Source organism: Candidatus Zixiibacteriota bacterium (assembly GCA_035380245.1).
Classification (GTDB): domain Bacteria; phylum Zixibacteria; class MSB-5A5; order GN15; family FEB-12; genus DAOSXA01.
In genome coordinates, this window is record DAOSXA010000002.1 from 57,672 (window position 1) to 288,357 (window position 230,686).

General features: G+C 50.7%; 192 protein-coding genes, 4 tRNA genes, 2 pseudogenes and 1 riboswitch (2 of these 199 only partly in view). Of the genes and pseudogenes, 90 read left to right on the top strand and 108 right to left on the bottom strand.

From position 1 onward, the window contains the following. Window positions 1-996 carry the 3' portion of a hypothetical protein gene (locus PLF13_05415; GenBank protein HOP06715.1) on the top strand. Its footprint begins 549 nt before the window's first position, so the window shows 996 of its 1,545 coding nt (coding positions 550-1,545); the start codon falls outside the window, past its left edge; it ends in the stop codon at window positions 994-996. Window positions 997-998: 2 nt separating this feature from the next. Here PLF13_05415 and glnA read toward each other — a convergent pair whose 3' ends face one another. Next, window positions 999-2,411, bottom strand: a complete 1,413-nt coding sequence (gene glnA / locus PLF13_05420; protein HOP06716.1) for a type I glutamate--ammonia ligase — start codon at window positions 2,409-2,411, stop codon at window positions 999-1,001. A 175-nt stretch (window positions 2,412-2,586) separates the two neighbouring features. On the opposite strand from glnA, the gene PLF13_05425 reads away from it, so the two are divergent. After that, window positions 2,587-3,564 (top strand): ornithine cyclodeaminase family protein, encoded by a 978-nt coding sequence (locus tag PLF13_05425; protein HOP06717.1) that lies wholly within the window; start codon window positions 2,587-2,589, stop codon window positions 3,562-3,564. 312 nt (window positions 3,565-3,876) lie between these two features. Here PLF13_05425 and PLF13_05430 read toward each other — a convergent pair. Beyond that, window positions 3,877-4,248, bottom strand: a pseudogene (locus tag PLF13_05430) (thrombospondin type 3 repeat-containing protein). Window positions 4,249-5,350: 1,102 nt separating this feature from the next. Between PLF13_05430 and PLF13_05435 the strand changes: the two are divergent. Further along, window positions 5,351-7,849 (top strand): prolyl oligopeptidase family serine peptidase, encoded by a 2,499-nt coding sequence (locus tag PLF13_05435; protein HOP06718.1) that lies wholly within the window; start codon window positions 5,351-5,353, stop codon window positions 7,847-7,849. A gap of 67 nt (window positions 7,850-7,916) precedes the next feature. Continuing rightward, window positions 7,917-9,632 carry a metallophosphoesterase gene (locus PLF13_05440; GenBank protein HOP06719.1) on the top strand — a complete coding sequence of 572 codons (1,716 nt, stop codon included), beginning with the start codon at window positions 7,917-7,919 and terminating at the stop codon, window positions 9,630-9,632. Between the two features lie 54 nt (window positions 9,633-9,686). On the opposite strand, the gene PLF13_05445 is transcribed toward PLF13_05440, so the two are convergent. Beyond that, window positions 9,687-10,649: a dockerin type I repeat-containing protein gene (locus PLF13_05445; GenBank protein ID HOP06720.1), complete on the bottom strand. Its 963-nt coding sequence runs from the start codon at window positions 10,647-10,649 to the stop codon at window positions 9,687-9,689. A gap of 228 nt (window positions 10,650-10,877) precedes the next feature. Between PLF13_05445 and gatE the strand changes: the two genes are divergently transcribed. Further along, window positions 10,878-12,863: a Glu-tRNA(Gln) amidotransferase subunit GatE gene (gene gatE / locus PLF13_05450; protein ID HOP06721.1), complete on the top strand. Its 1,986-nt coding sequence runs from the start codon at window positions 10,878-10,880 to the stop codon at window positions 12,861-12,863. Continuing rightward, the gene (gene gatD / locus PLF13_05455; GenBank protein HOP06722.1) at window positions 12,856-14,238 is read left to right on the top strand and encodes a Glu-tRNA(Gln) amidotransferase subunit GatD; all 1,383 of its coding nucleotides are present in this window, start codon (window positions 12,856-12,858) and stop codon (window positions 14,236-14,238) included. Before gatE ends, gatD begins: the two co-directional genes overlap by 8 nt. A gap of 71 nt (window positions 14,239-14,309) precedes the next feature. Here the strand turns inward: gatD and PLF13_05460 are convergent, their stop codons facing one another. The 5 genes from PLF13_05460 to PLF13_05480 all read right to left on the bottom strand — a co-directional run bounded on the left by PLF13_05460 (window position 14,310) and on the right by PLF13_05480 (window position 22,020). After that, entirely contained in the window at window positions 14,310-16,439 is a 2,130-nt protein-coding gene (locus PLF13_05460) for a C10 family peptidase (protein ID HOP06723.1), read from the bottom strand. 250 nt (window positions 16,440-16,689) lie between these two features. Continuing rightward, complete coding sequence (locus PLF13_05465; protein ID HOP06724.1) at window positions 16,690-18,372, bottom strand: fructose-bisphosphatase class II; 1,683 nt, start codon at window positions 18,370-18,372, stop codon at window positions 16,690-16,692. Between the two features lie 348 nt (window positions 18,373-18,720). After that, the gene (locus PLF13_05470) at window positions 18,721-20,142 is read right to left on the bottom strand and encodes a hypothetical protein (protein HOP06725.1); all 1,422 of its coding nucleotides are present in this window, start codon (window positions 20,140-20,142) and stop codon (window positions 18,721-18,723) included. Between the two features lie 185 nt (window positions 20,143-20,327). Next, on the bottom strand, window positions 20,328-21,488 hold the full coding sequence (locus tag PLF13_05475; protein HOP06726.1) for a hypothetical protein: 1,161 nt from the start codon (window positions 21,486-21,488) through the stop codon (window positions 20,328-20,330). Between the two features lie 10 nt (window positions 21,489-21,498). Then, on the bottom strand, window positions 21,499-22,020 hold the full coding sequence (locus tag PLF13_05480) for a hypothetical protein (protein ID HOP06727.1): 522 nt from the start codon (window positions 22,018-22,020) through the stop codon (window positions 21,499-21,501). 276 nt (window positions 22,021-22,296) lie between these two features. On the opposite strand from PLF13_05480, the gene PLF13_05485 reads away from it, so the two are divergent. Further along, the gene (locus tag PLF13_05485) at window positions 22,297-22,632 is read left to right on the top strand and encodes a hypothetical protein (GenBank protein ID HOP06728.1); all 336 of its coding nucleotides are present in this window, start codon (window positions 22,297-22,299) and stop codon (window positions 22,630-22,632) included. 192 nt (window positions 22,633-22,824) lie between these two features. On the opposite strand, the gene PLF13_05490 is transcribed toward PLF13_05485, so the two are convergent. Beyond that, a complete protein-coding gene (locus tag PLF13_05490) occupies window positions 22,825-24,399 on the bottom strand; it encodes a class I adenylate-forming enzyme family protein (protein ID HOP06729.1) in 1,575 nt (524 codons plus the stop codon). A 331-nt stretch (window positions 24,400-24,730) separates the two neighbouring features. Here PLF13_05490 and PLF13_05495 point away from each other — a divergent pair, with 331 nt between their 5' ends. Together PLF13_05495 and PLF13_05500 are read left to right on the top strand one after the other, a co-directional pair. Beyond that, entirely contained in the window at window positions 24,731-25,249 is a 519-nt protein-coding gene (locus tag PLF13_05495) for a rhodanese-like domain-containing protein (protein ID HOP06730.1), read from the top strand. Continuing rightward, window positions 25,237-25,692, top strand: coding sequence for a MauE/DoxX family redox-associated membrane protein (locus PLF13_05500; protein ID HOP06731.1), 456 nt, complete (start codon window positions 25,237-25,239; stop codon window positions 25,690-25,692). Before PLF13_05495 ends, PLF13_05500 begins: the two co-directional genes overlap by 13 nt. Here PLF13_05500 and PLF13_05505 read toward each other — a convergent pair. The 8 genes from PLF13_05505 to PLF13_05540 all read right to left on the bottom strand — a co-directional run bounded on the left by PLF13_05505 (window position 25,689) and on the right by PLF13_05540 (window position 33,616). Next, complete coding sequence (locus PLF13_05505) at window positions 25,689-26,993, bottom strand: hypothetical protein (protein HOP06732.1); 1,305 nt, start codon at window positions 26,991-26,993, stop codon at window positions 25,689-25,691. The two genes, PLF13_05500 and PLF13_05505, sit on opposite strands and share 4 nt — an antisense overlap. 2 nt (window positions 26,994-26,995) lie before the next feature. Next, a complete protein-coding gene (locus PLF13_05510) occupies window positions 26,996-27,451 on the bottom strand; it encodes a hypothetical protein (GenBank protein HOP06733.1) in 456 nt (151 codons plus the stop codon). Continuing rightward, a complete protein-coding gene (locus tag PLF13_05515; protein HOP06734.1) occupies window positions 27,448-28,014 on the bottom strand; it encodes a hypothetical protein in 567 nt (188 codons plus the stop codon). Before PLF13_05515 ends, PLF13_05510 begins: the two co-directional genes overlap by 4 nt. Then, complete coding sequence (gene pilM, locus PLF13_05520) at window positions 28,014-29,639, bottom strand: pilus assembly protein PilM (protein HOP06735.1); 1,626 nt, start codon at window positions 29,637-29,639, stop codon at window positions 28,014-28,016. The genes PLF13_05515 and pilM overlap by 1 nt, the downstream gene beginning before the upstream one ends. 11 nt (window positions 29,640-29,650) lie before the next feature. Next, entirely contained in the window at window positions 29,651-30,163 is a 513-nt protein-coding gene (locus PLF13_05525; protein ID HOP06736.1) for a prepilin-type N-terminal cleavage/methylation domain-containing protein, read from the bottom strand. Beyond that, window positions 30,138-30,566 (bottom strand): prepilin-type N-terminal cleavage/methylation domain-containing protein, encoded by a 429-nt coding sequence (locus tag PLF13_05530; GenBank protein HOP06737.1) that lies wholly within the window; start codon window positions 30,564-30,566, stop codon window positions 30,138-30,140. The genes PLF13_05525 and PLF13_05530 overlap by 26 nt, the downstream gene beginning before the upstream one ends. Window positions 30,567-30,648: 82 nt before the next feature. Next, window positions 30,649-31,866, bottom strand: coding sequence for a type II secretion system F family protein (locus PLF13_05535; protein ID HOP06738.1), 1,218 nt, complete (start codon window positions 31,864-31,866; stop codon window positions 30,649-30,651). After that, entirely contained in the window at window positions 31,850-33,616 is a 1,767-nt protein-coding gene (locus tag PLF13_05540; protein HOP06739.1) for an ATPase, T2SS/T4P/T4SS family, read from the bottom strand. Before PLF13_05540 ends, PLF13_05535 begins: the two co-directional genes overlap by 17 nt. A gap of 192 nt (window positions 33,617-33,808) precedes the next feature. Here PLF13_05540 and PLF13_05545 point away from each other — a divergent pair, with 192 nt between their 5' ends. Next, complete coding sequence (locus PLF13_05545) at window positions 33,809-35,425, top strand: hypothetical protein (GenBank protein ID HOP06740.1); 1,617 nt, start codon at window positions 33,809-33,811, stop codon at window positions 35,423-35,425. A 267-nt stretch (window positions 35,426-35,692) separates the two neighbouring features. Then, window positions 35,693-37,714: a hypothetical protein gene (locus PLF13_05550; GenBank protein HOP06741.1), complete on the top strand. Its 2,022-nt coding sequence runs from the start codon at window positions 35,693-35,695 to the stop codon at window positions 37,712-37,714. A gap of 450 nt (window positions 37,715-38,164) precedes the next feature. On the opposite strand, the gene PLF13_05555 is transcribed toward PLF13_05550, so the two are convergent. The 3 genes from PLF13_05555 to PLF13_05565 form a co-directional block, all read right to left on the bottom strand. Beyond that, window positions 38,165-39,943, bottom strand: coding sequence for a M6 family metalloprotease domain-containing protein (locus PLF13_05555; GenBank protein HOP06742.1), 1,779 nt, complete (start codon window positions 39,941-39,943; stop codon window positions 38,165-38,167). Window positions 39,944-40,296: 353 nt separating this feature from the next. Further along, on the bottom strand, window positions 40,297-41,601 hold the full coding sequence (locus tag PLF13_05560; protein HOP06743.1) for a DUF5723 family protein: 1,305 nt from the start codon (window positions 41,599-41,601) through the stop codon (window positions 40,297-40,299). 10 nt (window positions 41,602-41,611) lie between these two features. After that, a complete protein-coding gene (locus PLF13_05565; protein HOP06744.1) occupies window positions 41,612-43,675 on the bottom strand; it encodes a hypothetical protein in 2,064 nt (687 codons plus the stop codon). Window positions 43,676-43,902: 227 nt separating this feature from the next. On the opposite strand from PLF13_05565, the gene PLF13_05570 reads away from it, so the two are divergent. From PLF13_05570 to PLF13_05625, 12 genes are all read left to right on the top strand, one after another. Beyond that, entirely contained in the window at window positions 43,903-44,850 is a 948-nt protein-coding gene (locus PLF13_05570; GenBank protein HOP06745.1) for a YafY family protein, read from the top strand. Window positions 44,851-44,985: 135 nt separating this feature from the next. Next, window positions 44,986-46,371, top strand: a complete 1,386-nt coding sequence (locus PLF13_05575; GenBank protein HOP06746.1) for a thrombospondin type 3 repeat-containing protein — start codon at window positions 44,986-44,988, stop codon at window positions 46,369-46,371. A 123-nt stretch (window positions 46,372-46,494) separates the two neighbouring features. Next, window positions 46,495-47,337, top strand: a complete 843-nt coding sequence (locus PLF13_05580) for a QueT transporter family protein (GenBank protein HOP06747.1) — start codon at window positions 46,495-46,497, stop codon at window positions 47,335-47,337. Window positions 47,338-47,381: 44 nt separating this feature from the next. Continuing rightward, the gene (eutM, locus tag PLF13_05585; protein HOP06748.1) at window positions 47,382-47,663 is read left to right on the top strand and encodes an ethanolamine utilization microcompartment protein EutM; all 282 of its coding nucleotides are present in this window, start codon (window positions 47,382-47,384) and stop codon (window positions 47,661-47,663) included. A gap of 51 nt (window positions 47,664-47,714) precedes the next feature. Continuing rightward, entirely contained in the window at window positions 47,715-49,229 is a 1,515-nt protein-coding gene (locus tag PLF13_05590) for an aldehyde dehydrogenase EutE (GenBank protein HOP06749.1), read from the top strand. A 26-nt stretch (window positions 49,230-49,255) separates the two neighbouring features. Then, complete coding sequence (locus PLF13_05595) at window positions 49,256-51,073, top strand: NACHT domain-containing protein (protein ID HOP06750.1); 1,818 nt, start codon at window positions 49,256-49,258, stop codon at window positions 51,071-51,073. Between the two features lie 72 nt (window positions 51,074-51,145). Then, a complete protein-coding gene (locus PLF13_05600) occupies window positions 51,146-51,763 on the top strand; it encodes a transposase (GenBank protein HOP06751.1) in 618 nt (205 codons plus the stop codon). 462 nt (window positions 51,764-52,225) lie between these two features. Next, the gene (locus tag PLF13_05605) at window positions 52,226-52,936 is read left to right on the top strand and encodes a hypothetical protein (protein ID HOP06752.1); all 711 of its coding nucleotides are present in this window, start codon (window positions 52,226-52,228) and stop codon (window positions 52,934-52,936) included. Window positions 52,937-53,001: 65 nt separating this feature from the next. Next, complete coding sequence (locus tag PLF13_05610) at window positions 53,002-53,619, top strand: hypothetical protein (GenBank protein ID HOP06753.1); 618 nt, start codon at window positions 53,002-53,004, stop codon at window positions 53,617-53,619. A 266-nt stretch (window positions 53,620-53,885) separates the two neighbouring features. Continuing rightward, window positions 53,886-54,185 carry an RNA-binding protein gene (locus tag PLF13_05615; GenBank protein ID HOP06754.1) on the top strand — a complete coding sequence of 100 codons (300 nt, stop codon included), beginning with the start codon at window positions 53,886-53,888 and terminating at the stop codon, window positions 54,183-54,185. A gap of 223 nt (window positions 54,186-54,408) precedes the next feature. Next, entirely contained in the window at window positions 54,409-55,038 is a 630-nt protein-coding gene (locus tag PLF13_05620; GenBank protein ID HOP06755.1) for a hypothetical protein, read from the top strand. A 112-nt stretch (window positions 55,039-55,150) separates the two neighbouring features. Beyond that, window positions 55,151-55,720: a hypothetical protein gene (locus PLF13_05625; GenBank protein HOP06756.1), complete on the top strand. Its 570-nt coding sequence runs from the start codon at window positions 55,151-55,153 to the stop codon at window positions 55,718-55,720. A 234-nt stretch (window positions 55,721-55,954) separates the two neighbouring features. Here PLF13_05625 and PLF13_05630 read toward each other — a convergent pair whose 3' ends face one another. Both PLF13_05630 and PLF13_05635 read right to left on the bottom strand, forming a co-directional pair. Continuing rightward, window positions 55,955-56,896 (bottom strand): hypothetical protein, encoded by a 942-nt coding sequence (locus PLF13_05630; protein HOP06757.1) that lies wholly within the window; start codon window positions 56,894-56,896, stop codon window positions 55,955-55,957. A 290-nt stretch (window positions 56,897-57,186) separates the two neighbouring features. Continuing rightward, window positions 57,187-57,795 (bottom strand): hypothetical protein, encoded by a 609-nt coding sequence (locus tag PLF13_05635; GenBank protein HOP06758.1) that lies wholly within the window; start codon window positions 57,793-57,795, stop codon window positions 57,187-57,189. Between the two features lie 323 nt (window positions 57,796-58,118). Here PLF13_05635 and PLF13_05640 point away from each other — a divergent pair, with 323 nt between their 5' ends. The 37 genes from PLF13_05640 to PLF13_05820 all read left to right on the top strand — a co-directional run bounded on the left by PLF13_05640 (window position 58,119) and on the right by PLF13_05820 (window position 100,563). After that, on the top strand, window positions 58,119-58,241 hold the full coding sequence (locus PLF13_05640) for a hypothetical protein (protein HOP06759.1): 123 nt from the start codon (window positions 58,119-58,121) through the stop codon (window positions 58,239-58,241). Between the two features lie 402 nt (window positions 58,242-58,643). After that, a tRNA-Thr gene (locus PLF13_05645) sits at window positions 58,644-58,716 on the top strand. 181 nt (window positions 58,717-58,897) lie between these two features. After that, a complete protein-coding gene (locus PLF13_05650; protein ID HOP06760.1) occupies window positions 58,898-60,091 on the top strand; it encodes a PLP-dependent aminotransferase family protein in 1,194 nt (397 codons plus the stop codon). Window positions 60,092-60,176: 85 nt separating this feature from the next. Beyond that, window positions 60,177-61,016, top strand: a complete 840-nt coding sequence (dapF, locus tag PLF13_05655) for a diaminopimelate epimerase (protein ID HOP06761.1) — start codon at window positions 60,177-60,179, stop codon at window positions 61,014-61,016. After that, window positions 61,016-62,479: a chorismate-binding protein gene (locus PLF13_05660; GenBank protein HOP06762.1), complete on the top strand. Its 1,464-nt coding sequence runs from the start codon at window positions 61,016-61,018 to the stop codon at window positions 62,477-62,479. Before dapF ends, PLF13_05660 begins: the two co-directional genes overlap by 1 nt. Then, window positions 62,476-63,045, top strand: coding sequence for an aminodeoxychorismate/anthranilate synthase component II (locus PLF13_05665; GenBank protein ID HOP06763.1), 570 nt, complete (start codon window positions 62,476-62,478; stop codon window positions 63,043-63,045). The genes PLF13_05660 and PLF13_05665 overlap by 4 nt, the downstream gene beginning before the upstream one ends. Before the next feature lie 123 nt (window positions 63,046-63,168). Next, complete coding sequence (locus tag PLF13_05670) at window positions 63,169-64,488, top strand: MFS transporter (protein HOP06764.1); 1,320 nt, start codon at window positions 63,169-63,171, stop codon at window positions 64,486-64,488. Between the two features lie 36 nt (window positions 64,489-64,524). Then, window positions 64,525-65,745, top strand: a complete 1,221-nt coding sequence (gene trpB, locus PLF13_05675) for a tryptophan synthase subunit beta (GenBank protein ID HOP06765.1) — start codon at window positions 64,525-64,527, stop codon at window positions 65,743-65,745. Between the two features lie 121 nt (window positions 65,746-65,866). Continuing rightward, complete coding sequence (argS, locus tag PLF13_05680) at window positions 65,867-67,693, top strand: arginine--tRNA ligase (protein HOP06766.1); 1,827 nt, start codon at window positions 65,867-65,869, stop codon at window positions 67,691-67,693. 51 nt (window positions 67,694-67,744) lie between these two features. After that, entirely contained in the window at window positions 67,745-68,755 is a 1,011-nt protein-coding gene (gene aroF / locus PLF13_05685) for a 3-deoxy-7-phosphoheptulonate synthase (protein HOP06767.1), read from the top strand. A gap of 5 nt (window positions 68,756-68,760) precedes the next feature. Further along, entirely contained in the window at window positions 68,761-70,104 is a 1,344-nt protein-coding gene (gene aroA, locus PLF13_05690) for a 3-phosphoshikimate 1-carboxyvinyltransferase (protein HOP06768.1), read from the top strand. Further along, window positions 70,104-70,946 (top strand): shikimate dehydrogenase, encoded by an 843-nt coding sequence (locus PLF13_05695; protein HOP06769.1) that lies wholly within the window; start codon window positions 70,104-70,106, stop codon window positions 70,944-70,946. The genes aroA and PLF13_05695 overlap by 1 nt, the downstream gene beginning before the upstream one ends. Beyond that, window positions 70,946-71,506 (top strand): shikimate kinase, encoded by a 561-nt coding sequence (locus tag PLF13_05700; protein ID HOP06770.1) that lies wholly within the window; start codon window positions 70,946-70,948, stop codon window positions 71,504-71,506. The genes PLF13_05695 and PLF13_05700 overlap by 1 nt, the downstream gene beginning before the upstream one ends. Beyond that, window positions 71,490-72,608: a 3-dehydroquinate synthase gene (gene aroB / locus PLF13_05705; protein HOP06771.1), complete on the top strand. Its 1,119-nt coding sequence runs from the start codon at window positions 71,490-71,492 to the stop codon at window positions 72,606-72,608. Before PLF13_05700 ends, aroB begins: the two co-directional genes overlap by 17 nt. Then, complete coding sequence (gene aroQ, locus PLF13_05710) at window positions 72,601-73,041, top strand: type II 3-dehydroquinate dehydratase (GenBank protein HOP06772.1); 441 nt, start codon at window positions 72,601-72,603, stop codon at window positions 73,039-73,041. Before aroB ends, aroQ begins: the two co-directional genes overlap by 8 nt. A gap of 1 nt (window position 73,042) precedes the next feature. Beyond that, a complete protein-coding gene (locus PLF13_05715; protein ID HOP06773.1) occupies window positions 73,043-74,629 on the top strand; it encodes a M3 family metallopeptidase in 1,587 nt (528 codons plus the stop codon). A 153-nt stretch (window positions 74,630-74,782) separates the two neighbouring features. Continuing rightward, window positions 74,783-76,135, top strand: a complete 1,353-nt coding sequence (locus PLF13_05720; protein ID HOP06774.1) for an MATE family efflux transporter — start codon at window positions 74,783-74,785, stop codon at window positions 76,133-76,135. Between the two features lie 88 nt (window positions 76,136-76,223). Continuing rightward, window positions 76,224-76,997 (top strand): fumarylacetoacetate hydrolase family protein, encoded by a 774-nt coding sequence (locus PLF13_05725; protein HOP06775.1) that lies wholly within the window; start codon window positions 76,224-76,226, stop codon window positions 76,995-76,997. 70 nt (window positions 76,998-77,067) lie between these two features. Further along, on the top strand, window positions 77,068-78,264 hold the full coding sequence (locus PLF13_05730; GenBank protein ID HOP06776.1) for an alanyl-tRNA editing protein: 1,197 nt from the start codon (window positions 77,068-77,070) through the stop codon (window positions 78,262-78,264). Beyond that, window positions 78,257-81,691 carry a putative LPS assembly protein LptD gene (locus PLF13_05735; GenBank protein ID HOP06777.1) on the top strand — a complete coding sequence of 1,145 codons (3,435 nt, stop codon included), beginning with the start codon at window positions 78,257-78,259 and terminating at the stop codon, window positions 81,689-81,691. Before PLF13_05730 ends, PLF13_05735 begins: the two co-directional genes overlap by 8 nt. 129 nt (window positions 81,692-81,820) lie before the next feature. Next, entirely contained in the window at window positions 81,821-82,096 is a 276-nt protein-coding gene (locus PLF13_05740) for an HU family DNA-binding protein (protein HOP06778.1), read from the top strand. 102 nt (window positions 82,097-82,198) lie between these two features. Then, window positions 82,199-84,520 carry a DNA translocase FtsK 4TM domain-containing protein gene (locus PLF13_05745; protein ID HOP06779.1) on the top strand — a complete coding sequence of 774 codons (2,322 nt, stop codon included), beginning with the start codon at window positions 82,199-82,201 and terminating at the stop codon, window positions 84,518-84,520. Window positions 84,521-84,545: 25 nt separating this feature from the next. Then, on the top strand, window positions 84,546-85,145 hold the full coding sequence (locus PLF13_05750; protein HOP06780.1) for an outer membrane lipoprotein carrier protein LolA: 600 nt from the start codon (window positions 84,546-84,548) through the stop codon (window positions 85,143-85,145). Continuing rightward, the gene (gene rimO / locus PLF13_05755; GenBank protein HOP06781.1) at window positions 85,145-86,470 is read left to right on the top strand and encodes a 30S ribosomal protein S12 methylthiotransferase RimO; all 1,326 of its coding nucleotides are present in this window, start codon (window positions 85,145-85,147) and stop codon (window positions 86,468-86,470) included. Before PLF13_05750 ends, rimO begins: the two co-directional genes overlap by 1 nt. A gap of 3 nt (window positions 86,471-86,473) precedes the next feature. Then, complete coding sequence (locus PLF13_05760; GenBank protein ID HOP06782.1) at window positions 86,474-87,118, top strand: lytic transglycosylase domain-containing protein; 645 nt, start codon at window positions 86,474-86,476, stop codon at window positions 87,116-87,118. Further along, window positions 87,115-88,053, top strand: a complete 939-nt coding sequence (bamD, locus tag PLF13_05765) for an outer membrane protein assembly factor BamD (protein HOP06783.1) — start codon at window positions 87,115-87,117, stop codon at window positions 88,051-88,053. The genes PLF13_05760 and bamD overlap by 4 nt, the downstream gene beginning before the upstream one ends. Beyond that, window positions 88,043-88,639 (top strand): nicotinate (nicotinamide) nucleotide adenylyltransferase, encoded by a 597-nt coding sequence (gene nadD / locus PLF13_05770; GenBank protein ID HOP06784.1) that lies wholly within the window; start codon window positions 88,043-88,045, stop codon window positions 88,637-88,639. Before bamD ends, nadD begins: the two co-directional genes overlap by 11 nt. Beyond that, window positions 88,636-91,371 carry a DNA polymerase I gene (gene polA / locus PLF13_05775; protein ID HOP06785.1) on the top strand — a complete coding sequence of 912 codons (2,736 nt, stop codon included), beginning with the start codon at window positions 88,636-88,638 and terminating at the stop codon, window positions 91,369-91,371. Before nadD ends, polA begins: the two co-directional genes overlap by 4 nt. After that, window positions 91,361-91,981, top strand: coding sequence for a dephospho-CoA kinase (gene coaE / locus PLF13_05780; GenBank protein HOP06786.1), 621 nt, complete (start codon window positions 91,361-91,363; stop codon window positions 91,979-91,981). Before polA ends, coaE begins: the two co-directional genes overlap by 11 nt. Before the next feature lie 75 nt (window positions 91,982-92,056). Beyond that, window positions 92,057-94,063, top strand: a complete 2,007-nt coding sequence (locus tag PLF13_05785; GenBank protein HOP06787.1) for a transketolase — start codon at window positions 92,057-92,059, stop codon at window positions 94,061-94,063. A gap of 20 nt (window positions 94,064-94,083) precedes the next feature. After that, on the top strand, window positions 94,084-95,244 hold the full coding sequence (locus tag PLF13_05790; GenBank protein ID HOP06788.1) for a pyridoxal phosphate-dependent aminotransferase: 1,161 nt from the start codon (window positions 94,084-94,086) through the stop codon (window positions 95,242-95,244). Window positions 95,245-95,354: 110 nt separating this feature from the next. Further along, a complete protein-coding gene (locus PLF13_05795) occupies window positions 95,355-96,152 on the top strand; it encodes a C40 family peptidase (GenBank protein ID HOP06789.1) in 798 nt (265 codons plus the stop codon). Further along, entirely contained in the window at window positions 96,152-97,180 is a 1,029-nt protein-coding gene (locus PLF13_05800; protein HOP06790.1) for an enolase C-terminal domain-like protein, read from the top strand. Before PLF13_05795 ends, PLF13_05800 begins: the two co-directional genes overlap by 1 nt. A 4-nt stretch (window positions 97,181-97,184) precedes the next feature. Next, window positions 97,185-99,176 carry an N-acetylmuramoyl-L-alanine amidase gene (locus tag PLF13_05805; protein ID HOP06791.1) on the top strand — a complete coding sequence of 664 codons (1,992 nt, stop codon included), beginning with the start codon at window positions 97,185-97,187 and terminating at the stop codon, window positions 99,174-99,176. After that, window positions 99,166-99,411, top strand: a complete 246-nt coding sequence (locus PLF13_05810; GenBank protein ID HOP06792.1) for a hypothetical protein — start codon at window positions 99,166-99,168, stop codon at window positions 99,409-99,411. Before PLF13_05805 ends, PLF13_05810 begins: the two co-directional genes overlap by 11 nt. 107 nt (window positions 99,412-99,518) lie before the next feature. Further along, entirely contained in the window at window positions 99,519-100,109 is a 591-nt protein-coding gene (locus PLF13_05815) for an archaeosortase/exosortase family protein (GenBank protein ID HOP06793.1), read from the top strand. Beyond that, a complete protein-coding gene (locus tag PLF13_05820; GenBank protein HOP06794.1) occupies window positions 100,078-100,563 on the top strand; it encodes a hypothetical protein in 486 nt (161 codons plus the stop codon). The genes PLF13_05815 and PLF13_05820 overlap by 32 nt, the downstream gene beginning before the upstream one ends. Before the next feature lie 38 nt (window positions 100,564-100,601). Here PLF13_05820 and PLF13_05825 read toward each other — a convergent pair. After that, a tRNA-Arg gene (locus PLF13_05825) sits at window positions 100,602-100,673 on the bottom strand. Window positions 100,674-101,033: 360 nt separating this feature from the next. Here PLF13_05825 and rimP point away from each other — a divergent pair. The 14 genes from rimP to PLF13_05895 all read left to right on the top strand — a co-directional run bounded on the left by rimP (window position 101,034) and on the right by PLF13_05895 (window position 116,789). Next, window positions 101,034-101,480 carry a ribosome maturation factor RimP gene (rimP, locus tag PLF13_05830; GenBank protein ID HOP06795.1) on the top strand — a complete coding sequence of 149 codons (447 nt, stop codon included), beginning with the start codon at window positions 101,034-101,036 and terminating at the stop codon, window positions 101,478-101,480. 14 nt (window positions 101,481-101,494) lie between these two features. Continuing rightward, window positions 101,495-103,021 (top strand): transcription termination factor NusA, encoded by a 1,527-nt coding sequence (nusA, locus tag PLF13_05835; GenBank protein HOP06796.1) that lies wholly within the window; start codon window positions 101,495-101,497, stop codon window positions 103,019-103,021. A gap of 70 nt (window positions 103,022-103,091) precedes the next feature. Beyond that, window positions 103,092-105,314, top strand: a complete 2,223-nt coding sequence (infB, locus tag PLF13_05840) for a translation initiation factor IF-2 (GenBank protein HOP06797.1) — start codon at window positions 103,092-103,094, stop codon at window positions 105,312-105,314. A gap of 11 nt (window positions 105,315-105,325) precedes the next feature. After that, complete coding sequence (locus PLF13_05845) at window positions 105,326-105,607, top strand: DUF503 domain-containing protein (protein ID HOP06798.1); 282 nt, start codon at window positions 105,326-105,328, stop codon at window positions 105,605-105,607. Next, window positions 105,607-105,972, top strand: coding sequence for a 30S ribosome-binding factor RbfA (rbfA, locus tag PLF13_05850; protein HOP06799.1), 366 nt, complete (start codon window positions 105,607-105,609; stop codon window positions 105,970-105,972). Before PLF13_05845 ends, rbfA begins: the two co-directional genes overlap by 1 nt. After that, on the top strand, window positions 105,969-106,979 hold the full coding sequence (locus tag PLF13_05855; GenBank protein ID HOP06800.1) for a bifunctional oligoribonuclease/PAP phosphatase NrnA: 1,011 nt from the start codon (window positions 105,969-105,971) through the stop codon (window positions 106,977-106,979). The genes rbfA and PLF13_05855 overlap by 4 nt, the downstream gene beginning before the upstream one ends. Further along, on the top strand, window positions 106,960-107,919 hold the full coding sequence (gene truB / locus PLF13_05860) for a tRNA pseudouridine(55) synthase TruB (GenBank protein HOP06801.1): 960 nt from the start codon (window positions 106,960-106,962) through the stop codon (window positions 107,917-107,919). Before PLF13_05855 ends, truB begins: the two co-directional genes overlap by 20 nt. Further along, window positions 107,916-108,869: a bifunctional riboflavin kinase/FAD synthetase gene (locus PLF13_05865; GenBank protein HOP06802.1), complete on the top strand. Its 954-nt coding sequence runs from the start codon at window positions 107,916-107,918 to the stop codon at window positions 108,867-108,869. The genes truB and PLF13_05865 overlap by 4 nt, the downstream gene beginning before the upstream one ends. Next, entirely contained in the window at window positions 108,859-109,128 is a 270-nt protein-coding gene (gene rpsO, locus PLF13_05870) for a 30S ribosomal protein S15 (GenBank protein HOP06803.1), read from the top strand. Before PLF13_05865 ends, rpsO begins: the two co-directional genes overlap by 11 nt. Before the next feature lie 22 nt (window positions 109,129-109,150). Then, a complete protein-coding gene (locus PLF13_05875) occupies window positions 109,151-111,343 on the top strand; it encodes a polyribonucleotide nucleotidyltransferase (protein ID HOP06804.1) in 2,193 nt (730 codons plus the stop codon). Window positions 111,344-111,346: 3 nt separating this feature from the next. Further along, window positions 111,347-112,633, top strand: a complete 1,287-nt coding sequence (locus tag PLF13_05880) for a pitrilysin family protein (protein HOP06805.1) — start codon at window positions 111,347-111,349, stop codon at window positions 112,631-112,633. Then, window positions 112,623-113,432 carry a polysaccharide deacetylase family protein gene (locus tag PLF13_05885; GenBank protein ID HOP06806.1) on the top strand — a complete coding sequence of 270 codons (810 nt, stop codon included), beginning with the start codon at window positions 112,623-112,625 and terminating at the stop codon, window positions 113,430-113,432. Before PLF13_05880 ends, PLF13_05885 begins: the two co-directional genes overlap by 11 nt. A gap of 92 nt (window positions 113,433-113,524) precedes the next feature. Further along, the gene (gene leuS / locus PLF13_05890) at window positions 113,525-116,014 is read left to right on the top strand and encodes a leucine--tRNA ligase (GenBank protein ID HOP06807.1); all 2,490 of its coding nucleotides are present in this window, start codon (window positions 113,525-113,527) and stop codon (window positions 116,012-116,014) included. A gap of 76 nt (window positions 116,015-116,090) precedes the next feature. Next, entirely contained in the window at window positions 116,091-116,789 is a 699-nt protein-coding gene (locus tag PLF13_05895; GenBank protein ID HOP06808.1) for a glycosyltransferase family 2 protein, read from the top strand. A gap of 91 nt (window positions 116,790-116,880) precedes the next feature. Here PLF13_05895 and PLF13_05900 read toward each other — a convergent pair whose 3' ends face one another. The 10 genes from PLF13_05900 to PLF13_05945 form a co-directional block, all read right to left on the bottom strand. Next, the gene (locus tag PLF13_05900) at window positions 116,881-117,867 is read right to left on the bottom strand and encodes an NAD(P)-dependent oxidoreductase (GenBank protein ID HOP06809.1); all 987 of its coding nucleotides are present in this window, start codon (window positions 117,865-117,867) and stop codon (window positions 116,881-116,883) included. 2 nt (window positions 117,868-117,869) lie between these two features. Then, window positions 117,870-119,171 carry a nucleotide sugar dehydrogenase gene (locus tag PLF13_05905; protein HOP06810.1) on the bottom strand — a complete coding sequence of 434 codons (1,302 nt, stop codon included), beginning with the start codon at window positions 119,169-119,171 and terminating at the stop codon, window positions 117,870-117,872. A 43-nt stretch (window positions 119,172-119,214) separates the two neighbouring features. Then, window positions 119,215-120,126, bottom strand: coding sequence for a serine hydrolase (locus tag PLF13_05910; GenBank protein ID HOP06811.1), 912 nt, complete (start codon window positions 120,124-120,126; stop codon window positions 119,215-119,217). Window positions 120,127-120,151: 25 nt separating this feature from the next. Continuing rightward, window positions 120,152-121,462, bottom strand: coding sequence for an ABC transporter permease (locus PLF13_05915; GenBank protein HOP06812.1), 1,311 nt, complete (start codon window positions 121,460-121,462; stop codon window positions 120,152-120,154). Continuing rightward, the gene (locus PLF13_05920; GenBank protein ID HOP06813.1) at window positions 121,455-122,393 is read right to left on the bottom strand and encodes an ATP-binding cassette domain-containing protein; all 939 of its coding nucleotides are present in this window, start codon (window positions 122,391-122,393) and stop codon (window positions 121,455-121,457) included. The genes PLF13_05915 and PLF13_05920 overlap by 8 nt, the downstream gene beginning before the upstream one ends. 50 nt (window positions 122,394-122,443) lie before the next feature. Continuing rightward, a complete protein-coding gene (locus PLF13_05925; protein HOP06814.1) occupies window positions 122,444-123,217 on the bottom strand; it encodes a DUF72 domain-containing protein in 774 nt (257 codons plus the stop codon). A gap of 99 nt (window positions 123,218-123,316) precedes the next feature. Continuing rightward, window positions 123,317-123,931, bottom strand: a complete 615-nt coding sequence (locus tag PLF13_05930; GenBank protein ID HOP06815.1) for a hypothetical protein — start codon at window positions 123,929-123,931, stop codon at window positions 123,317-123,319. After that, a complete protein-coding gene (locus PLF13_05935; protein HOP06816.1) occupies window positions 123,931-124,740 on the bottom strand; it encodes a hypothetical protein in 810 nt (269 codons plus the stop codon). Before PLF13_05935 ends, PLF13_05930 begins: the two co-directional genes overlap by 1 nt. After that, the gene (locus PLF13_05940) at window positions 124,740-125,360 is read right to left on the bottom strand and encodes a hypothetical protein (protein ID HOP06817.1); all 621 of its coding nucleotides are present in this window, start codon (window positions 125,358-125,360) and stop codon (window positions 124,740-124,742) included. Before PLF13_05940 ends, PLF13_05935 begins: the two co-directional genes overlap by 1 nt. Then, entirely contained in the window at window positions 125,360-126,187 is an 828-nt protein-coding gene (locus PLF13_05945; GenBank protein HOP06818.1) for a hypothetical protein, read from the bottom strand. Before PLF13_05945 ends, PLF13_05940 begins: the two co-directional genes overlap by 1 nt. 120 nt (window positions 126,188-126,307) lie before the next feature. Between PLF13_05945 and PLF13_05950 the strand changes: the two genes are divergently transcribed. The 4 genes from PLF13_05950 (at window position 126,308) to PLF13_05965 (ending at window position 129,931) form a co-directional block, all read left to right on the top strand. Then, the gene (locus tag PLF13_05950; GenBank protein ID HOP06819.1) at window positions 126,308-127,522 is read left to right on the top strand and encodes an extracellular solute-binding protein; all 1,215 of its coding nucleotides are present in this window, start codon (window positions 126,308-126,310) and stop codon (window positions 127,520-127,522) included. Further along, window positions 127,519-128,388: a sugar ABC transporter permease gene (locus PLF13_05955; protein ID HOP06820.1), complete on the top strand. Its 870-nt coding sequence runs from the start codon at window positions 127,519-127,521 to the stop codon at window positions 128,386-128,388. The genes PLF13_05950 and PLF13_05955 overlap by 4 nt, the downstream gene beginning before the upstream one ends. Further along, window positions 128,382-129,209, top strand: a complete 828-nt coding sequence (locus PLF13_05960) for a carbohydrate ABC transporter permease (GenBank protein HOP06821.1) — start codon at window positions 128,382-128,384, stop codon at window positions 129,207-129,209. Before PLF13_05955 ends, PLF13_05960 begins: the two co-directional genes overlap by 7 nt. Before the next feature lie 128 nt (window positions 129,210-129,337). Further along, window positions 129,338-129,931: an OmpA family protein gene (locus PLF13_05965; GenBank protein HOP06822.1), complete on the top strand. Its 594-nt coding sequence runs from the start codon at window positions 129,338-129,340 to the stop codon at window positions 129,929-129,931. A 104-nt stretch (window positions 129,932-130,035) separates the two neighbouring features. Here PLF13_05965 and PLF13_05970 read toward each other — a convergent pair whose 3' ends face one another. The 3 genes from PLF13_05970 to tyrS form a co-directional block, all read right to left on the bottom strand. Further along, entirely contained in the window at window positions 130,036-131,742 is a 1,707-nt protein-coding gene (locus PLF13_05970) for an Ig-like domain-containing protein (GenBank protein HOP06823.1), read from the bottom strand. Beyond that, the gene (locus PLF13_05975) at window positions 131,739-133,379 is read right to left on the bottom strand and encodes a tetratricopeptide repeat protein (GenBank protein HOP06824.1); all 1,641 of its coding nucleotides are present in this window, start codon (window positions 133,377-133,379) and stop codon (window positions 131,739-131,741) included. Before PLF13_05975 ends, PLF13_05970 begins: the two co-directional genes overlap by 4 nt. A 77-nt stretch (window positions 133,380-133,456) precedes the next feature. Beyond that, on the bottom strand, window positions 133,457-134,722 hold the full coding sequence (gene tyrS, locus PLF13_05980; GenBank protein ID HOP06825.1) for a tyrosine--tRNA ligase: 1,266 nt from the start codon (window positions 134,720-134,722) through the stop codon (window positions 133,457-133,459). A 187-nt stretch (window positions 134,723-134,909) separates the two neighbouring features. Here tyrS and PLF13_05985 point away from each other — a divergent pair, with 187 nt between their 5' ends. Next, window positions 134,910-137,063, top strand: coding sequence for a PBP1A family penicillin-binding protein (locus PLF13_05985; GenBank protein ID HOP06826.1), 2,154 nt, complete (start codon window positions 134,910-134,912; stop codon window positions 137,061-137,063). Between the two features lie 97 nt (window positions 137,064-137,160). Continuing rightward, window positions 137,161-137,247 (top strand) — tRNA-Leu (locus PLF13_05990). A gap of 578 nt (window positions 137,248-137,825) precedes the next feature. Here the strand turns inward: PLF13_05990 and tsaA are convergent. The 3 genes from tsaA to PLF13_06005 form a co-directional block, all read right to left on the bottom strand. Continuing rightward, window positions 137,826-138,299, bottom strand: coding sequence for a tRNA (N6-threonylcarbamoyladenosine(37)-N6)-methyltransferase TrmO (gene tsaA, locus PLF13_05995; GenBank protein HOP06827.1), 474 nt, complete (start codon window positions 138,297-138,299; stop codon window positions 137,826-137,828). Window positions 138,300-138,354: 55 nt separating this feature from the next. Next, window positions 138,355-138,912 carry a class I SAM-dependent methyltransferase gene (locus PLF13_06000; protein ID HOP06828.1) on the bottom strand — a complete coding sequence of 186 codons (558 nt, stop codon included), beginning with the start codon at window positions 138,910-138,912 and terminating at the stop codon, window positions 138,355-138,357. A gap of 139 nt (window positions 138,913-139,051) precedes the next feature. Beyond that, window positions 139,052-141,340 carry a carbohydrate binding family 9 domain-containing protein gene (locus tag PLF13_06005; protein ID HOP06829.1) on the bottom strand — a complete coding sequence of 763 codons (2,289 nt, stop codon included), beginning with the start codon at window positions 141,338-141,340 and terminating at the stop codon, window positions 139,052-139,054. A 409-nt stretch (window positions 141,341-141,749) separates the two neighbouring features. On the opposite strand from PLF13_06005, the gene PLF13_06010 reads away from it, so the two are divergent. Then, window positions 141,750-143,996 carry a lectin like domain-containing protein gene (locus tag PLF13_06010; GenBank protein HOP06830.1) on the top strand — a complete coding sequence of 749 codons (2,247 nt, stop codon included), beginning with the start codon at window positions 141,750-141,752 and terminating at the stop codon, window positions 143,994-143,996. Here the strand turns inward: PLF13_06010 and PLF13_06015 are convergent. Continuing rightward, entirely contained in the window at window positions 143,993-144,571 is a 579-nt protein-coding gene (locus PLF13_06015; GenBank protein ID HOP06831.1) for a hypothetical protein, read from the bottom strand. The genes PLF13_06010 and PLF13_06015 overlap by 4 nt on opposite strands. A 219-nt stretch (window positions 144,572-144,790) precedes the next feature. Between PLF13_06015 and PLF13_06020 the strand changes: the two genes are divergently transcribed. The 5 genes from PLF13_06020 (at window position 144,791) to PLF13_06040 (ending at window position 149,387) form a co-directional block, all read left to right on the top strand. Next, the gene (locus PLF13_06020) at window positions 144,791-145,303 is read left to right on the top strand and encodes an FKBP-type peptidyl-prolyl cis-trans isomerase (GenBank protein HOP06832.1); all 513 of its coding nucleotides are present in this window, start codon (window positions 144,791-144,793) and stop codon (window positions 145,301-145,303) included. 35 nt (window positions 145,304-145,338) lie between these two features. Continuing rightward, the gene (locus PLF13_06025) at window positions 145,339-147,468 is read left to right on the top strand and encodes a Tex family protein (GenBank protein HOP06833.1); all 2,130 of its coding nucleotides are present in this window, start codon (window positions 145,339-145,341) and stop codon (window positions 147,466-147,468) included. A gap of 92 nt (window positions 147,469-147,560) precedes the next feature. Further along, complete coding sequence (locus tag PLF13_06030) at window positions 147,561-148,013, top strand: hypothetical protein (protein ID HOP06834.1); 453 nt, start codon at window positions 147,561-147,563, stop codon at window positions 148,011-148,013. Window positions 148,014-148,055: 42 nt separating this feature from the next. Next, a complete protein-coding gene (locus PLF13_06035) occupies window positions 148,056-148,304 on the top strand; it encodes a hypothetical protein (GenBank protein HOP06835.1) in 249 nt (82 codons plus the stop codon). A 12-nt stretch (window positions 148,305-148,316) separates the two neighbouring features. Beyond that, window positions 148,317-149,387 carry a radical SAM protein gene (locus tag PLF13_06040; protein HOP06836.1) on the top strand — a complete coding sequence of 357 codons (1,071 nt, stop codon included), beginning with the start codon at window positions 148,317-148,319 and terminating at the stop codon, window positions 149,385-149,387. 499 nt (window positions 149,388-149,886) lie between these two features. Here the strand turns inward: PLF13_06040 and PLF13_06045 are convergent, their stop codons facing one another. The 17 genes from PLF13_06045 to PLF13_06125 form a co-directional block, all read right to left on the bottom strand. Then, window positions 149,887-150,165 (bottom strand): LuxR C-terminal-related transcriptional regulator, encoded by a 279-nt coding sequence (locus PLF13_06045; protein ID HOP06837.1) that lies wholly within the window; start codon window positions 150,163-150,165, stop codon window positions 149,887-149,889. 55 nt (window positions 150,166-150,220) lie between these two features. Beyond that, window positions 150,221-150,727 carry a hypothetical protein gene (locus PLF13_06050; protein HOP06838.1) on the bottom strand — a complete coding sequence of 169 codons (507 nt, stop codon included), beginning with the start codon at window positions 150,725-150,727 and terminating at the stop codon, window positions 150,221-150,223. An 87-nt stretch (window positions 150,728-150,814) separates the two neighbouring features. After that, complete coding sequence (locus PLF13_06055; GenBank protein HOP06839.1) at window positions 150,815-151,537, bottom strand: glycosyltransferase family 2 protein; 723 nt, start codon at window positions 151,535-151,537, stop codon at window positions 150,815-150,817. 1 nt (window position 151,538) lies between these two features. Then, a complete protein-coding gene (locus PLF13_06060; protein HOP06840.1) occupies window positions 151,539-152,117 on the bottom strand; it encodes an acyltransferase in 579 nt (192 codons plus the stop codon). Window positions 152,118-152,119: 2 nt separating this feature from the next. Continuing rightward, the gene (locus PLF13_06065) at window positions 152,120-153,130 is read right to left on the bottom strand and encodes a Gfo/Idh/MocA family oxidoreductase (GenBank protein ID HOP06841.1); all 1,011 of its coding nucleotides are present in this window, start codon (window positions 153,128-153,130) and stop codon (window positions 152,120-152,122) included. 15 nt (window positions 153,131-153,145) lie between these two features. Further along, window positions 153,146-155,359, bottom strand: a complete 2,214-nt coding sequence (locus tag PLF13_06070) for a glycosyltransferase family 39 protein (GenBank protein ID HOP06842.1) — start codon at window positions 155,357-155,359, stop codon at window positions 153,146-153,148. 60 nt (window positions 155,360-155,419) lie between these two features. Continuing rightward, window positions 155,420-156,427: a lysylphosphatidylglycerol synthase transmembrane domain-containing protein gene (locus PLF13_06075; GenBank protein HOP06843.1), complete on the bottom strand. Its 1,008-nt coding sequence runs from the start codon at window positions 156,425-156,427 to the stop codon at window positions 155,420-155,422. Further along, window positions 156,424-157,539, bottom strand: coding sequence for a glycosyltransferase family 4 protein (locus PLF13_06080; protein HOP06844.1), 1,116 nt, complete (start codon window positions 157,537-157,539; stop codon window positions 156,424-156,426). Before PLF13_06080 ends, PLF13_06075 begins: the two co-directional genes overlap by 4 nt. Then, on the bottom strand, window positions 157,539-160,646 hold the full coding sequence (locus tag PLF13_06085) for a DUF2723 domain-containing protein (GenBank protein ID HOP06845.1): 3,108 nt from the start codon (window positions 160,644-160,646) through the stop codon (window positions 157,539-157,541). The genes PLF13_06080 and PLF13_06085 overlap by 1 nt, the downstream gene beginning before the upstream one ends. Before the next feature lie 117 nt (window positions 160,647-160,763). Then, window positions 160,764-161,192, bottom strand: a complete 429-nt coding sequence (gene nusB, locus PLF13_06090; GenBank protein HOP06846.1) for a transcription antitermination factor NusB — start codon at window positions 161,190-161,192, stop codon at window positions 160,764-160,766. Between the two features lie 6 nt (window positions 161,193-161,198). Then, entirely contained in the window at window positions 161,199-161,669 is a 471-nt protein-coding gene (gene ribE / locus PLF13_06095) for a 6,7-dimethyl-8-ribityllumazine synthase (GenBank protein ID HOP06847.1), read from the bottom strand. A 13-nt stretch (window positions 161,670-161,682) separates the two neighbouring features. Beyond that, on the bottom strand, window positions 161,683-162,900 hold the full coding sequence (locus PLF13_06100) for a bifunctional 3,4-dihydroxy-2-butanone-4-phosphate synthase/GTP cyclohydrolase II (protein HOP06848.1): 1,218 nt from the start codon (window positions 162,898-162,900) through the stop codon (window positions 161,683-161,685). A 1-nt stretch (window position 162,901) separates the two neighbouring features. Further along, window positions 162,902-163,537: a riboflavin synthase gene (locus PLF13_06105; GenBank protein HOP06849.1), complete on the bottom strand. Its 636-nt coding sequence runs from the start codon at window positions 163,535-163,537 to the stop codon at window positions 162,902-162,904. Then, on the bottom strand, window positions 163,537-164,643 hold the full coding sequence (gene ribD / locus PLF13_06110) for a bifunctional diaminohydroxyphosphoribosylaminopyrimidine deaminase/5-amino-6-(5-phosphoribosylamino)uracil reductase RibD (protein ID HOP06850.1): 1,107 nt from the start codon (window positions 164,641-164,643) through the stop codon (window positions 163,537-163,539). The genes PLF13_06105 and ribD overlap by 1 nt, the downstream gene beginning before the upstream one ends. Before the next feature lie 73 nt (window positions 164,644-164,716). Then, window positions 164,717-164,844: riboswitch (FMN riboswitch) on the bottom strand. 48 nt (window positions 164,845-164,892) lie between these two features. Then, window positions 164,893-167,019, bottom strand: a complete 2,127-nt coding sequence (locus PLF13_06115) for a hybrid sensor histidine kinase/response regulator (protein ID HOP06851.1) — start codon at window positions 167,017-167,019, stop codon at window positions 164,893-164,895. 1 nt (window position 167,020) lies between these two features. Continuing rightward, the gene (locus PLF13_06120) at window positions 167,021-169,186 is read right to left on the bottom strand and encodes a hypothetical protein (protein ID HOP06852.1); all 2,166 of its coding nucleotides are present in this window, start codon (window positions 169,184-169,186) and stop codon (window positions 167,021-167,023) included. Window positions 169,187-169,193: 7 nt separating this feature from the next. Beyond that, entirely contained in the window at window positions 169,194-170,918 is a 1,725-nt protein-coding gene (locus PLF13_06125) for a hypothetical protein (protein HOP06853.1), read from the bottom strand. Between the two features lie 498 nt (window positions 170,919-171,416). Here PLF13_06125 and PLF13_06130 point away from each other — a divergent pair, with 498 nt between their 5' ends. Continuing rightward, on the top strand, window positions 171,417-172,178 hold the full coding sequence (locus PLF13_06130) for a hypothetical protein (protein HOP06854.1): 762 nt from the start codon (window positions 171,417-171,419) through the stop codon (window positions 172,176-172,178). Between the two features lie 65 nt (window positions 172,179-172,243). Here PLF13_06130 and rnhC read toward each other — a convergent pair whose 3' ends face one another. The 15 genes from rnhC to PLF13_06205 all read right to left on the bottom strand — a co-directional run bounded on the left by rnhC (window position 172,244) and on the right by PLF13_06205 (window position 188,043). Next, a complete protein-coding gene (rnhC, locus tag PLF13_06135) occupies window positions 172,244-172,894 on the bottom strand; it encodes a ribonuclease HIII (protein HOP06855.1) in 651 nt (216 codons plus the stop codon). 3 nt (window positions 172,895-172,897) lie between these two features. Beyond that, window positions 172,898-173,458, bottom strand: a complete 561-nt coding sequence (gene efp / locus PLF13_06140) for an elongation factor P (protein ID HOP06856.1) — start codon at window positions 173,456-173,458, stop codon at window positions 172,898-172,900. Between the two features lie 72 nt (window positions 173,459-173,530). Further along, complete coding sequence (locus tag PLF13_06145; protein HOP06857.1) at window positions 173,531-175,381, bottom strand: ATP-binding protein; 1,851 nt, start codon at window positions 175,379-175,381, stop codon at window positions 173,531-173,533. 25 nt (window positions 175,382-175,406) lie between these two features. Further along, window positions 175,407-176,198: a prepilin peptidase gene (locus PLF13_06150; GenBank protein ID HOP06858.1), complete on the bottom strand. Its 792-nt coding sequence runs from the start codon at window positions 176,196-176,198 to the stop codon at window positions 175,407-175,409. 41 nt (window positions 176,199-176,239) lie between these two features. Beyond that, the gene (locus tag PLF13_06155) at window positions 176,240-176,986 is read right to left on the bottom strand and encodes an RsmE family RNA methyltransferase (protein ID HOP06859.1); all 747 of its coding nucleotides are present in this window, start codon (window positions 176,984-176,986) and stop codon (window positions 176,240-176,242) included. Between the two features lie 6 nt (window positions 176,987-176,992). Next, window positions 176,993-177,880 carry a 50S ribosomal protein L11 methyltransferase gene (locus PLF13_06160; GenBank protein ID HOP06860.1) on the bottom strand — a complete coding sequence of 296 codons (888 nt, stop codon included), beginning with the start codon at window positions 177,878-177,880 and terminating at the stop codon, window positions 176,993-176,995. Further along, the gene (dnaJ, locus tag PLF13_06165) at window positions 177,877-179,046 is read right to left on the bottom strand and encodes a molecular chaperone DnaJ (GenBank protein HOP06861.1); all 1,170 of its coding nucleotides are present in this window, start codon (window positions 179,044-179,046) and stop codon (window positions 177,877-177,879) included. Before dnaJ ends, PLF13_06160 begins: the two co-directional genes overlap by 4 nt. A 9-nt stretch (window positions 179,047-179,055) precedes the next feature. After that, window positions 179,056-180,993, bottom strand: a complete 1,938-nt coding sequence (gene dnaK, locus PLF13_06170; GenBank protein ID HOP06862.1) for a molecular chaperone DnaK — start codon at window positions 180,991-180,993, stop codon at window positions 179,056-179,058. 40 nt (window positions 180,994-181,033) lie between these two features. Continuing rightward, a complete protein-coding gene (gene grpE / locus PLF13_06175) occupies window positions 181,034-181,672 on the bottom strand; it encodes a nucleotide exchange factor GrpE (GenBank protein HOP06863.1) in 639 nt (212 codons plus the stop codon). Between the two features lie 3 nt (window positions 181,673-181,675). Then, window positions 181,676-182,722 (bottom strand): heat-inducible transcriptional repressor HrcA, encoded by a 1,047-nt coding sequence (hrcA, locus tag PLF13_06180; GenBank protein HOP06864.1) that lies wholly within the window; start codon window positions 182,720-182,722, stop codon window positions 181,676-181,678. Between the two features lie 194 nt (window positions 182,723-182,916). Beyond that, window positions 182,917-183,255: a hypothetical protein gene (locus PLF13_06185; GenBank protein ID HOP06865.1), complete on the bottom strand. Its 339-nt coding sequence runs from the start codon at window positions 183,253-183,255 to the stop codon at window positions 182,917-182,919. A gap of 52 nt (window positions 183,256-183,307) precedes the next feature. Further along, window positions 183,308-184,897 carry a DUF4384 domain-containing protein gene (locus PLF13_06190; GenBank protein ID HOP06866.1) on the bottom strand — a complete coding sequence of 530 codons (1,590 nt, stop codon included), beginning with the start codon at window positions 184,895-184,897 and terminating at the stop codon, window positions 183,308-183,310. Window positions 184,898-184,935: 38 nt separating this feature from the next. Beyond that, window positions 184,936-185,778, bottom strand: coding sequence for an HmuY family protein (locus tag PLF13_06195; GenBank protein ID HOP06867.1), 843 nt, complete (start codon window positions 185,776-185,778; stop codon window positions 184,936-184,938). Between the two features lie 169 nt (window positions 185,779-185,947). Continuing rightward, complete coding sequence (locus tag PLF13_06200; protein HOP06868.1) at window positions 185,948-187,300, bottom strand: sigma-54 dependent transcriptional regulator; 1,353 nt, start codon at window positions 187,298-187,300, stop codon at window positions 185,948-185,950. A 95-nt stretch (window positions 187,301-187,395) separates the two neighbouring features. Then, window positions 187,396-188,043, bottom strand: a complete 648-nt coding sequence (locus tag PLF13_06205) for a hypothetical protein (GenBank protein HOP06869.1) — start codon at window positions 188,041-188,043, stop codon at window positions 187,396-187,398. A gap of 265 nt (window positions 188,044-188,308) precedes the next feature. Between PLF13_06205 and purD the strand changes: the two genes are divergently transcribed. The 3 genes from purD (at window position 188,309) to PLF13_06220 (ending at window position 191,004) form a co-directional block, all read left to right on the top strand. Beyond that, window positions 188,309-189,595: a phosphoribosylamine--glycine ligase gene (gene purD, locus PLF13_06210; protein HOP06870.1), complete on the top strand. Its 1,287-nt coding sequence runs from the start codon at window positions 188,309-188,311 to the stop codon at window positions 189,593-189,595. A gap of 3 nt (window positions 189,596-189,598) precedes the next feature. Further along, window positions 189,599-190,045: a 5-(carboxyamino)imidazole ribonucleotide mutase gene (purE, locus tag PLF13_06215; GenBank protein HOP06871.1), complete on the top strand. Its 447-nt coding sequence runs from the start codon at window positions 189,599-189,601 to the stop codon at window positions 190,043-190,045. A 77-nt stretch (window positions 190,046-190,122) separates the two neighbouring features. Further along, window positions 190,123-191,004, top strand: coding sequence for a tetratricopeptide repeat protein (locus tag PLF13_06220; GenBank protein ID HOP06872.1), 882 nt, complete (start codon window positions 190,123-190,125; stop codon window positions 191,002-191,004). Between the two features lie 157 nt (window positions 191,005-191,161). On the opposite strand, the gene PLF13_06225 is transcribed toward PLF13_06220, so the two are convergent. The 36 genes and pseudogenes from PLF13_06225 to PLF13_06400 all read right to left on the bottom strand — a co-directional run. Then, window positions 191,162-192,397: a hypothetical protein gene (locus PLF13_06225; GenBank protein ID HOP06873.1), complete on the bottom strand. Its 1,236-nt coding sequence runs from the start codon at window positions 192,395-192,397 to the stop codon at window positions 191,162-191,164. A 391-nt stretch (window positions 192,398-192,788) separates the two neighbouring features. Then, a pseudogene (locus PLF13_06230) lies at window positions 192,789-193,109 on the bottom strand (HU family DNA-binding protein). 155 nt (window positions 193,110-193,264) lie between these two features. Further along, on the bottom strand, window positions 193,265-194,164 hold the full coding sequence (sppA, locus tag PLF13_06235) for a signal peptide peptidase SppA (protein HOP06874.1): 900 nt from the start codon (window positions 194,162-194,164) through the stop codon (window positions 193,265-193,267). Window positions 194,165-194,173: 9 nt separating this feature from the next. After that, complete coding sequence (locus PLF13_06240; GenBank protein ID HOP06875.1) at window positions 194,174-196,330, bottom strand: LysM peptidoglycan-binding domain-containing protein; 2,157 nt, start codon at window positions 196,328-196,330, stop codon at window positions 194,174-194,176. 219 nt (window positions 196,331-196,549) lie between these two features. Continuing rightward, a complete protein-coding gene (gene miaA, locus PLF13_06245) occupies window positions 196,550-197,479 on the bottom strand; it encodes a tRNA (adenosine(37)-N6)-dimethylallyltransferase MiaA (protein HOP06876.1) in 930 nt (309 codons plus the stop codon). Continuing rightward, window positions 197,472-199,364 (bottom strand): DNA mismatch repair endonuclease MutL, encoded by a 1,893-nt coding sequence (gene mutL / locus PLF13_06250; protein HOP06877.1) that lies wholly within the window; start codon window positions 199,362-199,364, stop codon window positions 197,472-197,474. The genes miaA and mutL overlap by 8 nt, the downstream gene beginning before the upstream one ends. After that, entirely contained in the window at window positions 199,361-201,970 is a 2,610-nt protein-coding gene (gene mutS, locus PLF13_06255) for a DNA mismatch repair protein MutS (GenBank protein ID HOP06878.1), read from the bottom strand. The genes mutL and mutS overlap by 4 nt, the downstream gene beginning before the upstream one ends. Beyond that, window positions 201,967-202,962: an SPOR domain-containing protein gene (locus tag PLF13_06260; GenBank protein HOP06879.1), complete on the bottom strand. Its 996-nt coding sequence runs from the start codon at window positions 202,960-202,962 to the stop codon at window positions 201,967-201,969. Before PLF13_06260 ends, mutS begins: the two co-directional genes overlap by 4 nt. Window positions 202,963-202,995: 33 nt before the next feature. After that, complete coding sequence (locus PLF13_06265; protein HOP06880.1) at window positions 202,996-204,093, bottom strand: tetratricopeptide repeat protein; 1,098 nt, start codon at window positions 204,091-204,093, stop codon at window positions 202,996-202,998. Window positions 204,094-204,111: 18 nt separating this feature from the next. Further along, a complete protein-coding gene (locus PLF13_06270) occupies window positions 204,112-204,477 on the bottom strand; it encodes a LapA family protein (GenBank protein ID HOP06881.1) in 366 nt (121 codons plus the stop codon). Between the two features lie 111 nt (window positions 204,478-204,588). Beyond that, a complete protein-coding gene (locus PLF13_06275) occupies window positions 204,589-205,287 on the bottom strand; it encodes a hypothetical protein (protein HOP06882.1) in 699 nt (232 codons plus the stop codon). Window positions 205,288-205,557: 270 nt separating this feature from the next. Next, on the bottom strand, window positions 205,558-206,424 hold the full coding sequence (locus PLF13_06280; protein HOP06883.1) for a DUF3473 domain-containing protein: 867 nt from the start codon (window positions 206,422-206,424) through the stop codon (window positions 205,558-205,560). A gap of 17 nt (window positions 206,425-206,441) precedes the next feature. Beyond that, a complete protein-coding gene (locus tag PLF13_06285) occupies window positions 206,442-207,230 on the bottom strand; it encodes a CpsD/CapB family tyrosine-protein kinase (protein ID HOP06884.1) in 789 nt (262 codons plus the stop codon). A 5-nt stretch (window positions 207,231-207,235) separates the two neighbouring features. Further along, window positions 207,236-208,357: a hypothetical protein gene (locus tag PLF13_06290; GenBank protein ID HOP06885.1), complete on the bottom strand. Its 1,122-nt coding sequence runs from the start codon at window positions 208,355-208,357 to the stop codon at window positions 207,236-207,238. Between the two features lie 4 nt (window positions 208,358-208,361). Beyond that, a complete protein-coding gene (locus PLF13_06295) occupies window positions 208,362-209,861 on the bottom strand; it encodes a Wzz/FepE/Etk N-terminal domain-containing protein (protein ID HOP06886.1) in 1,500 nt (499 codons plus the stop codon). A 13-nt stretch (window positions 209,862-209,874) separates the two neighbouring features. Next, entirely contained in the window at window positions 209,875-210,834 is a 960-nt protein-coding gene (locus tag PLF13_06300; GenBank protein HOP06887.1) for a polysaccharide biosynthesis/export family protein, read from the bottom strand. Between the two features lie 143 nt (window positions 210,835-210,977). Then, entirely contained in the window at window positions 210,978-212,627 is a 1,650-nt protein-coding gene (locus PLF13_06305; GenBank protein ID HOP06888.1) for a GGDEF domain-containing protein, read from the bottom strand. Window positions 212,628-212,654: 27 nt separating this feature from the next. Further along, entirely contained in the window at window positions 212,655-212,831 is a 177-nt protein-coding gene (locus PLF13_06310; protein HOP06889.1) for a hypothetical protein, read from the bottom strand. 110 nt (window positions 212,832-212,941) lie between these two features. Beyond that, window positions 212,942-213,331, bottom strand: coding sequence for an STAS domain-containing protein (locus tag PLF13_06315; protein HOP06890.1), 390 nt, complete (start codon window positions 213,329-213,331; stop codon window positions 212,942-212,944). Window positions 213,332-213,419: 88 nt separating this feature from the next. Further along, on the bottom strand, window positions 213,420-215,447 hold the full coding sequence (locus PLF13_06320) for a SpoIIE family protein phosphatase (protein HOP06891.1): 2,028 nt from the start codon (window positions 215,445-215,447) through the stop codon (window positions 213,420-213,422). Window positions 215,448-215,502: 55 nt separating this feature from the next. After that, complete coding sequence (locus PLF13_06325) at window positions 215,503-217,416, bottom strand: tetratricopeptide repeat protein (protein ID HOP06892.1); 1,914 nt, start codon at window positions 217,414-217,416, stop codon at window positions 215,503-215,505. 378 nt (window positions 217,417-217,794) lie between these two features. After that, entirely contained in the window at window positions 217,795-218,688 is an 894-nt protein-coding gene (locus tag PLF13_06330) for a tetrahydrofolate dehydrogenase/cyclohydrolase catalytic domain-containing protein (GenBank protein HOP06893.1), read from the bottom strand. Then, window positions 218,654-219,520: a TIGR00282 family metallophosphoesterase gene (locus tag PLF13_06335; GenBank protein ID HOP06894.1), complete on the bottom strand. Its 867-nt coding sequence runs from the start codon at window positions 219,518-219,520 to the stop codon at window positions 218,654-218,656. The genes PLF13_06330 and PLF13_06335 overlap by 35 nt, the downstream gene beginning before the upstream one ends. 115 nt (window positions 219,521-219,635) lie before the next feature. Further along, a complete protein-coding gene (gene rny / locus PLF13_06340; protein ID HOP06895.1) occupies window positions 219,636-221,204 on the bottom strand; it encodes a ribonuclease Y in 1,569 nt (522 codons plus the stop codon). A gap of 112 nt (window positions 221,205-221,316) precedes the next feature. Beyond that, entirely contained in the window at window positions 221,317-221,619 is a 303-nt protein-coding gene (locus PLF13_06345) for a cell division protein ZapA (protein ID HOP06896.1), read from the bottom strand. Window positions 221,620-221,714: 95 nt separating this feature from the next. Next, on the bottom strand, window positions 221,715-221,960 hold the full coding sequence (locus tag PLF13_06350; protein HOP06897.1) for a hypothetical protein: 246 nt from the start codon (window positions 221,958-221,960) through the stop codon (window positions 221,715-221,717). Next, window positions 221,957-224,347 (bottom strand): phenylalanine--tRNA ligase subunit beta, encoded by a 2,391-nt coding sequence (gene pheT / locus PLF13_06355; protein HOP06898.1) that lies wholly within the window; start codon window positions 224,345-224,347, stop codon window positions 221,957-221,959. The genes PLF13_06350 and pheT overlap by 4 nt, the downstream gene beginning before the upstream one ends. Window positions 224,348-224,350: 3 nt before the next feature. Next, window positions 224,351-225,364 carry a phenylalanine--tRNA ligase subunit alpha gene (gene pheS / locus PLF13_06360; GenBank protein ID HOP06899.1) on the bottom strand — a complete coding sequence of 338 codons (1,014 nt, stop codon included), beginning with the start codon at window positions 225,362-225,364 and terminating at the stop codon, window positions 224,351-224,353. A gap of 16 nt (window positions 225,365-225,380) precedes the next feature. Then, window positions 225,381-225,731 (bottom strand): 50S ribosomal protein L20, encoded by a 351-nt coding sequence (gene rplT, locus PLF13_06365; GenBank protein HOP06900.1) that lies wholly within the window; start codon window positions 225,729-225,731, stop codon window positions 225,381-225,383. Window positions 225,732-225,763: 32 nt separating this feature from the next. Beyond that, window positions 225,764-225,961 carry a 50S ribosomal protein L35 gene (rpmI, locus tag PLF13_06370; protein ID HOP06901.1) on the bottom strand — a complete coding sequence of 66 codons (198 nt, stop codon included), beginning with the start codon at window positions 225,959-225,961 and terminating at the stop codon, window positions 225,764-225,766. A 44-nt stretch (window positions 225,962-226,005) separates the two neighbouring features. Then, complete coding sequence (gene infC, locus PLF13_06375) at window positions 226,006-226,641, bottom strand: translation initiation factor IF-3 (protein ID HOP06902.1); 636 nt, start codon at window positions 226,639-226,641, stop codon at window positions 226,006-226,008. 24 nt (window positions 226,642-226,665) lie between these two features. Continuing rightward, the gene (gene thrS, locus PLF13_06380) at window positions 226,666-228,597 is read right to left on the bottom strand and encodes a threonine--tRNA ligase (GenBank protein ID HOP06903.1); all 1,932 of its coding nucleotides are present in this window, start codon (window positions 228,595-228,597) and stop codon (window positions 226,666-226,668) included. A 73-nt stretch (window positions 228,598-228,670) separates the two neighbouring features. Further along, a tRNA-Val gene (locus tag PLF13_06385) sits at window positions 228,671-228,747 on the bottom strand. 210 nt (window positions 228,748-228,957) lie between these two features. Continuing rightward, on the bottom strand, window positions 228,958-229,851 hold the full coding sequence (locus tag PLF13_06390) for an HDOD domain-containing protein (GenBank protein ID HOP06904.1): 894 nt from the start codon (window positions 229,849-229,851) through the stop codon (window positions 228,958-228,960). Then, window positions 229,841-230,299 (bottom strand): hypothetical protein, encoded by a 459-nt coding sequence (locus tag PLF13_06395; protein ID HOP06905.1) that lies wholly within the window; start codon window positions 230,297-230,299, stop codon window positions 229,841-229,843. The genes PLF13_06390 and PLF13_06395 overlap by 11 nt, the downstream gene beginning before the upstream one ends. A gap of 72 nt (window positions 230,300-230,371) precedes the next feature. Further along, window positions 230,372-230,686: the 3' portion of a hypothetical protein gene (locus tag PLF13_06400; protein ID HOP06906.1), read on the bottom strand. It continues 138 nt past the right edge of the window; the window shows 315 of its 453 coding nt (coding positions 139-453); the start codon falls outside the window, past its right edge; its stop codon occupies window positions 230,372-230,374.

Consider the following 230,686-nt stretch of genomic DNA (forward strand, 5'->3'; position numbering starts at 1 on the left):
TGTGGTAATAACGATGCCTCAATCTCAGGTATGGTGAGTGATCGAGATCTCCTGGCGGATCAGCGGATGACCGGATTACGCCGGTTGCTTGAAAAATCAGCTCTTTACAGGCTTATGAAGGCAATGCTCAAACCGGCAGAGTCGATAGCGGATGAGTCAAAACTGGTCGTAAGAGTTGAGCCTGAACGGTTCTCTGAAAATCTGGAGAATATCGCCGCTCAGTGCCGGGATCACGACTGCCCGCTGATGGTGATAAAGCCGCCGGTGCCGTTACTCTGGCCGGCCGGTTTGCAATTCAAGCTGTTTGCCTTTCAGGAATCAGGTGAAGCGACGGTGCACATGCCTGAGGAGATGACTCGTATTCTTGGCCGTGATTTAAGATACTGTTTCGATTCCGCCGAAATAACCGAACGATACGGCAAAGCGGACTGGTTCACGAAAACGGTCTATGCCAGCGCATATAAGGACTCACTCACACCAGCTCAGGCTGTCGAGCTGTATGAAGCTGAACTTGAGGGTGAAGGCGGTAACGCGACTGTATACAATAACTTGGGCGTATCGCTATCTTCTGATAAGAAGTATGATCAAGCTGAAGTTGATTTTCATGAAGCCCGAACACGGTTTGCCTCGGAGCGATTGAGTAATCCCTCAATTGCCGAGTTGACCGCCGGATCCGTGTTTCTCTACAACCTTGGATACAACCGATATATCGGCGAGCGTTTCGGTGACAGCAGTTTCGGTGATCCCTGGATTTATCTCGATTCAGCCTTGCAGGCAGATTTCTTTTCCCTGAGAATCAAGCGCGATTACTGGAATCGAATCGATTCTTTAGGACAAGAACCGGGGGTATATGTGGTTGACGCACCTCGGATGTTCGACCGCAATGATCGCGAACGGCTGTTTATCGACCATTGCCATCCCACCGTTAGAGGGCATTCATTGATCGCACTGCAGATTCTCGATGTGATGAGACTGAACCGGCTTTTACCGCGCTGAGTCTATATATCGTAATACATCTGGAATTCGTACGGTGTCGGGCGAACTCGTATTTCGGTCACTTCCTTGCGCTTCAGAGTTTTCCAGTTATCCAGCAGATCCTCGGTAAATACCCCGCCTTCGATTAGATACTGATAATCGTGGTCGAGAGCGTTCAGGGCTTTATTGAGCGAAGTCGGTAGCTGGTGAATTTCGGCCAGCTCTTCAGGGGGAAGAGTGTCGAGATTTTTGTCGAGCGGCAAGCCCGGGTCGATCTTACGTTTGATACCGTCGATTCCGGCCATGAGCATGGCAGCGTAACCGAGATAGGGATTCATAGTGCCGTCTCCGGGACGGAATTCGAACCGCATGGTTTTAGGCTCGCGCTGATAGCCCGGGATGCGAATACAGGCGGTTCTGTTGCCGACCGAATAGGTGCCGGCGACCGGAGCCTCGAAACCAGGAACGAGCCGTTTGAACGAATTGGTCGAGGGATTGGAGAAAGCCAGAATCGAGTCCACATGCTCCAGAACGCCGCCGATATAATACAATCCCATTTTCGAGAATTTAGCCGGTCCGTTTTTATCAAAAAAGACCGAACCGTTCTTGTCGGCCAGATACTGGTGAACGTGAAGCCCTGATCCCGGCTCGTTAAACAACGGCTTGGGCATGAAAGTGGCCGATTTGCCCATGCGGAAACAGTGGTTTTTAACGAAATACTTAATCAGCATCGACTGGTCCGCCATGCGCAGGAGCGGAGCGAACTTGGTCTCGATTTCGTGTTGACCGCCGCCGCCTACCTCATGGTGGTGGTATTTTATCTCGACACCGATACGCTGAAGCATGGCGCAGATTTCTGAGCGAATGTTGAAGATGCGATCCATCGGCGGGGCGACATGGTAACCCTTTTTATAGGGAATCTTGTAGCCGAGATTCTCGTCGTCTTCTTCGGCGTTCCATTCCGCTTCGGTCGAATCGAGATAATAGAAGGCATGATCAGGACCCTGCCAGAAATTAACCTTGTCGAAAACGTAGAATTCGAACTCGGGTCCGATCATTGAGGTCAGGCCGGGTTTGAATTTCTGGAGGTACTTAACGGCATCGGCCGCGACCCGGCGCGGATTACGTGAATAGGGGCGGATTTTATCGTCCACGTCCATGATGTCACAGATCATCGACAGGGTTGGACGCTCGAAAAATGGATCGACGTAAGCAGTGATGGGATCCGGGATTTGGATCATATCGCCGCGTTCGATCGACGAGAAACCGGGCATTGAGGAGCCGTCCACACCCACGCCGTATTTGAACAGGTCGGGGGTGAGAGAAGTGATCGGGATAGTGATATGGTGCCACAGTCCGGGCAAGTCGCTGATCTTCAGGTCGACAAACTCGATCTTATGGTCGAGTGCCATTTTCTTGAGCTGATCCAGAGTCATCTATTGTCCTTTCCTGTACCTCTCGAAATTTCTGGATCAAAGGTAATGTTTTTCGCCGAAAGCGCAAGGCCGAACGACAGAACCCGCAGGAATTCGATTGTGTAAACAACGCTAATTACTTGTTGTTGTTTGCCCGCTCGACTATACTTGTAGGACGACAATCAGGAGGAACAATATGCCTTTACTTCTTACGAAAGATGACGTAGCCAGGGTGCTACAGATGTCTGACTGCATTAATGTGGTCGAAAAGGCCTTTGCCGAAATGGCCCACGGAACCGCGGTATTACCGCTTCGGATACCGATCACGCCGCCGGAAGGGCTATCCCTTTACATGCCGGCTTATTTAAAGGAACTCGGGGCGCTGGCCTGCAAGGTTGTGACGGTTTATAAAAATAATCCCAAACGGCACAATCTCCCGACCGTGATCGGGAAAGTGCTGGTACAGAATCCGGACACCGGCGAGGTGGTTTGTATCATGGACGGCGGCTATCTCACGGCGGTTCGCACCGGAGCGGTCAGTGGTGTTGCGACTCGCTGGCTGGCACGTAAAGACGACGGCCTGGTCGCAGGTATCTTTGGCGCTGGAGTACAAGCTCAAATGCAGCTTTGGGCTGTTGCTGAAGCTCGCAAATTAAGTAAAGCCCTGGTTTACGATGTCTCCGATGAGGCGGCAACGAAATTCGCTAAATCGATGAGTGAAAAGCTCGGGCTTGAGGTCATAAAAGCCTCTTTGGCGGATGAACTGCTGGCTTCCGATATTATTTGTACCGCGACTTCATCGGCCTCACCGCTGTTTGACGGCAACAAGGTGAAGGAAGGTACACACATTAACGGCATTGGAAGTCACACTCCCTTGACTCGTGAACTGGATACGGCCATTATTAAACGTTCTCGATTTATCGCGGATTCTTACGAGGCTTGTCTTAAGGAAGCCGGTGATATCATGATCCCGATTGAAGAGGGAGCCGTTACGGCTGATCATATCGCTGCCGATTTAGGTGAGATCATTACAGCCAGGAAACCTGCTCGCACCGACGACAAGGAGATTACTCTTTTCAAATCCAACGGTCTGGCGATCCAGGATGTTGCCGCGGCGAAGCTGGTTTACGATAAAGCACTTGAGGCAGGTATCGGCATAAATGTCGATCTGTAGCCGTTGGACGACATTACTCAAATGAAAAGGCCGCTGAGTCAACAGCGGCCTTTATTTCTATCCATCATACTCTCGGGTCGGTTATGGACAAGGCTGTGGCGCCGGCCCGCCGTTGAACATCCAGTCAACCAGGTAGACCAGGTCGGCAATGTCAATGGAGCCGTCGGCGTTGACATCGGCTTCTTCGAATATCGGCGGCGGCGGACCGGAGTTAAACATGTAGTTAACCAGGTAAACCAGGTCTGAAATGTCCGTGCCGTCGTCGATGTAACCGTTGATATTGCCGCGAATGCCGACACAGTAGTCGAGTGTTTCGCAGGCATCGCCGATTCCATCCATATCGCTGTCGATCTGATCGGCGTTGGCTACGTCGGGGCAGTTATCTGTCAGGCCGCAGATGCCGTCACCATCGACATCGTTGGTAGAATCGTTCGGGCAGAAATCACAGACATCGCCGATGCCGTCGTTGTCGGCATCGAGTTGATTCGAGTTATAGTCGTCGGGACAATTATCACAAGCATCGGGGAAACCGTCGGTGTCGGTATCTTCCTGGCCCGGATTGTAAGCATCGGGGCAGTTGTCGCAGACATCGCCGATACCGTCGCCGTCGACATCGGACTGGTCGGCATTGGCTATATCGGGACAATTGTCGACATCTTCACAGATTCCGTCGGAATCGTAATCGGGACAGCAATTGATGGATTGCGTTTCACCGTTGATCCACATGAAGGGATATCCGGGCGGGGTGGGCCAGAAGGCGTACCAGCCGTACCAGGCATCGCAGTAGTATTGGAAAATATGACAGGTGTCGACTTCCGGGGTAGTATCGAACATGAGCGACGGCAGCGGATACACACTGTTGGTGCTGATGTACTCGAGGCCGATAAAGAACGGGCCTTCAACGCAACAGTCGAGCGCCATTGTAACCGTACCTATGTTTGGATAACAGAAGTACGCCGAGTCAAATTCAACGTATTGACGGCATATTTCTTCGCCGGGGCCATAGCAACTATCATAGCTTACCGCCAGATCATAAACAACGATATCGGCTCGCAACGGCCAGACGCGCGGTCGCGGATCCCAACTGTTGGGCGGATCGAACAAAGTGAGTTGTATGGAGGTAATCTCCATAGGGGCGGCATCGGGGTGACAGTCGTCCGGGTCGAAATAGACCACGGTGCGCATACCGGCATCGAAACCGGAATAATAGCCGAGAACGCTGTCTTCAAGCCACATTTTGTAAAGGGTGCAACCGGCTCTCAACTCCGGGATTTTGAGTTCGCTAAGATCGAAGGTTGCTTTTTCCAAAGCTACATCTAACTTCTTGCAGTCGGACCAGGCGATACTCGATGCCAGGCCGACCAGCAGCGTCAGTGTAATCGACAGTATAATTGCCCGCTTCATGCTGAATACCTCGTGATCTTAAGATTCGATTTGACCTCTGGGTATGACATTCCGATTGCGTCGCCATTCGTGAGCGACGCCTTATTCCTGCCTCTGGGTTCAATATATCAGACAGCATTGCGGGTGTCAACGGAAAGAGAGGGCGGAAGACTCAATTGTCCACGTTATTCTGTGGGCGGCAGACGTTCTAGTCTATCTCGGAATGAAATACGCGAGCGGTCAATACTACACGTGTTTGACTCAGGTTGGCAAGTAGTCGGGTGAGTTTCTTACTCCCTGGCTAATGAGTTCGCTCTGTACTTGTCGGGGCGATGTGAATTGCCTATCTTTACCCGAGTCATTCGAAGACACAGAGAGAACGGACACCAGAAAGGAGCAGGTCTTGAGAGTTCAAAGAACCGCTAATTATCACAGCAGGGTTTGGGGAAATGTTGCGAGTGTGTTTCTGGCGGTAGTCTTAAGTGTTGGTTTTGCCGTCGCAGCCGATTTGGAGTACCAGCGGCCCGCGCCGGAAATCGCAGAGTTGATTGAGGCTCCGCTGTTTCCCGGAGTGTCGGTCAGCCCCGACAGGAATTGGCTGTTATTGTTAAACCAGGCGGGGTATCCATCGATCGAGGAAGTGGCTCAACCGGAATTACGGTTGGCCGGTGAGCGTATTAGTCCCAACAATCATGGACCGTCACGCGCCTGGTATTACAACGGTTTAATGTTCCAGAATGTATCCAACGGGGAGCGTACGCTGGTCAAGGATATCCCCGAAGGGGCTCGGATCGACCGTGTTCGTTATTCGCCCAACGGCAAGCAAGTATCATTCTGTGTGACCGCTTCGGACGGCATCACACTCTGGACTGTTCCGCTCGGCGGCGACAAGGCTCGTCAGGTGAGCGCTCTCAAGTTGAATGCGACGTTGTCCACGCCGTATCGCTGGCTGGCCGACAACAAAAGTTTCGTGGCTCTTACCGTGCCGGGCGATATGGGTGATGTCCCCGTTGCTCCATTGGCTCCGGATGGCCCGGTGGTGCAGGAGTCGATCGGCAGGAAGGCTCCGGCGCGGACTTATCAGGATTTGCTCGAAAATCCACATGATGAGGATCTGTTCGATTATTACATGACCAGTCAGGCCGTTCTTTTAACGCTCGACGGTGAGGTGACGCCGCTGGGGAAGCCTGCCGTATATAACCAGGTGGCAGCGTCACCTGATGGAAAATACCTTCTGGTCGATATCGTTCATCGGCCTTATTCCTACCAGGTCCCGGCTGATCGTTTTCCGCATCGCGAGGAAGTCTGGGATATGACGGGGAAAGTAATTTATGTGGTCGCCGATCTTCCTCTGGCGGATGATATTCCCATTGCTTACGGATCGGTGCCGACCGGACGTCGAGAAATCAGTTGGCGAAACGATGCACTGGCAACCCTGGCCTGGGTAGAGGCGCTCGACGGTGGAGATGCCGGCGCAGAGGCGGAAGTCCGCGATCAGCTTTATCTGCAGGATGCTCCTTTCGATAAGGATCCGGTCGAGTGGCTCACGCTTGAGTTCCGTATCGGAGGGATTAACTGGGGTACGGACAAGTTGGCCATCGTGTCCGAGTGGTGGTGGCCGACGCGAACGGCACGAGCCTGGTTTGCGGCTCCCGGCACACCCAAGGCCGAACCGTCGCTGTGGATCGAGCGCAACTGGCAGGATCGTTATAGCGATCCCGGTTCTCCCATGATGGAAGACAACGAATACGGCTTTCCGGCTTTGTTGACGGCTGACGGCGGTAAGACGTTGTTCCTGTCCGGAGACGGAGCTTCGGATGAGGGCGACCGGCCGTTTCTGGATGAGTTCAACCTTACGGATAGAACGACCAGGCGACTTTTCCGCTCGGAAGCTCCCTATTATGAGTCGCCGGTAGCATTCCTAGATGTCGACAAACGTGTCCTGATAACCCGTCGGGAAGCGATTGAAGAACCGCCGAACTACTATCGCCGCGATCTGAAAAAGGACAAGTTAACGGCATTGACCGAGTTCCCACATCCAACCCCGGGATTACTTGGAATCTCGAAAGAGTTAATCAAGTACAAGCGCGATGACAGCCTCGATCTTACCGGAACCCTTTACTTGCCAAAGGGATATGATCCCGAGAAAGACGGTCCGCTCCCGACCATCCTCTGGGCATATCCTGAAGAGTACAAGAGCGCCGATGCCGCCGGGCAGGTGCAGGGATCACCATATCGGTTCGTACGAGTGTTTTGGGCGTCACCTCTACTCTGGTTGAATCGCGGTTATGCGGTGCTGGATGATCCTTCGATGCCGATCGTCGGTGAGGGAGACACCGAGCCGAACGATACTTTCCGTGAGCAGCTCGTGGCCGGGGCGAAAGCCGCGATTGACGAGCTGGTCCGTCGCGGGGTTTGCGATCCGGAACGCGTGGCGGTGGGCGGCCATTCGTACGGAGCTTTTATGACCGCCAATCTGCTGGCTCATTCGGATTTGTTCCGAGCCGGTATTGCCCGCAGCGGCGCATATAATCGCACACTCACGCCATTCGGTTTCCAGTCCGAGGAACGAACTTTCTGGGAAGCGCCGGAAGTTTACTTTGACATGTCGCCCTTTATGCATGCCGATAAAATCGATGAACCGATTCTCCTGATCCACGGCGAAGCCGACAACAACTCGGGCACGTTCCCGCTTCAGAGTGAACGTTTCTATGCCGCCCTCAAAGGGCTCGGGGCAACAGCACGCCTGGTGATGCTTCCGCATGAGAGTCACAGCTATCGGGCCATGGAGTCGATACTTCATCAGGCCTGGGAGATAGATCAATGGCTCGATAAATACGTTAAAAATGCCGAGCCGCGTGAGTTGATGAAGACCGAGAACAAAGAGACCGGCGGCAAATGACGGCTGCCAACGGCAGGGAAAAGGGGTAAACATGATGAGGTTTCTGAAACTTTTGGCAGGAGAGACGGTGATAACCGTCCTCCTGCTGGGCCTGGTTGTAAACGCTGCCGAAAAGCAGCCGACGATCCGTTTTGCTGTTTTAGGCGACCGCACCAATACCGCCAACGACTCCGCTTATGGTCTGGCGGTAACAGAGATAGAACGACTCAAACCGGATTTTGTGATGACCGTGGGTGATCATATCGAAGGTTACACTGAGGACTCGACCCGGATAATAACAGAGTGGGAAGAGTATCTGAAGGTGATTGAACCGTTGACAATGCCCATCCATTTTGCCCCCGGTAATCATGATATTACCACGCGGCCGATGGAACCGTTTTTCAGGCGGTTTGCGGCGGAGCCGTATTACTCGTTCGATTACGAGGGGCGTCATTTTGTGATCCTCGACAACACTCCGGGGGGAGGCGGTCCGGCAGAACCGATTGACGAAAAACAAATGGCCTGGCTGGAGAATGATTTATCAAGTCAGACTCCCGAGACGCAGATACTCGTTTTTTATCACAAGCCGAATTGGTATGAAACGGTCACATTGGGCAAGCCTGACGCCATGCACGATTTGTTCGTTAAGTACGGAGTCGATGCCGTTTTTACCGGACATTATCATGTTTATTTCACCGCCGTGCTGGATGGGATTAAATACACCTCGGTCGGTAGTTCCGGCGGCAATATGTCGCCCGGTCCGACGGGGATAGGCTATCATTTCTGCTGGGTCACGGTGTCGGATCGGATCGATGTCACTCCGATTGAATTGGGTGCTGTGAGGGCATGGGATGATGTCTCGGCGGAGGATTATCGCACGGCTACGTTAATCGAGGAAGAAGCGATTCAGCCCGGACAATGGCTCATGCTCGGTGATGACGGCGGGATTGGCGAAGGACGTTTCTCGATGCAGATCATTAACATGAACCACGAGACTGCCTATGCGGATAGTCTGCGTTGGTCGGGACTTGATTCTGATGGATGGATGATCGAACCGGCCGTTGTGTATGTGAGCATCCCTCCCGCTGAAACTGCGACCGTATGGTTCGAGGCAGAGCTTAAGGGATCGCCGTATCCATTGCCGAAGCTGTGGGGATCATTTATTTCGGCTCCGGACCAGACTATCAAAGCCTCGGGACTACCTCGCCTGGTGAAAGAAGCATATTGTATACCTGTGGCACAACCTCCGGTGGTGGACGGCAGTTTGGATGAAGCCTGCTGGCAAAAGCCCACAACAAAATTGCTGGGACCGGATGATAAGCCTGCTACCATCGATCCCACCAGTTTCTATTTCGCCTATGACGATAATAATATCTATGTAGGTGTTCAATGCACGGACCCGTACCCGGATTCTATCCAGGCTCGGATAACGGAGCGTGATGGGGCTATTTACGGTGAGGATTGTGTCGGATTCCTGTTTCATCCCGGGACCGACAGCGTGACCCATATCTATTTCAATCCCATCGGGACGATTTACGATCAGAAGATCACCTTCATGGAAGGCAGGTCTTACAATACGGATAAATCGTTCAATGGTGATTATGAGGTGAAGATCGCAGAAGGATCGAACGGCTGGACCCTTGAGGCACGCATACCGTTGAACGAGATCGGCGGGGAAAAGCCCGAGAAGGGGACGGTCTGGGATATTACCTTCCGTCGTAAGGAGAAACGGCTCGACAGTTCAGGCGACTGGATGCCGTACGATTACTATCCCCGGAATTTCGGTCTGCTTAGATTTGAATGATGGATATGCCGTCGGTCGGACTCGTTGGGACGAGCCCGACCGACATTTGAGATACTACTCTTCCAGGATCAACGGGCGCTGATCCACGAGATAGAAGTCTTCATCGCCAAAATCCTTGGCATACACTTCAGCTACATAGCTGCCGGCTGCGATATTCTCGATCACGGCCGTTATGTCATAATCGCAAATGCAGTAAGCGCCTTGTTCCGAGACATTGGTTTCGTATAAACGCAATGTGTCGCCGGCTTGTACGAAATTGAAATCGAGTACGAACGCACAGTTGAAAACAGCGTTGTGATGGGAAAAAGTCAAAATTCCATTTTCCCATAAATAGTTGATTTGTGCGGCATCCCTGGTCGATTTCGTTTCGAGACAATCACTATGCTCAACCGATGTCACGTGAGGTCCGTAACCGATAGTAACCGGAGCCGTGCCGACAATCTGGTGTTCGATTCCAAGCATAATCAATGTGTAGTTCCCCTCGGGATATCCCCAGGAACTGCTTTGCAGATCGAAGTAACAGATGCAGTCGCACTCGAATCCGGTGTCGCGCTCAATGGCCCAGATGATCGGGCCGGTGACCAGGTAATCGACCTGATACTCAAGACAGCATTGATAATATGCGCCGTTGTGATAAACCGTGATGGTATCCCCGGAAACCTCGACGATCATTTCCTCGGCAACATCCTGGTTAGCCTTCAAAGTCAGGCAGTCGCCTTGAATGTCGGTATGCCCTTCAATCACGTCCATACCACAGGTAAGAGGAGGACCGCCCTGGAACATCCAGTTGACTAGCAAAATGAGGTCGGATATATCAGTTGAGCCATCGCCGTTACAGTCGGCGAGTGGTTCCAAAACCGGTGGTGGGCCGGACTGGAACATATACGAGACGAGATAAACCAGATCGGCAATATCCACAGCGCCCGATTGGTTGACATCGCCGCAAACCGTTGCCTGCCCCGTCGAAGCCAATAGGCAAAACAAGCCGAAAACTAGAGCCATGATAGACCGTTTCATAGCTGGACTCCATTCTCTATGAATCATAACTCGATGAATATACCCCAGATATCACCAATAATATACCCTTAATACCATATTGGGTCAAGAGTAAACGGGCCTTTTGATCGAATCCGGGGATTGGCTAAAGCGCTTATATTCGCTTGATCAATCGGGTCTTTTCGGTTACATTCCCGGGCGATATGTTGCAATCACAGGCCCGAAACAGGCCTTAAGGATAGGACTGCCATGCACTCGGTTGAGGAAGCACAAAAGAACTACGAAGCCACCCGACAGAAGGTAGGCTATATACCACGTCGCGAGACGGACCCGGGAGTATACGCAAGCCTGGGATTCAAATGCGGCCTGGAGATCCATCAGCAACTACTTACGGCCAAGAAGCTGTTTTGTCGTTGCCCGGCTGGAATCTACAGTCATCAGGAAGATTTCGACGCCGAGGTAATCCGTCACATGCGGCCAACTCTCAGCGAGTTGGGGGAATACGACGGTACCGCCCTGATGGAATTCCGCACTCGGAAGAACATCGTTTATCGGATCAAAAGCGAAACTGCCTGCACTTACGAATTCGACGACACCCCGCCGTTTCGGATCGATCGGGAAGGCCTTGACATCGCAATCGAGATTGCTCTGTTGCTCAAGACCAATATCGTCGGTGAACTGCATATCACTCGTAAGCAATACCTGGACGGCTCCATCCCGACCGGTTTTCAGCGGACGGCGATTGTCGGTATCGAGGGAGAAATCCCGATTTCCAACAAGAAAATCGGAATCATTCAGATCAGCATCGAGGAAGATTCCTGTCGCGAGGTTTCCGATGTCGGCCATTGGCGCACATATACTACCGATCGCCTTGGGATGCCGCTGATTGAGATGGTTACTTATCCTCACATGCTCACGCCGGACGAGGCGGCAGAGGCGGGACATTATCTGCGGTTTTTGGCGCGTTCCTCGGGCAAGGTGCGGACCGGTATCGGTGCGGCTCGGCAGGATGTGAATGTCAGTGTAACCGGGGGAGAGCGGGTAGAGATTAAGGGGGTTCAGCATATTCGCTGGATTCCGGAACTGACTCATAATGAGGCTTTTCGCCAGAAGGCACTACTCCGGATCAGCGAACTTCTGAAATCACGAATCAAAGATCCAGCTGCCTGGCAGTCCAGGTCGGTAGAATTGACAGCAGGCGATGTAAACAGCTCTGAAGTTCTGCGTCAGGCGTTGGCAAACGGGCAGAAAGTGGCTGTAATAGCTCTACCGCAGTTTGCCGGTATTCTCTCTCATTTCACTCAGCCGGGGAAATGCTTTGCCAACGAGTTATCTGACCGCATCAAGGTTATTGCCTGCATTGAAAAACCCAATATGATTCACACGGAAGCTCTGGATCAGGACTGGCTGCTTAACGGCCAACTCCTGAAACGAGCCTCCGACCTGACAAAATCCGGTTCCGAGGATGCTCTTGTTATTGTCTGGGGTGACGCTCTTGACGTAAAAACCGCGGTTGAAACGATTGACGAACGCTGTCGTCTGGCTTTTGACGGTGTTCCGAACGAAACCCGTAAGTCACTATCTGACGGCACCACGCTGTTCGAGCGAGTTCTGCCCGGTCCTGACCGCATGTATCCCGATACCGATTCCGCTCCGTTGCCGATCCATGACGATCAGATCGACCGTATCAGAGAAGGATTGGCCGAAGAAGTAGTCGTAAGACAGAAGCAACTGAGCGACTGGCAGGTTCCTCATGATTGCCATGAGTACATTCTGAAAAGTAACCTGGTTCCGCTGATGGAGCAGATCGAATCCGAGTGTGAATTGAGCCCGCGGTTTATCGGGACACTGCTCGGCCATACGCTCAAGAACTACGAGGGTGTGTTTACAGCCTCTCCGGACTTCACGTTCAATAAAATACTGGGATTGGCCAGGTTCGTACGCGATAAGAAACTCGATCCGGGGATCATGCCGGAGATGCTCAAAGAGCTATACCAGCATCCCAATATGGTGTTTGACTCTATTCTGACTACGATTGGATTCAAGCCGCTCAGCAGTGATAAAATCCTCGCCGAAGTAACCACTTTGAGTCGTAAATTTGACGATATCAAAACATCCAAACGTCCCGATGCCCGAATTGACTGGATCATGGGAAGACTGAGACCGCTGGCCCTGGGAAATATGCCACTGGTCGAATTACACGAGCAGATTCAGAAGGAGGTGGGCCATGAGTGATATGTTCAAAGGCTATCGTGGGGCCGCTCTGGAATTGCTCAAGAAATTCAAAGTCCGGGTATGGTCGGATGCCGAAGTGAAAACCAGCCGAGGTGATTTTCGCGGGATCGTTTTGCCGCGCGCGGAAAACGACGATGATGAGCACGTCGTGTTGAAATTGATTACCGGATACAATGTCGGCGTCGATGTCGGCACTGTCAGCGATATGGTCGAAGTGGGTTACAAAGAAGCCCATTATAAGATTCCGGAGAAGGAATTCCCAACCAGTCCCAACAAGCCTTATGTCAAATTGTTTGGAACGGGAGGGACGATTGCCTCGCGTCTGGACTATCGCACCGGTGCGGTAATTCCGGCCTTCTCTCCGGGTGAACTTTATGGCGCCGTCCCGGAACTGGCCGATATCTGTAATCTTTCGACCGAAAAACTTTTTGCCGTGTTCAGTGAGAACATGGGACCATCGCAATACAAGAAATTAGCGGTGGCGATTGGCCAGGAGATCGAGAAAGGTATCGACGGTATCGTCGTCGGCCATGGAACCGACACCATGCACCACACGGCCGCAGCGCTGGCTTTCATGGTTCAGAACTCACCGGTGCCGATCGTGCTGGTCGGTTCACAACGGTCCTCGGATCGTCCCTCATCGGATGCCGCTCTGAACCTGATCCATGCCACCAAAACCGCCGCCGAGTCCGATATCGCCGAGGTAATGGTTTGTATGTTCGGCCCGACTTCGGATGAATACGGATTGCTGCATCAGGGAACCAGGGTGCGCAAGATGCACTCGTCCTACCGCTCGACATTCCGTACCGTCAGCGATGTACCGTTGGCGATGGTCGACAAGGAGAAGATAACTCCGATTAAAAATGATTATCGTCGCCGTCGCCGGGATCATGAAGTGAAAATCACACCGGTGTTCGAGGAAAAAGTAGCGATGGTTTATTACTACCCGAACATGATGCCGGATATCATCGACTCGCTCGTCGACAACGGCTATCGGGGAATTATCATCGCCGGAACCGGTCTGGGACATGTCAATAAGCCGATCTACGGCGCTATCGAACGTGCTACCTCCAAGGGAATAGCGATCTACATGACCGTTCAGACTCTCTGGGGGTATGTCCACATGTTCGTTTACGACACCGGACGCGATCTTATGGCAAAGGGAATCATCCCGGCTGAGAACATGCTTCCCGAAGTGGCTTATATCAAACTTGGTTGGGCTTTAGGGCAGACCGATGATCTTGATGAGGTTAAACGGATAATGCTTACTCCGATATCCCACGAGATCACCGAGCGAGAGCCCTACAACGGATATTTGATCTTCCAGGGGGGAGTCCCCGAAGTGGAAGCGTTCCTGAAGAAGATTCATAAGTAAGATATTCTGCCCTGGAAAAAAAGCCGGAATCGCGTTTGATTCCGGCTTTTTATATTTTCCACGGTCGGTTGTTATGGACAAAGCGATGGTATGTCGCCTGACTGGAACATGTAGGTCACCAGGTAAACCAGGTCGGCAATGTCGATTGCGTCGGAAGCATTCACGTCCGCTTCGAGTGTGCATTCCGGTTCGGGGCCGTTGTCGAACATATAGCTGACGAGGTAGATCAAATCTGAAATGCTGATTTCGTTGTTTTCATCCATGTCGACATTTCCGCGTATTCCGACACAACAGCTCCAGCACGTTACGTTTCCGCTGACAACTTCCGGTTGATAGTCCATCTTGCTGCCGTAGAACCAGGGCTCGCGTGATCCGTAGCCATTCAGGTCAATATGGGCTGTCTGTCCAATCCGAGCTCCGATTTTCGGTGTGAACCAGAGCTTAAGTATCGGGCCGTAGCCGGGATCCAATTCTTGACCGGTTCCGGACGTCGTGTTTTGCAGTCTTATGGTTGTGAGACTGTCGCCGTCGAAATTAGTCTGTTGTACGATTTCGAAGAAGTCAGTACGACAACCGGCCACTGAAAACGAATCGAGTGTCAGATCGAGTGTCCCTCCGAAGTTTATCGGAATCTTTAGCTCGTTAAGTGGGGCGGTGTTGCGAGCCGAGATCGTTATCTCGGCAACAGAGTCTCGTTCGACCAGAACTTCCGGGGCGATCAGCGTATCACCGATGGCAAAAATGAGGCGATTGCGGACGATCGATCGACTGTAGTCACCCTGGGTAACGGTCAACGATACGGTGTAGTTGCCGGATTCATCGTATATATGGGTGGGAGACTGGACAAAAGCGCTGTCGCCGTCGCCGAAATCGTAAGTCCAGCTATCGACGTTGTCCAGATCCGAAGACCCGCTGAAATTGACGGTAAGGGGAGCCATGCCGACGGTCGTGTCTGCCATGTACATGACTTCGCGATCGGGCATGATGTTGGTAAGCATCAAATGATCGGAAACAGCACACTCGCTCCACGGGCAGTAGTTGGCGTCGATGGTATACCAGGTAGTGCGGCTGTTATCCCAGCCGTAGTTGAAATGGAATTGCATAATGCCGTCAACGATGCGGCAGCCGTCCAGGATAATGGCGTGACTCGTGATACGATATGAGATCGGAAGGCCTCGTTCGATATCGGTCAGAGCGAAATTGAACCATTCTTCCTTGAGCCAGCCCGGGCGCGAGTAGGTGTGGATACTGTCTTTATAACGAAAACGGTCGGGGAGAACCCAAGTGCCCATAGTAACGTATGAGCCTGAGCCACAGACACCGTACTGCATTTCATAGGCCACACCGACTTCGTAGTTAAGTTCGGCGGTCGCAGCCTTGACTGAATCGGGAGAATAATAGGCGACCTTGTCGGGAATGTTGGCCCAGTCGTAAGTGTCGCTCAGATCGACCTTGAGCTGCTCCATAGGTGTCGAACCGCCACAGGATTCATCGCCAGTCCACCAGTAGTAGGTAGTGTCGATGCCGAACGGCGGCCATTCGTGGTAGTCCAGAATCATAGCGACGGCTGTGGCTACACAACCAACAACGCAAGTGCCGCCGTCGCCGGCTGGACAATACATGTTGTAAGGGTCGCTCTGATTCCAATGGGCGGTAACAAGCGGGCCGATCTCAAACAGCGTATCGGCCGTGGCGGTAGCCATGGCGGCCGTGAACAACTTGGGTGAGATTTCATAGCGATCCCAGTTAGTTTTCGACGAACGCAGGAATATCTCTTCACCGGTGTCCGGTAACGGTACGCTTATATCCCCATAGAGATTCTCGTAAGCGGTGAGGGCATCGTAAAGGTCCTCGCGCAGAAGAGCGGCCATGCCACCCGGCTCGGTCATGTCGATTGTCCCGGTTTCGGAACTTGCCTTGATCGGGTCAAGAGCTTTGAGCGTCGGTACTATCACCCATCCGGAAGGACTGATAGTATAACAATATCCCACTAACCGATCATTTTCATAAATCGGTTGAGTCGTTTCGATAGTCGGTGCGGTATCACCCGCCCAAATCCCTTTTTGGCTCAACATGTAGTTTAGGTGATTCTCACAAACGTTACGCATTTCCGTAACGGTTGCCTGCTCGGCATGAACGGTGAAGGCACATACGATAAAGAGCGTCAGGGCTAGCGCAGTTAATCTGTAAATGGCTCTCATTCAATCTCCTGATGTAATAGCGGGACCTGTCACACACACAAAGAATTGAATCGGTTAAAATCCAATCTGACCTTTGCGTCGAAACTACCGAAAATATACGGTTTTTATCGATTTTGGCAATCCTTTTACCGGGATGGAACTTCGGTGAAAGCGAAAAAGCCGAACCTGTACCTGAACAAGTATCAGCAAATTAATGGCTGAATAGGTGAAGCTCACAGTCGTCCGTAAGCGCGTATATTTCAGAACTCGTTTAGTAGGAATGGGGCACGAACCAGTGATCCGCCAATTCAAGAGTTATATCGACAATCTGCCGGTCGAGTTCATCCAGAGCACCGCGCTCGATCAGGGCATCGATGGCATGATGCAGCAAGACATATCGTTCATTTACGGGGATCAGGGCCGGGTAGTATTCGTTCCGGAAGAAAATGAAGAAACGTTGCCGTCCGCGACGGTTTTCGAGCATATCCTTGATAGCCGACCTGAGTTCACTGCCGGTAAGCCCTGCCAGGGCTTCCTTGGGAGACGACATCAATGAGACTGACTGCTTGAACTCGTTACAGGCTCTGAAAGTCAATCTCCAGCATTCCATACGGCCGAGGGAGTTAACTACCAGGACATTTACGGTAAAGGAGCCGTTGACCGGATCGGTCGTGACCTGGTGCATGAACGGCAGGTAATAATTATCCGTAATCGCTCCAAAAGCGCTGATGCCGCCCGCGAAAGGATCTTCGAGAATGTCACGTAGTGAGAAGAACGGCTTGTGCTCGAACCGGGCATCCTGGATCATAATGAATTCATCTTCAGTGAAGCTGAATCGTTCGCGCCATTTATCAGCGGCCGACATCCCCGATCGGGTAAGCGCCGACTGGCTGGTCAGCATCCCGAGTCCCTGCCCGCCACGCCAGACCAGCGGTAGAACACCGACGGCCCATTCGGCCGAACCGCCGATCTCACCGATGATGGAGTTGAGGGGACGACCGTTGGGGAAAGCGAGCCCGTTGTGACCGAGAATAATCGCCGGGAACATATCTCCGTCGCCGTCGAATGGTGTGACCACGCCATGGCTGTTTAAAAAATCCATAGCCGGTTCATGGCGAGGACGATCGAGGAAGAACGCTGTGAGTTGGTCCGGTCCCTTAAGACCGTAAGCCTGAGAAATGATATCGGCCGCCTGCAGCAGGTCGGTGCGACGCGGATTGAATTCATCGAATTCGACACCGGCCGCCCAGCGTTGAACGTAAATATCCGGTAGATGACGCTTGACGTTCGATTCGGTGAGGAAGAGGGTGGTCAGGCTGGAATGCCCGCCCATGACCGATTTGGTAGTGCCTTCGACTACGTCGTTTCCCATGGAGAGGAGCGTAACGTTGGGGATCATCGGGAGACCGTAACGGGCTCGATGTTCTTTTTTCCCGAAAAGAGCGCCGACAGCGACGGTTGGATTGCCGCCAACTTCTTTGCCGGGTTTCATCCGTACGCCCTCGGTAATGGTCGATTCGATCAGGACTTCCTCGCCCACCGGAAGCGTTTCGGTTGTTACCTGAAGCACGTCGGCCATAACCTGAGCTGCGGTGCGATCATTGGCGCGTTTGAGTTGATTGATAAACGCTCCGGTCAGTTGTTCGGTCGGATAACGCCTGGCACTGCCGCGTCCGGTCATGGCGACCGCTGAAGCCGAAAGAGCGGCGGCGACTATGACCGATTCGCGTAATTGGCGATTACGTAAAGATCCCAGATTGGAACGATTGTTAATACGGTCATCGAGATGGATGATATGTCCCTCGACCAATTCGATATCATAATTGGACAGAACGGTATGATGACGATGGTTAAACTCGATGATTCGGTCGGTATCAAATACTCGGTCGCGTTGCAGGCCGTTATAGGCCAGTCGCTGATCGGCTATATCGAAACGAAGGTTGTTGTTGGTCAACGTGGGATCCTCTAATTTTCCTGGCTATGTTTACCGTTTGCCCCGGGGTTTATCTTGCCGCAAATGGCGGCACATTTTTAGAGATAGCATTTGTCCCGATTTGGCGCAAGCTCTTTAATAGGGCGCTTTATCGGTCTTTCCAACAACCAGCGCCGGGAAGTTGTTCCAAAATTGTGTTATTGGCCGGGAGTCGGTTCGGGCCACCGGGCAACAAGGGTAGCGATGATTGTCTTTTTATCCGATGTCTTGTTTTCTCTCGATATTGCTTAGTCACGAACGGGGGAGGAGTAAAAAAAGTAAAGCGGCGGAGATTAATCTCCGCCGCTGGAATACTATGCAAAAAAGTCTCTATTCCTGGAGTGCGCAAGGAGCAGGATCAGGACCGCTTGAGAACATGAACGTAACCAGATATACCAGGTCCGCGATATCGGGGGCATCCGCGCCTTGACCGTTGATGTTGGCGGCCTCTAGACAGACAGGCTCAGGTCCTTGTGAAAACATGTAAGTCACCATGTACACAAGGTCGGAGATGTCCGGTCCGCTTCCGGAACCGTTGATGTCGGCGCGGTGATCACAACAGCTAATCGTAATCGTCTGCGGGGTAGACCAGTCGGTTATCGCGCCCCAGACTTCCTTGGCGCGGACCGATACGGTGTAATCACCGAGTTCCTCAAAGCTGTAAACGTAAGTGGCCATTTCTCCCTGCGGGAACGGACCCAGCCAGTCGGAGGTGTAAGTTTCCGGTCCCTGAATATCCCATTGGTAGAATAAAGAGTCGTCATCGGCATCAGTGGCATAGGTTTCCAGGTTCAGATCGGTTCCGATCATATAGACCGTGGGAATTACGGGATCGACCAGACCGGTCGGTTCGCTGTTTACTGAAGTACCATTGGCGATTCTGACGTGTGTCTTGATAGTAGCACTGCCGAGCCATTCAATGGCTGTCATGATTTCAAGCGGTGGTACCGTTCTTTGAGCAAGGTTATTAATCCATGATTGATAAGTACTGACTCCATAAGCGCCGACCAACACTTCATACCCCCCGTCCAGGAAACAGGTGGGGAAGCCGGCCAGATTGTAATCGTTACTCAGTCTGTTATAAGCGGGCTGAATTGCCGCTCCGCCGTATGTCTGCTGTGCGACCAGCGCCGCATATTCGAAATTGTATGTGCCTGATGCATGGATAGACGACAAAGCCGCCCTGACCGTCGGGCAGTACCCGCACCAGCAAGCGGTACCTTCTTCGATAAACACCGTATGGGTAGTACCGTGATCCGTGGAGTTATAACCGGTCAAGCCCGGAGTGGCATAGGCACATCCATCGGCAAAGTGAGCGGTGAACCAATAACCATAACCGGGGTATGCATCCAGAACGGTGTCTTCGGCGTTGAAGACCACCCCGATGGCGGCGATATTATCTTCGGTAATATTGGAGTAAGCACTGGGAGCGGTCCAGGTGGCAATGGAATAATAAGTACCGCCATCCGGAACGCTGATTGTATCAACCGTCGACCAGTCCAGAAACGCTTGTTCATATTGACGGTTGTCATCGTCTCGCCAACGCGGCGACAAAGGCTCAACAATATAAACCCGCAGGGTTCCGTCATAGGTTGCCCGGGAGCCATCTGTCGGCTGAACTGCCGTAATTTCTTCGGCTGCCAGTGGAGCAGGATCCCTCACAATCGTGACATCGTTAGCCAGGGCGGTTCCCGCCAGGGCCAGGAATAACAGCGCCCAAAGACACAATTGTCTCTTAGCTGATTGTCTCATGCTAGATGAATTCCTCTCTGTCGGATTAAAGCGTTACCTCTCTGTAATTATGTACTAAATATATCCAATAAGTGTTGTAAGTCAAGGTCGATTATAGGCTTCCGGTGAGGCATTGCAGCGGCCGGAGGCAAGTTGAAGGATTCCTTTAATATGCTCTTTCCGTGGTTGTGACGGTTGCCTTTCAATCAGAATTTGAGGGTGAGAGCCAGACTCAGATCGAAGTAATCGTAATCGTAGACTACCAAAGTGGACGAGTTGTGGATGGACTCTATCCGAAGTTTCGGTTCCAGAAAATATCCCCCCAGACTGAGCGGACGAGTGTATTCGGCGTAGATACGGCGTCTCTTATCGGAACGATCTTTCGCGAACAAAGTGGTTATGATTTCGGCTCCCTGAAAGACATCGTGAGTGGTTTCAATTGTTTTCAGGAAATCCTTTTCCCAATACCCGAAACCCATTTCCAGGACGGATTTGGGGATATGATAGCTCTTGGCGCGGATAGTTATGCCGTCACCCTCGTAGGTTTTATTGGCCGGAGACAGTAATGAGGTGGAATACCCATACACCAGGGCGCTGTCGTTGCGGTCGATAATCTCGCGGTGGGAATAGGTGGCGGAAAGTCCCAGTTTGTTTCCAAGCTGTTTTGATATTCGCGGGGAGATATACCAGATTTTCATATCCCCGTCATCGAGGATGCTATAACTACGCTCACTGGTGATGGCTCCGGTGGGACGATTGTGCTCTTCATCCCAGGAGTTGACATATTGATAGCTGCCGGTCGAGTACCCAAGTTCGATATCAAAAGCTGTTCGCTGAGGCAGGGTTTGATTGAAGCCTATGAATGCCTCCCAGGTTGTGATATCATCAATCTCGGCATTAGTATACACTTTGTAAGTAGCCTTTGCTCCGGTTCTGATCTGACTGTTTAAGGCGAGTTTGTAAGAAGCCGAGCCGATCAGGTCGAAGTCGTTGGTGGAGCTAAAATCACGGAAATCATCTTTATAGATACGCCCGTTGAAATTGCCGGAGATATACAACCGGAATTTCGAGGTCGATCGGGTCGGCACCACGGACAGCCCAAGAGTCGAGCGGAGATTGCTGAGGCCGTCGAGATTATTGTAATACCGTGTGTATTCTTCGGTCCAGCGCATTTCGATTGACTGATCCGGGTACCAGCGAGCCGAACCGCTGAGGCTGGTGTATGCGGCATCGGTAACTGAAGAATCCTCAAGCATATTACCGCTGCGGCCGTTGTTCAGTCCGAATTCGAAAGCGAAATCAGCTTTCACGGGAGCAACAGCTAAAAGCAGGAGGGCCAGTACGATGCATGTATAACGATTTTGCATGATGTCTCTCCTATCGTAAACAGACACCGCCGGCGCAAGCGCCGCCCGCTGCCGCATTACTGTTGTCACCGGAGCTGCCCCCAAAGGCACACTCTAAGTCACACCGCGTAAGAGACTGAGCCAGAGTTAGTTTGCTTAGGCGGTCGAATAGGAGAGAGTTAGGCTCGGCCGTTACATCACTAGCGCCCTCCGGCATTTCCATATTGGCGAATATGCCGGATTGACTTGGTCCGGCCACTGTGGCGGGGGCGTGGCTGACGCCGAAATCGGGAATGCCGTCCTGATCGGCATCTTCGGCCAGATCATTGAATCCATCACCATCCAAATCGACCCAGGCAGGCTCGGGGCTGTCATCGGCCAGACTCATACCGAACGTAACTATCAGCAGCAACAACACGGATGCGAGCGTCAACAACGCTCGGTTAGAATACAACATAAGGATGCCTTTCAATGTCTGGGGGAATTCTGAAATATGAATCTCTGCTTTCCATAAATAGCCGGTATACCTGACAATAATAAAACGATACTTCATTTATCCTTCAAGGATTTTCTGAATGTGCCATCGCATGATTGAGCTCAAATGAAATATGATAAAAAAAGAGTATGCAGTAGAATTTTGACTTGCCCTGTGTCCGTGTGAAACATATAATCAAAAAACTGATCCCCGAAGTATAAGAAGAGGCAAAGGTCTTCTCGCTCAGGCGGACAGTTACATCCGGCATGGACCGGAAAGCATAATGTCGAGAGATTGTGGGGTAGACAACTCTTGACCGGTTGGTTCGTGCACGGACATCACAGTGGTGGAGTCATGGTAGTTACAGATCTGTTCATTAAGGCTAGAGAAGCACTTGAGGTGGACCCATCTATCTGGTCCACCATTAAGACTATGGCTGTGACTGCCATTGACTTCATCCGCACTCGATACGGCGACATCGGTTTGCTTGCGGCGTTCCTGGTAACCGGCACTATGTTGACGTTGCTGTTGGTGCGTCTGGCGACTCTGGCTTTCGCCATACTTCGCTTTTTGGTTCTTCCGGCGTTGTTGCTGGCAGCGATTGCCTCAGCTATTCTCGATTACAGTTTCATGGAATGCCTGCCGGTAACATCCATGGCCTGTTCGCTGTTGCTCTTGATGAAGGCCTGATCGCAACAGGGGAGAAATCGAGAAGAACGGCTGACGGCGCCGCGTTCCATTGAATCAATCCTGATAAGAGAAAACCCGTTTGTCGGGAGGAGAGACAAACGGGTTTACACAGTGTCGATTCGGAGTTGTATAAGCGTAACAGGCACGGACTGAAAAAGTTCCAAAAAGGACTAAATAAAGGATATGTGGCGTTTACGATTGTTCGTCGGACAGAGCTAACTTATTGATTTTTCCGGTCTTATATTTCGGCAATGAATCCCTGAATTCAACGACTTTCGGGACTTTATGCCAGGGAAGGCGGGCTTTGACGTGATTTTTAAGGTCGCTTTCATCGCATGAATTTGGCTCTTTCAGAACCACCACCGCCTTGATAGCCTCGCCAAGAAGAGGATCTTTAATGCCGATCACTGCAACTTCCAGAACAGCCTTGTGTTCAAGAAGGGTTTCTTCGACCTCTTTGGCGCTGACACGATAGCCACCGGCTTTTATTATCTCTTTTTTTCTAGCGACAATCGTGTAAAGATCTGATTCATCATGTCTTGCCAGGTCTCCGGTATAAAGGAGACGATTGCGCAGGACTTTTTCATCGTTGTTATTCCAGTATCCCAACATGACACCGGGCCCCCCCACCACGATTTCACCGATATCGCCGTCGGCAACAGGCCGACCGTCGTCGTCCAGCAGGTGGATTTCTACCCCCGGAACCGGTTGGCCGACCGAACCTACATGATTGGCCAGCATCTCAGGCGGAAGCCAACTGATGCGGGGAGAAGCCTCGGTTTGTCCGTACATGATGAATATCTCAACGGTTCCTCCGACACGATCCATTAGCCGCCTGATTACATCCGGAGCCATTGCACCGCCGGCCTGAGTAATGTACCGTAGATGAGGCATGCCGGCAGGGTCGAATCGATCCATATTCAGTAACATGATGAAAGTCGAGGGCACCCCGGAAAAGCCCGTAACGCCGGTTTCCTCAAGAGCTTTTATTACCAGTTGAGGGTAGGCGAAACGGTTTTCAATAACGACACAACCACCCACCAGCAGGTGCGTTAAAAGAAGCGAATTGCCGTAGATGTAATAGAATGGTAATACGACAAGCACAGTGTCTTTTTTAGTCAGGCGCAGATATTCGACCGTACCTACCGTATTGCTCACCAAATTGCGGTGGGACAGCATCACTCCTTTGGGTTCTCCCGTACTTCCTGAAGTGTAAAAGATCGCTGCCAGGTCATCGGGTGAACCTTGCCAGTCAGCGAAAGTCATACTGCCGTCGTCGGGAAGGTCGTTTACGTCCGGGACATTGACAAATGAATTAATATCCGAAGCAGTATACGGCAACAGGGTACATTGGGCTCCGTTGGCTGGTGTTTCAAGTAGTTGTTCGGAAAGAATGAGACGAACTGAGGATTGTTCGTCAATGGCGGCCTTGAGAGCAGCAGCGAATTTCGGCTGGACAAACAATACTTCCGGACGGCAGTCGTTTATGATTTTTCTGAATCCGGCCGCTCCTAGTGAAGTATCAATAGGCACTACGGTCAATTCTGAGGCGGTGATCCCGAAAAAGCAGGAGACATAGGTCAGGCTGTTTTCCCAAATAATAGCTGCCCGAGCATCGGGAGAGATTGGCTGATTCCGCAAAAAAGCAGTCAGGCTTTTAACTGACGCAAGCAGTTGGCGGTAGGTGATTTCATCATGGCCGTGCCGCACCGCCGGCTTGTCCGGTGACAGAGCCGCTCCTCTAAGGAGTATGTCGAAGAGTTTCATCCGTATCCTCAGTCATGGTAAGAGTCGGCGAAAAGTTGCCGCCAACTCTCCGTAACACTGTTATCGTCCGATTTGCTGACGGGCTGAACCAGCCTGTTGCGTTCAAGTAAAAGGTTCTCATGGTCAAACTGTCAACAACTTACCACTCCTTTCATGGAACTGACATGGGAGAAGTAGCTTATAATCTTGTAATGAGGCCGATACCGTAACCAAACAAGCTGTCCGGGCGTCTGATGATTGAGGTTGACTTGTGCCGGAAAGGTTATAATTTCGGCCCTGAGACAAGATGAACCTTCAGAACCACGAGAAGTAAGACACGAACAACAAGGATATGGCAATAAAAGAGTCGATAATTATCGTAGTCCTGTCGGTAATGATTTCTCTGATAGTGAATGTTTTCTCTCCCAACAGCATTCCGATCATTGGTCAATATCGCGATCTTCATACCGGCGACGGGCCAATAGTCCCTCCGGACTCTGGTCCCAACGACCCTCCTTTTATAGCAGTTGATGTCGCCGAGCTGGATTTTTCTCAGAACGCGGCGGTTTTCATTGATGCCCGCGATCCGGATGAATTCGAATGCTCGACGATCCCGGGATCTATCAATATCCCCTTTGAAGAACTCCCCGAGGGAGATCTGGGACTGTATATCGATTCCTGTCTTGGCGGCGTTGATAAAAACCAGCGTATTATAACTTTCTGTTCCGGTGAGGAATGTGACCTTTCGCTGCATCTGGCTCGCAACATGCAAGCCCTTGGATACACCAATCTGGCGATTTTCTTCGGAGGTTCGAGAGAATGGGAGAAATTCGGGCTTGAGATGGAGAGGAGGAAAGATTGCGGCGAATAATCGACTCCGACCTGCTCACCATGCTGGTTCGTTTGGCCGTAGGCATAACGTTCATCTATGCGTCGTTCTATAAAATCATCGAGCCGGATTCGTTTGCGCGATCGATCTGGTTCTACCACATGCTGCCGGGCACGCTGATCAATCTCATGGCTCTGATTCTACCGTGGATAGAACTGATTGCGGGATTATGTGTGATTTTCGGTATATGGTATCGAGGTTCGGTATTGCTGGCTAATCTTATGACGGTGATGTTTATCGTGGCACTGTCTACGGCAGCGATTCGCGGGATTAATATCGACTGTGGTTGTTTCAAGGCCGCGGAAGCTTCGAGCAAATCCGCTCTGGATGCACTTTGGTTCGATTTATTACTGATTCTCGGTACGGTCTGGCTGTGGTTCAGCCGTTCGACCGCCTGGCGGGCGGTGCCGACCAGGCGTCGTTAGCGAATAATCTCCGGCGTTATCAAAATCAACAGATCGGTCGTTTCCCTGTCGGTCGATTTGTTGGTAAACAGGAGTCTCCCTAAAATCGGAATCGATCCCAGCAACGGTACGCGTGACTCGCTTATTATTTCATCTTCCTTAAGCAAGCCGCCGAGAGCTGCCGTTTCACCGTTCTTGACGGTAATGCGAGTCCGGATTGATCGTGAGGCGGTAATCGGTTTTTGATTGTCGGTTGGTCCGGCGTAACCGATGATGTCCTCAACCTGAGGGAATACATCCAGGGTTATTTCATCATTGGCGTTGATACGCGGGGTGACCAGCAGAGAAATGCCGACTTCTTCATCCTGGAAAGTCAAAATATCCTGGGTAGCGCCGCCTTCGGTAAAGCGATTCACTGTCGGAATCGGTACGATTGTTTCGACCTTTATTTCAGCCGGTTCATTTTCCAGTGTCGTTATATGCGGATCCGAAACGAGTTTACTGTTGCCGCTTTGTTTGAGAAAATCAAGCACGAGACTGAGCTGGCCCACGGAAAGAGTGCCCCAGGTCCAGTCGCCGTTGTTGGGATTGTACAGTCCGGTCAGGTTGTCGAGCAATGAACTGCTTGAAGACCCGTCACTCTCGGTATCATCGCTTGAGGAGGTTTCCGCGCCCATCGTGGCGGTAACCGAACTTGGCCAGGAAAAGCCGATCTGACTGGAAGCATCGACCTTCGTTTCTATGATCTTCACTTTTATAGATACCAACCGTTGTGGTTGATCGATTCGGTCGATCATATCGAGCATTTCAGCCAGACGCGCCGGGTACTCGGTTACCAGAATCCGATTGGCTATCGTTGACTGCTCACTCTGTTGCATATCCGCCGACGGTTCAAGAATGATTACTTGTCCTTTTTCGGATTTCATCTGTTCAAGAGCAGCTTTGGCCGAGCCGGCGTCGACGTAATTCAAGCGTATGACCTCGGACTTCATTTCCCCCGTCAGAGTACGTTCCAGAGGTTTGACCATAATGACGTCGTGGTCTACGATGTAGTTCAGGTCAAGCGGAGCCAGGACGGCATTAAGAGCGATATCCAGCGGAACGTTCACCAGACGCACGGTTACATCGCCTTCGACACCTGCCGAGGCAACTATATTAAGATTGTTCTGCTGACCGATAAGGGAGAGCACGGTAGTGATCGGCACTTGGTCGAGCTCAAGTGAAATCGACGTCTCGGCCAGATTAGCCGGGTTGGCCGACCGGGGCAGCGCCATAAGGATCAGGGCTGCGATTATGAGTAGACCAGAATGGCGATATTTCATCATTATCCTCGATTAACGGTTAGCGTGAAGGTCCGCCCGTCTTTTTGCAGCGTAACCTCTTTAGGGGTGATTTCCAGGACCGAAGCTTTATCGATCGTGTCGCCGACACGTACGGTCTTGGAATTGATGATCGCAATGGGACGTTCCGGGCTGTAGACAATTCCCGAAAGACGCCAGATTATTGGGGACAATGTTGTGCCGGAATCGTTAACTACTACATAGTCGCTATGAAATGGGTCACGCCCCCAGGAGAGATCGCGATAAGCATCCGGATTGGCTACGTAGAATATTCCGCCGGCTGTGGCCGCAGCGGCAGTTGCTGCCTCGACCATGGAAAGGCCCGGATTAACGGGCGGCGTTGTCACCTGTTTTTTTTTGTAGAAGATGTTATATCCACCCCAGATTATTGCCAGGCCAAGGGCTACATAGACGATTTTCTTCCGTGAGGTTTCATTCATGATGTAACTCCTTCCGGTCTCTCGTTCCCTAAAAGAGCGCGGAATTCCACCCTTAGGCTGGTGCCTCTGGCAGGGTCGTTGGTGCTGATAAATTCCGAGCGGTTTATGCCTCGAAAGAAGCCCGCCTGTTCGAGTCCCTGAACATAACGACCGAGTTGGAGAAAATTACCCTCTATCGAGATCGATATGTTCAGAAACTCTGCCTGGAGATTGTTGGGGGTAGCGTTAAGTCTTAGAAGTTCTTCGACCGGCGGTGAAATTTCGGTGACGCGCAGATCGAGATTCTCAGCGTCATGGCGGATTCGATCGAATAACTTGATAATGTCGTTTTTAGCGTACAGCCTCGAGGTCAGATGAGACTCCTCACCGGCCAATTGCTGGCGACTCGCCAAAAACTCCGGGAATTGTTCAGCAGTGGCGTGGAAATCCAACAGCTCCTGCCTGGCTTCATTGATACGGTTGTCGATAAGACCGTATTCGCTTGAAAAGGGGAGATAAGCCAGGAAATAGAAAACAATAATCAAGGCGAAACTGAGAATACTGTATTGAGCTATCCGATTCATCAGATGCCTCCCGCCATGGCCAACGTGAAATCTATTTGAAAACCATCCTTTTGGCGCCGTTTGATATGTCGCTCTACTTTGACATCACGATAAAACGGGGAAGCCGCGAGACGCTCGACAAATTCAGCCAGAGTCAATTCCGGAGGAATTTGTCCCGACAAAACGCTGCCTTCGATAATCATACTCTGGACAGGAGCATGGCTGTCGAAAATGAGGTGGCTGAGGTAGACATTATCGGGAGTTAATCGAGTCAGTTCTTTCAGATTCAAATAGAAATGGCTCGGTGTTTCCTTCGCCTGATTAACATATTCCTGGCTTGCCGCAACCTGCCGTTTCAGGATTTGATAGGTTACATAAGCCTCGGTGCCCCTTAAATGGGTTAACTGGCTTTCGATCTGACGAAGTTCTTCACGGGCGATTTGCATATCTCTGGTCATGAACCACCAGGAAAAAGCGAGAATGATGGCCAAAACCAGTGTGGCGGCTCGTGCTCGATATGTTGTCCGGCGATCCTGATCTATGGCTTTTTCTTTATCGGGAGCAAGATTTCCTAAAGTTGTGTTGCTCGTTGCTACGGCAATGGCTCCGATACAGCAATTCAGTTCTTCATTGCTAATATCACTGATGTTTCCCAGAAAACTGAGCTGGTTAACCGGCAGCGGTGTGTATTCGGAACCTGCAGATTTCGTAAGTAAAGCAGCAATTTTATCTTCGGCCGGAATTTGACCGGTTATAAAAATGCGATTGGACAAGGGACGACCGTACTGACCCGAATAGAAGTCGAACGATGTTTGCACTTCGCCGGAAAGTGCTTCGACGAACATTTCTAAATGGTAGTCGTCAGGAGTGTCGCCCAGGTCCCCCGATCCAACCGAGCCACTGCGATGGAATTCAAGTTGCGTCCCGCGATAGAAAGAAATATCCGAGCGATTAGCTGCTAGTGTGATAACCGCCTGGGTTTGTTCAGGATTGAACCCGGGCAAGTGGGGAAGAAGATACCCCAATGCTTCTTGTGCGAAATGGATCTGTGAAACAACCAGGTCCTGTTTGCGAAACGGCTCGATCAACTGCTTAACATAGCGTCGAGTTGCCGCCTGTAAAGCAATCATGTCACGTTCGCGATCAGCGGTTGTGACACGAGCGGTTCGGCGATAATCGTAAAGACATTCGTCAATCGGGAACGGTACCTGTTTCTTGGCCTCAAAAGAGATAGCGGATTTGAGTTCTCCGGAATTCATAGCCGGCATGGAGAATGTTCTAAAAGTCGTCTCGCGTCCGCTTAGAGCGATACACATCTCCGCCGAGCGTATGCCATGCTGCCTGAGGAATTTCGAGACCGTCTGAGCGATAAATTCATCCCGAAGTTCATCGGTCGCTATTTCTCCCGAAATCGGAATCCGTTTCAGAGCTGAGAGAGAGGCTTTGAGTCCATTCGATCGAGCCGCCGCGATACAGATATTGTGGTCGTCTATCTGAACGGCGACACGATTACCTATGAAAAACCGTCGATTCGGTTTGACTTGATGTTCGGCAAACTGATGCTCGGGAGATGATGCGGAATCCGGTGAGTTCGGTCTGTGTTTGCCTTTCAAGCGGTTGAGTATTTTTTCGCTCAGTCGGGCCATGTCGCTCCGGTCTAGAAAGTCACTGAAATAGTGTCGCCGCCGCCAACCGAGGTAATTACCCTGAGTGACGGGGTGTAAACATAGTTGCTGCTCCAGGCATCGGTCAGGTACAACCCATTCGAACCATCGATGTACGGGCCATTCCAGCCGAGTCGTGTCAGCGGATTGTATGAGCTGACACTGTCCGGTTTGGTAACAAGATCCTGCAGCCGTGATGGTACGAAACCGACATCACCTTCGAATCCCCGGTTGACCATCTTACCTCCAGCCGTTATGGAAGCATCGCCGACGATGGCCTTCTTCAGGATCGCTAATTCCTGTTGTGTCGCCGCCTCTTTCGAAGCGTTGCTCATGTCTCCGAACCGAGGGATTGCCACCGCGGCGATAATGCCGAGAATGACGATTATCATGACCACTTCGATCAATGTAAAGCCGCAGTCAGAACGAGTCTGCTGCGGCCTGGTCATTTCGGCTACCGGCGGCAGCCCGCGGTTCTGCTTACCAGGAGTTTTCACCAATAACATTGGAATTCAGCCATACTTCTCCGGTGGACGGTTTGTATACCCAACCGGCTCCGCCAGCCTGAACTGCTCCCTTGGTTACACCGGCGGCGACCTGATAAACACTGTCCTGCAGCGTTGACACGAACGGATTCTTCGGAATCGCCTGTTCCATCACCACACCGACCGATACCAATGAATCGTACGGCGGCCAGGTAGCCGTGCCGGTCTTGACGGCCGAAGTGGCGTAATAAATCGTAACGGCTGAACGCATCGCGCCCAGAGCACTACGGGCGGCAGCCTCCTTGGCTTCGGTTGACAAATCCTGATATTTCGGGATCGCCACCGCAGCCAGGATACCGAGGATCACAATGATGATCACTACTTCGATCAGTGTGAAACCTTTCTGGTTCGGTTTCAGTCGCATAACTTCTCCTGTTGATCAGTTGTTAAGAATGTTGACATTTTTGTTCTCTTTTTCGGCAGTTTGTGCCTGTAGCTTTAATGTCCTAGTGTCCTTGGAACACCTTGATAAGGTTCCACATAGGTAAGAAAATCGCGAGCGCCAGGATCAGCACCGCGACACCCATGACCACGGTCAGGATGGGTTCAAGGATTGAAGTCAGGTGTTTTGAGGTATATTCAACATCCTTGCGATAATGCTCACCTAATTCAGTTAGCATTCGGTCCAAAGAACCGGATTCGAGACCAATAGAGATCATCTGCAGTGCCATTTCGGGGAAATACTCGAATCCACTGTCGGCCAACTGGCCGTCTCGCCCCTCCTGAAACATTTCGCGCATCTTCTTGATTTCCAGTGCCATACGCTGGTTTTTTACGGAGTCGATCAGAACCTCCATAGAGCGGATCATCGGGAGTCCCGACTGCAGCAGGATCCGGAACATCATGGAAAAACGGGCGACATTTCCTTTAATAACGAGCTGGCCTAAAACCGGCACTTTGAGCATAAATGTATCTAAAGCCAACCGAACTTTATCGTTCTGGACAGCTTTTCTGAATCCGAAAAATCCCGCTGCAACCACTCCCAAAATGATAGCCCAATACTGCTTCAGGAAACCGCTGATCCAGATCAGGGCTTTTGTAAAAATCGGCAAGTCAGCTTCAAAGGCGCCGTAAAAGGCCACGAATTTCGGTACGACGTATGTCACCAATACCAGAAACGCTACTGCCAGAGCGATAATTACCATGGTTGGATAACGCACACCGGACTTGATAAGGCGGGTGAGAGTCATTTCTTTTTCCATCACCAGCGCCAGTTCATCTAGGATCTCATCGAGTTTACCGCTCTCTTCACCGGCAGCTACCGAAGCGACATATATCGGTGGAAAAATATCCTCGAATTCACCCAACGCGGTGCTGAGTGCACGTCCCGATTGCAAGCTCAAACGAATCTGTGATATGGCATAGTTGAAGCGGCTGTCTTTTTGCCCGATTCGAATCAAACTCAGAGCTCTGAGGAGAGGAACACCCGCTCGATACAGAGTCGACATCGAATTAGTGAAAGTAATCAACTCGTCCATTGCCCCTCCACCGAGCACGCCGGAGAGGTAAAAAGCAATGTTCTTGCGAGCCGGTTTGATCCAGACCGGGGTCAACTTTTGTTCAGCCAGGAACTCCTGAACCTGAGCATTGCTGTCGGCAGCAATGATACCGTCGGTGGGGGAGCCGTCATCGGAGACAGCACGATACTTAAACTGGGTCGGCATGGATTACTCCCACTGAGGCCGCAGCATCGAAATCCAGTTGCATCTCTTCGCTGGATGAGGTCTCTTTGAGAAGTTCTTCCAACATGATCGAACCCTCGTTGACTTTATCCAGTCCGGCTTCGAACAGCGTTCGGTAGCCGTGGTGTCGCGCCTCATGCGTGATCTGGTTGATTGATGCGCTGGAGATAATCATTTCCTGGAGACGATTGGTGACCTCCACAAACTCGAACACGCCGGTCAGACCGCGTAACCCGGTATTTTTGCAATTGGGACAACCCATTCCCTTGGTGAATCTTATGTCGTGGGCATTGCCGGTTAGCTGAGCTCTTCGTAGAACGGCCTCTGACGGCATGTATGGATCGCGGCATTCGGGACAATTGGTTCTGACCAAACGCTGGGCAAGCACGCCTTTTACGGCCGAGGCGACCAGATACGGTTCAATGCCCATATCGATTAATCGTGATATTGCCGAAGGAGCATCGTTGGTGTGCATGGTTGAGAATACCGTATGACCGGTCAGGGCTGACCGAATCGCCATACGGGCGGTTTCCGGATCACGGATCTCTCCTACCATGATGATGTCCGGATTCTGTCTGAGTATGGCTCGCAGGGTAGTGGCAAAATCAAGGCCGGCTTTTTCGTTCACCTGAATCTGATTGATCAATGGAAGCGAATACTCGACCGGGTCCTCGACCGTGATGATGTTCTTTTCGACCGAGTTGATTTCCTGCAGAGTAGTGTAGAGAGTCGAGGTTTTACCGCTTGAGGTCGGACCGGTAATCAGGATCAGTCCTTCCGGTTTATGAATCACATTATTCCAGGGTTCTTCCACCTCGGGATTGAAACCGAGATCCTTGAACGCCAGCATGAGATTGCGACGGTCCAGAATACGGATAACGATTTTCTCGCCATGTATCGTCGGAAGGGTAGAGATTCGCAGGTCCACCGGCCGACCGTCGACCGCCATCATGAATCTTCCATCCTGTGGCAATCTTTTTTCAGAGACATCCAGGTCAGCAGCCACTTTGATACGAGAAACCAGCTCATTTTGCATTGACTTCGGCGGGTCGGCTTCCTCACGCATGACTCCGTCAACTCGGTATCGCACTCTCATTTTGAGTTCATCCGGCTCGATATGAATATCCGTAGCGCGATCCTTGACCGCTTTGGAGATAATCAGGTTGACCAGCTTGACGACCGGTGTTTCGGTCTCACTCTGGTCAATCGGAGATTTTATTTCAATCTTAGCAGTATCGCTGTCGCCGGCAGTTCCGGAAGCCCGATCCTTACCCGGGCCAATCATGTGCCGAAGAGAGTCCGCTACCGAATAATACTCATCTATGGCGGCCTTAATCTCCGATGGATTCGCCACGGCTCTTCTGACTTCGGAGCCGGTGAGGTACTTGATTTCGTCAATAGCGATAATGTTGAGGGGATCGGCCATGGCCAGAGTCATAGTGTTGCCGATCTCGAAAATCGGTATAAGCAGATAGCGACGAGCGACATCGACTGTAACTCGCTGGACAATACTGGGGTCGATCACCATCTGATTTAGCGAGATTTTAGGGATGCCGAGCCGCTCCGAGATCGTCTCGGTTAGCTGATCCTCGGTGATGAAACCCTTCTCAACAAGGACTTCACCGAGACGTTCTCCGGAAAGTCGTTGCTCACGGAGTCCCTCATCCAGTTGGTCCTGGGTGATAAACCCCTTCTCGATAAGGAGGTCGCCGATCTTCTTTTTTGTTCCCATGTCGCTTTTTTAGATCATTATAGGATTCAGTAATTTATCGGCTGTCATGTTTCTTTTCTTAAGGATTTACCGATCACAACCTGTAGAAGTAAGAAGAAATCGTTGTTGTATGTGAGCTTAGTGCCTTTATTGCCTCTCTGAAGTATGAAAAGACCCTCATTGACAAACTGTGTATGTCTTCTTTTGACGTTGATGTCTGTCATACCGATGATCGCAACGGCTTCGAGTCAACAACAGCAGGAGCTTGAACCGTTTGAAGGCATCGTGATCGATTCCATTGAGATCGACAATCGGAACATTTATGATGTACAGAACCCGGCTTACAACAACATCGTGTTTCGTACTGCCAATCATTTGCATATCGTTACGAGGCAAGCAGTAGTCAGGAGGGAAATCCTCCTTCATGTCGGAGAGCCGTTTTCCGTCGATATAGCCGAAGAGTCCGCCCGTAACATGCGTGCCCGTCTGGCCTTATACGATGCCTGGGTTGAAATAGAAAAGCTGGCTGAAGACAAACTGCTGGTGCGGTTCGTAACGGTGGATGAATGGTCCATATCCGGTGGGATTCGTTACAATCGAGACGGGAATCTGGACAAATTCAAATTTGGATTAACGGAACGCAATCTTCTCGGACAGGCGGTTGGTCTCGGGGCCGATTACTATATCGAAGACGGTAAAAACGACTATATCGCGGTATCCTTCGTCGGAAGACGGTTTCAGGGACATAAGCTGCAGATCAAGGGGACCTATTCCGGTAATCCGGAAGCGAAACGATACTTGCTCGGTCTTTCGAGACCTTACTACGATCTTATGCAGAGTTGGAAATGGGGGATAAGCGGAGGGGGGACCACCGATCTGAGAGAGATATATTCCGATGATCGTCTTATTGCCTCGAATGACGATGATGCCGACAGGTTGTCGATTGTCGCAGGTGGACGAACCGGCCGTTATGATAAGAAGTTAGAGTTTGATGTTCTGTACGATTATGTGTGTGAGACGACCCGAGATCGACGTTTCTACAGCAACAGTCCCGAAGACTCCACCGAGGCTTTGGCTAACTTCCCCACAGATTCTATGTTTCATCGTATTGGTTTGGTCGTAGGTGTGCTGGTCCATGATTATGTGACTCTTCGCCGTATTGATTGCTTTGGAGCAGCCGAAGATTTCCGGATTGGCCCAATTCTTCAGATTAGCGCCTCCTACGCCTTTTCACACGACAGCACAGCTTTTCGACAAATGGGCGTCGGTTTGGGATGGACCGGCTACCGGGGGCAGACCTTATTTGCTGCCGACGGTGAGACATCCGCCTGGCACGATCGCTCCGGTCAACTCGTAAGACGTCTCTATGCACTCCGTTTATGGTTGTACAACTGGTCATTACCTATGACAACCATGGCCTTTAACGCCAGGTTTATGGAAGATCAACCGATCGGCGGGGTCAATCGACTCGTGATGGGAGGCACAACCGGGCTTCGAGGTTACGACAAGTATTTTATGACCGGTGACCGAAGACTGATTGCCAACCTGGAGGCGCGTTTTCTACCCGGTCTGGAGATTCTCTCGGTACAGTTTGGAGCGACACTGTTTGTTGATTACGGCCAGACATGGGAATACGGTGAGGAATTGGGACTCGACGAGGCTTACGCCGCGATTGGCATCGGAATTCGTGTCTCGGGTGAAAAATCTTCACGGAGTGCGTTGGGACGTCTGGACTTATCTTATTCGGAAGCAACCGGCTGGCAGATATCAGTCGGTTCGGGGCAGTATTTCGAGTCTTTCGGGGCCAGTTTGCCCTTGACAACTTATTGAAGTGCAATACATTGTGGTTGAGGGCGAGTTCTTTTTAGGGATTCGATTGCAGACCTGAAAAGTAATTGTTCAGCCGCGTGGGGGCTGACGTAATCCGCATGTATCGGGTGTGATGTCTGCATATGCGGTCAACAACGTACCTGTCTTATTGGGAACTTATACAACGACAATTGGTCCATTATAACGACAACCATTCAGAGTCGGGCACAATCGGTCGATGAAATGGTTGTCAATAGTGTGTAATCGCTCGGATTGACGAGTAAAAAGATGTATAAACCTAAGCTCCTGTTTATTCTCTTATTGTTGTCGTCTTGCGTAGCTTTGGCCTCTGCGGTCAAAACGCCGGTAGATATGCAGGCAATCGAGGCTGACTATGCTGCCGGTAAAATATCGCTCGATCAGAAAGCGATTCTTGAAGTACACGCGATCAGGCAGCCGGAGCTTGTTCCCGATCGATATCATCTTAATACTATGGCGCAATCGGTTCCCAATCGAGCAACTCATGATGCCACTTCGGTACTCAAAGAGATAAGAGACGAATGGGATCTACTTTCACCCTCGACACAGATGCTCCTTCAGGATGCGCTTGGACGAGCTGTCACTACCTACACTTACGATTCTCCGAGCGGTTTTTTTAAGATACACTACGATACTGCTTATGACAGTGCTAATCCGGTGCCTGCCGACGACAATGATTCCTCCGGGATACCGGATTTTATCGAGAAGTGCGCTGCGTATGCCGATACGGCGCTTGCTTTTCATCGTGCCTGGAATTACTTGGATCCCCCGCCTGATGGAGTTCAGGGCGGTGACAGCAAATATGATATTTATTTCCTTGAGACCAGCTACTATGGCTTCACCACTCCGGAAGGGGGCGGGCCGGCAGCATGGGACGACAATCTCAGTTATATAACCCTGAACTCGAATTTCCTGGGTTTTGAACCGAACGACGATCCCGAAGGCGACCAATGGGGCGCCATGAAAGTCACCATTGCCCATGAGTTTCATCACGCCGTTCAATTCAGTTACGATGGCTCGGAACCGATGTGGTTCATGGACCTCGATGCGACCTATATCGAGGATTTGGTTTTCGATTCCACAAATGATAATTACAACTATCTCAATATGCTTTTTGACGATCCTGAGATATCTCTGCTGAATGCTTCAGACCATCGCTATTCCACGTTTGTCTATGGTCTGTTCGTTGCTCAGAAATTCGATACCAGTTTGATGCGGGCAGCCTGGGAAGGTTCTGTTTATACTGCCGGTGTATTTGAGACTCTTGGAGACAGTATTCAGGGACGGACCGGCTGGACCCAGGATTCGGCCTTTGCCGAATTCGCAATGTGGAATTACATAACCAATGTTCGGTCAAACGGGCAGAGCTACGATGAAGCTGCCGATTATCCATTGGTATCGGTCGGAGAGGTCCATACGACTTATCCTGTGGCGTTGCAGAATTCACCGGGATATCCCGAAGGTTATGGCGCGACTTATGTGGAATTCGTCCCCCCGGCGGCACCGAAAACTTTCCGATTCACTTTCAACGGATCCGATTCTCGCCATTGGGCCGCCTGGTTGATCAAGTCGACCTCCTCGAACACCCACATTTGCGAACGACTCGATTTAGATCCGGTTTCTTATGTAGCGACCGGTGAGATACAACATTTCGAGAGTTATTATTCCGTTGCCCTGATCGGAGTGAATCTTGATGAGGGTTCACCCGGTACGCCTTTCAGCTATCAGGCATCTGTTTACGATCCTTATGCGGTAAGCACGTCGATTGATCCTTACGATTCCGTCCTTTATGCCGGAAAGACGAGAGCTATTCCGTTTATTGTGATGAACGCATCGGAACTTGTTGACAACTTCACGATATCGACGGATGACGCCAAGGATTGGGGAACCAGCCATACGGTCAACAAGCAGATCGCACCTCTTTGCGATACAACCTTCATGGTCAACGTTACGGCGCCTTCCGGGACAACGGTAGGAGATACCTGCTACGTTCATTTTATTGCTCAATCATGGTCGGCTCCGAATGTAGCCGATACTCAGACCGTTCTGTTTCATACTATCGTCCAGAGAGGTGATATGAATCTGGATGGAAACATCGATATCTCCGATTTGGTGTCCCTGGTTGGATATATGTTCGGAGGCGGTCCCGAGCCTACCCCGCTGGAGGCTTCTGATTTTAACTGCTCCGGTGGGAACGACATCACTGATTTGGTATCCATGGTTGAATACATGTTCCAGGACGGTGATCCTTCGCCGTGCAATCCCTATTAGTCTGATCACTCGCTTATTTTTTGTCATGCCACTAGACTGGTTCTTTTTGTCTTTTTTTTGTTGACTGCTATCGAGTTATATAGATCATTCGGTGCATAGACCGTTTGCCGCGTTCAACAAGGAAGTTGGACTATGCGGCAGAGAGGGGGATTAATGACCGACGGTTTTAAGCCAAAGATCCTCATATGCTCGGAATGTGGGGAAGAATTCGTGTTTACGAGTGCGGCGCAGCAGTATTTTGCGGAACGGGGGTACACGGAAGATCCAAAACGCTGCAAGACTTGTCATACTCGTTACAAAAAGTCCCAGCGAGAGGGACGACAAGAAGAGACCGTTCATGCGACGGTCGATGGTCAACGGGTAGAATAAACAGAACAGCCCCGGCGACTGATTCACCGGGGCCGGTCCTGTTGGCCGAAGACAGAGAAGAATAATAACTCGCGATTCGTACTATCTTAAGAGTACCATCTTTTTCACATCTTGTGAGCCCGCGCCCAGGATGCGGTAGAAGTAGATGCCCGAGGCTACGTTGCTGCCTTGTTCATCCGTACCGTCCCAGATAACCTCGTGTTCACCGGCGGTGATATTGGTGTTGAGAAGAACCTTGATGCGCTGTCCGGCGACATTGAAGACGTCAATGGTAACTTCACCCGCTTCACCGATGGTAAAGGCGATATGTGTCTCGGGATTGAACGGATTCGGGTAATTCTGTGACAGATTCACTCCCTGAGGCAGCATACTGCCGGGATTGGTGTTATCACCTTCATCCTGGTTGTCGTCTTCATTATCTTCAGTCCCGGCTGAGAGGCCGACGATAAGGTCGGCATGCATGGTCGAGGCCGAGAGACTGATATCTTCAACACCGACCAGTGAACCGGTTCCATCGTAAGCATCGGAAGACGGATTGCTGAGGCTGTTAAAATTCGACTGGTTGTATGTGCCGGGGAAAGGATCGCCCGCATCGCCGTTATCACTGTTGTATTCGAGTTCATAGAGGCCGTCAGCCTGTTCTAAAGCGACCATTGAATGATCAGAAGTGCTGAGTCCGGGATACCATTCTTTGGTATTGTTCGCCTTGGCGTCATCGATATGCCAGATCAAAAGGCCGCTACCCGGCAGATACGTATCATAGCCGGTTTTCTGACGGTTTTCTATGAGGAAGTATTCATCCGATTCGGAGCCCGTGTTCCACAGACGATAGGCTTCGGCGTTATCGGTTGCATTGCCGATCGGCTGCTGTTCCACGTTGGCGGTTATGTTGGTCGGGGTAACGATCCCAAGTTCTTTTTTCGCCCAGGCACAGAACTGAGCCGGACGTCCGCCGCGAGAGAGCGGTCCCAGCCATGATCCGTAGCTCATTATGCACCACTTACCAACTCCTTTGGAGCTATAGTCGGTGTCATAGAGATCCGGGAGACCGAAACCATGACCGAGTTCATGAGCATAGACACCAATGGTCATGTCACCGGGGCTGGTCCAGTACTCCGGCTGAATAGTGAAATCCGAAACCCAGACACCGTCCACGTATTTAGGTATTATTGCCCATTTGTGTGACCAGATATCGTCGTCACTGCCGGAATACTCGGCGCCTGTTCCGGAATGGATAACGATAAGGACATCAACCGTGCCGTTGTTGTCGTTGTCGTATTCCGAAAAATCGACGCTGGCGTTGACGGCATCAACCATATCCTCTACCAGTTTCTGGGTATTGTTGGGATAACTGCCGGTGCCGTTCTGACCGTCGACGTAGTAGGCGTAAGGCTGAGGAGCGGTTTGCCAACCGGCTACCGATGGGAGATTAACCGTAACCAAGTCGATCTGTCCGAAACTTACCGTCGAATAGTAATCATGGACGGTATAGCCGGCTTCGTCGAATATCAGACTGTCAAAAAACTCCGCTGAAACCTGGCTGGTGTTATCGCCAAACTGAACGAGAATTGCCAGGACTTTAAACGTCGTGACATCTTCAGGTGATTTTACGACAGTCTTGGAGGCGGCAAACGTACCGGCGAACGGTTCAAAACGTTCGGGTGAATTGATTCCCTTAGTCCGCATAGCCGAAAGGTTTTTCAGGAAATAAGGCTCGGCCTTCTGGCCGGATTTAATCTGCTCCACCAGATCCGGATGAGGCGGAGAAGCTACCGCAACGGTTGAAAGAATCATTAACGAGGCTGCCGCCAACATTGAGAGAAGGCTCAATTTCTTGCGATTGTTACAGAACTTGTTCATCGTTTTCTCCTCTGAATCAAGGGCCAACTTGTTCCGATGAAACATTTCGCAAAGGGGATGCCGTCTTCCCGTAAGAGTCGTATTGTGTTGTAGTGCAATAGGATAATGGCTGTAGTAAGGGAGCTGCCCTATTGTTTCTGCGATTTCTGAAACAGTCAATGGGGGAGACGCCCTATAATCTGCCGAGGTGTCGCCATGCCTCGATTTTACACCGGGAGCTGTGAGGTTGGGGTATTAATAAAGGCCGGGAATCTCTGTGAGAGTGAGATCGTGAATTTCATGCAATAATGAAAAATCCCGGCATCATCGACGACGCCGGGATTTAAAAGATGCTGCGGTAGCTTTATAGTGATTTAGAAGTCAAGTCCAATTGAGAATGCCACGTTAAGACCTTTGGCCGATCCCGAACTAAGAGTAGCTCCGGTTTGTACGGCCGCATCAATTACGAATGGAGACAGGTTCAGTCCGGAACCGAAGGAGAATCCGGTTCCCTGAATTCCACCGGTACCGAATCCGGCCCGAAGCGGTACGAAACCCAGCCCAAGCCACTCGGCGCCGGCCGCAATACGCGGTTTGGCCGAGGACCCGGCCGTAGTCTCGAATCCCTGAACCCAGTCTATTGCCCAAAGGAGTTTGCCGGTTGTATTGGCCAGTCCGACTGTCATGACCTGCGGCAGGCTGGTGCTGAACGGATCGATATCTTCGGTGTATTCTTCTGACACGATATAATCATCGGAGATGTTATCGACCGTCATCGTGTCGAACGAGAAGATATAGCCGTGCTCTTCGGTATTATTGGTCCAGTTGATGTTGCTGATGAGGTTACGTACGGATAGCCCCACAGAGTAATCATCACTCAACTTCAACGCAGCGCCGACGTCGACACCCCAGCCGCTGCCGCCGGTAGCGGTTTGAGCGACCAGATTGCCTGATCCTTCAAAGCCGGTTGACCAGGTGTTAACCGATCCATCCAGCTCGGTGATCCGTTCCACTGCCAGGCCTCGGATATACTTAGCGGTTGCCCCCACGGCCAGTTGCGAATGCGCCGTGCTATAGAGCGGCATCCCGTAGGAAAGCCCGGTTTCTACATAACCGATAACATCGGAATAAGATCCTTCGAGAGAAATATCCTCTCCGATGGTGTTGCCGTTCAGGATCAGATCAATGACATCTCGGTTAAGATTGATGTTGGCCGCACCGACGCCGGTTGTCGACAGTACGAACGATCCGAACGATATCGACATGGCTGTAGCTTCAACCTCGGCGGTAAGATGCAGGCCGTCGGTTGGAATTTTACCCAGCAGGTAATCCTTATCTTCCTGACTCAAAACCGCCCCTGTGTAGCGGTTGTAATCGTCAAGCGTGAGGGAGTTGTTGGTCAGGTTGACGCCGACACCAACTAATTGTAACTCACTGTTGCGACGATCTCCCAAGCCCAGGTTGGCCGGGTTATAACGGGCCGCTTCAACTCCGGTAGCAAGACCGGTATAAGCTCCCGCCAGAGCGATACTGCGAGCGGATGATTGACCGGATGCGGCCGATCCCGGAGCCAGGGTGGCGATTAACATCAGTGTCAGGACCAGGGTAAACAGGCACAAGCCGATCCAGCGTCCCGCACGACCGCCTGATTCCATATTTCGAATATCTCTACTAGACATGGCGGCCTCCTTAGAACTCTCCGTCGAAGAGATACTCGATCTCGATTCGACCGTTTATCGTTACGTAATCATTCTGGGTGATCTTAACCGCCTGCCCGTCGGAATCATGGATCAGCAACTGCTGCCCGATATAGAGCGGGTCGTTCTTGAGCACCTGAACGTCGTCGTTAGTCAAAAGAATCTCCTGTACCCCGGTGCCGGCTTCGCCGGTAACGATACCATTGGCATCGGTGGGGGCGGCGCCGACTTCGATCGGACCGATGGTCAATTGCGGGTCAGTGTACAGACTCGCAGAGTCCGGTCCAAAAAACACCTGTACGGTCATGCCGATCGGAAGGTGTGAATCGACCTGATAAACGAAATGCGCGATTTCGACATGCTCGGTGATTTGATCGATATCTTCCTGGTCGATATCCTCCGACTCCACATCCGTTTCAACCAGCGATTCATGCAACACCAATTCCATCGGGGTCACGATAGCGACTCTTCCGAAAACCCAGTCGTTATCGAAAACGGTTCCTTCGGTGACGCCATCACCGAACGAAGCGCTGCCGCGAGCGGTCAGATGTTCTGGAAGAGGGGAGAGAAACGCTGCTATTTCATCGTTGATAAACGTAGAAACAACGGAAGCACTGGTCGTACCCGGTTCTACATCTCCACTAATGGTTAAGATACGGCCATCATCTCGAACCAGCTCAATGTTCAAATCTCCCGGCAGGTTGACATCGTTTTCGATTTCAAGCGTCAGTATCGCTGAAACCAATTCCAACGAGTCGAATCCGGTGGGGACTTCGAGATCGACTGAGATGTCATCGAAAGTTGCGGCGCTGCTTTCAAACACACCGGTAACGGCACTGAAAGACAAAGCGCTTAACTCCGCGGTGATGGCAATCGAGTCAGTTGAGGTGACAACCACCTGCTGTCCGTTAGACCCCGGGATGAGCGCCGTCAATTCTACCGGGAGCATTTGCGGTACCGTAATATCGCTGGGAATCAGTTCATATCCATTCAGGTTACGCGTCAGTACCGCAGTCTGACCGGCAGCGACACTGGTAGTTAGTACGACCGATTGTCCCGATAATTGCAAGTCGGGAATCGTAACTGTCAAATCGGACGAAAGTGACGTACCGTTAACAACGGTCACGGTCAATTGTCCGGAGGTAAGACTGGCCGTGGTGAGACGATCGGTGCGGTCTATGGACAACTCCTGAGTATATTCGAATAACTGAGATGGCACCTCGGTGATGGCGCTTGAGACTTCCATCCCCGGGGTGAAATTCATGCCGGTTTCCATGTATCGTGTCGAGGCTTCACTTACCGTTCCACCTTCGGTATGACAGCGGCTGTCGACACGAATCTGATTGGAGAAAGTTAACCCGGCCAGGTCGATGATACAAGTGTCGGTATGTCCGGCTATAACGATGTTGGGAAAAGTATCAGTTGCGATTACCCTGCGAGAATATGAATCGTAGAGCTGAATTATCGCACTATCAAGGTCTACGCCGAGATTATTTTCAAGGGTTACTATAGCTTGTCCCGATGCTACCGTCAACCGCGTGAAGTTGTCGAAAACCGGCAGGGCGTTGACAACCGAAAATCCCTTTTCCGGTATAATTGCGATATCACCAGGCTGGCTGGTGGCAAGTCCGGTAATAGCGGAAAGAGATATCAATATCGGTGCCACGGTGGGCGGAGTGACCACAATGGGAGTCACGCGTTCAGTTTGGATGTAACTGACGGCCGGTACGGTAAGAACGGATTCATCGAGCCTAACCGTGTCGAGGTCACGCGCAATAGAATAAGTAATGTTGCCGGAATCATCCATCTCCAGACCTTCCTGATCGATTTTGTCGATCAACTCGGTCATAGGGTAGGTCCGATTGACCATCGGTACGGTCCACTGCGTTGTCCAGGTCGGTGATTCCGGTTTCTTTATCGTACATTGCGCCAGAGTCAGCACCCCGATCACAATGATCATTCCCAATAATAATTTACTGCCCCAACGGAACACTATTCCCTCCAGAAAACCCTTTTGCTCAAGTTCATCGAGGCGACTTTTTCTTCTCCGGCCCATATTCGTCCCCTTTATAACGAGGTTCTACATTCGTTTCAGCTTCGCTTACTGCAAAGGCTGTGCCGGGGTGGGTGGTGCCTGTAATCGGTTGTAAGATTAGAGGTTATAGCGTCCAGACAGGGTGTGCGTCATTTGGGGGAACCTTGTAACTTCGGTAAAGTGTGGGGCTAATCCCATATTGCGCGGGAGTCGATCATTAGCTATAATTGATTATTCGAGGTGAACGTATGGGGATGCCTAAATACGATCGTCTGCTTTACATTCTGAATCTTTTGCGAAGTCGAAGAAACCTGAATGCGGAAGTTCTGGCGCAGGAGTGCGGAGTAACCGAGCGCTCGATCTATCGGGACATGGTGGCACTCAGTGAAGCCAATATCCCGATCTACTACGACAACGGTTATAAGCTGGCCTCGGACAATTTTCTGCCCCCGCTCAATTTCGATTTCGATGAATACCTTGTGCTTAAAACCACGCTGGAAGCTTCACCGCTCAAGTCGACCGGCAAGTATCGCGCAGTAATAAAAAGATTGCTGGCCAAGCTAGAGGCCTCGATCCCCGAACCGGTGCGTCGACGCAGCAAATTCACACCACCGGCAACCCACCTGGCCATTCTGTCCTCAGTCGAGCAACAACGTTGTGAAAAATGTTATGGGCGAATCGAAACCGCAATCAACGAACACCGCTGCCTTCGCATTAAATACAGTTCTATTCAAACCGGACCGTCCGAGCGGATAGTAGAGCCTTATTTCATTATCTTTCGCGGCAAGGCTTTTTATTTTGTCGGGTTCTGTCGGCAACGGGAGGCTTTTCGCACTTTCCGATTGGACCGAGTAGAGTCGGTCGAATTACTTGAGGAACATTTTGTGCGACAACCCGAGATCGACGCTGAGACTTATTTCGATGGCTCCTGGGAGGTTTATTCCGGAATACCGACTGAAATCAAAATACGAATGAAAGGAGCCGCCGCTCGGGTAGTTCGATCCGGCAAACATCATCCGGATGAGAAGATTGAAGAAACGGGAGACGGTGGTGTCATTTACTCGGTCGTAACCCGAGGAATCGATGAGATCCAACGTTGGATTCTTGGCTTCGGAGCTGATGTCGAGGTTCTCGAGCCGCAGCAACTGCGCGACCGCTTACACCGTATCGGTCAGTTCTACAAAAAAACGTACTAATCCTCGAAACGCGTTCTCCGCTTGACATAATCGCCACTTTTGGTATCATAAGGGAGCAGAGACGGTGTGCCAGATACTCACCTGGCCCTAATGAGAATACAGAATTATCCGGGGCGATCCGATAGGTAAACTAATATGACCTTATTGCGACCAATTGCTGTAGCGCTATTACTGACGCTGGTAATCTGCGTTGGAACCGGCCGGACTCAGTCGATATCACTTGATCATGTCGATGGTCTCTATGCCGTCGATACCGTTTTTGTCGATTCCATCTTGACCTTTTATATCCGCATGAGTGCCGGTGAATCCAATTATTTGGGAATCACCAACGGTTTCCGGGTATACTCGAATGATGGTGCTCAATGGAATGCCACTGCCGCCGACACGACCGGAACACTTGGGGGAGCGCAATTCGATTTAGCCTGGGTGATTTCGTTCTTTAGCTGTGATGGTCAGGAAGCGGACACGATCGGCATCGGCGGTGCCGTCATGAGTAATCCGGTTGGCATGCCGTCTGGTTTCGATGATATCACTCACACCATTCGTATTGGTCCAATCGACGATTCCTATCACGGAAAGACGATCTGTCTCGATTCGTGCTATTATCGCACCGGTGGTTTCTGGAAATGGTCCATTTCATCCGGTAACGATGTCTCACCGGCCTGGGACGGCCCCCATTGTTTTGATATCATGGATCCGGTTTCAGACGACGACGACGACGGCATAATAAATATCTACGATAATTGCATCCTGACCTATAATCCGGACCAGGAGGATATCGACTCCGACGGAATTGGCGATTCCTGCGATAATTGCCTCACAGTTTTTAATCCTTCACAGGATGATATCGACTTCGATGGTGTCGGCGGATTATGCGATAATTGTTCGCAGAAAGCCAATCCGGACCAGGAAGATTTCGACGAAGACGGTGTGGGAGATTCATGTGACAATTGTCTGGAGATAGCGAACCCGACACAGGCTGATCCTGATCGTGACTTCATAGGCAGTCCGTGTGACAATTGTCCTGATGTAGCCAATGCCGATCAGAGTGATGTCGATGGGGACGGTTACGGAGACTTATGCGACAACTGTCCTGATACGGCCAACGCCGATCAGTCCGATATCGATTCGGATGGCTCCGGTGATCTATGCGACGAGTGTGTCGACACCGACGGCGACGGTTTTGCGAATCCAGGCTATCCGGCTACGACTTGCGGTATTGATAATTGCCCCGGTATTTACAACCCGGGTCAGGAAGATACCGACGGCGACGGGGTCGGAGATGCCTGCTCCTGCTGTGAATATCGCGGTGATATCAATCATAGCGGCAGCACGGCTGATATCGCCGATCTGATTTACATGGTTTCCTATATGTTCCAACAGGGACCGGCGCCGCCGTGTACCGAGGAATCGGATGTCGACGGCCATTACGATGGCCTTACCATTGCCGATCTGGTTTTTATCGTGAGTTACATGTTCCAGCAGGGTCCGGAACCACCTCCCTGTATCCAGGCCGAATAATCATACAGGAACAGGTTTACGAAAAGCGGGATCTCTGATCCCGCTTTTATACGATTGAGCGTAACTGCTTTTGCAGACAGTTTTACCTTGACCGTTGAGTGAGGTTTATTCACTTTTCTGAGCGTGAAAGCACTTTCGGTCAGGCAATTATCCATAGCCGGTCTGATTGCAGCCCTGTATGCGATTCTAAGTATCGTGTTTCAACCGATATCATTCGGGCTGTATCAGGTACGTATTGCGGAAGCGTTGACGGTTTTACCGTTTCTGACCGGAGCAGCCATACCGGGTCTTTTCATCGGCTGTGTGCTTGCCAATGTAATCGGCGGGATGGGCTGGCTTGATATTGTCGTGGGGCCTTTATTGACGCTAGTGGCGGCATTACTGACACGAGCCGCCTATCATCTCTCACGCCGAAGTCGTTCACGCTGGCTTTCAGTGATCCCGTTCTTGCTTTTATGGGCCGGGGGCATTTGTCTTCTGACCGGTTTATCCTACAATCTGTCGATTGGCATTGGCATCAGTCTCTCGGTACTGGGTATAGCCCTGGTGATGCTCAGTGAGTCGCATCGAGGTATCCTGGAGAACTTAAATTACATCGTACTGACTGCCGGGGCATTGTGTGTGTTAATTTCGGGGTATTTTCTGTACGCCGGAGATAATAACTGGATGGGTATTGTCGGGGAGTTGTCGTTGTTGGCGGCAGCATTGGTAGGTATGTTGTTGGCCCGGATTCACAAAGCCGGGGATAATCTTAACATGATTATTGCACCCTTGCCGCCGGTATTACTCAATGCGTTTGGGGTTTCAATTTATCTGGCTCCGATCATGGGAACCTCGTATTGGTTTGCGGTTCAGATGGTCGGAGTAGGGCAACTGGTGGCTTGTTACCTGATTGGCCTGCCGCTCTTGATGTTACTGCGACGCCGCAGTCTTTTTTTGATTGACAACCAGCCGGATGCCGGTTAGACTTAGCCCAAAATGAGAATAACCCGAGTCTTACAGGAGTCTCGATGGAAGCTTTAGGAATGATTGAAACCAAGGGGCTGGTAGCTCTGATTGAGGCATCTGATGCCATGGTCAAAGCGGCCAAAGTTACCCTTGTCGCATACGAGAAAGTCGGCGGTGGATTGGTAACAGCTATCGTGCGCGGTGATGTAGCCGCCTGTAAAGCCGCTACCGATGCCGGTGCTGCCGCAGCTCAGAAAGTCGGTGAACTAATCAGCGTCCACGTCATCCCGCGGCCGCATTCCAACGTTCATGAAATCTTCCCGACTAAACTGCCAAACGAATAAAATAAAACATCTTCGGGAGCTTTCTTAAAGCTCCCGTTTTAGTCTTTGATTATGCCCGATACCTCCCCGAATCCAAACGTTGAGGATATTGTCAAAGCGGTTCTGAAAGAACTCCAGAACGGTAACTCAACACATACAATACCGGCGCCGGCAATTACCCAGAGTCAGGCCGAAGGACCGACTTCGCTGTGGACTCCGCCACAGAACAGCGGTTTAAGACCCTCTGGTTCCGATCGACTCTGTTTGTTCGATTCGCTTGACGATGCCGTCGAAGCAGCCCGCCTGGCGCAGAGGAAATTTCTGGATATCTCGCTGGAGAAGCGGAAGGATATCGTGGCCAACATTCGGCGACATGCCGTCGCCAACGCCGAACGTTTAGGCCGGGCCGCGGTTGAGGAAACCGGGTTGGGCAAAATGCCCGACAAGATGAACAAAATCCTCCTCCAGGCTCTGAAAACACCCGGACCGGAGGACATCAGTCCCGAGGCTTACACCGGAGACAACGGCCTGACTCTGGTGGAACCGGCTCCCTGGGGCGTGGTAGGCTCGATCACTCCGAGCACCAACCCGCCTTCGACCGTGCTGAACAACTCCATCTCCATCATTTCGGCCGGCAACAGTGTCGTGTACAATCCGCATCCGTCCGCCAAGAATGTTTCGGGAGAGATGGCTCGGCTGGTGCATGATGCCATCGTTGAAGCCGGCGGACCGGAAAACCTGGTGACCTGTATGGCCTCGCCGACAATCGAGTCGGCGCGGGCGCTCTGGTCACACAAAAACATCGACCTCGTCATGGTTACCGGCGGCGGCGCCGTGGTAAAGGCGGCCATGACATCGGGCAAACGTGCTATCTGTGCCGGGCCGGGCAATCCGCCGGTCGTTATCGATGAAACCGCCATTTTGCCCAAGGCCGGTAAGGATATCGTTGTCGGCGCATCGTTCGACAACAACGTTCTGTGCAGCGATGAAAAAGAGATCTTCTGTGTCGATAAGGTGGCTCACCGTCTCAAGCGTGAAATGATCGCCAACGGCGCTTATGAGCTGGAGGGACACAATATCGATAAACTGACCAAGATTCTGATCGAAAATGATCCCGCCGGGCAAGGATACCGGCATGTGACGATCAATCGTCGTTTCGTGGGCAAGTCACCGGATGAGATTCTTCGTCAGGTCAACATTACCCCGCCCCCGGGCACTAAGCTGGTTTTCTTCGAGGCTCCCTGGGATCATCCTCTCGTTATGGCCGAGCAGTTGATGCCGGTTATTCCTTTTGTCCGTTGCAAGACGGTCGAGGAAGCGATGGAGAAGGCCGTGATCGTCGAACATCAATTCAAGCATACCTTCGTGATGCATTCCACGAGCATCGTCAATCTGTCCAACATGGCGCAGCTCTGTCGCGCCAATATCTTCGTCAAAAACGGTCCCAACATTGCCGGTCTCGGATTCGGGGGAGAGGGCTTCACGACCGTATCCATCGCCGGCACAACGGGCGAGGGCCTCACTCGCGCCCGTACCTTCACCCGCCCGCGTAGATGCACGCTGGTGGATTATTTTAGGATAATATAGGGCACGAGATAATGAAAGGGGAGTAGATGACCGCCGAGCCGAATTTCGATTTCGATGTGAACGCCACTGCCGCTGCTTTTCTCAAGGCGAACTTGGATAGGATGATAGATGGGTTATCTGAGACTCTCAAGGGAGTCAAAGGTCGGTTCATAACGCGCCTCAGAAGCGGCTATTCAGACTATATGGCGACAATTGCCAAAAATCACTCGAAGACCAAGTCTTTTTTTGTGAGAGACGAACCAGCCTACCTCTACGACACATATGTGCCCGTTGACCTGAGCATAGGAGATCGCATACTGGAGAACGCACAGTATAACGAAATCCAAAAGGTAAGCCAAGCAAATGTACTATGTGGTGGAGCTGGATGCGGTAAGACAGTTCTCCTCAAACACCTGTTGCTAAACTGCATCAAGTCTGGCGGCAAGCTGCCAGTATACGTACAGCTGAGGGATCTGAATAGAAGCGAGGTGACGATTATTGAATCCGTCAAGGATAGCCTGACAAGAGACGGATTGAAAGCGCTACGAACTCACTTTGAAACGGCTATGGAATTGGGACACTTCGCGATTCTACTGGATGGTTTTGATGAGATTGCTCACCATCGTCGAGATGAATTGGCTCGAGAAATCCGCGAATTGCCTTCGTACTACCCGAAGGCTGATGTCATTGTGACGAGCAGGCCAGATAGAGAATGTGAATCCTGGGAAAACTACACTAATTTCCATGTTGTTCCGTTGACCGTTGATAAGGCCTGTAAACTGGTTAGTTCACTACCAATTGATCGTGACTTGCGAACTAGGTTCACACGCGACCTAAGAATGCATCTCTACAGTCGCCATGAATCATTCCTATCGAATCCACTACTATTATCGATCATGGTCTTGACATATGGCGAGAATGCGGAGATACCGGAGAAGGTTAGTCTTTTCTATCAACAGGCTTACGATGCACTGTTTCATCGTCACGACGCGCTTAAGACCGGTTTCCGCCGCGATAGGAAGACGAAGCTTGATATTATGGACTTCGGCAGAGTGTTTTCGGCCTTTTCTCTCCGTACATACAACAAGAGAGAGCTTCATTTTCCCAGGCCAGGCGCCTTGGAACATCTGGAGAGATGCCGCACGATAGTCGGTTTGGAGTTTAAGACATCTGACTTCTTGGATGATGCACATCAAGCAGTCTCTCTTTTAGTTGAGGACGGTCTCGAGTTGACATACGCGCACAGGTCTTTCCAAGAGTATTTCGTCGCGCGTTTCATCAAGGACGCCAAGCCGGACCAACAGAAGAAGTTGTTGTATCGCTTTCTCGATACACCTTATCATCGCACCGACTCAGTATTGCGGCTCACATACGAAATGGCCGAAGATCTGGTTGAACGGACGCTCATCATTCCCGAAATGACGAAACTGAGGAAGAAGATCGGTTTTAGACGTAGAGTAACTATGCCCGTCTATCATAAGTTTCTGTCCACGATGGCTAATGAAGTGTGCGTACGTTGCCCTGGAGAACGCACAAACGGGTATGGGTGGATTGGCAACAACACGGCTCCAATTGAGGTCTATTGCTTGGTCTTCTGGAAGTATGTCAGGAAAGCCAGTATCTCGGATCGAGAGAGTGTATCCAAGGCCAATCTGATGTTCTGTCGGACGTATTGTGATGATGAACGAACGGACGTCCGTTTTAAGCCGCATGAGCTTGGCCAGAAGAGTCGGATTCTTAGGGACTTCGCAGCACTACCAGGTATTCTGAGCGCGGATTCACTGGAAAAGGTGCTCGAAACCGAGCGTCACATACAGACTCGGCACTTGGAAGCCGACGGTGAACTAGATGATTGGTTGCGTTGAAGACCGAGCTGTTGCCCTTAGGTGGGATGATAACGGTGCTTGCGCTGCTCGGGAGCGTAAAGACTGAAATCCTTGCCCCCCCTCGTTCCGGCGCTCTGCGGCGGAACGACGGCGGCAGCCGATATTCGGCCATCGCATCCCGAGCGTTATCAAGTCATGTCTCGCGATAGATACAGAATCTACGAGAAAGACCTCCCGCATTTCATAACCAGCTCCTTCATCTCCCGGCGTCCCCTCCTCAAACTCGCCGAAGTCCGCCGAATCATCTTCGACTCGCTCCGGTTCCTTCAGGACGAAGACGGCCTCGCCGTCTACGCCTACGTGCTCATGCCGGACCATTTTCACCTGATTGCCTCCGCGCCGGACCTGCCGCGCGCTCTCGCTCGATTCAAATCCTACACCGCTCGGCGCATTGTCGACCGACTGCGCGAGCGCGGCGATGAAATCGCGCGACGCGAGCTGGCCGCGCTCCGGCTTCCGATCGACGGCCAGAGGCAATATCAAGTCTGGATCGAGGGATACCATTCGAAGCAGAACATCAGCGCGAAGATGATGCGGCAGAAGATTCGGTACATCCACTACAACCCGGTTCGGAAGGGCCTGGTGCTGTCGCCCGAGCAATGGCTGTACTCCAGCGCCGGCGACTATGCCGGGCGGCCCGGGCCGCTGAAGGTGACGGTTGACTGGTAGGCGGCGATTGGCTTCGCCTTCGTTCCGCCGCAGAGCGCCGGAACGAGAAGATGGGGGAGCGCCAGATCGAGCGTATCAATCACCTGCGTTTTCGCCACAACATCATCGCAGACTACACTCGCAGGCCGATAACTGACAAGCGGGTTGGGCCGGAGGTCGACCGGGCTCGCGGATGAAGGCGCAACAACGCCAAACTAAAATCCGCAAAACGAACCCATTTCGTTGTAAACCAACTACTCTGAGTGGGTTGCACGGAAGCTCCGGCCATCTGATCCAGCCAACAATGCGAGTAGGGCCGGTCTCACCGAGACCTGCCAAGGCTGGCTTCGCCTTCGTTCCGCCGCAGAGCGACGGAACGAGAAGAGGGGGGGCGACGGAACGAGAAGACAAGACGGTGATTGCAGCGAGGACTGCGCTCAGGGATTCGGCTTTGTCTTGACAGCCTTCGACAGGACGACTAATATGGATCACAGTCAAACCACATTCGCCCAAAGAGAGGTGTCGATGCTTCGCCTTTTGTCCCTCGCGCTCGTTTGTGCTATAACTCTTTTTCTTGCCTGTTTTTCGCCCAAGGTCACACTCTATGCGATGGCCGATGAGGAGGGTCGGATTGCCGCTCCGACGAAAATCTACGTCGTGACCGGTCCGGATATGGAAGAAGCGTTTTGGTCCGACGACGCGGATGAAAACGCGCTGTATGCCCAACTGACGAACGAGCTGGCCGTCCAGTTGAAGGCGCAGGGGTATGAGCTGGTGTCGGAGCGCACTAACGCTTCTATTATGGCTGAAATATCGTTCTATCAGTCCAAGCCCATGATCAGCGAATATGGTGTGGTTGAGGATTATCAGGGCCTCTGGGAGGGGAAGGTTATGAGCCCTATTCGCTGGGTGAGGCACTCCCAGAAAAAGGTGCTGAGTTTGTCGATATGGAAGGCCGACCAATGGGTGCAACCGCTGGAACGGGCTGTTTTGTTGTTGGAAACGCTCGAAGAATTGAAGCCGATCCCGCCGGAGGTGAATCCGCTGTGGTTTGGATTCCTGGATGCTTCGTCAAGCTCGCTCGATCTTGCCAACCATATCGATGAGTACGTTGAAATCCTGATTTCGAATCTCGGGAAGTCCGTGGACGGGCAACGTTTTTCGATTCGCCCCGGGCGCATTGGAAAAAAATAACCGTAGTTTCATGTGCAGGCATCGCCGGACAATATCACAATTTCGTTTAGCGTGGGAGGAATGAAGTGAGTCTCGAACGTCCCTGGGAAGATGAATTTAATGCTCTGATAGACCAACTGCAGGCCTTTTACAGCGGAACACTCTTCGATCCCGATGTCCCCCGAGAGGAACGCCTGGCGAATCGACCACAGATGGAATTCGTCTGGGCTTACAAGAGTTTCGAAGCTATCGTGGGAGATCATAAAATAATGATAGAAATTTCGGACAGCCCGCTCGGTGAAGGTGGAAGCGTTTTGACTGGTGACAGCCTGCAATTTCTCCTCGTAAGTACATCGGCTGTCACCGGAGGGTCTTTTGGCATCCGTGAAGAAGGTGGCTGGGATCGTTTTCTGAAAGCGGCTCGTCTCGCCTGGGAACATCAAACCGGAGATGCCGAGTTCGATCGGCGGTTTTTCATTATGGGTGATCACAAGGATAAACCTGACATGATGAATCGGCCGGAATTAAGAACGATAGTCATCGAAGCAGCGCCTTTTGAGATGATTCATTTCACTCGGAGCCGAGTTTGTATCTCCGACATGATCGTTCGTAATAAGACGCTGAATATGGACCACGCCCAACGACGTATACGGGAAATCGCCGCCCTGGCGGATATTTTTGGGGCTGGCGATAAAACAAAATAGAGTATATGTATCTATCAATCAGTATGCGCCGGTCGGTTAGCGGCTGTGAGGGGATAATTTCGGTTGACAAGTTCTGTATGGTTCAATAACTTGCGTCATCTAAAACTGGTTTCCGGGAACGACCTTATCGAGAATTTGCCCAGAAAGTCAAATATCGAAGCAGTGCCCGATCGGGACCATCGCGCAATGGTGCGCATTGTTTGCGTTTGCTTGACACCGGGATCATCGAGATTCCGCCGGATCAGCGAACATTAGTGGAGTACAGGATGAACATCTACGTAGGTAATTTGTCGTTCGATACGACTGAAGATGACCTTCGGGATACTTTTGCCGCTTACGGTGAAGTTTCCTCCGTCAATATCATCTCCGACAAATATACCGGCCGTTCACGCGGTTTCGGTTTCGTTGAGATGCCCGACCAGTCACAGGCTCAGACCGCGATCACGGAGCTCAATGGTAAGGACCTGGGTGGTCGCGCCCTGAATATCAACGAGGCCCGGCCCCGTGAAGAGCGCGGCCCTCGCAGTGGCGGACGTGGCGGCGGCGGACACCGTAATCGCTACTAAATGACGCTCGCTTCAAAACGAGTCGATAATTAACGAAGAGACCGGTTTATAACCGGTCTCTTCGTTTAACGGCAACCCCGGTCGTTGTCCACGGATCAGGATAGACCTATACTCTGATATCGATTTGGGATTAGCAGACATCATTCCTTGTCTGAAGCGACCGCTTATGCCATATTCAATGCCTGAACATGGAACAATGCGAATCATTCAACGGAGGCTTACAGTGAAGAAGTACGCCCTATTGACTATGATGATTTTCATCATTTTATCGGGATCGGTTGAAGCCGCCGAATATCAATTCGGTAAAGGAGCGACTCTTTTCAACGGCAGTATCAGCTTGTCGTCCTGGGACGGGCGCATATACGACCAGGCGGATGGAGGGGCTTTGTTGAAGTACAGTTTCGAGATAGAGGCCGTACATTTCTTCTGGAATCGGTTCGGAATAGGGCCTTCGTTTCGTTATGCCGGGGACAATGATGAAAATATCGAATACGAGGATCTGGCCATTGGTGTAACCCTTTTGTACACCTTCGCTAAGACGGATTTCCGAACGGCGCCGTACCTGTCGATCACCGGACGATACCTGGATCAGGATATGGTCGATGTTGTCTGGGGTCGGTATTATGATTACTGGTCCGGTATTGAAAGTGAAAACTACTATGCCTATGAACGCAGTTGGGATGGATATGAGGTGATATTCGGAGCCGGTCTCATGGTGAAGTTAGGTGAGCATGTGATGTTGAACAATCGTCTGACCGGCACCATGCATCAATTGAAACGTTCCAATTGGAGCAACCATCGGGTCGGTCGCATTTGGGCGCTTAGCACCGGTCTGTCGTTTTCACTTTTCTAGGTCATGAGTAAACCCCGGAACAGGCCAGACAACAACGGGGTATAAAATGAAAGTCGATAACAGTGCTCAATTTTCATATTATTGGCTGTTTCCAAACGTTCGGAGGCACAGTATGAGATTAAAAGAAGCTGTGACGTTAACCGTTCTCGCGCTTCTGGCTGTGACAGGTTGTATTCCTCTGTCCATTAATCCCCTCTATCAGGATGGCGAGGTAATTTCGATTGAAGGAATCGAGGGGCTGTGGGTAATAGAAGGGACCTCGGACTGGATTAGATTTCAAGTCGATACCCTTGATCCGGGTTACATTCTCACCATGTCGGAAGATGACGAATCAACCTCGGTATTCGAAGCGCGCCCCGTCCGTGTCGGCGACATGCTCATGATCGATTTATTCCCGGCCGAGCCAACGGAGGAGACCCTTGGCGAATTTTACCAGGGACATCTAGTCCCGGTACACTCGTTCTATCGTATCGATGAAGTAGGAACGAGGCTGGGAATCAGCACTCTTGAGTATGATTGGTTGACTTCAATTTTGACCGATCACCCCGATGAGATTGCTCATATCTGGGCTGAAGAGGTGCCTATACTCACTGCTTCTACGAAGGAAATACAGGCTTTTTTACTTAAGTATGCCGTCGATCACGATGCCTGGACTGAAGTGGCGGAGTACGTGAGGAAGTAGTTTCAAAAGCGAAGCCCAAGACCTATACCAATCGTTGAGGGATCGCAACGGCTTTCTCACAACATTCTCTTTGAAATCTTCCGTACGATTCGCGAGCTATGATGTTATGGCCGGGATCAAGATAGTCCCAACAGCTGTGGATAATAAGAAAGCACCTGATAGAAGTTATCTGCGAACTGGAAACTGTAAGGAGATTTAATAGGCTTTATCTACAGGGGAGATTCATTACGATATCTACAGTCTTAAGCCGAGTCCCAGGTAGAGTCCAAAAGTTCCCCAGGGAACACTGTTGCCGGTGCTTGTGTTTGCACCGATACCGAAATGGGTATGTACGGTTTCACCGAATTGAAAGCCTATCCCGAAATCTCCTGATATCCCCAAATAGAATTCTTTGTCAGTTCCGGATCGCCGTCCAACAATCGGGGCCACACGAATTATAAAGCCAGGTCTGGTCGCATTCTCGGATAAGCCGATCTTGTCGTAGACAGCGAGAGTCACACCGACTTCATTGTCGTCAAAATCTGTTTTCCCATGACTACATCGATAAGAGAAACCTCCACCGATACCGATCGCACCGGTTCCGCCGGCATTTCGTCTCTCAAAAGCAATGATTGCGGATATTGTGCGATTGTTGTCGTCTTCAATATGTAAATAATCGAGCCAGAGGCGAGTCTTACGATCAGATAGACGATACTTCCTGGTGCTGTCGTTATTATTTGATTTCGTCGTTTTGGTTGAGTAGGCCGTGCTTCTTGTCGAGAATTCATGCCTGTAGGTGTAATATCGTGTCGGATCGGTTCGTCCCGAAAGATACTCCAATGCGATTTCCCTGAGACTGCCGTAAATCAAATCAGGAACGACCTGGATGGCATTTGCCGACTCCTTACTGTTGCGGCCTCTGACTCTCACCGCCTGGCCGGAAGAATCATCGACAATATCTACCGAGTAGGCGATATGGGCCGTATCCATCATGACCGTTGTCGTATTCCAGACGGCGAAACTATCTATATGAACCGTTATTGAATGAGAAATACCAGGGTCTGGCGGTTTAGGTAGAAGTGAATCAAGACATTGGGCAAAGAAATCGGTCAGTGGAATCGTGAGGCAGTAATTGTTCGTACCCATACCGATTGAGCCGATTGCAGCCGGATTGCCGATATTGATCCGGTCGTCCATAACCTCGCTGACCGAGATTCCGGTGCTGTCCGATAGCCTTTGATCGCTAAAACGATCGTACTGAGGAACGTGATATATGGGGCTCCCGGCGCATCCAATCAACTGCAGAAGAAAGATAATGAGCGGGACAGTTATAAAAAGGATTCCATGAAAAACGAATCGAAGATGTGGTATTTGTGTTGTCGTGGGCAAACCGATTTCTGTGCCTCCCAGCGCGTTTTATGTCATGTCTGGAATAAACATGAGCGATAATGAGGTGCTATCAGGACCGGAGCATAGCCTTATTTCATTTATGAGGTACTGTCGAGTGAATCTGCCATGATTTGATCATAGCGCATCAGGAATCGATCGACACACTGTCGGAGGCTGTGGTACATCATGTCCTCCGCTTCATCCGGGGTGACTACTGCCCATTCCTTAAAGCGCATCGAGGATATGGGGATGACCTGCTCGGAGTCGCTAGCTTCTCCGATGACAAAGGTCAGAACAGCGTGGAATTCGACTCTTTTTAATACCGAAGCAAAGCGTTCAGTGACATAGAAGCTGTCAATGTACACGACAACCGGTATAGTCTCAGTGCCGGGGGGGGCGTCACGGTCGGTGAGCATCGCCGTTAGTGATTCGTGAACAAAATCATTTGCCGGGTGATCTAGCTTCACTGTTTTAGGAGTACCGATTAAGCCGGGTGATAATAAACCTATCTCCTGAGCCGGACAATGGCGACGATCAACTACCCGGTCTATAACAAGCCCCGGGCGTTGGAGAATCTGGTTAACCTGCCGTTCGTAATCTGAATTGAACTCGTAGTATTCGTGTTTGGCGCAGGAGACTAATAAACTCCCGATTATTGATAAAACCAGCACAGGTAACAAGTATCGAACGGATAGAGATGAACTCATAATAGGATTCTCCTCGATAGAAGGAATCAGAAGAACTAATTTATAACTACTATAAAATAAGAAAGACGAAACAACAGCGAGAAGTCAAGGATTGAGATAATACGGGGAGGGGAATAAGCGGTTGTGCAGCATTTTGCGTAGTTGTCATCCATGTTTATGCTATGTCAGCTTCAGGATTATATGGGATTATGCCATCAGGTTTTCCTCTAACTACCTGCGAATCATGCCAGATATCTCCGAAGTGAGAAGACCAGCGGAATGATGGCATATTGCTTGCAATATCAGGATTGACAACAAAAACCGTTTTGAGGCAGATAATGAATATGTCAGTTCGTAAAACTATGGAATCGGCCCAGTTGGGTATAGTAACCGGCGCCATGATCTATATCGGTTTTGAGCTGACCGGTTTGGTTCTGGATGTAATTCATCAGTATTTAAGGCCATGATCCAGAGTACCCGTAGCTAGTTCTGATTTACCAATCCCTTTTTACCTTGACAAAATTCAACTTAAGCCGATATTATTAATGTAAGAGTTGCCGATTGAGGGACATATCGACAGAGCCCTCGTCGTGTAAAGCGGCAAGAAGGCAACTTGTTACGCACCATATTTAAAGTTACACTTCGCCCCTCCGGATATCAACCGGAGGGGTTAATTTATCTCTCAATAACATGACATATTGTACCTTGTTAAAAGCAGGGGAATCCGGCCAAATCACACTGAAACCTGATGGTATCAGATATCAGACTTGGGTTCTTAATCTCCCAAACATGCTGTACACCTTCGCTTTTTCTTGACAGTTCGACCTGTCGGGTTTATAATTCGCGGCCGATATAGATAGGAAAATCAAGCCACCGTAGCTCAGCTGGTAGAGCAATTGATTCGTAATCAATAGGTCTGCGGTTCGATTCCGCACGGTGGCTCTTTTTCATACCATTTGGGGCTCGTTATAATTTTCACAAAATAACCTCACAAGTCTTGAATTAATCCGCGTAATTTGCTATCTTATATAGTCATTGATAGTATTCCTACCGGCTTTGGATCGTGCTCGCCAGGTCGGTTTTGATAGCGGTCTCCAGACCGCCTAATAGAAAGGATAATGGTATGAACAAAGTCTGCACGGATAAGTGGCCGCTGGTCGATCACGTGGTCTCCATGGAGACTTCTGTTATACGTGAAATTCTGAAATTCTCATCCCAGCCGGGAGTGATTTCATTTGCCGGAGGTTTGCCGGCGCCGGAACTGTTTCCTTTAGAAGATCTTAAGCAAGCCATGATTGATACCATCGACAAGTATGGAGCTTCGTCGGTTCAGTATTCACTTTCAATGGGTCACCCGCTTCTGCGGGAATTGATTGCCAAGCGTGAAACCATTCGCGGAGTGCAATCCGCCCAGGAGAACATCATCATTACCAGTGGCGGACAGCAGGCGATTGAGCTGCTGGCTCGTGCGTTCGTAGGCCCCGGTGATTATATCATCACCGAAAATCCTACTTACGTCGGCGCTTTGCAGGCCTTTTCGTACTACCAGGCTAAATACGCCCCGGTGAAGATGGACTCCGAAGGCATGTTGATGGATGAACTGGAAGAGAAGATCAAGAAGTATCATCCGAAATTGATTTACACGATTTCAAACTTCCAGAACCCGACCGGTATTACGATGTCGTTGAAACGCCGGCACCAATTGGTGGATATTGCCACCAAGTACAACATCCCGGTCTTCGACGATAATCCATACGGAGATATCCGTTTCACCGGCCAGCCGCAACCGCCGCTCAAATCCATTGGCGGCGATGCCGTGATTGCCATTGGAACTTTCTCCAAAACCATCGCTCCCGGTTTCCGTATCGGCTGGATGAACGGCCCGAAGGATATCATTCCGGTATTCGAGAAAGTCAAGCAGTGTACTGACCTGCATACGAGTACTTTCTCTCAGTTGGTGCTGTTCGAGTACATCAATGCCGGTAAGGCGGAGCCGCATGTGGAGAAGATCAAGGCGGATTATCTGACCAAGCGGGATATTATGATCTCGGCCATGCGAGAGCATTTCCCCGAAGGCTGCACCTGGACCGAGCCGGAAGGCGGTCTTTTCCTGTGGGTGACCGTTCCCAAGCACGTGTCGACCAAGGAATTATTGCCCAAGGCTATCGAGCAGAAGGTGGCTTTTGTATACGGTCAGCCGTTCTTCCCGGACGGGTCCGGTAAGAATACGATGCGTCTCAACTATTCCAATGCCACTCACGAGGGAATCGTGGAAGGCATTAAGCGGTTGGCGAAATTGTTCAAGGACAATATCTAAGTCAACCTGTTCAGACAACGACAAAGCCCGCCTTTTGGCGGGCTTTTTTGTTGTATCTCAGAGCCTTATCGTTTATACACCGGTCATGCAAGTCCATTTTATCAAATACCAGGCTCTTGGTAACGATTTCCTCGTTATCAACCGGTCTGATCTTAGGTTTCCGGCGATGCGCCGGGGTGAATTCGCTCGGGCTATATGTGACCGCAATCGTGGAGTTGGCGCCGACGGTATCCTTTTACTTACGGCCAGTCGCAGAGCCGATATCTCGATTGACCTGTATAACTCCGACGGCAGTCCCGCTGAAAAATCCGGGAACGGATTGCGTTCAGTGGTCTTTCATTTACACCGGAATGATCGGCGTCGAAGGCAGTTCAGTCTGGAAATGGGGGGCGAGGTTCATCAGGCCAGGGTTATTAGCTGTCGCCGGCACGGTGCAATGATCCGCACCGAACTGGGGCAACCCACGTTTGAGGCAAAAGCAGTACCGGTCAAAGTGCGCTCGAGGTACCTTATCAACGCTCCGTTAAAATTAGGCGGGGTATCCATTCCGGTTACCTGCCTGTCGGTGGGGAATCCGCATACGGTGCTACTCGTCGATAACTTCGATTTTGAATGGGAAGAACTCGGCGCAGCTATCGAATTCGATTCACATTTCCCGAATCAAACCAATGTGGAATTTGTTAAGGTGATAAGCCGTTCCTGCATACAAGTAGCCGACTGGGAACGAGGCGCCGGAGCGACCGGTTCTTCCGGTACCGGTGCCGCCGCTTCGGTATGTGCTTGTGTCATGCTGGGAGTAGCCGACCGTAAATGTGAAGTACAATTCGAGAACGGTTCGCTGCATGTCGACTGGAAAAAGACCGGTGACATCATAGAACTGGTTGGGCCGGTGGAAATAGCGACCTCGGGAGAATTTTATTACTGATGCTGAGCTTCACGGAAATCCGTAAGTTAAATCGATCGGGGAATATCATTCCATTGTACACGAGGATTCCGGCTGATCTGGACACGCCGGTCTCGGTCTATATGAGACTGATGGGACGAAACCGTGATGCCTTTTTGCTGGAATCAATCGAGGGCGGCGAGAAGCTGGCCCGATATTCATTTTTGGGATTCGATCCGTTTCTCGTGGTTGAGGGAGAAGGTAACCGCATTCGCCTCAAACAAAAGGGACGCGCTACGACACTGAAGGCAAATCCGCTGGAATTCCTTCGGGAAATGTTCGATGTCTACAAACCGGTGAAGCTGGAAGGTCTCCCGCGTTTTACCGGCGGTGCCGTGGGATATTTCTCGTATGATTGTGTACGACAGGTAGAGCATATCCCGAACGATAATCCCGACACGATCGGCCTTCCGCAACTGCGGTTCGGTTTTTTTCGCGAAGTTATCGTGTTCGATCATCTCAAGCAGGAAATAGTTATAATCGCCAATATCCTGCACGATCGCGGTCAGTCCGGCCTGAAAGAAAAATACGACAACGCCGTCAAAGTGCTGGAGGATACGGTCGCTCGGCTCGGCCTCAACCGTCGAACAAAGCGACTCAGTAAAATTGAGAATAGCAAGCCACTGGCGCTCTACAGCCGCGAAGAGTTCGAGAAGATGGTGCGACGAGTTAAGATATTCATCAAAGAGGGAGATGTCTATCAAGTCGTCCTATCGCAGCGCTGGCAGGTTGACAGTAATGATTCCAGTCTGGCGGTTTATCGGCGCCTGCGTCGCCTGAATCCTTCTTCATATATGTTCCTATTGAATTTCGGCAACCATGCGGTTATCGGTTCCTCTCCCGAAATGCTGGTCAGAATAGAGAAGGGAACGATCGAGACAAGATCGATAGCCGGGACTCGACCTCGGGGAAAAAACGAAAAAGAGGATTTGAGTATAATTCGCGAGTTGTGTGCCGACCTCAATGTATTGGCCGATCATTCTTTGTTGCTGGATTCGGCGCGAAACGATATTGGACGGGTGAGTCAGCCGGGAACAGTTGAAGTAATCCAGAAAATGGCGGTCGAAAAATATTCGAATGAATTTCATCTGATGAGCGCAGTAGGCGGCAGACTTCGCCGTAATACCGGTGCTCTCGATGGACATTTTGCCTGTTTCCCGGCCGGAACGGTTTCGGGAGTTCCGAAAATTCGGGCGATGGAGATTATCGATAATCTGGAAAAGGAACGACGCAGCGTTTATGCCGGCTCCATAGCATATCTTGACTTCTCGGGCAACATGGATTCCTGTGCCTTGATCGAAACCATTGTCAAGAAGGGAAAGAGGTTCTACGCTCAAGCCGGAGCAGCTATCGGATTCGATTCCAAACCGAATCGTGAGTACCGTGACACCGAAGCTAAAGCGGCAATTCTTATAGAAGCAATAACAGGGGGCAACGACCGGTGATATTGCTTCTGGATAACTACGATTCATTTACCTGGAACCTGGTGCAATATCTGTCTGAATTAGGAGCCGAGGTCGTAGTGTTCCGTAATGATGAGATCACCGTCGAGGAGATACGTAAACGCAACCCACAGGGATTGGTTCTTTCTTCCGGGCCGGGCCGACCCGAGAATGCCGGTATCGTGAATCAGGTCGTGGCCGAGTTGTCCGGACAGGTTCCCGTGCTTGGAGTTGGTCTCGGTCACCAGGCCATCGCACAGGTATTTGGCGGCGTGATCACTTATGCCCCCAGTCTCATGCACGGCAAGACCTCACAAATATTCCATAATCACACTACTTTGTTTACCGATATCCCCTCGCCTTTCGTTGCTACCCGGTGTCACTCATTAATTGTCGATGTCGATTCACTACCTGAGGAATTCAGACTAACCGCCTGGACCGACGACGGTATCGTAATGGCGATTGAGCATGTTGAGCGACCGATCTACGGTGTTCAGTTTCATCCGGAATCGATCATGACTCCAAGTGGAAAGCAGATCCTCAGGAATTATCTGGAAACAATCGGTTGATTCCGGGATTTTCTATGTTATTTATTGATACTCCAGCCGGTTCTATGCCGGAGTGTTTGTTTAATTAACTTCCGGGACAATGAAAGCGGCCAGTCGACTGGATTGATAGTAAAGAGAAGATCGATGTCTCTGTCCTCTCCGGGGAATTCTTCCATCCCACCGTCACATGGTTTCATTGACCGCATCAGGTGGGGAATAGTCGATTACCGCGACCACGTTCGCCTTTTCAGTCGCAATGCGCGGTTGTACTTGGTCGGTTCATTTCTGATGGGGATTAATTTCCAGGTATTCCTGGTGCTGTTGAATCTGTATTTGCGTGAGATCGGTTTTTTAGAAGGGGATATCGGTGAGATCGGTTCTGCCCGAGCAATCGGTATGACCGCGATGGCTTTGCCGGCAGCCATGATGCTGGCGCGAATCCGATTGAAACCGTTCTTGATCAGTGCCTCGGTGCTATTTGCGTTCTTCTCGTATTTTATCGTGAACTTGGATTCATTCACGATGCTCTTTTTGTTCTCGCTTTTGTCCGGAACGGCGTTTTCGATTTACCAAATTGCTGCCGGACCGTTCTATATGCGTAATTCGAGCAAGACTGAGCGAACCCACCTGTTTTCATTCTCGTTCGCTACTAATATGCTGGCCGGCATGGCCGGGGCTCTGTTTTGTGGTCGTCTCGCCGAGGTGATCGGCCAATCTTCAGGAAGTATCATAATCGGCTATCGTTACACTCTGCTGGTGGGGATAGGCATATCACTGCTGGCTCTCATACCGTTCGCGATGATTAAATCGACTAATCCGTCGAAAGAAGAGAATCGGATCAAATTGTCAAAGAAGGAATTCCTGGCCCGATCCGGTTTCTATGGAAAAGTGTTTTTCAGTAATTTCCTGGTGGGAACCGGGGCTGGTTTGATAATACCTTTCCTGAACTTATATTTCCGTGATCGGTTTAATCTTTCACCGGAGACCATAGGCGCGTACTATTCCCTGGTACAGTTCTCCATGCTGGCCGGGTCGCTGGCCGGACCGGTGTTGGCCAAAAGATTGGGGCTTGTCAGAACGGTGGTGTTGACCCAGATGCTCTCGATTCCCTTTATGTTGACGCTTTCTTACAGCTATTTTCTGCCGTTGGCGGTAGTGGCATTCGTCCTTCGCGGTGGATTGATGAATTTAGGGGTTCCAATCGTGACCAATGTCTGTATGGAGTTATCCGATCAACGTGAGCATGGTCTGGTTGGAGCGCTCCTGATGTTGGGCTGGAATTCAGCCTGGATGGTCAGCACCTGGATAGGTGGACATTTGATCGAGGACTATGGCTACACATTCGCTATGAATATCACGATCGTCGTGTATATTCTGGCCTCATTGACGTTCTACTGGTTTTTCAAAGGAGCTGAGCAGCGCGATGGGACCTCATCGAAATGGGTGGTGGTACGCGAGAAATAGAGACAAGAGATTGCAGGAAATGTAATCAGCTAGATTATGACAAATAAGAAAACATCACTGAATGAGAAAATGCGTCCCGATAAACAGGGTCAGTACGGGGCTTACGGTGGTCGCTATGTCTCCGAGAGCATGCTGCCGGTCCTGGACGAGTTGGAAAAATGTTACGAGACGGCAGCCGCCAGTAAGGCCTTTACGGATGAACTAAATGAATTCCTGCGCGATTTTGTCGGGCGTCCTTCGCCGCTATATTACGCCGAACGCCTGACCCGGGAAGTGGCTGGACCTGATATCTATCTGAAACGAGAGGATTTGAACCATACCGGCTCACACCACATCAACAGCTCCCTCGGACAAGTTCTCCTGGCGCGAAAGATGGGCAAAAGCCGGATAATAGCGGCAACCGGAGCCGGACAGCATGGTTTGGCCACCGCTACGGTTTGTGCTCGTTTCGGGCTCTCTTGCGTAATTTATATGGGGGCCAGGGATATCGAGCGGCAGTCCCTGAACGTTGAGAAAATGCTGCTGATAGGGGCGAAAGTCATCCCCGTCGAAACCGGTTCTAAAACATTGATAGATGCCGCCAGTGAGGCGTTCCGGGACTGGGAGCGTAATTCATCAAGCACTTTTTATGTTATCGGATCGGTGCTCGGTCCACATCCTTACCCACGAATAGTGAGGAATTTCCAGACGGTTATCGGTCGCGAGACCCGCGAACAATGCAAACACCAATTAGGACGACTCCCGCATGCCGTGGTCGCCTGTGTCGGAGGAGGCTCGAATGCCCTTGGGATATTTGAGGCTTTCCTCGATGACCGCAAGGTCGAGTTGATCGGGGTAGAGGCCGGCGGGTACGGTCTAAGATCGAACCGGCATGCGGCTACCCTCGCGAGAAGAAGGCGAGGGGTGTTGCATGGATCGTACAGCTATTTAATCTGTAACGCCGACGGCAAAGCCGCAACAACTCACTCGGTGTCGGCCGGTCTCGATTATCCCGGAGTAGGGCCGGAACATGCCATGCTCAAGGACATCGGCCGGGTCAAATATGGATATGTCACCGATAAGGAAGCGGTGCGGGCTTTCAAGCAAACCTCACGGCTCGAAGGCATTATCCCGGCTCTGGAGTCATCACACGCACTGGCCTGGGTGATGAAACACCATCGTCGCTATGACCGCAAACAAAACGTCGTTATTTGCCTGTCCGGGCGCGGTGACAAGGATATGGAGATTATCGCCGACTGGGGAGGTCTGGCCAAGTAAACCGGAGCGGGTAAGTATAAACTTGGTCTTTGACATCCGTCGTATGAGCCGCTATCTTGGCCGCTTTATGGAAGACAGTTTCAATTTGACCGTGTATGAGGTCAAATGTAAGTAGTGGGCAATGAACAAAGATAATTATAGAGAAGAATTTGCCGAATTGGCGGCGAGGGCTTTTCGGGAACTATACCCGGAAGCATACCGTGAAACCGGCGACGAACAGGTATTCTCGGTCGACTTCATCTACGATAACATCGAAAAGCCCAAAGATCCCACAATGGGCCGGTTTGCTTTTCCGGTATTTCGTTACGGCAAGTTGTTAGGTGCTAAACCGCCCGATATTGCAGCGAATGTTGCCGTTAAAGTCAATGAATATACAGTTGTGGATGACTCATGGTCGATTTCATGCGCCAACGTGGCCGGATTTATCAATATCGCGGTAAGTTTTAAGAAACTGGCCAATGATGTAATCACGAACATTCTCACTTCCGGAAACGATTACGGCAGTTCCGACCTTGGCCGGGGCAAGAAATATCTGGTCGAATACTGTTCGGCCAACATAGCCAAGCCGTTTGGAATCGGCCATCTGCGCTCGACTATCCTGGGTAATTCACTTCGTTTGATCAACCAAAAGCTCGGATACGAAACGGTTGGGATCAACTACCTCGGTGACTGGGGTACGCAGTTCGGGAAGATGATTGTAGCCTTCCGCAAATGGGGCGGCGAGGTAGTCTTCAGCGGCGGCAGCGACACCAAAGCCGATGTTAAAAAACTCTTCGAGTTGTATGTTCGCTTTCATAAGGAAGCCGAGAATAATCCATCACTCGATGAAGAGGGTCGCGCTGCTTTCAAACAGCTTGAATCGGGTGATCCCGAGGCCCGCGAGCTTTGGAATCAGTTCAAGGCAATATCACTGGCGGAGTTCAGCCGTATCTTCGAACTGCTCGGGGTGGAGTTCGATGTCATAACCGGTGAAGCGGATTACAACGACAAAATGGATGCGGTGATCGAACGTTTCGAAAAAGCCGGTCTGACTCAGATCTCGGACGGTGCGGAGATTGTCGACCTGAAGGACGAGCAGCTACCGCCACTTTTACTGCGTCGTTCGGACGGCGCCACCTTGTACGCTACCCGCGATCTGGCAGCGCTTATCGATCGCTGGCAGGAATACCATTTCCATGAACTGCTTTACGTGGTTGCCTCAGCGCAGTCGGACCATTTCAAGCAGTTGTTCAAAGCCATGGCGCTGCTTGAAGAGGCCGAAGGCAAGGCCGAAAACGATCGCTTGACCGGTCGTGCACAGCATATCGGTTTCGGCTGGGTAATGTTCAAGGATCGCACCATGTCGACCCGTCGCGGGGAGATCATTTTTCTTGAGGAAGTAATCGACAAGGCCCGCGATCTGGCGCGCGAAATGATACGCGAGAAAAATCCGGGGCTGGATAATATCGACGAGACGGCAACGATGATCGGAGTTGGGGCGGTGCTATTTTCACAGTTGTCGGTTCGTAAGAACAAAGATGTCAATTTCGATTGGGCCGAAGTCCTTTCGTTCGAGGGGGAAACCGGCCCGTATTTGCAATATACCCACGCCCGTTTGTGCTCATTGATGAGGAATTATGACGGACCAATCGAGACGAACGGAATCGACGTCGGTTTGCTTAAAGGTGAGGAAGAGCAACGCCTGATCGAGTTGCTGGCCGATTTCCCGCAGGCGGTGGTAGATGCCGCTCGCAGTTATGATCCGTATATCATCTCAGCGTTTTTACTCCGGCTGGCTGCGGCGTTTAATAAATTCTATCAACGCAAGGATGAAAACGGTCGCGTTGATAAGATAATTTCAGATAACCGAGCCCTGACACTGGCTCGCATCGGTTTGGTTAAATGTACCCAGACCGTTATTTCCGAAGGATTACATTTGTTGGGGATAAAAGCGCCACAGGCAATGTAGCGGTTGAACCCGGCATAAAACCTGATAAACAACGGGTTAAAGGTTTCATAGATGTTAATAGTCATGCGCCAGGGAGCTACCATGGAACAGGTAGCTGTCTGCTGTCGAGAGATCGAGCAGATGGGACTCCGGGCTAATCCGATACCTGGGACTACTCGCACGGTTATCGGTGTCACCGGTAATAAAACACAGGTGAGTCCCGATCGTATTCTCACCCTCGATGGGGTAAAAGAAGTTATCCATGTGACCAAGCCCTACAAGCTGGTCAGCCGGGAATTCACTCCCGAAGATACGATAGTGGATGTAGACGGAGTAAAAATCGGAGGACAAGCGCTGGTAACAATAGCCGGTCCCTGTGCTGTCGAAAGCCGAGACCAGTGCATGCGCATCGCCGAGCGAGTGGCGGCATCGGGGGCGCAGATATTTCGTGGCGGTGCCTATAAACCACGCACTTCACCCTACAGTTTTCAGGGATTGGCCGAGGAAGGCCTTAAGATATTGGCCGAGGTCCGCGAACAGTTCGGGCTTAAAATCGTCACCGAGGCGATGGACACCGAGGTCTTACCTATGGTGGCTGAGTACACCGATATGGTTCAGATCGGGATGCGGAATATGCATAATTTCTCGTTGCTGAAAAAAGCTGGACGCCAGCCCAAGCCGGTACTGCTGAAACGAGGCATGTGCGCCACGCTCGAAGAGTTTCTATTGGCGGCCGAATACATCTTATCCGAGGGAAACAAAGCGGTAGTTCTTTGTGAGCGCGGCGTGCGTACGTTCGCGCACCACACCCGCAATACACTGGATCTCTCGGCCGTACCTTATATCAAGAGAACCAGTCATCTGCCGATTATCGTTGATCCCAGCCACGGCACCGGGCGACGAGAGAAAGTACTGCCGCTCTCACGGGCGGCCATCGCCTGCGGCGCCGACGGTCTTTTAATAGAGGTCCACCACGATCCGGTGCATGCCTTGTCGGATGGCCCCCAGTCGATTACTCCGGACACGTTCGATGAACTGGTCAAACAAGCCAAGGCAATAGGAGCGGTGTTGAACCGGACGTGACTTCCATGAAGCGTGAGATCAAACCAATTCGGGGATGCGAAGCGACTCTCATGGTCCCGGGGGATAAATCAATCGCGCACCGCGCAGCTCTATTGTCTTTGTTATCCAGGGGACCGCTGACTGTGGTTAACTTCCCGGACAGTGAAGATTGCGCCCGTTCATTGTCAGCTGCGGAACGGTTTGGAACCGGAGTTGAGCGTGTTGAGGACCGATTGGTGTTGACTCCCCCGGCAACGATTACCGCCGAGCCGGAAATGAACGTTGACTGCGGCAATTCCGGTACAACCGCTCGTTTGCTATCCGGAATCATAGCCGGAAGCAAGTTAGAAGCGACATTGTGCGGCGATAGTTCATTGAGCCGTCGTCCGATGAAACGAATAATCGATCCCTTGAGTGAAATGGGTGCGGAGCTTTTCGCGGATGAGGGACATCTTCCCATGCGCATTCGCGGCGGCAAACTCATGCCTTTGGAGTACACTTTGCCGGTGGCTTCAGCACAAGTGAAATCGGCGTTGCTGCTGGCCGGTCTGGCCTCGAATTGCTCCGTAACTGTGCGGGAGAAAACGCTTACGCGAGATCACACCGAGCGAATGATTGAAGCGCTTGGGCAGAATATCACAATTCGCGATATCAAACCTGTTTATGAAACCGATCCGGTGGATCCCCGTAAGCGGCGTCAGGTAATGCCCGAGGATTTTAAGCGAGAAATCAGTATCAGTCCGCAGACACAGGTTGACGGAGGAGAAATATCCATCCCCGGTGATATCTCTACGGCGTCTTACTTCTGGGCGGCGGCAGCGATCAGCGGTGGTACTGTGACGGTTAAAAATGTCGGTCTGAATCCAACACGAACCGGATTTATAGACCATCTTCGAGCCGTTGGCTGTAAAGTAGAGATAACGGACAGAGAAACTTTATCCGGAGAACCCAGGGGAACAGTGACGGTTATCGGTCAACGGCTTCGTGCGCGGAAGATCGCGGGAGAGACGACGGTTAACCTGATTGACGAGATTCCTGTCATAGCCGTGATGGCCGCTTTTGCCGACGGCACTACGGTTATCCGCGACGCCGACGAGTTGAAAGTTAAAGAATCGAACCGGTTGCAGGCAATCGAACACAATCTGCGACTAATGGGTATCAAATGCGGAACCCTGGCCGACGGCCTGGCTATCGAAGGCGGAACGGAGATGTCCGGGGCTGATTTTATGTCGTTCGGAGACCATCGCATCAGCATGGCCTTTTCCGTGGGAGCGCTCTTTTTGACCGGGCCTTCCACAATCGATGATGATTCCGTGGTGGCGGCATCCTGCCCCACATTCTATGATCTGTTAAAACAGCTTTCTCAGTAATGAATAAGCTCAAGTTTGGCCTTCTCGGCCACAATATCGGCTATTCCAAGTCGGTTGATATTTTCATGGCGATTTTCGATCACCTTGGATTGCAGGGCAGCTTTGTCAATTTCGATTATCTCCCTGATAATTTTGAAACGGAATTCACACGATTTAGGGAAAACGAAGAAGTCGCCGGTCTTTCGGTGACGATTCCCTTCAAAAGGCGTGTTATCTCTCTGCTGGATGAACTACACCCGGTAGCCCGAGCTTTGGATGCAGTCAATTCGATCGCTTTCCAAAACGGCAAGATGATCGGTTTTAATACTGATCGCGACGGTTTCGGCTGGCCGCTTCAGAAATATACCTCGCGGTTAAAGCACAGTCATGCCGCCGTGCTGGGGTGCGGTGGAAGCGCCAAAGCGGCAATATACGCTTTACATACCGATTACGAAGTGGACCGGATTACTGTATTTGGCCGGTCTCGGGAAAAGTTGTCTGTTTTTAAGGAATCGCTGAACCGAGCTATTGAACCGTTACAGCTTCACACCGAACCGATTCATACTCTGGGGCAAACCAACCCAAAGGGATTCTCAATTGTTGTCAACTGCACACCCTTGGGGGGAGCCAATCATCCTGATAAAAGCCCGCTGCCGTCTGATTTTGTTTGGCCCTCAGGCAAGATATACTACGATTTGAATTACAATAAGAACAACCAATTAGTACGGCAGGCAGTAGAGCATGGATTGACGGTTCTTGACGGTTCAGCCATGCTGACGGCTCAGGCGCTTAAGTCGTTTGAAATCTGGACCGGGCAAACCGTTCCATTCGAACCAATTCATCAAGCTGTCTTCAATGAGTGATGGGCAATAGTAACATCATATTCCTGGTTGGATTCTCCGGGTCGGGGAAATCAACGATAGGGCCGGTACTGGCTAAAAGGCGTCGTGCGCGTTTTATTGATATAGATGAAATCATAGAAAGCTCACGCGGGATATCGATTGCTGATATTTTTCGACTGGAAGGGGAACACGCGTTCAGGATATTAGAGAAAAACACTTTGAGGGATGTTGTGACAAAGGCTGAAAATGCCACAGTAATAGCTCTCGGCGGCGGAGCAGTACTGAACCGCGAAAACCGGCAACTTATGAGAGCGTCGGGAATCGTTGTTTATTTATCCTGTTCCATCAGGGAGATATGCCGACGTTTGTCCAGAAATGTTGACCGCCCTCTGTTGAATGTGCCGCCCCGAAAGAGAGAAAGTCTATTAAAAGCACGCCTTCGCCGAATAACTGAATTACTGGAGAAACGACGCCGATATTATCAGGAATGCGATATTCGTGTTTCCACCACCAACAAGACTATTACTGGTGTCGTTAATGAGATTGAAAGGTTGATTAAACGGTTTGACGAGTGTCATTGAAGTTCGGACCAGACAGCGAAACTACCCTGTCGTAGTCGGTTTTCAAGTTCTCGATCAATTACAGGGCTTGTTGGAGAACCGACTAAAGGGTAGTAACCTTTTTGTTATCTATGACGCCCAGGTGTTTGCATTGTACGGCCAGGTGATCCGGCGATACCTGAAAAAAGCCGGATTGCGTCAGTCGGAAATATGTCTGTCGCCGGGAGAAAAGACAAAATCCCGGACTCAATTGGATCGGCTGTATGCCTGGCTTTTGGATGAAAAGGTCACGCGTAACGACATGATCATCGCCGTTGGCGGCGGAGTCATTAGCGACCTGTCCGGATTTGTCGCGGCGACAATTCTTCGCGGTGTCTCATGGGGAGTTATCTCGACCAGTTTATTGGGGCAGGTGGATGCCGCTATTGGCGGTAAAACCGGCATTAATCAAAAAGCGGGAAAAAATCTGATCGGGTCATTCTGGCAACCGAATTTCGTGTTATGCGATCTATGCTTTCTTAACACTCTTCCGCAAAGGCAGATGGTTAACGGGTTTGGTGAGGTAGCCAGGTACGCCGGTTTGAGCGGTAACGGCATGATACGCCAACTAGACCGATTCCTCGATGCGGGAGATTTGTACGATATGGACATGCTGAATAAGCTTGTAGTTCAGTCGGTTCGATACAAGGCTCGCATAGTATCCTCGGACGAACGAGAAGCGGGCCGGAGAATGCTGCTTAACCTGGGGCATACTTTTGCGCATGGTATCGAAGGCTCTCTCGGTTATCGCCGTCTGTATCACGGTGAAGCGGTTGTCTTGGGATTGTTGGGAGCGATAGAGTTATCCATTCGGCATCTTGGGGCGAAACGTGATGACCTGTGGCCGCTTACATCACTTTTATACAAGTTGGCCCTGCCCATCCCAAGGGTGGTCCTTGACCCGGCCCAAATTATCAATTATATGAAGCTGGATAAAAAGCGCTCGGTTTCAGACCTCCGGTTCGTTTTATTGGAAGCGCCGGGGAAACCGATAATAGTGCAAGGAATCGCACCCGGTGAAGTGCGGGCGTCTGTTACCGCAATGGTGCGATATATCACCGACCAAGGAGGCAAGGATGCGTAGAATTCTGGTCGTCAACGGCCCCAATCTGAATCTTTTGGGCAAGCGCGAACCGGAAATATACGGCCGCAGCACACTGGATGAACTCAACGGCAAACTCAACGACATGGCTAAGGAGCTTAAAATAGAGTTGAAGTTTTTCCAGTCGAATCACGAAGGGGAGATTATTGATTTCCTTCACAAGGAAGCTCCCGATGCGCATGGCTTGATTATCAATCCGGGAGCGCTTACCCATTACAGTTATGCGCTCCGTGATGCCATTTCGGCGGTTTCGATCGAGGCCGTAGAAGTACATATGTCCAATATCTATGCCCGCGAGGAATTCCGACATAAATCGGTATTGGCCCCGATCTGTCAGGGGCACCTGACCGGTTTCGGTTTCTACGGATATGCTATGGCTCTGTCGTATTTTGCCGATACTACTCATGAGAAATAAGATGCGTTGGTTGTTTATCATATCACTGTTGCCGGTCCTGATGCTGGGGGCGATCTCATGCCAACAGACCCAGGTTACGCTAGAGGATGTTCGGTTAACCCTTGACAGTCTCGAACAGAAGTTCGTATGGCTGGATTTCCGTATAATGCAGGAATACTGGGATTTATACACGACCGGCCAATCCGATTCGCTGGATTATTACCGTGACCTTTACGCCGGTGTCGTTGCCGATGATGAGGCGTTCCAGATTCTGAAAGAAGGAGAACGGCTGATTGACGATGATGTGGACCATCGGCGCTGGGAAATAATCTTTGCCAATTTCCTCATCGGCCGGGCAGAGGATAATCCCTCGGTGTCGGCGCTCAGGGATTCATTGTCGCGCATCGATATCCATTTCCGTCCCGAATTCGAGGGCGAAGAAAGCTCCGCCGACGAACTACGCCGGATCGCTCGTCATGACCGCAGTCGTGACCGCAGGGAAGCGGCATACCGGGCATCGGTATCACTTGGTGAGGAAATGGCCGACGGCCTGGAGCGGTTGATCAGGATGCGTAACCAATACGCCCGCAAGCTGGGTTACAACAACTTCCTGGCAATGAATTTCTCTCGCTCTGAGATTGATCTCCACGACCATCTGGCACTGCTGGAACGGCTTGATCAAGCCACAAGTGACCGGTATAAAGCGATTCTGACCGATGCCGAAAAGACGCTGGGATATTCCGATATCGACGTTTGGGACCTGGGATACGCCACCGCCGATGTCACATCAAAAATCGACGCCTATTTCCCGGTTGATTCCCAGATGGTGTTCGTATACAGGTCGCTCGATTCAATTGGTTTCAACATCGACAAGCTGCCGATTTTCATCGATCTGGAGAGCCGTGAAGGCCGTTCGCAATTTGCCTATGCGTTCCCGATCAAACCCCCATACGATATCCGTGTGATGGCCAATCTGTACGATGGAATCGGATCTATCACCGTCATACTGCATGAACTCGGCCACGCTCTTCATTCGGCCTATGTCGCCCAGGATAGAGAGCTGTTCAATGTGCATCTGGATGGCTCCTGGACGGAAGGGATGGCTCAGATTATCGCTTCTCTGACCGAAAATCGCCGCTGGCTGATTGAGGTGGCGCATGTTCCCGCCGGTCTGGCCGATGAGTATTTGCAACTAACCAAGGACAAAGAAGTAATTTATCAGCGTCAGAATCTGACCTGGCTGATGTTCGAATATGAAGCTTATAACAGTCCGGGGCAGGATCTGAATAAATTGTACTGGGACCTATACGAACGCTATGTAATGCTTCCCCGTCATGATGATATTTACCCCTGGGCAGCCACGATCCATTTCACCACGCATCCGGTTTATGTCCAAAATTATCTATATGCCGACATCGTTTGCGCTCAGACCCTGGCCTATTTCGAAAAGAACGACATGAATCTGGCGGGTGATCCTTCAACCCGATCCTTCCTGATTCAGAATTACATGCGTTTTGGCAGTCGCTATCCCTGGCTGGAATTGCTTGAACGAGGAACCGGGGAACCGATGAATCCGGCCTATTTCATAGCTCGAATGGGTATAGAATAACTCTTCATATAAGCGGATAAATCACGGCCACCGGTACTACTGCGGTGGCCGTTTTTGTGATGTCCCCAATCAGCGCTTGACCTATCTTATAGCGCCGTGTAGCTTTGACCCCGGCAAATTTCCTGCTGTTATGAACCAGGATGTCAGGCAATAATGACCAATCGAAACGACAACATACTGAACGGACCGATAACCCGTGCGATATTCTCTCTGGCGCTGCCGGTAGTCCTGAATATGTTCATGGAATTTGCCCTGGCCAGCACCGACTATTTCTGGGTCGGCAAGCTCGGAGCCATGGCTCAAGATGCCGTGACATCCTCAATGGTTGTGATCTGGACCATGTTCGCAACAACTGCTATTGTATCAGTCGGTGTCACTGCGCTCGTATCTCGTTATGTCGGCGCCAGGGACCTGGACCGGGTCAGATTCTATCTAGGGCAGGGAATCAAAGCAGGTCTTTTGCTGAGTTTCTTTTTTGGAGCGAGCGGCTTCATCTTCACGCCGGCGGCTTTGCGCTTCATGGATACCGGCCCGGAGACTATGATCCATGCAGTGCCGTATCTGCGGATATTTTTCGCCTCAGCAGTGTTTTTCTTCATTAATGAGATTTGCTATTCGGCCTTCAGGGCTTCAGGAGATACCCGTACACCGGCTATGGTTGCTGCCCTGGTGATCGTCATAAATATGGCGCTGGACCCGTTGCTTATTTTCGGCTGGGGACCGATCCCCTCCATGGGTGTGACTGGAGCCAGTCTGGCGACAGGTATTGCCATATCAATCGGCTCGATGCTTATTCTTCGCCGCATGTTCCGCGGAGGACTGGGGTACGATGTCAGCGGGATGCTTCGTAACGGAATCGATCTCCGCAGCCTGGTGAAAATCGGGAAAATCGGCCTGCCGATGTCCAGCCAGCAGTTTGTCTTCGTCATTGTGTATTGGTTTCTCATTAAGATTGTCCATCAGTTCGGCGAAGTAGCCGCGGCTGCAATGGGTATCGGCAATCGCATGGAATCCTTTTCATATCTGACTTGTTTCGGTTTCTCAGTGGCGGCCTCGACCATGGTCGGTCAAAACCTCGGGGCGCGACAGCCCGACCGGGCTGCTCGTTCTGCCTGGGGAGCCGCAGGTACAGCAATCTGTATCACTTTTATCATTGGCGGCTTGTTTATCGTAATCCCCGACTGGATTGCCTCGATTTTCACCGACAATCCTGAGGTCAAGAAAATAGCGATTGATTACCTGTTTATTCTAGGAATATCGCAGTCGGCGATGGCTATTGAAATCGTTCTGGAAGGCGCCTTTGGCGGAGCCGGCGATACGATACCGCCAATGGTAGTATCGATCCCCGGAGCTCTTATGCGTATCCCTATGGCCTATTATTTCTGTTTTAATCTCGATTGGGGTATCAACGGTGTCTGGTGGACTCTTACGATCACCTCGATCATCAAAGCTCTGATCATGGCCGGTTGGTTCAGGCTGGGCAGGTGGAAAACAAAAGAACTGTAGTCTTGTGTGGGCTAAGTAATTTGTTGATTCACCGGAGCTTCCGGCTATATTGTAACTCCGTCAAAAACAGGGAATTGAGGAATTATAGATGCCTAGTGAATTCGTTCGTTTCTTTGATCCGGACTCTGATGACTTTCTTTATGGAAAACTTGAGGGGGAAAGCATCACCGCTTTTGATGATGCTCCCTGGTATGGTGGTCAGGCGACCAACGAGGTGTTCAGTCTTGGCAGCGTGGTATTAAAAGCTCCGATAGAACCGAGTAAAATTGTTTGTATCGGACTCAACTACCATGCTCATGTAGCTGCCTCTCAATCGGCCGATGAAGCCCCGGCCTACCCGTTGATATTCCTCAAACCCTCTTCGGCCGTAATTGGCCTCGGCGAGTCGATAGTCCACCCGCCGCAATCCCAGCGAGTTGATTATGAAGCGGAGCTGGGAGTGGTGATCGGTCGTGAGGCGAAAAACGTCTCTGAAGATGATGCCGACCGCTATATATTCGGTTTGACGTGTGTCAATGATGTCACGGCGCGTGATTTGCAGAAAAAGGACGGTCAGTGGAGTCGGGCAAAAGGATTCGATACATTTTGTCCGGTGGGACCGACTATCGTTACCGATGTCGACTTCAGCGATCTCAAAGTGGAAGGGATTCTTAACGGTGAGGTAAAACAATCCGGTCGGACCTCACTCATGATCTTCAAAATCCCTTATTTGATCAGCTACATATCGAGTATCATGACGCTTTATCCGGGCGACTTGATCTCGACCGGAACACCTTCGGGGATTGGACCGATGGTTCCCGGTGATTCCGTGGAAGTTGTAGTAGAAAACGTCGGCCGATTGATCAATCCGATCATCGGCTGAGTGAAGCCGGGACCTCATAGCCCGTATCGGTGTAGAAACGTCAGGAGAGAGCACACCGCCCCGGAGTTGTATGACAGAAAGTATCATGACCGACCGCCTCTATTATCGTAACCAGGGACTTCTTGATTTCGATGCGACTATTATGCGCATTCAGGAACAGGATGGTTACTGGCTGACGTTTCTGGATCGGTCGGCGTTTTACCCCACTTCGGGCGGACAACTTCATGATACCGGTAAACTCAACGGAATAGCCGTAATCGAAGTCTCAGCATCCGACAATGGGGAAGTAGCGCACAAGACGGAACAACCACCTGGCCGGGCGGGAGACAAGGTCCACGGTGAAATCGATGCTGAACGTCGCTGGCAACATCGCCAGCAGCATACCGCGCAACACATTCTCAGTGCGGTCTTTTTGGATTTGTTTGACGCTCCCACCGTATCCGTACACCTAGGCGCAGATTACGGCGCCGTCGAATTCGACCGGGAGAGATTTTCCGAAGATCAACTGCGCCAGGCCGAGGATAAGGCAAATGTAATAATTCGTGAGGATTATCCAGTGCGGATCAGTTTCGTGGATGGGGCTGAAGCCGATGAAATTCCTTTCCGGCGCCCCCCGAAACGAACGGGAAAACTTCGCGTTGTTCAGATTGGCGATTTCGAATATGCTGCCTGTGGCGGGACTCATTGTGACAGCACCGGACAAGTCGGTCTGATTAAAATTATTGAACAGGGGAAACTTCGCAATCACGCCCTGGTGCATTTTCTTTCAGGCTCACAAACAATAAATGACTATCAGCTTCGTTTCGAAGTCACCGATAAGTTATCGCACAGCCTTACTTGTGGAGTAAGGGACCTGCCCGAAAAAATAGACAATCTCCTTGCTCAGGAGCGTGAGTTAAGACAGCGAATCAGCGGTCTCTACACCCGCATGCTGCCTACGCTGGCTGAAGAGGTTATCGATAACAATCATGGAGTGAATCTGGTAACCGGAGTGACCGAACTGCCTGATGTCCGTCTTACGGCCAAACTGGCTGCTTTAATTGCCGAACGGACCGAACGGCTAGCCTGCTTGCTTAACGACCATAATCTCGTACTGGCAGCGCCTGAAAGAAGTAATTTCGATCTGAGAAAAACGGCAAAACGGTTGAACGACGCGACCAATCTTAAAGGCGGGGGAAGTAATTCACTGGTGCAGTTCGGTCAGGCTGAAACCGTAGATTTTAAGCTATATATAGATATAATCGAGGAGTCTCTTTCGCATGAATAGACTCCTTTTTATATCCTTATTCTTTCTGATCCTTGCAAGCGGAGCGGCTGCGGAACGAAAACAGTTGGTGCTCGAACGTTCCGGGTCGGTTGAAGTGGTGCTTGAGGGAGACCAATACGTCACTTATGTCGTGGATGACGTGAAATTCACCACTCGTACTGCAACGATATTCTGCGATTCGGCTATCTGGCGTCGAGGAGTCGATGTTAATCTCAAGGGAAACGTAAGGATTGAAGATGACGCCTACCAGTTGGCGGCTGATTCGGTTTATTACGGTGTTAAAGATGAGCTTTCCGAAGCCTGGGGCAAACAGGTCGAACTTTGGTCTTACAACGATTCGATCTATGCGGTCGGTACACACGCTTTTTATCGGTCGCTGGAGAAGTATTTCTTCATGGATGAACGACCTCTCCTTTACCTGCGTTATCCGGACAGCTCTCGCATGGTGGAAATTTTAGGGGATACGATTGAATACGATGCCGACTCCGGCTATGCTGTTTCGATAGGTGATGTAAATATAACATCGCAGGATATAACTACTCGCTCCGGCCGCGCCGATATGGATCTCGATACTCACAATCTGTTGCTGACGCTCGATCCCGTAGCTATCCGACGCAACAGCCAGGTTTCCGGGGCAATGATTTCGGTCAATTACCACGATGAGGTAATCGAGTCGATCATCGTGACCGATTCTGCGAGCGGCGTCTTTTCGGAACCGGTTGACTCGGCTGGATTGTTCGTCGATGAATCGAGATTGGAAGGCGACAACATCGTATTCCAGTTCGATCGCGGTGAGCTGAATCACATTTTATGCTTTGGGCAGGCTTATTCCTGGTACTATCCGTCGGATCGCGGTACCCGTGAGTACAACGAAAACTCCGTATCGGGAGATACGATAAGGTTCGTAGTCAGCAATGAAGAGTTGCAATCGGTCCAGGTTACCGGAGGAGCGATCGGAACATATATTTCGGGGAAACTTCCCGAAAACGATTCCGTTCTCGTCTCGTCCGACACTATCGATTATCAGTCGGAATATATCGATTACAGTCTGGCTGATTCGACGATCATTCTTAAAAAAGCAGCCGCCGTACAATCACAGGGGATGTCGCTAACGGCTTATGATATCAGCTTTGACACGCACGAGCGAATCGTGGAAGCATATTCCGCCGAGGTGCAAGATATCGACAGCATGGCCGTGGACAGCACCGACCCGAACAGTATGGCGCAACTTCAACCGAACAACATCCCGGTTCTGCTGGATGACGGCGGGGATGTTCTGGTCGGGGATTATCTTCGTTATTCGATTGACACGCGCAAGGGAAGAATCGTTAAATCGAAAACGGAATATGATCTCGGCTATTATTATGGCGGCAAATTGTTCCGCGAACAGGAGAACATCGCTTATATCGATGACGGCCGATTCACCACCTGCAATGCGCCGGAACCGCACTTCCATTTTCATTCCAAAAATCTGAAATTGATTGAAGGTGATAAGATGATTGCCCGCCCGGTGGTGTTTTATATCGGTCGTTTGCCGGTGCTGGCGTTGCCGTATTATGTCTTTCCCTTGAAGAAGGGAAGACGTAGCGGGATATTGACTTTTGGCTATGGTAACTTCCAGCGGGGTGATCGTCAGATTACCGACCTGGGGTATTATTGGGCTCCCTCCGACTATTTCGACTGGACTAACTCGGTTGACTATATCGAGAACAACTCCAGCTTCAAATTTAAGTCAGAGGCTAATTTCGCGAAACGATATTATATAACGAATACTCGTATGTACGGTGAGTACCTGGTTGAAACGGACTACAGTACGACCAAGGCTCGGGAGTCGAAACACAAACGATGGTTCCTGGAAGGATCCTACAATCATCAGATCACACCCACTTTTAAAATCGCCGCTACCGGTAAAATTGTCTCCGATGAAAACTACTTCTCGGATTATTCGAACAACCTGGATGATCGTCTTTCGAAAAGTATGAATTCGCAGGCTTCGATTGCGAAGCAGTTTGCTAATGGCATCTCGATATCTTCAACTTTTAAGCACTACGTGGATTTGCAAAACGAGTCCCGCACCGATGAAATCCCATCGGCTACGATCTCGTTACCCTTGGTTTATCCGTTCGGTAATGGTTCCCGGGATGCCGACGGAAATGTCGTGCAAAAATGGTATCACGGTTTCAAACTGCAGTATTCACCGAGTTTACTGAATTCTTCTACGCGCGTTACCGAAGACAGTGTTTATACCTGGGAAGAGCAAGTTGATTCTCTCCTGCTCGATGACAGTACTTATGTGTACGACACTCTCGTTCAGCATGAAGACACGCTTTCGTATCGTTCTCGAAAGCATTATGCGAAAATCCAGCACAGCCCGACACTCTATTTGCCGCAGGTGACGCTTGGAAACTATTTGAAATTGAATCCCAGCTTTGGTTACCGCGAAACCTGGATCAAGATTTACGAGACCGATCAGTCCCGCGATGCCGGAATTGAAGCCGACAACTACCGTACCTATTCATGGAACGCATCCATAAAAGCCACTACGACGCTCTATGGAAGAGCTATTTACCCCAACATTCTGGGCGTAACAGCTCTGAGGCACGTCGTTACACCATCAGTGACTTATGCCTATACTCCGGATGTTAATCGTCATGAGACTATTCGCAGTTTTGCGGGAGGTGGTGCGGGAAGCTCCAAATCACAGACTATGACTTTTGGTATTGATCAGCGTTTCCAAAGCAAGGTGAAATCCGGCGAAACTGAATCAAGCGGTGAATGGCTCAGTCTGGTGACCAGTTTTTCCAAGGATTTTGAAAAGGAAGACCACCCCTGGTCCAACATCACGACCAATTATCAGCTAAAAGCAATTCCCGGATTGACCTTTAACGGAACTATGATCCATACGCCGTATAATCCGGAAACGGATGAATTGAACTTCCTCGACCTGTATATGCAGAGCTTTTCTCTCAATACTAGTCTCAATCTGCACGGCCGTTTCCCGTTTTTCGACGATGCCAATGATATCCCACGTGGGGCCGATTCAGCCTCACAAGCTGGCAATTCGTCCGGTAAAGAATCAAAAGGCTCCTGGACCTGCAATCTGTACTACCAATATGCCGAGTCAGGGCGGGGAACAAGCTGGAGTAAAACTAATGATGTTTTGAAGGCCAGTATCACCATTCAATTCAACCTGACACGAAACACTTCAGTCAGTCTCAGTAACGTTGAATATAACTTCAGAACCTCTAAACTGGTCTCAACCAGAATTCAGATCGTACGCCAGTTACACTGTTGGACAGGCAGCTTATATTGGGCGCCGGTGGGATCAAATCCGGGATTCGGTTTCAAGCTTTATGTGACCGCAATGCCGGATATTAAGATCGACAACAATCACGAGACATCAATCAGCAGCCTTACCAATCGATAGGGCTGAAAAAGCCTGATTTGCCGCCACTTTCAGGCATCTTTTAGTTGACAGTAGTTTTCAACATTTCGTTTGTTTAAATGTAACAAATAACCTCTAAACCGTTTAGCCGCCCATGGAGGGGTGAAGGTTATGACGAAAGAAGAAATGATTGCCTTGATGGCCGAGAAGTCCGGCATCTCGAAGAAACAAGCTGGAGAAGCGCTTGGTGCCTTCATGACCGGTGTTACGAATCAGCTCAAGAAAGGTCAGAAGGTTAGTTTTGCCGGTTTTGGCACATTTACGGTTTCCAAAAGGAAAGCCCGCTCCGGCCGTAACCCGCAGACCGGTGCCACAATCCAGATACCGGCGACTAAAGTCCCAGTGTTCAAAGCCGGTAAGAATCTCAAGACGGCTGTCAAGAAATAGCCTCTTTGACCAACGGTTTTCGGGCAGGGATACCGATCCCTGCCTTTTTTATTGAAGTTAAAATTTGCGCTTTAGCGGCTCTGGGAGCTTAATTACCAGACTATGGCACGAAGAAGGAAAAATAGCACCGGTCAGGATAAACGTGGGCTGGTATTGGGGATTTTACTGTCTCTGCTGGCTCTCCTATTACTGATTTCTTTAGCTACCCATAAAGAAATCGATGATGCCAGAGTCGCCGGTGAAGTGGACGGCCACCTCAACCCGTTCGATATCCCCTACAACAACCAGGGCGGGATGATGGGGGCATATCTGTCATTTATCTTCACCACTTTAATCGGTTGGCTGAGCTTTTTCCTGCCCCTCTGGTTGATGTTGGCGGCCCTTAAACTTATGTCGGGTAAAACGGCGGCACGTATTAAGATCAATAGCATCGTGCTGTTCGTGGCCTCAATGATCGGAACGATCCTCTATAATATACACCTCATGTCGCCGCGTGAGATAGCGCGCCCGGTCGGAACAATCGGCGGCTATATCGGTGAACAACTGACCTCATTGAGCCTTCGTCTTTTGGGTGAACTGGGCTCTTACGTGGTTCTGAGCGGTGCTATTCTCGTGTTGCTCGTGCTTTACACATCAATAACACCGCTACTGGCCATGCGTCTGCCCTTACCCGGAAAAGAGTGGATAAACCGGATTTATGGACGCCTTAGCCGCGGCTTGGGTAAAGTATTCAATTTCTCGTGGCTCGGGAATCTGTTCGGTCAAACCGAAAGCAACGATGATGATGGTGAAGAGGTCTACGATGAGGACGCCCCCGCTGATAGCGAAACCGATGATCTCCCGGAGCAGGACGAACTTCTTGATGAACGCCCTGATGAGGATTCGTCTGAATCCTCATCACCATCGCCATCCCGTCGCAAAACAAAAATCGTAAAACCGGCCCCGGCGGTACAACTTAAGTCAATCAAGTACACCTACCCGGGACTGGACTTACTGGCCGAGCCGGATCTTACGCAACCCGCTGTCACGCCGGAGGAGTTGGAATTCTCGGCTCGGATGCTGCGTGAAACGCTGGAGACTTTCGGTGTCAAGATTGACGGCAAAATAGAGCATTTCCCCGGTCCGATCATTACTCGTTTTGAGTTCAAGCCCGCGGCCGGGATCAAAATCAATCGCATCGTAAGTCTGGCCGACGACCTGGCCCTGACGCTTAAAGCCAAGCGAATCCGCATAATAGCACCGATCCCGGGCAAAGCCGCGGTTGGTGTAGAGATACCGAACAGGCATCCCCAGATGGTTTACCTGCGGGATGTGTTCACTTCATCGGCATTCAACGACAGTAAGCTGATTTTACCGATTGCCCTGGGCAAGTCCACTTCGGGTCAACCGATCGTCGCAGATCTGACTACCATGCCGCATCTGTTGGTGGCGGGAGCTACCGGTTCCGGCAAGTCGGTCTGTATGAACGTATTGATCACATCGCTCCTGTTCCGGCTGCATCCGCATCAGGTGCGATTCATTATGATTGATCCCAAGATGCTCGAATTGTCGATCTATAAAGGGATTCCACATCTGGGACGGCCGGTGGTGACCAAACCGAAACGAGCGGAAAAGGTTCTCGCTGAAGCGGTTGTTGAAATGGAACATCGCTATCGAAAGCTGGCCGAAGCCTCGGTGCGGAATATCGCCGACTTCAACAAACGTCAGACCAGGGAAGAGGATAAGCTGCCGTATATCGTTATCTTCGTCGATGAACTGGCCGATTTGATGATGTCCTCGAACACCCAGAAAACCGAGATGATGATCACACGGCTCGCTCAGATGTCACGTGCGGTCGGGATCCATTTAATCCTCGCGACGCAGCGCCCGTCGGTCGATGTAATCACCGGATTAATAAAAGCCAACTTCCCGGCTCGTATAGCCTTCCAGGTGTCATCTAAAGTAGATTCTCGAACGATTATCGATGCCAACGGAGCCGAACGATTGCTCGGTAAGGGGGATATGCTGTATCTGCCGTCGGGGCAGCCGGAACCGGTTCGTATTCATGGACCGTATATCTCCTCCGAAGAGACTGAGGGGATTGTCCAGTTTATCAAGGATCAGGGACTTGAGATGTTCACGCTTGAAAACATCTCTCAAGCAAGCGGTGAACCGACCGAGGCGGATATCGATACCGAGGATCCTCTTTTCCGTGAGGCGTGCAATACGGTGGTCCGGCATAAGCAGGGATCGGTCTCTCTGTTGCAACGACGGCTGGGGATCGGTTATCAGCGAGCGGCACGACTCATAGACAGACTGGAACAAGCCGGCATTGTATCCAAGTTTGACGGCTCCAAGGCTCGTGAAGTCCTCGTGGATCAAGCTTATGTCGATGCATTGTTCAGCGGTGCTTCGGCTGTCGAAACCTCTCATCAGAACGGCTAAAAGCATTATGAGTATAAGGGCTGGTATGAAATGCTCGGTAGTTACAGCCCTCGTGATATGTTGTGCCCTGGTTGTACAAGCAACCGATCGGTTCGATAAGATCAAAACGGATCTGGCCGAAGCCGGGTGCGTTCAGCTTGAGTTCTTATCAATACTCGAGTCGGATGTATTTGATACGATTGATACTGCCAACGGACTCGCATATATAGCCGATGATGGTCGGTTCAGGTTGCGTTTGGGGGAGGATGTATACATTGACGACGGGACGGAGAGGTATTCCTATGTTCCGGAAAACGAACAGATAATTATTGAGCCCTCGGGAGTTGCCGAAGCCGACCAGATTTCTTTCCTGATTCGGATTGACGATCATTACAGGACATCGCTGATCGAATCGAACCGCTGTTATCGACTGGATTTGATCGACAGCACTTTAACCGGATTGCCCGAGCTAATGACGATATGGATCACCTCGGATGAGGATCGTATCGAGCGGCTCGAATATGAAGATATAAACGGTGACCTGAATCGTTTTGTTTTGACCCGTCAGGTACTTGACTCTATCTGCGATGAATCCCGTTTTGTGCCCGATTTCGATGACTCAATCGAACGGGTGCGCATTCCCTGATGAACATCTATATCCACAAGCTGGGTTGTCCCAAGAACGATGTCGATGCCGACTACATCATGGCGCGGATCGTTGATGAGGGACATACCGCCGTCCGGGAGCCTTCGGAAGCGGATATAATCATCGTCAACACCTGCTGTTTCATTCAGGATGCCAAAGAGGAGTCAATCGAGCAGATCCTTCTGATGGCTGAGTATAAAAAGACCGGTCGGCTCCAACGGTTGTTTGTCAGCGGCTGTTTTTCGCAGCGACACGGCGCTGAACTACTCGAGGGTATGCCTGAGCTGGACGGAGCTTTCGGGCTTGGAGAACTGGATGCGATTGGCAGTGCTATCAATGCGGTTTCTCCGAAACGTCCTAATATCGCTACAGCAGTTGAGCGAATGGACTATCTGGCGGGCAGTCGACGCCACATCGGTGATTCTTTTCCTTACGCTTACCTCAAAATATCCGACGGTTGTAATCGGCAGTGTACCTATTGTATCATTCCTTCCATACGAGGACATTTTCGAAGTCGGCCACCTGAAGATATTCTTCGTGAAGCTCGTTTTCTTGTCGAGCACGGGAAAAAGGAATTGATCCTTGTCTCGCAGGAGGCAACCGTTTACGGACATGATCTGAAGAATAACTCGAATATAGTGACACTCCTGCAAGCTCTCGATAAAATTGATGAAGTTGCCTGGATCAGACTAATGTATCTTCATCCGGCTCAGACCGATACGGCTTTGATAGATTATATGTCTTCACCGCATAATAAAACCCTGCCATACTTCGATCTGCCGCTGCAACATATAAACAGTGAGATTCTTAAGCGGATGAAGCGCCGATCTTCACGTGAGGATATCGAGCGTTTGCTCGGGCGAATCCGAGAAACGGCGCCCGAAGCTGCGATCCGAGCTACTTTTATTGTAGGCTTTCCGGGAGAAACTGAAGAGCAGTTCGAGGAATTATGCCGATTCGTCGATGAGCAGGAATTTGACCGGCTTGGGGCTTTCACGTATTCACGCGAAGAAGGCTCACCGGCGGCGGAAATGCCGGAACAAATCGACGATGAGGAGAAAAACCGGCGGCTGGACGAGCTGATGAGCCTCCAGCGAGAGATCGCTTTCGATAAAAATGATTTCTTGATAGGCAAGGTCGTTGAAGTTATGTTAGACACTTGCGATGAGTCCGGATCGGCAATCGGACGCACGCGAAACGACTGTCCTGATATCGATCAGGAGGTGAGAGTACGTGGCGACAACCTCCGGGTCGGCGATATCTGCCGAGTGCGGATAGAGGCGGCCGACGGCTATGACCTGGAAGGTGTCAAAGTCGAGGGTTAGGGGATGATTCAGGTCGAGAAGCTCGGCATATATTTGTCAAAACCGATAAGTTTTGTGCTGGTAATGATCTACCTCTTGCAGTCGGGTTTGCTCATTTATATGATCAAAGACAAGTTCGACCTTGAGCGTCAAATCACTTTCCAGCAACGGCGCATTGGCGAGCTGGAGGAGAAACTTCAGATACTCAAGGCGATTGAGGATTTCCAGATCGGTTTCTCGGACGAAGAGGTCGGCGAATTAACCGAGGTTATTTACTCGGAAAGTAACAGGTACAACTACGACCCGATGTTCGTTCTGGCGATTATTCTCACTGAATCATCATTTCGCAAAGGGCAGCAGTCGGCGATTGGGGCACGTGGTCTGATGCAGGTTGTCCCTTATGTCGGTGAAGATCTGGCCAGCCGGACCGACGTCGACTGGCAGGGATCGCAAACCCTGTTCGAGCCGGAAGCTAACATCAAATTGGGAACTTTTCATCTTTTCGAGCAGATTTTGAAATTCGGTGATGTCCAGAAGGCGATTGTCGCATATAACGTAGGAGAAACGCGATTGCGCGGATTAATACGACAGGGACAGAAGATACCGGATAACTACCTGCGCAAGGTCATGGAGAACTATCGTATGCTTAAGGAGAACTACACGGTTTGACACGCTTTCCAAGATCGCTGCAATTGGTCATTATGACCTTTACTCTGACAGTGCTGATGATCGGTGCCTGTTCATCACCCCGATCCATTTCCACTATGACAGCCGGTGAGTTGCTCAAGACCGGCATGGATCTTTACAACAGACATAAGTATCTGAGAGCAATTGAGCACTTCCAGGCCTGTGTTTATAACTACCCGGGGGACATGGCGGTCGATACCGCTCAGTATTATCTGGCGTTGTCCTATTTCGGGAACGAGGAATACGAGGTGGCCCAGGTTGAGTTCAACCGTCTCGTGTTGAACTATCCCGCCTCTCCTTTTTTCGAACATGCAATTTTTATGAGAGCGGTCTGTTATTACGAGTCCACACCCAAGGACCCGGGCATGGATCAAACGGAGTTAAACACGGCCATTCGCCAGTTTGAGGATTTCATCATAGATTTCCCCGATTCCGAGGTACTTCCCGATGTTCAAAAATACCTGCACGCAGCGCTCGATCGACTCGCCAGGAAGGACTATACGGCCGGTCTGGTTTACAGTAGAATGGGGGCTTTTGAATCGGCCAAAATATATTTCCAGAAAGTAATCGACGACTACACCGAGTCGGAGTACGCCGTTCAAGCCCTCTATGATATCGCTCGGATGGAGTACAAACAGAAGAATTATTCCGAAGCCCGGGTGCAGTTCCAGAATTTCGTGGCTGTGTATCCGGAGAATAAATTCGTTCCCAAGGCGCTCAAGATGATCGAGAAGTCCGCTTTTGAAGATGCCAAAAAGGCATTCAAAGAAGCTCAGCCGGAGGCTCGTGAGAAGCTCGATGCTTTCCTCAAGGATTTTCCTGAAAGCAACCACGTCGATGCCATTCGGAAATATCTCGGTGAACTCGCCGACAGCCAACCCGCGCCGGTCGAAGCGGAGGAGACGGTTGGTACCTGAACCCGGTGAGCGATGGGGGATTCTGGGCGGAAGTTTCGACCCGGTACATCTGGGACATACCAATTTAGCGGGGCAGGTAAAGGAGCATGCCAAACTCAACGGCGTGCTTTTTGTCCCTTCGTACAATCATCCCTTCAAACCGACGCCAGCCGCATCCTTCGATGAGCGAGTAGAGATGCTTCAACTGGCAATAGAGCCGCATGACAGCTTTGTTGTCTCGGACATCGAGCGAGCCCGGAATCTATCCGGTTTCACGCTGGACATGGTGCAGATGGTTAAAAAACAATTCGAAGATGTATCGTTCTATTTTATAATCGGGGAGGATAATGTCCGCGATCTCATTCGGTGGCACCGTCCGGAAGAACTGGTCGCTGAAATACCGTTTCTTGTAGGCAACCGTCCGCCCCACGAAGCGTTAAGTCTGCCCGAAGAATTACCGGCTGATCGCATTGTAATGATCCCGATTGAGATGATTGATATCTCATCGACTGAAATCCGGAAACGTATTAAAATGGGGGAGTCTGTCGCGGATCTGGTGACGCCTGAGGTCTATGATTATATCGTCGGAAAGGGACTCTATCGATGAATGCCGAACGACGTAAAACTCTTTATCTGTTTGACGGCTCTGCGCTATTCTATCGGGCTTATTTCGCCTTTATTCGTAATCCTCTTATTAACTCCAAAGGTGAGGATACTTCGGCAACGTTTGGTTTTGTCAACTCCCTTCTGAAAGTAATAAGAGAAGAAAAGCCGGATTACATGGCCGTTGTCTGGGACACTCCGGAGCCGACTTTCCGCCATAAGTTATATGATGATTACAAATCCACCCGGGCTAAGATGCCCGATGAACTGGCCGCGCAGATTCCCCGCATCCGACAGGCAACTGATGCTTTGAATATCGCTCACTTTGAACAAGTTGGATATGAAGCGGACGATATCATCGGCACATTTGCTCATCGTGGCGCGGAACAGGGGCTCGATGTCTGGTGTGTGACCGGAGATAAGGATTACTTCCAACTCGTATCCGAACGGGTGAAGATATATAACCCGAAGAAGGCAGCGGAACCGCCCGAGAAAATGGGGCGCGAGGAGGTTAAAGCCAAGTTCGGTGTTTATCCCGAGCTTGTAATCGACAAACTGGCCTTGATGGGGGATAGCTCCGACAATGTTCCGGGAGTGGCCGGTATCGGTCCAAAAACAGCCGACAAGCTGCTTGACCAGTTCGGCTCATTGGATGAGATATTGTTAAAATACGACGAAATCAGCTCAAAGGGAGTACGTACGAAAATCGCGGCATGTATCGACATCGCCAGGCTTTCACGCGAGTTGGTGACAATAAACTGTGATGTCTCGATTGATTTTGACCTTGAGAAGCTTAAAACCCGGCCGATTGATTACGATGCGACCAAGAAGCTGTTTTTGGAACTGGAATTTCGTACGCTGCTGTCAGAGTTGATGCCTCAAGCAGATGCCGTCATCCCAACTGCCGCACCGGAACCGGTAAACAACGAGCAAATAGAGTATGTCACTATTCACAGCCTGGAAGAACTGGATAAGTTGACCACTCGTCTGACCGACGCATCAGAAATTGCCGTTGATACCGAAACAACTTCGCTGAACGCGCTCGAAGCTAACCTGGTGGGGGTATCGCTTTCAGACGGGGCCTGTCGTGGTTGGTATATCCCGATAGGGCACTCCGGCGATCATGCCAGGGATTGTCTGCCGTTCGATCAAGCGCTGAAGTTGATCAAGAAACTGCTCGAGAACAAAAAGGTCCAGAAATTCGGCCAGAATATCAAATACGACCTTGAGGTTCTTCATCGGTATGATGTGGACATCGATCCGGTTTCGTTTGACAGCATGATCGCTTCTTATGTGTTGGATCCATCATCGCGCGAACATTCGCTGGATTTTCTGGCGATGAAGCATTTTGATCATAAAATGCAACCGATCACTGACCTCATTGGGTCGGGGAAAACGCAGACTACTTTCGATACTGTACCGGTTGACAAGGCTACTTACTACGCTGCCGAGGATGCCGATTTCACGTTCCGTCTTCGGGGAACGCTGGCTCCGGAGATCGACGCAAAGGAACTCCAGAACCTTTATTATAATATCGAGATTCCAACCATAAAAGTGTTGGCGGCAATGGAAGAGGCCGGGATCAGAGTCGATGCTGATTTCCTGGGTGAGTTATCGAAAGAGATGGAAGTCAAGCTGGACAATGTGATGGCCGAGATTTATCGCCAGGCCGGTCGTGAGTTCAACATTAATTCCACAAAACAGCTTTCAGAGATTCTTTTCGATGAGCTCAAACTGCCGACGAAAGGGAAAACAGCCAAAAAGACCGGCTATTCGACCGATGTGCGCGTACTTGAAGATCTGGCGCAAATACACGAATTTCCACGACTTATCCTTGACTATCGCCAGTTGACCAAGCTCAAGAGCACCTATATCGATGCCATCCCGAAACTGATCAGTCCGTTGGATGGGCGCGTGCATACCTCGTTTAACCAGGCGGTGGCAGCGACGGGACGCTTATCTTCTACCGATCCCAATCTTCAGAACATTCCTGTCAGAACCGAAGAGGGGCGTCAAATCCGCAAGGCTTTCATCCCACGCGACAAAGACTATCGCCTGCTGGTAGCGGATTACTCCCAGATAGAGCTTCGCATTCTGGCTCATTATACGGAAGACCCCGGTTTGATCGATGCTTTCGTCAAAGGTGAAGATATTCATCGACGGACAGCGGCCGAAGTCTACGGAGTCACCCCGGAGAAGGTCACACCGGAGATGAGGCGAGCCGCCAAAACAGCTAATTTTGCGGTTATCTACGGCGTTTCGGCTTTTGGTCTCGCTCAGCAAACCGAACTTGATCTGGGGGGGGCCAAAGAATTCATCGATACCTATTTTGAGCGTTACCCGGGAATTCTCAAATTCATGGAAGCGACAAAACAATCGGCTCGCGACAATGGTTACGTCACGACGCTATTTAATCGTCGCCGGTACTTGCCCGAGATCAAGGCTAAAAACTATAACATTCGACAATTTGCCGAACGCACGGCAATCAATACGCCAATCCAGGGAACCGCCGCTGATATGATCAAGCTGGCCATGGTTAGAATTCATGAGAAGATGGCTGGTTTGAAATCTCGCATGGTGTTGCAAGTACATGACGAACTGGTGTTCGATGTCCACATTGACGAACTTGATCAATTGAAGAAAACGGTCAAAGACGGCATGGAGAAAGCTGTCAAGCTGAGAGTGCCGGTAACGGTCGATATTGGAGTGGGGGAGAACTGGCTCGATGCCAAGTAAAGGCGTTACTCTCGGAGTGACCGGGCAAATCGGGGCCGGTAAGAGCGAGGCGGTTCGGATACTATCCCGGCTTGAAGACAGTGTTGTGGTCGATGCCGATCTTATCGGTCGTCAGGTGGTTGAAAATTCACCCTCACTGTTAAAACAACTGGTGACCCGGTTTGGCCCCCAAATTCTCACCCCGACCGGCAAACTGCGCCGTAAGACTCTGGCTCGGTTCGCCTTTGCCGATGAATCCGGCCGTTGCGACCTCAATGCGCTGGTACATCCGTTTCTTTTAAAAGAACTCCGTAACCAGGTAAAACAGAGCCTTCGGGTTCACCGCTTGGTCATAGTCGATGCCGCCCTTTTACTTGATTGGAATCTCGATCGCGAGTTAGACCTTACCCTTGTAATTCATGCCTCCCGGGAACTCCGTCTTAACCGCCTGGCAGCTCGTGGAATCAGCCGCGAGGATGCCCTCGCGCGCCAAAAAATGCAGCTTCCGATAGCTGTTTATCGGTCCCGAGCAGACCGCTTTATCCTCAACAACGGCAACCTGAAAGAGCTCGAATCGAAGCTCGTAAAATTCCATAAAAAGTTTATACGAAATAGGTTGACTAACGGTTGACTTATTAGTCCAAATCGGTTAATTGGGCTTGTTACATAGGTTGTTAATAGTTTCACAAACGGTGAGGTATCTGGTATGCCATTGACCGATTCGAAAGCTAAAAATACACTTCGCGACTATACGATTGACGAGTTAAAAGAACGTGCAAACTACATGCGTGGTCTTAACTTGCTTTCGCTTTGCTCGGCCGGCTCAGGCCATTCAGGTGGAACGTTGGGTATTATGGATGTCTGCGCTGCCTTGTACCTCAAGGTGGCTCGTCACGACCCCAAAGATCCCAATTGGTCCGATCGCGACAGAATCATCTGGTCCGCGGGACATAAAGCCCCGGCGTTGTATACATCGCTGGCGGTTTCAGGCTATTTTGAAGAGACCGAGTTAATGAAACTGCGTATGTTAGGATCCCCGTTCCAGGGACACCCGCATCGCAAAGATCTGGCTGGAGTTGAGATTTCATCCGGTTCTCTTGGACAAGGATTTTCGGTCGGTGTCGGCGTCGCCTTGGCGGCTCGGCTCGATAAGAAGGATTATCGTGTTTTCATCATTTCTTCCGATGGTGAGCAGCAGGAAGGCTCGATGTGGGAAGCAGCCATGTCAGCCGCCCATTACCATCTGGATAATCTGGTCCTGATCCTCGATCGTAACCATCTTCAGATCGATGGTAGAACTGAAGATGTCATGAGAATCGACCCGATTAACGACAAATATACGGCGTTCGGTTGGCACGTGATCGATGTCGACGGTCACGACCTGGCCGATATCGTCAAGAAACTGGACTGGGCTCGCAACCACAACGACACCGGTAAACCGGTAGCGCTAATTTGCCATACGGTCAAAGGCAAAGGTGTGTCGTTCATGGAAAACGTAGTGGGTTGGCACGGCAAGTCTCCGAACCGGGAAGAGCTGGACAAGGCTTTGGTCGAGCTTGATCTGACCGGGACTTTCAACGCCGATGAATGGCTCGCTCACGGGGTTGCCTATCAAAAGAAGGTGGAAGCGCGTTTATCTGAAAATCTTCCTAAGTTTTCAGAGAATTGCTGGTGGAACGCCGGCGAAAAGATGCAGGTCAAGATGGACCCGACCCGTAAGGGATTCGGGCGCGCCCTCGATAAATACGGTGACGATGAGCGTGTCGTCTGTATCGGCGCCGACATCTCAGGATCTATTACGATCTCGGATTTCAACGCCAAACATCCCGAGCGTAACGACCGTTTCATCTCGGTTGGTATTGCCGAGCAGAACGCTACCACCGTGGCTGCCGGTCTGGCCAAAGAGGGCAAAATCCCGGTGTTCGGTACGTATGGCGTATTTTCTTCGGCACGTAACCTGGACCAGGTCCGCGTTTCCTGTTGCTACGGCGATTTCAATGTGTTGATCGTCGGGGCGCACGGTGGCATTTCCGTCGGCCCGGACGGCGCCACTCACCAGGAGTTGGAATCACTTTTCCAGATGACCGGTCTGCCCAACATGCATGTGGGAGTGCCGTGCGACTCGATTGAAACCGAAAAAATGACAAAAGCGATGTTGTTCGACATTGTCGGACCTAAATATCTGCGTTTTGCACGTGAAGCTACCCCGATCGTATCCGATTGGGATACTCCTTTCAAGTTCGGTAAAGCCAACATCTACCGCTTCCGCAAAGAGGCCGAGAGCTTCGTTGACGCGTTCGAGGTGAAGTTGGCCTCGGATTATAAATCCGAGAATGAGCAGTTGACCATTATCGCGTGTGGTCCGGCCACTCCCGAAGCCCTTCGGGCGGCCTGGATTCTGCGCAAGGATTTTGGTCTCGAAACCCGGGTGGTGAACATGCACACCGTTAAGCCGCTCGATCGCGAAGCGATCCTGCAAGCGGCGGCGGAGACTGGTGCGATTATCACTGCCGAGGAACACCAGAAAGGCGGCCTGGGTAACCTGGTTGCCGCAACGCTTTGTCTGAATCCCAACAAAAAGGTAATCCCGTTCGAAATGGTCGGCGTAAGCGACCGCTTCGGTGAATCCGGAAAACCATGGCAGTTGGTCAAGGAGTTCGGTCTGGCCGCCGAGCACATTGCAGACAAAGCCAAGAAACTCCTTAAGTTATAGCTACAATCGAGGATTAAGCCATGCAGTTCGCGAATAGACTGAAACGTTTAGGCACCGAAAGCGCATTTGAGGTGCTGGCAAGAGCCAAGCAGTTGGAGGCGCAGGGTAAATCGGTTATCCATCTTGAGATTGGCGAGCCTGATTTCGATACCCCGACCAACATCTGTGAAGCTGGAATTAAGGCGATCCGCGACGGCAAAACCCATTACTGTCCGTCAGCAGGTATCCCCACGGCGCGGCAGACGATTGCCGACTATGTCTCCAAGACTCGCGGCATCAATGTCGCCCCCGAAAGCACCGTGGTTATGCCTGGCGCCAAGCCCTTGTTGTTCAATGCGATCTTTGCATTAGTTAATGAGGGGGATGAGGTCATCGTCCCGAATCCGGGTTACCCCATTTACGAATCGGTAGTTGACTATGTCGGTGCTACGCCGGTTCCGATGAAGCTTTCCGAAGAAACCGGTTTCCGCTTTTCTGCTGATTATCTCAGATCCCTGATAACCGACAAGACCAGCATGATCATCGTCAACTCACCTCAGAATCCAACCGGCGGCATTCTCACAATGGCCGAGCTGGAAGCGATCTATGAGATGGCTGAGGAACATAACCTCTGGATTCTGACCGATGAAATCTACTCGCGCATTGTTTACGATGTTCCGTTCCAGTCGATTCTCCCGGTACCGGGCGCGTTGAAACGGACGATCATGGTCGACGGTATGTCGAAAACCTACTCCATGACCGGTTGGCGTCTGGGGTATGGCGTGATGCCGAAAGAAGTCGCGGATGTTCTGACGAAACTGGCGATCAACAACTTCTCCTGCACCGCGACCTTCGCTCAGGACGCTCTGGTCGAAGCTCTCACCGGACCGCAGGACGACGTCGTGAAGATGGTCACGGAATTCCAGAAGCGCCGCGATGTTTTCGTCGACGGACTGAATAAGATCAAGAACGTGAGCTGCACCAAGCCGCTCGGCGCTTTTTATGTCTTCCCAAACATCACCAAGACCGGTATCGAGTCACGCACACTGGCCAAACGTTTGCTTGAAGATGCCGGTGTGGCGTGTCTGTCCGGAACGGCGTTTGGCAAGTTCGGAGAAGGTTACCTGAGATTCTCTTATGCCAACTCAGTTGAGAATATCAAGGAAGCCCTGGTCCGTATCGATAAGCTGTTGAATGGTTGATCTACTCGACTATTATATGATATGATCGAAGCCGGGTCTAAAAGCCCGGCTTTCCTTTTGTTTCCCGGTTTTTAATTGATTCGCGCACATCCGGTCTTTACCGTTGGATCATGCGTTATTGTTATGTTACTAATAATCTGGTCGATCTGTGGAGTGCGCCGAAATTCGAATGTGAGCGTGTCAGCCAGCTCTTCTGGGGTGAACCTGTCGAATTGATGCAATCGGAGGAAGGTTTCGCTCAGGTACGTCAACCTGACGGTTACGAAGGTTGGGTAGATAGTCGTTTCCTGGCTCCCATGACATCCGATGACTATCACGCTGCAATAGGTAATTCAAATGCCGTCGTTCGCATCAACACCGCCGACATTTTCGCAAATACGCGAGGGCAGATTATCCCGCCGTTTTTTTTGTATTTCGGGACGAGGCTGAAAACCGAGCCGCTCAAATCGGCGTTCGTAAAAGTCCGAATGCCCGACAGCAGCCATTTCTACATCAAAAAGACAACCATAAGACCACTTGATTTTGAGATACCGGTTCCTGTCAACGGGATGTCGGTAATAGCAGAGGCACGACGCTTTTTAGGCGTGCCGTATCTCTGGGGCGGGGTATCTCCGGCCGGTTTCGATTGTTCCGGATTCGTACGAACCGTGTATTCGTCGCTGGGGATATACTTGCCCCGTGACACTAAGGATCAGATCAAGGCGGGAAGTCGAATCGAGCTCGATAAGCTGAAAGCCGGCGATTTGCTGTTCTTCAAGCGTCATGTCGCCATCGCGCTGGATGAAAAGAACTTCATCCATAGTTCGCGCGGCGGTGGAGGTGTTCGCATTAACAGCCTTGATCTCAATGACCCTTCCTGTCGGATCGACCTGAAAGACACCTTTGACCAGGCTCGGAGGATTCTGTGATGCAAGTCGACAGTGTACGTGTCGATCTCCCTTTGAAAAAACGATTTGCCACGGCCGCCGGGGCTGCGGACGTTAAATCAAACTATCTGACCTTACTTAATAATCGTTACTCGGGTGAAGCAGCCCCTTCGGTGGCCTACGGCCCGACAGACGAAGAACTACGAGAAGACCTCGAAAAAGGGATGGATTATATTCGAGGTCTCGATAAAGTTGAAATCGGTACTCTCGAAGCGATTGACCACCTTCCCATCAATCCGCTAGCCCGATCGGCTCTTATGGGTATGACTCTCAACTATCTGTCCGGTGAGAGCCGTCGCTATGCCTGGGAGTTGCTGGGGCTCTCAACGCCGTTGGGAATCAAGAGCTCATTCACGATCAGTGTCGACAAGTCCTCGGACATGATCGATGCTATCCGAGCGACGGATTATCCGATCGTAAAAATCAAGATGGGACACGAAGAAGATGTTCTGCTTCTGGATGCGCTCGAACAGGTCAAAGGTAAAGAGATTCGTGTCGATGCCAACGGCGGCTGGTCGTGCGCCAAAGCGGAAGAGATGCTGTATCATCTCGGACGAATCGGCGTCAGGATCATCGAGCAACCGACTAAAATAGAGTTCGTCGATGAATGGCAACATCTCAAGGGAAAAGACTCCGAGGTGTTGTTGCTGGCCGATGAAGGACTCAACACGATCAACGATTACGAGCGAATCAAGAGCGGAATAGACGGTATCAATATCAAACTCGAGAAATCGGGTGGCATTCTCGAAGGAATGCGTCTCGCCAATCGAGCCCGTCAGGACAATAAGAAAGTCATGTTGGGTTGTATGGTCGAATCCTCGGTCGGTATTGCCCAGGCTGTTTATATGTCTTCACTGGCTGACTACTTCGACCTTGACGGACCGTTGTTGCTGGAGCACGACATCGCCCGAGGCATTCGTTATGACCGTGAATCTATCGAAGTTGACCGTGAAATAATCGGCGGACCGAAGTTAAAACGTGATGTTCTTCAGAAGTATATTAAAGTCTGATGTTGTGCTGATTGCCGCCTTGCTGATTTTACTCTGGCCGGCGGCGACATCCCAGGCGCAGACGGAAAGACAGGACCCGACTGTCACCTTCATCTATCCCGAAGAAGGTCAATTGATAGGGGCTGTCGATTCCAGTTTCGTGTTGGGACATGTCGATCATCCTCAACAAGGAGCTGTCTTTCTTCTGACTATCAACGGCGATACCGTTCAGGTCCATGAAGGGGGAGGTTTTATTGCCTGGGTACCTCTTGAACCGGGAGAGTTCCGTTTCATTGCCAGGGCGGTTGCTTTTAAAAAGCAACCTGATCTCGTAGGAGAAAACGGAATTTCATCGTTGCTGATGCGTCTCGTCGAAAAAACTCCGCAATTGCCACCTGAAGTTTTAGGATGGGTATCAGACACTCTGACCGTACAAGTTCCCGAACCTGACCAGCCCCTTCCCGATGACAGCCTCCTGATAGTGGGGGATTATCGTCCGCCGTCAGGGAATCTCGCTCTAGGTTCAGGGGAACAATTGATATTGAGTTTCCGTGGAACACCCGGTTGTCGTGCCTGGGCTTCAATTGAAGGTGTTGTCGACTCGATTCCTATGAGCGAGGAGATACCTCAATTTCAACCATACTGGGGTGAAGCGGTTTTCGGGATTGGCGCTGTACCGGAATCGCTTATGGTAGCTGGAGTCTACACCGGGTTCTGGGAGGTTCCATGCCATCTGACCGGTGACAAAATCTACCCGACATATCATCTGGCGCCTCCTTCGCGAGCTCAGATATTTGGCCGACTTCTTTCAAGCACGCCTTCGACGAATCGAGCAAGCCTGGCCGATCTTATGGAGCTATCCTGTTATGAACCGATCTCAATTTCTGCCGGATATAGAGTCAGTATCAACAGCGCTCGTTTCCCGGTTACGGTTGAGTTTACGGATACCTTACAGGTGATAAGATATGGGCCACGCCGAGGCTATTTCGCAATTGCCCAGCCGGCAGGAGTACGGGCGTTGGCTATTGGGGGAGAGGGTGACTGGTATCGTCTTCGTCTCGCACCGGGACAATACGCCTGGGCCAATCGCCTTTCGGTGAAAACACTTGCTCCCGGTTTACTCCCTCCCAAATCGCTTCTGAGAGCAATTCGGTGCCATAGTCTCGATGACCGTCTGGAAATTGAGTTCCCGCTAAGCGGCAAGCATCCTTTCCGGATAATCGAAGAATCAACCAGGGAAATTCGACTGCAATTGTTCGGTGTGACTTCGGATACCGACTGGATCAGGTACGAAGCCGATGATGACCTCGTTGAGATGGCCAGTTGGTACCAACCACAGGAAGATGTGTACGAATTCCGTTTGTCGCTGCATCACAAATTGTGGGGCTATGATACCGAGTATCGGGGCAACAGCCTGGTGTTGACTTTGAAACGCGAGCCGGATGATATCGGCGACCTCGAGCATAAACTCATCGTGCTTGATCCGGGCCATTCATCCGATCCTGGAGCGATCGGACCGACCGGTCTGACCGAAGCGGAGGTCAACCTAGACATTGCCCTTGAATTATACAAGGAACTCCGGCGTCACGGTGCGGATGTTGTCATGACTCGCTACGACGATCGCAATGTGCCTTTGTACTCACGCCCGGCTTTCGCTGATTCCGTTGGTGCCGACCTGTTTATTTCGATTCATAACAATGCTTTGCCGGATGGGGTAAATCCGTTCGAGAATAACGGAGCTTCGGTTTATTACTACCATCCCCATTCGCTGGATTTGGCGCGAGCGGTCCATCACTGTCTGCTGGACGAGATCGATCTCCCGGACCATGGTCTCTATCATGGAAATCTGGCCGTTGCTCGCTCTACCGCCTATCCGGCAATACTCATAGAGTGCGCCTTCATGATTCTCCCCGAACAGGAGGCGATGCTTAAGGATGTCGGATTCCGCAAAAAAATAGCCCGCGGAATTCGTGAAGGAGTTGAACGTTTTCTGAAGGATCGCAAAGATGAGCGATAGTCAGAACAGCAAGAAATACGGACCTTCGTGGCTAATTTACACCTCGTTGGTGATCGTTGGAATTCTCCTTTTGGCCGATGCGGTACAAATGCTCACGCTTACCCGTTGGACGGCCAAGGTTGGTATCGGTTTAATCTGGTCGGCGATTGCATTGTTGACAGGCAAAGGGCGCTGGGCGGGGAACCTTGCCGTGATCATCATCTGGGCGGGCATTATCGCAACATATTTGTTCTGAGATTCTCCTTACTCAACGAGAGCGTTGCTCCATCATCCACGTGAAGCAGGGCAAGATCGTGGAGATAAGCGATAATCGTTGCATCGATTGTCGGCGTTCGCTAAATTATGCCTATGGGCAAGCGCTCGAAAAGCAAATCGTTTAAAGCCCAAAGCAAGGAGGACGATTCCCGGGGAAGACGGTCTCTCAATCCGGCCGTTCGTTTCGTACTTCTGTTTCTCCTGCTTGTTATCATCCTGGGGCTTTTGTATGCCCATCTGACCGCCTCGTATCACGAGAAAATTGCCTGGGTGATGGATATTACGGCTGTGCTGACGGGTTGGATCATGTCAGTCGTTCCCGGCGACAGCTACCGTTTCGGTACGGTTTGTGTTTACAACGGCTTCACCGTTGAAATAATCGACGAATGCACCGGCCTGCTGGAAATGGTTATTTACAGCGCCGCGGTGCTCGCATTCTCGACCTCGATCCGCAACAAGCTCAAGGGCCTGGCGATTGGCATCCCGGCGATTTTCGTGTTTAATCTCGTGCGTATCGTCGTTCTACTTCTGGTAGGGGCTCACTCTCAGAGCCTTTTTGAATTCATGCACCTCTATTTCTGGCAGGCGACTCTTATCATCATGATCGCTGCCGTGTGGATCGGCTGGCTCTACCTGGTGGTTTTCCGTGAAAAAAGAATGCTGGCTGTTCCTCAGTAAGCTGATCGGGGCCAGCTTGATCCTGGGCTGGATCTGGTTTGCCTGGTGGCAGGAAGTCTATCCGGACATGCTGCGACCGGTAGCCGTTCCGTTCTTTCGCCTGTTGGGCGTTAAGCGATGGTTTCTTGAACTGCTGATGCATCACTACACCAGCCTGATTCCATACCTGGCGCTGGTTATTGCCACACCGGGGCATATCAAGAACTACGGTCGAGGCTTAGTTGCTTTTTTCGGGGGGAGTGGTGTAATTATCCTTGGACATTTACTGATGTCGGCGGTGGTGTTTTTTATCGTTGATGCCTACGGTTTGGGTAAAACCGCCTACCGGCTGACCGTACCGGTTTATCTTATCAACGATTCTTTCCCGCTGGTGCTCTGGTTGTTGTTCTACCATGAAATTCTGATCAAGTTATTTCCACTCCTTCGCTTTAGCGACAGCCAATCCGCCAGGTAGAAGCTCGTGGGAAGTACTATAGCTTAATCATAAAAAAGTACCCCCGCCAGGAATCGAACCTGGATTTCCGGCTCCGGAGGCCGACGCGCTATCCGTTGCACCACGGGGGCATCTCTTACTGAAACCAGAAGATACCAAGGGGGTACCTTGAGGCCTATAAATAATCTTCCGAAACATGCTTGGCAACCAGTATTTCAATAGAAATTCATACATAAACGAGATTAAGCATATAATGAGTGAATCAAAAGCGAGCTCTGCATGGAATTACGATGGCTGAAATATGGAGTATCACATTATAAATCAACAGGATAGAGACATGAAACGACCAGGGGGAGAGGGGATTTTAGGGATTGGTTCATAGTCTGACTATAGACCACAATCTGTCGAGAAATTTGTTGCGTACAAACAAGTTAATGGTTAACTTATCCAGTTCTCGTGGGCAATTGCCCACTTTTTATTGGAGTATTGCTTTGGCGCAGAACTTGAAAGAACAAGTTACGGCTTTAATTGAAGGCCCTTTAAAGGACGAAGGGTGTGAATTGGCTGAAGTGGTCCTGTCACAGTACAAGGGATCGTTCACACTCAAGCTGTTCGTTTATTCGCCCCAGGGGGTAAGCCTTGATCGTTGCGCCGAGTTGTCGGATTTGGTCGGAGACCTGATTGACGGAACCGATTTGTTCGAAAACGGTTATCTGTTGGAAGTGTCGTCGCCGGGTCTGGACCGGCCTTTAAAACAGGCCATAGATTACAAATACCGTGTGGGTGAGAGCATTATCGTTGAGTTTGTCGAACCTAAGCGGAAAAAAATACAGGCTGAGATCATTTCAGCTACAGATACGGACATTGAGCTGAAAGACGACAGCGGGACTTTCCGACTGCCCTTGTCCGAGGTGAAACAGTCAAAAATCGTATTCTAACGGAGAATACTTAGATGGCATTCGACATGGTAGAGGCGATGACTCTCATCGCTCGCGAAAAGAATATCGACTTCGATTCGGTAGTCGAAACGGTTCAGGCCAGTTTGCTGGCCGCCGCCAAGAAGAAATACGAGTACACCGATAATTTCAGCTTCAAGTTCGACCGTAAAAACAACGAACTGCTGATGATCGCCACTAAGAGCGTGGTTGAAGAGGTACAGGATCCGTACACCGAGATATCGCTAAAAGAAGCGCAGGATATCGATCCTGAAGCACAGATCGGTGATGATATCGACATCTATATCGACTACGAAATCGAATTCGGGCGCAACGCTATTCAATCGGCTAAGCAGATGCTGATTCAAAAGGTTCGCGAAGCGGAACGGGATCGCATCTACGAGGAATACATCGACAAGGTCGGTACTCTGGCTTCCGGTGTCGTACAGCAGATCGACAAGGGGAACGTGATCGTAAACCTCGGTCGTGCCGAGGGAGTGCTTCCGGTCAAGGAACAAATCCCGCGTGAGAAGTTCCGCCAGGGGGACCGCGTACGAGCTTACATTCTCGACGTACAGAAAAATACACGTGGACCGCAGATTATTCTTTCGCGTGTGACCAACGAATTTCTGCACTCGCTGTTCGAGCTGGAAGTACCCGAGATTTACGAAAAGGTGATCGAAATTCGCGCAATCGCACGCGAGCCCGGGGAACGAGCCAAAATCGCCGTTTATTCTTCGGATGATCGAATCGATCCGGTCGGCGCCTGTGTCGGTATTAAGGGTGTTCGTGTTCAGGCAATTGTCCGGGAGTTGAACAACGAACGGATCGACATCGTGCCGTACACCTCGGCTCCGGAAATGTTCGTCACGCGGGCATTGGCTCCGGCTCGAGTGGTGGCCGTAGATGTGTTCGAGTTGGAAAAGAAAATGACGGTTGCGGTTGAAGACGAAAAGCTGTCTCTGGCAATCGGACGCAACGGACAGAACGCCAGGCTGGCCTCCAAGTTAACCGGGTGGAAAGTCAATATCATGTCTGAGACCGAGTATAACGAAGCCAAGCACCGCGAGGCGGAATTGCTGGCTCCGGTTGGCAACCTGGACGGCATCGGTGATAAAATCCAGGAGAGACTGGTTGAGGCGGACATCAGTTCGGTTCAGCGTCTGGCTGCGGCGACCGTCGATACTCTCGTTAAGATTCCCGGAATCGGTGAGAAAACCGCTGAGACATTGATCGAGAAGGCTCAGGAATACGTGAAGCAGCTCGAAACGGAGTACGATCGCAAGCGCAACTTGCAAAAACAACGCGAAGCGGAACGGGCCGCACGTGAAGAGAAACTCACCGCCGAGGACGTCTTTGACGACGACGAAGATTATGTCACGGAACAGGATGATGTCCCGCTGGCTCAGGCCCCCGATTTCGGTGATCTGCTTGAAGATGACGGCAGTGAAGACGAGGCTGAATCTGAGGAGACCGCTCCTTCAGATGAAGATCAGGATGAGCCGAAGAACACGGCTGACGATGAGGACGAGGAACGAGAATAAGTTTGGGTTGAAGGAATACAACCAGAGCTCACAATCAGGTTGATTGGATGCCTGAAGGAGGTGAGGCAGGATGACTGATAATAAGCAAAGAATATATGAACTGGCGAAGGAATACAAGATATCGTCGATGGCGATGTTGAACATCCTGCGTGAGCTGGAGTTTGAGCCAAAATCTCACATGTCGGTAGCAACCGACGAGATGAAGGCCGCAGTGAAGAACAAGTTCACGGAGCAGAAGCAAGCGGCGAAAAAAGAGATGGAGCAACGTACCACGGCCAAGGAGACAGCCTCCGGTATCAAGGCCAAGTCAACTACCATCGGTGGGATCAAAGTAGCCGACGGGGGCTCCAACGTTGCAGGATTGATGCGCCGTATAGACAAGAAACAGCGCAAAAAGGAACGCCGTCGTAAAAAGGATCGTCGTACTGTGGATAAGACCGAAGTCGCAAAGAGTTTCCGCGCTACCATGGCTAATCTTGGCACCTCCAAGACTCGGAAAAAATACCGCCGCGACCATACTACCGCCGACAACGGACAGTACCAGGCCGATAATGTCATTGAAGTGAACGAGTTCATGTCGGTGGCTGAACTGGCCAAACAAATGGATCATAAACCGGCTGAGTTGATCGCCAAATTGTTCGAGATGGGTATGATGGCGACGATCAATCAGCGGCTCGATATTGACACAATCGAGATGTTGGCCGGTGAGTTCGGTTTCGAAGTGGCTCAGATGACCGAGATCGGCGATGAAGTGCGTGAAGAAGAGGCGGAAGAACGTCTTGAACAGCGTGCTCCGGTAGTAACGATCATGGGACATGTCGACCACGGTAAAACCTCTCTCCTTGACTATATTCGTAAGACTAACGTGGTAGCCGGTGAAGCCGGTGCTATCACTCAGCACATCGGTGCTTACACGGTAATGCACGTGGGTGGTGTAATTACTTTTCTGGACACTCCCGGTCATGAAGCATTTACCGCTATGCGTGCCCGCGGCGCTCATATTACTGACATCGTAGTTCTCGTAGTGGCCGCTGATGACGGTGTTCGTCCTCAGACCATCGAGGCTATCGATCACGCTCGTGCGGCCGGTGTGCCGATTATCGTAGCGGTCAATAAAATCGATAAACCGACGGCCAATCCGGATCACATTCGCACCCAGTTAACCGAACATAACCTGATAGCCGAAGAATGGGGCGGCAAGACGATCATGGTCGATGTCTCAGCCAAAACCGGCGAGGGCGTCGACAGACTGCTTGAGATGATTCTTCTCCAGGCAGAAATGATGGATCTTAAAGCCGATCCGGATATCCGCGCCCAGGGCGTCATCGTTGATTCCAGATTGGAAAAAGGACGAGGCCCCGTGGCGACGGTGCTGATTCAAAAGGGAACCTGCACGGTGGGTGATTCGATTGTCGCCGGGACTTGTTGCGGCCATGTCCGTACGATTATGGATGACCGTGAGAATTCTCTCAGGCTCGTGGGACCGTCAACCCCGGCACAAATCACCGGTTTAGGGGGTGTTCCTCAGGCCGGTGACTCGTTTATGGTGGTAGCGAACGATCAGGAAGCCAAGGAAATCGCACTCAAGCGCAACCAGATCAAACGTGAGCAGGACGTCCGTTTCACTCATGGCCGCACCAGCCTTGATAAGGTCTTTGACCGCATCAAGGAAGGCGCTATTAAAGAGATTCGCTTGATCATCAAAGCCGATGTAGACGGCTCGGTCGAGGTGCTTTCGGATACGCTCGGTTCTATTGCCAACGATGAAGTCAAAACACATATCATTCACAAGGGAGTCGGTACGATCACCGAGTCCGATGTTCTCCTGGCCGCGGCCTCTGACGCGATCATTATCGGTTTCCAGGTACGCCCCGATGCCCGTGCCCGCGAGGTGGCTCGATCCGAGCAAGTTGACATTCGTACCTATGATGTAATCTACGAAGCCGAAAGCGACGTCAAGAAAGCGCTGGAAGGCCTCCTGAGTCCCGAAGTAAGCGAGAACTTCGTCGGTATGGCTGAAGTCCGCCAGTTATTCCGGGTGCCCAAGGTGGGCGTGATCGCCGGTAGTTACGTCAAGGAAGGGCGTTTCAATCGCAAGGACCGGGTACGTGTCGTGCGTGACGGCAAGGTGATCTTCAAGGGTGAGATGAGTTCACTCAAGCGCTTCAAGGATGACGCCCGCGAGGTGAAAGAAGGATTTGAATGCGGGATCGGCATCGAAAACTTCAACGATCTCAAGGTCGGTGACACCATTGAGGCTTTTGAAATCGTGGAGACGGCTCGCACCTTGTAGGCGGAAATACAGTGGTTACGGTTGTTTTGACGCTTCGTCTGGACCTTCCCGGGGCTCAATCCCTAAAGGACAAACGACGGGTTCTTAAGTCTATGATGACACGTATGCGTAATGACTTTAACATATCGATGGCCGAGGTTGACCTGAACGATCATCCTCGTCATGCTTTGATCGGTGCCGCGGTGATAAGTAATTCTGGCCAATTCGGTCAACAGGTCATGGCTAAGGTGATAGACCGGGTTACGGCCAATCCTGAGCTAATGGTAATTGATGTTCAGGTGGAGTCATTCTGATGCGTCAATACAACCGCTCAGATCGAGTCAGCGAAGAACTGCGGAAAACCATCTCGCGTATTATTGAGTCCGAATATGAAGGTAGTATACCCGGCATGGTGACTTTTACGCGAGTGAAGCTTTCCAAAGATCTCCGAAACGCCACGGTTTATTATTCATTTCTCGGCAGTGCCGAAGATCGTGAATCGGTTGGGCTATTCCTCGAACGTGAGCGAAAACATATCAGATATCTGGTAGGTCGTGAAATGCACATCCGGCACAGTCCGGAATTACTCTTCAGATTCGATCCTTCGATCGAAGAGGGGATTCGCATTGAGGAGCTGCTTAATCAGATCAACCGCGAAAAACAGGAACGTGAAGAATGACTCTTACCGGTTCGGCCTTCACCACTGATATCCTGCAGACAATCGCGGACGCACTGGAGCAGTCTCAGCGAGTACTAGTCGTGTCGCATATCGATCCCGACGGTGACGCCATCGGCACACTCCTGGCTTGTCGGCGCTATCTTCTCGATCTGGGCAAGGACGTAACTGCCGGTCGTCATGGGGTCATTCCGGATAAATATCGCTTTCTGAAGGGAACGGAAGATCTGCCGCTTTTCAGTGAAATGAATCCGAGAGCTTCTTTCGATACCGTTTTATCTTTGGAATGTCCGTTACAGGATCGAATGGGTGATGCCGCCCGTTTCCTGAAAAATGCTCAAAAGGTCGTGAATATCGATCACCATCGCGACAACATCCTGTACGGCGACATCAACTGGGTTAAAGCCGACTCCAGTTCTGTCGGGGAAATGATCACTCAGTTTTTTGAATACAAAAATTACACTATCCCGACAGAATCGGCCGAGCAACTCTATGCCGCCGTTATGACCGACACCGGCCGTTTTCGTTTCCCGTCGACGTCAGCCGAAACAATGAGAGTAGTCTCGGTGTTGATCGCAGCCGGAGCCAATCCTGAGCGGATATCCAACAAGGTTTATTTCGAAATGCCGATATCGACCGTTCGCTTGACCGGTAAAGTGCTCAATGAAATTGAATATCTTGATGACGGTCGATACTGCCTGCTTACCATGACTCGTGAAATGCTTAAGGAAACGGAAGCACATGAGTCTGAAGCTGAAGGTCTGGTCGATTACACACTTTACGGGCGCGGTGTCAGAGCCGGTGTGCTTTTCAAGGAAATCGATACCAGCACAACCAAGGCTTCGTTTCGTTCCCGAGACGGGATAGATGTAGCCGAAATCGCGAGCCGGTTTGGTGGCGGCGGACATCAACTTGCCGCCGGATGTACGATTGAGTTACCCATCGATGAAGCTAAGAAGCAAGTTGTTGACTTCTTAAGAGAGGCTGATCGTGGTCAGGAAGACAAATGATAAATATCATGGAGTTCTTCTTTACCATAAACCGCTGGGGATTACCAGTCATGATGCGGTGCAGGAGGTACGCCGGATGATTGCTCAGCGCAGTGTTGGCCACACCGGAACGCTTGATCCTCAGGCGGAAGGCCTCTTGCTTATGTGTCTCGGATCAGCTACTAAAATCTCACGGTTTCTGACTAATCATGACAAGGTGTATGAGGCGGAAATTACCCTGGGACGACGTTCGAGCACCTATGACCGAGAGGGAGTGGATTTTATGCTCCCGGCCAATGAGATTCCCGAGCTTGACAGATTCGCCATGAATGAAATTATGGATGGTTTCCGCGGTGAGATCAACCAGACCGTCCCCGCCTTTTCAGCCGTACATGTTGAAGGCGAACGACTGTATAAACAGGCACGCGCAGGCAAGGAAGTCGATGTCCCGACACGTCGAATCACAATAAAAGAATTGCAGCTAATTGACTGGACTGAGCCGCTCCTGACCATCACCGTAACATGTTCTGCCGGTACTTATATCCGATCTCTCGCTCATGATATCGGAGAAACGATTGGTTGTGGTGCGTTTCTTTCACGTTTGCGACGTACCCGTGTCGGCCGCTTTGATCTGGATCGAGCGCTTTCTCGTGATTCCCTCGCAACAACTTTGGCTCATGGACAGTTAAGTCAGAAACTGCTGTCCCCGAGAGATGCTCTTGATTTTCCGGCAATCACGGTAACACCTGAATTCGCCCGTTTTATCACGACGGGACGCGATTTAACCGTTGCTGATATTATCTCCTGCGAGCGACCGCTTGCACCCGGAGATGTCGCTTTACTCGTCGGCGCCAACAGTCAGGCCCTGGCAGTAGTTAAGATTCAGCAGTCGTTTTGCCAGGATAGCCCTCGGTTTGAGCCAAACGGGAAGCTCGTCAGTTATGTGAGGGTGCTGAATTGAGTATCGAATTCATCCATGGGCTCGATCAATTCAAACGATCAGGTGATCGCTCCGCAGTCGTAACCGTCGGGACTTTTGACGGGATCCACCTAGGCCATCAGGAGATTTTAAGGCGAGTGCTCCACAACAGTAAGAACGGTGAATTCGATACGATCCTCGTTACCTTTCACCCTCACCCCAGGGTTGTTGTGACACCCGACAGCGCCCCCCGCCTTCTCACTACTCTTCAGGAGAAAAAACGCTGGTTGCCGGACTTTTTCCGGGGTACTGTTTTGGTCCTCGATTTTGACGATGCTCTCAAGTCGATGGAAGCTGAGCAGTTTGTTAAGGAGATATTACTTAAAAGACTTGGAATGCATAAGCTTGTGGTTGGATACGATCACGCTTTCGGCAAAAATCGTAGCGGGACGATTGTCGAGTTGAATCGTCTGGGTAAGGTGATGGGATTCGAAGTCGAGGTGGTCGGACCGGTGCTTGACGGTGAGACAAGAATATCTTCTTCTCTCATCCGACGGACGCTGGCTGAGGGTGATTTCGCCGATGCCCTGCGATACCTGGGGCATCCCTATGCCATTTACGGTACGGTTGAAAAGGGGATAGGGCTAGGGCGTAAAATCGGATATCCCACCGCCAACATTAAATATGGTGAACGTAAACAATTACCTGCCGAAGGGGTGTATGCCTGTAAGGTTCTTATTGACGGCAAACGCCTTGATGGGATGATGTTTATCGGCAGGAATCATTTCAATCCCGGAAGTAAAGTTACCGTCGAGGCCAATCTGTTTGACTTTGACGCCGACATCTATTTTCACGATATTGCGGTTTGCCCCACGCATTTTCTCCGGAAGAACCGCCGGTTCGATTCACCCGAGGCGCTGGTGGCACAGATAGAATTTGATAAGAAAGAAGTGTTAAGAATAATACAACAGGAGATGAGAAATGTCAGTTAAACGGACCAACAAGACCCAGATTATCGATGAGCACAAGCTGCACGATACCGACACTGGGTCCCCCGAGGTTCAGATCGGTTTGTTGACCGATCGTATCAATCACCTTACCGAGCACATGAAGGTGCACAAGAAAGACTACCATACCAGACTGGGTCTGCTCAAACTGGTAGGCAAACGGAGAAGACTGCTCGACTATCTTAAGCAGAAGGATATCAACAGCTATCGTCAGATGGTCGCCAACCTTGGCCTGCGTCGATAAGTGCTCAAAACAGGAAGTATAGATGCCACACAAAGTAGAGTTTGAATTAGGCGGTCGTACAATGACCATCGAAACTGGTCGCTTGGCTAAGCAGTCAAACGGTGCCGTCACCGTGCGTTACGGTGATTCGATGGTTCTTTCCACCGTCTGTGCCCAGTCGGAACCGAAGCTGGGATTTGATTTTTTCCCACTGACGGTGGAATATCGAGAGAAAGCATACGCCGCCGGTAAAATCCCGGGAGGATTTTTCAAACGCGAAGGTCGCCCTTCCGAAAAAGAAATTCTCTCGGCCCGTATTATCGACCGACCGATCCGCCCGCTCTTCCCGGATGACTTCCGGGGGGAAACCCAGGTGATCAACTTCATTCTGTCTCACGATCAGTTGAACGACACCGATGTCATGGCGTTGACCGGTACCGGTGCGGCCCTGGCCATTTCCGATATACCCGTCAGTGAAGCCGTGGCCGGAGTTCGTGTTGGACGTCTCGACGGTGAATGGATTATCAATCCAACCATGGACACTATCGACGATTGTGATGTATACATCGTCGTAGCCGGTTCCAATGACGCGATAGCGATGGTCGAGGGTGGCGGTCGTGAAGTCTCTGAAGAAGATGTGATCGAGGCGCTGCAATTTGGCCACGATCATATCAAGATCATCCTTGGGAAAATTGAAGAACTGCGGCAAATGTGCGGCAAACCCAAGATGGCGTATGAACCGGTTCGGATCGACGAAGAGCTATCGAAGCGAGTCGCTGAGATGGCAGGCGAGAAGTACTCGGAATTCAATCGCATTGTCGATAAGGAAGAGCGCAACACAGCGAAGAAAGCGTTGGGAAAAGAGATCGTAGAGGCACTCGAAGAGACTTACCCGGATAATATCGGTGATATCAAGATGGTGCTGCACGACCTCGATGCTGCGGCCATGCGCAGTATGATCATCAATACCGATAAGCGTATCGACGGTCGCGGACCTGATGATATCAGGCAGTTGTCCTGCGAAGTCGGTTTCCTGCCGCGCGCTCACGGGTCGGCGGTATTCACTCGCGGTCAAACCCAGTCGCTGGCTTCGGTCACGCTTGGTACGAAGATGGACGAACAGCGCATGGATGAACTCGATGGTGAGTCAACCAAGAGTTACATGCTGCATTACAATTTCCCGCCTTTCTCGACCGGTGAGACCAAGCCGATCCGCGGCACCAGCCGACGTGAAATCGGTCACGGTGCTCTGGCCGAGCGGGCTCTTTTCCCGGTTATTCCCGCGGAAGACAGCTTCCCGTACACGGTTCGTGTCGTTTCCGACATCATGGAATCCAACGGCTCATCGTCGATGGCCTCTGTCTGTGGCGGTTCTCTCGCGCTTATGGATGCCGGAGTTCCCATCAAGGCGCCGGTGGCCGGTATTGCGATGGGTTTGATTAAGACTGATGAAAAGGTCGTTATTCTGACCGATATTCTCGGCGACGAGGATCATTTCGGCGATATGGATTTCAAGGTAACTGGCACCTCTGAAGGTATTACTGCTATTCAGATGGACATCAAGATTGCCGGTATCGACCTCGAGACAATGCGCCAGGCGCTTCAGAAAGCTCGCACGGCTCGTTTGTCCATCATGGAAGTGATGAATGCCACCCTGCCGAAACACCGCGATCAACTCTCGGAATACGCCCCCAGAATTATCACCATCAAGATCAACCCGGAGAAGATCGGTGAGGTGATTGGCCCCGGTGGTAAGGTCATTCGCGGCATCTGCGAAGAAACCGGTGCCAAGATCGACATCGAGGACGATGGTACTGTTCGTATCGCCTCGGTGGATGGTGAAGCCGGTCGTCGGGCGCTCGAACGGATCGAGGCCCTGACCGAAGAAGCCGAGCTTGATAAGGTCTATGACGGTATCGTGCGTCGCATAACCAATTTTGGCGCTTTTGTCGAAATTATTCCCGGGACCGACGGACTCCTGCATATTTCTGAGATCGCCCATAACCGAATCAATCGGGTAGAGGATGTTCTCAATGTTGGTGACCGAATCAAGGTCAAGGTGATCAATATCGATAACGACGGTAAAATCAGGCTGTCCCACAAAGTCCTCATTCCGAACGACGGACAGGATGAGGGAAACAGCGGACATAGTAGCGGTGATCGCGACAACGGTCGCGACCGTGACCGTGACCGTGGCCGGGATGATCGTCGGCGTCAACCAAGGAGACCGCGTTAGACCATGATGCGAACCACAACCAATGCCTCGCATGGGTTGTATCGCAAGACGACATTGAAAAACGGACTGAGGGTAATAACCGAGAAAGTACCCTCGGTCCGTTCCGTTTCCATGGGGGTATGGATCAATGTCGGCTCGCGTTACGAGGATGATTCTGAAGGCGGCATGTCTCATCTGATCGAGCATATGCTCTTCAAAGGGACCAAAACCCGTTCAGCGAAAGATATTGCCGATTCACTCGAATCGATCGGCGGCAATCTGAATGCCTTTACATCAAGAGAACAAACTTGTTATACGGCCAGATTCCCAGCCGCATATATCGACAGGGCGATGGACGTTCTGGCCGACATGACCAGCCGCTCGACGCTGACGCCCACTAATCTCAAACGTGAGAAACAGGTAATTCTCGAAGAGATTAAAGAAACCGAAGAGAATCCTTCGGATCATATTTATGACCTGTTCAATATTGCATTTTGGGGTAAACATCAACTGGGACGACCCATTCTCGGAACGGAGAAAAGCGTTTCGGGAATGCCTCGCAACAGTATTTTTAACTACCTCAGCCGGCATTACCGCGCCGGTTCGATTGTCATTGCCGCGGCCGGTGCGCTTTCTCACGATCGTGTAGTCAAACTGGCTCGTGATAAATTCGAATTTCCGGAAGGATTATCTGAAGGAATGTTGCCCGCGGCTCGTATGGATACGCAAAAACTCCTGCTCATTCCTAACGACAACAACCAGGTACATGCCGTGATCGGTTACCCGGGTTTAGCCTGGACCGACAAACGTCGTACCGCGGCGATGGTCTTGTCAACTCTGTTGGGTGGCGGCATGTCATCGATCCTGTTCCAGCAAATCCGGGAAGAACGCGGTCTTGCATATACGATCTACACTTACCATGACAGTTACTGTGACGCTGGGGTTTTTGGTTGTTATTTCGCTACCGACAAGCAGCGTCTTCCGGAGGCTCTCTCCGTAGTACAAAAGCAACTGCTGAAACTGTGTAATAGAAAAGTCTCTGAAGACATCCTGCGCCGCATCAAGGAACAGATAAAGGGTCAGGTAATGCTGGCGCTCGAATCCACGATCGCTAAGATGAACCGTATGGCTCGTTTCGAACTGATGCAGGGTGAATATATCTCATTGACCCGGACTATTCGTGATATCGATCGAGTAACGACCGATGACCTGCAAATGATAGCCCGAGCCCTCTTTAATCCCGAGGGGCGCACGGTTACGATACTTGGCCCGGCTAATCGGAAGACAGTGGAGGCTGTCCTTGAAGAATGAACGGACAGAGGCATTGACAATCGTGCCTTTCGCTCCGATGATTCTGACTTTTCACCGTGTAAGCCATAACTTCACCTGGTCGGCGACCAATTACCGGCCGGAACGCATTATAAGCCTGCTTACTCAACTCGAGTCGGCAGGCTTCGTTTTTATCCCGCTGTCGGATGAAATATCGTCTAAACCGGCAGGGGAGAGGCATCTGGCGATAACGTTCGATGACGGTATGGCCGAACTGGCTGACGAACTGCCGCCTTTGATCGACCGATTCGGTCTCAAACCGACGGTCTTTATGCCAACTGCGTTCATTGGCCGAACTAATCGCTGGGATTATTCTTACCGACTGGCCCCGAGTCGCCATCTGAATCGAGATGAAATTAGCCGACTGGCCGATGCTGGAGTTGAGTTCGGAAGCCATGGACATACTCACCGCTGCTTCAGAAATTTACCAGTGGATGTTGTTGCCGATGAACTGCGGCAATCCCGTACCATTTTAGAGGAAATACTGGGGAAAACCGTTGATTCCATCAGTTATCCGTTTGGTCGAATCGATGATACTCTCCTGAAACTGGTTGCTGAAGCAGGCTATACTCACGGTTATACAATGAGATACCCTGCCTTTGACGACCGACCTCTCGCTTTGGGCCGAATGGCCGTTTACAGCTTCGATAACCCGGCTTCAGTTCAACGCAAGCTCGGCTCAGGTTTCGGGCACCGAATCGAGAGAGTAATAGCCGCTTTCACTAATCGTCTCTCCGGCGGTACAGTTTTACTCCAGCGGTTCCGATCTTTTCACCTGTAGAGGAGTTGTTGCGAGAGCTGTTTTAGACCTTGCCAATAATAATCCTTTTTGCTAAAATGGCCTCCGATAACTGTAATAGCGGAGTGTGAATTATGAACGGCAACCAGCGTCCCCGGTACGATTTCAAAGAGATCGAAAGTAAATGGCAGCAAAAATGGGAGGATCAGAAGCTCTACGCTGCCCCGGATCTCGCTGACCCGAAACATAAATTCTACATGCTGGTAATGTTCGCCTATCCTTCGGGCGATCTCCACATGGGACATTTCCGCAACTACATTATTGGCGATGCCGTGGCACGCAAACAGATGATGCTCGGTAAGGATGTCCTGCATCCGTTCGGTTGGGATGCTTTTGGACTGCCGGCAGAGCGGGCTGCCATTAAGCGGCAGATTCACCCAAGAGACTGGACACTTGGCAATATCGGCGTTTCGCGCAATACCCTGAAACGAGTCGGAATATCGTTCGACTGGTCGCGCGAGGTGACTTCGTGCCTCCCGGATTACTACAAATGGACCCAGTGGATGTTTATCCAGCTCTTTAAGAAGGGGCTGGCATATCGCAAGCGCGGTTATGTCAACTGGTGTCCGGAAGATAAAACCGTTCTGGCCAACGAACAAGTCGTCAATGGTGTCTGTGAACGTTGCGGTACTCCGGTCGAGAAAAAAGAACAGGTCCAATGGTATTTTAAGATCACTGACTACGCCGATCAACTGGTCGATGACCTGGATAAACTCCCCAACTGGCCCGACAACCTGAAGGCAATGCAACGTGAGTGGATCGGTCGTTCCTACGGTACTGAAATAGACTTCACGATCGAAGAAACCGGTGAAAAACTACCGGTGTTTACCACGCGGCCGGACACTATCTACGGTGTCACTTTCATGGCTATTGCACCGGAAGCGGAGTTGTTGAAACGTCTCCACCTCGAAGGCGAATACGCTGAAAAGGTAGCACAATACCAAAGAGAAGCGCTGCTGCGTTCGGAAATAGACCGAACCGACGCCACCGCCGAAAAGGATGGTGTTTTCACCGGTAAATTCGCCATCAATCCATACAACGGCGAGAAAGTTCAGCTTTGGGTTGCGGACTATGTTCTGGCTGGATACGGCACCGGAGCGGTGATGGCTGTCCCGGCTCATGATACCCGTGACTTCGCCTTTGCCAAGAAATACGACATCCCGATTAGAGTTGTAATTCATCCCGATGAAAACACCTCTCTGGATCCCGATTCAATGGAGGATGCCTTTACATATTATGGCCCGATGGTGAACTCTGACCGGTTTAATGGGTTTTCAGGAGTTGAAGCTAAAAAAGCAGTCACGGATTACGCTGAGGCCGGGGGATTCGGACGGAGCCAGGTCAATTACAAGCTCAAGGATTGGTTGATATCGCGCCAGCGTTATTGGGGGGCGCCCATTCCGATCATACATTGCCCCAAATGTGGTGAAGTAGCCGTTCCGGACGAAGATTTACCCGTTGTCCTGCCGGATACCGATAATTTTATCCCAAAGGGCCGCTCACCCCTGGAAGATGTACCCGGATACATGGAAGTAACCTGCCCGAAATGCGGGGGAGCAGCCCGCCGGGATCCCGATACCATGGATACTTACGTCTGCTCGTCCTGGTATTACCTCCGTTATCTGGATCCCCATAATGATTCCGTTCCGTTCGACAAAGACAAAGCGGACCGCTATCTGCCCATTGACCTGTATGTTGGCGGCATAACTCACGCCACCGGACACCTGATCTATTTCCGCTTTTTCCACAAATTCCTGCGTGATCTGGGCTGGATTAAGAGTAATGAACCTGCCGAAAGGATGTTCTGTCTGGGAATGGTAATGGACGCCAATGGCGCAGTTATGTCCAAGTCACTGGGAAATGTTGTTTCGCCCATGCCTCTGATGGAGGAACACGGAGTCGATGTCACCCGACTGGCCATGTATTTCACCGCTCCCTGTGAAAAAGAGGTGCTCTGGACAAATAACACGATTACCGGGATTGAGAAGTTCTTCTTTAATCGACTGTACCCATTGTACGAAGATTACAGAGGTTCGGGCGTAGACTTAGAGCGTTACTTTAAGACGGAGATTCTCTCTGAGTACGAACGAGCTATTTATACCAAGTTGAATCAAACGGTTGTCCGGTGTTCTGAAGATCTCGACAAATTGCAATTCAATACGGTAATTGCCGCGCTCATGGAATTGACTCGGGATTTTGACAGTAAAAAGATCAAAGACGATCAACTAAACGACTATATTATCCTGAAAACTATCCAGATGGTGGCTCCGCTGGCGCCGCATATAGCTGAAGAGCTGTGGGAACGCTGTGATCAATCCGGCAGCGTGTTCAAATCCTGTTGGCCGCTTGCTGACCAGAATGCGCTGATTGGTGATATGATTGAAATAGCCGTTCAGGTCAACGGCAGATTACGGGATACAGTCAAGATTGCGGCCGATTCTGATCAGGAAACAGTCGAAAAGGCTGCATTTGCCAGTGAGAGAGTATCAGCACATATTGAAGGCAAGAATATCCGTAAAAAGATATATGTCAAAGGACGTATCCTTAATATAGTGGCCAATTGAACGACTATTTATGTGATGCTAATATGATAGATTCAAGCATATGTTAACATAATATATCTTATGAGACGTTTATCTGATGGCAGCTAAGCTTTCTATCATAGTTCCGGTCTATAACGAGCTCTCTACTCTCGAAAAGCTCGTAGCTGCTGTGCGTAATGCTCCAGTCGAATCAAAAGAGATAATCCTCGTTGATGACTTTTCGACTGACGGCACCCGTGACTTGATCAAAGACAAAATCGAAGCTATTGTCGATAAAGTCATTTATCAGGATCAAAACTACGGCAAGGGTTACGCTCTCAAAACCGGTTTTCAGCATGCTACAGGAGATATCGTGCTCATACAGGATGCTGACCTGGAATACGATCCGCGTCAGTACCCGATGCTTATTGAACCTATCTTATCAGATCAGGCTGATGTAGTCTATGGATCGCGCTTCCAGGGCGGCGGACCACACCGCGTTGTTTATTTTTGGCATTATGTTGGCAACCGCTTCCTCACCCTCCTCTCTAACATGTTTACCAATATCAATTTGACCGACATGGAGACTTGCTATAAGGTCTTTCGTCGGGATTTGATTCAATCAATTGACATTCAGGAAAACCGATTTGGATTCGAACCTGAAATAACGGCTAAAATCGCTCGTCGTAACGTTCGTATTTTTGAGGTCGGTATTACTTATTACGGCAGAACTTATTCCGAGGGTAAGAAGATCGGTTGGCGCGACGGTGTCAAGGCTGTCTATTGTATTGTTAAATACAACCTGTTCTCAAAGTAATTCAAGCCTGTATCAGACTTGTATCGGAATGTCTCTCTTATAATTAACGATCTATAATGAAGCTGATCGTTAATCTTATTGAAGTATTACTTTAAGCCCAGCCGCGGCGGGCGAGATTCCGACGCTGGCTTTCGTAAACTCGACGTTCCTTCATCGCCTTCACATACCAATCCGTACAGAGCTTAAGTCCCTCTTTTAAGCAAACTTTTGGTTTATATCCCAAAAGTTTTTGTGCTTTGCTGATGTCTCCAATAAACGTCGAGATTTCACCGACACGCTTGTCGATTGAAGAGATTTTTGATTTTGCTCCAAGGTTCTCGACAATCATTTCGGCCAGATCCAAAAGCCTCTCCCCCTTGCCGGTCGACAGGTTGAGAGTCTCACCGGCGACCCGGTCGAATCGTTCAACAATAGCCGATAAACCGGCTGTGCAGTCATCGATATAAGTGAAATCTAGTTTCTTCTCACGTCCAAAGACTGTTATGTCTCGATCTCGAAGCGCATAATACAAGAATAACGGGATAACCCGCTCAGAGACATCGTAGCGTCCGTATACATTGGAAAGCCTGACAATTACCGGCCGGATACCATAGCAAACATGGTAAGCGTGAATAAGTGCTTCTGCTGCGAATTTCGAAGCTGTGTACGGTGCTTTAATTCGGGATACATGCGTGGATTCCTCCCGTCGCTTCTCCCCCGGTTTTGATTCGCCGTATACTTCGCGAGAGGATGAAAACAGAAATCGGCTTATATCTCGTTTACGAGCGAATTCCAACAGATTATGGACCATTAGATAGTTGTCCAAAGCGAGGTTGGGCTTTACCACCAGATCATGAACACGTGCGTTTGCCGCCAGGTGAATAATCAGGTCAAAAGGCCGACGCATCAGGCGATTATCCTTGATTGGTTTGCGGAGGTCGCAACGAACAGTCGCTCGGTCTATTTTTTTGTCCCATAGAGATGGTCTGATATCTACGGGAGTTACATTGTAACCACGCCTGGTTAACTCCTGAGTAAGGGCCGTACCCACCGTCCCCGAAGATCCCGTAAGCAGAATTCTCATTTTTACCGCTGCCATGTCTATAGAAACTCCATTCCTTGTTTTTCAAAATTCTTTCGATTGAAAATACCGAAGTAATCGATAATTACCGGTTTACGACCTGTCATGCGTACCAGATCAGTCGGTTTGATCTTCTTGAATCCGGCATGAGCGCACCCGACAACCACAGCCCGGCTCCCTTTGAGGGCTTCTGAAATATCCTTACAAAGATCCAGACCGGCATCCGGAAGACGTTTGGCTTTTTTCAGATAAGGATCGTACAGCGTCGGTTTAGCACCACGTTTTCTCAGCATCTGAGCCAATTTGACAGCTTGTGAACCACGAGTATCATCGGTCTCCGGTTTAAAAGCCACTCCGAGTATCGCGATTCGTTTGCCCTTCAAACTGCCGAGTTTTTTCTTAAGCCTTTCTATTATTCCTTCCAGTATCTGATCGTTGATCAGCAGCGCCGTATAGGCCGTCTGAAAATCGAATGAAGGCTCAAGTTCCGAGGAATTGATCAAATGGCAGTCTTTGGGCAGACATGAACCGCCAAATCCCAGGCCCGGAGTGAAGTATTCGAGACCGATCCGTGGATCTCGACCTATCCCCTCTCGGACAGCCTCCATATCGAGACTCTCGACACGAGCATACTCAGCCAGTTCGTTGATAAATGCCAGACGGTGAGACAGGTATAAATTTGATCCCAGCTTGACAAGCTCCGCACTTCTAAGGTCGGTAACGACAAACGGTGTTCGTTTCGGATATAGTGATTTCAAGAGTTTCTCGACCGCACTACCATGATGCCCCTGTGGAGTACCAATAACCACACGCCAGGGAGAGGCTGTGTCTTCGTAGGCGAAACCTTCGCGTAAAAACTCCGGTGCAACGGTTACCTCGACCAAATCCGCGGCAGGAGTCCTGGCTACTAATCCGGCAAACATCTCTGCAAAACCAAGCACGTTGGTCGATTTCAGGATAACGGAGCCTTTTCGCTTTCTTTGCGTACTGCCAATCCAACCGGCCATGCGTTCGAATGCCGACAGTTTCATTTTCCAGGTTTTCTGATCGGCTGAATCGATAGCGATAACGATTGTACCGGCGCTTGCAAAATCGTCCGGATGTGGTTCATCAACAGTCAGTCGGTCGGTCTTAATCAGCTTCCGAAATTCCCGATCGAGTCGTGGTTCATGAAAATGAAGTTTACCGCCGTTGAGGGATTCGACCAGTATTGGATTCTTTTCGGCCACTACAACCGAGCAGCCTTTGTTTGCCATGAAGGTCGCAGTGGCCAGGCCGACAAAACCGGCACCGACTACGAGGATTGATTTCTCAGTTGTCATATCGGAGAATTATAACGAGGACGACGAGGATAGCCAAGCAGTTTTAGGTCGTTTCCTTGAAACCCCAGTTCAGCAACTTGCGAGCTTCTTTGAATCGGAGTTTGTCGCCCGGCACGCCGAGGACCACCGCCGTCAGTCTCTGTCCGGTTTTATTGCGCACGATTGTCCCCAGACAATAATCCGAGGCCTGGATATAACCGGTTTTACCGGCCATCACTTTGTAGGGTGACCAGATCAGGAGATTGGTATTACCCATGGGCAGCTTGTTGTATCGTTTTCTGTTAAGGTAAGTCGCTTCATAGCGCTTTTTCGAGGTGATCTTGGCAATGGTAGGATATTCAAAGGCATAATGGAGCATCTTGGCTACTTCTATTGCCGTCGAAACGTTACGTTGATCCAGCCCCGAAGGCTCATAAAAACGGCTGTGGGACAAACCAAGCTCGGCAGCTTTTTTATTCATGAGAGCGGCGAAAGCATCGATAGAACCGGCCGTCGCCCGAGCCAGCGCTCGTGCTGCGCGGTTATCGGAACAAAGCAGCATAGCATGAAGTAAATCACGAAGAGTCATCTGCGACCCTACTGTTAGACGTGATTTAGATGAACGATAGGCGTCGGCTTTGGTAATTGTCTCCGTATTATGATCGAGATCGATACCGGCGTCGAGAATTACCATGGCTGATATCAACTTCGATATCGAAGCAATCGGACGGACATCATCCCCGTGTTTGGAATATAGCACCTCGCCGTTATCGTAGTTAACCAGCACCGCAGCCTTCAGATTTAAGTAAGGTCCCTTTTCACGAACGTGATCATAATCGAAATGAAAATGCTGATTGACGGCAGCCTGGGTGTCGATTGTCGTATGTGGTTCGAAAAACTGTAAGGTACCGGTGGACAGAATCAACAATGCCAGGAGGTAAGCCCCGATACCGAAAATGTGTTGTCTAATGCCCATAGTTGTTTAATCGACCGGCCCCAGCTCAGTATTTAATCCACTTAATAATCTCCGGCAGCGTTGGCCGTTTGCCGTACATCAAAATGCCGATTCGGAATATCTTGCTCGTTATCCAGATCATACCGAGCACGGAAACGATGACGACAATTAACGACAACGTAGCTTCGCCGACTATCCCGGAAAAGAGTGATATCTCGGTCAGGGTTGGGGCAACAAAGGCTACTCGCATCATTGTCATCGTGGGTGCCGTCAGTGGTATGAAGGAGAGCACTGTGGCCATGGTTGAATGCGGGTCCTGTACCACTGAAATTCCCAATATGAAAGGCAGAATCATCGTAATGCTGATCGGGGCAACGAAAGATTGTGCTTCCTTCTCCGAGGTTACCACCGAACCGATCAAAGCGAACAAAGTCGAAAACAGTAAATATCCGAAAATAAGGAAAAGCACGAAGAATATAACGATGACCGGATCGAACATCATACGTGCGACCGCCGGATCCACGTCCAGCGCACCTTTTATCGAAAACAATCCCATTCCCAACACGCACCAGATCGCCACTTGCGTAAACGTCGCCGCCCCCAAACCGACTATTTTCCCGCACATGAGCTGGAAAGGACTGACCGAACTGATCAGTACCTCCATGATACGTGAGTTCTTTTCCTCGATTACGGAACGCATAACCAATTGCCCGTAACCAAGGATCATGCTGAACATAATGCCGACGAACACTAAGGCACTGAAATACTTCGTGGTGAACGGAATCGATTCACCTTTCGTATCCTGTGTGACGAGATTTACGTTGTGAGTCAGTTCCAGCACTGAATCGACGCTCAGATTGATATCGGAATGTTCCAGTCGAATCGAAGAAAGAATACCGGACAGTTTTCCCTCGAAGCGATTGAGTGATGTGAAATTATCCGAATTGGTGATTAAAAACAAATTACTGTCTGACAACTGCGGCTCAGGAAGAAGCACCAGCACGTACTTGAGTTTCTTCTCGGAGACAAGGGTACGCATGGAGTCTTCAGCTTGCTTGAAACGGGTAGTATCTGCCGGATCGATTTTATACAGTTCCTGGACGTTGTAATAAGGTTTGGTGGTATCTTCGAGGCGATACTCTTTTAGCGATTCAACGAACCTCTCCCCTACCTCATATCGAGACTGGTCAATCACCGCCATATTTTCAGTTTCGGAGGATTTCATCCGAGCCAGGAAAGTCGGGAGAACTACAATGGTAGCCATGAGAGCCGGGGTTAGAAGGAGACCGACGATGAACGATTTCTTTTTCACCACCTGGGCGTATTCGCGCTTCAACACTATCCAGAATTTACGCATGGGCGCCTCCTCCCGTTCCGGAAGCCAGTTGATCGGGATCGACACCAGCCACCTCGATGAAGATATTATAGAGAGAGGGCTCCTCAATGGAAAACCGTCGCACGGAAACTTTGGAAGCCACCGCCTGAAGGATGGCGTTGCTGTCGGCGCCGTCGGCCAGTTGTAACTCCAGATAATTGGGATAAGTCACCAGGCGTGACACCCCCGGTAGCTGGTTGACAAAACTCGCGTCGCCGTCAACGACGAGTTCGATCGTATTCGTACCGTGCGCGGCTTTAACTTCGCTCATGCGTCCGTCGAGGACTTTCGAGCCTCGGTTGATCATACAGACATGATCACAGAGTTTCTCGGCCTGTTCCATCACATGAGTCGAAAAAAGGATCGTCTTGCCGCGTGCCTTCAGATCGAGAATCACCGATTTGATTAATTCTATGTTGAGCGGGTCAAGCCCCGAAAAGAGCTCATCCAGAATGATCAATTCGGGATCGTGCAGTATGGTGGTAATGAACTGGAGCTTCTGCTGCATTCCTTTGGAGAGTTCTTCCACCTTGTGATCTTTGTATTCGAGCAGGTTCATGCGCTCGAGCCAGGGAACGGCTTCCTTACGGCTGCGTGTCTCGGGGAAGCCTTTTAACGCCGCCATGTAGGTGATGATTTCAAGTACGGTCATTTTTTTATAGAGACCGCGTTCCTCGGGCAGATAACCGACAATGTTCTTAAAATCAGCCGGTCGCTCACGGCCCTCGATCAACACCCGTCCCGAGTCCGGTACCGTGATATTCATTATCATGCGAATAGTCGTTGTTTTACCGGCTCCATTGGGACCGATAACGCCATAAATAGATCCGCGTGGAACTTCCAGCGAAAGATTCCTGACGGCAACTTTAGCGCCAAACGACTTATTGATATTCTCAAGTACAAGATACGACATGGACACAGTTATTAACCGTCCTTTCGCTTGCAGTCAAATAAAAACCCATTTCATCCGTTAAGCATCTGAACGAAGGCAAAAGCATCGCGGGCCGCATGGCCATGGTGACAGTTGTTAAAGAACATATAAACCGTCTTAGTTTTTGTCTTCAGCTTCATGATTTTCTGTCGCCATTCCTCGAGCTCTTCCTTGCTGTAGGCATAATCGTAACGCAAAGCTCCGCTGTTCCACCACTTCTCGGCATTGCGGCCGTGCATGCGAACATAGCCGGTATCGGTGGTGGCAAAAGCGTCGGGATTAAGCAAACCCGGAAGAGCCGGTTCATCGACACAGACATAACCGATTTCATGACGGCACAGGAAATCGTACATGGGGCGGTTGACCCAGCCGTTATGCCGAAACTCCACGAACAGCCGGTTGGGTTTTAGTGTTTCGTTGATCACAGCGAGATAATCAAGATTGTTCTGAGAGAATTTGAACGAATAGGGAAACTGGGCTAAAGTACCGGCCAGCTTGCCGGACTCTTCAAACGGCTTCAGTGCCTCGCGATATGCCGCCACATCCGCCTCCAGATCGGAGCGGCGATGAGTAAAGGACTGCGGCACCTTGATCATGAAATCGAATCCTTCCGGGGCTTTCTTGACCATATTCGCCATTACAGCCGGATGGGGAATGCGATAATAGGTCGAGTTGATCTCGACCGTACGGAAGAACTTGACGTAATGATCGAGCATTTTCCCCTTGTCGAGCTTCTCAGGGTAAAACGGTCCTTTCCAGTCGTTGAAGCTGTAGCCGGATGTCCCGACACGAACATCTGCATTCATCTTTGATTATCACCTCTGTGTTTCTCGATAGTCATACTCCTGTACGGAGGGGATATTCAACAGGTTGCACCGGGAAAATGCTCTGAGAAGAAACTCGTTTCAGCGGGTCAGGTGCAAAAAATCGGACAGAAGGAATTCCATACGACCGATGAAGGTCGACATACGCGACATGACCGTATAGCCGAAAGTCGTTCCGAAGAACAACATCAAAAACCAGGTGCCGGCCTTTGCGGCAGCGCCGAAAACCCCGGTGTGTTCCCGACTGAAATAGAAATAGCAAAGCGTACATATAACACCGGCCAGCACGATGATAGCCGCCATGTCAGGCATGCCGCCTTCACCGAGTAACGGCGCGACCGTGGCCGACATCTGTGTGAGTGTCCGTTGTTCCAGCATGGTCGGAATGGCGATACCTGCTCCGGAACCGATCATCACCGCAATAGGTATTCGCGACAGTCCTCGCAGTTTTGGCACGAACCGGGAGAACATCAGCAATCCCAGGATCAACGGAACGATTAAAGAGAGTCTCCCATCGCCAAACAGCGGCGCAAAAAGAATATCGACAAGAGTATTAGACCAGACAATCACAAGCGTGTAACCGATCGAGACCCCTATCAACAATGTCTCGGCCATCTTGTAAACCGGATTATCACGATACAAGAACGATAGGATCGCCAATGTCAGCAGTCCGGCAATAAAAGTGCCTGCATCCATCAGGACTCTCCCCCCTTCCGGCGTGAGCGCCACCAGACCACATTGCCGATAATGATCATCAAAATGACGTAAAGGTGAGCCGCAGTCTGGGCCGGCATACCGCGCCCGCCGCCGCCGGGATGGCCAATCAACTTCTCATATTCAGCGGCTCCGCGAAGACCTCCGATCATCGCATGCAATTGATCGCTGGCAAGATAGGGATCGTAGGTAGTCACCATGGCGGCCGTCACCCCGGCGATAATGGTCAGATCATGTCTAATACGACCATATTCGATCCAGTGCGTCGTGAAAGAGCCATCGGCAATCGAAAGCACCGCCGCGATGTCGTCATAGCTGTGTATTCCGGCCATCATTGGAATTGTCTTAACGTCCTGGCCGCGATAATCTTGCGGGTAGGTAGCCTCAATCGATTCGGCCATGGAGAGAATCGCCGCTATGTACTGTGGCTTGAAACCGAGGAAAACATAATCACGACCGTATTCACGATCGTATTCTTCTCCGATGCGCTCAAGCATGCGATAACCGATAAGTGTCCCCTCGGCCATCAGAGCGACACCGATAAGCTTGTGGCCACGCGAGAACGCGTGTCGCAGAAGGGCTTCACCGATAGGGCGGATTTCCGGCAATGATGAGGCTTCATGGTCAAACGAAACGATCAACACCGAGCCTTCGGGCAATGAATCGATATAATCGAACATACGCCGGGTTTCGGGAGAAACTTCCGTTTTCACCCGCAATCCCGATACCATAACGATCCCGATGAGTAAAAAAAGGCCGAGGAAGATCAAATGGCGGGACTGGATCGACATCACTTCGCTCCACCCAGCCATGTGCGTTCAATGCCGAGGATAACTCGCAAGGCTGTTGTTAGCGATCCCAGCCCGATGCCGATCAAAATCGCTCGTCGGGCGGACATTGCGGCGTTATTCCGGATCCAATCGGCGACATCAGGCAACCACGAACTGATCCATCCCCCCACGGCGCTGCGGCTAAGAAGCATGATAAGAGCGGCTATCAACAACAACGTGGCTGAGGCCGAGCGGGCTCTGAAACCACGATAAGAGGCGGAAGCGACAAAAAACGCTAAAAGAGCAAACACGGTCGATTGCATCGGTGTCTGAACGTTCTCGAACATCCACATGAACGGTGAATCGGCCCTGATACCCCAGAAAATAGCCAATACCGGCATCGCCAAAAAGCCAAGAAGACCAACGGTTCGATACGAGCGTTCTTCTCCGCGAGTCACTTTTTTGAGATTGTTTTGAACATATCCCGCGATTCCCACCAGAAGGGCAAAGGCAAAAACGATTTGCCAGTATTCTGCTATTCCCTGCCGCAATGAGTGTGCCAGGAGTGTGTCCGAAAAATACTGCGCGAACATCACCAGCCCGAAACCGAAACAAACTGCGAGGGCGATTTTGCGATCCATCAGAATATCCACCACGGATTATCGGGGAGAGATCCGCTCAGCGCTGCTATTGTCGCCCAAACGGCGGCAACCAGTAAAAATGCTATGATGATTAACTTGATTATATCCTGAGCTCGCACTGAGGCCAGAATCGAGGGGTCCTTTGACAGATATCCCGACGCTGCGAACAGCTCCTCACCGATCAGGGTGTAATCACAAGCAACGATAAAAAAGGAAAGCTGAATGGTAGAGTCGGTCCCGGCGATCTGAATCGCTCCGACCGAATTACCGGTCTCGGCCAGAATCAGCGATTCGGCCTCGAACGTACCGAGCAAGAAGATTGAGGCGGGTTTGTAGCGACTGATGAGTCCGTCTACGGCGGCGGCATAGCCAAACTGGGATGAAGTTACATAACTGATATCCTCGGCACGATAACGATCGGCATACCCGCTGCGGGCATAAGCCTCGCGTACGACCTCCTGAGCGACGGTCATTATGACGGGATCATGGGTCGGGTAAACCAGACGGCAATCGTACTGGGCGGTTTTCTCGGCCACACTGGCCAGTATATTCATCGAGGCAATGGTCGTTGGGCGCTGGATGTCACCGCCCCAGCCCGGTGTATATAGCAGTGGGCGAGCCATTTCGGTGGCTCGTCCTACAGCTTCTTCGACCGCTTCCAGCCCGGGAATACGACGAAGTTTGAAGCGCTCGCGACTACGGCGGTTGTAGGTTGTAAAAAGGACAATGGCTATGGCTATGGCCGCCGTGATGAGAGTAGGTAAACGAGCCGAATCAAACCAGGCCGTGTCGGATGTGGCCAGAATGACAGTGAGCATTGGATTCATTATAGATAAACGATCCGAGATGCCGTGAACCAACTCAACAAAAACATTTTATCGTTGACCGCAACGATTGCTCGCTCTATATCTAGCTGGATTGGATAATGAACGAAGGAGACTAAGAATATGATGCGCAAGTTGATTTTTATCGCCGCCCTGTTGACACTCATTACCGCAACTATCCATGCGGAAACCACTATCAAATGGTGGCAGTTCTGGACCGATGCTGCTATTCGCCCTACCATCAATGAAATGGTAGCTGAATTCGAACAGCAGAATCCCGACATAAAGGTAGAAGTTACCGATCTTACCTGGGCTAACGGTCATGAGAAGATCGTCATCGCCCTCTCTTCCGGAACCGGCCCGGATGTCCTGGAGTTGGGATCGGACTGGATTGCGCAATTCGCGGAGTCGGGGCACCTGGCCGTCCTGTCGGATGATATCGCCGAGGATTCATCCGAATACCAGGGCTGGGGTATGGCAACCTACAAGGGTGATGTCTATGCCCGTCCCTGGATTCTTGGCACACGCATTCTTTTTGCCAATCGCACTTTATTGAACAGAGCCGGCTTCGAACCGGATTACATCCCCATAACCGAACAGGAGCTGTACATTGCAGCTATGAAAGTTGACAGTCTTGGCAAGGATATCTATGGATGGGGTTCGAACAGCGCCGAAAAACATCGCCTTTATAAGAAGTTCATGCCGTTTTTCTGGTCGAACGGCGCTCAGGTCCTTACCGACGATGATACCCGTTGCGTGCTGGCTTCCCAGGAAGGTATCGCTGCGCTTGAGGTCTATAAAGGGCTGCACGACTCCTGTGGTTTCGTTTCCAATCAGCGGGGGATCGAAGACGCCTTTCTTAACGGAAAGATCGGTTTCATAATCTCAGGTGATTGGCTTTTGAAACGGATCGAGAACGAAAAACGAGATATTGATCTAGTATCGACATTGATACCCGGACCGACCTTTCTTGGCAAATCATTTATGGGCGGTGAATTTCTGGCCATCAATACCGCTTCAGAGCACAAGGCAGCTGCCGGCAAGTTCATCCGCTTTATAACATCACCGGAAAATCAGATTAAATTCTGCAAGGCCAATCGCTCGGCCAATCCTTCGAGTCGCACCGCCCAGCAGGATGACTATTTTCAAAATAACCCGCACCTGAAGGCTTTCGTTTCACAAATCGCTCGCGCCGTACATCCTCCAGTTCACCCGGAATGGGTTTATATGGAGGAGTATATTGAGGATGCCGTTGAGGCCTGTCTTTTCGAGGGAACGGGACCGGCGGAGGCACTTTTCGTGGCGCGCAAGAAAATCGATAAGTTACTCAAGGAATGAAGAAACCCAGGTCGACAGCGGCGCTTCTGACTTTCCCCTGGTCGGCCACCCTGTTGGCTTTCTGGGTTTTTCCTCTTGTCTACTCATTCATAGTCGGATTTACCGATTATCGCCTGCTTGGACGTGGATATCACTGGGTAGGCTTCGATAATTACATACAGCTTTTTCATGATGCCGACTTTTTATCGGCCCTGGGGAATACATTTGTATTCGTTTTCGGCACCATTCCGGTAACAACCGTAATCGCCCTGGTTTTGGCATTGTTGGTCAATAAGCGCTTTACCGGACGCGGTCTTTTTCGGGCTGGTTATTTCCTCCCTTCGATCACCTCAATGGTCGTGATTGCTCTCATCTTCACCAATCTCTATCAGCGCGGTGGTTACATTGCTACGCTGGCAACCATGATCGGATTAACACCGCCGGAACACGGCTTCCTGTTCGACCGCGACACCGCCCTGTATTCGATTATGGGTATGGATATCTGGATGTCGGTCGGTTATTACATGTTGATTTTCCTGGCCGGATTGAAAGCCATCCCAACCGAGCTGTATGAAGCCGCAGCTATTTCCGGTGCGGGGCGAATTCGTCAATTTTTCTCGATCACTTTGCCGCTCCTGCGTCCGACAGCACTCTTTATCCTGGTTATTAACTCCATCAAGAGCTTCCAGGTATTCGTTGAGATATTTGTCATGACCAAAGGGAAATTCGATACTGCCACAGTTGTCTATTTCCTCTATGATGAGGGACTTCAAACCCAGTTCAAGTTCGGCTATGCCTCCGCAGCGGCTTATGTTCTGTTTATCATTATCGGAGTATTCTCACTGATACAGTTCATCCTGATGCGCCGGAGGCAACCGTTATGGTAGAGCGCGCCGGGGGACTGAAAAAGACAGTTCATTATACCTTGTTGTCCATCATCCTTGCAACCATGGCCTTTCCTTTGATATGGATGTTTCGGGTTGCTTTCGCACCGGTCGGAACCGAGACCGGACTATTTTCCACTCTGATCGGCGGATTTACGTTCAGTAATTTCCTGGACCTGTTCACGGCCGACCGTATGGGGCGTTACCTTTTCAACTCAGTCTTCGTCGGGCTGGCGGTAACCCTGGGCAATCTGCTATTCAGTTTTATGGCGGGCTATGCCCTGGCGCGATACCGATCTCTCGCCAACCGTTTACTGTTCATTTCGGTGCTGGTTGTGCTGATGATCCCGGTGCATATTACGATCATCCCGATGTACATCCTGATGCTTAAGCTCAAGCTCTATGACAGCTATTGGGCTTTGATTCTCCCCTTCCTGGTCAATCCCATTGGCATTTTTCTGATCAAGCAGTACGTGGAGTCGATCCCGACTTCAATGGAGGAAGCCGCCCGTATCGACGGCGCCGGTGACTGGCGTATCCTGTTCACCGTGGTTATGCCGGTTTGTAAACCGGCTCTGGCCGTGCTGGCGATACAAGTGTTTTTTACCAACTGGAACTCTTTCCTGTTTCCTTTCATTCTCACCTCGAGCGAATCACTTCGCACACTACCGGTAGCTCTGGCCATGCTCCAGGGTCACCAGGCGATCGACTGGCCGCATTTAATGGCCGGTTCGGCAATTGCGGTAATTCCGGTTCTGATTCTTTTCATGATCCTGCAAAGGCAGATTGTTAGCGGGATTACAGCCGGAGCGATCAAACAATAAGTTGCTCGATGTCAAGTGAAAATATCGTAAGTCCATTTTTTCCTTGCATTTGCAGGTCAAATCATTAGGTTTTGACCCGAGATTTGGAAAACTAAGGCAAGTGGTTTCATAGAAAGGGAGTATCTATCATGAAGACTCTTGTGGTTGCTGTTGCTCTCCTTTCCGTCGTAATCGGCGGTTGTGGCGTCAACAAAGCGTACGTGGAAGAACAGATCCAGGCATCTGAGGGCCGTACTTCGGCTCAGATCGCAGCGGTTAAGGGCACTGCTGATGCCAACAAGGCCGAAGTTGACAAGCTCAAGGCTCTGGCTAACGAGCTTTCGACCAAAACCGACATGGCTCTGAATCGTGCGAAAGGCTTCGAGAACTACCAGATTATCTGGCAGGGCGAAGTCAACTTCAAGTTCGATAGCTGGGATATCACCGACGTGGCGCAGGCGACCCTGATGGAAGCCGGTGAAACGATGGAAAAGAATCCGGCTTCGGTTATCGAAGTTGCCGGTCACACCGACCGCACCGGTTCCTCCAAGTACAATCTGCTGCTCGGCGAAAAGCGTGCCGCTGCCGCCAAGCGCTTCCTGGCCGATCACTTCGGCGTTTCCCTCTACCGTATGTTCACCATTTCTTACGGTGAGGATAAGCCGGTTGCGATGCCCGATGAAAAGGGTGCGGCCAGCAAGAACCGTCGCGTCACCCTGAAAATCTGGGGTCCGATGCAGTAAGCATCCGCGATAGTGACAGAAAAGTAAAACGGCGATCCGTTTCAAACGGACCGCCGTTTTTTTATCTCAGAAGTAACAGCCCCAAAGCTGTCTCCTGCAATATCTCATTTGATCTCGAAATCCACCCCGGCTGTTTCGAACCTCGGCCGCACTACAATCGTATCCGCAAAGGTTGCCATTGTTTCAGCAAAACGGAAAGGCTTCAGGGAGCCTTTGCTCGGCTCACCGTTGCCGTCCGTATCGACCAGTGCCGATGCCAGGTATTTACCACCCGGGACATCGATCATATAAGCACCCTCTTCGGCTGTAGTAGAAAACCATATCTTGCCGTCAAGCCGCCGGAAAGTCAGCAAAACCGGATCGTTTCCTTTACTCGGAACGGATACAACCACCGCTCCCGATATTGATCCGAGAGAGTCATCCGAAATAGTACGGAAATTGAAACCCTGCAGCGTGTCTCCGAGGGCATTGCCGGCTTTGTCGACCAACTCGAACTCGACCATCTCCAAATGATATGCCTCTCCCCCCAATAAGCTGTCAGGAACGATCCGAATAGAAAGCGGCTCCGACCAGTCAAGCACATACGGAACCGGTACCGCCTCAGCTCCTCGCGTCAGTACGAACGTGCCCGGAGTCAGCGAGGAACTGTCAATCGGTTCCGAAAAAGAAGCTCGTATTTCGATATCGCCCGGTAAGCGAGGGATATTATCCGGTTCGAACGACAGCAGCTCCGGAGGTGTTTTGTCTTCTTTGGCCGTAATAATTAACTCTTCGAAGCGGATTGGATTGCGGGTTGTGTCCCAGGTTACAAAAAGTTGATAGGCGCCATCGGACAAATCACCGGCAAAGAATGTTATCGAGCTAAGCTTGTCTTTGCCTTCGTCCAGCACCTTTAAAGCAGGCAGCATGACGGTGCTGTCGGTCCGTGGAGACAACCATATCCGTTCAGGATGGGCCATTAAATTGGTAACTTTTAACTCCCGCTGAAAACGGACACGAATAAGACCATCGGTGTTATTGGCTGCCGAGAGGATGCTGGGAGTGGTAGTATCGCAATCATAAAGGATCATATTAAGCGAACTTAGATCAATCTTTCCGCCGATGCTTACGGGACGATCCGGCAATCCGTATGACTCGACAAGCGGATTGAGTCGTTCATCACCGTTGCGATCATCGAAAGCCAGCAGCAAATAATCGCCATCGGGCAGATAGGACAATTCAAAAGCCCCTTCGGTAGCGGACTGGGTCAGGTATTCGGCATAGATGGAATCGAAGATAGTCGAATCGGTTATCTGCTTTTCACCGTAAAGAGCGATCGTACCACCGGCCTTGTAACTTCCCTTTTCGTTGTATAGTATACCAGAAAGCGCCCCATGAGCGATATCGGAGCCGGTGGAGAAAGCTACCGTAAGACTGCTGTCCATTTTGTTGCCGCGCAAATCTACCACCCCCGCCGCAACCGAAACGATATAGGTTTGATTCGGCAGAAAGCTATCGGGGAAATTTACGATCAATCGGTCGGACTTCCACTTCACTTCCGGGTCTTCATCGAGTCGCGGGGAGATATAAACAGTCTTGCCGGATGATGGAGCTTTAATCGTCTCTGAAAAATAGATCGTGACCTGATCTGAAATAGGAGTATCCACACTGCCGTTCTGAGGTTCGGAGCCCATCACGAACGGTCCCTGTTTGTCCTCAGGTCCGCCGGGGGGATCAGCCACTTCGGCACAGGATAATAACATGGAAATCAGAATTGTGGTCGGGAGAATCAGACCGATCAGGTCAGAAAGGCGGGAGGTTATGTGCTTCACTCTTTCAGTTTCTCTTTAATGACTTCATTGTCAGGATCCAGCTCAAGGGCTTTTTCCCACCAGAGCCGGGCTTTATCTTCCTTGCCGTTCGCCTCGTAGGCGTCTCCCAGATGATCGAGAATCGTAGGATCATTGTCAAGCTCTGCGGCTTTCTGAAGATAACTCAGGGCATCACCATATTTGCCTAAGCGGTAGTAAACCCAGCCGTAAGAATCCAGAAATGCGGCGTTGTCGGGTTGTTGTTCTACCGCGCGTGAAATCAGCTTTTTCGCATAGTCGAGACGTTCACCTCGGTCAGCAAGAAGATATCCCAGGAAATTCAGGCAAGTGGGATCGTTGGGAGCAAGCTCCAGCGCTCGTTCCAGGACACTGATGCATTCTTCGGTCTGACCATCCTTTTCCAGCACCGCCCCTAACGACATCAACAATCTGATGGTTCCGGTGGAATCGGTGACGCGATTCAGCCCCTGACGGTAAAGCTCAATCTCCTGGGGAATCAGGTCCAGTTTGCTGTAAACCCAGCCTAGGTCGAGATAAGCATCGTAAGAGGTATCGACAACCTTCAGCGCAGCCTCGAAATTAACCAGAGCCTTGTTGTAATCTTCTCGCATTACTCCAATCCGACCTAAATAAGCATAGTTGGTCGGGTCGTTATCCCCGGATTCCACCAACGAAGTCAGAATCGAATCAGCTATATCGAGTGAATCGAGGACATAATAAACCAAAGCGAGTCTTCGCTGGGCCATGCGTTCCATGGGCGCGGCTTCCGCCACTCGTTGCGTGTACGGCAGCGCCGTTGCGAATGAATCGGCGCTGATGTAGTATGTCCCGAGAATGCGGTTAAGGACAATGTTTTCGGGATCACGTTCGAGAGCTTTCTTGAACATTACAATGGATGAGTCTTTCATCCGCCGGGCTTCATACAGCTCACCGATTCGCACATAAGCCATCATGTTGGAAGAGTCATCTAGTAGTTCGATCGATTGGCTGTAAGCCTCCTGTGCCGGGATCAACTCTCCCTGGAGAGTATACAACCGCCCTAATTCATACCACAGAGAATGATCATCCGGACGCAATCGCGTAAGATTGCGGTAAGCCCAGACAGTCGAATCTAGCACTTCGCGGCTTTGATAATACGCCGCCAGGTATGCAAAAGGGGCTACATTAATGCTGTCTAGTCGTACTGCCGCCAGGTAATAATAAGCTGCAGAATCCCCCTCTCCCAATTCATGGAAACAAGCACCTCTCAAACGTTGGACCATGTCGTCTTCGGGTTCGATCACTCGGAGTGCCTCAACGGCATTGTCATACTCGCGCAAGGCGAACAACATACGCGCAAACGAAAGGCGTATTTCGTGAGAAAGAGGATGATACTGTAAAGCACGCTTGTACTGCTCCGCAGCATGGCGATATTGCCCGTCCGCTTCGAACAAAGCGCCGTTAACGAAGAAATGCAAAGCGGTGGGATGAATGCTGTCGTCAACCTGGGTGCGAATTACTCGAGAATCGCTGCTTGATTGACCGGCATCTCTCTGGTTGGCAGATTTCGAGAGGTTCGCCTTTTCCTGTTTAGTTACAGGATTGGCGACACTGCTCCGGCCTCCACAACCGACCGCGATCAATACCGCGCATATCATAACGGTTGCGAGCCAACCAAACCGGGTCAATACAATACTACTTCTGTATGCCTTACAGGCCATCCATCAACTTTCGTCTATTTGTCCGGAACGAGTTTGAGGAATCTTCTCTTTCCTACCTTAAGCACCATTTCCTTCGAAAGGGCAAAAGTATAGTTCATATCCTCAATTCTATCTCCGTTAAGTGATACCGCCCCAGCCTCGATAAGTTTCCGGGCTTCACTGGAAGAGCGAGCCATTTGAGCCTTTGAAATAAGGTGTACCAGGTACAATTCATTCGGATCAAGTTCGAGCGCACGCATTTCATCGGCCGTCATCTCGGGGATTTCATCCGGGAGTTTTTTCTGCGAGAACATCCGCTCGAACTCTTCTTGAGCGGCCTGGCCGCTTCCGGCCGGATTATACATATCGGTAAGGGTGCGAGCTAGTTCCTTCTTGATGTCCATCGGATTCTCTTGACCACCCTCAAGACGCTGCTTGATCTGCTCCAGATATTCGAGGGATACTTCGGTCGCCAACTCGAAATAGGTGTAGATCAATTCATCCGGAATAGACATCGCTTTACCGAATATCTCCCTGGCGGGCTCGTCGATTCCGATATAATTTCCCAACGATTTTGACATCTTTTTTTCGCCGTCGAGACCTACCAGCAACGGCATGGTCAAAATCACTTGTGGTCTTATCCCGTAAGCTTCCTGAATCGTGCGACCGGTAAGAAGGTTGAAAGTCTGATCGGTAGCGCCGATTTCAACATCGGCCTTGATCGCTACCGAGTCATACCCCTGCAATAACGGGTAAAACAACTCATGGATCGAAATCGGCTCATTGCGGTCCATCCGTTTCTTGAAATCATCGCGCTCGAGCATTCGCGCCACGGTGAATCTTGCCGCCAGGTTCATGATCTCGGCAAAATCAAGTTTGGAGAACCACTCGCCGTTACAATGAACTTCCGTTTTAGACTTATCCAGAATTTTGAAGAACTGAGTCTGGTAGGTCTCGGCATGTTTCATGATCTCGTCGTGCGAGAGCATCGGTCGTGTGGCCGACTTGCCGCTGGGATCGCCGACCATACTGGTATAATCTCCGACGATCAGAACAATTTTATGGCCCAGATCCTGAAATGCCTTCAACTTACGGATTCCCACCGTATGGCCGACATGAATATCCGGGGCCGTCGGGTCAAATCCCTGTTTTACCCGCAACGGCTTGTTCTCAACGATTGCCTCTCTAAGGCGTCCTTCCCACTCCTCCGCAGGGAGCATATCGACCGTTCCCCGGCCGATTATCTTCAACTGGTGCTCCAGCTCGCGTCTAACTTCAGGGCTGTCATTAACTTCTGTCAACTCAAACTCCTTTAGAACCCCTGTTAGGACATCTATCGGCAGAATCTCGAATTCCGTTCATTTGTTCGAGGTTTTCCGGCATATATTTGCAGCCCATAATAGTATACAGTATTACAAAAATCAAACTCAAGCTGGTGTCACAGCTTTTAGCTTGACTTGATACGAGACAGAGACAAGAATAGTCCTCATGACACGAACCATAGATCAGCGGCGTTTTACCCGTAACCGTTTTCGCAACAGCATTATCGTACTGGCCCTGCTGCTGGTCGTGCTGGGCGTAATAATCGGCAGCCGTGTTTATTCCACATATCAGACCGGTTTGCCTTCGTTTGAACAATTACATAACATAGAACCCAGCCTTAAAACCAAGGTCTATGACCGTAACGGTGTGATCCTCAAAGAGTTTTTCACCGAGAATCGAGTCCTGACTCCTTATAAGGACATGCCGCCGCACCTGATCGATATGCTGGTGGCCTCTGAGGATCGGGAATTTTACGATCATTGGGGTATCAATCTGCGCCGTGTCGGTATCGTTGCAATATCTAATATAGTCAAAATGCGCGCGGCTGCGGGAGCTTCGACTATCACCCAGCAGCTTGCCCGAATGTTATTCCTGGATCGCCAGAAAACGATGGAGCGGAAAATCAAGGAAGCCCTCACCGCGATCAAGCTCGAACGGACTTACTCCAAGGAAGAAATACTGGAAATGTATCTCAACCAGTATTATTTCAGTCGTGGAGCTTACGGTGTAGCGGCGGCAGCGCGGCAGTTTTTCAGCAAAGAGGTGGGTGACCTGGACCTGCTCGACTGCGCTACATTGATCGGGGTTCTCCCGGCTCCAAACGTCAACTCTCCCTTTATCAATCCCGAAAAAGCACTCCGGGCGCGCAACCGTGTGCTCTATTCATATTATGATGAAGGCAAAATCAGTCGCGATCTGTTTGACTCCCTCAAAGCAGAGCCGATGCATATCAATCCTCCCAGGGAGGATATCGGTATCGCACCGTATTTTACGGAGACGGTGCGTCAGTATTTGTACGATAAATACGGGGAGAAGGAACTCTATTCGGGTGGACTGGAGGTTTATACCACCCTTGATGCCGACCTCCAGAAAGCGGCTGAAGAGGCCGTGTATAAGAAAGTCGATTCGCTTCGGGCGCGAATCGAACGGCTCTACGGCCATGGCCACCCCGCTTATATGGAAACTTTGCCCGATACCGTCGATGAAAACGGCGACTCGATCAAGGTGCTCAAGAAAGTCCAGGGAGCGTTTGCCGCTATTGATAATGCTACCGGCGGCGTACTGGCCATGGTCGGGGGAAGATCATTCGAAGAATCGAAATTCAATCGAGCGGTTCAGGCGGACTTGCAACCGGGCTCGGCATTCAAACCGTTTATTTACACGGCCTGTATCGACAATGGCTTCCGGACCACCGATATCATCGATGACAACCCCATCGTACTTGAAATACCCGGCGCCAAAGACTGGCGACCACACAATTTCGATGACAAGTTCAAAGGTCCGATTACCTTACGCGATGGCCTGCGGATGTCGCGCAACCTGGTCGCTATCAAGCTCTTGTTAAAGATTCAGCCGGAACAGGCGATCTTCTATGCTCGTCGTATGGGAATCACCACCCCGCTGCCGCCGGTCGCTTCACTCGCTATCGGGACAGGTCTGGTTAAATTGATCGAACTGGTCAGCGCTTACACTGTTTTCCCCAACCAGGGGATCCACATCCCCTATCGCTATGTAACGCGAATCGTTGACCGTTATGGTCGCGTTCTCGAAGATAACCGTTCGGTGCAGCGAGAGGAAGTCCTCTCGGCGCAGACGGCCTATATTATGGTTGATCTGATGCAGTCAGTCGTGAACGGCGGTACCGGTCAGCGGGCACGCTGGATGGGCTTTAATCAACCGGCGGGCGGTAAGACCGGCACCAGCGACAATTTCTGCGACAACTGGTTTGTTGGATATACCAAATACATTACCGCCGGGGCCTGGGTTGGATTCGATTCTAAAACCTCACTGGGCAAGAACCAGGACGGTGCGAAAAACGGAGTTCCGATCTGGACCGAGTTCATGATCCATGCTCACGATTCACTTCCGATTGCCGGGTTTGACGAGCCAGATGGAATTGTCCATCTTGATGTCTGTCTGGAATCCGGTGAACTGGCCACCGACCGCTGTATTGAAGTCCGTAACGAGGTTTTTCTGGCCGACAACTGTCCGACCAAGCCGTGTCATTTGCATCCTTCAGCCGCGACTGGCCTGGGTAACGTACTTCGAGATGAACCGGTAGTTCCGGCCGACACCAGCGACGACCGGCGTCATTTCTAAGCCTCTTCCCCGTTCATTTGACTTGACAAGTCTTCGCGGGACATTTAATTGCGTGTTCGACGGGCTTTTCACCGGCCCGTCGAACCACTCTTGATGTGCCGGAGTGGTGAAAGTGGTAGACGCAGGGGACTCAAAATCCCCCGGTAGCAATACCGTGCCGGTTCGAGTCCGGCCTCCGGCACCAACTCGGTTGGATTCTTCCCGACAATATCCCAGTTCGATTCAAAGGTCGTTTCCGCGATTGTAATGTCCTGGGGCACCACTTCTCTTTCTCATGTGGCGTTGCTCTTTGGCGCATACCACGTCAAATCGAAGGCCAGGATCCCTGCGATCCTGGCCTATAAGCACATGTGTTGTGGCTCTCATACCGTATGCTCATAAGGGCACATTCTGTCGGAATCTTGCTCCACACCCATCAAGTCACACCCGATGGGTGGGGGAACCGAGAAGATGAAGAGGAATTCCCGCTTTCCGGGAAAGACGTTCTCCGGAGTGTGCTGCTGCAGGTGCAGACGAGGACGTCTGCCGCCCACGAAATTGTGTTGTCGACCTGGTACAATCCCACCCGTGGACGGGTGGGCCACCGGTACCTGTACAATCCGGACATAGGTAACACAATAAACCGACCAACTCCCGTACAATATCCCACCCGATGGGTGGGGCACCAATGACCGCAAACGCTTGATTTTCTCGACATGACTCCTTCGGCAGACAGAAGATTTCGACCTGCGAGCGCCCCCTCAATGTTAGAAAAGACACCCTCTACCTGAACCGCCCGTCGGAGCGCTTTGTCCGCGCCTGTTTGCGAGCCTCCTCCAGCCAGCCGGAGCGGACTTCGGTCTGGCGGTCGAAATCCGGCACGTAGGGTTTGATATCCAGCAGCGGCGTGCCGTCGAGCATATCCAAATTGCGGATGTGCAGGGTGCAGTCCTCGATCCGGATCAATTCCACCGTGGACAATCCAATCGGATTTGGCCGGCGCGGTGCACGTGTGGCAAACACACCTCGCAGTTCCGTATCGAGATAAGGCACCACCAGCAGCTTGTAAGAATCGCTTTTATGGAAGTGAAACAGCAGCGTGATATGTGAAAAGCCGTCGAGATCTTTCAACCCTTCCCGGTATTCCTCGAATAGCTCGATCGTCCCCTCCACTCCGGCTCCGCCCGAGGGTTGAATCGGCATGTTCGCCCGATCCGTGAACGGTGTGTGGATGATACCAATTGGTTTGAATTCCATTCTATCCTCTTCCTAAGCGCGAGTGCAATCCCGGGATAAATAAACGCAAGTCACCCTAAACTCGGGTAAACACTACGGTCTTATCAAAGATCATCCGGGGACCGCGTGAAGACTCCAGACCGACTTTATGAGCGTTTTCAATCATAGCCGCGAAATCGGCTTTCGAGACATGAAAAGGTGGCTCCACAATAAGTGCTTGTCCGCCCGGTTGCAGAATTGAAGCGATCTCCGCCAGAGCCGCCGGTTGATTCGGTATCTCATGCATTACATGAAAGGCCAGCACGAAATCGACTGGATGTTCATAATTCAAACTTCTCTCGTTGCACAGGTGCAAAACGACTCGCGGCTCCAGTTCGGTTCCGTCAATCCTGTTCTTCACCCGTTGCAGCATTCCATCTTGTATGTCTACGGCTACCACCTTCCCCGTTTCTCCCACCATTTGAGCCATCGGCAAAGTAAAATACCCAATCCCGCAGCCGAGATCGAGCGCCGTCATACCGGTACCTAGATAGGATCGCAGGATACGTTTTGGATTATGAAACAAGCGCCGTAGGAAACTGTCCAACTCATCCGCCTTTTCAACCGGGTATACCCGGTTCTTATTATTTTTCACACTAGTCCTTTCGACCTCTTGTGTACTGCATAACAACCTCTCTTTTTACTGTCAAGTATTTGTTCCCTTTCTCAGACAACAACAGGGCCGACCGTAAAACGATCGACCCTGTCGGTTCGAGAGAAGTGTTCAGGTCATCCTAGACCTGGAACAGATATTGAATCTTGAGAAAGAACTGACGCTGGCTCAAGCTCCATTTATCAGTGTAATAAGTAGTGATACCGTCAGGATGATAAACTTCTCCGCCGCCGAAGTCGGCATAGTCGAGAGTCGATCCCAGATATAACACCGAGAACGAACCGATCCGATAGGTCAACAACGGATCAACATCCCAGGCTCGGCTGAAGTCGTTGTACTGCAGAACCAGACGGAACGACAGCTCCTTATTGGCCTGGTATTGCAGCCGTGTACGGGCTATGTAGCCGTCGTAAAGTTCCTCACCGGTAACATCGTGCGTACTCCGGGAATAACTCAGGTCTTCTTCAATCGTAATCCGATCAACCGGCTTGATGAACATCGACGCCGCCAGATCGGTCTCATTGCCGATCGTCACCAGCCAGCGGGCAACATTGCGCGATCGGGAAAAGCTGAGGTCGAAGCCATAGCGGTCGCTGGGGCGACTCCCGGCGCTCAGATTGAACTCCCAGAGATCGGAGAACTCAACACCTCCCCAGACTTCGCGGTAAACACTGTAGTCGCTCCCAAAATAAATCTGTGCCAGACGCAGGTTGGCGTTGAAACCTATCGTCACGCCACGATTGCGATCAAAACCGTCATAGCTCCATTTTTGATTGATGTTTGCCTCCGGTGTGAGTTGTTCCAGAAGGCCGTTGTCATACCTGTAAGTATAACTGGTGTAAAACCAGAGGTTGCGGTAATCATTCCATGGATCGTAACCTGTTTCCGTGCGATAAGTGGGGCTGGTATGATCATAATTTAGCGTAAAATTCCAGGCTCGTGAATTACGTCGGACCTGCAGGATCATGGCGTCGCCGTAATAAGATTCACCGTCGAGGGCCACGGTTTGTTCTTCGTCGTTAAAACTCCAATCGCCGTAGCCGGGAGTCAAAGAAAGATTGTCGGGTTCCTTGGTATGGCTGGCGATAAATTGACCGATGACACGATAATTACGGGATATCCGCAGGTCGCCATCGACCGACATAATCGTTCCCGAGCCATCGTTATCGAATCTCCGGTCGGTCAGGATCATACCAAAACTGGAACCACTCCCCAGGGTATGTGAATAGCGCAATGCGCTGATATAACTTTTCCCGGCATTAACCATGACACTCTGTTCAACCAGCGGGATCATATAGGGAGAGTTTTCATCCTGTGCGAAAAGGAAACCGATATTGGTTGTACCCATGCGACCGGTCCCTTTGACGGCAAAGGCCGGATCGTTGACGGTACGCGTGTAGAACGAGTTGAACAGGGTACGGAATATATCGCTCCCTTCCTGGAAAAACGGCCTCCGCTCAGCATACTGCAAGGCGATAGTCGTATTGACATCGACCTGATCCGCATCGGCTTCGATCTGGCTGAAGTCCGGATTGTACGTACCCTCGAAGGTAATGTCGGACGAAAGCGAGTATTTCGCTCCCAGTGACAGATCACCGTCGATATCGCTCTCATCCAGCGCTTTCTCAGGATCAGACCGCTCACCGACCTGATTGGCTACCAGACTCTGAAGGAACTCAAGACCACGACCCGGCTTGACATTCTTAAGCCCGTCGAGACGACCCCATTGACAAACCCAGCATTGATCGTTGCGGTCATAAGCCGACCATGAGTACTGCTTGTAACTCTCGCGCGGACGTTCGCGCCAGAAGTCGATCTTCCAACTTTGGACATCCCGGTCGGGAAATCTTATGGAACTGAACGGAACTGCCAGTTCGACCTGATAACCGGAATCGGTCACCGTGGCAGCGGATTCCCAGACTACATCGAAACCGGAATCGGTACCGTGCACCGCCGTCCACATTCTATCCGACTGAACACCGTAAGGATTGACCTTGAACTGGTAAGCCCAGGAGGCTTCGCCGTAAGTGTCTATATACAAACTGACGGCATCATTCGAACTGAACTGGTCACGTTGACACATAGTAGCCCGGATCTGCGAGGGATCATCGTAGCAGATAAAAGCCACATATAAGTTGTCGGTGTCATAAGTCAATAATACCTCGGTCTTGACATCGGGCTCGACCATATCTCCCGGATAACGTTCCACGAATCCATAACCTCGGGCGGCTTTCTCCCAGGCTCGGTCGTTCAGTTGTCCGTCCACTTTCACAGCTTCCTCAGAGAAGACCGCTATCATTTTGGGACTGTACTGTGGTTCGAATGCCGCTTGTGATAAAGTCGCGAACAGCAGAATACCGACAAGAATCCCCAATATGCCCTGCGGTAGTGCCGTTCTGAAATAACTCATGTGGAGCACCTCATTTTGCGTTGCTTCAGCTTTGTGCTTTACAGGTTGGTCCGGCGTCCCGTGATCATCTTTCCCCGTGACCGGAAGCGCCGCTCGCTCTCAGCTTCAATACGGATAACACGCAAAATTGTTCAGTTATGCCCCGAGAATTATGAAACGAGCATCTTCTATCAGTAATCTCTTTGAAAAATGAGGTTTGCGTCCTATCATACAATGAAGATGTCTGGTTGCTAACTCAGGAGCCTGTCGAAAAAGCCATACACATCCATTTCTCAAAACACGTCTGTGGTACAGGAGATATAAAGCCAATCAACATGGCTACAGGCATCATCGGCAGACTCAGAGACCGGGCATTGTCAAAGAATGGAGAAAACAGGACGATTAATAAGTAACACTAAGAGCTAACACTATGACGAGAACTAACATCATTACCATCCTGATGACTTTGATCTTCGCTAGTCTGGCGGCCTCGGCAGCGGCTGATTTGCCGTCGAGCTACGATCTGCGCAACGTCGGCGGCGTCAATTATGTCACTTCCGTAAAATCCCAAACCGGCGGAACCTGCTGGACTCACGGTACCATGGCGGCAATCGAGGGGAACCTCATGATTACCGGTCTTTGGCAAGTTGCCGGTGATACGGGCGAACCCAATTTGGCTGAATACCATCTTGACTGGTGGAATGGTTTTAACCAGAACAACAATGACGACATCACTCCTCCTACCGGAGCCGGTTTGGAAGTTCACCAGGGTGGTGATTATCTGGTGGCTGCCGCTTATCTGACACGAGGCGAAGGCGCGGTTCGCGATATCGACGGTCAGAGTTACACCGAGCCCCCCCTACGCTCGGACAACAGCTTCCATTATTACTATCCCCGTGATATCGTTTGGATGGACGCAGGTGAGAATTTAAGTAATATCGATGTCATAAAACAGGCAGTAATAGATTACGGTGTTGTCGGGACCTGCCTGATGTACGGCGGGTATATGGATGGTTTGATTCAATATCAGCCATCCTGGACAACCGATGATCCCAACCACGCGGTAGCTATTGTCGGCTGGAACGATAACCTTAATACTCCGGCATCTAATCCCGGAGCCTGGCTGTGTAAAAACTCCTGGGGTTCCTCCTGGGGGTACAGTGGCTATTTCTGGATTTCTTATTACGACAAACACTGCGGACACAATGAGTTCATGGGAGCGGTATCGTTTCAAAACGTTGAACCGATGGCTTACGACCGGATCTACTACTACGATTATCATGGCTGGAGATCGACTAAAACCGACATCCAGCGTGCCTTGAACCATTTCTATATTACCGAGGGAGGCTATGTTCGAGCCGTTTCGTTCTACCAGGCGACGGATACGGTGAGCTACACGGTCAACCTGTACGATTCGTTGGATGTAGAACCCAGCGCTTTGCGTTACACCCAGTCCGGTGATTCTTATGGACGCGGTTTCCACACAATTGATCTGACTACCCCACAGACAGTTGCCAACGGTGAATTGTATATAGAGGTCGATCTTTCGGACGGTGGACAACCCTACGACCAGACCTCCGATATTCCGGTGTTGCTCGGCGCCGACTATCGAACTATCGTAACTTCAACCGCCCACCCGGATGAAAGTTACTACTATCAGGGCGGCCAATGGCACGACCTTTGGGAAGATGACCCCTCGGCTAACTTCTGTATCAAAGGCTTGACCGAGACGATGATCTCGTTTGAGGCGGATACTATCTGGGGTTGGGTTCCTTTGGATGTAAATTTCACTTCCGAAACCGACCTGTCGGTGGATTCGATCAACTGGTCGTTCGGCGACGGCGGCCAGATTGCCACCAGTCTTGATGAAGTTTCCCATACCTTCAATCAACGCGGCCTTTTCGATGTTGGTGCTACGGTACACTCCGGTGACTCGAGCTTTAGCGCTGTTCAGCGTTATTGCATTGCTGCTCTGGCCGACACTCTCTGGGCCGACAGCATAACCGTTCAAGAAGCAGAAAAAGTTGTCGTAACCGTATACGGGACTAATACTCTGCCTCTGTATCAGTTGAAAATCCCTGTCAGTTACAGCGGCGATATTACCCTCACACTCGATTCCGCTTCGAAAGTCGGATGTCGGACAGAATGGTTCGAAGAATTATACTGGATGCAAAACGACCCTACTAACCGGCTTGCGACCTTCCGTATGACGAACGCCCTTGACGGCAATGCCCATCAATTGGAGCCCGGCACCGGTCCTCTGCTCAAGTTCTACTTCTCAGTATCCGGTGAGTTGAACAATGATGCGGTCACCCCTATTGACCTGGCAGGTTTCTCGTCCTACCTGCCCCGTTTTTCGACCGATCGTGCCATATACAAACCTGGAGCGATTCCTGGCGCCGTGGTTTATGAAGACTGCTGTCAAGGTTTCCGTGGTAATATCAATGCCGATCCCAACGATGTCATTGACATTTCGGACCTTGTCTATCTCGTGACATATATGTTCGCTGAAGGCCCTGAGCCGACCTGCTGGACCGAAGCCAATATCAGCGGAGATATAACCGGCGACATGTTCCATCAGATAGACGTATCCGACCTTGTTCAATTGGTAGATTATATGTTTAACTCGGGAGCTCAGCCCGCGGATTGTCCGAGTTATAAGAGCAGTACGGACTAGTCGGCGCGTTCGGGGATGTCCATTTTCATGGGGGGACGAACTGATAGAGGTTCGCCGTCTACATCATCAGGTTCGAGATCACCTATCAGTTCTTCTCCCAACATGGCTCTGGCGCAACAGTCGAGAGCCAGTACCAATTCCCCTTCATGGAAGGTCTGTACCCAGATAGCCTGGCGAGCTTTGAGGACATCGGCAAAACTCCCCATGTAGGTTTCCTCAACCAGTTGCTGCAATTGGCGTTCTTTCTCCCTCCAGCCCATGTGGCAGCATATGATATACGTCCCTCGAGCTGAAGGAGTAAGACATTCTAAAACCGAGATAAGATATTTATTCAGGCGGGTTCTGAGTCGTAAGGAGAGCCTTATGCGCAATCCCGATTCCAGGTCGATCTCCTCCTGAGTTGGCGGAAAAACCGAAAGGCAATCCTCCCATTGATTACAGGAATGATTGTACGGGAATTTCAACTGAGCCAGCCAATCGAGCATCTCCCCTTTTACTCCCTCGATGTTGATCAACGGCGAACGCCGCTGCAACTCGGCTACAATCGCTCGTTTAAGGTTCTCAGATACCACCATGGCCTTGCGTCGATACCTTCCTCTTATGAAACTGTCCCTATTCAGTTATCGGCCGTTTGTGTAGTATTTTCAACATATTCCGCCCCAATGATCAGTCACTACTTGACTTTAACGGTATTGAGAGACAGCTTAAGAAAAGTTGACTGGTCGATATTCATGGTTGTAAGTGACCAATCTCACCAAGGGAATTAGTCTGTATCTTCACAAATGGAGACAAAAATGAGAATTTTACGCGCTCTTGGAATCATCTCAATAATTATCACCATCCCTTTATTAACCGGTTGTTCCCAACCAAAAACCGCCCACCGAGGTGATCTGGTAACAATTCAGGCGGTAGGCCGAACCATGGATGGAGTTACATTCGTTACCACTACTCCGGCTACTCCCTGGAAGTTCAAGATTGGCTCTGATGAAGTGCTTCCGGGAATCGATCGGGCCGTTGATGGAATGGCAGAAGGTGAATCCAAGACAGTTGATCTCGAAATGCAGGATGCCTACGGACCAAGAAATGAGCAGGCTGTGGCGACTATTTCCCGCGAGCATTTACCATCAGACATACAGCTCATAGTTGGAAAAACTCTGACTTTCAATCCCCCTGATGGCCAACAGCAACAATTTGTCGTTGTCGCTTTCACCGATGACTCCGTCACTCTCGATGGTAATCATCCGCTTGCCGGCCAGACGGTTCAATTCGACCTGAAATTAATCAAAATCGAACCAGCCGGGGAGTAACGCTGTAAATAATCCCTGCGAAAGCGAAATCACGCATGTCCGACTACACTCGTACCATAGCCTCCGAATTGGGCATCAAGACTGCTCAGGCAGATGCGACAATAACCCTTCTTGATAACGATTCCACGGTACCGTTCATTGCCCGTTATCGCAAGGAAGCAACCGGCAATCTGGATGAAGTCGCCATCACAGCTATCAGGGATCGCCTGGTTCAATTACGCGAACTCGATAAACGCCGGGAAGCGATCATCAAGTCACTTGAAGAACGTGACTTGCTCACCGATGAATTAAAGGCTGAAGTCGACCGGGCTGCTACCATGGCTGAGCTTGAGGATGTCTACCTCCCCTTCCGGCCAAAACGACGTACGCGCGCCACAATAGCCCGGGAACGTGGTCTGGAGCCGCTGGCGGAATTGCTTTTCGAGCAGGAACCGTTTGATATCACGGTTGAAGCATCAAAATACATCAATCCCGGGAATGAAATTTCTTCAGTAGAAGAAGCTCTCGCCGGAGCCCGCGATATCATCGCTGAATGGATCAACGAGGACACCGACACTCGCGCTCGCATGCGTGATTTGTTTGAGCGCAAAGCCACAATCAGATCGACCGTGATTAAGGGCTTGGAAGAAGACGGCGCTAAGTTCTCTGATTATTTCGACTGGGAGGAGCCGGTTCGATCGGCGCCGTCGCATCGTGTTCTGGCTATGCGTCGAGGTGAAGCAGAATCGGTTCTGAGTCTCAAGATCGGCCCCGAATCGGAAGAAGCATTGGCCATTCTGGAAAGGATGTTTATCGACGGCAGCAGTGATGCCTCCAATCAAGTTCACGAGGCGTGCGCCGACAGCTACAAGCGTTTGCTCGGTCCGGCTATGGAAACCGAGATTCGGGCCGAGATGAAAAAGAACGCCGATAAAGAAGCCATTCGAGTTTTTGCCGAAAATCTCCGTGAATTGCTTATGTCTCCCCCGCTCGGACGACGCAACATTCTGGCCGTAGATCCGGGCTTCCGGACCGGTTGCAAAGTGGTCTGTCTGGACAAACAGGGTAAACTCCTGCACAACATTACTATCTATCCCCATGGTTCGGAAGCAGCTCGAAATGAAGCCGCTCGCGATATCAAAGCGCTTGTGCAGCGGTTCAAGACCAACGTCATCGCTGTCGGAAACGGCACCGCCGGTCGCGAAACAATTGCTTTCCTGAAAGAGATAGATCTTGGTGAGCATGTCCAGGTCGAAACAGTCAACGAATCAGGAGCTTCAATCTATTCGGCTTCGGAAGTTGCCCGTGAGGAATTTCCGAATCATGACGTAACGGTGCGTGGAGCCGTTTCGATCGGCCGTCGCTTGATGGATCCTTTGGCGGAACTGGTAAAAATCGACCCTAAATCTATCGGTGTCGGACAGTACCAGCATGATGTCGATCAATCCTCGCTGCGGCAAGGGCTCGATGACACCGTCATGAGTTGTGTCAACGCCGTCGGTGTCGAGGCAAACACCGCTTCCAAACAACTCCTCACCTATGTATCAGGGCTAGGTCCGACGCTGGCCGAGAGAATTGTCGCCTATCGCGACGAGAACGGTCCGTTCAAATCACGAGTCGGCCTGAAAAAAGTACCCCGCCTCGGTCCCAAGGCTTTCGAGCAGGCGGCCGGATTTCTACGTATTCATGACGCCCGCAATCCTCTCGACCGTTCCGCCGTCCACCCCGAAAGCTATCCGGTCGTCGAGAAAATGGCTGGTGATTTAGGCTGCACCGTATTGCAACTCATGGAGAACGAAGAACTTCGTAAGAAAATTCGTCTCGAAGATTATATCACCGATAAGGTCGGTATTCCCACGCTTCTCGATATCATGGAGGAACTGTCCAAACCGGGCAGAGATCCCCGCGATAAATATGAACCATTTTCATTCGATGACTCGGTCAACAGCATTGAGGATCTAAAAGTCGGGATGTCTCTTCCCGGCATCGTCACCAACGTGACTGCCTTCGGAGCGTTTGTCGATGTCGGAGTTCATCAGGATGGTCTCGTACACATTAGCGAATTAGCCGACCGGTTCGTCAAAGATCCCGCCGAAGTCGTGAAGGTTCATCAGCGAGTACAGGTGACGGTGCTGGACGTGGATATCGAACGACACCGGATTGCCCTGTCAATGCGAACTAAATAACGGATAGTTAATTCTTGTTGCATAATCAGAATCAGGCTTTACTTTAACAATACCGGACGATATTTGACCTGAACTATGAGGGAGATTGAATCATGCCTCGCATATTCTATAAGGCGTTAGCTCTTGTGCTGGGATCACTCGGTCTTGCTTGTGGCGGCGATTCGGGACCGGGACCGGTAGAATATGCCCCAATGCCGGAATATGGTATCCCTTTCGCTCGTTATATTCTCTCCGGACAAGTTGTGAAAGCCACGGATGTTTCACCCCTTAGCGGCATGCAGGTTGGATTCCTCGACGCTCGAGACACTACTGATACATCCGGCCGATTCAGTATAGACATCACCGATATGCCCTGCGACATGGGAGATGATCGCGACTGTGCTCTGAGCATACATGATATCGACAGTACAGCCGGCGGCGGTTTGTTTGCCGACACCTTAGTTGAGTTGAGCCTGACTCAAACCGATCCGGGAGACGGGCAATACGACCTCGGGACTTACGAACAAACCAATCTGGAGATCCGTCTCGATGAGGAAAGCGAGTAGGATAAACCCGGAGCTTCCGTATATCCGAATAAAGGAGCAGCAGTGAAACATCTGTTCTACAAGGGCGTCGTACTGGCGCTGACGGCACTCGGTATCAGTTGCGGCACCAGGGGAACCGGCCCGATCCTTGACGATGACGATCAATCCGACACGCTGTGGGATACAATCGTAATCCAGCCATTGTACGGTGTGGTAACTCCCAAGTTAATCCTTATCAATTCGGATGAACCGGTCATATCCGAAATTATTGTCTCCGATACCGTCGAAAACGTTGTCGGTACGGATAATTAATTCGATAAATCTATGAGTCTTCCCTCTTTCGTACAACGACAACTGTTTCCGTTGTACCGCCATTCACTGACTAAACTTCATGACCTTCGTTACATGTTCTTCGAGCTGACTCACCGTTGTAACCTGGCCTGCCGCCATTGTGGTTCGGATTGCGTTCGCGACACCCGCACCCCCGATCTTCCCGCTGAGGACATTCTCCGTGTTCTGAAGGAGATCAAGGACTCCGGCAAGGATCCGAGCAAGATCACGGTTGCCCTGTCCGGCGGCGAGCCGCTCTGTTATCCCAACCTTTGGGAATTAGGGCGTCAGATTGCTCGAATGGGCTTCCCCTGGGGCATGGTGACCAATGGCTTCGCCTGGCATGATGACAGTCTGGCCAAAGCGCTCCACGCCGGTATGGGCTCAATTACCTTAAGCCTGGACGGCCTCAAGGATGATCATGACTGGCTTCGCGGCAAGGAAGGATCATTCGAACGGGTTATGGCCGCTATTGATTCTTTACGCGATTACACGGGAAACTGGGATGTGATTACCTGCGTCAATGAGCGAAACATAGGCGACCTGGAAGAAATAAGAGCACTCCTCATCGATCACGGCGTAAAAATGTGGCGCTTCTTCATGATCTCTCCGATTGGACGAGCAGCCAAATTCCCTGAGCTAACCCTCAGCGGCCCGCAATTGAGACGCCTGTTCGAAAAGGTCATTGACTTCAGGAACCGCGGCGAGATTGATGTTTGCTATTCAGAATCCGGTTACCTGGGTTCTGAATTCGAACAGAAGGTGCGTTCGCAACGCTATCTTTGTCTGGCCGGGATTATGATTGCCGGTGTAATGGTCAACGGCGACATCCTCGCCTGCCCCAACATCGACCGCCGCTTTGCTCAGGGTAACATCTATCGGGATTCGTTTATAGATGTCTGGGAAAACCGTTACCGGCAGTTCCGGGATCGTCGCTGGATGCGACAGGGCGATTGTGCCGACTGCGAGCACTGGACGCTCTGCCTCGGAAACAGTTTTCACCTCTGGGATCTGGACCAGTCTCGAACTCGTTATTGTCATTGCCAACGTCTAAAAGAACGTTGACACGACCAATCATTGAATTTTATCGAAGTGCAATAATATAAAAACGGGACCTACCCTGGCAGTAAATCCCGTTTAAGGCTTCGTTCGAAACTTCCCTGACCGGCACGAAGCCGGGAATTTAATTGGGAAGCCTCCGAGCATTTTCAGCAAAACGCGAGGTTATTAACATATAATGTCCTCGTAAAATCTTTCCAACCACGCTGCTGAACTTAGTCGGCGACAAAACCTGCAGTCCATAAGAATGCCAGCAGTCCTTCTCGCCAAGCTCGGCGAACTTTTGTTCCTCTTTCCTCTTTGGCATATACGCATCTCCTATTGCTTTTCCCCCCTCAGCGGTTACGAAGTCGTTAACCCTTAACAGTTAGCAGTGAGGAAGCAGAGATGCTTCAAATCCTAATACCACCTCCTTTGGCCCAAGGTACTTCGTGCTCAGGCTTGATCGTTTACTTCGGAGCCCGCGAACGGACTCGCTCTTTATTAATAGCAGTTTGACATACACCTACGACGTCAAAACCTTCTGCAACTTCTTGATAGCTCTATGCTTATAAATGTTCACCACCTGTTGGGTGATCCCCAGAATCGAGGCAATTTCCCGCTCCTTTTTACCGCTCAGATAATACTGGATCACTTCCTTTTGGCGAGCAGAAAGTGAATTACGGATGTGCCAGGATAGCTTGGAGCGGAACCGATCCATTTTGCGACTTAATGATGATTCCAGTTCTTCGCCGTGGTAGGCAGACTGCTCATTGGCAAACGATTCCAGAAAGAGTTTGTCCACAAGCACCTCCGTAAACTCGAACTCTCTCCTCGGCGTTGCCATACGAAACCTTATATCAATAACTTAAGCCGGCCTCTGAACGTATTGCTTTAAGCTCTTCGAGACTTATTTCGAACTCTTCAGCAGTCTTTAACCTGATCTCATAAAGCGCTACCCTCATCTCATACTGAGTCAAATCTCTCGGCAGAGCGCGATAGAGCTTACGGTAATGATCGAGAATCTGTTGACGGTGCAGCACTTCCTCGGGAGATGGCCCTTTCGATTCAATCTCCGTGTTGGAATGGGTGGTCTCACTCTGTTCCAACAGGCGTATTAAAGAGTCAATCTGGTGCTGCGTCTCCATCTGGTTCCGCTGCAAGTCCTTTTGGTGCTTTATATCTTGTTGATTAATAAGGTACTTGAGAGAATCAACAGCGTGTTCATAGGCCCACAACTCGACCACATCAGTCTGGTTATGATTACTGGTGGAACTGCCTACCATCGCATTGCCGCGTCGGGCCTTGATGTAGCTGATTCCGATGATAATCGCAAATAACAGTAAAGCTAACAGTAGTTTTTTCATATCACACCACGGTTCTTCGCAAATACTTGGCAATCCCTGATAGTGTCAAGTTTGAACTTCCCCGCTATCCTATAAGTGATAGAAACGTTATTTCTTGAGGTGAAGAATGAGAAAAATCCAGGGGCGGATCATTGACCACCAACCAACAAACGGTGTGATCTTGGAGTAGTTTTTCCCCTCAGCAGGATAAACCATCGAAACCGGGACTTCAACCAGTCGATAACCGAGTTTGATCACCTTGTAATGTATGTAGTATTCCATTTCGTATTTGCCGAGCCAGTCCTGGTTGATGTCTACTTCCGGATGGTTCAGTATCGCAAGACGATAAGCCCTGAAACCACAGGTGATATCCGTTCCCTTAATCCCCGTGAAGAGGTTAACGATCAAGGTGAACAATTTTATCATGAATCGTCTGAAAAGAGGCAAATTGGGCGCTTGTCCGCCCTTCAGATAGCGTGATCCCTGTACGTAATCGGCTTGATTGGAGATAAGCGGTTCAAGCAAACGTGGTATTTCTTCCGGCAACATCTTGCCGTTGGCCGCCATTACCACTAATAACTCATGGCCGTGTTCGCGAGCATATTTTACGGCTGAGCTGATCCCGGCTCCCACGCCTAGATTCTCAGTATGATGAATTACCGCAAACGGGCTTTTATCGAGAAACGCTGCGGTGCCGTCACTGGAGCCATCGTCGACAAACAACACTTCATAATTACGATCATCCGGGAAACGCATTACCAGTTGGCGTAATTTATCCCCCTCATTGAACGCCAACACCGCAACCAGTATCTTGGGAGAGGGCTCTGACATGCTACCACTCGGGGAGGGTAAGAACTCCGTTGTCGAAATGATATTTAAGCCCACAACTGCAAACTAATTCATCGCTTCCATCGATGGGCTTTAAGTGTTTTCCACAGCGACAGACATACCCCACTTGTCGGGCGGGATTGCCCAGCCATAAGGTATGATCCGGGACATCCCGGGTGACTACGGCTCCGGCACCGACAAAGGCATAGCAGCCAATCGTATGACCGGCAATAATGGTGGCATTGGCTCCGATGGTGCAACCCATCTTTAACTTCGTGCGTACCGGCTCATCGTGATATACTCTGCTGCGCGGGTAAACGTCATTGGTAAATACTGCATGCGGACCGATAAAGACGTCGTTCTCAACAGATAGGCCATCCCAAAGTGACACCCCGTTCTTAACCGTTACCCTATCGCCGATTCGCACTCTCCCCTCGATAAAACAATGATCACAGATGTTGCAATCAGCGCCGATCCTGGCTCCCTTAAGGATATTGCTGAAAGCCCAGATACGTGTGCGCGGACCGATTTCACATCCTTCCGCCACCAGCGCTTTCTCATGAATGAAAACTTCATCGTTCATAGTCAATCCAGTTCAACTACGCGTCCACCGTTACGAATGGACCGGTTGGCTGCTTCTAGAATTTTTACCACCCTCAAACCGGCGAATCCGTCGGTTTTGGCGGGACGAGACTCGTTGACGGCATCGTAAAACTCGCGAGCGATTTTGGACAGCGCTTCGGTCAGATCGATTTGCGGCGCGAGCATGTCACCGGTGCGATACTGAATCAGGATATCGTAAAGCTGGTCTTTGGATTGGACAACATCGATCCCTTTATCGTAGATTTTTACTTTCTCGGACGGTTCGGTATCGTCGTAGATGATCATCTTCCGAGACCCGGAAATAAGCGTTCGGCGCACTTTCACCGGCGCCAGCCAGTTGACATGGATATGTCCGAGAAGGTTGTTTTCGTAATAGGTCGAGATATAGGCGATATTTTCAACTCCGGAATCGAAATGAGCCACTCCGGTTGCGGCGATAGCGCGGGGTTGTTGCATTATCAAATGATCCATAATCGACACATCATGCGGAGCGAGGTCCCAGATAACGTTCACATCGTGTTGAAACAAACCTAAATTCACACGAACCGAATCGAAATAAAACATCTCCCCCAGCTTGCCGTCGTCAATGTACTTTTTGATCGTCTCAACTGCGCCGGTATATACGAAAGTGTGATCGACCATAATCCGAAGGTTCTTTTGTTCGGCTAATTCGATCATCCGCTCCGCTTGCTCGACCGTTGCCGTGAATGGCTTTTCAACAAACAGATGCTTACCGTTGGAGAGTGCCTCCATTCCAAGCGGGAAATGTTGTGACACCGGAGTCGCAACGACAATAGCATCGACATCAGGCGACATTAGAAGATCATTGGCATCCCGGGTCAGAAGAGAAGTCCCGGGATAACGCTTGCGGACCGCTTCTAGCCGTTCCGGACGTTGGTCACAAACGGCAGTTACGGTGGTATCGTCAAGCCCGTTAAAATTCCTGACCAGATTCGGCCCCCAATAACCATATCCGATGACGCCTATATTCATTTTTTCTTCCGTTTGCTAATAGACCGTAAACTCATTGTCCTGCTCCACTCGAATCAGGAAGATATTGTATCGCCCCGTCTGTCTTCCAGAAGATGTCCCAAGATCCTGATCCTTTGACAGATTCGGTTGATTATCAGTAATATAATATGAAATCGTCGAGTCCGAGAGAAAATCCACCGGAATTCTGATCCGAGCATCTTTTCGATGTACCCACCGTTCGATTGAGGCATCCGCTGCCTCGGGTGATGGTATGTACACCGAGTCGCTTCCACAATTCCTGCTCCCGTGAAGACTTAAAGACTGCCCGGGTAAACTGCTCGTTGGAATCTGAACAGATATATCCAGGTAACCATCTTTGGTAAAACCGTCTTGTACTATCTCGACAGGAAGAGCCATTAAGCGATACTGCCGGAACCAGGTCAGGCTTTTCCTTACAAAGCGAGCATAAGCCTGATATACATCCGTTTTGGTAAAGAAGAAATCGGTCGGATCGTCATATCCCGCGGGAAACGTCCAGTCATTATTGTTAATACCAAGACGGTATCCACTATCCAGACGATCAGGAATATCCAGATCCAGCGCCAGGAAGAACCGCTCCCCTGCCGCTGGTTGTAGAAAATTACTGCAGAATATCCGCGTCCCGGCCTTTTGTCCGGGATTAGAAAGGTCGGCGCTGAATTCACCCCAGGCATTTCGTGATAATTCTTGTGACCATACTGTTGCCCCGGACACCAGAGCAAATACCCCTGCCAGGATATATCTTTTAACTTCCCCACTCTCTCTTAAAAACAGAAATGCGGCAAAACCGAGCAGAGCGATTTTAATGATGAACAATCCCCAAACTGCCGGCTCTGTCATGGGTATATGAATCAAATCCAGCAATCCGGGCTGGACACCCCATGCTGTTAGCAAAGCTCCTATTCCAATCCAGATCAGGCGGCGTTCTTTCTGACTACCACTAAATGAACGATCCCACAGCACGACGATCATCCCGGCAGCACATATCATTACAAAAGGCAGGACATTGAACGAATAACGGTTAATTGAGTGGTAGATGAGATGTATCCCGGTGTAATACGATACAATCACTAAAGGCCATATTGCCTTCGTCAGATCACGAGACAACAAATGGAGCAGACCAAGAAGTCCAAACACGATTATTACTAAATGTATTAGTTCCTGTCCTCCCGGCGGCAGGATAAGATGGCGTTCGAAATCGTTGTAAGGCCTGCTGTAAAGACGCTCGAACTTCTTGGCAAACAATCCTACGTAATCAGGAAGCTTCTTAAACAAATCATCATACGGCTTGCGCTGCCAGAACTCCGGTTCGACCTGATCGAGATCGTAGCCCTCGTATTTCAGCGAAGAAGATTGACGGATATTAGCGCCGGAATAATCCGGATCTCGCAAAGCCGGCCTACCGTATTTAACGGAGGATACCGCAAACCAACTCAGCATGATCACGGCCAACGGGATAATCAAACCTAATGAACGGAAGGCAAACTTACGGCACGACCAGATATTCCGACTGTAGAAATACAATCCCACCAGAACAGGTAAACTCAAAAGCATCGCCGTCGGTTTGTTGAGCACCAGAAGACCAAGCAACAATCCCGCCCAGACCAATGGTCTCCCCCGGTCGTTTTCGACGGCTCGAATAGCTAATAAAACTGCCCCCAGAAGAAGTAAATTGGTGGATGATCCTAAAAGCAGGGATGTTGATGTTAACACAAATGGGAAATAAACGGCGTATAACAGCCCGGCGACCAACGATGCCCGACGTCCCACCAACCGGGTAGATATCAGCACAAGAAGCCATAGCGCCAGTACATCACCGGCAATCCCGAACAGACGCGCCACCGTGAAGTCACTTACCGGTGAAACGGCGAACAATATCGCCAGGACAGCCGGATAGAGCGGTCCACTGAAGAAGATATCATCCCGCGCTCCCTGCAGACGAGTCGGTTGATAATAAAGCCATTCAATCTGCTCCCCCTGGATATATTTATGGTAGTAGAAATCAAAAGCCTCACGATCCGACTCTGTGTCCTCCATTACAACCGGACCGGAGTTATCGATATACGACAGGAGAGCAATTGCCGCCCCCACGTAACGACGGGCATCCCACATCACCGGGAGATTAACATTGAACAGAAGTACGCCAAGACGCAGGGCCAGGGCAACGATCAAAATGATCAGAACGAATTTGCCGTGATAACGTTCAAGCATCGAGTGCGGCTTACCCTGTAATGGTTTTCAGCGGCCGACGACATGTGACATGCTTCAGCCTTAACTCTCCTCGGCCGCCTCTTCAAGGTCTTTGAGTGATAAGTGCTCTTTCTTGAGATAGTAAAATCCCACTACCGTCACAATTATGAACTGCGTCGCATGCAGTACGATTGCGCACGAAAGCGCTGACTCCTGATCTATTCCATAAGCCATGAGTGACCACACCGCTCCGGCATGGTAAACGCCCACGAAACCAGGTGTCGACGGGACTAAGATCGATACCGACACCACCACCAGCACCACGAACGAAGTCTCCAGCGGCAGATCGAAACCAAAGGCCCAAAACACGAACACGTTCGAAAGTCCTAGTAATATCCAGATCAACATCGTCTGAATGGCCACATTTATCACCGCTTTGGCGTCGGTCAGAAACGCCAGACCCTGACTGAACTTCGCAATGATGTTTTCGAACATTGATCGGAACCGCTCCGGCACAAAGAACAGGTATCGAGACAGAAGTTTGCCGGTCTGGTTCGGTTTAAGAGCCAGGAGCAGAATGAAAACGAGTCCCAGCAGGGCTATCGCAATCGCAATCATCAGCCCCTGCTTCATTTTCGTTTCCAATTCGAGGTCGGAGAAACCGATGATACTGCCAAAAATCAACAACAGCGCCAGAAGATCGAAAACCATACGTTCGGTAAAAATGGTAGCCAATGACGCCGACTTGCTGATCTTCGGATATTGACTGGAAAGCGAATATGCCCGGACAAATTCTCCCAGTCTGAGCGGTAGAACGTTATTGGCCATGAAACCGATCCAGGTAGCCGAGAGCAGCTTTGAAAAGGGCACATCCCCCATAGGTCGGGTCATCGGACGCCAGCGGTAAGCCCGCTGATACATGGTGGCAAAGATGGCGACAGCGTTGGGAATCAGCCACCAATAGTTGGCTGTTTTTAGCGCTGCCACGAGTTCTTTGAAATCAATGTTGCGGAAAAGAATCCAGATCAGGACGGCTGAAATCAGTACTCCCAGAACCACATATTGTGTTCTTTTCGACAGCAGTTTCACTCCTGACCTTCCGTAAGTCTTAGCAATTCCTGTTCAAAGTGCTTCGCGGACTTGTCCCAACTGAAGTTATCGGCCCAGACGCGACCGTTCTTCTCAAGTTGTTTTCTTTGTTCTTCATTTGTCAACACACGCATCAAGCGATTAGTCAACTCGTCAATGTTGCCGTATTCAAACAAAAAACCGGTCTCGCCGTCACGTACCGAATCTCTCAAACCGGGTGTATTGGCTGCAATAACAGTAGTCCCGACAGCGTTCGCCTCTATATTGGTCAATCCCCAGCCTTCCTTAAGAGACGGCAACACGGCCACATGAGAACGCCGGAGCCGTTCCAGTTTGTTCTCGGCTGAGACGAATCCCGGGAATTCAACACAATCCGTCAACCCAAGAGAACTCGCCTGTCGCTTTAGATTATCGGTATAACCTCCTGCTCCGACAATCATTAGCTGCGCATCATTTAGTTTTTCTCGGACGCGAGCAAATGCCTCAATAAGGTGCTGAACTGATTTATATTTCTTAATTCGTCCCAGGTAAAGCACCGTCGGTCGGTCGTATTTAGGTACTGCCGGATCATAAACGAAGAAGTTTTCATCGATACCGTTGTTGACAATAGTCACCTTATCAGCGGGAACACCGCGCTCGATCAATTCATCCCGGGTTGACTTTGACGGACATTGGAAGTCACAGCCTTTATACATCCGCACCAAAGGTTGCTCGGCGAGGTAGACATAGCTGCCCAGAAGAAAATTAGTTTCGTAGAACACGGTCGTTGCAAACAGGTGCGGGATCAAAACCAGAGTTTTTATATCTAAATACAGCGGGGTGTAAAACGGTATCTTGTTGATGTCCTCAACCATGATGTCAAACTTCTCGTTAGCCACCAGAGGACGCAAGCCAAACGGGGCAACCAGATTGAAATTGTATCGAAAACCCCGCCTTATAATCCTTATTCCCTCAACAACTTCTTCTTTGGCACAGCCCCTGAAACCGCTGCAGAATAATGTTACCTCATGTCCGTATTGAACCATTCGCCGCAGCATTTCTTCAAGCTGCACCTCCGCCCCGCCGGCATAAGGATTCTTAAGATCGTTCCAGTTTAATGCCAGGATTTTCATTAGTTGCCGGATTCCGAGGCCTCAGCCTGTTGAAGTTGCTGCAGAAGACCGCGAACCTGATGGTCGTTAGGATTAAACTGGAGCCAGCGCTGCAGGAGAGTTTTAAGCTCCGGAACCTCTTGTCTACGGAAGTAGACACGCGCCATGGCATCGAATGCTTCGTGATCGGAAGGATTTTTCCTCAAGATATCTTCATACAACGACATTGCCCTGGTGGTATCACCGACAGCCAGCCAGGCATAAGCCTGAACCAGAGCCAGTTCGGACGGACTCCCCGAAGGAGCGTTGGCGACCAGGGAGTCGAGCGAGTTTACCATCCTATTATCGGCATACAACTTGGCAAGAAACTCAACCGCATCACCGGCATGCGGCATGCGTTCAACAGCTGTTTCAGCCAGTTTCATCGCCCGATTGACATCACCGGCAACACGAAGTGAATCGGCCACGGTGAGAAAACCGTTTGCCCAATTGGCTGTCAAACGTGCGGTCGCCTCATTCTTGTAAATGCCCGGATCGGATATCCCGTCAGCTCGGAATTTATCGGAGCCTCCCATGAAGAAATCCCAGCAGTATTCGACATCAGTGGACATATTATGAAGACTTGTATCGATAGCCCAGGTCATTCCTCGTAAAGTCACGAGACTGTCTATCTGATGCCCTAGATAGCGTCGGGCTTCACTGCCGCCGGTAACCGAATAACAAATCGGACGCTTGCCAAGATATTTATAAATGATCCGATCCATCATCTGATCGCTGATCCGGAATGCCTGTCCGTAAGGCGCTCCGTACAGGCGAAGCAGGCTGTCCGCTACGGCAGGGCCTTCCCCGAGATAGGCGTATACCGCACCGTCTACCACTGTTCCACGACGGGCAAGGGAAAGACTATCGGGAAGACGGAAGGGATGAAGCCCTTCGATATGGTTGTCTGTCCAACCCAGATCAACGCCCATGTGTTCGGGAATCTGTTTCACATACCAGGGTGAGTTGGCCAACATCAGGTTGATAACAGAGACATCCGTCCTCACCCCGTATACCAATTGGAGACACCAAAGCGAGAAGGTGTCATTGTCGCCGTGAGTGAACAGCACCGAATTAGGTTCACAGGATTGAAGGATGTTCCAACCGTATTCGTAAGCAATGTGGTTCCGCGAGCGATCACAATAATGATAATTGCCCCCAAGGGCAAGGGCCGGCATCAGCAGCAACACGAGAGCACCGTAAGTGATAATCTTCTGAGGTGTTCCCCCCAGTCTGCTTCCGTATTCGCGGATATACTGGATCACTAGCGTAACTCCCAGACCTATAGCCAGGCCGAAGTAGATAAAGCCGGGGGTGAAGAAATAATCCCGATCACGGACTTCCAGATGACCACCGGCCCCACGCGGATCCTGTCGTGTACCGTCAGCGAAGTTCATATATAAAATCAGGCCGACAGTACCGATTAAAATCAGAATAAGCAGCGGTAATCCTCGCGCCGGCGTTCGCCTGACTATCTCCCAAATTCCAAATAAGCCGAACAGGAACAACAAAACAAACCGTGGTCCGATGATGCCATACTGCTCCTGGAAAAAGCGCCAGAATCCCATGCGAGGGTAAGTCCCGAATTGATGCGTCCATTCCGCTCGCCGTTGGAACATACGCTCGACCATCGACTCACTGCCGTACTGCTTCCGCTCGATAAAATCTTCGGTTCTCTTGAGACTGTACGAAGGATTGTTTTCGTTAATTGGCGGATGCAGAGCTGAACGAATCGGGATAAACAAATGTACGGAATAGCCCATGACGGCCATCAACAGAATCAGCATAGCCGACTTCCAGGATCGTTGCTTCATTGCCATACCGACAATCGGTACAACAACAAGGGCAATCGCTATCCCGAAAAGAAACAGCCGGACTTCGATTATCACCAACGACACCGCTGCCACCGCTATCAGTACCGGCCAGTTCAGATGGCGCCAGATAAGAGCCGCTAAGCCTATCGCCAACAACGACGAGATAACCAGAAACGAATGATATCCCTTCGGAAAATGGAGCAAGCTGATTAAAACTATTGCCGCCACAACGAACATCCCGGCCGTCAGTTGCTGCGCGTCGATCTCACGTTTTTTCGGTCCCTTTACGTACTGGAAGATGTAATACAACCCCATCAGACAGGTAGCCACGAAGGCCACCAATCCGATAACCGACAGAATAGATTGTACCGAAGCCGATAACTCACCACCTCCTGAACGCCGGGAAAGCGCGTCGGCCATAAGACCGAACACGGGCAACATAGACAAGACCAGGCCTGCTGCGATGTACAGAAAAAACCGGGGTATCTGGTCGTGTGAGAAGACATAAAAAAGGTAAACGAACAGTACCAATCCAATCGGCAAATAGAACGGTATTTCACCGGGGGCCGACGACAGTGCAAAGATCAGATACAATTCCAGAACGAAATATATCGCGACCAGAAACCAGGTAAGACGTCCTGCTGAGCGATTCAGGATGAACAGCAATGCCAACACCGGGAACGCCAGGAATGTGGTCATGTGAACGCCTATCCCCAGGAATGAGATGAACACAATCGCCAACATAAGACGTAATGCCGAAGGCGTCCCCTGCCGATCCAGATACAGCAATCCCATATAGACACAGGCTGCAATCATCATCATTGAAAGACCGTAGACTTCAGCCTCGACCGAGTTGGTCCAGTTAGTAAGCCCGAAAGCTACATAGAATGCGGAACAAACACTGCCGCCATGAATCAGGAGACGGGTGAAACTCGAATTGTCCTTGTCAAACCAGTGCTTTAAAAGGCGTGATGCAATAAGGTAAGTGAACATCGCCGTAAACGCCGAGCTGACGACAGACAACATGTTAATACGTACCGAGATATCGGGATCAATCGGCAACACGCTGAAGATGCGGGCGATGATAATCCATAGCGGTGATCCCGGTGGATGCGGTAATCCCAGAACATGAGCGGCGGCAATGAACTCGCCGCAGTCCCAGAATGAGAAACTGGCCGCCTTAGTCAGGTAGTATATGGTCAGTGTAAACAGCCAGACTAATGCAGCCAGTATGAAATCGGGTGATTTAAAATTGAAAAAAGTCTTTTTATTCATTTGCTCGAACCGGTTCAAAATCCTGCACCGCACCTATAAGAGGTTTATATGCAACCTGTTAGGATTTAGCAATATATCAGTTTTTGTCGGGCTGTCCAGTTTTTTGAACAGAACGTCTCAGTTGCGTGGAGTCTCCTTTTGTTTCGCAAATGAATCGAGGATTCCATTGACAAAAGCCGATGACTGAGGCAGAGAAAACGTTTTCGCTAATTCTATCGCTTCATTAATCACTACTTTAACGGGGACATCGGGTAAAAACTCCAACTCCACCATTGCCATCTGGAGAATGAAACGATCGATTGTGGCAATTCTCTCCAGGACCCAGTTGTCGGCCAGACGCCGAATATGTTCATCGGCCCAGTCTTTATGTTCTAGAACGAGCTTGAACAAACCACGGGCATATTTTAAGGATTCTTCAGACGGTGGCTCATCGTCATCGACAAGCACACTGTGAAAAACTTCGTCAGGGGTATCTCCCCCCATTTGACAGGCATACAAAGCCTTCAGAACCAGCTCTCGGGCCAGACTGCGCGGTGTCTTTTTCATCGTAAATTAAGCAAGAGCACGGTTCAGATTGATCATTTCAATAGCGGTCTCCGCCGCATCCCATCCCTTATTTCCGGCTTTTGTACCCGAGCGCTCAATAGCCTGCTCCAGGGTATCAGCCGTTACCATACCGTAGATTACCGGAACTCCGGTATCAAGCCCGATCTTGGCAATTCCCTTGGCGGACTCATTGGCGATATAGTCAAAATGCGGAGTATCACCACGCACTACTGCTCCGAGACAAATTACTGCCTCATACTTCCCGGATTTAGCCATTTTGGAGGCAACAAACGGTATTTCGAAAGCTCCCGGCACCCAGGCCACGGTCATAGCATCACGACTGGCGCCATGACGTTCGAGGCAGTCTATTGCGCCCTCAAGCAACTTATCCGTGAAGAAGTTATTAAACCGACTTACGATTATGCCGATTTTGAAATCATCAGCTTTTAGATGTCCTTCAATCCGCTTGTAACTCATAGCGAATCTCCCTCTATTTCAATTGAAGTAAATGTCCGAGTTTATCCCGCTTAGTTTGCAGATAGGCCTGATTGTATTTCGAGGGTGGTATCTGCAAGGGGATTCTTTCCGTTATCTCCAGACCATATCCTTTGAGACCGATCACCTTGCGGGGATTATTCGTCAACAGCCGAATTGAGGTCAAACCTAGATCACACAGGATCTGCGCTCCTATGCCGTAATCGCGAAGGTCCGCTTCAAAACCAAGTTCTTCGTTCGCTTCAACCGTATCACGCCCGGCTTCCTGTAACTTATAGGCTAAAATCTTATTGGCCAGACCGATACCACGACCTTCCTGACGCATATATAATACTACCCCGGTTCCCTCTTGATCCACCGCTCGCATAGCAGCATGAAGCTGGTTGCCACAATCACACCGGTACGACCCGAACACATCGCCGGTCAGGCAACTGGAGTGTACCCGCACCAGGACATCCTTTTTACCGGCGACTTCTCCCTTAACCAAAGCCAGATGGTGGTGGTGATCAATATCAGCTTTATAGAGATGTAACTGGAAATCACCGTAGGCAGTTGGAAGATGAACCTCTTCTATCTTGTGTACGAGTTGCTCATGAGTACGACGATAAGCGATCAGATCACGAATAGTGATCATGCGCAAGTTATGCTGTTTGCAGAAATTCTTCAGGGACGGGATACGCGCCATGGAGCCATCCTCATCCATAATCTCGCATAATACGCCAACGGGAGGGAATCCGGCCATACGGGCTAAATCGGTTGCGGCCTCAGTATGTCCGGCGCGGGTCAGCACACCGCCTTTGAGTGATTCCAACGGGAAAACGTGCCCGGGACGAGCCAAGTCATCCGGAATAGTATCTTCTTCGACCAGCGCCTTGATGGTTATAGCACGGTCTGCTGCGGAGATGCCGGTCGTGGTGCCTTTGAGGGCATCGACCGAAACCAAGAAACGTGTTCCCAGACGGGCCGTGTTATTATCGGTCATCGGATGAAGCCGTAATTGCTTGATCCTGTTCTGGGTCATTGGCACGCAGATCAGACCGCGACCATGTTTAGCCAGAAAATTAACCGCATCGGGTGTAATCGATGACGCTGCCATGATGAGGTCCCCTTCGTTTTCACGATCCTCATCATCAACCACAACCACAAAACGCCCGGCCTTGACATCATCGATCGCGTTCTCGATCGAATCAAACTGCCAGTTATTGTCAGACATATTACCAACCACTTTCTTTTAACTTCTCTATTGTGAGACCTTTATCGTCAGCGCCCTTAACGAAACGGGCGACATATTTCCCAATCATATCGAATTCAAGGTTAACACGATGTCCCTTGTTGAGTGAACCGACTGTTGTCTCTCTTACGGTGTGTGGAATCAAGTTTACCGCCAGCCACCCGGGTTTGCAGGTATTCACCGTCAAGGACAACCCGTTAATGGCAATTGATCCCTTCGGGACTACAAATGAGTCATAGTTGTTGTCGTAAGTCACGGCCAGTTCCAGCGACTCCCCCACTTTCCTCGTGAAATCAACCTGTCCGACAGTATCCACATGGCCGGTTACGAAATGTCCTCCAAGGCGATCACCGACTCGCAACGCTCGTTCGAGATTGATCTTGCTTCCGACCTTGTAATCTTTCAGAATCGAGCAGGCTGCCGTCTCCTGAGAGGCTTCGACTTCAAACCAATTCTCATTGAACGCCACCACGGTCAAGCAGACACCATCACAGGCAATAGATTCTCCCGGTGATAACGGCTCACCGTCAAATTGAACCGGCATTCTCAAGATCGTGTAATTTCCGCGCTGCCTAAGCTGCAGGATTTTACCGGTGGTTTCTATCAGTCCGGTAAACATCAGTTTTTCCCCCACTTCGGATAACCGATAAAGATACAGTCAGCGCCGACTCGCTCGTAAGTACAGTTCTCAAAAAGCACAGCCTCTGACAACTTGCTGATGTCAAGACTCCCGATAGAAGCCCTTCCCTCACCGATCATCTTTGGCGCCGATACTAACACATACTTATCAACCAGTCGACTATGGAAAAACGATGTCACCAGAGTGGGGCCACCTTCAACCATGACCGATCGAATACCGAAGCGATATGCCTTATCCATAAAATCATCAAGGCTCAGCCGACCGCTCGCATCACGTTTGATTGTCCAGAAAATAGCCCCTTGGGTACGTCGTTGATGCGAGAGTTTTTCAACCGTTTCTTCAGTTGACGCAAATACGGTCAGACAATCCTCATTATCATCAATCAACTTACATCTGCGCGGGAATTCGGGATTGGCCGCCAATACGATCCGATAAGGATTTTTCCCTTTGATATGTCGAACGGTAAGAGCGGGATTATCGGCTTTGAGAGTACCCCCGCCCACCACCACGGCATCTACTTCAGTTCGGAGTTTATGAGCCAGGCGACGCGATTCGGGGCATGAAATCCATTGTGAATCACCCGTTACCGTTGCGATACGTCCATCCAAAGACTGGGCGGTTTTAACAATTACGAAAACTCGCTGATGCTCTTTAACGTGGAAGTATATCTCATTCTGTCTGCGTGCTTCATCCCGCATCAAACCGGAAGACACCTTAAGACCGGCTCGACGCAATTGACGTGCGCCGCCCCCCGATACTCTTGGGTCCGGGTCCTTTGCCGCGAAAACAACTCGAGAGATACCGGCATCGATAATGGCCTGCGTACAGGGACCGGTCCGCCCCCTGTGACAGCATGGTTCGAGTGTCACGTATATCGTGGCTCCGCGACACTTATCCCCGGCGGCTTTAATTGCATTCACTTCCGCGTGGGGCATCCCGGCGGCATGGTGATAACCTTCACCAACCACTTCACCGTTCCTGACAATAACAGCACCCACCATTGGATTCGGTGAGGTCTTGCCTCTGGCGCGCTCGGCCAATCCAAGAGCGCGAATCATGTATTCACGGTCGGCTTTCACAGCCATGAAAAAACCCCAAAGTTATCTTCGGGGTGCATAAAATCAAAGCCACACACAGGCCTTGGCAAACGTACTGCCGCCTTAGCTTCTCTCATCCGGACTTTAACCGTCGGCTCCTGAATTTCGCAGGATCTGCCATGGATTCTTTCCACAGCTCGCGGGCTTTAACCGCCGGTCGAGGAATTCCACCTCGCCCCGAAGTTAGTGGTCACTAATATATCTGGAATACTGGTTTTAGCAAGAGCTTTTTGGAATCTAGGCGGGCTGTTTACTTCCGGTCACAAGGCTGCTGACGATATTTTTGATATCTTTCAAGTGGAAGGGCTTTGACAGCAGCAATCTAATTCCCTTCGATTTGATTTCGTCATGGTTCAACTGTGTTCCCCAACCTGTTATCATGGCAATGGGCAGATTCGGATTGGATTTGTGTATAGTTCCCGCCAGGTCCAGACCGGACATACCGGGCATTCCAAGGTCGGTAATCACGAGATCAAAAGTCTGTTTTTCCATCGCTTCTAGCGCACGGTAGCCATCCTCACAGACAACCGTCTGATGCCCGTCTATAGTCAGCATATCGCTCAGGATTTCACGGATCAAACGATCGTCATCGACCACCAGGATATTCAAAGCACCACGACTCAACTCCAACCTGCTGGTTGTTTCGCTAGGATCTTCCTTCTGCGGATATTCCAGTTCCATATAGAAGCATGATCCACCACCGGGGGCATCTTCGTATCCCACCCGACCGCCATGCCGAACAGCCGTCCCATAAACGATCGACAGACCGAGTCCCGCACCTCTTTCCGGTTTCGTTGAGAAGAATGGATAAAATATCTTACTACGCAGTTCCTCACTGACTCCGGGGCCGGAATCCAATACGCTGAGCCTTAAATGATCCGTCTTGGCTTCCAGATGAACGACTATATCGGATCCTTCAGGAGCATGCTCGGCAGCATTCTCGATCAGATGGTCCAGGGCTGAGATTAAATCAGGACTGTTACCGTCTACTCGGGCGCCTTCTTCGGGAAGATCGGCAACTATTCTCAGTTGTTTTGAATCGGCAAGGTGATACCAGTCGGCCTGTTGATTGGTTATGCTGGTTCTGATCATTTCGACCAGATCGACCGGTTCGGGACGCTTGTAACGAGTGCGAGTAGCGAACTCCTGAATGTGCTTTACAGTCTCGGCTCCTTCAAGAGCCAAATGCTCAATTTTCTCCAGATTCTTCAGCAGTTTATCATCATCAGCCTTCATTTTCATAAGTTGGACTCGACCAACGATGCCGCCAATGATATTATTGAAGTCGTGGGCTACTCCGGTAGTCATATCGCTCACAGCCGCCATCGCTTCCACGGCGGCCATCTTGTCGGAAGACTTCTTTAAAGCACGATGCGAACGGCGTAACTTCTGAACCGATCGTGCATGGGTCACGACTGCGTTGGCTGAATGCATATAAAGTGATAGCAATTGTGCCGTAACAGCGTCCAGTCTGTCGGCTTCGTGCCGAACCAGTACGATAGCATATTCCAGACTGGGTTCCTCAAGTACCAATCCTGCTATAATCGCCTTTTTTTGGTACTCGTCCATTATCTCGATCCATTCAGCATTACCCGGAAGAGGCAGTCGTGAAAAGCGATCCGTCACTAACTTCACTACTTCAGGTCCAATCGTATCGTCATCCTGCCCTGCGTCGGCTACCCGGTAAACTTCAAATGGCTCTGTGCGACCGGGACGAACAAGCAAACCGGCAGCATCAATCGATAAAAACCGTGAGGCGGTACCTAGCACTCTGACGATCATATCTGAAAAAGTGACCTCAGTGTGGTTCAATTCGAACATGGAAACCAGATCGGAAAGTTGTTCTGCGAGATCATCGGATGAATTGTCGCTGTCACCGGAGGCCAGTCCGCTTACTACCAGACGTGACATGACTTCCATATATTTATCCGGCTTCAGGTCGCACTGTCCGGCCGCATCACGCCAATAAACTACTACCAGTACCTGGCGGCCACGATAATCGTTGTACCAATACCGGCTGGAGGCTGCAAATCCATTTCGCTTGGCGAACTCATCGCCATCATTCTTTCCCTTATTCGATTCATCCTGTTCGTCACCAGGTACATGTGTCCCTCCCGGGGACGCTTTTCCCGAACGGCCTGTTCGCAACAACGATACATCTACCGGGTGTACATCGGGATGATGACAAAGAGATATTGGAAGGAGAGCTTCACCATCGGCGGCGACGAAAAGAGCGCAAAAATCCGCCTTCAAATGAAGCATGATTGCTTCGGCCAGTCCATCAACCAGATCCAGGGCAAAGCTCCTCTTCTCCGCGTGGATTGCCTGATAAAGACTGCGCAATTCTTGATGCGCGGGAGCCATGCTAGTGTACTGCCTCTTTTAATGTCGAGAATGATGACTTGTTATTTTGATTATCCATCTTCACGAATCGGAAATCCATATAACATCGTTCAGCCTTCGCTCGGTAATCCAATACGGCTGACTTTAATACCGTGCGTCCGGTTTGTTGTCCGGCAATGGAAGCTCTATGGCTGGGATAGACACGATCGACCAGTCCGGCCAAATCAATATGTCCGATAAGGTTTTCGGCAAACTCACAGGAAAGAATCGGCGATTGTTCGCTGACGTGCCAACGAATAGTGATGTCTCCGGAACAAATAGCCTCATCGAGGATCGTGACCAGCAAAGGCAGAATCGTTGTCACAACCGTAGACCTTGTAACCTTTTCCCGAATCTCACCGTCACACTCACTCCAGATCTTGATATCGATACGTTTACGCGCTTTTAGATCACGGATATAACCGGAAAGAACGGCCGGTACCTCGTCGACAAGTTGCACTACTTCCACAAGTTCATTCTCGGTACATGGATCACAGTGCTTCTGTAACCAGCGTAAATGCTCCACGTATTCTGCGATTGACGTGGCAGCGCGGTTTATCCGGCGAGTGCCTTCAAGCTGCTCATTTTTATCTTCGCCCGGGATAGCCGTACTTAACTCATCTTCCATTATTTCGCCTTGCCCGAGCACTACCGAAAGCTGTTCGAGTAACGCATGTAATATGCCGTCCGCCAGTCGTCCGCTGATCTTCCTCAAGTCGTTACTCTCACCGTTCTCGGGGGCCTTGCTATCGTCATCACTCACTTGTCGTTGCCACCAGCCTCGACGAATGAACAACAGGCATATTTCCACATATCTGGCGGCGAATTCAAGTAAACGACGATGCTCTTCCAAATATGCTGCCGACAGAGGCGTTCCAAAGGCAATGTAACTCCACTCCTGATTCGACCAGCGAATCGGGATAATCAATTCTGAAGCCACATCATCCAGATAGTAGAGTTTGCTGAGTTCCGAGTTCCCGAACTGCTTACGAAAATCATCGAGGAGAATGGACTTGTCGGAAGAGACCGCTTTTATCGCTTGATCCGGTACCGGTATCCTTTCTTCGATCGACAATTCCGGTTCTTGTTGTCGTCGTTGCTTTACTTTACTCACCGGGCCGGATGCCGACACTAAGAGCATTCTCGATAATTTCATCTGCTGTGATAGTCGTTTGAATATGTCGAGGAGAATCTCGTCTCGGATCGGAGCCGCATGTATCAAATCACCAAGTTGACTGTATAGTTCGATTAAACCAAACGAAGTGGCAAACTGACTCTCATCAAGGTCTGATACCAGACCGGCGACTTCCTGTATATTCGAAATCGCCTGGTGATCGATATCACCCGAAATTGCAACAGCCAGTAAGAACTCGGTTCGCGACGAGGTAATGGCCGGATGAACAAAAATAAACGTGGGCGGCATACTCAGGAATATAGGAGAATCCGGGAGAAGTTCCGCCGGTACGAAATACTCGCTTCGACGCACGGCATCGACCCAATCCCGCGCGGTCGATTGTTTCACTTCGCTTGGAAGAACATCGCCGAATTGAATATCCCCCAGAGCCATACGCATGTTATAGATGCCGTCCAGATCGTAGTATACCGCTCCCATAGACCGTTCCCACTGGTCGGACATTAACTGCAGGGCCGATTTAAGAAACGCCTGAAAACTCTGATCCCGGCGATACAAGCGTTGTACGAAATCTCTCACGATGCTGCTGTTTTCCGACTGCACATGATCGAAATGAACTTCCAGCCGTTCCAGGAGCGAGTCAAGCAGGGTATCATCGAACTGGATCGGTTCCCCCCTCGGAACCGATAAAAATCCGGCAAATTCTCCGCTGCATACTATCGGGAATAATTTGACACCTTCGGCTCGGACCGCATGTCGTGAAATACCGCTGCGTGATAACCGACTGGCTTCAACGATAACATGCTGCCGGAGAGATTTTACCTGTGACAAAGGAACATACAACCAGGATGCCTCAAAGCATTTGTCCGCATCGTTGCAGATGCGCTTGAACACCTGAGGCAGCCCGGCGACTAGATACAAACGGGCGCTTTCCGGCAAACCCAGATTACTCAGATCCCCCAATAGAGATCGGTACTCCGATTCGGACAGCAAACGCGGGATGTTTTCGGGTACCATATTGATCCTACATTTCCACTAATTCAGATGTTAAACGCCTTACAATCTTTCGATCTGTTGCTCTTTTTGAAGCAATCATGTCTCCTATACGTGAGTCATTCTCCCGCTTTATACCGGAGACATCAGCCCGCCAATTTCCCACAGTCAACTCAGCCAGTCCCAGAAGAGATGCTACCGACCGGACAAGTAGAATATCTTTATGCCGATACTGGCTTCTTTCCCAGGATCGAACATCTGCCAGAGAAATAAAACCGGTCACCTGACTACCCGACTTGATGGGAGCCAGCAACACCGATTGAACCCCCTGACAGAAAACAAGCAAGCTCTCTGCTTCGCTGAGTTTCTTCTCCTTTTGATCATGATTGATCAACATCACACGACCGGTATCGCGGACAAGCATGTGATAAGGCAGCAGCGACATGATCATCGTCCCGTCAGCCGGTGTAGCTACCGGGGCCTTGTGCATTGTCGTCAGCGCACGAGATTTCAGGAAAGCCGGATCATCATCCAGCGTAGTAATACGGACGACAGTAGCCTGTAATTCGGATGAAATAACTTCGGCAGCTTTTATATATAGATTATCGAGGTCCCCCGCTTCAGCAGCTTCATCGATGAGCAATCCCAAACGCGATATTGACTTATCCCGTAAAGCAATGGCTGTACGCATTATCTCATCCGCAATAGCATCCGACAGAACCGGCACCAACGAGCGTAACATGGACCGTTCCCGAACCGTAAACCTGCCCGCCATTCTTGACGCTACCGTAACAGCCGCCACCCTCTTGCCCAGTCGCTCTATCGGGAGCGCCAGCAATGATCGCATTCCGTTGTCTCGAATTACTGCATCAATCGGGGTATCCGGAACAGCTTGTATATCATCAAACACCAGAGCTTTTCCATCAGCATGAAGCTGTGATACATGAGTAGTTTGCCGGTGCAGATTAAGACCTGCTTCCTGCAGAAGTGATCCTCCGGATAGCATGGAAAAACGGTGCATCACACGATGATCGATCACAACGGCAAGCGATAGAAAATCGGCATTTATTCCCCTCATGATATCTTGTCCGACAGCAGAGATGTTGGCTTTGAAGTCTTTACTGTCGTCCATTGCTGCGGCGATCTCATCGCGCCATTGAGTACGACGAGAACGCAGCTCACAAGCTAAACGGTGCCGATCGAGCAATATTTTCCGCGCAAGGATATCAGCTATCAAAACCAGTTCGGGAGGTACGGCTTGATTATGCTCTGTAGCTTCGTCATTATGGTAAAGCGTGAAAATGCCATAAAGTTGTTCCTTGTTCCTGATAGGAATCAAGGTAACGGATTGCGATCCGCCGTCAGCCAATGGAACCGATATCATGGTCTCAGCAGTATTTTGATCATCAATCCATTGATGTAGAATATCTGTTTCCGACATGAGCATATGGTCAGATCTATCATCGTTCACCTTGGCTGTGTTATGAACCAGATGAAAGCGACGCGCCCCTTTTGATAGTGTGTATACCCGACCGAAGCGATAATCACCCAAATCGATGAACTCTTCCAGGGTCCGAGTCAAAATTCTGCGTGGCCGCTCCTCTACGGCAATGAGCTTCTCCACCCGGCGCAGGAGTTCGAGTCGGTTGAGTTTACTCTGGCGTAACTTGCGATATTCTCTTGACAACGGAAGCCATTGTGAAACACCCGCCGCGGTGAGAACGGAACCTACGATAGTTGCGATCCAGATCGTCATATCGGCTAATAGCGGTGACACTGTTCCGTCCCCAAACGGAATGATCCCGTTGGCTCGGAACAACGACAACAGCGATGCGAACGCCAGCGACGACAAACCTGACGCAATATGCCGATAGCTGTAGCGATCGGTCTCCACCAGGAGGCGACGATATCTTGCCACCACAACCAAAGCAGTCAAAGGTATAATAGTCAGCCAGAGATAGGTTTGGGCAGAACCCATATATCGCTCCTAAATCATCTTAAGACAGTCATTTATATTATTGTCGGCAGTCCTTGTCGGGGGCTTAGCCGATAAGGTCCTACTGCCTGTGGTAACTACCCCATAAGATACCTGTTTCAGCAATCCTTTTGGGTGCGTCTATAAACCCCTAACAATATGTCCGGACATGACTTACGCCCGCTCAGCCAGCCTCGGCACAACCCTTGCAATAAATCAGGCGAAACAGTTGATAACAGTTTCCTTGACTGAAGTAAGGGAAGTGAGGAGAGATTAGACATGTTGACACGAAAGATTGGTTTGGTTCTGGCCATAGTGACTCTGCTGATCGGTGTGGTTTGGGTAGGCTGCTCCGACAAGAGCGGGACTGTCAGCTCCGGCGGACAGGTTACTTCCACCGGTATCGCGGCTTATTTCCCGGTCGATCCGGGATATACCACGATCTACGAGGTGGATTACTCGAACGGTACTACTCAGTTGGTTACCTATAAGGCAACCTCTGAGACGGTCATCCAGGGTTTAACGGTGCACCGCCTGATCCAGTACGTAAACGGGTCAGTGGTTGATACCGGCTATATCCGAACCACTTCAGACGCGGTGTTCCATTTTTCACGAAAGACTTCATCGGCCGAGAAGATGTTGGAACTGCCCTTTACTCTTGGCGCAAGCTGGGATAAGGATGTTTTCAACCAGGACGAACTGACAGACTCTGTCCAGGTCAATGATGGCAACCTGGGTAAGACTGAGAACGACACAGTTTCAATCGAGGACGATGGTCAGACTGATGTGGACCCGCAGCTTGTTTCTTTCCCGATCACTGGCTCGACCACGATGACCGTGGCTGGGTTCGAAAGCCTGGAACTAGACAATGGTGAGTTCTATAGTCATGCGCTCAAGATTGTGAGCACCGGACATACCGGGAAGACGAACTACTATTGGTACGTACCCGGGATCGGCCTGGCCAAATACGTGATCGGCGCCAGTAGCATTAGCTCGCTGGAGGGCGAGACAGTTGGACAGTTAGTCAGCCACGGCTTCTAAAAGACTACACTGTCACGGTAATTCCTACCTGTAGCCGGATGCGTTCTGCGTCCGGCTTTTTTTTATTAGAAAAGAGTTGGATTGACGACACGCTGGTAATTCTTAAAATGCAGTTTTGCCAGCTTCGGAAGAACTTCAGGACCGAACAATCGTACGATTTCACGACCGGCCGAATCAACTTTCGGAGCAGCGCCTTTGGGAATCTCGATTCCATATTCCTGACTCAGTGTTTTGAGACGCATGATAAACTCCGCTCGTGCGATAATCGACGCCGCAGCCACTTCCGGTACTGCTTCGCCCCTCACCATTTGCTTGAGATTGACATCACACTCTCGGCGATCCAGAGCATCTTCGACTAACTCCGTCTTACCGAATTTGTCGCTAATGGCCATATCCGCGCGCCAGCGACGGTGAAGACGATCGATCACTTCGGCATGCCCTTCAGCCAGCAGCTTGTTCAGATTACGAATCCGGTCGTAGAGTTGATTGTATTCTTCCGGCATCACCACTACGACCTCGAACTCGAAATTCTGTCTGAGATAGGCATCGATTTTAAGAAGTCGATTATCGGCTACTGACTTACTATCGCGGACACCGGCTTCGGCGAGAAGCTTGCGGGCAGACTGATCCCCTCCAAAAGCAGCCACAACAAGGGGACCGAAGAAGTCCCCTTTTCCTGATTCATCAACGCCGATTATTCGGCGAGGTTCGGACATCGGTTAATTTGCTCGCTCGAGATATTCACCGGTCCGAGTATCGATCTTGAGCTTATCTCCCTCTTTAACGAAAGGGGGTACCTTGACAACCAGACCGGTTTGCAGCTTGGCCGGTTTGGTAACATTGCTGACCGTATCCCCTCGTGCAGCCGGTTCGGTCTCGACTACTTCGAGAATCACAGATGCCGGCAGATCTACGGCTATCGCCTCATTGTCCAGGAATTGGACGCGATACTCCTCGTTTTCAAGAAGGTACCACTTGGCATCCCCGAGGTTGTCCATGGGGATATTAACCTGTTCGAACGTCTCCGAATCCATGAAGGAGTATTCGCCGCCGTTCTCGTACAGGTACTGCATCTTGCGGTCTTCCATATCAGGCGCTTTGAACGCATCGTTGGAGGAAAACACTTTTTCAACGACGGCGCCGGTCTTGATGTGTTTTAGCTTCGTGCGGATATTCGCCCGACCTCGGCCCATTTTGAAATGCTGATACTCAACCACATAATATGGCTGATCATCTACAATAATCCGCAGTCCGCGTCTGAAATCAGATACGCTAAACATTTATCCTCCTGTACAGTCCGGCGCTAAATATAACAAAATACGTCCGCTCCCCAAGTGATTTTTAGATGAATATCAAACTGATCCGGTCGATTGAAGAGTGTTTCCCGCTACTCCGACCATGTTGCGCGGCAATGAGATCGTCACGGTTGTCCCTTCACCGACGCTCGATTCTATATTTATTTGTCCACCGTGCAGTTCGACTATTTTGCTTACCAACGGCAATCCCAATCCGGTGCCTCCCGGGCGTGAGGAATAGAACGGGGTGAAAATGCGCGATATATCCTCTTGTGGAATACCACTGCCGAAATCACGAACACTTACTTTTATCTCAGTACCACTGCATATAACCTCTAATGCTATTTCACCCTTGCCTTCCGGATAAGCATTGACGGCGTTGTCGATTAGATTCGCTATGGCTTGTTTAAGTAACAAAGCATCAGCTTCGACGGGGCATTCCGATGGGGCATCCAGTCGAATGAGTAATTTCTTGTCATCATTTCTTACCCGGATCGACTCAACCAGTTCTTCCAACAACACACGCAAATCAACGGCGCTCGCTGAGAAATCGAACGGACGAGAGAAATACAGGAATCGTTCAATCAGCGACTCCGCTTCTCCGGCCTCAGACTGAAGCGAGTTGACGCTTTCAGTCGAGAGATCATGTTTTTGCATGCGTTTCCCGATTAACCGGGCATAACCCACTATTGCTCCCAGAGAATTGCGCAACTGGTGCGCTAATCCACCGGCCATTTCGCCCAGTGCAGCCAGACGGTTCTTGGCTTCCAATTGCCGCCGGAGTGAAATCAATTCCGTCAAATCGTTGATCACGACCGAAGTCCCCACGGTCTCCCCCAAACGATCAATAACCACCGACACGGCCACTCCAACCGTCAACTCACGTCCCGATGGAGAGACCATCTCTCCTTCCTGATACGGCTGACTCTGGCCACACTCCATGGTGCGACTGATAGCATTAACTGCTACCACACTGGACTGGAATAAATCCCAGAAAGGCCGACCGATATAATCCTCGACTTCGATACCGAGCATCTCACCGGCAGCCCGGTTGATTGAGACCAAACGTTTCTCTGGATCGATGGAAATGATTCCCGATGAGATCGAGCTTAGCAAATACTCGTTGTATTGTTCGAGCGAGTCGGCGCGCCCCTGAATTCGGCGATTAGCCTCGAGCAGTTCCTGCTCTTTCTGGCGCAGTTCCTCGATCACTCTCCGATAATCTTCAATAACCGCTTCGACTTCATCGTTGCTCTCCGTCATTTCTCGTCCGGCTTGCTCGGCCTCATGTCTCAATCGTTTGAACGGAGCCGTGATATACCTTGACAGCAACAAATACAATCCCAGGATAAGAATTCCGGCTATGAGACTGACGACGACCACGACTTGTCCCACTGAATCAAGATAAGCCAACAACCGATTACGCATTGCCACCATGAGAAGTCCCGTTTGCGGACCACGCTTAACGAGTCGAACCAAATAGTATTCTCCATCCTCACCGGATTCGACCTTATCGTATTCTGCTCTGAGGATCCGGGACATCAGCGCCGAGTTTCTCGGCCCCGGTTCCGTAGGCATATAGCGTTGCCCCCAGTCACGGCGAGCTTCGTCGGATTCTTCCTTCGGGCCATCAGGGAAAAATGCGATATCACTCAGCTTATTGCGCATTATGATATCTTCACGCAAACGTCGGTTCATGTCGCTGAAAGCCTCACGACGCCATTCTCGGGCAATAGCCTCCGCCGTTGCATGTAATTGGGCATTCAGTTCATCTCGTTGCGCCTGCCGCGAGTTATGGATCACATAGTTGGCGGCAAGATTGATAAAAAGCAGGACAAAGATAATCGCCAGAAGACCCAGGTTGACCTCAGCCTCGAACCGCTTATTGCGACCGGTGAATTTGATCATACTGACCGCACTTCCATCTCCGCGGTTACGGAACAGCCACACCGACAACGTTGACTAAGTAGAAGGAAATGATTTGATCGCCGTAGACTATAGCAATCATAGCAGCCATTGCGATGAAGGGACCGAAAGGTATCAAGCGCTCACGACGTAATTTTTCAGAAATCGCCATTATTGCTATTGAGACCACAAGGCCGATTACCGCCGATCCCATAAAGATCAGAATCGTTTTTTGCCAGCCGACAAATGCCCCCAACATTGCCGCCATCTTGATATCACCGCCCCCCATCGACTCTTTCTTGAACAACAGATCTCCCAAAATCGCTACCGCGTAGAGAGCTCCGCCACCCACCAGGAGACCGGTCAGCGACTGCCAGAAAGTTAATCCACCAGGCAAGAACGATACTGCAAGCCCAAGCGCCATTCCGGGTAATGTGATTGAATCCGGGATAATCTGGAAATCATAATCAATGAAGAAAATAACGATCAACGCTGATCCAAGCGCAGCAAAAGCGGCAAAATACCAGGACAAACCATAGCTATGGAAAAAGTAAACGAAAACCAGGGCATTGAGAATTTCCACCAGGGGATACCGCCACGAAATGGGCTTGCCGCAAAAGGCACATTTGCCGCGTAAAGCCAGAAAACTCAGCACCGGGATATTGTGATACCATTTCAACTGCTGTTCACAGTGCGGGCAGGCTGAACGGCTCCGCGCGAACATACATTTACGCGGCAAACGATAAATCACCACGTTAAGGAATGAGCCGATCGCCAAACCCAGGACGGCTACGTAGACGTACCATATTGTTTCGTTCATACAGGGAGTATCGGCGGCAAAGCCCCGCCGCTAAAGCGAGATCACCGAAGTTCGCCGAGAAGATGCATTATCAAACCGCATATAACCGGACCGGCCGTCTCGGTACGGAGAATCCTTTGCCCCAAAGAAACCGTCCGATATCCGGACTGTATCGCCAGTTCGATTTCATCGTCGGTGAATCCGGATTCGGGGCCAACCAGCACCGAGACCCGGCGAACATTACGATCCGGCACAATTTCATCCAGCGATTTTGTTCCACCCGGGTGAAACAACAGGTTGACGGCTGTCGCTTCCGTTTGTGAAAGAAATCCATCCAGACGACAAGGGGATTCAATATCCGGGCGATAGGATCGACGACATTGCTTCATTGCCGCCAGCGCCACTTTTTCAAGTCTCTTCACACGACTCTGGACCCTTTTAGGGTCTTCCATTTTGACTTTTGATTTCTCAGTGAGAATCGGCACGAAACGTGACACTCCCAGCTCTGTCCCGCGCTGGACAACATCGTCGAATTTCGAGGCGGTTGACAGACCACTGGCAAGGGTCATGTTAATCAACGGCTCCCCATAATTCCTGACAGTGTGCATGATCCTGACATGGGCTGGATCCTTATCGCGAAGACTGATCAACTCACCCCTTATCGCTCTTCCCTGACCGTCGACTACCACTACCGGCATACCGGCCTTGAGCCTCATCACCCGGATAGCATGATGGAGTTCATCTTTGGATAGTTTCACCGTCGTGTCGGCAAACAGGTCCGGCGAGCTATAAAATACCGGGGGGATCATTGCTTATTATCCGCTAATAATGAAGGTAATCCACTCGTTGTCATGCTCGATAGTATACCTTGATAATCCTACCTTTTCGAGAGCAGCGGTAATTATCGCTTCATCCCTGGCCAGTAATCCGGCAAGCAGCAGAATTCCGTCAGGTCGCGTCAGTTCTCTGAGACGAGGTAACATGGGAAGGATCGTTTCTTTGATGATATTGACCGCTACGAAATCGTAAGGCTCGTCTCCGTCACACTTTTCGAGTGATCCGTGCAGCACCTCGTACACCGTTGACACCTTGTTAATCTCAAAATTCTCGATGCAGTTGTCCACGGCCAACTGGTCGTAGTCAATAGCCTTGATGAAAGAGGCTCCCTTCATCGCGGCAAGAATCGAAAGGATACCGCTTCCGCAACCCAGGTCGACAAAACGCCCTCCTGCGGGATATTTATCTCCAATCACTTTCAGACAGGAACGCGTTGTCTCATGGCGACCGGTGCCAAACGCCATCTTCGGTTCGATAATGATGTCATACTTAGGAGGAGCTGCGGTGTTGTCCCACGGCGGGCGCACCAGGATGTCGGGAGTAATCCAAACCGGCGCAACCGAGCGGCGGTATTGCTCTTCCCAGTTGGTGCTGATTATACGATGACTCTTGATCTCGGGAACCGGATCGAGGACCGGGTCTTCAAGTGCTGCCAGGTAGGTTGACAACGGTTCGATAAAATCATCGGCCTTGTCGTCCAAGACATAGAACCTGATGGTCGTTGTCTCAGAACCCTCCTCCTCTTCCAGAAGAATTCCTGAACAGATATTATCAATAATGAAATTGCTGACAGCATCGGCGTGTACCCCAGGGACATCAACCGAAGCCTCGATATACTCATCCGGTTTCTGATTCGAGTCAGTCATACGCCGATAGTCTCCCGCAGTTTTTCGAAAAACGATTTGTTTGCCTTGGGCGGTTTGAACGAGGCTGATTTTTCCAGTTTCTTAAGCAACTTCTTGTCCTCGTCCGAGAGTTTGTCAGGCACCCAAACGAAGATTCGGATTAACTGATCACCGTGTCCGCTTCGATGCAGATGAGGGATTCCCCTGCCGCGTAGTTTGATCGTCTTGCCGGGTTGGGTGCCTTCGGGAATCTTGATCTCTTCTTCACCATCGATTGTCGGCGCCATAACCGTTCCTCCCATGGCAGCCGTTGTGAAGGAGATCGGTAATTCACAGAGAAGGTCATCGCCGCGACGGGTGAACACATCGTGAGGTTTCTCCTCAAACACGGCAATCAGGCTACCCGGAGAACCATTCTGAGCAGCTTCGTTTCCCATGCCGTCGATCGTCATGTAATTCCCGCTGCTGACACCCGGAGGCACTTTAATATCGACCGTAGTCTGGCCTCGCACACGGCCTTCGCCGCGACAGGTCTTACACGGTTCGGAGATCACTTCACCGGTTCCTCGACAAACATTGCAGGTTGCTACCTGTTGCACCGTTCCCAAAAAGGTCCGGGTGACCGTTCGCACCTGACCGGAGCCTTTACATTGAGGACAGGTTTGACGCGATGATCCCGCCGCGACACCGCTTGAGTCGCAGGCCTGGCAATGTACCAGCCGCTTGACGCGAACCGATTTATCAACACCGTGAGCAATTTCTTCGAGCGTCAGGTTGATTTTTATGCGAAGATCCTCGCCTCGGTTACGTCGCTGCCGTCCGCGAGCACCGCCTCCCATACCGAAGAGATCATCGAAGATCGATCCACCGCCGCCGAAGTCACGCATGAAAGCACGGAGGGCATCGCTCAAATCGAAACCCTCGAAACCACCGTAACCACCGCCGAAACCACCCGCCCCCTGTCCCAGACCGGCATGTCCGTACTGGTCGTACATTTGCCGTTTCTGAGGATCTTTCAGCACCTCATACGCTTCAGTCGCTTCTTTGAACTTCTCTTCAGCCGACTGATCGTTGGGATTCCGGTCCGGGTGATACTTCAGCGCCAGCTTACGATAAGCTGTTTTGATTTCGACCTCGGCGGCCGTTTTTATCACCCCGAGGACTTCGTAATAATCACGCTTAGCCATTGCGATTCGTTACTTCTTATCGTCGTCAACGACTTCGAAATCGGCATCGACCGCACCGGAGTCATCACCACCGCTCTCACCGCCGCTACTGTCCTGGCCGGGATTCGAGTCCGGCGGTGCCTGCCCACCGGCGGCTTGTTGTTCGGCTTGAGCCTGCTTGTACATCTCCTCGGCCAGTTTATGTGAGGCCGTCATTAGCTCTTCTTTGGCCTTATTGATAGCCTCGACCGATTCTCCGGCCAGAGCATCCCTTAACGACTGAAGCTTCTCTTCGATTTGTTTTTTCTCGTCCTCACTGACCTTATCACCGTGGTCCTTGAGCGTCTTTTCCGTCGCATAAACGAACTGGTCCGCTTCATTACGTGCTTTGATCAATTCGGTACGTTTCTTGTCTTCTTCCGAATGCTGCTCGGCGTCACGGACCATTTTCTGGATCTCGTCCTCGGACAGACCTGATGACACTTCGATTTTAATCGACTGCTCTTTACTGGTGGCCTTGTCCTTTGCACTGACATGAACAATACCGTTGGCGTCGATATCGAACGTAACTTCGATCTGCGGAATACCGCGCGGCGCCGGAGGGATACCAACCAGATCGAACTTACCGAGTGTCCGATTGTCGATCGCCATTGGACGTTCACCCTGGAGCACGTGGATCGACACCGCCGGTTGGTTGTCCGACGCGGTCGAGAATATCTCCGACTTACGCGTAGGAATCGTCGTATTGCGGTCGATCAGCTTGGTCATTACTCCACCCAGCGTTTCAATGCCGAGTGAAAGCGGAGTTACATCGAGCAGAACGACATCATGAACGTCACCGGACAGCACTCCCCCCTGAATCGCCGCGCCTACCGCCACGACTTCATCGGGATTCACTCCCTTGTGTGGCTCCTTACCGAACAATTCACCGACGAGACTGATCACCCGCGGCATACGGGTCATACCGCCAACCAGTACGACCTCATCGATATCGCTGATCGACAGCTTGGCATCGGCTATAGCCGCCTTGCAGGGACCTACCGTCCGCTGTACGAGGGTATCGACCAGCTGTTCGAATTTGGAGCGACTGAGGGTAAGATCGAGATGCTTGGGGCCGGATTGATCAGCCGTAATAAACGGCAGGTTGATATTTGTCTGCATGGTCGATGAAAGCTCTATTTTTGCCTTCTCCGCAGCTTCTTTCAGACGCTGCAGCGCCATGCGATCCTTACGAAGATCGATCCCGTTGGACTTAAGAAACTCCTCGGCCATCCAGTCGATCACTTTCTGGTCGAAATCATCACCGCCAAGATGCGTGTCGCCGTTGGTAGAACGAACCTCGAAAACACCGTCGCCGATTTCCAGAATCGAAATATCGAACGTACCGCCGCCCAGGTCATACACCGCAATCTTTTGATTTACCTTCTTGTCGAGACCGTAGGCTAACGAAGCCGCTGTCGGTTCGTTGATGATACGCAGAACTTCGAGACCGGCAATCCGCCCGGCATCCTTGGTAGCCTGGCGCTGCGAGTCGTTGAAATAGGCCGGTACCGTGATCACCGCCTGAGTAACTTCGGAACCGAGATAACTCTCAGCCGCTTTCTTGAGCGATTGTAAAATCATTGCGGAGATCTCCGGCGGGGTGTAAGTCTTCCCCCCCGCTTCAACGATTACCGCTCCGGATTCATTCGATTTGACCGCATACGGCACAATCTTTTCTTCCGCACCGACTTCACTCAGATGCCGTCCCATGAAACGTTTGATCGAAAAGATCGTATTTTCAGGATTCGTGACGGCCTGCCGCTTGGCGGCCGCTCCGACCAGCCGTTCTCCATCCTTGGCAAAAGCAACTACCGACGGCGTCGTACGTCCGCCTTCCAGATTCGGGATTACAACGGGGTCCTTGCCTTCCAGGACCGCCACACAGGAGTTGGTGGTACCCAGGTCGATACCGATTACCTTACCCATTTTACATCACTCCAGATATCGTTATTGAATATTTCTCTTGTTATTCTTCAGCCGAGTCTTTGTCGGCTCCTTCCGGTTGATTCGATCCGGTGCTGACCGCTACTTTGCTGTAGCGCAGCACCCGGTCACCCTGACGATAGCCGCGGGCCATTTCAAGGGCAACATGTCCTTCCGGGTGTTCCTCACTGGGAGTCTGCATCAGCGCCTCGTGCAGGTTCGGATCGAACGGCTGTCCGACAGCCACAATCGGCTTGACATCGTGCTTGGCAAGCAACGATTGCAACTGGTTGTGGATGAGCTTGACTCCCTCGGCCAGCGCGGTCGGATCGGTCTTCTTACCACTGTGCGCAAGAGCTCTCTCGAAATTGTCAACTACTTCGAGAATCTCGGTCAACAACCGTTCGTTGGCCTGCTGAGCCATCAACTCGAACTGGCGCGTTGTTCGCTTCTTGTAATTCTCGAACTCCGCCGCCGTACGCAGCAGACGATCCTCTGTCTCCTGCAGCTTTTGCCTGAGTTGCTCTTCCTCGGTTGGCGCCTCGGCCGCTTCTTCAGAGTCGGCCGGCGGATTCCCAGGAGATGTATTTTCTTCGTTCGCTTCGGTATCGGTTACCGGCTCATCTTCCGGAGCAACCTCACCGTCACGTATTTCCACGTTTACACGTTTTTTATCGCTCATCGATTAGTCGTCCTTATCTTCTTCCGCCCCCGAGAGCACATCGGTAATAGTCCTCGCCGTATATTTAACCACTGAAGCCAGTTTGCTGTATGGCATCCGGGTGGGACCGATTATCCCGACCATACCTGAAATACTGCCGACTTTGTAGCTTGAAGTCACTACCGAGCAATTCATTAACTCAAGCAGCTTGTTCTCTTTACCTATCGTGATAACTAAACCTGCTTCTCCGGAGTTATCCAGAAAGTCACTCAGCATTTTCTGATCGCCGATCAACCGAAGCAGGTCGGAAATACGGTTGACTTCGGCGAATTCCGGCTGGTGCAACAAATGCTCCATGCCGGCCATGTGAATCGAATCCGAACCTATATCTGACCAGATACGCTGACGCGTATCGATCAGAATTTTCACCAACTGCCCTTGCCCGGAGACATCGGACAAACGGTCCGCCATAGTCCGGCGAATTTCCCCAAGAGTTAAACCGGCCAGACGTTCGTTCAACACCGATTCTACCACTCGCAACTCACCATCGCCAATCCGGGCTTTGATCTCGATGATCACCGACTTCGCTAAACCGGAGTCGACCACCACCACGACCATGATACGCTCATCGGTTAGCGGTATCAATTCGAGTCGACGGAGTCTTCCCTCGTCGAATTTGGGAGCGATGCTTACCCCCAACTGCCGTGTTATATCACCCAGAACTTTTGAAGTCTGTCCCAGGATTTCATCCACACCGCTTCCCTTGAGCAGGATACTGCCTTTGATGAATTCCATCTCGGCTTGTGTCAACGCCTCAGGTTTGAGCAAGTAATCGACATAGATGCGATATCCGAGATGAGTCGGCACTCGCCCGGCAGAGGTATGTGGCTGTTCAACGAGCCCCAGTTCTTCCAGATCCTGAAGAGTGTTCCGGATTGTAGCCGATGAAACCCCCATGTTGAAGCGATTGGCAATCACCCGAGATCCAACCGGATCGGCTGAATTGATGTAATGGGTGACCAGATTGTAGAGAACCTGTCGCTCTCGTTCTGAAAGGTTTTCGAAGGCCATCTTTATAACTCGTTGTCGTTTAACGCGAACACCATATCTGCCATAATGGCAGCGCTCGTGTCAGAGCGCTAACAAAGTAGCGCTTCTTATAACGTAAGTCAAGCTCAAATGATCCCTGTTATGACCTCATAAAACTCATACAAGAAAGGCCGCCGGTGCACCCGGCGGCCTTTTTAAATCAAATACAAAGCCTGCTAATTCTTCTTTTTCACTTCTTTCTTTTCAGACTTCTTACTCTTATCCGACTTACTGTCGTCGTCTTTTTTCTTATCCTCGGTCTTTTTGCTTTTACTAAGCAATTTCTCTTTTCGGTCGTCTATGCCGTTTTTGTTTTCATCTACGAAGTTGTCATACTTCTTGGTCTCTGTAACCTTTTTTGCTTTCGAGCTATCCGAGGGTTCTTTTTTTTGTTCTTTCGAATCTTGTTTTTTGACGACGGTTTCTTTCTTGGTGTCTTTTTTTTCTTTTTTATCAACGGCACCAACCGGTGAGGACAGCGCCAGCAACAGCGCTGCCCCGATTATACCGATCATGATTCTTCTTAACATCTTCCGAACCCTTTTTTTCGCTGATCAGGCAGTGACCTTAGCGTTTACCGCCACCCTTACTCTTAGATCCACCGGAATTGGTTTTTCCCGAATTCCCATCAGTCGATGTTTTCGTGGTCTTCGTGGATTCACCCGAGGACTTCACCGCCGGGGTGCTGGTCTTAGTGGTCGTTTTAGTAGTCGTCCGGGTTTGGATTTTTTCCTTACTCGCACTACTCTTGCTGCTCGTACTGCCGCTCTTCTTCTGGTAGTATCCGTCAGAATTGCTGCCGCTGCTGCTGCTTCGAGTGCGTTCCTGGCTATCGCTGTCATAGGACCGAGTGGAAGTGGAGATACGGCTCTTACCGGAAGTTGAATAGTCGTTTTCTGAATCATTCGAATTGTACCCACGGCTCGAGGATCGGCTGGTCGAATACTTAGTTCCGGTGGACACATCATAGACGCTGCTCTTGGTCCTCGTCTTGGAAGAAGAACTGTATTTGGCCTGACTGCCGATACGGGCGTCGGAAGCATCGGTAGTAATACCGGCGGTCTCATAACCCCGATCGGTCTCTACCAGCTTTGTCGTGCCGCGAACGTAGTTCTTGGTGCCGGCGAATTCGATGTTATTATCGTCATTCGTGCCGTTATTGACATTTATCGTCTTGTCGTTAACGACGATTTTCCCCCGTGATGTCGTTGCCGAGGAGGCTATGATAGCACTTTTACGTTCGGCGAATTTCGGATAACCGTTCGTCACCGGATCCCGATAACCGGAGAATCTGACTTCTTTGTATTTCGACATCACGTTCGGCTGCGGCTGTACGATCGAACGGTCAAAAACCACCGTCGAGAATCGAGTCACATGGAAATCATGCTCCCAGCAATGGCGCCAGTGATCGTACACCGTGATCGTATGCCAACCGACGTACAACCGTGGGATGTACAGTGGCGCAACGCCCCAGAAGATTCCATCGACATAAATACTGGCACCGAAAGGATAATCGATGTAGACATTACCACAGACAGTCCAGGAAGGATAAACCGGATAATAAACCGGCTCGAAATACTGCTGTTCCCATTCGTTGATATAAAGCGCTGAGCGATCGAAAGCGAATTTCTGACCTTCATAGCGTGCGAAATAACGAGCGTTCACCCAATCCATGAACTCATGGCGATCATCCCAGTCACAGACAAGACCTGATTCTGGATACCAATCGGGGATTTCGATTCTTTCCCGCGAAGCAATAGCCTGGATATTCTCCACTCCTTCGGGGCCGGAGATTACCAGGTCGAAATCATCATCCGATCCCGGCAGCGTGTAAGTAACACCACCGGTTACATAATTATCCTGACCGGCATCGGTCGGAAACAACATGTTCACCCGACCGCGACTGTCGACGGAATAAAGCACCACGAAAGCATCGCGGTTGGCGCGGAAATAAATCACCACTTTATCGCCGATGTAGAAATCTCCATCCGAATGATTGGTCCAGATTTCAACGTCCAGGTACCGGTCGTACCTGATCATATCGTCTCCCACCGGGTCTTCATAACTCTGGGCTATACTTTGTGATGACGCCTGCGGGACAACGATCATCAGCGCCATTATCAGCAGGCTTGCCTTGATTGCTATTCTCTTAAACATGACTGTCACCTTCCTTTCCTGATCCATCCGGCCGATATTTACAGCGTCCCTGACGCTGCATCCGTATTCGCGGGTCGGGCCGGAGTCAGTTCCGGGTTATTTTGATCTGTCTGATAGGCGTATTCAAATGTCACCGTTCCGGCAACTTCATCAAAAGCCGTTACACGCAGTTTGGCATAATGCAGGTCATCGGTGCGCACAACGTACGTATGACCACCGATTACCTGCGCCCAGCCGAGCATGGACCAACCGGTTTGCGGCGCCCAGCCGATCTCATAAAACACACTGGTGTAACCCATGTCCTGAATTTCAGTATCAAGATTGTCAACATCGCCGGCGTTGACGTACAACTGACCGTTGACATCGCTGTCGATGAAAACATCCGCCAGACTCGAAGTGCGAGCTACCACCGATCCGGTCGCGAAATTAAATCCCGCCGCATCGGCATTGACTGCCATATCATAAAGCGTCACTTCGCCTTCCGGTCGAGGCGTATCAAAGACATCTTCCGCCGACAACTCCGAGGACTGACCGGCGGCATCGACCGCCGTAACGGCATAGAAGTAAGTATTACCGTTCACCGCAGTGTAATCGATATATTGATAGTAAATCAAATCGAGATTGGGATTGTCGTCGGCATCGACACTACCGATTGCCTGGTAGTTAGTCAGTTGATCGAACGAACGCCAGATCACGTACTCTCTGATATCACGGTCGTACGGTCCCGCCCAGTAGATATAAACGGCATTATCACCGGTAATCGAATAGACACCCTGGGGTGTCGGCGGTGCCGGATCGTAAACGGTATCTTCATCATCACCACAGCCGACCAGAACAACCACCAGCAAGATCGCAGATAATAACATCAAAATACGTGACATTTCTTGAACTCCTTAATTGCATTCTTTCTGCCTGATGTAATACAAGAATCATGCCAATTCACGTATGTCTATGCCGTTCTTAACGATAGCGCAATAAGGCAAGCATCATTAAAACAATCCGCGCACAGATATTGTGCAGACCACCCATCCCCATGCACTGTTTATGTAGTTAACCTTTAGTAAGGTTGTATTCTTTAATTTTAGCCCGTAGAGTATTTCTATGAATGCCCAGTTTCTCGGAGGAAGCCCCGAGATTCCAGTCCATGCGATCCAGACATGTTTTGATATGATTCTTTTCAATTTCAGAGAGAGGCAGAATCTCGCCGGTCAATTCACTTGCCGATGAACGAGGCTGTAAACCGATTAAATCCTCCGCAGTGATTTTTTCCGATTGGGTCAGGACAACTGCTCGCTCGATGATGTTCTCCAGTTCACGGACATTTCCCGGCCAGTCGTAAGCAGTCAAAAGACCGGCTGCTTCGGAACTTATCCCGACCACTTCTTTGCCGATCTTCCGTGCGAATCGCTCCAGAAACGCTTCGGTCAACAGCATGATATCTCCTCCACGGCTGGCTAAAGGAGGCATGGCGATATTGATCACATTGAGACGATAATAGAGATCCTCACGGAATTTCTTTTGTTCGACCTGTCGGGTCAGATCCCGATTGGTAGCTGCTATGATACGAATATCCAGCTCGATCTCCTTGACCGATCCGAGTCGCTGAATCCGATGATCTTCGAGAACCCGGAGCAATTTCACCTGCATGCTGAGAGGCATTTCACCAATCTCATCGAGAAATAAAGTGCCGCCGTCGGCCAGTTCGAATCTCCCCTGCTTAGCGGTATCGGCGCCGGTGTAGGCACCCTTTTCGTGACCGAATAACTCCGATTCAAGCAAAGTCTCAGGAAACGCCGCACAGTTGATCGCCACCAGCTTACGGTCTGATCGCGGTGACAAAGCATGTATCGCTCTTGCCACCAACTCCTTGCCGGTTCCCGAAGGACCGGTAATTAAAACCGTTGCATCGCGCCCGGCCACCAGACTGATAAGCTCCTTAACCTTGCGCATGGCCGGAGACTCGCCGATCAACTCACTGGCCGGAAATACCTCCGCGAGACGCTCGCTCATCACCTGGTTGTCAACCACCAGGCGGTTCTGTTCGGCCGCCCGTTCCAGCTTAAGCAGCAATTCGTCGAGGTCTTCGACCGGTTTGGTGAGATAATCGATCGCTCCGGCCTTCATGGCTCGTACCGCGGTTTCGACCGTACCGAATGCGGTTAATACCACTACCTGTATGAACGGATTGATCTCGCGAAGACGTGTCAGCAGTTCCACTCCATCCATACCCGGCATTTTCATATCAACCAGCGCCAACGGAGTAAAGACCTCATGATAAGCCTTAAGTGCTTCTTCCCCGCTCCCGTAGGTGTATACTTCCCACCCTTGTTTGATCAGGTACCCCTTAACCAATTCTCGTTGAGCGGGCTCATCGTCGACAACAATCAACTTACGTGTAATCATATTCCCTGCAAGAAAGCTGTTCATGCAACCGGATTCAATAAAAAAGCCCGATGCGATGAAGCGCAACGGGCTTGAGAACTCTTATATAATTCAGATCATTCACCGGAACCGATCAGAATTCTGATACCGGCGTGAATGTCTATCATGCCCAGATTATCACCGAATACGACGGTCTGCTCATCCCAGGATTTCTCAGCATCTTTCGTCTGAGCCGCATGGTAGTTGACCTCAAGAAACAATCCACTGTAATCGGCGCTGTAATAAAATACACCGGCGCCGATACCGTATGCCAGTGATGCGTCGTAAGACGTAGCATGGTACTTCGGATCAGGCAACTGCAAGTATGTGGTGAATTTCGGATTTTCCACACCTACGTGAGCTTTAATGTAGGGTTCGAAATTGCTCTCGCCCATAAAGTAGTATTTAACGTAGAGGTTGGGATTATACAGACGGTGATAGAGACCATCCACTTCAGGTCCGCCGTCAATAGCCATCTGGGTATAGATGAAATTGACACCTACCACCACGTTGTAACGCATGAAATAGCCAATGTCAATGCCAAGGCTCCAGCCCGTCTTGGCGCCGAGATCGCCGCCAAAATCAGTAATGCCGCCTGACGGGATTCCAAGACCACCGTAGAAACATGTCTCCAGAACGTCACGGGCTTCCTCTTCCTGAGCCAGAGCAGAACCACTTGCAATCAACAAAACCAGAATCGCGATGACCGTAGAGTACTTTCTCATTACCCCATCCTCAATGCTATCGTTTTCTTCTCATTCATGTAGACCGCAAGAGCTTAAAAATCCGTTTCAACACATGCCCTTCCGGCCGATCAAAGCGTTAATAAATACCTAGATAGACGGCTTGTCAACAGATTATGTCCAATGAAATCCGACCTGATACATGTCACGGGATGATTATCAAATCCACGGGGATAAAAAAATACTTGAGTTTTCTGAGGCCTGGTAATTACTTAGCACTTTTGGCAGAAACGTGGAATAGGTTCAGATGAAAGTATTAGTGATTGGATCAGGAGGGCGGGAGCACGCTCTGGTTTGGAAGTTAAATCAATCGAAAAAGATTGACAAGATCTTCTGCGCTCCGGGGAATGCGGGCATTGGACAGATTGCTAAATGTGTTCGCATTAAACCTGAAAGTACCAAAGCTCTGGTTGATTTCGCCTCCCGTAACAAAATTAATCTGACTGTCGTTGGTCCCGAAGCACCGCTTACCAAAGGGATCGTCGATGAGTTTCAAAAACGCAAATTAAGAATTTTCGGCCCGAACAAGAAGGCCGCGGAACTCGAGGGCAGCAAGGTATTCGCCAAAGAGTTCATGCGTAAATACCATATCCCGACAGCGCCGTTTAAGGTGTTCGACAATCCGGCTGAGGCAATCGGTTTTTGCAAATCTGTCGAATTCCCGGTTGTTATAAAAGCCGACGGTCTGGCGGCAGGTAAAGGTGCCGTCATTGTCAAAAATATGAAGCAGGCCGAGAGTACGATCGATGACATCATGGTGCAGAAGTCATTCGGCCAGGCCGGAGATCAGATCATCATTGAGTCATGTCTGAAGGGGCAGGAAGTCTCAATTATGGCCTTGTGCGACGGCAAAACAATCGCTCCGTTCCTGCCAAGCCAGGATCATAAACAAGCTCTCGATGGTGATCGAGGCCCGAATACCGGCGGCATGGGTGCGTATTGCCCCACTAATTTCACCGACGACGAAGTGATGGAACAGATTCAAGAACACATCATCCAGCGCACTTTGGCCGGCCTCAACTCCGAAGGCATCAAATACAAAGGGATAATTTACGCCGGGATCATGCTGACAGCACAGGGCCCCAAAGTGCTCGAATATAACTGTCGCTTCGGCGATCCTGAAACCCAGGCGGTGTTACCATTACTTAAATCCGATCTGCTCGATCTGATGCGAGCGGTGGTTGATGAAAAACTTGCATCCCGAGGTAAGCTGGCCTGGCATACCGGAGCCGCAGCCTGTGTTATTATGGCCTCTCGTGGTTATCCCGGGAAATACGCAACGGGATTTCCCATTTCCGGTCTTACCGGAAAACACGAGGATGGCACCTACGTCTTCCATGCCGGGACGGAAATGAAAGACAATAACTTCGTCACCTCCGGCGGTCGGGTGCTCGGGGTCATGGGACGCGACAAATCACTGAAAGGTGCTTTGAGCAAAGCCTATCGAGCGGTAGGTAAAATCAAGTTTGAGGGAGCATCTTACCGTAAAGATATCGGATTCCGCGCCTCAAAACCAGTCGAGGAACAGGTTTAAATCATGGCCAAAGTACTCATCGTGATTGGCTCGAAGTCAGATGCTGATTATGCCGAGAAGTGCAAACAACAACTCGAAGCATTCGGGATTGATTCATCGGTAGAGATTTCATCGGCGCACCGTCATCCGACTCGGACCGCAGAATTAGCCGCTGCGGCCGAAGCCGACGGTTTTGATGTCATCATCGCTATGGCCGGCCTGGCAGCAGCGCTTCCGGGAGTGGTTGCGGCCCATTCCAACCTCCCTGTAATAGGAGTACCGTTGCCGGCAGCTTTGGGGGGAATCGATTCTTTGCTGTCAATCGTCCAGATGCCTCCCGGTATTCCGGTGGCTACCATGGGGATTGGTTCCCCGGGGGCCAAAAACGCCGCCGTCATGGCAGCGCGCATTCTGGCTTTGAAGTACCCGCAAGTGGCCCAGGCAATTGCAAAACATCGAGAAAACCTGTAGTATTTTTTGGGACCGGTTAACGAACAGGCTTGTAAAACGTTTGAAGATTAGTAGTAACTTATATAAGGAATAGTTTGATGAAAAGACTCACCATCTTCCTGACCATCGTAATGGCGCTTACCATCGTTTCAGGCATCCAGGCGGATACCGACAAAGCGAAAGAGAACTTCAACGCAGCGCTCAAGTCGGCCAAAGACGGTGAAATGGATGCCGCCGTGGTTGCTTATCGTGCAGCTATCGCCGAGGACCCGAACTATATCGATGCCTATATCAACCTCGGAGCGATCTTCTTTCAACGTGAAGATTATGACAACGCTTTAGAAATGTTCCGCACCGCCACCGAAAAGGATGCTTCCAACGCCGAAGCATTTGCCAACTTAGGTCGCGTCGAGAATAAACTTAAGAAATACGGTGAAGCGGAAACAGCCCTGAAAGCAGCCTTAGCTATCAACCCGGAAGACGGTCCCGTTTACATGGATCTGGGCAAAGTATACTACAGCCAGAAAAAATACACTGAACTGATCGACGCCGTCACGAAGTATCATGAAAAGAGCCAGGGTGATAAAATGTCATGGTACCTGCTCGGAAAAGCCTACGAAAATACCGGTAACACCAATCAAGCCATTGAAGCCTATCGTCAGTCCACAGTTGCCGACCCCAGTTATTACTATGCCCACTTTGCCCTGGGCCAGCTTTACCTTTCTGAAGAAAAATACAAGCCTGCCGCCAGTTCTTTCCAGGCAGCTATGAAGGCTAAATCCACGAGTCACCTGGCTTCTTATAACTATGCGATTGCAGTTGAATCAAGCAGCCCCGACAACTACAGCAAGAACATCGAGGTCTGGCAACAGTTCGTTAACAACTTCAAAGACAACGCCAAAGCGAGCAAACTAATCGCCCAGGCCCGCGATCATATCAAAGAACTCAAAGACGCTCAGGCTAAAGCCGGTCTTCAATAGAGTTCATCTCTTTGTATGAATAAAAAGCCCCGACCAGGTTCACCGGCCGGGGCTTTCATTATATATCCCTCACAAAGCTTCCTCAAAAAAGAAAGTCGCACTTCTGTAGCAGTGCGACTTATATCATTTACCGGTATTACCGGGACGATCTACATCCTCATTGTGAGAACTCTACACGCTCGAACTCATCCCAATAAACAGCCACTTCGTCACCGTCTTCGAGTGTAATATAAATCCCCTTGTTGTCCTCGTCGACATCGTTAGAACCCTTCAGCCGGAAAGTACGACCATCCTTGATCGTCACCAGACTCGAACGGTACGAGCGTTTTTCTATCTTGGCGATGTACCCCAGCTCGATATCGAACTCAATATCGCGATAATCACCGTCAAGTATCTCCCAGGTATACTTTTCGTCGTTGTCCCAGCAGATCAAACCTGTGTAGGATTCGCCGTCTTCAGTGTAAACAGTACCCCGAAGTGGTTTACCGCCGTCGAAAGAATTGTACTTAATTTGATTCGGAGCTTCTTTAAAGTCCAGCCGCTCGAACTCGTCCCATTTAACGGTGACTTGTCCGAAGCCGGGATCGGAGATGATGATACCGCGATTGCCGTCATCGATGTCGTTGGTACCACGCAGGAGAACCTCGTCGCCGTTCTCGAGGTAAATTGTGGCGCCGTTGGAGCTATAGCGCTCGATAGCCTTGATTTTGCCGAATTGTATCTTGCGGGTACGGCGACGGTCTTCACCGTCGAGGATGTCGTCGGTGAGAACTTCGTCCACATCCCAACATACAAAACCGGTAAACTCATCTCCTCGGCGAGTGGTCAACGTCCCGTATAGCCGGTCACCGAAGCTAGAGATCTGACTACCGTCGGTATCCTCAAAATCAACACGGTCGATATCGTCCCAGACCAGCTCGATCTCTCCCTCGGATTCATCCTCAATGACCAGTTCACGAATACTCTCACCGATATCCGTGGAACCGCCTGACAATTCAACCTGCTCGCCGCTCTTCAATGTAATCAATGCGGCATCGTCATCGACTACTTCGAGAGAACGGATATGTCCGAAGCGAACCCCCGATTGGGCCGAATTGCCGTAATAAACATTGGTCCCGCCGAATTCGATCCCGAAGATCTCTATACGATCGCGGTCATGATATTTGCGGCGCTTGTCCTTGTCCCGCTTATGGCGCTTCTCCAGTTCCTTATTGCCGTTCAGAATGTCCACCCAGCTCGCTTCATTTTTATCCCAACGGATCAATCCTTCAAAGGTATCTCCATCCACCGTCGTGATCTTTCCGTAGATACGTCCGCTGTTGTCGGCGTGGGCGATGGCGGCAATCAAGACAACCATTAGCGTCACCATGCAACTGGATACGATATTCTTCATGTTACCTCCGTTGTGCAATCATCTATCGTTTTGTATCCCTTTACGATTTCAGACACCAAAGGTTTCCTGTCCGAATGATTAAGCTGTTCTTAGATCGTATCTAAACCAGGTATACGGAAAGCGCCCGAGCCAATAACTGCTCGGGCGCCAGCTTTGCGTTCTGATTCCCCCTTTAGGCCGCGACCAAACCGGCCGGTCGGCGGCAAGGACTCAGACTATGTCGATGGAGGAATTAATGACCTCCACAAAAAGAACGAGGGAACGGAGTTGGACCGTTAAACCTTCTTCTTCTTATGCCGGTTGGCACGTCTCCGTTTTTTCCGCTTGTGCGTCTTAATCTTAAGGCGCTTCCGTTTCTTTCCGCTGGGCATCAATCCTCCGTTTGGGATTCTTAGATAGGTTGTTTCGTAATCATGTTCTTGAAGTCATTCGACGGTTTGAAGACCGGGACCTTCCGATCCGGAACCGGGACGACTTCACCCGTGCGCGGGTTACGCGCCTTTCGAGCCTTGCGTAGCTTCACCTTGAAGGTGCCGAAGCCTCTGATCTCGATATTATGACCGGCTTCCAGGGATTTCTTGACTGTATCCAGGAAAGAATCGATCACAACCGCTACGTCAGTGCGAGTCAGTCCGGTCTTCTCGGCTACTTTCTCGACCAAATCCGCTTTAGTCACAGCATCCTCCCTCGGGAAAACTGTCCGTGTATGTTCATTATTCTTTTTTTCATATTCAACTGTCGGACTATTCCAATAGAGCTACTGTACTGTCGTTAACCCTTTGGCGTTCGCTAAGATACGCAAGGCCGACGCAGAATAAAAGGAAAAAATCTGCTTTTGTCCAGAAAATTCTTTATCAAAGCGGTCTATTATTGATAAATATACATTAGCTGCGGCCCCCTCAAAGGAGACTGCACCTGTTCACTAACATCACCTAGAAAACTGCCCAGCAAGTCGAAAATAGTGACCTGCCTATGTTCGTAAGGCCGTACAATACTCGGCTCACCACTTACTGAAGCCAGGTCGGCAGCTAGAAGTACCGCTTCATGTAATCCCCCCAAACTATCTACCAGGCCATGATTTAGAGCCTGGTGTCCAGTATAGATCGAGCCGTCGGCCAGAGGACGAATCTCCTCCGGTTCCTTCCCTCGACCTAGTGCCACGGCTTCTATAAACTGCTCATACGAGTCCATGACAACACTACGCAGCATTGACTCTTCCCGCTCGGTCATCGATCTTGAATAGCTGCCCACATCTTTTAATTCGCCCGATTTGACCGTCTCTGTCCCAATTCCAATTTTATCGAGCAAACCCTCAGCGGTGTGGAATCGCATAATTACCCCGATCGATCCGGTTATCGTTCCGGGATTGGCTACAATTCTATCCGCAGCGCAGGCAATGTAGTATCCCCCCGAGGCGGCGACAGAACTCATTGATGCCACTACCGGTTTTTCCTCACGAGCGCGTACGATTGCATCATAGAGTTCTTGCGAGGGCGCTACCCCTCCCCCCGGCGAATTGATATGTATCACGATAGCTTTCACGCTACCATCGACGAATTCATCAATCTGGTCGATCGCCTTCCTGGCGGAGGTTTCGTCAATCACACCGAAGACTTCAACCACTCCGACATCACCACCGAATCGTCCTAAATTGAATTCCGAGCCGCTCCCCGCCATTCCTATGAACATGAATGCGGCAAAAGCAAACGCAATCAGGAATCCGAAAACGATTATAACGATAATGACAACATCGCGTGTTCTAGCCATTTCTCCCCACTAATCCTTGTATATTTTCAATTGCATTCCTATTGTCAATTCATCGGGATCAGCAAGATCGTTAGCGGAGATTATTCGCTTCATACTGACCCGATAGCGCTGAGCGATTCGGCTCAATGTCTCACCCCGACGTACTTCATGAATAACATAGTCGCGAGTTCCTCCGCCTACCACTAAAATCTGACCGGGGTAAATACGACTTGATCGAGAAAGATTGTTCAAGCGACGGATATTTGCGGTCGTAGTCCCGTATTGACGTGCAATATCCCAAACCGTGTCGCCGCGCCGCACTTTATGCTTCGTGACTGAGGACGAGGTATTACTACTGGTGGTACTCTTCGGCGTAGATGAAGCATAGGTCCCGCTGCTTGTTTCCGAATTGCGATTTTTTAGATTCTTCGCTGACGCCGGTATTTTCAGTTTCTGACCGACGTAAATACGTGAACCGTATTGGATGTAATTTGCGCCTCGAAGAGCATCGACAGTTGTCCCGAATCCCCGGGCGATATCCCAGAGGTTGTCTCCGGAGCGTACGGTATAGATCGAACCTTCAGCTTCATAGCTGTGATTACTATAGTTCTGACGAGCAAATTCACGATCCAGCGGTACCGGAACGATCAACGTTTTTCCGGCGTAGATACGAGAATGGCGATTTAGATTGTTAGCCTCCATGATGGCATACTGAGACACGCCGTATTTCGCTGCAATGTGACTTACTGTCTCACCCTGGCTGATCTTATGACGAACCCAGCTTGTCTCCTGCGGTGATGGCATTTTGTCATAGGCGGCATAGAACTGGTCTGTTGTTCCCCTGGGAACCTTCAACTTGTAGTTCTTGACATCCGGAGGGGTGTATTTGCGCAAGAGTTCCGGATTCAGATCCTGGAGTTCTTCGACCGAGCAACCGACTTCCGAGGCAACCGTTTTAAGTTCAAGGCACCGGTCAATAGTGACCTCATCCCAGACCACCTCCGATTCGGAAATGATTCCGTTGAAGCCGTACTTCTCAGGATCCTTGGCAATAATCGCCGCGGCATAGATCAGCGGGACATAGTCCATCGTCTGCCGTTTGAGACGTAGTTTCCAGAAATCATTGGTTTTCTGTTTGGCCATGGTTCGCTTGACCCGCCCCGGTCCTCCGTTATACGCCGCCATGGCCAGTTCCCAGTCGCCGAACTCGTCATAGAGGTATTTCAGATATTGACAGGCAGCGTGGGTGGACTTGATAGGGTCTTTGCGTTCATCGATCCACCAGTTTCGATCCAGTTTGTAAAGGCGACCGGTCGATGAAATGAACTGCCATAATCCCATGGCGCGCGCCCAGGAATAAGCATGAGGATTGTAGCCCGACTCAACCAACGACAGATAAACAAGGTCCTCGGGAAGATCATACTGACGAAGAATCCGTTTCATCATCGGGGTGTATTTATCGATACGCCCCAGGTATTTCGCAAAAGCATCCCTCGCTACCGTCTGGAAATAAACAATTGACTTGCGAACCCGATCATTCAGCACAACCGGGAGATCATAGGTCGGGGCTTTGGCATTTTCTTCTTCATAAACCTGGATCGAGTCGGACCCGAGATTCTCGGCCATATTGCTGAATCTCTCCAGCACCACCGAAGCTGATACACTAGGCTCAAGGTGTCCCAATGAACGCAGGGTGGAACGATAGTCGGCTACGAAGTTGTCGAGTAGTTGATTGTAACGGACCGCTTCCGGTGAAACGGTGGTGTCGGCCTCGATATCGAGCTTGGCCAGTATCTTCATTCCCTTTTCGAAATAATACTGAGCTTCTTCCCAGCTAGCCTCGCGGTTGGCCATAACACCCATGTGATAATACTCTTCAGCCAACTCGAATTTTCTCCAGATTTCGTCATCAATCGCTGAAGCTGAATCGGCCATGTCGGTTGACCCGAATGACAGAATATCCTCGGCCTCGCTCAGGTCCGCGGAGGACGTGTTGGCAGCATCGTCAAGATTAGGAATCTCATCCGGATTTTGGCTGTCATCACGATGGCTCCGGTATTGGTGCCGACCGAGAGCCGAACTACTTGTTTCATTCGACCCGGTAGCAATCGATCCTGAATCATCAGCCTTGGAACTGTCGACAGTCGCTCTATCAGATGGAGCACCGTATAGCTGAGGGGAATTCATTCCTGATTTACCACCACAACCGGCAGTAATCAGAGCTAAAATTAAGAATGAAAAGAAAACAACAGATATTGTCAGGGATTGTATCGTACTTTTCACTAAACTGTCCTTGTTGTCTTTTATTTACGCTCTATTCCCTGTTATCGGCCACCCGACAGACGACCTTAACTCTCTGGCTTATAATACCTTGACTATAGATAGTCAACAACTTACAGACAAGTTTTATCTGTTTCGAAAGTTTATTTCACTTCCCTTTATGGTGTCGATCAGAGCTAAGCTCGAATCGAAATATCTACAGTCTGCTTGTCCTCGGAACCAGGTCATTTGTCGTTTAGCATAACGGCGGCTGTTCTGCTTGATCAACGCCACTGCTTCTTCAAGCGGTCTTGAGCCTTCAAGATAATCCAGCAGTTCCGTATATCCAATTACCCGACTGTTTCGAATAGCTTCTGTCAGGCCCCGATCACAAAGAGATTTTACCTCATCGAGAAGCCCGTCGGTCATCATCTGATCCACTCTTTCGTTTATACGGCGATAAAGCTCGGCCCGTTCGGGTTGCAGGCAGTAGAAATCGTATCGATAGGCGGGAGAACGATACGCTCCTGTTTCCACCAGCTCAGATTTGCATTTTCCGGTCAGATAGAAAAGTTCCAGCGCTCGCAGCACCCGCACCCGGTTATTAGGATGAATCCGGACTGCCTCAAGAGGATCGATAGCTTCCAGCCGACGATGCATCTCCTCCGGGCCGTGCTCTTCCATATCCGCTTCGAGATTCGCTCTGAGCTCCATATCTTCCTGTTCGATCTCCACGACACCTTCAGCCAACGCTTTGAGATACAGCCCGGTGCCTCCGACAACGAAGGGGATCTTGCCGCGTGCTAGAATATCACCTATCGCAACAGTGGCATCATCGATGAACCGGAAGGCGCTGTAGCGCTCACCCGGTTCTACAATATCAACGAGGTGGAAGCGAACTTTGTTGCACTCTTCCGGTGTCGGTTTGGCGGTGCCAATATCAAGATATCTGAGAATCTGTCGAGAATCAGCGTTGATCACTTCCAGGTCGAACTCCTCCGCCAACGTTACCACGCATCCGGTCTTTCCCGATCCGGTGGGTCCACAGATAATCGGAATTGGAGGGGTATCAGGCACGGCCAAACTGCTTGTCAAGAGAGTCACGGGTTACTTTAACGAAGGTTGGGCGGCCGTGAGGGCACGAGTATTTATCACGGCATTGAAGCAATCGTTCCAGCAGATGCTCCGCTTCGCGGTCGTTCAGGCGATCTCCGGACATCACCGCTGAACGACAGGCGATCGACTGCGCCATTGCTTTTTTCAGATCGTAACCGGATTTGCGTAACGACAGAATGTCGTCGAGTACTTTAGTCAGCACTAACTCCGGATCCCGACGGCTTAATACCGCCGGCACTGCTTCGATATTGACCATGCGTCCCCCGAACGGTGAGACGACAAAACCTCCTGCCGCCAAAGCCTCATGAGATTCTTCGAAAAGCGCCAATTGCTCCGGGTTTAACTCCACCTGTACCGGAAACAACAACGTCTGAGCGTTAACTGTTTGTGAGTCGATACGATCCTGCATCTGCTCGTACAGCACCCGTTCATGCGCCGTATGTTGATCGACAATGAACAGGTCATCACCGGCCTGCAGCAATAAATAGAGCGTGCCTAATCGGCCAATGTAACGAAATCCGGTCGAGGGACCGGTAGCGGTTTTCGGTACTTGGGAAGAGGAATCAACATCTTCCGTTATTTCACCCGTTTCCCGGTCCACCTTAGGCATGGAAATGTCGCTGTGGTTTTCTGAGAGGGTGTCGCTATGCTTGTCCGGTAACGGCTGACGAAATATCTCCGCTGCCGCTTCCAGCCGTTGTTGCTGACCGGCCAGAATGCCGGGTATGAATCCCTGGCGATTATCCGATTGTATGTGATTAACCGCGCCACTCTTCGATACCGAAGGCGGCATTGCCGGTCGCCCCTCGGCCGTTGACACTACGGGAATGATCCCATCCTGTCGCAAGGCCTCGCGTGCCAGACGTCGAATCGAATCATATAAAGCCCGCTCGTTAGCCAGGCGTACCTCGGTCTTGGAGGGATGTACATTCACATCGACTGTTGCCGGATCGACCTCAAGTAAAAGAGCTCCGATCGGATAAGCACCGCCGATAATCATTTCACCGTAGGCGGAGCGAAGGGCATGGAGCAAAGTCGCCGAATAGATATACCGCCCATTGATGAAGAGGTAGCAACCATAGCGATTGTGCTGAGCCATATCCGGCGTGCCGATAAAGCCTCGCACACGCAACGGTCCGACCTCGCCGACCACTTCCACGAACCGTTTGGTTCTCCCGAGTAATTCGGTGATACGCTGTCGAAGGTCCTGCTCCGGCGGAGCGACAAATAACTCGCGGTCATTGGAACGATACGAAAAACCGGTCTCAGGATTGGCCAGCGCCAGAGCGGTCGCGGTTCGTGCGAGGTGTCGTGCTTCCGTAGATTCCGACTTAAGGAATTTGCGTCGAGCCGGTGTGTTAAAGAACAAATCCTCGACTTCCACCGATGTCCCCGGCGGGGCGGCTATCGGCTGTGAGGATTGAAGCACGCCGCCTTCGAACAGAATCTCCATCCCGGTATCCTGATCGGCTGGACGCGATACCATGCGCAGGCGTGATACCGAGGCTATCGACGGCAGCGCCTCCCCCCGAAAGCCGTAGGTATATAGGTGATCGAGATCGTCGAAAGTGCTGATCTTGGAAGTGGCATGGCGCGAAAAAGCGATCTCTATCTGTTCGGCCGGAATTCCACAGCCGTTGTCAACTATTTTGAGTAATTTTATTCCGGCTTGCTCGGCAGTTATATCAATTCTGTTCGCACCGGCATCGAGGGCATTTTCAACCAGTTCTTTCAATACCGCCGCCGGGCGTTCGATCACCTCACCGGCTGCTATCTTGTTGACGACTCGCTCCGGCAACGGTCGGATCCAGCGCTTCCCTCCTGCCGATCCCGGACGCTTCATCATGACAGATCCTCTTTGAGCTTCTTCAATAAGTTGAGCGCCTCCAGCGGGGTCATGTTTTCAAGGTCGAGTTCTCGGATTGCTTCCTCGGTAGCCGAGGGTTGTGGATCGAACAGTGATGGCTGCAACCGTTCCTTCAGAATGCCTTTTCCCAGTTCCGACTGGTTAAACTTGCCCGATTCGAGCAGGCGAAGAATCTGCCGGGCACGCGCAATCGCCTGCCTTGGAACTCCGGCCAATCGTGCCACTTCGATCCCGTAAGAATCATCGCAGCCCCCTTCGATGATCTGATGCAGAAACAGAACCTGACTCTCCCACTTCCTGACCGTTACCTGGTAATTTTTAACCCGGTCATAAATTTGAGCCAGAGAGGTCAACTCGTGATAATGTGTCGCAAAAACGGTCCGGGACAGGTTGTGCTCGTTGATATGTTCCACGACCGCCCAGGCTACGGAGAGACCATCGAATGTGGATGTTCCCCGGCCGACTTCGTCGAGCAGGACCAGTGATCGTTCGGTAGCATTGTTGAGAATGTTCGCCGTCTCGACCATCTCCACCAGAAAAGTCGACTGACCACGAGCAAGATTGTCGAGCGCCCCCACACGAGTAAACACCCGATCGACCAGGCCGATTTCGGCCCGCTCAGCCGGGACGAACGATCCGATCTGGGCCAGGATCACGATCAATCCGATCTGGCGCAGGTAAGTCGATTTACCCGACATATTGGGACCGGTCAAAATCGCAATCGCATCACCATCGGTCGCCAGACGGGTATCGTTAGCCACGAACTGCCCCGAAGGAAGCACCGCTTCGATAACCGCGTGTCTCCCTCCTTCTATCACCAAACGGGTGTCCTGATAAATTTCGGGACGACAATAACCGTTCTGAACAGCAATCTCAGCCAGCGCCGCAACAAGATCAAGCTCGGCCAGAAGCTGCCCGGTCAGGAGATATGCCTCTATCGACTTCTCCAATTCAATGGCTAATTCACTGAAAAGGTCCTCTTCCAAACGGAATATCTTCTCTTCCGCCGTAAGGATCAGGTCCTCTTTTTCCTTCAACTCCGGAGTTATGTAACGCTCGGCGTTGACCAGGGTTTGTTTGCGGATATATTCCTCGGGAACCGCTTCGGCATTGGCTTTGGTTACTTCAAGATAATACCCGAAGACTTTATTATAGCCAACTTTGAGAGTAGTGATTTTTGTCCGTTGCCGTTCTTTCTCCTGAAGTGATCCGATATAACGACGAGCATCACGAATTGAATCATTCAACGCATCGAGTTTATCGGAATACCCTTCTCGAAAGATATTGCCTTTCGTTGCCGTGAGCGGCGGTTCATCGACCAGGGCTCGCTCCAGTATTTGAACGGTGTGCGAACTGTCGGGAATACCGGCTCGAAGTTCGGTCAACACCGGTGAATTCGCCTGATCGAGAATCTCCTTGACTTCAGAAGCGGTTTTCAAACCCGCTCCCAGCGCGGCCGCTTGTCTCGGATTGAGCTTGCCTATTCCAAGACGACCCGCCAGCTTCTCGATATCCGGCAGGCCACTCAGCGTCTCGCGGATCGCTGCCGACAAATCCCGTTGTCGGGTTAACTCCGCTACTCCGGCCAGACGTCTTTCTATCGGTTCATGGCGTTTGAACGGATGCAAAATCGCCTGCCTCAGGCGCCTGATTCCAGCTGCCGTCACACAACGGTTGATCGTAGCCAGGAGCGTGTTTTCTTCGGAACCGTCCGATAAATTACGCGTCAGCTCTAAATTGCGAACCGAATTGTAGTCGAGAGTCATCGTCTGGTTGTCGTCAAAACGAGCCATACGACGAATATGACCCAGATGATCCCGATGGTTCTCCTTCAGGTAGCGCAATATCGCTCCGGCGGCAGCGACACCCAACTTGCAATCTCTGAGTCCGAAACCGTCCAGCGTCGAAGTTTCGAAATGTCGGTTTAACTCACGATCGGCAGTGCGTGCATCGAAATTCCATGCCCCGAAGGAAGTCAGCCCTATCTTACGACCGGACAACTCCAGAATCCGGCGAATTTCCTCGGGATCATAGTCGTCCGGGAAAAGAATCTCCTCCGGCTCCAGAATCTTCAATCGCTGAAGGACTTCTTCCTCGTCATCCTGATCGACCACGAACGAACCGGTAGACAAATCCAGCGCCGCGAGCCCCAATTGTTTTTTACCATCGGCTTTTATTGCCGCGAGACAAAGCGAACGTTCACCGTCATCGACACCGTCGATCGTGGCTGTCCCGGGAGTTAGTATCTCAACGATATCACGTTTGACGATTCCCTTGGCCGTGCGTGGATCCTCGACCTGCTCCACCACAACCACCTTCTCGCCTTTTTCCAACAACCGAGCCAGATACTTGTCGGCGGAATGGTGAGGTACACCGGCCAGAGGGATACGTTCCGCTTCACCGTGGGATCGGGACGTAAGGGTAATGTTAAGCAACGGCGCCGCTCGTACGGCATCATCACCGAACATTTCATAAAAATCACCCATGCGGAAGAACAGAATTTTATCCGGGTGCTGTTCTTTGATAGCGTGAAATTGCTGCATGAGAGGCGTCAGGGTCGACGCCTTATGAGGAGCTTTGCTCATCGCGCGACGACCTGAAAGACCTCGTTATGCTCCGCCTGGATTTGATCCTTGAAACGACTCGCTTCGGCAAAGTCTTTGAAATGTCCGACCATAACCACGTCGTAAGTAGTTGTAGAAATCTTCTTTTTGATAACATCCACCGGTTTGCCGTATTGGCGAAACTCTTCGGCCAACTTCTTGGCGTTCTCTTCCACCGAGAACACCCCGACCTTTACGGAGTAATATGTCCCGGTGATTTCTTCTGCCTGGGTATTGGCAGCGTCCGGAGTCGACATACCGGTCATAGCTTCGATTAGAGCTCCTAAACCAACGGCTGAGGGGTAGCCCTCGCGCAAGAGGTTGTAGAAAAACACCGCGTCGTCGGTTTTTCTGGTCTCAATCGCATCTTCAGCCAACAGGTAAAGCGCCGTGGGGACTCCCGGTCCGCCGTCTTCGCGTGACAATTCTCGTAATAGCTTTCGAGCGGCAATCTTCTTACCGTTTTTACTCATAATGCGGGCTTTGTCCAAACGCCCCCATTGACCGTCGATTCCTTTTTTGAAAGACAACAAATAACGATCCGCCTGACGCACCGCAGCCTCATACTCCTGATTGCGTTCATCGAGCAAAATAGCGAAACGCTGCATCTCCGCCCGATAATTACCCGCTTCCCACATCGCCTGATAATCCGCGACCAGCCCGCCGAGCTTGCTGTAATCACCCTTGAGATACCAGTAATGGGCCAAGCGATAATAAATTTGCTCGCGATGTTGAGCCGAGACCGAAGCAGACAATGCTGCTTCCATCAACTGGGCTGCTTTGTCCGCATCAGGTTCAAGCAAACTGGCATAGAACAGGATATTCCCATCTCGAGTTGAAGCCGTCGAGACCTGCGAAATAGAATCCAGAGCCTGTTTTAGATTTCCTTCGGCGATAAGACCGTAGATAGTCTCGCTTTTGGGATTGGTTGCGCCAATCAATAAAACAGCAACAACCAGTACGAAACGTTTCATCTGCGCTATAGATAATAATAGTGCCGAGCGATTTCAGTTGATTCCGATGAGACTTCCGTCAACGATGCCGCCCAGCGGTTTACCGTTCTTCTTCTCTTGCTTCTGTCCGAGTTGACGCACGAACGCAGCCAGACGCTTCCGGTCATCCTGCTCGACATAAATCCTGATCAGTTCAATGATCGGGCCGATATCGTCAGGATTGTCTTCGACTACTTGTAAAAGGATCTCTTCCGCTCGCTCCAGATCCCCTTTCTTCTTGTGGAACTCCGCGAGCATGAGTCGAGCCGGGATATCTTTGGGAGAGGCCGATAAAATCGATTCGCAAATATCGGCAATGTCACCGAAACGCCCGAGGTCAAACAAAGTCCGCTCTAATCGGTCAAGCACCTGATGCCCCTCACCGGGAACGGCATCAATAAGTTTCTTCCAAAAATTGACGGCGTCCTCGAACCGTTTCTCTTCACAATAAGAATCGCCAATCGCGACATAGGCCGGTGAGAATTCAGGATTAAGACCGATTGCTTCCTTGAACAACACGCGAGCCTTATGATATTCGAGCTTTTCGAACAACTGCATGCCCATACGATACTTAAAGTATGCCAGCGGTTTCTTGGACTTCGAATTTTCCAATTTCAGCAATTTGGCGGCGGTATCGTAAGCCTCTGACCAGTTCCCGGCATCGCGTTGGAGACGCAGCAGTTGCGAGAAGGCCCAATGGCTGTCCGGGTGCAATGAGATCAATTCACGCAATGCGGCTTCAGCGGTATCCCTCTCTCCCAAATCAGCATAATCAAGCGCCAGGTGCCTTAAAATCGCAACCTTCTTCTCGGCCCCGAGATCCTGCCGTAAGGTTAAATCTTTATGAACTTGAAGCGCCCGGTCCGGTTTCTTGTGTTCCCGGAGAATCTGGCCCAGACGCATGTATGCGTCGATATTGTCCGCGTCGGAAATAACTACCTGGCGCAGCTTACCGAACGCCGATTCCGGTCGCCCATCGAGAAGATCACGCAAGGCTTCGACATACAACGCCGAATCGGATTTCGCCTCCTTGCGAAAATAACGATCGTACGCCAGATAGAACGCGACCGACGCAAACAACAGGACGAAGAACAAAGTCAAGTATTCTACCATCTTGCCTTACCTGCCTCATTAGTCGCCCGACGACAACACCGGACCACTGTCGGGACCTTTCTTGTCCGCACCTTTTAGCAGGTCCGCGGACTCCTCGATTGGTCGATTTCGCAACACCGCCACCTCACTTTCGAGAGCCCGTATCCTTTTACGGTAGGTACGGAGTTGAATCGACTGCTTGATATAAGTGGAGATTGCAATGAACATCGACACAAGTAGTCCCGCCACAAAAGCCCAAAACACCACCGTAATCAACGGTACGTCGACATACTTGGCCCAGACTAAGTCCACGTCAACCACCTGGGCGGCATTGAGATTGTAATAGGCAAACGCCACTACCACCAGCACCATAATGACTATCAAAATGGCCCTAATCGCCCACATGCGACCTCCATAAATTAGTTCGCCAATAACATAGCCTTAAAAGTTACCACCGACTCTTGGTAGGGTCAATAAAAAAAGGCCGGGAGACCCGGCCTTCCACTTTGTCATTTCTCAGCCCTTGGGCTTGCTTTCAGGCCATTTCAAGCTGCTGACCATTTCCATCATTTCCGATTCGATCTGCGGATAATACTGCCATTCACAGATTACGTGGAACAGAACGATATTTTGACCCTTCTTGACGGCCACAATAGAGCCGCCGTAAGCACCCCGGACACGTTTTCCACCGGTCGAGGAAGCCGACAGGGCGACCTCCTTCATGTATTTTACATAACCTTTCCAGAGCAGGGCCTGTTGACCATCGAGTTCAAACGTCTTTTTACCCTTAGGAACTAATTCCTCGCGATAAGTACCCGATCCGGCGGATGACTCATTGATCAACTCAAATTCCTTGTAAATGTCATCTTTCTGATCGGAGTCGTACGAATCACTTAACAAGGAATCGACAAATGCCGTCGGTGACAGGTTCGTTTCACCCGACCATACCACGATTCTTGGCACCTGGGTATAATCCTCGGCATCCATATAATCGGGTGGAATCTGGTAATTCTTCTGAACGAGAGTCAGTCGAACATTTTCTTCTTCATCACCGATCTTGTATTTCCAATTGTCGAGTAACTTCAACGAGAATTGGTACTTATCATCTACGAATGTCAACTTATCAACCGTGCCGGCTTTAGCTTTCTTACGGCGGGCAAAGGCACTCGGGAGACACAACGTCAGCAGCAACAACACCAATACCAAACGGCGCATAATACTCTCCTTCTCTCAGGTCACAAATGTGTCCTCTGCAGACAATCTTTTATCTTATACATAGTTAGTCAAGAAAATAATCAAAATTGACGCACTCATTACACCGTGCTCTGAAAAATCGAATCGACTTATAACATACTCGACGGCACGATAAATCTTCTACATGCGAATAAATCTCTATCCCCATATCGCTCGCCGTCATGCATTGTCTGCCTGTTTGCTGTGTTTTAGACATATCATGCTTCCACCTGGACCTAAAAGCACAGACAACTAATGAAAGCCTATCTGTTGTCGGCGTGATGCCGCAATATAATGGCTCATCGTGGTGAAGTGGAAATCGGACAAAAGTCGATCCATTTTGGCGGCCAGGATATTGGTTGAGCCATAAGTCCGTAGTCGCTGGCTGGCTGAAAGGCCATCAATAACAGGCGGATCAGGGTCCAGCTCCCAGGGGTGGATATAAACCACCGCCGGCCGGCCCCCTCGGTTCAGGCTGCGAATGACCATTTTTGAATACCAATAGGGACAATGCCGAAGATACCCGCCTCCGGCCACCGGGATGTTCTTGCCCATCAGGTTGTAAGTCGAGGCAGGCATTTCGTATAGATACTTGTCGTCCGGGAATTTCATCCGAAAGAGTGTACGGGGTCCGTGAGGCATGCCGTACAGGTCATGTTTGATCGGAAAAATCGAGCTGTCATAATCAAAACCGAGATCGGCCAGAGTCTCGAAAGCCCATGGGACATTGTTGCTTATTGACCAACTCGGAGCGCGATACCCCCGTGGTCGAGTCCCGATGGCTCTTATCAGCGCATCCATCGCACGCATGGTGTCTTTACGAAACTCTTCGGGACCCAGGGAGTCGACACGACGATGGGAATAACTGTGGCAAGATATTTCATGTCCCCGTTCGGCTATCTCCGCAACCAGATTGGGATACCGTTCCGCACACCAACCAAGAACGAAGAAAGTTGCCATCACATCCTTGCGATGAAACATATCCAGCAGTCGGCGAGTATTCTTGACCAATGTCGACGGCAATTCATCCCATTTCTCTACCGGGAAACGAGACCGCAACGCCTCGACAACGAACCACTCTTCAAGGTCGACAGTCAGTAAATTGAATGATTCCTTCATGACAGCCCTCGGGACCTTCAGCGGTCAGAGGCATAAGTATCCTGCTCGTTTTGCCGTCGGGATTTCTTTTCCCCCCGCTTGCGCACCCGCGGTGGGGCTTTTCCTTCCGGTTTCGAAGGCTTGTAGTCGTATCCGTAGTAACGATAGTCATATTGTGAAGGGAGGCTGGAATTCATATTGTTAAGAACTACCCCAAGGATATTACGGCGACCGGGATCGATAACATCCACCGCTCTCAAGATCACATCCTTCTGCGTCGCTCCGGCCTTGATGACCAAAATTACTCCGTCCACCTTGGAACTCAGAAGCATCGGATCGGAAACGGGGAGAATCGGAGCGGCATCCAACAGGATCAGGTCGTAATAAAGCTTCATCTGTTCGACCATAACCCCTATCGCTTCAGCATCGAATATCTCTGTCGGCGTGTCGTGCATTCGGCCGCAGGTCATTATATCAAGTTTATCTATCGAGGTATGATGTACGGCATCTCTCGGGCCATAACCTTCAACCAGCACCTCGGACAAACCCGGCTCTCGATCCAGGGCAAACAGCTTGTGAATGGAAGGCCGCCTCAGGTCGCAATCGATCAGCAGAGTGTTCATCCCTTTGTGTGTCGCTGCGGTTATGGCAAGAAATGCCGAAGCTGTAGATTTCCCCTCCGAGAGCATAGCCGAAGTCATCAGCAGACTCTTTAACTCACGATCACCGCGCGCCTGTTCCAATTTATAAAGCAGTCTTCGAAACTCCGTTGCGAACGGCGATTCAAGAGCAAAAGCATCGATGACTGACAGACGTTTACGTTTCACGAGTCCTAACCTTTGGCCGAGATTTCTTTTAGCGCAATTGAAATCTGCTCGGAAGCCCGGGTAGCCTGTTCAAGCGAGATTTGAGCTTTCGTCAGCGATGGATTCATCTCGAGCGCTTTCCGATATTGTTCCACTCCGTTGCGCCAGGCCATCTTGGCTTGTTCAAGATAACAACGTCCCAGTTCGGAATAAAGATCCACATAATTGGGATTCTTTTCGAGTTCGGAGCGAAGGAACTTCACCCGGTCGGCAACCGCTCCCTCTGAAGCCCACTCCGGATAAAGAACATACTTCATGTAAAAGGTCGAGAACTCCTGACGATGTCTCTCCCTTTTATCGTCTCGAGCTTTCCGCAACAGACGATAGGCGCCGTTTATATCGGATTGTGTCAATCGGATCATCCCATTCCGGAACTGCTCCGAATCGTATTCAGGTGAGATCACAATAGCTTTATTGAGGCAATCGGTCGAACGAGAGATGACCTCGGCAAACAGACTCTGATCATCCTGATTTATCGCGTTGAGAATCAGCGCCAGGGCTGTGTTCACATAGGCATCGGCATAATACAGATTAATTCTGGTCGCCTCCTCGAACTCCGTCAAAGCCTGACGACAGGCATTAGCTTCCAGGTACGCTTCACCGAGGTTATTGTGGTAGTCGGCAAATGTCGGCCGAAGGCGGCAGGCGGTCTGACCGGCCTCAACTGCTTCACGCGGATTTTCGAGAGCGATTTCGGCCATACAGAGATAGTTGAACGCCTGGTGAAATTCATTATCGATTCGGGTGGCTGAGCGCAGCAAGCGGCAGGCTTCCTCATAAAAACTGCGATAATAAAAGGCCATTGCCAGATGCAACATCGTCTGTGGATTGCCGTCCTTGAGAATCCTGCGATATGCTTCGAGCAGCACTTCTATCTCGCGCTTCAACTCATCATGCTTCATTCTGACCAGGGACAGAACCTCGGCCGATTCGATATCATCGGGATGCGGTGAAGCCACCGTCTCAGCCAGATCACCATTAATGATAATCATGGAGGACACTGATGAAAGGCCGGCGTCATTTGACGTCTGGATGACATATTCTCGATCGTTTTCTACCAGCTTGCTTTTCAGACGATAGGTTTCCATAAGGCTAACGACCTACATGTAGTCTTTCGATTTTAGGTATTGTAGCCAGGACCTTGAGCCCCAGCGTCTCTTCCACGTCATCAACGTTCTTGAATGAATTATCCAGTACTTCGGCCAGAAATACCGCGGCGCCGCCGATGACCAGCCCCAGGAGAATACCCATCATGATGATCTTCTTCTTATCGGGATAGAACGGAGCCAGCGGGATTTTGGCCGGCTCAATAACTTTATATTTCGTGCGATCTTTAGCTCGTTCCGAGAGAATCTCGACCGTCGTTTCCTCAGATCTGAAAGCATCACGATACCGGCGCGCTTCAGTAACCCGACGCTCCAATTCGTCGATCTCGGTCTGAACGCGCGGCAGGGAGTTGATCCGTCCGGCCAGTTTTCCGAAATCCTGGTTAAGCTGTGTAATCATTGAATTGAGAACGTCTACATTCTCAGTGACAACGAAATACCGTCTCACGATTTGTCGTAAGTTCTCGGGGTAGGAAGCGAACTGTAAATCGACAGCACGACCGATTTCTCTTTCGAGGAGCTTGATGTTGTCCCGAATTCGAATATGCGCTGAAATAACGTTCTGATCCGTCCAGGGATATTTCTCAATCTGACCGGCATAGGCTGAAACTTCGTTTTCCAGCTCTGTCCTGAGACTCACCAACGAATCGGTGTAGCGCATGCGCGGACTCTCCAGATCAGCTTCACTCAAACGATCTTTCAGAGTCGTCAGCTCCGTCTGGTATTCGGATAACTCCTGACGGGTCTCCTCGATCTCAGTTTCGATCTCTCGTCGATTGGTCAGTGAAGATATCCCCTGCGGTAATTGGAGTTGTTCCAGCCGAGCGCGTGCTCGGCTCAACGAATCTAGAATCTCGTTATATTGGTATTCAGTTCGCTGGAGTTGGAGATCCGCAAACGACTGGTTGTCCAGAATTTTGTCCATTTCATAGCGGCTCTTCTCCTGCTCGAGAATCTCGGTCAAATGTTCGACCATGTCGCGAGCTTCCGTCGGATCGGCAGATTCTACCGTGAGCTGGATCTGGTCCAAACCGACGTATGCAACGCTGATCTTCTCCCGCAACGATTCCAGCAGTAAGTGCATCTTAAGCTGTTCCATGCTGCGGTCGGGATTATCCTCACGCATCCGAGCCGCTTCGCGGGTCAGATCGGCATCCCGATCCAGACCGAGATCACGGATCAACTGCGTAAGATAAGCCTGTGACGTAATTTCGTTCTGCAAGGCTTGCAATTCACGGCGCTGATCCTCGGAGGATTGGCGTTGATTACCTTCACGTCCCAACAGATTAACCAACTCACGAGAGACGGTATTAGGACGGTCAATCCAGATTATCGTCGAGGACCGATACATTGGAGTCAGGAAGAATGTAGCTCCATAGGCAATCGCCGACACCAAAATCAACGGTAAGACAATCAACCACTTACGACTGAGGACAATCGAAAGAAGTTGACGAAGATCTACCGATTTTGATTCTTCTTGTGTCATAATCCGGGATATTTCAATTATTGTCGTCCTTTAAGGTCTCGTACAGCAGCAGGGCTGATGTCAGAGCACCCAGCGCCGGCGTGGCATATTCGACAATACTGCGCCAAACGGAGCCTTTCCGTGCAGGAACTACGACAACATCCTCTTTTTGCATTATATAACGAGCCGGCTGTCCGGTTTCGAAATACTTCTCCATGTCGATCTTCATTGTCTGGGCGTAGGGTCCGTCCTTGGAGATAACTCTGGTTTTCTTGAGATCGGCGTTATCAGTCGGTCCGCCAGCCAGCGAAATCGCTTCGAGAACATCAACATTTTCCTCGTATGTTATCGGTCCGGGCGATGTTACAGCCCCGATGACATAAAAAGCATTTCGTAACCGAATACCGGTGGCAATACTTCTCGCCGGTATTCCGGTAGGCGTAGATGGAATATCCACGGCGTCGCCGGCATACAAACGAGGCAGTTTATTCGTCTCACCATCGGCAATGGCGCTTGCCATATCAACCACTTCTACTCCACCGGCACGATCCCCGCCTCTGATTATTGTCACCCTTGAGAGGTCTCCCTGCTCGGTAATCCAACCGGCTTCATTGATTACCGTCAGCAGATCGGGTATGGCTTCATAAGTCTTTTTACCCGGGACATTCACCTGCCCGGTAACGAATACATACTGAGAGTTGTACTCGACTACACGGACAACCGCCTGAGATATCCGTTTATTAAGCCGCGACATACTTCGTACGATCTCGTCCTGAAGCTCGACTGTAGTTTTACCGACCGCTTCGATTTCACCGATAATATCAAGCGATATCGTCCCATCCAGACGTACTCGCACCTGAGTGTTCAGCACATTATCCTGCCAGAAACTCACCTGGAGTACATCCTCCGGGCCAATACGATACTCAGCCGCTACGGCTATTGTCGCGGTAAGCAAAAAAGACAGAATCAGGGTCTTGATCAGAGTTTTTTTCATTATGAGCGTACTCCCGCTTGTTTTCCTCCATGAAAACGCCGGTAACTCTTTATAAAATCGGCATTTCTACGAATATCATTTAACAACAATATATCCCCCCGGGTTTTGGACTGTAAAGAATAAAAAGACCGCCGTTGCAAAGCTCAGGAACGATTGCTGTTTTCTTCGGTCGCAGCCAACAGAGCTAGATTACGTCCGGCCTCCTTAGCCTTAAGTAAGGCCATATCGGCAGCATAGATAAGTTTATCTCGATCATCACCGTTATCAGGATAAACCGCTCCTCCAAGGGAAACCGTACAAGAGATCGTACCGACAGCTTCTACTTCAAATTTCCTGCCGGCAATATCCCGCTGGAGTCGTGTCATGAACTTCTCAGCCATCTCACTGTCGGTCTCCGGCATAATAATACAGAACTCATCGCCGCCATAACGCGCGACGATGTCTATCGAACGGATCGACTGCCGCAGTACATAACCCAACTGCTGCAAGACCTGATCCCCGGCTTGATGTCCGTAGCGGTCATTGATCACTTTTAATTCATCAAGGTCAAAGAGAATCAACGTCAGATGGCGCCGATAACGAGATGCCCGCGCTATTTCTTCATCGAGCCGTTTTAGCAGATAGCGTTTGTTCGCCAAACCGGTCAGGTCATCAGTAAATGACATCTCCTCGATCCGATGGTATGAATCGGCTATTTCAAGAATCTGAGTGGCTTGCTCACGATGCATCGAGAGTCGCTTGTCGTCCAGCACCTTACGATCTCCCGAGAAAGCCAGAATCCCCTCCTGCTGGTCACTTAGTGAAAATGGCGCAACAAAATCAAATCCGGAATTCTTGAGCTGATCAAGTAACTTATCAGTCGTTTCATTGACTGGTTTAAAGCGCCCCAGATTGGTCGCTTCATCGTTTGCCAGTGACTTGACAAGGGTTTCAAACGACTCAACCGATGGTGTCTCAATCGGTCCCTTTATTCCGCTCTTGACCAGTTTAAGACCGGTTTGACCGGTCCTGTTTCGATACAGGTAAACGGCCCGCCCTAATCCTAATTCCTCCCGCACTACCTGCAATATCTTGTGTACTAAGGCATCCGAATCGAGCTGTTTGACCAGGTGGAGTATCGATGTCTGTCCGTTTACCGGTGTTTCAACCGCTTCCACCTTCTGCTTGAGATCATCGACATTCCTCAGCAGTACCTCGCGCTTGGTTTCAAACCATTTGATATGATAAGCCGCCGAAAGACATTGAGCCATCGATGCCAGGTGAGCGAGCCCATTTATATTGATCATTTTATCATTGGCGCGAATGAAATATATTCCATACAGGTTTTCATGCCAGTATACAGGAAAAAACCAATCGGCCCCGGCCAGTTCCAGATTTGATCGCATAGTCGACGACAAGTGCTCCGAGAGATCACCAATCGGTCGCGGTCGAAAACTCAACTTAACCGTTTCGAATATCTGACGGCTGTACGCCATGCGGAAATCACGACGATTTAGTCCGATAAGACCATAAGAGTAGTTACAAATCAGATTCCCACGCTTCTTACGCATGAATACAATCAACTCACAGCCAAGATCCTCAATCATCATGTTCGACACACGTGAGGCAACTTGGGCAATATCCCCTCCCAGGGCATTGGCGCTGAGCAGGGTGAAGAAATCATCCTCTCTCTTAACCGCGCCATACCTGATCGAAGTACTGACGGAATGCAATCTGAAATACAGCCATACCACAACACTGACTGCGACAGTCAACGCTATAACCAATAAACTGTCAATTCCGGTTAAACTCATTGATTGGATTCCTGCCGGGGCACGGCCTTAACCGCGACTGCCCCAAACATATCTGAAACGGGCTCTCTTGGTCAGCAGTCCCCGTTGCCGCAATATATTGAAAACCTGCCACCAGGACAGGATTTCACCACCGTCACTATCATTAATTTCACGTTTGATCTGATTGATCGTTGCAAACGGATCATCGCGAATAATCCGCAGCATAATCGACTCCGGGTCATTGGCGCCGGTCTCCTTGCCGGTCCGGCGTTCAATCCCGACTGCCGTCTCGCCTGATCCGCCGCTGGAGAACTGGTCGACGACAGTAAACCTGGTTACATCCTGGTCTTTTTTTTTACTTCGGTTCCAGTCAGACTGGAAAAATCCGAGCGAGCCTCGTCTACCGAACTATACGCCTTGAGTACTTTATCGAATTCGAGCAAGTCGTATATCTCGTATACGTTCGGGATCATGTTCGCCAGCTTGATATCACCGGCATTAGCTCGTACGTCACGTATGTTGGAGATAAAAATACCCCAACCAGCCGAAGAAATATATTCGACCCCCGCCAGATCAACCACAACCCGATAACGCCCGCGCTTCATAAGGGTATCGAATACCTCTTCCAACTCGCGAGCCGTATTTGTATCAATCACGCCATCCACACGGACTTCAGATACTTGTCCCGGTCCGGATTCAGACAGTGAGATTGAGATATTTTCCATTTTATAAGACCGTTTTACCCTTGCGGTTAGACTTCACTAGAATAAAAACGAGTGAATGGGATTGGGCAAGAAAAAACTAGCGGGACAATCAGATCTCCGGATCGTCCGGTGCCGAACTAATGGTAGCGGGGCCTTCTGTCTGATCAGCCTCCCCGGTAACGACAGCTCGGGCAATAATAAACGAAATATCATCCGCCGGTCCGGCAAATCCGGTAAAATCATCCAGCTCCGCAACCAGCGCTTCACTGAGCGTATGAACCCCCTCACTGCCGTTGGCAACCAACCACTGGCGCAGGAACTTGGCGAGTCGATCCATACCGAATTGTCGTCCTTCGCGATCGGCTGCTTCTGTAATGCCATCGGTAAAAATGAAGAACAGATCGCCGTTATGAAGCTCCATACGCCTCTCCTCCAGCGAATCACCGAATCCCCCCTCTAGCGTGACCGGCATACCCAACGGCATTCCCGAAGGATTTATAGGCCGAACCTCATGGTCTTCAGCGGCAAAATACAGCATCGGATTATGCCCGGCCGAAACCAGACTCAAGGAACGCTCGGCGGAATCATAAACCGCCAGCATAACGGTGATAAACATCCCCCCGGGCATATTCTTCTTCAGATAACTGTCAACACGTATCAGTATGTTCCGAGCCGATTCCGCCCGCGCGGCGTGAATCTGAATCACCGTCCGGAGCATAGACATTACCAGTGAAGCCGGGACACCTTTTCCGGAGACATCGGCCACGACCAGACAATAACGCCCGGGATCGATCTCGAATACATCATAGAGGTCTCCCCCTACCACTGAAGCCGCACGGTAAAAGGCATCGAGTTCCAGGCCGAAAATATCCGGCAACTCGTGCGGAAGCAGGGTCTGCTGAATCTGTGAAGCGACCTCGATTTCCTTCGCCAGCTTCTCACGGGCGACGATGTTCTTGCGGTCCTGGCTCAAACGCGTCATCATTTCGTTCAAGGCACGTGATATTTCGAAAAACTCCTCAGCGCCTCCCAGCGGCAATTCCGATTCCAGGTCACCGCTCGCAAATCGGCGTACCCGTTGCGTGATCCGCACGATCGGCCGGACGAAATAATTGGACAGGACATAAATCCCCAGCACCCCGACAGCCAGCAGTAAAACCGTTACCAGTGAAGTTCGCCAGCGAGCTTCCGAGCGCTGTCTTAAAACCTCTTCCGAGGAATAAACGACATGCGCCTCGCCGAACTGGCGCCGCCCCGAAAGAATCGGCCAGCTCAGATAGTTCAATTCACGCCCGTCCTCTTCGAACCGGATCGGTCCCGGACCGGCTTCGGTGGTATCGAGTCCGGGCGGAAGCACGAACGGTTTGCGTATATTGCGAGCGTCATCGCTGTGCGCACGAACGATTCCGAGCGTGTCGGTCAACACCAGCAGGTCCAACTCCGGATTGGCTCTGACATACGACACAACCAGCTCATCGAACTCGACATCCGAACGACTGCGGATAAAATAACCGGCGGCCTGATCGGCGACGGTCTTCACCAACGACTGAACCGTATTGTCCAGACGATCCAGAATTTGATCCGAAGTCTGGCGATCGATATAGTAAAATGCTCCGCCGATAATCACCGAAACGATAAAGAAGGTCCAGATCGAGAACTTCATCCTCAACGACCACATACGGCGGATCAGTGGTCGCGTGTCGGCTTTCGTCTCCCCTAACCGTTTGATCATGCGAAGTTCATTGCGACTGGCGGACGATATATATTCCACCGAGTCCATGATCTTCTGCATCATGTAAAATCCCAACCCTCCCTTACGTCCCGATTCGACCAGTTTCTCCAGGTCAATTTTCCCGGTCGAGTTGGGCTGAAAAGAACGCCCGAAATCTATAAAAGAGAAAACCACGAACTTGCGATAGATAACTATTCGCAGGCGCAGCACACCCTTTTCGTAAAGATAAGCATGGCGAATGATATTTGTCGCCGCCTCCTCGGTTGCCAGTAGTACCGCCGAAATCTCTTTGCGTGACATGTTGGCGGCAACACAAGCCTCACGGACGGTGCGTTGAATGCTGTCGAGATATTTCTCTTCGGCGGAGAATTCGGCGTTGATCTCTTTGACCGGTCGGCGAATCATATGGGGAAACTACCGCAGGAAAGGCCTTGAAGCCAGAAAAAAAGGGTAAAAGCCGTTATTGCTCGGACTCCAGCCGGCTTTTTGCCGTAGCGATATCCTCAGCTACGGAGGGATGTGAAGGATCGGCACGCAGGACCTTTTCCCAGGTATCGATGGCTTTCTGGTACTCACCGTTACGATAGTAGTTGAGGCCTTCCTGGTAGAGCAACTGAATCGCAGCATCGGTTTGCGGGGTGGCACTGTCTTTGCCGGCTTGTCCCGATCGCCATTGAGTAACCAGATTGGCGATACGCTGAACCACCCGGCGACGTCCTTCGAGAGCAGCCTGATATGTGGAATCTAGTAAAAGCGCTCGGTTGTAGCTCTCAATAGCAGTAACTAACGAATCCATCTGTTCAGCCTGCACCGCTGATTTTATTGTCATATCTCGATCCATGTTGCGTCGATTGGCAATCGTCTTACGCAATTCCTGTAGCTTCCAGGAAAGCTCCTGCATCCTTTCGCGACTCGCAGGGGCAACATGTATATATGCCTGGATATTCTCATCCATTCGGTCAATAATCTTCTCAGCAGAGGTGTATTGGCGATCACGGAAGATACCGTCGGCGACACCGTAATATCCCTGAATTTGGTCGCCGGCCATAACCAGGGTTAAATCAAGTTCTTTCCGGAGGGAATCAACAATCACGTCGCTTGTTCCGGCTAATGAGTCTTGTTGCTTTTTGAACTCCTCGTTCAATTCACGACGCAATTGAGCCATTTCATCCTGAAAACGATTGTGAATATCTTTCTCAGCAAGTGCTTCCAGAGAATCAGATGCTGCTTTGGAACCATCCACGGCCTCAGTACCACGTCCCGGTTCAGCAAACAGAACTGCTCGGTCAAACGCTTTCTGCGCTTCCCGATACTCGCCTGTTTTCATATACACCTTGCCGTTAGCAATAAGATCCCGATACTGCTCTCTACGATATTCCGCCAGCACCGAATCAGGATTAGGGCCGGTCTTCGGAATCAACTTCAAAGGTTGTATCTTGACCGACACCGTATGACGGTAATCATCATAACCCATATCATCCTGATTGCGGGCAACGGCATAATCGACACTCCACCAATTCGTACCTAAGCCGCCCCCGGCAGTCACTCCCTCGCCGTTATAACCACCACGGAGTTTAACATCATACCCCCGCCAGAGACGATAGTCGGATTCCACTCCGAGCACCAAACGACCGTCATCTTCAGTATCGTCATCGACCATCAGCAAATCCGCTGAAACCAACAGCCCGAGTCTGGGGGCTACCGAAACGTTCTTATAGCTGGCGCCTACCGCCAATCGCCAGACCGGACTAGCGATATTATCTTCGGATTCAATATCATCAAACGATATGACATCGCAAGTAGCGAGACCTATTGCCCAGTGTTGATCGAACTGATAGCGGGCGCCCAGATCCATCGTTACGCCGTATTCAGTCTCACCATCGATCAAGCGACGATTCAGCTTGATTGTGGATCCCAACGCATAACCGGTGGGAAACTCGTGAGCAGCCGATAGTTGTACCTGCAATTTCGAGTCATCATAGACCGATACCTGTCGACCCGATTCGAGGATGTTCTTACGATCCTGAACTCGCTGCACTGCCAAAGCCAGCACTGTTCTCGAACCGGGGATAAAACGTCCGGCTATAAAACCACCCTCGGAGTTCGTGTAACGAGAGAAATAGGAAAAGTCACCCGAGAACCATACCTTGTCGATACTGCCCAGTCCTGCCGGATTGTAAAAACTCGAGGCCGGGTCACCCGTTATAGAACTGAACGCTCCCCCCAGAGCTATCGCCCGAGCTCCGAAACCACCCCGATATGCAGTCTCAACACCGTCTTCACCTGCCCAAACCGACATGCCCAGGCACAGCACCATAGCCAGCAGAAGGCTCGTCCAGAGACAGCGATTGCGTGTGGTGTTTACTACTCTCATTCTCGTGCGGTTCTGACTCGCTTGGTATTGTTGAAACATCTATTGTTTCGTTCCCCTGTCGCCACTGATTTGCTGTCAGTGATCTACCCCAAAACAGCATCGAAGGTATTTCGACACTATTCCTTGAACAAATAAAGCAAAGATTGTGCCGTTCAATAACTTGAGACCTATACAGCTATCGGAAATCCGTTCTCGATATGTATTACTTTATTGAGTCTGCCTAACCTATACAACAACAAAAAGATGACACCACGAACATATTCGTGGACGGCATAAATTTCCCACCAGAATCATTGGGCTAATAGTAGTACGGCTGTAGCCGCCGCACCTATGTGCAATTATTGCGCAGACACCTGCAACCCACTCCCCTAAATCGACTTACCTGGCCTTCTCCGCGGCCGTAACGGTATTGAACATCAACATGGCGATTGTCATCTTCCCCACTCCACCTGGAACGGGCGTAATATAAGATGATTTCGGTGCGCATGCTTCGAAATCAACATCACCGACATTCCGATAGCCTTTCTCTTTAGAGGGATCTTCAACGCGATTGATCCCGACATCGACAATCACCACTCCATCCTTGATCATATCCGGCTTGATGAAATTCGCCCGGCCAATGGCAGCAATCAAAATATCGGCTCGGCGGGTTACCTGAGGCAAATTGCGAGTACGCGAATGAGCAAAGGTGACGGTTGCATTGGCCATCGGAGCTTTCTGCAACAACATCGCTCCAATCGGTTTGCCGACAATGTTTGATCGGCCAACAATGACTACTTCCTTGCCTTCCGGATCGATTCCGTAGTATTCCAGGAGTTTTATAATCCCAAAAGGAGTGCACGGCAACGGTCCCGGTCGTCCGATCAACATGAGACCGACATTGTGCGGATGAAAACCGTCAACGTCCTTTTCCGGTGCGATCGTTAAAGTAACCCCCAGTTCATCCAGATGACCGGGTAACGGCGACTGTACCAAAATTCCGTGGATTTTCGGATTGGCATTGAGCTTCTTAACGATTCCGATCAATTCTTCCTGAGAAATATCAGCCGATCGGGTTATCACCTCGGAATACAAACCGAGCTTGGCGCAGGCTTTAGCCTTGCTGTCGACATAAGTCTGCGAAGCCGGATCATCCCCAATCAGCACCGCTGCCAGACCGGGTATAATCCCGCGTTCGGCTAATGCGGCAATGCGCGCCTTGAGTGATTTTTTGACCTGCGCGGCAACAACTTTGCCGTCAATCAACTGATATGTCGTCGTCGCTTGATTCATCCTCTTGTTCACCCAGAATATCTTGAGGTTTGAAAGTATCGATATCGAAATCGAATCGGAACTGCTCGATCTTAACGGCCTGGCCGTTGGCTGGATTCACATCGACAAAAACTCCGCTGAGTTTGACATCATCGGTGGCGGTCGTGAATCGTTTCGGCATTCCGGTGAGCAGACGTCCCAGCGAAGGCCCCTTCTGCATCCCGATCACCGAATCGTGCGGTCCGGTCATACCGGCATCGGTCAGATAGGCGGTGCCCCGTTCGCTGATTTGGTTGTCGACCGTCTGAACATGCGTATGTGAACCGATCAAGGCCGATACCTTACCGTCCAGGAAATGAAACATCGCCTGTTTTTCAGCGGTGGCTTCGGCATGGAAATCGACGAAAATGATATTCGCTTTCGAACCGATCTTTAGCAATTCTCGATTGGCCGTTTGAAACGGGCAGTCGATTTCCTTCATGTAAATACGCCCCTGGAGGTTAAGAACCCCTACGGCAATGTCGCCGACTTTATCGACCATCGAGCCGACTCCCGGAGCGCCAATTGGAAAATTCGCCGGACGCAACAGTTTGGGATTCTTTTCGCTGAGATAGTCGAGAATATCAACCCGGTCCCAGATATGATTGCCCGAAGTCTGCATGTCGATACCGTACGAAAACATTTTGATCGACATCTCCGGTGTGATCCCGAATCCCCCGGCAGCGTTTTCGACATTGGCGATGACGTAATCCACACCGTGTTTTTCACGCAACGGCTTGATCATGTGGGAGCAGGCCTGGCGGCCGACGCGACCGCAGACATCGGCCACGTAAAGAATGCGGAAGTTCGACATGAGGCGAACTTTCTAAGGTGAGACGAGTTATTCGCCCGGCCGAGGGCTCCCACCTGTCACCCTGCAGCCCGGTATTATCAGAACCCGGCGTCGTCAAAACAATGCCGGGTTGTCATTACTTGGCGTATTCGGTCGAACGTGTTTCGCGAATCACGGTGACTTTAATCTGTCCCGGATACTGCATTTCCCGCTCGATCTTGGCGGCAATATCGCTGGCGAGAATCTGGCTGGCGAGATCATCGACCGTCTCGTACTCGACAATCACCCGGATCTCACGACCGGCCTGAATCGCATACGCCTTCGACACTCCCTTGAAACTATCAGCCAGCTCTTCGAGCTGTTGCAAACGTTTGATGTAAGCTTCCAGCGGTTCGCGCCGCGCTCCGGGACGAGCCCCGGAGATGGCATCGGCCGCCTGAACCAGCACCGGGTAAGGACCGATCATCGGTACATCGCCGTGGTGTGATTCGATGGCGTTAATCACGTAATCGTTCTCTTTATAACGGCGCATGAAATCAGCGCCGATCTGAGTATGTGTCCCCTCGGTTTCCCGGTCGATAGCCTTGCCGATATCGTGCAACAGACCCGATCGCTTGGCCAGCATATCGTCCAGTTCCAATTCGGCCGCCATCAAACCACAGAGCATGGCGACTTCCTTGGAGTGCGCCAGGACATTCTGCCCGTAAGATGTACGGAAATTCAGCTTACCCAGATTCTTTATCACTTCAGGATGGAGTCCGTGCACGCCCAATTCGAAACAGGCCTGCTCGCCTGCCTCACGAACGATTACCTCCATCTCTTTCTCGGCTTTTTCTACCACCTCTTCGATGCGTGTCGGATGGATACGACCATCGGTAATGAGCTTTTCCAGAGCCATACGTGCAATTTCACGGCGAACCGGATCGTAACCGGACAGAATCACCGCTTCGGGAGTATCGTCGACGATCACATCGATCCCGGTAGCGGTTTCGAAAGAGCGGATATTGCGTCCCTCACGGCCGATAATACGCCCCTTCATTTCATCATTGGGGAGATTCACTACCGATACCGTAGTCTCCACGGTATGATCGGCAGCGCAACGATAAATAGCCGACAGAATGATTTCCTTGGCTTCTTTGTCGGCGTCAGCCTCAGCCTTTTCCTTGATTTCTTTTATATGTGCAGCCGCTTCGACCTTAGCCTGCGAGATCATATTATCCATGAGTTGCTTTTTGGCTTCTTCGGGAGTCATCTGAGCTATCTTCTGAAGTTTCTCGTTTTGACTCTCGATTATCTCATCCAACTCCGCCTCGCGGAAGGCTATCCCTTTTTCACGCTGATTGAGAGATTTTTCACGTCCCGAAATTTCTTTCTCACGCACCTGAAGCATATCCAGCTTCTTAACTAACGAAGAGCTTTTCTCTTCCAGATCTTTCTGCAGCGCTTCGAGATTATGTCGTTTGGTCTCCGCTTCCCGATCAAAATCGTTTTTCAGCTTCAGCCACTCTTCACGGGCTTCCAGAGCGGCTTCTTTTGTTTTTATCCGGGCCTGGTTTTCCGCCTCGGCAATGACGGCACGGGCTTTCTCGCGCGCATCTTCGATTTCGGCTCGATTGGATTTCTGGACCATGGAGCGAGTAACGAAGAAAGCGACCAGCGCCACCACAACGGCCACGGCAGCAACCAGAATTACATTGGTTAACATCTACAACCTCCCGCCGAGAGATACTCCCGGCGACAATCTATGTATGAAAGCAATATGGAAAGGAGAACGACAACCGGATAAAGGCAGCGTTCAGGAGCTTAACTAACGTTGATCATTCAGAGGCCAGCGCCTTATTGAGACGTGACAATATGTCGTCGGCACTGCCGTCAATCTCTGTCCCGAACTCGACTTGACGATCCTGAAGTTCCAGGAGTTCGGAGGCAATTGACATTGCGGCCAGAATAGCCACTCGGTCACGGCTCTTCACCCGTGATTGAGAGGCTAATTCTTTCATCCTCTTATCAACGTAGTCGGCGACCCTTGACATGTATGCTGGATCCAAAGCACCCGTAATAGGGTATTCTTCACCAAATATATGAACCACTACTTTATTCTCGTCACAAGGATCAGACATGGTAGCCCTGATAAATACCTAATCGGTCGTATTTCCTATCCTGCTAATTCCCAAGAAATTACGAGCGAGAGAGGGTTAAAGTCAATAAAAAAATGTCAGTCCAGAGACTCCAGCTCACCCAGGCGATTCAACACCGTCTGTAACTTGGTTCTTACAGCGTTGGTTTGATCGGTGTGTTCAAGCTTAAGGGTACTGAAATCTTTCTCCAGGCGATCGTAAACCGCTCTCAAGTTGCTGTTTTCCTGCTTAAGTGAACGATTTTCGACTTTGAGGTGCTCCATATCGGTCAGGAGTTTTTCGAGATTCGCTGAAATCTGCTGGAGTTTCTCGCTGGTACTCATTTATCCCTCACCTCGGCATTAAAGTCACGCTTTAAACGTTCCACTACAATCTTTTGCGTTGCATCAACTTCATCGTGAGATAAACTGCGATCGGCTGAACGATACGTAACGCTTAAAGCGATTGATTTTTTATCCTTATCGATTTGTTCACCTTGATAAAGGTCAAATATCTCAACCGATTCGGCCAATTCGCCGGCAGCTTCACGGACGGAATTGACAATATCCCCCGCATTGATCGTTCGTTTCACCACGATAGCCAGATCGCGGGGGGCGGCGGGATAAATCGGCAAAGGCTTATATTCACTCAGACCTTTACAAGCTTCGAGAAGCGGTAGTAGCTTCATTTCCGCAGCCAGCACGGTCTCTTTTACACCACCGGCTTTTGCTGCTTTACGATCAATCAATCCAATCCAGCCAACCTCAGCCTTTCCCAACATGAGCTTGTACGATAGTGACGAATCCAGCCAACCGAAATCAGCCGGCTCGTACCTCAAATCGCTCCAGCCGAAGTGTTCCGACAACGCTTGCACCGCACCGGCCATATCATAGAAATCAAGATCACGCGGTTTATCTCTCCAGGTGGCTTCAGTACGTCCGGACAGCAACAGGCTCAATCGCTCTTCTTCAATCCAGTCATCTTCATCCGGTGTACCGGGGAAATAGACTTTGCCTATTTCAAACAATCGAAGATCCATATTTCGGTGCGACACGTTATGCCGTACCACTTCCAGCCCGGATTGGAGCAACATGGTCCGCATTACATCCAGATCCTCCGAACTCGGGTTGGTTATTTTTACCGGGTCCGTATCCGGAGAGATTTTACTTACCAATACAGAGTGCACCAGTCCATGAGTCAGCATTTCATCGAATCCGGAGGCAGTCATTATCTGACGAATCTCGCGACGGAATCGATCAATCGGAAGGATCGGAGTAAACAACGGTCCGATGCTTGTATGCGAGTCGGGGACAGCATCGAATCCATCTATTCGGACAATTTCTTCGATCAGGTCGATTTCTTTTTCGATATCGGGACGAAACGTGGGAACCGTCACTTCCAGGGGATCGCTTCCTTCAACCTCGAACTCGAGCAATCTGAAGATCTCATGCATCCGGTCGGGATCAATGGTGGTTCCGAGGATGTCATTGCATCGCCGGGGCCGGAAGTTAATTTTCTTGCGCTCGATTTTTTCCGGGTAGCAATCGACAACCCCCTCAAGCACCTGCCCACCGGCAAGCTGCTGGAACAGCGACGCTGCGCGGTCGACAGCCCAGTCAATACCACCGTTCGGATCGGCTCCTTTTTCAAACCGTTGTGAAGATTCCGTTACCAATCCCAGGTGTCTGCGGCTGCGACGGATCATCGATGGGTCGAAATAGGCGGCTTCCAGCAGCAAATTGACAGTGTCGTCCTCGACTTCGGAATTGAGTCCCCCCATTACACCGGCGGCTGCGACGCCATCTTCACCGTTGGTAATAAGCAGCACATCATCAATAAGCAGATGTTCTTCACCGTCGAGTGTAGTGAATTTCTCTCCCTCGGCGGCACGGCGCACCACAACCTTATCACTTCCGAATCGATCCAGATCGAAAGCATGCAGCGGGTGACCGCACTCGAGCATCACCAGGTTTGAGATATCGACGATATTGTTAATCGGCCGCATACCGGCGATTATCAATTTCTTCTTGATCCACCAGGGAGACTCGGCCACTTTGACGCCCCTGATAACACGAGCGGCATAACGCGGACAACGCTCTATGTCATCAATCTCAACGGAAATGTAGTCCGAAGCCTTCTCGTCCGACTCTTCCAGATTGATTTCCGGTTTGATTAGAGTTGTCTTGGCCAGCACCGCCAGATCACGGGCAATTCCAATCGCCGACATGGAGTCAGGACGATTCGGGGTTAGCTCAAAGGTAAGCTGAAAATCATCGAAGTCTAGGTAGTCGACAAGCGGCGTCCCCGGGATTGCGTCTTCTCCCAGCACCATAATACCGCGGTGGTCATCACTAAGTCCCAGCTCGCGTTCGGAGCAAATCATGCCGCAGGATTCTACCCCGCGTATTTTTGCCTTTTTAATGACGATATCTCCGGCCAGCCTGGCTCCCAGCATTGCCAGCGGGACTTTTTGCCCTTTGGCTACATTCGGAGCACCACAGACAACATCCATAGTCCCGGAGCCGTTGTTTACCGTCGCCAGTCGGATTTTGTCTGCTCCCTCGATCGGTTTAAGATCGAGGACTTCGGCCACCACCACCTTATCCATGTAAACTGCGGTCGGTTCTACATATTCACAGGCCGTGCCGCACAGCGTCAGGCGATCCGCGACCTCGTCGACCGACCAGTCCAGCCCGGTCAGCTCCATGAGCCATTTATAGGAAATCTTCATATCTTACAGAAACTGCCTGAGGAATCGAATATCATTGTTGAAGAACAATCGGATATCGTTGATCCGATACTTAAGCATCGCCGGACGCGCCACACCGGTTCCGAAAGCGTATCCGGAGTATTTCTCTGAGTCGATACCGGCATTTTCGAGTACATTCGGATGAATCATCCCGCAACCGAGAATCTCCAGCCAGCCGGATTGCTTACAAACACGACAACCCTTGCCGCGGCAGAGGAAACATTGAATGTCTACCTCGGCACTCGGTTCCGTGAACGGGAAATATGACGGACGAAATTTCAGCTTCAGACCGGGACCGAAATAGGCTCGGCAAAAAGCCACCAGGGCACCCTTCATATCCGACAGCGTAACGCCTTCATCTACGAGAAAACCATCGACTTGATGAAATGCAACATGAGAACGAGTCGAAATGGCTTCATTGCGGAATACCATCCCGGGGGTAATCATCTTGATCGGCGGCTTGCGCTTCTCCAGCATACGGGCCTGAACCGGCGTCGTATGTGTGCGCAGTACCCGGCCGCCTTCGACAAACAGGGTATCCTGCATGTCGCGAGCCGGATGATCCGGTTTGAAATTCAACGCCTCGAAATTGTAATAATCAGTCTCGACATCGGGACCGTAGGCAATTTCGAATCCCATTCCATGGAACACCTCGCAGATATCCGCAAGGGTCTGATTCAGAAGGTGCATCGCTCCGCGACGGGGAATCGTTCCGGGCAAAGTCGGATCGAATTCATTCGTTGAGGATGCTTTTTCGAGGTTACTCCAGGACTCTTTAATCAATCCTTCCAGTTCCGACCGCAACTGGTTGGCTTCCGCACCGACCTCCTTGCGTTCATCCCCGGTCAAGTCCTTAAGTCCTTTAAGAATCGCCGTCAGGCGACCCTTTCGACCAAGATACTCTACCTTAAGGTCATTAAGCACTTCGAGCGAATCAGCAAGGCCGATTCGCTCGAGAGCTTCTGACTTCAATTTTTGAACGTCATCAAGTAGTGACATATACACCCACTACCGATCAGTTCTCGGCCGCGATCTTGACCAGGTTCTCAAACGTAGTCAGATCACGGGCGGCGATATCCGCCAGCGCCTTGCGGTCCAGGTCAACACCAGCCTTCTTGAGACCGTTCATGAAACTGGAATAGTTGGTCCCGTACATTCTGGCCGCAGCATTGATGCGAGCTATCCAGAGAGCGCGGAAGACCCTCTTCTTGGCACGGCGGTCGCGATAGGCATATTTGAGGCCCTTGCGAACCGTTTCCAGCGCGGTCCGATAGAGTTTACTCCGAGCGTTGAAGTTACCGCGCGCCTTTTTCAACACCTTTTTATGGCGACGATGTGCGGCAACACTGTTCATTGCACGTGGCATAACATTAACTCCTTACCAAATCCGGTCACCGCTTACCCGTTGGGTAACAGTGAAGTGATACGCGACATGTCGGCGCTGGAAATCAAGCCGGACTTGCGCAGTTTACGTACACGCTTGGGGCCCTTCTTACGCATCAGATGGCTTCGATAGGCTTTGCTTCTCTTGAGCTTGCCCGAAGCAGTGCGCTTGAAGCGTTTGGCTGCCCCTTTGTGAGTTTTAATCTTCGGCATGGGCCTTTCTCTTACGGTTGTCGGCTGTCTACACAGCCACTGCTCTATTGGTCATCGTCAACCGTCGACACAACTTCCTCCGATTCGGAGGAATCTGTATCTTCGGCTTTTTTCTTCTCTTTTTGCCCCTGCTTGTCGCCCGACTTATCCTTCAGTTGCTTGACAACTTCCGGTTTCGGACTCAGAATCATCGCCATATGACGCCCTTCCTGTTTGGGGGGGACATCGATGATGGCTATTTCGGCCATATCCTCGGCGACTCGATCCAGCAGTTCTCGGCCTCTTTCCGTGTAAGCCATTTCGCGCCCGCGAAACATGACATACGTCCGGACCTTGGCGCCCGACATGAGAAACTCACGAACATGGTTCAATTTGAACTGATAGTCATGTTCGTCAATTTTAGGCCGGTAGCGCATCTCTTTCATCTGAAAGCTATGCTGCCGTTTCTTCGCGGCCTTCTCTTTTTTCGACTGCTCGTACTTGTACTTCCCGTAGTCGAGAATTCGACAGACGGGCGGACGGCTGTTCGGTGAAACCTCAACGAGGTCCAGACCGTATTCAACCGCTCGATCCATGGCTTCCTTTATAGGGACAATCCCTAGCTGTTCTCCCTCGGGCCCGATAAGCCTGACGGGTGAAACACGGATACGGTGATTGACCCGCGGTTCCTTAGTACTTATGAGTCCCTCCTGTCAAAGCGAATACTAATGTTTCTTCTCCAATCCTTTCGAGGCGACTTCCGCCTGTAATTTTTCAATCGCTTCAGCCACGGTCAAAGTACCCTGATCACCGACACCGTGTTGACGTACCGAGACCTTGTCCTCGGCCGCTTCACGTTTACCTACGACAAACATATACGGTACTTTGATCATCTCGGCATCACGTATTTTTGCGCCCACCTTCTCGGACCTCTCGTCCAGTTCGGCGCGCAAACCGGCCTGTTTGAGACGATCCACAACCGTCTCACCATAATCGTTAAGCTCATCGGTAATCGGTAACACCTTGACCTGAACCGGAGCCAGCCAGAGCGGGAAATTCCCGGCATGGTGCTCCACCAGGCAACCGAAGAACCTTTCAATCGAACCCAGTAACGCCCGATGAATCATGAAGGGGCGCTGCTGTTGGCCGTCCGCGCCAATATAATGCAGGTCAAACCTTTCCGGCAAGGAAAAATCAAACTGGATGGTCGAACATTGCCATGACCGATTGAGGGCGTCCTTGATCTTGATGTCGATCTTGGGGCCGTAAAAAGCACCGCCGCCTTCATCGACACTGAACTCCAGACCAGCCTTCTTCAAGGCTGCTTTGAGCCCCTCCTGGGCCCTGTCCCAATCTTTGGGATCGCCGATCGCCTTCTCCGGACGAGTCGACAGGAATATCTCATAATCCGTGAAACCGAACGAACTTAGAATGTGCACACAGAAATTCAGCAGCCAGACCAGCTCGTCTTCCATTCCCTCCTGGGTGACGAAATGGTGAGCATCATCCTGAGTGAAACCGCGTACGCGCATCAGGCCGTGCAGCACATCTCCCCGCTCGAAACGATACACCGTTCCGAGCTCCGCCCAACGTAACGGCAGGTCGCGATAAGACCACAAACGAGTCTTATACATCGAAATATGGAACGGGCAGTTCATCGGCTTGAGCTGGAACAGCCGTCCCTCCACCTCCATCGGGCTGAACATATCATCCGAATAAAAACCGGTATGACCGGACTGCTCCCAGAGCTTCAAATTAGCCACGTGAGGCGAGAAAACGAGATCGTATCCGGCCTTAAAATGCTCTTCGCGCCAGAAGTTTTCGATTTCATTCCGAACTCGCGCGCCTCTAGGCATCCACAGAACCAGGCCGGCGCCGACATCTTCGTTGATGGTAAACAACTCAAGCTGTTTACCCAACAAGCGATGGTCGCGTTTTTTGGCTTCTTCGAGCCGATGCAGGTACTCGTCAAGCATTTTCTGCTTGGGAAACGAAACCCCGTAAATCCGCTGAAGCATCGGGCGGTTCTCGTCTCCGCGCCAGTAAGCCGCGGAACTGGAGATCAGCTTAAAGGCCTTTATTAGACCGGTGCGCGGGATATGAGGACCGCGACAAAGGTCTTTGAATCTTGATTGCGTGTAGAAACTGACCGTATCGTCGGGAATATCCTCGAGTAACTCGACCTTATAGTCAGCCCCGGCCGCAGCATACTCTTTGATAGCTTCTTTTCGGTTTTTTTCTACACGGCAGAAGGGAGCATCCTCGGCGATGATCTCGGCCATACGTTTTTCAATCGCCTCGAGATCCTCAGGTGAAAACGGGCGGTCAACATCGAAATCGTAATACCAGCCTTCATCGATAGACGGGCCAATTGCCAGCTTGGCGTTCGGGAACAGCTCCACCACTGCCTGAGCCATGATATGTGAGCTTGAATGCCACATGACCTGGCGCCCTTCGGGCTGGTCGAAAGTCAATATCTCAAGGCCGGCGTCTGCGGTAATCGGCGTAGTCGTGTCGGTCACCTGGCCGTTGATTTTCACTGCCAGCGCCGCCTTAGCCAATCCCGAAGAAATTGAGGCGGCGACTTCCTGCCCGGTCACACCAGCGTCAAATTGCCGCCGGGACCCGTCCGGGAAAGTAATCGTTACCTGCGCCATAACCTATTCCTTCTAACAGCGTAAACGCGGATTTCAACCGTCCTTTCGTTCGGCTGCAACCCGCTTTCTTAAATGGTGGGCGATACTGGAATCGAACCAGTGACCCCTTGCATGTCAAGCAAGTACTCTAACCATCTGAGCTAATCGCCCGACCCAACCAGTAGCACCGAAGCACTACCCAACTATGTAGAGCATAACAAAATATGCGAGTTAAGGCAGTTGTCAAGCCCTAATTGAGCCTGTTTGATGAAATAATCGAATTGTGACTCAACAGGTTACGACCGCTCTGCAGCCTCCGATCAATAGTCGGTGTTCTCTTCGAAACACCCCTTCTAAATCGGCCGACTAAACAGACCGGCTTTAACCTATACCAACCATTTGCATGAACGTCTCGGCTTTGGAATATTCTTCTTTTAGCATTTCCGAAAAAGCCACGAGATCATCCGCCTGGAGATTCATATACTCGAGCACGCCGTCGGCCACATTACCAATCTGATTCGCCTGCTGGACGTGATCATAAAAAGTCCATTTGGCTACGTAGTTGGCCAGATGCACGATATAAGCGATCGGTGAGTCATCTTCCGATAATTGCGGAACATGGTGGCAGGTTATCGCTTCTCTCAGCTTATGCGGAAGTTTCCATTGAGCAGCCAACACTCCGCCGACCTGAGCATGCGAGTATCCCAACACCAGTTCTTCCAGTTGAACATCGGCCGTATCGGGATTGTTTTCACGAGCCGTCTGAATAGCCAGGAATTCATCCGGGAGGAAACATGAAATTACCAATTTGCCTACATCATGAAGCAAACCGGCCGAAAAGGCTGAATCCGGGTCGACGATTCCGCGAGATTTCACTCGCCGCGCCAACAGCCGACAGCAAAAGGCTGTTGCCAGCGAATGGCGCCAGAACGATTCCTGGTACTCCTGATCGATATTGTCGCTCTTGAACATATCCAACACCGATGCCGACAACACCAGGTTCTTGACCGCTTCCATCCCGACAATCTGTACCGCCTGTTTCACCGATTCAATTTCACGAGCCAGGCCGTAGAACGCCGAGTTGGTGAGCTTGAGCACCTTCACCGACATAGCCGGATCCTCGGCTAAAACCGCGGCAACCTGGACTGCTGAAGAATTTGGATCGTTTATGACCTTCTGTATCTGGTGAAACACAATCGGCGGTGTGGGCAGATTCCGGATATTCTGCACCACCGACTTCACTTTGTTGTCAACTGTGGCCCCATCAACTGTCATCTTCTATCTCATTATGCTGTGGCTTAGAACCTTCGAATTCATCCGCCAGTTTCTGAGCTATTATTTCCTTAACCGAACGGGACTCATAAAAGCCTTCTGCGATTCGTTGCTGCACTAACTCCAACCGAGAGACTCTCCCATAGCCTGAGGTGGATTCCGCCAGCCCTTTGTTTGATCGGGCAACGGCCAGACTATCGGCCAGGCTATCATAGAGTTGTGCTTCTTCAGCAGCAGTTTCAACCGCATCAACGGTCCCGGCGGCATAGCTGTCACACTGGTTGTCGGTAATAAGGGATAAGTCTGCCAGGTCGGCAAGTTCGGCACGTGTCTGCGTCCGAATATACTTGTCTTCTACGACCTGTCGGTCTTCTACCCCTTTTTGCCTTGCGGGACTGTCGCAGGTCCCCTTTCTCAAAGACTCGTTGTTCTGAACCGGTCCTATCTCCATCTTTTCACCTTCCATTTCCCATTGGTGGTGATTCGATCTCTTTTCAGTATTGATTACAACGCCTCCACCGCCTCAGTTTTTACCGTCGACAAACTGCGGTGAGGGGTCGGCGTCACGCATGTATTGCAGGATTTTGTGACTGCTCTTGAGTTCACCCAACTCCTGTTTGATCCTACGATAGCGATCACTCAGATACTCTTCACACTCGGCCACCAGAACCATGTTCTTTTTGACCATTGTCGCTATCGAATTCACTATCTTTTTCACTTCAGGATGTGCCGCTGCCAGGCGAAAAACCGAAGGATTCCGCGTCCTCATGACCGCTATCTTATCCTCTGATTTTTTGATCCGCTGATGGCAGCGCTCGATCTCAGCGAAAAGATCAAG

Excerpts from the sequence above, each read along its gene's own strand:
- glnA (HOP06716.1), bottom strand. The coding sequence starts at position 2,411 with ATGACTCTGGATCAGCTCAAGAAAATGGCACTCGACCATAAGATCGAG.
- PLF13_05425 (HOP06717.1), top strand. The coding sequence starts at position 2,587 with ATGCCTTTACTTCTTACGAAAGATGACGTAGCCAGGGTGCTACAGATG.
- PLF13_05445 (HOP06720.1), bottom strand. The coding sequence starts at position 10,649 with ATGAAACGGTCTATCATGGCTCTAGTTTTCGGCTTGTTTTGCCTATTG.
- gatE (HOP06721.1), top strand. The coding sequence starts at position 10,878 with ATGCACTCGGTTGAGGAAGCACAAAAGAACTACGAAGCCACCCGACAG.
- gatD (HOP06722.1), top strand. The coding sequence starts at position 12,856 with ATGAGTGATATGTTCAAAGGCTATCGTGGGGCCGCTCTGGAATTGCTC.
- PLF13_05460 (HOP06723.1), bottom strand. The coding sequence starts at position 16,439 with ATGAGAGCCATTTACAGATTAACTGCGCTAGCCCTGACGCTCTTTATC.
- PLF13_05470 (HOP06725.1), bottom strand. The coding sequence starts at position 20,142 with ATGAGACAATCAGCTAAGAGACAATTGTGTCTTTGGGCGCTGTTATTC.
- PLF13_05475 (HOP06726.1), bottom strand. The coding sequence starts at position 21,488 with ATGCAAAATCGTTATACATGCATCGTACTGGCCCTCCTGCTTTTAGCT.
- PLF13_05480 (HOP06727.1), bottom strand. The coding sequence starts at position 22,020 with ATGAAGTATCGTTTTATTATTGTCAGGTATACCGGCTATTTATGGAAA.
- PLF13_05485 (HOP06728.1), top strand. The coding sequence starts at position 22,297 with ATGGTAGTTACAGATCTGTTCATTAAGGCTAGAGAAGCACTTGAGGTG.
- PLF13_05490 (HOP06729.1), bottom strand. The coding sequence starts at position 24,399 with ATGAAACTCTTCGACATACTCCTTAGAGGAGCGGCTCTGTCACCGGAC.
- PLF13_05495 (HOP06730.1), top strand. The coding sequence starts at position 24,731 with ATGGCAATAAAAGAGTCGATAATTATCGTAGTCCTGTCGGTAATGATT.
- PLF13_05505 (HOP06732.1), bottom strand. The coding sequence starts at position 26,993 with ATGAAATATCGCCATTCTGGTCTACTCATAATCGCAGCCCTGATCCTT.
- PLF13_05510 (HOP06733.1), bottom strand. The coding sequence starts at position 27,451 with ATGAATGAAACCTCACGGAAGAAAATCGTCTATGTAGCCCTTGGCCTG.
- PLF13_05515 (HOP06734.1), bottom strand. The coding sequence starts at position 28,014 with ATGAATCGGATAGCTCAATACAGTATTCTCAGTTTCGCCTTGATTATT.
- pilM (HOP06735.1), bottom strand. The coding sequence starts at position 29,639 with ATGGCCCGACTGAGCGAAAAAATACTCAACCGCTTGAAAGGCAAACAC.
- PLF13_05525 (HOP06736.1), bottom strand. The coding sequence starts at position 30,163 with ATGTTATTGGTGAAAACTCCTGGTAAGCAGAACCGCGGGCTGCCGCCG.
- PLF13_05530 (HOP06737.1), bottom strand. The coding sequence starts at position 30,566 with ATGCGACTGAAACCGAACCAGAAAGGTTTCACACTGATCGAAGTAGTG.
- PLF13_05535 (HOP06738.1), bottom strand. The coding sequence starts at position 31,866 with ATGCCGACCCAGTTTAAGTATCGTGCTGTCTCCGATGACGGCTCCCCC.
- PLF13_05540 (HOP06739.1), bottom strand. The coding sequence starts at position 33,616 with ATGGGAACAAAAAAGAAGATCGGCGACCTCCTTATCGAGAAGGGGTTT.
- PLF13_05545 (HOP06740.1), top strand. The coding sequence starts at position 33,809 with ATGTCTGTCATACCGATGATCGCAACGGCTTCGAGTCAACAACAGCAG.
- PLF13_05550 (HOP06741.1), top strand. The coding sequence starts at position 35,693 with ATGTATAAACCTAAGCTCCTGTTTATTCTCTTATTGTTGTCGTCTTGC.
- PLF13_05555 (HOP06742.1), bottom strand. The coding sequence starts at position 39,943 with ATGAACAAGTTCTGTAACAATCGCAAGAAATTGAGCCTTCTCTCAATG.
- PLF13_05560 (HOP06743.1), bottom strand. The coding sequence starts at position 41,601 with ATGTCTAGTAGAGATATTCGAAATATGGAATCAGGCGGTCGTGCGGGA.
- PLF13_05565 (HOP06744.1), bottom strand. The coding sequence starts at position 43,675 with ATGGGCCGGAGAAGAAAAAGTCGCCTCGATGAACTTGAGCAAAAGGGT.
- PLF13_05570 (HOP06745.1), top strand. The coding sequence starts at position 43,903 with ATGGGGATGCCTAAATACGATCGTCTGCTTTACATTCTGAATCTTTTG.
- PLF13_05575 (HOP06746.1), top strand. The coding sequence starts at position 44,986 with ATGACCTTATTGCGACCAATTGCTGTAGCGCTATTACTGACGCTGGTA.
- eutM (HOP06748.1), top strand. The coding sequence starts at position 47,382 with ATGGAAGCTTTAGGAATGATTGAAACCAAGGGGCTGGTAGCTCTGATT.
- PLF13_05590 (HOP06749.1), top strand. The coding sequence starts at position 47,715 with ATGCCCGATACCTCCCCGAATCCAAACGTTGAGGATATTGTCAAAGCG.
- PLF13_05595 (HOP06750.1), top strand. The coding sequence starts at position 49,256 with ATGACCGCCGAGCCGAATTTCGATTTCGATGTGAACGCCACTGCCGCT.
- PLF13_05605 (HOP06752.1), top strand. The coding sequence starts at position 52,226 with ATGGATCACAGTCAAACCACATTCGCCCAAAGAGAGGTGTCGATGCTT.
- PLF13_05615 (HOP06754.1), top strand. The coding sequence starts at position 53,886 with ATGAACATCTACGTAGGTAATTTGTCGTTCGATACGACTGAAGATGAC.
- PLF13_05625 (HOP06756.1), top strand. The coding sequence starts at position 55,151 with ATGAGATTAAAAGAAGCTGTGACGTTAACCGTTCTCGCGCTTCTGGCT.
- PLF13_05630 (HOP06757.1), bottom strand. The coding sequence starts at position 56,896 with ATGGACGACCGGATCAATATCGGCAATCCGGCTGCAATCGGCTCAATC.
- PLF13_05635 (HOP06758.1), bottom strand. The coding sequence starts at position 57,795 with ATGAGTTCATCTCTATCCGTTCGATACTTGTTACCTGTGCTGGTTTTA.
- PLF13_05640 (HOP06759.1), top strand. The coding sequence starts at position 58,119 with ATGTCAGTTCGTAAAACTATGGAATCGGCCCAGTTGGGTATAGTAACC.
- PLF13_05650 (HOP06760.1), top strand. The coding sequence starts at position 58,898 with ATGAACAAAGTCTGCACGGATAAGTGGCCGCTGGTCGATCACGTGGTC.
- dapF (HOP06761.1), top strand. The coding sequence starts at position 60,177 with ATGCAAGTCCATTTTATCAAATACCAGGCTCTTGGTAACGATTTCCTC.
- PLF13_05660 (HOP06762.1), top strand. The coding sequence starts at position 61,016 with ATGCTGAGCTTCACGGAAATCCGTAAGTTAAATCGATCGGGGAATATC.
- PLF13_05670 (HOP06764.1), top strand. The coding sequence starts at position 63,169 with ATGTCTCTGTCCTCTCCGGGGAATTCTTCCATCCCACCGTCACATGGT.
- trpB (HOP06765.1), top strand. The coding sequence starts at position 64,525 with ATGACAAATAAGAAAACATCACTGAATGAGAAAATGCGTCCCGATAAA.
- argS (HOP06766.1), top strand. The coding sequence starts at position 65,867 with ATGAACAAAGATAATTATAGAGAAGAATTTGCCGAATTGGCGGCGAGG.
- aroF (HOP06767.1), top strand. The coding sequence starts at position 67,745 with ATGTTAATAGTCATGCGCCAGGGAGCTACCATGGAACAGGTAGCTGTC.
- aroA (HOP06768.1), top strand. The coding sequence starts at position 68,761 with ATGAAGCGTGAGATCAAACCAATTCGGGGATGCGAAGCGACTCTCATG.
- PLF13_05695 (HOP06769.1), top strand. The coding sequence starts at position 70,104 with ATGAATAAGCTCAAGTTTGGCCTTCTCGGCCACAATATCGGCTATTCC.
- PLF13_05700 (HOP06770.1), top strand. The coding sequence starts at position 70,946 with ATGGGCAATAGTAACATCATATTCCTGGTTGGATTCTCCGGGTCGGGG.
- aroQ (HOP06772.1), top strand. The coding sequence starts at position 72,601 with ATGCGTAGAATTCTGGTCGTCAACGGCCCCAATCTGAATCTTTTGGGC.
- PLF13_05715 (HOP06773.1), top strand. The coding sequence starts at position 73,043 with ATGCGTTGGTTGTTTATCATATCACTGTTGCCGGTCCTGATGCTGGGG.
- PLF13_05720 (HOP06774.1), top strand. The coding sequence starts at position 74,783 with ATGACCAATCGAAACGACAACATACTGAACGGACCGATAACCCGTGCG.
- PLF13_05725 (HOP06775.1), top strand. The coding sequence starts at position 76,224 with ATGCCTAGTGAATTCGTTCGTTTCTTTGATCCGGACTCTGATGACTTT.
- PLF13_05730 (HOP06776.1), top strand. The coding sequence starts at position 77,068 with ATGACAGAAAGTATCATGACCGACCGCCTCTATTATCGTAACCAGGGA.
- PLF13_05735 (HOP06777.1), top strand. The coding sequence starts at position 78,257 with ATGAATAGACTCCTTTTTATATCCTTATTCTTTCTGATCCTTGCAAGC.
- PLF13_05740 (HOP06778.1), top strand. The coding sequence starts at position 81,821 with ATGACGAAAGAAGAAATGATTGCCTTGATGGCCGAGAAGTCCGGCATC.
- PLF13_05745 (HOP06779.1), top strand. The coding sequence starts at position 82,199 with ATGGCACGAAGAAGGAAAAATAGCACCGGTCAGGATAAACGTGGGCTG.
- PLF13_05750 (HOP06780.1), top strand. The coding sequence starts at position 84,546 with ATGAAATGCTCGGTAGTTACAGCCCTCGTGATATGTTGTGCCCTGGTT.
- rimO (HOP06781.1), top strand. The coding sequence starts at position 85,145 with ATGAACATCTATATCCACAAGCTGGGTTGTCCCAAGAACGATGTCGAT.
- PLF13_05760 (HOP06782.1), top strand. The coding sequence starts at position 86,474 with ATGATTCAGGTCGAGAAGCTCGGCATATATTTGTCAAAACCGATAAGT.
- polA (HOP06785.1), top strand. The coding sequence starts at position 88,636 with ATGAATGCCGAACGACGTAAAACTCTTTATCTGTTTGACGGCTCTGCG.
- coaE (HOP06786.1), top strand. The coding sequence starts at position 91,361 with ATGCCAAGTAAAGGCGTTACTCTCGGAGTGACCGGGCAAATCGGGGCC.
- PLF13_05785 (HOP06787.1), top strand. The coding sequence starts at position 92,057 with ATGCCATTGACCGATTCGAAAGCTAAAAATACACTTCGCGACTATACG.
- PLF13_05790 (HOP06788.1), top strand. The coding sequence starts at position 94,084 with ATGCAGTTCGCGAATAGACTGAAACGTTTAGGCACCGAAAGCGCATTT.
- PLF13_05795 (HOP06789.1), top strand. The coding sequence starts at position 95,355 with ATGCGTTATTGTTATGTTACTAATAATCTGGTCGATCTGTGGAGTGCG.
- PLF13_05800 (HOP06790.1), top strand. The coding sequence starts at position 96,152 with ATGCAAGTCGACAGTGTACGTGTCGATCTCCCTTTGAAAAAACGATTT.
- PLF13_05810 (HOP06792.1), top strand. The coding sequence starts at position 99,166 with ATGAGCGATAGTCAGAACAGCAAGAAATACGGACCTTCGTGGCTAATT.
- PLF13_05815 (HOP06793.1), top strand. The coding sequence starts at position 99,519 with ATGCCTATGGGCAAGCGCTCGAAAAGCAAATCGTTTAAAGCCCAAAGC.
- nusA (HOP06796.1), top strand. The coding sequence starts at position 101,495 with ATGGCATTCGACATGGTAGAGGCGATGACTCTCATCGCTCGCGAAAAG.
- infB (HOP06797.1), top strand. The coding sequence starts at position 103,092 with ATGACTGATAATAAGCAAAGAATATATGAACTGGCGAAGGAATACAAG.
- rbfA (HOP06799.1), top strand. The coding sequence starts at position 105,607 with ATGCGTCAATACAACCGCTCAGATCGAGTCAGCGAAGAACTGCGGAAA.
- PLF13_05855 (HOP06800.1), top strand. The coding sequence starts at position 105,969 with ATGACTCTTACCGGTTCGGCCTTCACCACTGATATCCTGCAGACAATC.
- rpsO (HOP06803.1), top strand. The coding sequence starts at position 108,859 with ATGTCAGTTAAACGGACCAACAAGACCCAGATTATCGATGAGCACAAG.
- PLF13_05875 (HOP06804.1), top strand. The coding sequence starts at position 109,151 with ATGCCACACAAAGTAGAGTTTGAATTAGGCGGTCGTACAATGACCATC.
- PLF13_05880 (HOP06805.1), top strand. The coding sequence starts at position 111,347 with ATGATGCGAACCACAACCAATGCCTCGCATGGGTTGTATCGCAAGACG.
- leuS (HOP06807.1), top strand. The coding sequence starts at position 113,525 with ATGAACGGCAACCAGCGTCCCCGGTACGATTTCAAAGAGATCGAAAGT.
- PLF13_05895 (HOP06808.1), top strand. The coding sequence starts at position 116,091 with ATGGCAGCTAAGCTTTCTATCATAGTTCCGGTCTATAACGAGCTCTCT.
- PLF13_05900 (HOP06809.1), bottom strand. The coding sequence starts at position 117,867 with ATGGCAGCGGTAAAAATGAGAATTCTGCTTACGGGATCTTCGGGGACG.
- PLF13_05905 (HOP06810.1), bottom strand. The coding sequence starts at position 119,171 with ATGACAACTGAGAAATCAATCCTCGTAGTCGGTGCCGGTTTTGTCGGC.
- PLF13_05910 (HOP06811.1), bottom strand. The coding sequence starts at position 120,126 with ATGGGCATTAGACAACACATTTTCGGTATCGGGGCTTACCTCCTGGCA.
- PLF13_05915 (HOP06812.1), bottom strand. The coding sequence starts at position 121,462 with ATGCGTAAATTCTGGATAGTGTTGAAGCGCGAATACGCCCAGGTGGTG.
- PLF13_05920 (HOP06813.1), bottom strand. The coding sequence starts at position 122,393 with ATGTCGTATCTTGTACTTGAGAATATCAATAAGTCGTTTGGCGCTAAA.
- PLF13_05925 (HOP06814.1), bottom strand. The coding sequence starts at position 123,217 with ATGAATGCAGATGTTCGTGTCGGGACATCCGGCTACAGCTTCAACGAC.
- PLF13_05930 (HOP06815.1), bottom strand. The coding sequence starts at position 123,931 with ATGGATGCAGGCACTTTTATTGCCGGACTGCTGACATTGGCGATCCTA.
- PLF13_05935 (HOP06816.1), bottom strand. The coding sequence starts at position 124,740 with ATGTCGATCCAGTCCCGCCATTTGATCTTCCTCGGCCTTTTTTTACTC.
- PLF13_05940 (HOP06817.1), bottom strand. The coding sequence starts at position 125,360 with ATGGATCGCAAAATCGCCCTCGCAGTTTGTTTCGGTTTCGGGCTGGTG.
- PLF13_05945 (HOP06818.1), bottom strand. The coding sequence starts at position 126,187 with ATGAATCCAATGCTCACTGTCATTCTGGCCACATCCGACACGGCCTGG.
- PLF13_05950 (HOP06819.1), top strand. The coding sequence starts at position 126,308 with ATGATGCGCAAGTTGATTTTTATCGCCGCCCTGTTGACACTCATTACC.
- PLF13_05955 (HOP06820.1), top strand. The coding sequence starts at position 127,519 with ATGAAGAAACCCAGGTCGACAGCGGCGCTTCTGACTTTCCCCTGGTCG.
- PLF13_05960 (HOP06821.1), top strand. The coding sequence starts at position 128,382 with ATGGTAGAGCGCGCCGGGGGACTGAAAAAGACAGTTCATTATACCTTG.
- PLF13_05965 (HOP06822.1), top strand. The coding sequence starts at position 129,338 with ATGAAGACTCTTGTGGTTGCTGTTGCTCTCCTTTCCGTCGTAATCGGC.
- PLF13_05975 (HOP06824.1), bottom strand. The coding sequence starts at position 133,379 with ATGATATGCGCGGTATTGATCGCGGTCGGTTGTGGAGGCCGGAGCAGT.
- PLF13_05985 (HOP06826.1), top strand. The coding sequence starts at position 134,910 with ATGACACGAACCATAGATCAGCGGCGTTTTACCCGTAACCGTTTTCGC.
- tsaA (HOP06827.1), bottom strand. The coding sequence starts at position 138,299 with ATGGAATTCAAACCAATTGGTATCATCCACACACCGTTCACGGATCGG.
- PLF13_06005 (HOP06829.1), bottom strand. The coding sequence starts at position 141,340 with ATGAGTTATTTCAGAACGGCACTACCGCAGGGCATATTGGGGATTCTT.
- PLF13_06010 (HOP06830.1), top strand. The coding sequence starts at position 141,750 with ATGACGAGAACTAACATCATTACCATCCTGATGACTTTGATCTTCGCT.
- PLF13_06015 (HOP06831.1), bottom strand. The coding sequence starts at position 144,571 with ATGGTGGTATCTGAGAACCTTAAACGAGCGATTGTAGCCGAGTTGCAG.
- PLF13_06020 (HOP06832.1), top strand. The coding sequence starts at position 144,791 with ATGAGAATTTTACGCGCTCTTGGAATCATCTCAATAATTATCACCATC.
- PLF13_06025 (HOP06833.1), top strand. The coding sequence starts at position 145,339 with ATGTCCGACTACACTCGTACCATAGCCTCCGAATTGGGCATCAAGACT.
- PLF13_06030 (HOP06834.1), top strand. The coding sequence starts at position 147,561 with ATGCCTCGCATATTCTATAAGGCGTTAGCTCTTGTGCTGGGATCACTC.
- PLF13_06040 (HOP06836.1), top strand. The coding sequence starts at position 148,317 with ATGAGTCTTCCCTCTTTCGTACAACGACAACTGTTTCCGTTGTACCGC.
- PLF13_06050 (HOP06838.1), bottom strand. The coding sequence starts at position 150,727 with ATGAAAAAACTACTGTTAGCTTTACTGTTATTTGCGATTATCATCGGA.
- PLF13_06055 (HOP06839.1), bottom strand. The coding sequence starts at position 151,537 with ATGTCAGAGCCCTCTCCCAAGATACTGGTTGCGGTGTTGGCGTTCAAT.
- PLF13_06060 (HOP06840.1), bottom strand. The coding sequence starts at position 152,117 with ATGAACGATGAAGTTTTCATTCATGAGAAAGCGCTGGTGGCGGAAGGA.
- PLF13_06065 (HOP06841.1), bottom strand. The coding sequence starts at position 153,130 with ATGAATATAGGCGTCATCGGATATGGTTATTGGGGGCCGAATCTGGTC.
- PLF13_06070 (HOP06842.1), bottom strand. The coding sequence starts at position 155,359 with ATGCTTGAACGTTATCACGGCAAATTCGTTCTGATCATTTTGATCGTT.
- PLF13_06080 (HOP06844.1), bottom strand. The coding sequence starts at position 157,539 with ATGAAAATCCTGGCATTAAACTGGAACGATCTTAAGAATCCTTATGCC.
- PLF13_06085 (HOP06845.1), bottom strand. The coding sequence starts at position 160,646 with ATGAATAAAAAGACTTTTTTCAATTTTAAATCACCCGATTTCATACTG.
- nusB (HOP06846.1), bottom strand. The coding sequence starts at position 161,192 with ATGAAAAAGACACCGCGCAGTCTGGCCCGAGAGCTGGTTCTGAAGGCT.
- ribE (HOP06847.1), bottom strand. The coding sequence starts at position 161,669 with ATGAGTTACAAGCGGATTGAAGGACATCTAAAAGCTGATGATTTCAAA.
- PLF13_06100 (HOP06848.1), bottom strand. The coding sequence starts at position 162,900 with ATGTCTGACAATAACTGGCAGTTTGATTCGATCGAGAACGCGATCGAT.
- PLF13_06105 (HOP06849.1), bottom strand. The coding sequence starts at position 163,537 with ATGTTTACCGGACTGATAGAAACCACCGGTAAAATCCTGCAGCTTAGG.
- ribD (HOP06850.1), bottom strand. The coding sequence starts at position 164,643 with ATGGCTGTGAAAGCCGACCGTGAATACATGATTCGCGCTCTTGGATTG.
- PLF13_06115 (HOP06851.1), bottom strand. The coding sequence starts at position 167,019 with ATGGCTCCCGCGCATCAAGAATTGCGCAGTCTTTATCAGGCAATCCAC.
- PLF13_06120 (HOP06852.1), bottom strand. The coding sequence starts at position 169,186 with ATGGTACCCGAAAACATCCCGCGTTTGCTGTCCGAATCGGAGTACCGA.
- PLF13_06125 (HOP06853.1), bottom strand. The coding sequence starts at position 170,918 with ATGACGATCTGGATCGCAACTATCGTAGGTTCCGTTCTCACCGCGGCG.
- PLF13_06130 (HOP06854.1), top strand. The coding sequence starts at position 171,417 with ATGTTGACACGAAAGATTGGTTTGGTTCTGGCCATAGTGACTCTGCTG.
- rnhC (HOP06855.1), bottom strand. The coding sequence starts at position 172,894 with ATGTCCGAACCTCGCCGAATAATCGGCGTTGATGAATCAGGAAAAGGG.
- efp (HOP06856.1), bottom strand. The coding sequence starts at position 173,458 with ATGTTTAGCGTATCTGATTTCAGACGCGGACTGCGGATTATTGTAGAT.
- PLF13_06145 (HOP06857.1), bottom strand. The coding sequence starts at position 175,381 with ATGATCAAATTCACCGGTCGCAATAAGCGGTTCGAGGCTGAGGTCAAC.
- PLF13_06150 (HOP06858.1), bottom strand. The coding sequence starts at position 176,198 with ATGAACGAAACAATATGGTACGTCTACGTAGCCGTCCTGGGTTTGGCG.
- PLF13_06155 (HOP06859.1), bottom strand. The coding sequence starts at position 176,986 with ATGATCCCCCCGGTATTTTATAGCTCGCCGGACCTGTTTGCCGACACG.
- PLF13_06160 (HOP06860.1), bottom strand. The coding sequence starts at position 177,880 with ATGACTGACTCGAATCAGAAACCGGATGAGTATATCGAGGCTTCGGTT.
- dnaJ (HOP06861.1), bottom strand. The coding sequence starts at position 179,046 with ATGGCTAAGCGTGATTATTACGAAGTCCTCGGGGTGATAAAAACGGCC.
- dnaK (HOP06862.1), bottom strand. The coding sequence starts at position 180,993 with ATGGGTAAGGTAATCGGTATCGACCTGGGTACCACCAACTCCTGTGTG.
- grpE (HOP06863.1), bottom strand. The coding sequence starts at position 181,672 with ATGAGCGATAAAAAACGTGTAAACGTGGAAATACGTGACGGTGAGGTT.
- hrcA (HOP06864.1), bottom strand. The coding sequence starts at position 182,722 with ATGGCCTTCGAAAACCTTTCAGAACGAGAGCGACAGGTTCTCTACAAT.
- PLF13_06185 (HOP06865.1), bottom strand. The coding sequence starts at position 183,255 with ATGATCGGTATAATCGGGGCAGCGCTGTTGCTGGCGCTGTCCTCACCG.
- PLF13_06190 (HOP06866.1), bottom strand. The coding sequence starts at position 184,897 with ATGTTTAAGAGAATAGCAATCAAGGCAAGCCTGCTGATAATGGCGCTG.
- PLF13_06195 (HOP06867.1), bottom strand. The coding sequence starts at position 185,778 with ATGTCACGTATTTTGATGTTATTATCTGCGATCTTGCTGGTGGTTGTT.
- PLF13_06200 (HOP06868.1), bottom strand. The coding sequence starts at position 187,300 with ATGATTACACGTAAGTTGATTGTTGTCGACGATGAGCCCGCTCAACGA.
- PLF13_06205 (HOP06869.1), bottom strand. The coding sequence starts at position 188,043 with ATGAGAAAGTACTCTACGGTCATCGCGATTCTGGTTTTGTTGATTGCA.
- purD (HOP06870.1), top strand. The coding sequence starts at position 188,309 with ATGAAAGTATTAGTGATTGGATCAGGAGGGCGGGAGCACGCTCTGGTT.
- purE (HOP06871.1), top strand. The coding sequence starts at position 189,599 with ATGGCCAAAGTACTCATCGTGATTGGCTCGAAGTCAGATGCTGATTAT.
- PLF13_06220 (HOP06872.1), top strand. The coding sequence starts at position 190,123 with ATGAAAAGACTCACCATCTTCCTGACCATCGTAATGGCGCTTACCATC.
- PLF13_06225 (HOP06873.1), bottom strand. The coding sequence starts at position 192,397 with ATGAAGAATATCGTATCCAGTTGCATGGTGACGCTAATGGTTGTCTTG.
- sppA (HOP06874.1), bottom strand. The coding sequence starts at position 194,164 with ATGGCTAGAACACGCGATGTTGTCATTATCGTTATAATCGTTTTCGGA.
- PLF13_06240 (HOP06875.1), bottom strand. The coding sequence starts at position 196,330 with ATGAATTCCCCTCAGCTATACGGTGCTCCATCTGATAGAGCGACTGTC.
- mutL (HOP06877.1), bottom strand. The coding sequence starts at position 199,364 with ATGATGAAGCGTCCGGGATCGGCAGGAGGGAAGCGCTGGATCCGACCG.
- mutS (HOP06878.1), bottom strand. The coding sequence starts at position 201,970 with ATGAGCAAAGCTCCTCATAAGGCGTCGACCCTGACGCCTCTCATGCAG.
- PLF13_06260 (HOP06879.1), bottom strand. The coding sequence starts at position 202,962 with ATGAAACGTTTCGTACTGGTTGTTGCTGTTTTATTGATTGGCGCAACC.
- PLF13_06265 (HOP06880.1), bottom strand. The coding sequence starts at position 204,093 with ATGGTAGAATACTTGACTTTGTTCTTCGTCCTGTTGTTTGCGTCGGTC.
- PLF13_06270 (HOP06881.1), bottom strand. The coding sequence starts at position 204,477 with ATGTGGGCGATTAGGGCCATTTTGATAGTCATTATGGTGCTGGTGGTA.
- PLF13_06275 (HOP06882.1), bottom strand. The coding sequence starts at position 205,287 with ATGCGCCGTTTGGTATTGGTGTTGTTGCTGCTGACGTTGTGTCTCCCG.
- PLF13_06280 (HOP06883.1), bottom strand. The coding sequence starts at position 206,424 with ATGAAGGAATCATTCAATTTACTGACTGTCGACCTTGAAGAGTGGTTC.
- PLF13_06290 (HOP06885.1), bottom strand. The coding sequence starts at position 208,357 with ATGGAAACCTATCGTCTGAAAAGCAAGCTGGTAGAAAACGATCGAGAA.
- PLF13_06295 (HOP06886.1), bottom strand. The coding sequence starts at position 209,861 with ATGACACAAGAAGAATCAAAATCGGTAGATCTTCGTCAACTTCTTTCG.
- PLF13_06300 (HOP06887.1), bottom strand. The coding sequence starts at position 210,834 with ATGAAAAAAACTCTGATCAAGACCCTGATTCTGTCTTTTTTGCTTACC.
- PLF13_06305 (HOP06888.1), bottom strand. The coding sequence starts at position 212,627 with ATGAGTTTAACCGGAATTGACAGTTTATTGGTTATAGCGTTGACTGTC.
- PLF13_06310 (HOP06889.1), bottom strand. The coding sequence starts at position 212,831 with ATGCTGCGGATTATTCGCGATGATCCGTTTGCAACGATCAATCAGATC.
- PLF13_06315 (HOP06890.1), bottom strand. The coding sequence starts at position 213,331 with ATGGAAAATATCTCAATCTCACTGTCTGAATCCGGACCGGGACAAGTA.
- PLF13_06320 (HOP06891.1), bottom strand. The coding sequence starts at position 215,447 with ATGATTCGCCGACCGGTCAAAGAGATCAACGCCGAATTCTCCGCCGAA.
- PLF13_06325 (HOP06892.1), bottom strand. The coding sequence starts at position 217,416 with ATGAGAGTAGTAAACACCACACGCAATCGCTGTCTCTGGACGAGCCTT.
- PLF13_06330 (HOP06893.1), bottom strand. The coding sequence starts at position 218,688 with ATGAATCAAGCGACGACGACATATCAGTTGATTGACGGCAAAGTTGTT.
- PLF13_06335 (HOP06894.1), bottom strand. The coding sequence starts at position 219,520 with ATGTCGAACTTCCGCATTCTTTACGTGGCCGATGTCTGCGGTCGCGTC.
- rny (HOP06895.1), bottom strand. The coding sequence starts at position 221,204 with ATGTTAACCAATGTAATTCTGGTTGCTGCCGTGGCCGTTGTGGTGGCG.
- PLF13_06345 (HOP06896.1), bottom strand. The coding sequence starts at position 221,619 with ATGTCTGATCCTTGTGACGAGAATAAAGTAGTGGTTCATATATTTGGT.
- PLF13_06350 (HOP06897.1), bottom strand. The coding sequence starts at position 221,960 with ATGAGTACCAGCGAGAAACTCCAGCAGATTTCAGCGAATCTCGAAAAA.
- pheT (HOP06898.1), bottom strand. The coding sequence starts at position 224,347 with ATGAAGATTTCCTATAAATGGCTCATGGAGCTGACCGGGCTGGACTGG.
- pheS (HOP06899.1), bottom strand. The coding sequence starts at position 225,364 with ATGTCACTACTTGATGACGTTCAAAAATTGAAGTCAGAAGCTCTCGAG.
- rplT (HOP06900.1), bottom strand. The coding sequence starts at position 225,731 with ATGCCACGTGCAATGAACAGTGTTGCCGCACATCGTCGCCATAAAAAG.
- rpmI (HOP06901.1), bottom strand. The coding sequence starts at position 225,961 with ATGCCGAAGATTAAAACTCACAAAGGGGCAGCCAAACGCTTCAAGCGC.
- thrS (HOP06903.1), bottom strand. The coding sequence starts at position 228,597 with ATGGCGCAGGTAACGATTACTTTCCCGGACGGGTCCCGGCGGCAATTT.
- PLF13_06390 (HOP06904.1), bottom strand. The coding sequence starts at position 229,851 with ATGACAGTTGATGGGGCCACAGTTGACAACAAAGTGAAGTCGGTGGTG.
- PLF13_06395 (HOP06905.1), bottom strand. The coding sequence starts at position 230,299 with ATGGAGATAGGACCGGTTCAGAACAACGAGTCTTTGAGAAAGGGGACC.